The following is a 204179-nucleotide window of genomic DNA, read 5'->3' as shown; positions in this document are numbered from 1 at the left end:
TTTCAACCGGTTCTTTTTCTTCTTTCACCGGCGACTTAGCTACCGGCTTCTTAGGCGCGCTTTTTTTAACTGCTGGCGCTAGTGAGGGCAAAATATCCAACTTTGATTTTGGCCGTTCTTTGGGTTTCCAATTGAAATTTGCCAGCGTTTTTAATTCTTCCGTTAATTTCTCTAGCGGATAATAATTATGCTCGGGCTTACGGATAAAAGCCACACTCATTACGCTGTCTTCATCAAAATTAATTCGCATACGCGACGCAATAGATCGCATCATCCCATTGCTATTGGCGCTATCTTTAGGGAAGTAAATACTCTCGGCATTTCCGTTTACAAAAACCACATCCAGCTTTTCATTCTTGAAATAACCCTTCATAAACTTGCCGGCAATCTGGTTAAACTTTAACGAATCGTCGCTAGCATTTACCACAATTGAGTTGCGTATCATATCCAAGTTATCCAGCTTTTTATTCTTCATCTGGATGTACATGGTATCGGCAGAAAGCTGGCTGCCTTGCGCCCAAACAATGGGTTTCTGATAAATACGCAAGGTAGAATCGCCATAACTAAAAAAAGCAGAATCGGCTTTAGCCTGCAAATCTGATTTAAAAATCTTCACCGTTCGGTAGGCCGAAACAATACGGACTTTTGCCGTATCCGTTGCGTCTGGATTTAAAGGCTCAAAAACTTTGCGACTGCTTTGCGTTTTTACCAAATGAGGTTCTATACCTAATTTATTTTGGTTTTCTTTTAAAGCCGGCCAGGGCGCTCGTTTGTCTGGTGCCCGCGTTGGAATGGCCACCGCAATACTTTTAGGCCGTTTATTTTCCTCGCGCAGGCGTTCATTTTCTTTGCGTTGCAGTTCTTTGGCGTTCAACACACTGTCCGCCAGAAATTGTTTGCGTGCTAAGAGGCTGTCTTTCAAAAACACCAAGCGCGCAGAATCTATTCCGCTGCTATCGCTCAGAATCGTTTCCATGTCTACCTCCGGCGCTTGGTTAGCCGTTTCATAGGCAGCCTGTTTAATGCTATCTGCCTTTAAACTATCTTTCAGTGCCATCAACCGCACCCGCTCGCGCATCTGGTACAAATCCATTTTACGCAACACCCTGCTTTTCAAAGTATCGGCGGTAAGCCAAATACTATCTTTACTTAGCGAATCTTTTTCGGTTACAAAAACCACATAAGCATTTTTGGTAACGGTGATGCTTTCGTCTTTTTTGCGGTACAAGCCCAGTTGCCCGCGCAGCTCTATTTTTTGTGCAGTATCTACAAAAACAATGTTTTTTACCGCCCGTCCAAAGCCCCTTTTACCATCGTAAAATAAACTGTCGCCTTTTAAACTTTTAGAGTTTTGCGTGTATAAATTCTTTTTGCCGAAAGATGCTTGGTCGTTTGTAGTATTGTATTCGCCGTTTTCGGTGTACAGCGTATCGCTTTTGCCGTAAATGTTGGTGGGACCGAAAAAGTAAGCAATTTTAGAGATGGTATTGTACTTCAAGGTGTCTGATTTGATAAGCACCTCTGGCGATCGCACCTCTACATTATAGCGGAAGTAAGCATCTTTGCTATGGGTAAAATAATATCCGTTTTGGCTGGTGAGGGTATTTTTGCCGTTTACAATTTTACCGCCATTCTCGTACTGGCCAATTTTTGTGGCCATATTATAAATTAGGTTGTTGGTGGTTAAAACGGCCTGGTTATCTGTAAGCCGCACATTATTGGTAAGCACCGCAATTTTGGTATTGCCATCATAATTTAAATTATCCGAGTAAATGTTGATGGTATCTGCCTGGTTGATGTGGACGTTACCAAAAGCCTCGAAGCTGTTTTTAGTGAGGTAAAAATAGGCGCTATCGCAAACTAGGGTAGCGTTATCTTGCCTAAAAACGGGCTTAATTACTTTATTGGTGTTTTCGCCGTTCCGTTTTAAGCCGATGAAAGATTCGGACTGCAACAGCTCTACCCGCGTAACCTGTTGCGCCACGCCAGAAAAAGCATAGGCCACCAGCACTAAAAACAAAAGGTATCTTCTCACGCCGCAAAATTAGTTTTTTAGTAACGATTTTAAACGGTTAATTTTGATTGATGTTATCGGCAAAAAAGCGTTTACTCCAGTTTATTCAGCAACAAAAACTCCTCAAAACCAATGCTAAAGTTTTATTGGCCGTTAGCGGGGGCAAAGATTCTGTTTTAATGGCACAGCTTTTTGCGGACAGCCCCTACCTAGCCGGCATGGTGCATTGTAACTTTAATTTGCGGGGCGAGGAATCTGCGCGCGACGAGGCTTTTGTACGAGATTTGGCAAAAACGCTAAATATGCCTCTTTTCTTTAAGTCTTTTGATACCAAAGCTTACGCCGATGAGCAAAAAATAAGCATACAGATGGCCGCGCGTGAATTGCGCTATCAGTTGTTTGAGGATGTGCGTGCAACGGAAGGTTTTGATAAAATTGCGGTAGCCCAACACCAAAATGATGCGGTAGAAACCGTACTGATTAATTTAATCAGAGGCACCGGCGTGGCGGGCTTGCATGGCATTAAAAGCGACCGACAACACATTATTAGGCCTATGCTATGTTTTAAGGCTTCAGAAATCGAAGATTTGGTGCAGCAAAACGCCATAGCCTACGTTGAAGATAGCTCTAACGCATCTAACAAATATTTCCGCAATAAAATACGTTTAGATATTATCCCAGAAATGGAAAAGCTGAACCCTTCGCTAATCCATACTTTCCAGGAAAACATCCGCCATTTTGCACAACTAGAAGAACTTTTACAGCAACAAACGGATTTACTTAAAAACACCATTGTACATCAACAGGACAATGGTATCCGCATAAAAATTGAGGATATCCGCAGTTTACAACCACAACAACTCTTGCTTTTTGAACTATTGAAACCTTACGGTTTTAAAGGCGCACAAGTGGATGATTTATTGGCAGATTTGGAACGCCAAAGCGGCAAACTGTTTTTAAGCCCTACACACTGTTTAAGCATTAACCGCGGTTATGCGGAAATTTATCCTTTAAACACAAAGGCGCCCGAAAGCCAAGAAATTTTTGGTGCAGGCAGCTATCATTTTGGAGATGCTACAATTAGCGTTTCCGAATCGGCCGAAAGGCCAAAAAACTTAAAAGATAAAAATGTGGCCTTTGTAGAAGCCGAAAGGCTAAGTTTCCCTTTAAAACTGCGTGCTTGGCAAAAAGGCGATACTTTTATGCCCTTTGGGATGCGTAAACTTAAAAAGCTGAGCGACTTTTTTGTAGCAGAAAAAATCCCCTTGAACCACAAAAAACATATCCCCATTTTAGAAAACGGCAACGGCGATATCATTTGGGTTTGCCCCTATCGTACAGATGAGCGTTATAAAGTGGGCGCAGGAAATAAAAAAATATTTATCTTCGAGTATCGCAAATAACACAATGACGGTCCACTACCCTTTTCACGAGAAGCAATACCTTGGCAGAGATTACAATTTCATTAGCATACGCTTGGTAATGGCGGTTTTTTGCTTGGTGGCTTATTATGTTACGGAAAACCGCGACCGCAACGGCGATTTGTTGTTGCTGGTAGGCTGTGGCATTTTGTTGCTAAGCGTGGTGATGCTTTTTATGTTGCATTACCGCACGGTGGTAAACAATAAATCCGTTATTTTGGATGGTTTGTGGACTACGCGGTTGGTGAAAATTGACCTCAACAGCATTACTAAAGTAGAAAAAGTGCCTTACAGCAAATATTTTTTAAACAACCCAGTTTACAATTTGCACCGCAACGGCACCATTAAATTTTATGCGGGTGGTAAAGATGCCGTTAAACTTACCGACAGGGACGGTTTGGTGTACATTATAGGCACACAAAAACAATCTGAACTTTACAATGCTATTGTAGAAGCGCAAGCCAGCTAAAACAATAAGCACCAATTTTTTCCACTGTAAATTTTATGTGCAACAAATGCGTCAGAAGCGCGTTTGCGAATTGTTTTTATAGCAACATTAGTTATATTTGCCTTCCGTAATTAACAGAGACATCATAATGAGAGAAATACAGTTTAGAGAAGCTCTTCGTGAAGCATTGAGCGAGGAAATGCGCAAAGATGACAAAATTTACATCATGGGCGAAGAGGTTGCCGAGTACAACGGTGCCTACAAAGTAACCCAAGGAATGCTTGATGAATTTGGCCCTAAGCGCGTAATTGACACGCCAATTGCCGAGCTAGGATTCGCTGGTATTGCCATTGGTTCTGCCATGAATGGCTTACGCCCGATTGTAGAGTTTATGACTTTCAATTTCTCTTTGGTGGCTATTGACCAAATTATCAACGGCGCTGCTAAGGTACTTTCTATGTCGGGTGGCCAGTTTAACTGCCCAATTGTTTTCCGTGGCCCAACCGGTAACGCTGGCCAATTGGGTGCACAGCACTCGCAAAACTTTGAAAACTGGTTTGCAAACTGCCCGGGTTTAAAAGTGGTAATCCCATCCAACCCTTACGATGCAAAAGGCTTGTTAAAGTCATCTATTTTAGATAATGACCCGGTAATTTTTATGGAGTCGGAATTAATGTACGGCGATAAAGGTGAAGTTCCGGAAGAAGAATACACCATTGAGCTGGGCAAAGCTAAAATTACCAAAGAAGGTACAGATGTTACCATCGTTTCTTTCGGCAAAATGATGTCGCGCGCGGTAGCACCTGCCATTGAAGCTTTAAACAAAGAAGGCATTAATGCCGAGGTAATTGATTTAAGAACCGTTAGACCAATTGACTTTGAAGCCATTTTAACTTCTGTAAAGAAAACCAACAGATTGGTAGTGGTTGAAGAGGCTTGGCCTTTGGCTTCTATCTCATCAGAAATTGCGTTCCATGTGCAAAAAAATGCTTTCGATTATTTAGATGCTCCGGTATTGCGTATTACTTGTGCAGATGTTCCGCTTCCGTATGCACCTACTTTAATTGCAGCCAGCTTGCCAAATGCAGAGCGTATTGTAAAAGCAGTAAAAGAAGTAATGTATGTAAGCAAGTAATTGCTTAGCTATTATAAAGTGAAAATCCCTAGCCTGCATAAGGTTGGGGATTTTTTTATTCAAGAATCGTCTGTTTTTTGCAAGGTTAAATTAAACTCCGGTCCAATAAATAATAATGATTAAAATGAACTAGCCATTAGCCGAACCTTTCCAATTTCGGCTAAATCCATTTTCATATTGCTGTGAGAAACGGGCTAAAGCCCGTTCCTATTAAAACCAGTCTTCAAAATCAACTCTAACTACTCCGATAACTTTGACGATGATCTACCTTCACTGTCTCCACGTTTCCGTTTCTTTACCGTTAACACATCTTGCCCCGTAGCATCACCTTGTTCTTGCAGTTTACCAAAAGCGGCGGCCGTGGCGTAATCAATAATATCTTGTGGCGGATTTTGGTTATAAAAACCGTAGATAAGCCCAGCCATAAAGCAATCTCCGCTGCCCGAGCGGTCCACCACGCCGGCGCAGCTAAATTCTGGCGAATGAAACGACTGTCCGTTGGTGAACAAGCTGGTATAATAGTGCAAGTCGTTGGTATCGCTATCAAAACGGAAGGTGTTGGCTACGCTTTTTACTTTTGGGAAACGGGCGATTATTTCTTCCGCAGTTTTTTCGGCATGTGCCAAATAAGCCGCTCTTGTGCCGCTTTTATGGATGTCTGCATCAATTGCCGTCCCTAACAAACTATTTGCCGCCCAAATATTGCCCATCACCACATCACAATGCTCAACCAATTGTGGCATTACGTCTATGGGTTGCTTTCCATAGTTCCACAGCTTAGCGCGATAGTTTAAATCGCAAGAAACGGTAATGCCTTTCTCTGATGCTGCACGCGTGGCCTCTAAGCAAACATCGGCCACATCTTGCGTTAGCGCGGGACTGATGGCTGTAAAATTGAACCAAGAAACATCGCGCAAAACTTTATCCCAGTCAATGGTCCCGGGTTTTAGTTCCGAGAAGGAAGAGTGCGCACGATCGTACACCATGCTTCCTTTTAAATCGGCGCCGCGCTCCAAGTAATACACGCCAATACGGTTTCCGCCGAACAAAATAGAGGAGGTAAAAATGCCTTTATAGTCTAAATAATCAATTACATGGCGGCTCATAAAATTATCTGGCAAAACCGTGCTATAACGCACCGGCACGTTCCATCCGGCCAAGGCAGTGGCTGTATTAGCCTCTGCACCGCCCATATAAAGGGTAAAAGGGTTAATGTCCAAATGCGGATCATTAATAGGAGACGGAGAAATGCGCAGCAAAAGCTCGCCAAAGCAAAGTACCTTTTTCATTTGATATTTTATGGTTAATTACACGCAACTCCTGCTCGGCGGGCTGCGGCAAACAATCTAATAAGACTGCAAATTGGTTTTAAAAAAATAGGCACAAACTGTTAACGCCGTGCCTACTCTGTGTTTTTGTTATGGCGAAATCTGTTACAAACCGAAGTATTCCTTAGCGTTGTAGTAACAAATATCGGATACGATGCCACCAATCCATTTTTCGTCATTAGGCACCTGGCCGTTCTCCATCTCGCTACCTAAAAGGTTACAAAGGATACGTCTAAAATACTCGTGACGCGGGTACGATAAGAAGCTACGCGAATCTGTCAGCATCCCAACAAATGTGCTTAGCACGCCCATGTTAGATAATGAGGTCAGCTGTTTTTCCATTCCGTCTTTTTGGTCCAAAAACCACCAGCCAGAACCAAACTGGATTTTGCCTTTGGTTTTACCATCTGCAAAGTTGCCAATCATGGTGGCAAAAACATCATTGTCTGCCGGGTTAAGGTTGTAAATGATGGTTTTGGCTAATTTATCTTCTAAAGTTAAGTTGCCCAAGAAGTTAGATAAGCTTTGCGCTTGCGGATAATCGCCAATGGAATCGTAACCCGTATCCATACCCAATTTACGCAACATGCCGTGGTTGTTGTTACGGATGGCGCCTAGGTGGAACTGCTGTACCCAACCTTTCTCGTGATAAATTTTGGCCAGCTCTGTTAACACGTATCCTGCAAAAGCATCCGCATCTGAAAACTCGGCCACTTCGCCTTTCAAAAATTGTTCGTACTCGCGTTTTTGCGCATCTGTTAAAGTAACTTTTGAAGGTATTTTGTTTAAGCCGTGGTCTGATATGGAAGCACCGTGCGCCGCAAAAAACTCGATACGATTGCGCAAAGCGGCAATTAAAGAATCCACATCGGTAATTTGGATGCCCGATACCTCAGAAAGTTTTTTGATGTAAGGACGGTAAGTAGCCGGGTCGTGGATAAATAATGACTTATCCGGACGGAAGGATGGCTTTACCTTGATGCCGATATTTTGCGACTGCAAAGCTTTATGGTACTCCAAAGAATCGGTTGGATCATCTGTGGTGCCCACCATTTCTACCTTAAACTTTTTAAGCAAGCCCTGCGTGTTAAAATCTGGCTGTGCCAAAAGCTCGTTGCCACGCTCGTAAATTTCTTTTGCCGATTTCTCGTTTAAAAATTTGTTGATTCCGAAAGGCCTTTTAAGCTCCATGTGGGTCCAGTGAAACAAAGGATTACGCACTGTTGCCGGCACTACCTTTGCCCAAGCCATAAATTTTTCTTCGTCGCTAGCGTCACCGGTAATGTAACGCTCGTCAACGCCCAAGGTACGCATCGCGCGCCACTTGTAGTGGTCGCCTTTTAACCATATCTCGGCCATGGTTTTAAAGTTTTTACCTTCTGCTATTTCTTGCGGAGGCAAGTGGTTGTGGTAATCGATTATCGGTAAATCTTTAGCGTAGTTGTGGTAAAGATTTCTGGCGCTTTCAGAATACAGCAAAAAATCATCTGGAATTACGTTTCCGTCTATCATTTTAGTACATTTATCGTTCTTCGCGTTTCCGCGATGTGTTAAGAAGCCCCCCGAAAGTTTTCATCAGAACCTAACCAATTTTAACAATGAAAAAGGGGGGCTTATATGTTAATTATTTCAAATCTGTAATGGCCACTGCGTCCATATCGCCGTAGTCTTGGTTTTCGCCACCCATACCCCAAATAAAGGAATAGTTAGAAGTACCGCAACCAGAGTGGATAGACCATGGCGGGCTGATGATAGCTTGGTTGTTGTGCACCGTCATGTGGCGGGTTTCTTGTGGTTCGCCCATGAAGTGGAAAATGGTTTGGTCTGCCGCTAAATCAAAATAGAAATAGGCTTCCATTCTTCTATCGTGCACGTGCGATGGCATGGTGTTCCAAACGCTACCTGTTTTTAAGGTAGTTAAACCCATTACCAACTGACAGCTTTGGATACCATCTGCGTAGATATATTTGTAAATAGTACGGTGGTTTGAAGTTTCTGCGGAACCTAAAGTAACCGGTGTAGCATCTGCCTCTTTCATTAAAGTGGTAGGATATTCTTTATGCGCCGGTGCAGATAAGATGTAAAATTCGGCAGGTGTGCCGGCGTCTTTAGAAGAAAAACTAATTTCTTTACTTCCTCTGCCAATGTATAAACAGTCTTTTTTAGCTAAATCGTATGCTTTACCGTCAACGCTGATGCTACCGTGGCCACCTACGTTAATTACGCCCATTTCTCTTCTTTCCAAGAAAAATTCGGCACGCAACATCGGGAAATTCTCTAAAGCTAAACTCCCGTTGGTAGGTACTGCACCCCCCACAATAATACGGTCGTAATGACTGTAGGTGAGCTTAATTTCACCGTTGGTCATTAAATCCTCAATCAGAAATTGCTCGCGCAATTCTGATGTGTTCATTCCTTTTACCTCTTTCTGGCTGTTATGATATCTCTGTTTCATGTCTTTGATCTTTTTAAAAATGTTTTTGCACCCCTAACTTACACCTCACTCCTTAACCTATCTTCCCATCCATCCACCATCAACAGTGATGATAGAACCGTGTACATAATCCGCAGCTTTTGACGCCAAGAAAACGGTTACGCCACCAAAATCTTCTGGCGTGCCCCATCTGCCGGCAGGTATGCGCGATAGGATAGATTTGCTTCTTTCTTCGTCGTTACGTAAAGCAGTGGTATTATCTGTAGCAATATAACCTGGCGCAACCGCATTAACGTTAACGCCTTTTGATGCCCACTCGTTGGCAAAAGCCTTCACCAAACTGCCCACTGCACCTTTACTAGCCGCATAGCCCGGCACGGTGATGCCCCCTTGGAAAGTAAGCAAAGAAGCCGTGAAGATGATTTTACCCGAACCGCGTTCTACCATTCTTTTTCCTATTTCACGGGTTAAAATAAACGGTGCATCCAGGTTGATGGAAAGCACATTGTCCCACATATCATTCGGGTGCTCTGCAATAGGTGCGCGTTGGATAGTACCGGCATTGTTCACCAATATATCAATCACGGGGTTTTCTGCCTTCACCTTTTCTATAAAAGCTTCTAGCGATGCCCTATCGCCAAAATTGCATTGATATGCTTTAAATTTACGGCCTAGTTGCTCCACTTCTTTTTCGGTATCGCTACCACTTAAAGCCATGCTTGCCGAAACCCCAATGATATCTGCACCAGCTTGCGCCAAAGCTAAGGCCATGCCCTTACCTATCCCTTTATTGCAACCGGTAACAAGGGCAATTTTCCCGCTTAAATCAAACAAATTCATCTTATTTTTTAATTTTTAGAATCTATAAACGTTAATTTACACGCTGGTAAATTAACAGACTTAACAAGATTAATCATTTTTAAGGTGTTTGGGAACCAAAAGCAGGTTTTTATTTATGCAATCGTTTCCGGAAAACGGTGGCAATCGGTTTCGTTCCAAAAGCTTATGGTACTGTCTTTGCGCACAGCATCCTGATTTATTAATTTCAATTTTTTAAATGATCCGATTTTTGAATACCTTCCTAAAAAACAGCCTTCCTTTTTTTTGCCTAACCATCTTTATTAGTCCTACGGCTGTTGCACAAAAAACCAACGGAACGGTAAGCTCTTTGATACGCATGGAAGCTTACTTTAACCAACTGGTGGAAAAAGAAGGCATTAACCAGGCGTTTATAGATGTAGCAGGACGACGGGGGGTAGTTTTTAGACCAAACGCCCTAAACATCATAGATTTTTACAGCAAGCAAAAGCCTATAAACGCCAAACTGAGCTGGAAGCCCGAGCTGGCGATGATCTCTAAAAGTGGCTATTTTGGATTTACCACTGGGCTTTACACTTTTGAAGACAGTCTGAAAACCCAATACGGACATTATATATCGGTATGGAAAGCCGGAAAAAACAAAAAGTGGAAGTTAGAGCTAGATGCCGGCATTGGCCACCCGAAGCCTGGCGCCACCATTTTACCCCAGTTTGTTGATCCGGTAAATTATGAATATTCAAAGTTGCTGGGCCCAAAAAAGATCAAAATGCGCGAGGACATTGTGTACACCACCGATTTTTTATTCGGCAAATCTTTAAAAGAAACCGGCAACAAGCATTTTAAAGAATTTTACGCGCCCGATGTGAGGCTATATTTCCCGGGCGAACAACCCATTTTGGGTTTAAAAAACGCTGTGGCATTCATCGATAATAAAAACCAGCACGTTATATCGTACCCTACTTTTACAGACCGTGCCATTAGCGGCGATATTGCCTATACTAATGGAAAAGCGAGCATTGGCGCACTCAAATACAATTACGTGCGCATTTGGCGCATTGGCGACGATATGAAATGGTATGTGATTGTGGATATGTATATGAAGGAGTGAATGGGCGATGGTTAATAGTCAATAGTCCATGGACGATGGACGATGGGCGATGGTTAATGGGCGGTGGTTGATGGTGAACGGGCGACTTGATACTAACGTCTTGATACTTGTTACTTGCTACTAACATCTCGTTACTAAATCAAAAATTATAAGATATTTTAAACCCTTGGTTCAGCACGCCGCGTTTATCAAAGGCTACTGCATAATCGGCGCGGAAAACCACTCTTTTTAAGCCTACATACATTTCAAAATAATTCCCTTTTTCTGGCTGGTACAAATAGGCGCCACCCAGCAGTTCTTGTAACTTTAACTTGCGCAATAAGGGCACACGGTTAGAGAAAAATTGGTTGAAATTATGTTCAAAGTGGCCCTCGTAAAAGTAACGGTTGGTACTGTAGGTATAAAAGTTTAGCAGGTGAAAGCTTCGCAAACCGGGGTTAAAAATTAAAGCCAAGTTACCGCTAAAGTGCCTCCACTCGGGATAATAAATACTGCGCGCATTATAAAATTTACCGGCCGAAACCGAATATGAACCATAACCCCACAAACCCATATCTAATTTTTCTTGCTGAATCTCTACCTCGCCGTAGGTATAATCCGACTGTGAATTAAGCACACCGGAAATACCCTTTTTAAAGCTCAGCACAAAACGTGGCCCCTGCGGCAGTTTGTAAATTTTAACGCCATCTTTAGTAATATAAGGCTGTTTAAGTGTGTAAATGAGCGACGAGTTGAAGTAAAAAGAGTTATAAACCGGAAAAAGCTTATCTTCTTCGCTGGGCGAAATCGGGTTGTTTGAGCTAAAATTGCGTTCTTTAATATCCCTAAAAACAAAATCTTTGGTATTGGTTACCGAGTAGTTACGCGCCAACTCTGTACCTACCGAAAGGTATAAATTGCCCACCAACTCTCGCCCTATGCCGGTGCTTACATACTCCTTGCGATAAAGCTTCATAAAATTCTGCTCAAAAAACAAAGTGTTCAGCGTGTTTTGCAGCGTGGTTAAGCTGCCGTTGGGGTTTAAATCCATATAAGTGCTGCCTATGCTAAAATTGAGCGTTCCCCGTTTTTTAGGTTTGTAATACCAAGAGGCAGATAAATCCGAGTTAAGCTCTTTATTATCAAAGCTGTAGCGCAAGCGCGGCGAAACCGACCAGCTGGTGTTGTTTTGGTTAAATTTAAAAAATGATACACCGTAATTGATACCGAAGCCTTCTACGGTGTTAAAAAAGAAAGCCGGTACAATGGGATCTAAAACAATTGCGCGTCTTTTATTTAAGCTGGTGTAAATTTTCTCGCTAAATAAAAGCGGCAAAATATTTAAGCGCGGTGCTAGGTTTTCCAAAGAATCTACAATAGGCCTTTCTTTTCGCCTTATGTTCAAAGAGTCCTGATGTTCGTAAGACAACCGTTCTTGTAAAGTTAAAGGCACTTTCCGGTGAAGCTTTAGAACGCCGGAATGCGATGCCGAATTATCGTCTTGCACCACCTCGGCAGGTTTAAAATCCTTGAAAAAATCAGGTTTGCCGGTATTGTCGCTAAATACAGCCTGGCTGCTTCCCGAAAAATAAAATTTCAACACATCGCCTTTGTATTTCAGCAAGGTATAAAAGGGTACAATATCTTCGCGGCCATAATCTTGCACTACCTGTAAAGTATCAATAAAGTTGATGCCCTTATCGCCACTGATTTTTAAATCCAGGTATCTTAAGGCGCAATTGTTAATGTTAAAGGTGAGGTAACCACTAAACGTAGGCGAAAAACGATGCTTTGGCACCACCTCAACGGTAAGCTCTTTTGCATTTTTACTTACCAAATTGTACTGGTAATAACGCATGGCATTTTGGGCCAAGGGCGATACAAAGCTTTTATCGCTTAACGATTCGAGCCTCACCAAATCCTGACTAAAATTTAAGCTAAGTTGCGCCGCGCTTTTGAACTCCCAAGACGGATATTTGCCGTAACTTTTTGTGGCATTTACGCGTTCTTTATAACCTATATCTTTATCATAATGCAACCGAGAGAAAGATTCGTTTAACCAAACCAGCTGATTGTTATTGATACCGCTGTAATATTTAATGCTTTTCCCGAAAATTCTTTTTGGCCCGTGGTCCAGCATCAAGTGGTTTTTGATATAGGCATCGTTGGTAAAAGACAGTTTACGTCTGGTTTTTTGCAGTTTAATTACATCTGCCATAAACTGGTTTAACCAATTTACCGAATCTTTTGGCGTAGAAAATGTGCGAGCAAAGCAGTTAGAATTAATGTCCAAAAGCACAAAGCAAACCAAAAAACCGCCCATAAAACGGCAAACTTTGTTTGTAAAAAATTGATGCTTTACACGCCCTAATTCTCTCATCAAAAATGGAATACCTAATTTTAGTTTATCACCAGCAAAAACCAATAATATGTATAAAACTTTAAAACCTGTTCTAGAAAAAGAACTTAACGATATAAAACTCGCCGGATTGTACAAACAAGAGCGAATTATTACTAGCAAGCAAAGCGCCCAGGTTAAAGTTAACAACGGTTTAGAGGTTATTAATTTTTGTGCCAATAATTATTTGGGCCTAGCTGCACACCCACAAGTTTGCCAAGCAGCAAAAGATGCGATAGCCCAACGGGGCTTTGGAATGGCATCGGTGCGGTTTATCTGCGGTACGCAAGACATCCATAAAGAACTGGAACAAAAGCTAGCCGATTTTTTAGGCATGGAGGACTGCATTTTATACGCTGCTGCATTTGACGCAAACGGGGGTGTTTTTGAACCATTGTTTGATGCACAAGACGCCATTATATCCGATGAGCTTAACCATGCTTCCATTATCGATGGTGTGCGATTATGCAAAGCGCAGCGCCTAAGGTACAAGCATAACGATATGTTAGATTTGGAAGCACAACTGCAAGCGGCCACTGGCGCACGGCACCGGATTATAGTGACCGACGGTGTTTTTTCTATGGACGGTACCATTGCCCGATTGGACAGGATTTGTGATTTGGCAGACCGTTACGAGGCTTTAGTAATGGTCGACGATTCGCACAGCACCGGCGTTTTGGGAAAAACCGGCAGGGGGACGCACGAATATTGCGAGGTGATGGACCGCGTGGATATCATTACCGGAACTTTAGGCAAAGCACTGGGCGGCGCTTCTGGGGGCTTTACCGCCGCACGAAAAGAAATTGTAGCGCTGCTAAGGCAACGCTCGCGCCCCTACCTGTTTTCGAATACGCTTGCGCCCGCTATTGTAGGTGCATCTATCAAAGTTTTGGATTTATTGAGGCAAAGTAGCACCTTAAAAGACAAGCTGGAGCGTAATGCGCAATATTTTAGGCAAAAAATGGCTGAAGCCGGTTTTGATATTAAACCCGGCAAACATCCTATTGTGCCCGTGATGCTTTATGATGCGAAGCTAGCGCAAGATTTTGCCTCTAAAATGCTGGACGAAGGAATTTATGTTATCGGCTTTTATTATCCGGTGGTGGCAAAAGGGCAAGCTCGCATAAGGGTGCAACTGTCTGCAGCGCATGAGCAGGAGCATTTGGAAAAAGCCATCCAAGCTTTTGTGAAAATAGGCCGACAGCTGGGCGTTCTTAAATAATCAGAAGCCTAAGCTCAGTTTTTCCAGGTACGATTGTAGGATGATGGTGGCTGCTACGCTATCTACCAACGCTTTATTTTGCCGGTCGCTGCGCTTTAAGCCGCTTTGCGCGATGGCAGCCGATGCCATTTTAGAGGTAAAACGTTCATCCATCATAACTACTGGAATATCCGGAAAGTGCTTTTTAAGTAGAGTGACAAAACCTTTAACATGTTGGATAGATTCGGACGGAGTGCCGTTCATTTGCTTGGGTTCGCCAACTATAAAGATCTCTACCTCTTGTGTTTGCAGGTATTTTTTTAAATAGCTTTCCAAATCTTTTGGGTGGATGGTTTCCAACGCAGTTGCAAACATCTTCAGGGGGTCCGTAACGGCTATCCCTAATCTTTTTGTGCCTACATCAAAAGCCATTAATCTGCCCATAATTTGGATTTTATATCGCGCAAAGCTAAAAAAATTAAAGCTTAAACAGGTTTGTATATGATTTACATTAAAACTTCGTTTAATAATTTAATTGTATCGACGACAATTTATAAATAAATTAGTGAGTTTAGTGGAACAATTTTTGTTTATTTGGGCAAATAGATCACACACAAAAAATGGACAGTCAAGAGCAAAAAAAGAAAAAGGACACCAATAAAATTTATTTCCTTATTGCAGTTATTGTGGCTTTATTGGGGACCAACGTTTACCTCTACTTTCAAAAAAACAAATCGGACCAACGTATTGTAACCGTTAGCGATGAGAAAACCGCTTTACAAACAGAGCTTGAAAAGCTGGAAGCAGAACTTGAGCAGGCAACCAGCGCTACCGGCGAACTGTCTGACGAGCTAAAGCTAAAAGACGAAGAGCTAAAAGCAAAAATTGCGCAATTAAGAGAGGCCTTGAGCAAAGGCAAACTTACCGCCGGCGAACTTGCCCGTGCTAAAGAAGATGTAAAACAGCTACGCTACTTTGTTACCAAATACGCCAAAGATATTGATGACTTAACTAAGAAAAACCAAGAGTTAGCAGGCGAACGCGACAGCCTAAAAACTACGGTGAGCAATGTAACACAGCTGGCAGATAAGCTGAGCCGCAGTAACGACTCGTTAAATGTACGTGTAAAAGCCGGTGCTGCCTTAAAAACCTCATCTGTTGATATTGTGGCTTTCCGTATAAAAAACAACGGCCGCGAAACTAACGTTACTCGTGCCAATACGGCTCAAAAAATTAAGGTACAATTTGCAATAAACACCAACCCAATTGCAGAAAAAGGCACTCATGATATTTACATGCGTGTTTTGGACCCGGCCGGTAACTTAATCATTGGCGAGGGCGGTACCTTTATGGCTAACGACCAAACTTTGCAGTACACCTACAAAACCGCGATTGAATTTAACGGCGAAGCTAAAATATTCACTTTAGATTGGGTAAACCGCAACCCTTTTGAGCCCGGCAACTACACGGTAATTTTGTACGCCGATGGTTATACCATGGGACGTGGCACTTTCAATTTAAAATAAAAACAAAAAAATCAGATACCGAAAACCTGCCCTAAAAAGCAGGTTTTTTTGCGTTTTGTCTCCTACACACAATCAAAAATAAGCCCTCACCTGCACCCCACCGGTATGTATAGCTTTTACGGAAGCAGATTTTCGGCCCTCGTAAGAAAAGTTGAGCTGGATGCCGTTAGATATGGTGCGCTGGAAACCCAAAGACCATGTTAAATTTTTGCCCGGTTGCAAACCATCCAAAAGCTCATAAGCAATAGATGTGTTGTTGGCGCCTTTAAAACTGTTGTTGATAAAACTAAACTGCGATGTTAGCGTGCCTTGTTTCACCAAGTTATAACGCAACTCGGCGCCTAAACGGCTGTTAAACGTTTCTTCGCCACCTAAAGCCTTTGCATTTTGCTGTTGCTTAAAACTGGCTTTAACCGCGCTTTTTAAATTCACATTAAACTGGTAGCCCAGCTCTGGTTCCAGCTCCCAAAAACCTATCTGATAATTACGCTCACTAAATAGTTGCGAGCTATACACTTTATCGCCCTTGCGCAGGTTAAGGTTGAAATTGGTTTTGCGCACAAAATTCCATCTTATACGCAAATTCTGCTCCTCTCCGCTCCTGCTGTCGAAACCATTGGTGAGCAATTGCTTACTGGCCAAACGCTGCGTACCTAAATCTAACCCAAACTTTGGGCTGCTGCGGTTAAAAAACAACGTACTTCTTATAAACGAACTTTGCGAAATTAAATCGGCTTCGCTGATATTCGTTTGGTAGGGGTTAAGCACCAGGCCGTTTCCGCTCAACAACTTTTTATTGATCCGTAACGAAGTGACGTTAGAAAATTTAGCGAGCAACTTTGCCCAGCTTGCTTCCTTATCGCGCAAAATGCGGGCTGGGTTTAAAGTGATGGTTTGGTTAATATTGGTAAAATTCGACTTTACAAACTGGTTATTTGGCCTATAAACTTTAATATATTTTGCTTGGTCCGGATATTTTGAAACCTCAAACTCATTCAGTTCCTTTACCCCATTGTTGTTATAATCTATCCACGCGTAAACACCTTGCGACGCCGCCACTTCCAGATAAACAAACTCGCGTTTAGGTTCTTGCCCCGTACCCAATTCGTAAAACGACTGCAAACTCAACAAACCTTTTAAGCCATTAAAATTATAATCAATCCGCGCCAGCAAGGTTTCTTCGTTTTTATTTAACGTGTCGGTATTTAGGTAAGTAAGTGTTCGGTAGGTGGCATTCAACGCTAAATTGGAATTGGCATTTTTGGCAAGCATCAAATTTCCGGCAAAGGTGTTGGCCTTAGAAAAATCTTGCAACGCAGTTCCGTTGGGCAACTGATCAAACCTTTGGTTGTAAGAGAGCAAGAATGCGCGTTTAGCCGTATCTGCCGATTTCACAAAATATTCGTAAGCCCTAAAAGCAAAGGATTGCAAAGTTAAGGTATCCGTAAGCTCGCTTTTGGTCTGGTTGTTTTCTTCATTAAAATTGAAACCTGCTTCAAAATATTTGAACCGCTTTTTCAGCGTAAAAGCTTGCCGATAAAACTGCCCATCGTTTGCTAAAGAATTGCTGTGCAATAGCGTAGCGGCATAACTGCCCTCAAAATTTTTAACGCGGTAATTTGCTCCTAAAGCCTGTTGCAAACCCTGGTAATAGCTTCCGCGATTAAAATGTGATAATCCGTAAGCCACATTTTTTTGATCCGATTTATACAGTTGCAAATTAAAAGTTGCCCAATGTTCATCAGCGGTTGGCAAAGCCGCGGTATTGATATTAAAATCTCTGTCGAACTCTACCGGGCGGTAACGTTCTAAGGGTTTAAATTGCTGGTTCACATACTCGTAACTGGCACTGCTTTTTAATTTTAAACCCGTGCTGTCGTTTCCGCTTAGCAGGCGTACATCTTTGGCCACAACTTTATAAGCCAAACCTTTGTTCTGGCCATTTTGCAAATCAGAAAAAAGGTTTACATCGTTATCACTAAAGCCTATTTCTGTAAAAAACTGAGTCCTTTTGCTTAATTTATAATCCGCGTTAAGCGTAATTAGCTGTTGTTTTTTGGGTGTTACCAATAAAGTTACCGGCGAATAATCTCCTTGCGGGATGCCGTTTTGGGGCGCTATAAAAGTATAGACCCGTCCGTTTGTGGCCGAGTTTACGTCCAAGCGATAGTTGCCACTATTATTGCCAACATACGAAAAACCAACCCGATACCTCGCCTCTTGCGGATCAACGCTGTACACATAAACATCGGCAATGCCCAAAGAATCTGTTTTGCGGTACAAAATTTCGTTCTCATTAAAAGCAACGCTATCCACGTTAGGGAAAACCGCTTGACTAATGTTGTTGCCAATGCCTTGCAAAAAGTTCTTTTGCGCATCGTTTAAATCCTGCAAAATAGGTTTGTTAGGATTGTCTTGCTCGCTATAATAATTAAAATTCAGTTTTAACTTTTTTGATTGAAAACCTTGGTTAAACTGGTACAAACTGCGCGCGTAGGTTTTATCAGAATATTCAAACTCTACCACAATTCTGGAGTTGCGCGTAATTAGCCGTTTGGTGGTAAAAGTAAGTTCGGCCGTGTTATAATCAATAACGTAATCATTGTCTTGCCCGCGCAGTTGCAAAACGCCATCAATAAAAACGCGCTCTGTGCCCGACAAAACAATAATATACTGCTCGCCGTTATTGCCTTGCAAGCGGTATGGCCCTTGGTTACCCTCGATGCCGTTGAAGCTGTTGCGGGCAGATCGGCCTTTGGCCACTGCCAAAGCTAGGCTGCTTTGGTAGCTACGGTTTTTTTTATCCGTAAAAACATTGCTTGCGCTGATGCCTTGCGTGCGTTTAAAATAATTGGCAAAATAACTATCGGGGCGGCGCAATTCATAATCGCCGGCGATTAAAGTGGCTTCCTTGCGTTTCAGTTGGATAAAAACTTTATCAAAATCATTAATCTGCTGGGTATTGCCATCCGGCTGAATGGGCAAATTGTCATCAGATATAGCCGCCAAAAGTTCAATATCATTACCTATTTTGCCGGATAGTTGCAATACCAAGTTAGAATTCACGGCTAAATCTTGGTTGTTGCCAAAGTTTATCCCCCGAGAGATGCTTCCACTTTTGTTAAAACCTTCAAAATTGAAAATGCCGCTTTCCTCTTTTTTAACCTGATAAATGTAGGGGCGGTTGTTAATCACCTCTTCTTCCAACAATTTTGGGTCTTTATAGAACACGCGCTTAGCCAGCAAAACGGGCAAGGTGCGGTAGCTAACCCAAACAGAATCTGCCGATGGCTTTTGTAGCCACTTTAATTTTGCAGATGCGAAGTTGATGTTATAAAAAGTTGGGCTAATTGCCAAAGCACCGGAAGTTATTTTAAAACTGCTGGGCAAGATGCTGAGCGTGTCCAACTGTACAGAATCTGCCACGGCAATTTTTTTTAAAACAAAACTGGGGTTTTGTTGTGCATAAGCGGCCAGCGATGCAAAACACAGCACAAAACCGATTATCCATTTATTTACCATCAGCTAACCACGGGTAAAGTGATGTAGAATGTGGTGCCTACATCAATTTCTGTGGTAAAATAGATATTTCCGTTTATATTTTGAATTGCCTGTTTTACAAAGGCCAAGCCCAAACCTGTGCCAGAGCTTTTTGTGGTAAAATTTGGCACAAAAATATTGCTCCGCGAATTTACCGGTATCCCAGATCCGTTATCGCTCAAGCGGATTTCCACCTTCCCGTTTCCTTGTTGCCCAGAGATATTAATTATACCGTCTTTTCCATCGGCCACTGCCTCAATGGCATTTTTTAATAAGTTATTGAAGCTGCGCAAGAGCTGGTCTTTATCTGCCCGGATAAAACAATTACTTAACGCTGCTTCGTCGCAATTGATCTGGATGTGCTCCATCTGGCTAAAAACTTCAATCGCCTTATTAATTACCTCCAGCAAATTAACCCGCTCAAGCTTTAGCTCGGGCATTTTCGCAAAGTTCGAAAACTCCGAGGCAATACGGCTTAAGCTATCAATCTGTTCTAAAAAAGATTTGCTAAACTTCTGGAACTTGGCATCAAACTGCTCGTCCTTCTCGCGCCAGGCACGGTCCAGCATCTGTATGCCCAAACGCAAAGGCGTAAGCGGATTTTTAATTTCGTGCGCTACCTGTTTTGCCATCTCGCGCCAAGCGGTTTCACGTTCATTTTGTGCCAGTTTATTGGCGTTTTCTTCCAGCGCTTCAAGCATAGCGTTGTATTCTGCTATCAAACTTCCAATTTCATCGTCGCGTTTCCAGCGGATGGGTGTATTGTGCCAACCTGCACGTGCTTGCGAAAAACTCTCTTGAATTAGGCTTAAAGGCGAAGTAATTTGATTGGCTACCACAAAGGCAAAAAAGCCGATAACCACAAAAACCAACACGTAAATATTGATTAACAGGTTTAAGAAAGTGCCTATTTTTTGGTTATAATCATCTTGGTTAGCGAAATATGGCAAGCCCAGGTAGGCAATAACATTATTTTTTTTGTTTTTGATAGGCATGTATGCCGATGTAAATTTCAACTGGTTAATGGCCTCATCCTGTATAAATTCAGATTTCTGCTTAATTTTCAGGTTCAGATAAGCCGTGGGGTTCATCCTATCTGCCGCCAGGCCCACCGCATAAATTTTATATTGGGTAGAGTAAATGAGCCTTCCGTTGACATCATAAAAGTTTAAATCGGTATTGTAAAGCTTAGAAAACTGCTCAAAAGCCTCAATGCCGGTTTGTGGCGTAAAATAATCGGAGTTGCTAAATACACTGTCTTCAAAAGCATCGCTAATGGTGCGTATTCTACTCTTTATAAAATCTTCTTGCTGTTGTTTGTATTGGATAGAGATATAAGAAAACGTGATGATACCGATAATTAGCGAAGAACTAACCACGGCCAGCACCAAGGCCACCTGTATGCGCGTTTTGTACAATATTTTGTTGTTGGTAGCCAGTATTTTACGGCGCAGGCGGCCAAAATTTAGGGTATAACTTCCGAAACCGATAAACAACCATTTGTACGAGCTTACCAGTAAAGCAAAAACAAAAAATATGATAAAAAAGAACGACAGGGAAGCTAACTCGCGCCAAAAAGTACTGGCTTCACTGGTAACCACAACCGTGGTGTTTGTTGTTGGCTTATAAATTAAATGCTCGAACCCGTTTTTATTGAGCACCATAAACTTTTTAAGTGCACTTTGCCCAAACGGGTTTATCAAATCGTAAATAAAAAATCCGTTTTGGCTTACCAGTTTTCTGTTTTGATAAAAAGCGTAAGAATAACCACTAAGTGCCGCATTTTGGTTAACATTGCCGTTTTGCATCAATTGCGGAAAAGCACCGTTTTCCGAAAGCCGTTTAGAATTTAACTCTAACACCAAAGTACCTTCATGAACGCCACTTTTTTTAATAGGGATAATAGCAAAATAGCTTTGATAGCCAAAGGTGTTGTTAAGCTTATAAAAGTAATTGCTTACTTTAAGCGCCGAGTTTTCTACCTGTTGCTTAAACTTTAAAATATCAACCTGTTGGCCCGCGCTCACTAACGAATCGGTTTGGTTATACAAATAAGCCTTATAATCAAACTTGCTTAAATAATCTGTAAGGTAATATTTGCTGATGTGGGCGTTTAGCCTCGTATTATTCTCGCTTTTACCGGTCAATAAGTTTGACAGGTAAAGGTCTGTAATGATATTTTTCTCCAGCTCATTAAAAGCAATAGAAGCGTTGGGGTCTTCATCGCCCGAAATTTTTAGCAATAGCGTTTTTTTAATCTCCTGTTGCTTAAAGGTTTCGTAAGCGTTTAGCTTTAAAGACACGATAGTGGCAAAAATGAACGCAATTAAAACAATTGCAGGTAAAAACGCATCAGAACTGGGCTGGTAATTTACTTTTATAGAGATGAGGATGAGCGAAAACACCAGCACATAAAATACCGAGCTTTGATGGAAAGATAAGGTGAAGGCGATGAAAGTGAGCAGCAAAACCAGCAGGGCAATCTTTTTAGTTTTTAGTGTAAGCTCTATATAAACTGTTAGGTTCACCAGTAAATCTATCATCAAATAATAGCATAACAATGCCACCATTACCGCAAAAATGCCCAAAAAGCTAAGGTAGTTGAGGTTGATAAGGTTAGAAACCTTGAAATTGATGTTAGAGTTGAACACCAGACCAAAAAACACATCCGAATAAACAAAGGATAGCAAGGCGATAAAAAACGCGCTGTAAATAAATATACAAAGGCCTATAAATTTGTTTTTTATAGGTTTAAACAGTCTGTTTTTATAGGAGTAGGCGAAAGCGACAAACCACAGCAGAAAAAATACGTTGAGCAATAAGTCTGCAAAAGAAGGGAAATAGAAATTAGAAGCAAAAAGCGCCGGATTAAACAAATGCAAGCTATACAGCGCCGGCGGAAAATGGTATGCAAGCCCCAAATAGCGCAAAATCACCAATACTATACCCAAGCCAAGCCAAGCCAGCAAAGGATAGCCCGAATCTGCATAATACTTGCAAACGCTGTTGATAAGCAGCAAAAGGGTAAACATGCCAAAAGCCCACATCAAAATCTCTATACCGGTATAAGGTATCTGGTATTCTTGCGATGCCTTTTTTATAGAAAACAGGTATTTACCGTCTTTATTTTTAATGTCGATAACGTTTGCATCATTAATACCGGCAATTTCTATCTGCGCATTGCGGATAACGAAATCTTTAGAATCGTCATTATTAAGATATTGGTTTCTAAACGGGAGCTGTGATTTTATCGGGATAAAAAACAGCGCTACAACATCTCCATCTGTTTTTTTGATTACTTCGTAACTGGCGGTGCTGTAATTTTCAAAACTAGCACCTTCTTTAAATTGCTTTGGGTTACTGGCACTTATTACAGCATCTGACCAAAACACCAGATGGTTGTTTTGATAAATCTGGAAAAATATATCGCGATCACTAAAATGGTTTAATATTTTGGAAGCTTTTTGAGGGTCTTTAACCACATCTTTAAGCTTGCCTACCTGTACTTGTGCTAAAAACCGGTAAACCTCTTTTTCTTTTTGGGCTAAGCGATCGCTAATATCGTCGGCAATATCGTACAGCTTTATCAATTGTGTAGATGCCCACCTGGCCGTGAGGGATGTTGCGAACAGGCCAAGGGTAACTAAAAAAAGAAGCCAGCGTATTTTAGTAGAGGTTTTCAATGAATTGAGCGTTTGGTTTAACGGTAGCCTAAAAATTTGTGATTGTTAGCCTAAAATCAAGCCAAAAAAGGCAGAAACTCCCCCGTTTCTGCTTTTTTTATTTCTGCTTATGTAATAGAAGCACTTTCTGTTGGTATAGAGCGATCTACTTTTTTAACTAAACCCTGCAAAACACTTCCCGGACCAACTTCTGTGAAAGATGTAGCGCCATCTTCTAACATACGTTTTACCGTTTGCGTCCATTTTACAGAACCCGTTAACTGTGCAATCAAATTATGTTTGATGCTGTTTACGTCAATATAAGGTTTAGCATCAATGTTTTGGTAAATTGGGCAAACGGGTTCTTTAATCTCTGTAGCCACAATTGCTGTTTCCAGCTCTACTTTTGCCGCTTCCATTAAAGGCGAGTGGAAGGCGCCGCCCACGTTTAATTTTAAAGCGCGTTTTGCGCCAGCTTCAAGCAACAATTCGCAAGCCTTATCTATGCCAGCGATGCTTCCAGAAATCACCAATTGGCCCGGACAATTGTAGTTCGCAGGCACTACCACGTCGCTAACGCGCTGGCAAATATCCTCTACGGTAAAATCATCCAAACCTAAAACCGCAGCCATGGTGGAGGGCTGAATTTCACAGGCTTTTTGCATGGCGTTGGCTCGTTTGGCAACTAGCGTTAATCCATCTTCAAAAGAAAGTGCGCCTGCGGCTGTTAAAGCAGAAAACTCGCCTAAAGAGTGTCCGGCTACCATATCCGGCTTAAAATCTGAACCTAACACCTTGGCTAAAATTACCGAGTGTAAAAATATAGCGGGCTGTGTAACCTTGGTTTGCTTTAAGTCTTCATCTGTGCCGTTAAACATTACATCAGTAATGCGGAAACCCAAAATTTCATTCGCCTGCTCAAAAAGTTGTTTTGCAAGGTCAGAATTGTCGTACAAATCTTTCCCCATGCCCACAAACTGAGCGCCTTGCCCTGGAAATACGTATGCTTTCATTCGCGTGTTTTTATATTAAATAACCTTTTTGGATGTGTTTGGTTTGCAGTAATTCTATTTTCTGGAAAATACTAGAGGTTTAGGCTAAATCGGCACTAATTAACCTCAAAAATTCCGAGCGGGTTTTATCGTTACTAAAAGCGCCGGTAAAGGCGGATGTTGTAGTTACCGAATTTTGCTTTTGGATACCGCGCATGCTCATACACATGTGTTTACACTCTATCACCACGGCCACGCCGGCCGGATTTAGGGTGTTTTGTATACAGTCGCGTATTTCATTTGTTAAACGCTCTTGCACCTGCAAACGCCGCGCAAAAACATCTACCACTCGCGGAATTTTACTAAGCCCCACAATATGCCCGGCTGGGATGTAAGCGATGTGCGCTTTGCCAAAAAACGGGAGTAAATGGTGCTCGCATAAAGAATAAACTTCAATGTCTTTTACAATCACCATCTGGCTGTATTCTTCTTTAAACATCGCCGATTTTAATATCTCGGCAGCATCCAAATCATAACCGTGGGTTAAAAACTGCAAAGCTTTAGCCGCACGTTCGGGCGTTTTTACAATCCCTTCGCGGTTTGGATCTTCCCCAATATCGCTTAATATTTGCTTGTAATGGCCGGCAATATCACTGATTACCTCCGTGTTATACCTATCTATCTTCTGATAACCCGTTTCCTGTTGTTCGCTCATGTTATTCTCCAAAGTATTCTACGTAGTTGTTGGCAGTTTCGTAAAGTTTTACACAGTGTAAAGCGGCGCCTTTTTCTTTTATTTTACTGGCCAGCTGTTTCCAAATCTCTACTGCCAAAACCTCTGTTGACGCCATTTTGCCGCGCATAAAATCAACGTCGATATTTAAATTTTTATGATCTAATTTATCAACCACGTGCTCAACAATCAGCTTTTTAAGATCTTTTAAATCAATCACAAAGCCCGTATCCTCGTTTATTTGACCCTTAACGGTCACAAACAAATCGTAATTGTGGCCGTGCCAGTTGGTATTGGCGCAACGGCCAAACACTTCTTCGTTTTTTTCAAATGTCCAATCTTCACGGTAAAGTTTGTGCGCGGCGTTAAAATGTTCCTTTCTTGTGATGTATATCATTTTTTGAAAATAAGGGCAAATATACGTAAAGGATTATTTTTAATTCGCCTAAGCAAAACCGGCGCTAATTAAATTACAAAATAGGCCCCGGCAACTCTAAACCTGACGTGAAAGCGCTTGGTCAAAATGTACCAAAACTTATTTTAGGCACACCTTCTGGGCGAAGTAATAATGTTATTTAAATGCGATGTTAAATTAGTTTTTAGCCTAATCAAATCTTCCTTTCTATGGTAAAATGTTGTGAATCAGTCATATTACTAAACAATAAAGGAGGTAAAATTTCTTCTTGCATAACTTACCGATGAGTAACTAACCAACCGGTAACTTACTGGTTGGTTAGCCAATGATAACGATTTTACAATAAGTTCTCCTTTTCGGCGATAAGCCTTAAATTTGGCTATGGAAATTCTATTGCTTGCTGCCACCTACCAAGAAATCGCTCCTTTTGTAGAGTGTTTTGGGGCAAACAGGCATATCGCCGATCCTATAAATATCGGCACACACCGCGTACATTTGCTTATCTCTGGCGTTGGGATGACGGCAACCGCCTACGCCCTGGGCAAAGCATTTACGCAAAACAATTTTGATTTGGCTTTAAACGTAGGCATTGCCGGCAGTTTTTCTAGAAATATAAAAATTGGACAGCTGGTGGAAGTGCGCGAAGATATTTTAGCCGAACTGGGTGCCGAGGACGACGAAGAGTTTATCTCTTTAGAACAGATGGGCCTTGGCGATGTGATTTTTTACGGCACTGACCAACTAAAACTGGATACGGATATCCGTACCGTTACCGGCATCACCGTAAATACGGTACATGGCAATGAAGACAGCATTTTGCGCATTAGCCAAAGGCTTAACCCCACCATAGAATCTATGGAAGGCGCCGCGTTTTTTTATGCCTGCCAACAAGCTAAAGTGCCTGCATTGCAGCTGCGAACCATTTCTAACTATGTAGAAAAACGCAACCGCGACAATTGGAACCTGCCTTTAGCCGTCAAAAACCTGAACGATTGGCTGATAGAAAATTTGGCGCGGCTGTGAAGAATCTGCGGCCGGAGGCCAGCTATCTGCGAACCTCAGGAAAAAACATCAAACAAACGAACACCGAAAAAACGGACACATGAAACTAACTCTAGGATTTTCTCCTTGCCCCAACGATACTTTTATCTTTGACGCACTCATCCACCATAAAATTGATACCGAAGGTGTAGAATTTGAAGTGTTTTTTGACGATGTAGAAACGCTAAACCAAAAAGCCTTCCGTGGCGAGCTTGACATCACCAAACTAAGCTACCACGCATACGCCTACGCTTTAAAAAAATATGTGCTTTTAGATGCCGGCAGTGCCTTAGGCTTCGGCGTTGGGCCCTTACTTATTTGCAAAAATCCGCAAAATCTTGCCAATCCAAATCTTAAAATTGGCATCCCGGGCAAATACACCACCGCTAATTTTTTGTTGAGCTTGGCCTACCCACAGCTACAAAATAAAGTGGAAATGCTATTTTCTGATATTGAAGAAAAGCTATTGAACGGCGAAATAGATTTAGGACTAATTATTCATGAAAATCGCTTTACTTATCAGGATAAGGGCCTGCAAAAAGTGAAAGATTTGGGCGAATTTTGGGAAGAAAACACACAATGCGCCATCCCTTTGGGCGGTATTGTGATTAAAAGAGATATGCCAACCGAAATTCAGCAGAAGATTAACCGTTTGATCCGAAAATCTGTTGAATTCGCTTTTGCCAACCCTAAATCGGCTTTGCCCTTTATACGCACGCACGCACAAGCAATGGATGAACAGGTGATGTATAAACATATAGATCTTTATGTGAATAAATATTCGGTAGACTTAGGCCTGGAAGGCAAAAACGCCATACAAACTTTATTTACACAGGCAGAAGAAAAAGGGATTATCCCCAAACCGCAACAAGCTTTATTTCTGTAAGCTTTTTAATACTTTTTTGAAACCCGACAGGATTTCGCTTCTGGGTTTTTCACATTAATTTCCGGATTGAACGGCGCTTGTGTATATTTAGAAACCGATTATATTCTAGAAAAACCCCATGATTCGTCAGCCCTATCAATTTTTAAAGAAAACCATTTCTGCCATAAGCTTGCTATGCTTATCGTTAAACCTTACGGCACAGCCCAAAGCCGCATTTAACAAAAATACGCTTTGGTATAAACAGCCTGCAACCAATTGGAACGAAGCTTTACCCATTGGCAACGGGCGTTTGGGCGCTATGATTTTTGGCCGTGTTAACCACGAGCTTATCCAACTAAATGAAGCAACTTTATGGACCGGTGGCCCGGATAACCTTAACCCAAACCCAGAATCTTATAAATATCTGCCTTTGGTACGCTCGGCATTATTTAACGACAGCATTCCAAAAGCAATAGGATTGCTAAAAAAAATGCAAGGCCCTGATACCGAAAAATATCAGCCTTTGGGCGATTTAAAACTGAATCAGACGCTAAACGGGAAAGTAGAAAATTACACCCGCTCTTTGGATATTTCATCGGCCATAGCCAAAACCAATTTTAGCGTTAACGGTGTAAATTACGAGCGCAGCCTATTTTCATCATTCCCAAACCAGGTGATGGTGCTTAAACTAACAGCTAGCAAAAAAAAGGCGCTCAACTTCTCTATCGGCAACGCACATCCTTTACAACATCAATCGTACATTAACAAAAACAAAGAATTGGTGTTAAGCGGTAAGGCCCAAATTAACAGCTATGCCAATGCTTCATCTTTGTTTGCCGATGAAGAAAACTGTGCGGGAATGCGCTTTGAGTGGCGCGTAAAAGTACTTTCTAACGATGGCATTTTAACAACCGACAGCTTAATGCATTTTAAAAACGCCAGCGAGGTGGTATTGTTAATTGGCGCACAAACCTCTTTTAACGGCTTTAACGTTTGCCCAGATAAAGATGGGAAAAACGAAAAATTAGCCCTTGATAACGATTTGGCAAAGGCAGCTAAACTAAGTTATCTACAACTGCTTACGGCACATTTGGCAGATTATAAATCTTATTTTAACCGCGCTGATTTAAGTTTAGATGGCGATGAAGCACACGTGCACTTACCAACAGACCAGCGTTTAGCCGCATACAAAAAAAATCCGCAAGATGCAGGGTTAGAACGTTTGTACTACCAGTACGGCCGATATTTATTGATTTCTTCCTCCCGGCCGGGCAGTCCGGCCGCCAATTTGCAAGGCATCTGGAACCCGTTACTAAGCCCGCCGTGGCGCAGCAACTATACTACAAACATTAATTTGCAGATGAATTATTGGCCAGCAGAGCAATGCAATTTAAGTGAGCTAACGCTTCCGCTGATTAAACAGATAGAAAACATGGCCATCGCCGGCACAGCCACCGCAACAAATTATTACCATATGAAGGGTTGGGCGGCGCACCACAACTCGGATATTTGGGCACAAACCAACCCCGTTGGCGAGGGAAGCGGCGACCCCAAATGGGCCAATTGGTCCTTAGGGAGCCCTTGGCTTTCGCAACATTTATTTGAGCATTTCCGCTTTACGCGCGACACCAACTATTTGCGCCAAACCGCCTACCCGATTATGAAAGCTGCAACAGATTTTTGCATGGACTGGCTGGTGGAGCACAATGGAGAATTGGTTACAGCACCTTCTACCTCGCCGGAAAATGTGTATCTGCACCCTAAAGGATATAAAGGTACGGTCACTATTGCCTCGGCAATGGACATGGAAATTATTTGGGATTTATTTGAGAATATGCGAGAGGCGGGCAAGGTGCTGGGCATTGATGCCGAATATTTACGAGTTGTTGCACAAAAACAGGCAAAACTGCACCCCTTAAAAATCGGGCAAAAGGGAAATTTAATGGAGTGGTATGGGGATTGGGAGGATGAGGATCCGCACCACCGCCATGTTTCTCACCTTTTTGGCCTGCATCCGGGGAGGCAAATTTCTCCTTTTTTAACGCCAGATTTGGCGGAGGCGGCTCAAAAAACGTTGCAGGTACGTGGCGATGGTGGTACCGGCTGGAGCAAGGCTTGGAAAATTAACTTTTGGGCGCGCTTGTTAGATGGCGATCATGCTTATAAAATGTATCAGGAACTATTAAAAAACTCCACGCTAAACAATTTATTTGATACGCACCCGCCTTTCCAAATTGATGGAAATTTTGGTGCAACAGCCGGAATTACAGAAATGCTTTTGCAAAGTCAGCTAGGATTTATACAACTTTTACCGGCCTTACCAAATGCCTGGACAAGTGGCGAAGCTAAGGGCTTGGTGGCACGCGGCAATTTTGAAGTGGATATGAAATGGCAAAACCATCAACTGCAAAATGCTTTGATAAAATCGAGAGCAGGCGGTAAATGCGTTTTGTTGAGCGATGTAAAGCTGAAAATTGATGCCGTGAACGTAGTTGAAGAAAGTTTTGAGCTAAATGGGAAAACCTATTACCGCGCCACCTTTGATACGGTAAAAGGGAAAGTATATCAGATTGGGGTGAGTTTTTAAAGTCAATAGATGAGAAATTATGAGTTTGTTTCTGGGGTTAATAATGGCCTGAGACGCTTCTCCATTCTCAAATCCATAGAGACCCTTCGGAACTCTAAGGACAGGCAGTGGCGAAAAAAATCGCCCAATCCCGGGTTCGGGATTGGGCGATTTTCCTAACGCAAAAAACTACAAAGCTATTTTGCCGCGCAGCTTTATCGCATCTGAAGCGGAGCCAACTAAAATGGCATAATCTCCCGTTTCATGCGCCCAATCCATTTTTTCTTCATCAAAATACTTAAAAGCATCTGCCGGTAAAACCAGCTCAACAGTTTTCTGTTCGCCCGGTTGTAAATTTACGCGCTCAAAACCTTTAAGCTCTTGCAGGGCACGCTTGATTTTTGAATCAGGTACCGATACATAAATCTGTGCTACCTCATCACCAGCGGTTTTACCAGTATTTTTTAAGCTGAAGCTTACCTTTACGCTATCACCGCTTGATGCCAATTTCAAATCGGTGTAAGCAAAAGTTGTGTATGAGAGTCCGTGTCCAAAAGCAAAGGCAGGCTCTACTTTATAAGTATCAAAATAACGGTAGCCTACAAAAATCCCTTCATTATAATTAGCTACGCCGTTTTTTCCGGGAAAATCGCCCAGCTTGTGCGCCGGTGAATCTTCTAAACTTTTAGGGAAGGTAAGCGGCAGTTTGCCGGACGGATTTACATCTCCAAAAATCACTTTTGCCAAAGCATTTCCGCCTTCCATTCCCGGATACCAAGCCTCCAAAATTGCCGGTGCTTGTGTTTCCCATTGGCGCATATCCACAGGGCCACCGCCCATTAATACCACAATCGTTTTTGGGTTAGCTTTCAAAACCGCCTTAATCAGTTCATCTTGCCCAAAAGGCATGTTCATATCCGGCTTATCAGTGCCCTCGGCATCGTAAGCATTATCGCTCCACTTGCTGTAATCGTAACCGTGAGTCCAGCCACAGTAAATAATGGCCACTTCTGCTTTTTTGGCCACATCAACCGCTTCAGCAATCATTTTTGCGTCTGCCTGTTGCCCACGCGCTATTTTATAACCTTGGGCGTAATTAATGGTGGTTTTATTTCCCAATAAATTTTTTAAACCTTGTAGAGGCGTAATCTCGTACTTGGCTTTTACTTGCGAGCTTCCGCCACCCATTGCATTCTCGCGAACAGCATTTTGACCAATAACCGCTATACTTTTAAGCGATTTTTTAAGCGGCAACAGCTGTATATTGTTTTTTAGTAGAACGATAGACTGCTCTGCAACTTTAAGTGCGATATCTTGATGTGCTTTGGTGTTATATTCTCCTTTTTTTCTTTTTGCATCAATCATATTTGTTTTAAACATGATGCGCAAAATGCGGCGCACTTTCTCGTCGATCACACTTTCTGGCACGCTGCCATCTTTTACCATGGCTATCGCCGGATCGGCAAGGTAAAAGCGGTCATAAACGGTTTGGTTCAGCTTTTTACCGCTGGCATCCGTTTGCGAAACGCTATTGCTGGATAGCACCAAATCTGTCCCCATCTCTAAATCTGTTCCTTTTAGCAAAGCCTCTTTGGTGTTATGTACCGATCCCCAATCGCTCATCAGCACCCCGTCAAAATCCCACTCACCTTTTAAAATCTTATTTACTAAATATTCGTTATGCGTGGCAAACTCGCCCCTGAATTTGTTGTACGATCCCATTACCGTATTAACATCAGCATCTATCACCGCTGCTTTAAAAGCGGGCAAGTAAATTTCACGTAGGGCGCGCTCGCTCATGTGAACATCTACGGTATTGCGGTCTACCTCCTCGTTGTTTGCCGCATAATGCTTAACGCAGGCCGAAATACCCTCATCTTGCACTCCTTTAATATAGCCTACGGCCATTTTCGCCGCTAAATAAGGGTCTTCGCTTAGGTATTCGAAATTTCTGCCGTTTAAAGGCGAGCGGATGATATTAACACCCGGACCCAAAATCACATCTTTACCGCGATAATTGGCCTCGCTACCTAAAACACGGCCAAACTGATAACCTAAATTCTTGTTCCACGTTGCGGCTAAAGACATGCCGGTAGGCAAATAAGTGCCTGCATCGTCCACATCTTTATCCAACACCCAATCACGCCCATGTTCGGGCCTAACGCCATGTGGACCGTCGGACATTACCAACTCTGGGATGCCCAACCGTGGCACACCGCCAGACGTGAACGACGAATTGCCATGGATCATCGCAACCTTTTCTTCCAAGGTCATCTGCTTAATCAGATTTTCAATTTTTTCATCGGTACTTTGTGCCATACTCGCAGTAGCGCCGCCTAGCGCCATCAAAAAAAGGAAAGGCTTTAATAGTTTCATATATTCAATTTCTGTTTTAAAATTTAAGGAATAGCTGGCCGTTGCGGTGCAGGCAATGCCGGTATTTTCAAAATTGCTTCTTTTAAACCTGGGGCTTTAGCTTTTAAAATAATGTCGCCGGTGCCTCCGGTAGATTGTACAATTACCTGTGCCAGCCCGTTGAACAATTTACGCTTCCACGCAGATGCCGGCACTACCATTTGTATTAAACCCGGATTGCTGTTAACGGTTTCCCAACTTTGCTTCTTGGTAAGTGGCGTAGTTAAAATAAGCACTTCGTTTTTACCTTCTTTAAGCAGTGCTACGTCCAGTTCAAAGGTGTTTCCGTTTTTGCTTTGCGCGATGTTAGATGCCAGTTGCTTGCCGTTTACATACACTGACTGCTGTTTGCCAATGCTGTTGAAAAAAAACTTGAAGGTTCCATCTGTGTAGTTTGCCGGCAAGTTAAATTCGCCTTTGTAAAGTACAGCAGCATATTTTTCACCAAAAGGCTGCAAACGCTCATCCGCGAAAGCTTTTTGCCATCCGCTTTGTTTTGCCAAATCGCTAACTGCACTTTCTTCTATTTTTGTTTCCGATAGTTTTTCTTGCAGGTTCGCAATTTCAAAGGTTTGGATTTCGCTTAAAAACTGTTCGTTTTCTAAAGACGTAGGGTCGCCGTTACCCACGCCAATCAGCTTGCCGGGGCCTTCAATACTAAATTCAATTTCTTGGTTGGCGGTAGGTTGGTGTAATTTATTTTTATCTAAAACATCAACGGTAATTACGGCGATATCCTCTCGGTTAGCTTTAATGCTATTTTGATGCGCGGTTAGCTTGATATTGCTCGCCTCGCCCGTAGTTTTTACCACATCGTTAATTTCTCTTTTGCCATTTTTATAACCTATCGCTTCCAATGTACCCGGCACATAAGCCACCTCCCAGCTTAAATGCCCGTTTTTTGGCATTTGCTTTTTACCCAAGCTTTTTCTGTTTAAGAAAAGCTCAACCTCGTCTGCATTGCTGTACACCCAAACCGGAATGTTCTGGCCTTCTTTTCCGGACCAGTTCCAATGCGGAAAAATATGGATGGTTGGTTTTTGTGTCCACCACGACCGTAAATAGTAATAGTAATCTTTGGGGAAACCGCACAAATCCAACATCCCGAAATAAGAAGTAACAGAAGGCCAACCGAAAGGCGTAGGTTCGCCGCGGTAATCAAAGCCCGTCCAAATAAACATGCCGGCCAGATAAGGCCGTTTTACGTAGTATTTCCAACCATCCTCTAAGCTGAAAAAATGGTCGTTTTGCGGACGGTCGTAATTGCTGAGGTAGTGTTTTTCCAAATCATCCACATAAACGCCTCGGGTGGTAACGGTAGAGCCTTCCTCTGTGCCCCAAGAAAGTTGTTGCGGAAAAGTTGCGTGGTGCTTATCGGTATCTTTATGGCGGATATAGTTATAGCCCAGCATATCCACCGCGGTAGAAATCCCCACGCCCACGCCACCGCTAATGGCGGCCGTAATGGCACGCGTGCTGTCTAAACTTTTAGCAAAATTTTGCATGGTGCTTACAATACGTGCGCCCACTACATCGTTTTCAATGCCCCATTCTTCATTCCCTACACTCCAGCTGATAATGCTTGGGTGGTTCCTATCGCGTAAAATCAGCTTTTTTAAGGTATTTAAATGATAATCATTGATGCCCATTAAGCGCGTTTCATCAATGACCAAAACCCCTAAGCTATCACAAGCTTCTAAAAGCTGGGGCGTTGGCGGGTTGTGCGAGCAACGATAGGCGTTGTTACCAAACTCTTTTAGCTTTCTGATGCGGAAATACTGCAGCTCATCTGGCATGGCCGCACCAACCCCGGCATGGTCCTGGTGGTTATTGGTACCCGTAATTTTAATGTGCTTTCCGTTTAAGAAAAAGCCTTCATTGGCATCAAAGCGGATGGTTCTGATGCCAAATTTGGTGAGGTAATTATCCACAATTTTCCCGCTTTCGCTGATGATGGTTTGCAAACGGTGCAGGTAAGGATCGTCCAAGGACCACAAACGGGCATTGGGCAACAAAATCACTTGTTCTATATCCTTGTGTTCCAAAGGTTTTAAAGTGATAGAAGCGGATTGCTGACTTTCCAATATTTTTCCGTCCCTGTTTAGCACTTGTTGTTTAAGCAAAAAAGTGCGTGACGCTACATCCTGATTAATTAGGGTAGTGCGCACTTTAATTTTTGCGGTTGTGCCGTCCATTTCTGTACGCACAAAAGTACCGTTGCTGGCCACGTGCAATTTGTTGCTTTTGTTTAGCCAAACATGCCTGTAAATACCGGCGCCTTCGTAAAACCAGCCCTCTTCCATAGTGGCATCGGTACGCACTGCAATCACATTTTCACCGCCGTAATTGATGTAATCGGTCAAATCATACTCGAAACTATCGTAGCCACTGGGCTCGGTGCCTAAATAATGGCCATTAAGCCAAACAATTGAATTGCGGAAAACACCGTCAAAGCTGACAGTTATTTTTTTACCTAAGTCTCCTTTAGGGATTTGGAATGTTTTGCGGTACCAGCCCACACTTACCTCCGGAAAATTACGGCCGATGGCTTTAAAACCGTGGCTAAAACTCCCCTTCTCGCTAAAGGGCTGTATCACTGCATAATCATGCGGAAGGTTAATATCGCGCCAAGCGCGGTCATCAAAATTTTTAGCCGCGGCGCCATCGCCGTAACCGGCTTTTGTTAAGTACGAAAAATAAGAGGTCCCGTTATTAAAATCTTTAGCCGGGTCAAACGGATGGCCGTAGGCGAATTTCCAGCCAAAATCTAGCAACAGCTTTTCGCGAGCTTGGTTTTGCGCCACTGCGCCATAGTTCACTAACAAAAAAAGTATCGGCAAAAAATGTTTAAAAATGCTTTTCACTTCAATTTATTTATTCGTTTAACATTTAAGGTTCGGTTTGGTAACTAAACCAGTCGAAATAGGCTTTAGCACCGGGCTTATTTCCATTGGTGGTGGCGTAAAGACCTATCATTACGCCGGTAAAGCCACCGGCAACCTCAGTACTGATGTAGCGCGTATCTAAATTACCTAAAGCCTGATAATTTTCTGTATCTGTGCCCGCTATACTAAAACTATATTGTTGCGCAGTGCCTTCAATTTTTAATTTAACTTTTGGATTTGGTACTTGCACTTCTTTAGCAACATACGCTAAAGACCCCACTTTCACCTTTAGCTGAACAACATAGCGCTGGTTTTTACGGCTTAATGCCAGCTGATAATGGTGCGTATTGTTTTGATAAAGCACCATGCCGGCTTCTTCGTTAGTTTTTGCGCCAACAAGCTCTAATGCTGTTGAGGCCGTAAATTGATGTTCTGTTTGCCTACGGCCGATAAAAGATACTGCTTCTGTTTGCGATAAGGTAAAGGGGGAAGCGCTGATGCGCAAACTTCCCGGGCGTTCTGTTAAGCTATAATTTTTTATGTCCGGATTGCGTAGGTATTGCCACTCTAAACCCAGCTTTTCTTTATCAAACTCCACTTTGCTTTCTTCGGTTGGCCAAGGTTTTTGCGTTAATGTTGGCACCTCCATATCCAGGTTGATGATGCCGTCTCCGTTAACCTGTGGCCAGCCGTTTTTTGGCCAAGCTACCGGCGCTAAAAACGTTTCGCGACCTAAAATATGGTAATAGGCGTAAGGCTGGGTAACGCGAAAACCTAAAAAAACCGCCCAATAAGTACCGTCCGGGGCCTGAACAAAATCTGCGTGGCCAACCGCTTGTATGGGACTGCCCTGTCCTTTTCTGTTTCCGTGTGCTAAAATTGGATTAGCCGGATTACTTTCGTAAGGGCCAAGTAAATGCCGGCTGCGGGCGATGGTTGCGCTATGGGCGTATTCTGTACCGCCTTCGCCAATCAGCAGATAATAATAGCCGTCCTTTTTGTAAACGTGCGGCGCTTCTGGAAAACGCCCGCCCGTGCCTCCCCAAACTAAGTGTTCGGGACCTAACACTTTGCCGGTTTTTAAATCTATCTCGGTAATGCGGATGCCTTCGTTCCCTTGTGTTACAAAGTAAGTTTTGCCATCATCGTCCCAAAAAATATCGGGATCGATGCTTTCTATGCTTACCCAAATAGGCTCGCTCCAAGGGCCCGCGGGGCTTTTAGCCGTACAATAGAAATTTCCGCCACCTGTAACATTGGTGCAAATCACGTAAAACAAACCGTCTTTGTACCTTAAAGAGGGCGCAAACAAACCGCCAGACGAATAAGCATTTTTTAAAGGCAGCTGGCTTTCGCGCGTTAAGCAATGGCCAATCTGCTTCCAGTGGATTAGGTCTTTGCTGGTATAAATGGGCAAACCTGGAAAGTACTCGAAAGATGAAGTTACTAGGTAAAAATCATCTCCTACCCTGCAAACGCTAGGGTCGGGGTTAAAACCCCTAAGCACCGGATTTTTATAGCCCGCTTGTGCAAAAACCAGCGAAATACCCCAAAAAAGCGCGACTGCTAAGCTTAAAAATTTCTTTTTTGCCATTGTTTATTGTGCTGCTTGTATTATTGCATCCAAAGCGTCTTGGTGCTCTACCGCCCCAGTTGTGCGGTTAAACAAGCCAAAACTATTGAGACCGCTTGGTCCGTTATCCCAATAAAATGGAATCATGCCGTTTTCTTTGGCTTTTTTGGTAACATAGCTCAAATAATAATTACGTGCCTTCACATGGTTAGCTTGGCCAGCGCCCACGTTGCGTAAAATAGCGCCGTACTCGCCCATAATTACAGGAATGCCTTTGTCTACAAATTTGGCTTTTATGCTGGCAAATTGTGCATCAACCCAATCTTCTTGGCCCCAGTTAGGCGCGTTTGCCGAGTTTTTAAAATCTTTACCCCATAAATATTTGTCGCTTTTCTCATCTAACGTAAAATCGTAGGGATCGTAAAAATGGACTTCGGTAAAAAGACGCTGAGTAGCCGGGTCTGTTGGCATCGTCATATAATCTATCGCAAACTTGATATTGGTATTGTACGATTGTACCGCCAGGTTACGATAAGCGTTTCTGCCGCCGGTGGCGCGTACAGCATCTACAAAAGTTTGGTTATAAGATTCTTGCACCTTTATATGCTCTGCCGTTGGCGTATTGTAATTGGCATGTACCTCGTTAGTGCCGGCAAAAATCAGGTGTTCATCATAATCGCGGAAGTACACGGCAATTTGCTCCCACAAAGCTTTTTGCTTTTTGTTCACTTCGGTTTGCGCCGCGTAAGTTGGGTTTTCTTCTAGCCAGCCGCCATCCCAATGGATATTTATAATAGCGTACATATCGTTATCTACACAATAATCAACCACCTCTTTTACGCGCGCCAGCCACGAATCTTTAATTTTATATGTTGCCGGATCTTCGATATAAGCGCTCCAGGCGCAAGGGATGCGTATCGAGTTAAAACCTGCAGCTTTTACTTTATCAATCAGCTGTTTGGATGTCTTAGGGTTTCCCCATGATGTTTCACTGGCTGCGGTGGCACTGGTAGCCTCTAAAGAATTACCTAAATTCCAACCCACTTTTAGCTTGGCCGCCAATGTGGGTGCATCAGAACTTACACCTGTGTTTGTAGCTGCTACGTTTTTAAGGTTGCCCAATTGTTTAACCGATATGGTTTTGCTTTCGGCCCCTTTTTTTAGGGTGATGGTAGCTTCACGGTCAAATATATTTCCGTTGCGGTTTAGCACGATGGTTTCTGTATAAACATTCCCGCTTTTGCTAGGCTCTGCTTTACGCGATAACCAATCGGCACTAAATTCAATGCTGTAAGCACCATTGCTAGAAACGGGGAACGTAAGCTCTTGTTGGTTATGGTCTGCGTTAAATTCGGTTTTATCTACACTAAAAAGGCTGGATGCCGATTGTGTAACCGAGATTGTTTTAGTGATATCGCCGGCTTTGATGGTGATGGTTGCGCTACGGTCCGCCACCAAAGCATTTGCGGCGGCGCTTACATCTACTTTGTTGGTGCCACTTGTGCCACTACTTGCCGAAAGCTGTAACCAAGTTTCGGAACTTTGCGCCGTCCAGTTGACGTTAGCTTTTACGTAAAAAGTTTTAGTTTCCCCGGCATTGGCAAAACTTAAAGCCTCGGTAGAAACAAGCAAATCTGCCTGGGGCGTAGCGTCTTTATCCTTTTTGCACGAAGCTAAAGACAAAGCCACCATCAGAAAAAACAACAGTGTTGAAACCTTCATAAACATTTTAAACTAAAATTCGGGGAACCAACAGCGTGGCCCCCGAATTAACCCAATTATTAAAACAAAGACTATTTTATAACCCAATGCACCATACCGTATTCATTAGGTTTTCCCGGGTCTGCGATATATGCTAAATAAATACCTTTAGTGTTTACGTTTCCTAAGTTTGCGCCATCTCGCGCTCCCAAAATCCATGGCCCTTTTCCACTGTTGTTATTGCTGTACACCCAATGGAAAGTAAACGGATTCTCGGAGAAAGTGAGCGTTTTAGCTGTAGGGTCAACATCTACCACAATACCGTTTCTTGCTGTGCCATTGTCTACCGCATCTGCCTTCATCACGTTGCCGTCCATATAAAATTTAATAGAAGAAGCAGCTGCCGCATCGCGGAATGCCTCTGTCCATAACCATGTGTTGGATGTATAATCGCCAAAAATTCCTGTAGTCCATCCGCCGGTCCAATCGGTTACTACCCAATCTGCAAAGTAATTCACATCTGGCTTAAAGGTTTTGCCTACCAGAGCGGTTTTCCATGCGGCCATAGGGTCCACCGGGCCGTTTGCGCCAGCTTTGGGCTCGAACTTAAACACCAGGTACTCGTCTTTAGACGGGTCTTTTTTGCCCAACCATATTCCGGTAATATTCCCCGTAGCATCTTTTTCTGTGCTGATGATCCTCAGCTTTTTCTCGGCAGTGGTAGCTAACGAAATCCCACCCGAAATGGCGAAAGAAATCTCCTTATCAAAAATGACGTTGTTTTTATCGTCTGTGGTGTAAGTTCCGCTAATGTTGTTGCCATTGCCGTCTGTAAACTTGTAGCTGCCTGCGTTATCGCCGGTTTTATCCAGTTCTAAGGCTACCTTACTTATCATGGTGGCATCATAAGGCGCCCAACCGGGGTAATCTGCCGGCTTAGTCCAAGCGTTTAGCAATTCGCCTTTTAGGTTTGCCCAGTTGTAGGGTGTGTTTAACGATAAACTCCAAGTTTTTTTAGTGGATGTTGTAGTGGTTAAATCATCATTGGCGTTACCTTCGTATGGCGGTTCAGGATCCGGCTGATTTCCTGGCACCCAATTGTCTTTAAAATCTTTAGAAATATAATTGAAAACGAATAGCGCAGGACCTTCGCCCGAAAGCACTTCATCTCTTAATACCGCAAGCTGCATGGTATTGTCTGTTAAAGACATGATGCGGATGTTTCCCCAATCTACCACTACTCCATCCTGCGGGGCGCCATGTAAAGGTTGCGCATCATTCATCCGCATGGTTTTATTATCCACATCTATATTGAATGTGCCTGTTTGGCTTTTGTTAAGCATGGAATGGTTTACGATAACATTTGCGCCTCCTTTTAAATTAAATGTCATTGATCCGTAGTCGCCTTTAGGCATAATCCAGCTATTGCCTTTCCAATCGGGTTGCCAGTTCCAAGAATCGCTACTTAAAGCAGGACCTGTTCCGTTAACCGTTCCCCACCAGTCGCCTGTTCCGTAAAAATACATCGGACCTAAAAAATACCTCGAAAGGCCGTTCTCGTCTAAGTCCAGGTACCAAGTTTTTTCTTGACCAGCGCCACCGGTGAGTTTAGTCCACATTTCGTTACTGATGAACTCGGCGTACATCTGATCTACCGAAAAAGTGGCCGGTGCGCCATAAACCACGCCTCCTCTTGTTTCTACCCCAAATTTTACGGTATAAACTCCTGCAAAAGGAATTTTGAGCGTCACCTTTTTTTCCTGACTTCTTCCTTGCGGATGATCCCAAAGTGGCGTGTACTTAGCATCCATTAAACTGGTTAAATACACAATGTTCGGGTTGTTGGCATCGTGCTCAATTTTAAAAGCAATGCCTTCTACCAGTTCTTCTGGCTTAACGTCAACGTTTCCTAAAGAATATTCTTCTGGCGAACATGAGCTAAGCAAAGCTGTCCAAGCGAACAGCAGTGCAAAAAGTTTAATTATCTTATTCATGATCTTATGTTTTACAAATTATTCCCAACCTGGATTTTGTTTTAACACGTTGTTTGACAGGGTAATCTGTGTGTTAGGGATTTGCATAAACCCGCGTGTTTTAGTAATGTTTGATGATTGGATAACCACCTGATCTGGTGTGGAGCCACTGGTAACATTTTCTGTAGTAGCAATAGTGCTTGCCGCAGTGCTTAAACCTTGGCGCAACAAATCCCAGTAACGCAGGCCTTCAAAAGCAAACTCGAACCTGCGCTCTTTCATGATGTTTTCTTTTGTTGGCGCAACAGACACAAAATTGGTTTTATATGCGCGTTGGCGCACTTGGTCCAAATAGCTTTGTGCGTTTGGAGAACCCAGCTCGGCCGCCATCAACAATACATCTGCATAACGGATTACTACATAATCCTGATCTTGTGAAATCTGGAAATCTTTACCGCCTCCGGTATCAGAAGTACCATCTGGCAAAGCCGTAGGGGAATATTTTTTATTGCTGTAGCCTGTGTACTCGCGCTGGTCTTTAACATCGAAACCTTGGATACCTTCGCCAGCGATATCAATGATAGATGCCGATTTGCGGGTATCACCATTGGCAAAGCTATTTGCAAAAGATTGGGTAACCGTACAAGCACCCCAGCCTTTGCCGTATGGCGACCAGTTGGTGTTACGCATGCCCAACATTACCAACCAACGGTTACCGTCAACATTGCCGTTGTAGTCTTGGGTGCTGTTAAATTTTTGCTCAAAAACCACTTCGATATTGCCTTCACCCGCATATTTAGATTTGTCGAGGGTGTTGGTTGCCGGCTCTGGAACATAGCTTGATGCAGGCCATAGATTTTTAAAGTCATCTACCAAGCCAAATTCATTGCTGGTAATTACGTCTTCTAAACCTTTTAACACCTCGGCCTTGGTAACACCTAAATCATCTACACCATAATATCCGGTATAAAACAGGTAAACCCTAGCTAATAAAGCTTTTGCCGCATATTGCGTGGCGCGCCCGTCATTAGTAGCAGCTTGCGCTTTTGGATAGGCATTTGCCGGAATGTTTTCTGCAGCAAATTTCAAATCTTCAGCAATAAGCTTGTAAGTATCTTTTGGGTCCGCTTGCGGCACGTTATCGCGCGTTGGCGTAGTTAGCAAGGGTACTTTTTCAAACAGGCGCACCAAATCAAAGTACATTAAAGCACGTAAAAATTTGGTTTCGCCTTCAATACGGGCGCGCGCTTCTGGTTTTTCGGTAAAATCTGTACCGTCTAGCTTGGCCAGTAAAGTGTTGCACCTAAAAATGCCGGCGTAATAATCGGTCCAAGTGCCGTTAAACACGTTATTGTCAGATGCTGATTGCGATTTATCAAACCTATCCAATAGCTGATAAGCTCTGCCATCGGTATTGCCAGTGCCTCCAAAACAGTTATCAGATAAAATTTCTGAGGTTACCAAAAATGCGGTATTACCGTTTGAAGATGTACGTTGGTAACCGTCGTAGCATCCTACCAAAGCCATGTCTGCATCGGCAATGGTTTTATAAAAATTGCTCTCCAGCACGTTGGTCATCGGCTCCACGTCTAAAAAATCAGACTTACAAGAACCTAAAGAAAGTGCCAGCAATAAAATGTATCCGTATATCTTTTTATTCGTTTTCATGATTTTAAATTTTACCGTTAGAACTTCACATTTAAGCCGAACAATACGGTGCGCGGACGCGGGTAGTAACCTAAATCAATACCAGATACCCAGCCTTCTGTACCGTAACCAATCTCTGGATCCATACCATCGTACTTGGTAAAAGTGAACAGGTTTTGCCCTTGTACGTAAAGCCTAATTTGGTTTGCATATTTCCATTTTACCAGATTAGAAAAATCATAACCTAGCGTTACGTTGGCAATTCTTAAGAAATCGCCATCTTGCAAATACAGATCAGAAAACTGCCAGTTCACATTAGTTTCTGTTACGCGAGGGATGGTGTTTGAGGTACCGGCACCCGTCCAGCGGTCTAAAATACGCGTGGTATAGTTTGCCTGTTTATTGGCATGGTTGCGGTAAGATTGCACCAATTTATTGCCCGTGACACCGTAAGCATCTACAGAAAAATCAAGTTTTTTATAGTTTAGCCCTAAGCTAATTCCGTAAGTAAAATCTGGTAAGCCAACGCCTAAATCAACTTTATCGGCAGCGTTAATTTGCCCGTCGTGCTGTTGGTCAACGTATTTCACATCTCCCGGTTTAGGGTTGGTTTGCAGTACCCCGTTTCCGGCTGCTACCCAATCGGCAATTTCTTGCGTAGTTTGGAAAATGCCTGCCGTTTGGTAACCCCAGAAATAACCTATCGGATGGCCGTTTTTAGCGCGGTAAAACTCATCAGAGTTATCATAAAGCATATTTGTTAAACCGTGGATAATGCCGTCTTCAGTCGGTATTTTACCCACCTCGTTTTTGTTGTAGGCACCGTTAACATTTATGCGGTAGCCCAGGTCACCAACTTTATCATTCCAGCCTAAGCCTAGCTCAAAACCTGTGTTCTTCACATCGCCACCGTTAATGAAAGGTGCGCCGGCGCCGGCGGTAGCCAAAATTGGCGGACGAACCAACCAATCTTTAGTGGTTTTCACATAATAATCTGCCACCACATCTAACTTATTGCTCAACAATTTGGCATCAAAACCAATATTGGTTTGTTCTGATGTTTCCCAAGTTACATCTGGGTTTGATAAGCGGTTTGGATAAGCGCCGGGAATGTTTACGTTGCTGTTTCCAAAGGTGTAATTGGCTGCCGGGTTATCACTGCTGTAACCTGTAGAAGTGTTAATTGGGGATGCGTATTGGAAATCAGAAATATCCTGATTACCCACCTGACCCCAAGAAGCTCTTAACTTTAAGAAGTTGAGCCAGTTGGTAGATTTTAAGAAATCTTCTTCTGTTAGTACCCAGCCCGCAGAAACCGAAGGGAAGTAGCCCCACTGGTGGCCTTTCAGGAATTTAGAGGAAGCATCTGCACGCAAAGTAGCGTTTAACAGGTATTTTTCTTTATAGTTGTAGCCTAGCCTTCCAAAATAAGATAACCTCCTGTACATATTCTCGGGTTTGCCGCCTACAGAACGTGTTTCGATGATTTTTGTAGGATCAGAAGGATCTAAATGCGCCTGTCCGGTGGTGTTATCCAAATAAGCGTGTGCAAAATCATTAAATTGCGATAGCAAATTCCAGTTTGAGCCCGATAGGTAAGTACCTTGGTAACGCACCGCCTCCATACCTGCCAACACAGAAAACTGATGATCGGTATTGATATTGAAATCGTAATTGGCGGTATTAGTCCAGCTGATGGTGTGCCCTTTGCTCATGTTTTGCGAGGCCGACGTGTGGTCCTCATTATAGCTGTAAATAGACAAGCGGTAAATTGGGTTGTAGCTCCTGTATTCCGAAGCGTAATAGTTAAAACCGAGCAAAGATTTTAAGGTTAAACCTTTTATGGGTGTCAGCTCTGCATAAGCATCGGCAAATAAGCGCTGTGCATCGTTTAAGTTGTTGGTATTAATCATCATGGAACCGTAAGGGTTGCCATCGCCATTATACCAAGGCGAGTTTGAGGTGTCGTTAAACGGACTGCCGTATTTATTATTTGTAGAATATACCGGCGACAATGGCGAAGTTGAAAATGCGCTTCGTAAAGTGTTGTTATACTGGTTGCCAACGTTTATTCCATTGTTTTTAATGTAATTGAAGTTAAGATGTTGCCCAACTTTCAAAATCTTATCCAATACTTTATGCTCGGTATTGGTACGGAAACCGTAGCGCTCGTAGTTTGAAACCTCTTTTCCGCCCACAATTCCTTCTTGCGCAATGTAGTTCATAGATAAGGCGTAGATAGATTTTTCTGTTCCGCCGTTAACGCCCAAGCTGTAATTTTCTGTTTTGGCATCGTCTTTAAACATATAATCCAACCAGTTGGTGTTTGCCAAATCGGCCATGCCGGCAAAATCAAAGGCGGTTGCGCCCGAGTTTAGCGCCTGCTCGTTCATAATTACTTTATACTGCTCGGCATTTAACAAATCTGCTTTGCGCGCCACGTTCTGGATACCGCTATAAGCGTCAAAAGTTAATTGGCTTTTACCTACCGAACCCTTTTTGGTAGTTACCAACACCACACCGTTTGCCGCCTGAGAGCCGTAAATTGCTGCCGAAGCTGCGTCTTTCAGCACATCAACAGATTGGATATCTGCCGGGTTGATAACCGAAATATCGCCACCGGGAACGCCGTCAATCACATATAAAGGCCCAGAGTTGCCAATGGTTCCTAAACCGCGGATCAACACTTTTAAACCTGCGCCCGGCTGGCCAGAGGTGGAAGTAATAGAAACACCCGGCGCTTGCCCTTGCAAAGCCTGCAATGGGTTTACTTGGTTACGTTTGCTTAAATCGTCACCTTTAACTTGCAGGTTTGCGCCCGTTGTTAAGGCTTTCTTTTGCACGCCGTAGCCGATTACCACTACCTCATCTAAAGCAGAAACTTCATTTTGTAAGGTAACATTCACCGTGTTTGATGGGCCTACGGTAACTTCTGTGCTTTTGTAAGATATGGCCGAAATTGAAAGCACATCGCCAGTGCTGGCATTAAGGGCAAAATTTCCGTTTGCATCGGCATTGGTGCCGTTACTGGTGCCTTTAATTAGCACGCTCACGCCCGGTATCGGTAAATTGCCGCTATCTACCACTTTGCCGGTTATTTTCCGCTTTGCGTCTTGCGCTATCGCCGTTAAGGTAAATGTAAAGCACGCAATGGTAAGCAGAAAAGCAATCCATTTTTTTCGTGTAATTTTTCTTTTCATCGATTTAATTGATTGATTTTAAAATAATTGGTTTCATGTTGGTTGGTTGTGTTTAAAATTTTACTGATACTTCATTTCCGTTATAATTGATTGTTTTAGTCGGTTTCTGATTAAAATCCAGCGCTTTCTTATGTTTTGCGTCTATAAACACCACATTAAAAGTTCTGTTATTCAGCATATTTGGATAACTGCCTTCGCGCTGTTTAATAGTGAGGGTTTTTGTGTTTTGGCTGTAGCCGATTTGGATTTGGCTAAATGCGCCTTTCTCGTAACCGTAGCTTAGGCCGTCATCCTCATACAGTGTAAACTCGGCATCTTTGCCTCCGTACACATACAGCGTTATGGGTTCTGCGAGTTTTTCGGAAACGTACTGTAAAGCTGGCCCTATCGGGATGATGGAACCTTCTTTTACAAACACCGGCATTTTATCATAAGGTGCTGTTGCTTTGATGTTTTGGCCGCCTGCAAAATATTGTCCGCTGTACAAATCAAACCAGCCCTGCCCCTTTGGCAAATACACTTGGCGGTTGCTTTGCTGATAAGCTGTCACCGGATTTACCAGTAAAGAAGGACCAAACAGGTATTGATCATTGATAGACAGCACTTTCTCGTCATTGGCAAAATCCATTACCAAGCCGCGCATCGGCGTATAATCTTGCTGATAGGTTTTTCCGGCCAAGGAGTAGATGTAGGGCATTAAACGGTAACGCAACTGATCGTAATAAACCATGCTTTTGTAAGCCGGATGATTTTCTGGCGCTACATTATAAATTTCGCGGAACGGGAACTGACCGTGCAAGCGGGTTAAAGGGGTAAACACCCCAAACTGGAACCAGCGGCTCATCTGCTCGCGCCATTCTTCTAAATTGGCGGCGTTCGGCTTTTCGTAACGTGCCTCAACCACAAAACCGCCAATATCCATGGTCCAATAAGGCAAGCCGGATAAAGAGAAGTTTACACCCGCGCCAATCTGATTTTTCATATCCTCCCAGCGCGAACCGATGTCTCCGCTCCAAGTTACCGAACCATAATGCTGCAAACCTGTAAAAGCCGAACGGGTTAAAATAAACACCCTTTTATCCGGATTTTCTTGGCGCTGCCCCTCATAAACGCCCTGCGCATTAAACAATGGGAAAGCATTGAAGTATTTTTCTGATGAACCCAAATAATTAGGCGTAATTAACTGCTTGCGTGTTGCAATGCTCAAGTTAGAATGTACATCGGGTTCTGTGGCATCCAGCCACCAGGCATCTACGCCTCGTTTATACAGTTTTTCATCAATCAAATGCCAAAAAGCTTTGCGCGCTTCCGGGTTAAATGCATCGTAAAAAGAAGAGGTATAGCCTTTACCTATCCAATCCCGGCGTTGGTCGGCAATGTTTCTTTTATAGAGAAAGCCCTTATCATAAAAATCTTTGTAAACAGGTATGCCTTCGTAAAACTTGGGCCAAACGGAAATCATAAAGTTGGCATTCATAGCGTGCACGTCTTTAATCATTTGGGTGGCATCCGGAAAACGTGTTTCGTCAAAATCCTGACTACCCCAATCATTCTCTTTCCAGAAAGACCAGTCTTGCACAATATTGTCTAGCGGAATTTGACGCTTGCGGTACTCTTTCACCACATCTAACAGTTCTTTTTGGGTTTTATAGCGCTCGCGGCTTTGCCATAAGCCAAAAGCCCATTTTGGCAACATGGTGGCTTTACCGCTTAACTCGCGGTAGCCTGCAATAACATCATCGGCGCTGTTGCCAGCAATTAGATAATAGCTAATGGCTTCGCCAGCTTCAGAACTTAAGGCAAAAGTTTCTTCTTGTGCAAATTTGTTGGGGATAATGGTTTTAACATCCAGATAAGATTCGCCACCATCTGGCCGCCACTCTATTTTAAAATCGTAGGTTTTGCCGGCCTCCAGCTGTAAATCAAACACAGAAGTAAGCGGGTTCCAGGCTTTGCGCCAGGTATCGGCAACTAATTGATTGTTGAACCAAATTTTTAAATAGCCACCAAACTTTACCACCAACTGGTGCTTTCCACTTATACTGCTGCCAATTTTACCGCTCCAAGTGCTTACAGCATGGTCCAACTTAAATGCTTTGGGCAATAATTTTTGATCCTCTAAAAAAGAAAAGTTAATGAGCGCTTGCGGTTGAGCTAAAAGGATGCTATCCGGCTTTGAAAGCAATGCCCAGCGGTTGCTTAACCAGCCTTGCTCGCCACCATCAGAAATTAGTTTTAAGGCGTTTAGCTCTAATGGTTGGCGCACGTCACCTGCTTTGGTGATAGATGCGTTATCCCAAAGGATACCGTAATTCTTGCTCGAGTATAAAAAAGGGACAGCGACTTCGGTGTTATTTTGCAAAAGCTCTACCTGCCTGCCTTTATAGTTTATAAATCCTTGCTGGTGTTGCCCTAAACCGTAATAAGCCTCATTGGCATCCGATAAAAAGTATTGTTTAATAGCATAAGCTGCATCGCCATCAAACATGGTGGGCGTAAACTCGCGACCTTGGCTTAACTCCTTGGTGATGCTTCGGTTGTTAGCATCATAAAATGCTAATCCGCCGTTTGTTAACGATGCTTTAACAGTTAGTGCATTGCTTTTTAGGGTTATAGAATCATCAGCAATGGATTGCGTATAGGCCACGGGCGAAGATTTTAAAATGATGCCGATTCCATTTGCCACTGGCGTAGCATTATTTAACCTTGCAGATACGTGCGCGATACGGTTTGTTGCAAATTGGATGTTTACATACTCGGTTTGTCCGGCAGGTTTAGCCAACTTAATTTGAACACCGTTTTCTATCTTTTGAAAATTGGATTGGGCTTGCGATGCTAAGGCGAAACTTAGGTTAACAGCTAGAAAAAAACAGCACTTGCGCACGTTAAAATACTTAGACATTAGGCTTAGAAAATTGGTTTATAAATACGGCGAAGTTTAAGGCTACGCCAACAATTCTAAAGTTATAGGCTTTGTTTTTTAGGCAGGTATACTTTTGTTAACAATGGGGATACATTTGTTAACTTGACATAAATAACTGAAAAACAATGATTTAATACACTATTATCAATAAAGAAGATATTTTATAGTTTGATATAGCGAAGGAACAGCGAGGGCACACGCGGCACGCGTACGCTAGCTAGGGAAAATAAACATCCAGATCTCTCCTCGCACACTCGTTCGAGATGACGCTGAATTGAAGGTCCAGCCAAAGGTGGAATTCTTGCATTAACGTACAGAAAAATCAACAGCACTGCATAAAAGTCCCTCTCCTTCGGAGAGGGATTTAGGGTGAGGCTTTCTGCCACTCAGAAGGCGTAATACCATACTCCTGCTTGAAAGACTTGGTAAAATATTTCGGATTGCTGAACCCCACCCGGTACGCAATTTCCGAGAGCGAAAGGTCCGAACTTTCTATCAGATGCTTAGCCTTTTGCAAACGGATGGTGCGGATAAAAGAAACCGGACTTTGGCCGGTAATAGACAACAACTTTTTATACAAAGCAACCCGGCTCATGTGCAGCTCTCGGCTCATCTCCTCTACAGAGAAATTAGGGTTTAAAATGTTCTTCTCCACCAATTCAAGGGCATTGCGTACCAACTTTTCTTCTGTCGACTCTAACGTCTCGGTGCTTACCGATACATCCACCTGTTTTTTATAGGTGCTGATATAGCTTTGCTGTTGTTGCAGAATATTTTTGAGTTTAGAGAGCAATATTTCAAAGTTGAACGGTTTGGTCATGTAATCGCTGGCACCGGTATCTAAGCCTTTCAGGTGGTTTTCTTCGCCGGTTTGTGCGGTTAGTAGCACTACCGGAATCTTTTTTGTACGTTCATCATCTTTGATTTTCCGGCACAAATCAATCCCGCCTAAGCGCGGCATACTAATGTCGCTTACTACCAACTGCGGCTGTAAACTTAAAACTTTTTGCCAGCCCTCTTGCCCGTCGCACGCTTCTGAAATACGGAAATGCCCGCCCAAGTTTTCTTTTAAGTAGAACCTAAAATCTTCATTATCTTCTACCAGCAGCACCAAAGGTTTCTTCAATGCCGTATCATCGCTGTGCTTTCGTTCGGTTTTTCCTTTGGTTTTTTGGGTCTCCAAAAGTTTTTTTTCGCCAATGGCAATTACTTCCACAGGTAATTTTACGGTAAAACAGCTTCCCACTTCCTCTTCACTTTCTACCGATATTTCGCCCCCGTGCAGCCCTACAAACTCTTTGGTGATGGATAAGCCGATACCGCTGCCTTGGTTCATCAGGTCCGACGGGGTATCCGTTTGGAAAAAGTTTTCAAAAATGGCCCGCTGGCTTTCTTTTGGGATGCCAATGCCGGTATCTATAATTTTAATGAGCAAATAATCATGATTCTCCTCCCGGGCAACACTCAAGTGTACGCTTACAAAACCATGCTCGTAAGTGAACTTAAAAGCGTTCGAAAGCAGGTTGAAAATGATGCGTTCTAGCTTCTCTTCATCATAAAAAGTCACTAGATTTTCCACTTCCGATTCAAACTGGAAGTTAATCTGTTTCTTCTCGGCAATATCTGTAAACGAGAAAGATAAATCGCGGATAAAGGCTACAACGTTGCCTTTTTTAGCATTCAGTTTCAACTCCTTCACCTCCATTTTCCTAAAATCCATCAGCTGGTTTACCAAGTTAAGCAGGCGTTTGGCATTGCGCTTAATCAGCTCGTATTGTTGTTTTTCTTCGCCTTCGGGCGTGTGTTTCAAAAACTTATCAATGGGCGCTAAAATCAGCGAAAGCGGCGTGCGAAACTCATGGCTAACGTTGGTAAAGAATTTTATCTTCATCAAATCCATATCATGCACGCGCTGGGCCTCCTTACGTTCTTGTTGTAAAGCAAACTCGCGCCTAATTTTATCAATACCGCGCTGGCGGATATACAACAGCAAGCTGATGATAAGCAAAGTATAAATAAAATACGCTAGAGGCGTTTCGTAAAACGGAGGCAATACCTTTATTCTGACAGTTTTAACGGGAGTTTCGTTATTTAAACCGTTAATGCTGGCCTTTACTTTAAAAAGATAATCGCCGGCATCTAAGTTAGTGTAGGTTGCTTTGCGGGCGCTGTGGTCCGCATCAATCCAAGTTTTATCAAAACCTTCTAATTGGTAAGCGTAGCGTACCTTATCCGGATTAAAAAAATTGAACCCGGCAAAGGAAATGCTGAACACGTTTTGGTGCGGTTGCAAAGTGATCTGCTTGGCATAATTAACAGAACGATGCAGTACAGCATCGGCATCATCCGAAGGCTGTATACTATTGTTGAGCACCTGCAAATCTGTAAAAGCTAAACGTATCGGATGCTGGTTAACTTGTATATCTTGCGGCTTAAAAATATTAAAGCCATTGGCACCACCAAAAATAAGTTCGCCTTTGCGGGTTAGAAAAGCCGAATTGAGGTTAAACTCGAGCCCCTGTAAACCATCTAGCTCATCGTAACTGTTAAAAGTTGCTTTATGGATATTTCCACTTTGCAAATGCACCCTACTAATGCCGCGCGAGGTAGACACCCATATATCATCGCGCCCATCGCGCTGTATCGCCTGAATGTTATTGTCGGCCAGCCCGTCATCGCGCCTATAAACCTTTATCGTTTGCTTGCGTGTATCATAAATGTTCAGTCCTTCGCGCGTTCCAATCCAGATATTGCCTTTTTCATCGCCGGTTAGGCAGTTTACATTGTTATTGCTAAGGCCATTACTGCTGTTTATAAGCTTGCTTTCTTTGTAAACCGAGCCGCTTTTTTTCAATACAGCAATCCCTTCCGATGTTCCTAACCAAAGTTCTCCGCTGGCCGTTTCAAGTATGCTAGAAACATAGTTGGAAGCTAAAAACTTATTGGCAGTGGTATAGGTTTTAAGCACCTCTGTGGCGGGATTGTATTGTATTAGGCCGCCATCCAGCGTACCAACAAGGATATCGCCCGAGCGGCTTTGCTTTACGGAAAAAACGCTTTCATCCGCATTTGCGGTGCTTTGGTGTAGGCTACGGAAATTGCTTCCGTCAAACACGTCCAGTCCGCCGTGGTAACTTCCAATCCAAAGATTTTGAGCATCATCAATCAGCAAGCTAACAATAACATTACTGCTGATACCTTTATTTTTTGCAGTGTGCTTATAGGTTTTAAAAGTATTGTTTCGCCTATCCCAATACAATAAGCCCCCACCGTTGGTGCCTATCCAAATATTTCCGTTTTTGTCTTCCGCAAAGGTATTTACATCAGAATAAGGCAAACTGTTGGCGTTTGAGGGCTGGTGCGTGTAGGTTTTAAATTTATTGATATCGGGGTGATAGTAGCTAATGCCTTTTTTAAAAGTACCCAGCCAGATGAATCCGCGCTCGTCTTTATAAACCGTATTAATAGAGTTTTGGCTGATGCTGGCTTGGTCGTACTCGCGATTAAGCAAGTACAGCAGTTGTTTTTTGTTTTTATCATAAATGTTTACGCCTCCATGGTCCGTGGCTATCCATAACTTACCGGCTTGGTCTTGCACTATGCCACGTACCAAGTTGGTGTTTAGGCGCAGCTGCGTGTTGGCCGTACTTAAATGCAACAGCTGTTTTTGCTGTGGCCGATAGTGGTAAACGCCTTTATATTGCGCAGTAGAGAACAGATACACCTCGCCCTGGGCATCTAAAAAAGCACTACTAAAGGCTTCGGTTTCGCGGTAAAAAGAGGCAAAAAGTTTAGGAAATATTTGCGCTCGGTTTTGGCGGATGCTGACGGCGTCGCCATTGTCGCAAATGACCCAAACCGGTAGCTTAGGTGATACAGCCAATGCTACGGGCTTTACATTTTTCCCAAATTTAAAGAGCGTAGTTTGGTTAGTTTTTGCTTGGTAGCGGATTATCCCTTTCTTGCGGAACAAGAACCAGTAGGTGCTGTCGGCACTTTTAATATCCACCAACTCATCATCCAAGGGCAAGCGTAGGCGCGCCAAATAAGTGGTGGGGTTTCTGATAATATGCTCGTTCTGCGGATCATAAATATTTAAACCATTGCGCGTAATGATCCATAATTTTTGCTGTGGCCCTTCTAAGATGTTGTTGATATAGTCATCTACCAAAGTAGTTGTATCCTGTGGGTTGTGCCGAAAAACTTTAAAATCGTACCCATCGAAACGGTTAAGCCCGGATAAAGTGCCTATCCACAAAAAACCTTGCTTATCGCGATAGATGGTGTTGACTTGGTTATGGGAAAGTCCGTCGGCAATGCTTAAATGTGAAAAATTATACGCCTGCGGTTGTGCAAAAAGCATGTTTAACGCCATGAAAAATATAAACAGCAACAGCGAGGTTTTTTTCGACATTTAAATTTAGGTGCTTGTAGAGCGTTGCAAAATAAGAATTTTAGGCAGGAAATTGTATTTGTTTGAGTTTTACATCCACCCAATACAGGGTGATAAAACAAAGAAGCTCCACCTTTTTGGGGTGAAGCTTCTTATAATACTAAGATGTTTTTATCTACTTAATTTGCCCACGGCTGCTTCATCAACAAACCAATCTAACTCGCCGTTGCGAGGTTTAATAAGTTGCGCGGGGTATTGCGCTACATCACGCTCACCTTCTAAAACCGCTTTGATGGCATCTGCTTTATTGGCGCCAAAAGTTAAGAAAGCGATGTGCGCCGCGTCATTAATTAATGTTGCGCTAAAGCTAATGCGGTACACTTCTTTATCTTTCAGGTAAACTTCTTTTACCAATTCCTCTTCTATCCAAACTAAATCTGTACCCGGGAAAATAGATGCGGTATGCGCATCGTCTCCTAAACCTAAAAGTACCAAATCAAACACCGGCTTATCGTTAAAAAAAGCACAGATGCAACGTTGGTATTCTAGGGCGGCACTTGCCGGATCCAAAGCGGTATCTACCTTATAAACTTGGTTATCTGCTATTTGCAGGCTATCTAACATGGCCGTTTTTGCCATCAGGTAATTGCTATCCGGATGGGTATGCGCCACATAACGCTCGTCGCCAAAGAAAAAGTAAACCTTTTTCCAGTCCAGCTCGTTTTTGTATTTAGAGGCCAATAGCTCGTAAAGTTTCTTTGGCGAGCTACCGCCCGAAAGGGCCACGCTAAACCGATCATTTTTGGCGATGGCTTTTTTCGCATCTGCTACAAAAACCTCGGCCAATGCTGCAATAGCTTCGTTGCTTTCTTTAAAAACTTTTAAACTCATTACTTTTTATCTGATTTTTTAATAGGTAAGGTAAACCAATGGAAACCGTCTTTGGCAATTAAAGCTTCAGCGGCTTCGGGACCCCAGCTATCTGCCGAGTAGTTAGGGAAATTGATGCTCTTTTTAACTTCCCAGCTTTCCAACACAGGCATAATCAAATCCCAAGCCGTTTCTACCTGGTCGCCACGCATAAATAAAGTTTGATCCCCTTTCATAGCATCCAACAACAAGGTTTCGTATGCTTCTGGCGTATCTGTTTCGTAGGTTCCATCGTAATTGAAAACCATATCTACCGGGTTTAAAGTCATATCTAAACCTGGGCGTTTGGCCTGCACCTGCAAACGGATACTCATCTCTGGCTGTATGCTAATGATTAACCTGTTTTGCTGCCAGCTTTCTGAGGAGTTGTTAGGGAAAATTAGATGCGGCACATCTTTAAACTGGATGCTGATGATGGACGATTTTTGGTGCATACGCTTGCCTGTGCGCACGTAAAAAGGTACGTTTTGCCATCTCCAGTTATCAATAAAAAATTTAATGGCCGCAAAAGTTTCTGTGTTAGATTCTTTATTTACGCCTTGCTCTTGGCGGTAGCCTTCAACCTTCTCGCCTTTAACCCAGCCTTCGCCATATTGGCCGCGCACGGTGTTAAATCTAATTTCTTCCGGGCCAAATTTGCGCATGGCACGCAACACGTCCACTTTGCGGTTACGTACTTCTTCTGCATCAAAGTTTACCGGTGGCTCCATCGCTACCAAGCATAAAACCTGCAAAATGTGGTTCTGCAACATATCGCGCAAAGCACCAGAGCCGTCATAATAACCACCACGGTCCTCAACACCGATATCTTCTGTTACAGAAATTTGTACGTGCTCAATAAAGTTACGGTTCCATATTGGCTCAAAAAGGGCGTTTGCAAAACGGAAAGCCATCATGTTTTGCACGGTTTCTTTACCCAAATAATGGTCTATGCGGTAAATTTGCTTTTCGTCAAAAATATTCCTCAATAAAGCGTTAAGCTCTTTTGCGGTTTCTAAATCGCGACCGAAAGGTTTTTCGATAACCACGCGTGTGCGTTCTGCATCGCCGGCAGATTTCATTTTTGCCAAGTTGCTGGCTATGATTGGGAAAAAGTTCGGTGCTACGGCAAGGTAGTGGATAATTACAGGCGGCTCGGACCATTCTGCTTCGTATTTATCAATCACTTGCTCCATTTTAGCATAGTCGCCCTCGTTGTTCACATCGGTTCTAAGGTAGCTGATGCGGCTCGAAAAATCTGCCCACTGATCTTTATCTGCTTTGCCGCTACGCGAAAACTTGTTTACGCCGCCCAATAAATTTTTGATAAAGCTCTCATTAGTATAATCGGTACGACCAAGGCCTATAATTGCGAATTCTTTTGGCATATACCCTTCTAAGAAAAGGTTGTACAATGCCGGAATCAGCTTACGTTCTGCCAAATCGCCCGTACCGCCAAAAATCATGTATATCGTTGGCTTGGTTTTAATGTTAGATTTCATTTAAATTGTTGAGTTTGTTTTAACGATTTTGTATATGCTGTTAAAATGGTTGGGTTAAATTTTGTTTATGGCACAACACCGCAACAAAACACTAGCGCGTTTTTAAGCAGCCCTTATCGGGGATTTTTGTGGTGTTAATTTGCTGATTGTTTGCGGAACACATATATCCGTTTGCCAGTTTGGCTTCAAAAGTATCAATTGTTTTGATGGATTAAGACTTTTAATTTAAAAATCTACGCAATGCTTTTAGGAAATATGGTTTTTAGGCTGTAAGTCTCCACGGCATTCCACAACACGGCGCCACCTTTTATACCGTCTCGGTTGCTCTCAATGCTAATATCTTCCGGCAATGCAAAGTTGATATGTTTAGCATTTCCGCCGCTAATGTATAAATGGTCAAAGTTGAAAACCGTTCTAAAATTATCCAAAACCTCTTTAAGCTTTTTGTTCCACTTTTTATCCCCTTCTAACTCCAAAGCAGCATCGCCTAAAAAATCATCGTAATCATAATTTTTACGTACAGGCAGGTGAGCCAGTTCTAGGTGCGGCAAAAGTACGCCATCCATAAACAGTGCGGTGCCAAAACCGGTTCCTAAGGTAATTACCATTTCAAAACCCTTGCCTTTTACCAGTGCAAAACCTTGCAAATCGGCATCGTTTACTAAACGCACCGGTTTATTAAAAAATGCGGCCAGTTCTTCGCTCAACGGAAATTTACGGAAAGCAAAATCGTTTAAATTGGGCGCCGTGTACACTATGCCTTGTTTTACATAACCCGGAAAACCTACTGCTACCTTATCAAAATGAGTGAAATTTTTTGTCAAGGTTTTAATGGTAGCCATAAGCGTAGCGGGCTTAAGGTTTGGAGGCGTGGGCGTTTTTTGGTAAGGATGGACAACTTTAAGATTGCTGTTGATGATAATGCCTTTCACGTGTGAACCGCCAATGTCAATTACCAGTATATTTTCGGGAGCTGTTTTGTTCATCTGATTAAATTTAGGGCTGTTTTTGCGCAACAAATGCTACAATTTATAATGCAAACTACGCATTATAGCCGAAAACAGCCCTAAATAAAAAGCATTAATCCTATTAAAGAATAGTCTGACGTAAAAATAACTGCGATTTTAGTTATACACCAATCTTTCCTTTTTGTACGGCTTCGTACCCATTCTAGAATCTCATCTCTCCAGAACTTGCCGAAATCACCGTCTTCAAATTTTTTGGTACCATACTACCTAAGTTGCCCACCAATAGGCAAATACAAGCCGAAAGTGATGTTGCGCCCCGGATTGTAAATGCCGAAACTAGGGTCCGATTCGTCTAAACGGCCCGGTTTAAACCGACTTAAATGGTTGTAGTAACGCTTGTTCAACAAGTTGTTGGCGGTTATATGCAAATCAACCTTTTGTTTACCAATGTTAAATTGCGTTCCTAAACCTGCCTGCAATAAGGTGTATCCTGCGGTAGTGGTTTCAAAGCTAGCAACACGGCGTTGCGCAAAATTGCTTTCTAAACCCACGGAAATGTGGCTGTGCACTAAACCTTTAATATTGGGTTCAAACTGCAGTTCGTTTCTTAAACTGGCTGCTGGGATAAATGGCAAAGCCTGGTTTAGCTTTAGGTTTTGAGCGTGCACATAACTAAAACTATTTTCGAAATGCAAAAACTCAAAGGGGTGGTAAATAAAGGTAGCATCTGTACCGTAAAAGTTGGCCTTAGCTTGCTGATACCTAAATAAAGGCATTAAAGAAGTTGCGCCACCCTCGTTTGTAACGCTGATGGTTTCGTTATTGTTGCGCGCTAAAAATATATAGTTACTGATATAGTTGTTATAAATGCCCCAACTAAAATCAATGTTGGCGCTGGTGTATTGCAAGGCTAAATCTGCTTGATAGCTGTTTTCGGATTTTAAAGTTGCATCGCCTTTTTCGTAACGGAAAGTACCTTCATGCACTCCGTTTGATGCCTGCTCTGCGGGGTTTGGCGCTCTAAAGCCACTGCTGAGGTTTGCTTTTAAATTCCAGTTCTCTGTAAATTGATGCGTAAAACCCACTGCACCGCTTAAGTTAGAAAATTGCTTATCAAAAGCGGTAAAACGTTGTACGCCATCGTCTATCAAATCTTTCCCTTGGTTTCTGCGATAATCGTAACGTAAACCAAAGTTGAAGCTCCCGTTGGCAGTTTCCTTGTTCATATAATAAAACAGGCCAAAACCCCAATTGTTATAATCCGGTATCAGAAATTCCTCGCCTTTATTTAGGCTGTTGGCATAGTCGGCACTTATCCCAAAAATGGGTTGCCAAGCTCCTTCACGCTTTTCGCGGATGTATTTTGCGTCAACACTATATGTTTTTAAATCGAAAAACAGGGCTGGCTCCACATCTTCAAATTCTTTACGGACGTTGTTCTGGTAGCCCAAATCGAGCTTTAAACTCCCGCTTGGCAACAAAACATTAGAGTTAGAGGCGATTTTAAAATGGTTAATCTGCTGGTTAGGCAATGCCAGCTTACGTGATTTTAGTTCGCTATCGGTAAAAGCATTTCCATCTTCATCTACAAAATTCCCTGCGGCGTCCAGCTCCGGCTCGTAAAAACCGATGTTGCTCCTAAAATTGGATACGTTGAGGTGGCTGTAGCCCCAAGCTTTGTTAAAACCTAGCATCCCGCTAAAATCTGTTTCCTTAAAACCCGAATTGGGCAAATAATAGTCGGGCGTTTTAAAAGAATGTGCATTTTTATAACTCGCGCGGCCACGCCAAACAAAACCACTGCTGTTACCGGTAAGCATAGCCGAGCTGCCACTTAATCCGGCGTTGGTGCCGTAATTACTAAGCACCTCTCCTTTAATTAAACCATCGGAAACGGTAAGCGGTTCTAAAATATTGATTACGCCGCCCAAAGCATCGGCACCGTACACCAGGCTGGCCGCACCGCGCAGTACCTCTATCCTTTCTGCCGAAAATTGGTCTATCTCAATGCCGTGTTCATCGCCCCACTGCTGGCCTTGTTGTTTTATACCATCGCTTAGTGTTACCACGCGGTTATAAGATAGCCCTCTGATTACCGGTTTTGAAATGGCTTGCCCAGTAGAAATTTGCGAAACACCTGCAATTTTTGAAACTGCATCAATGATGTTGTTCGCTGGCGTAGCGCGCATATCCTCCAATGACAGCACACCTAGCGAGGTACTATTTTTTTTATTGCTAGAACCGCTAACGGTACCGGTTACTACTACTTCGTTAGCCTCGATACGGCTAGCAACCAACTGGAACACCACCGGATTATTAGCTTTGAAATTCACAGATTTGCTTAAATGCTGATAACCTACATAAGAAACCTGTACTAAAAAAACACCGTTTTCCGGAATCCGGTTAAAGGAAAAACGCCCTTGCAAATCAGTTTGGGTTGTAAGTTTTAAATCGGGGATGTTAATGCTTGCGCCTGGTAATGGCTGTTTGGTTTGTGCATCAACAACGCTACCGCTAAAAATAATATCGGCAGCATAAGTATAGCTTGCGCATAAAAGTAGCACAAGCGTGTATAATATACGCTTCATTTTGTTAAAAATTAATAGATGAAGCCCAAAAAATGGGCAGTTGAAATAAAGTAGTTAAGGTTTTAGCTTAACGCCGGAGGGGCTTTATTTCGGGTGAGATGAAAAAACTGGAAATAGTTATCCGTTAAATAAAAACAGCTGATAAAACTTAGCGGTTGTACCACCTTAACGTGAAGTTCCTGCAAAGGCATATCGCCAATTAACTGGGCATAGGTTGCCGTGCAGCAAGGCTTGGTATAAGTTTTTAAATGTTTTTTACAGCCTGCCCCGCAATGGTCGGTCTGTATGTAATGGTGCTGGTGAAAAATGTTGTGCAAAGGAACTGCAGCGCTTAAAATCGCGAGCGCAAGCACATAGAATAAAAAAGACTGGATATGTTTCTTTAAATTCAAGCCGCTAAGTTATCATATTTTAACTAAACAGCCCAGACGGGCCTCCAAAAACAAGAACTTATTTTACTAAAGTTATCTTTGCATTATGAAACCTGCAGAAGTAAATATAAAGTTTAAAGAACTTCAACATAAACTAGCTCAAGACTTTGATACCGATACGCCCGACATTAAAGTGATGTTATTTTTAATAGGCGTACAAGAATTGGGCAAAGGCCCCTTAAAATTTAGTAAACGGCAAAAGGAAGAGCTGATGCACATTGCCACCTGCCGCCTTTTTTCCGAGCTTGGTTTTTATGAACTAGAAGGTTTAGATCAGGACGGCTGGCCGCATTGGAAAAAACTAAAACCCATACCGGCTTATACTTTGCTTGAGCAAGAGATGCTGATAAAATCTTTAATTGTTAACTATTTTGAAGAAGTCTATTAAAAACAAAAGCCGCTAAAAAAGCGGCTTTGTTTGTTTTTCATAGATAAGATGGAAGGTTATTTACCCGGTCTTTTAAAAGCATAGGCCAAACGTACAGCAACCATACCGTTGCTAACATCATTTTTATACTCAAAACCTTCGTAACGTAGGGCTAAATCCCATTTGTTATTGGCATAACCCAAACTTGGAGCCCAAGCAAATGCGGTACCGGCACCGTCTCTGGTTCCAAAGGCTGCGCCTACTTCTGGCTGTACATAAAATGTGTTGCCGAAGAAAAATTTGGCACCGGCCTTTAGCGGAATTAAATCACTTTGTGAGTTACCATCAGGGCCACCAACAAAACCATAATAACCGGTAGTTAAAGTTAATGAGGTACGGTTGCTCAAATCGTGTTGCACTCTTAAATCTGGTGCAAGCACCACGTCGCCCATATAACTTTTAGTTGGCACGCCAATACCAACACCCACACTTAAACGGGTTGGGTGGTCCACATCATTAGTTTGCGCAAAAGCGCCAGAAAAGCTTATAAAGGTTAAAGCAGCTGCTGCCATTACTCCTTTTAGAATGTTTTTTTTCATTTTACTATTTTTTGTTTTAACAAATGAAGCCGTGGCTGTTGCCCTACCCGAACATCGGAAGCTTCATAATTAATTTACACTAGGCTTTTGGCAAGAGCTATGCCAAAGCACTAAAACGCTTGGTGCGAAATTTGCCGCAAAAGCTTCAAATTATTGTTAAACAGCCCTTTTTCGGCGCAGATTTTTATTTGCAGAAAACATATCCGAGTTTTGGGTCTTCATCAAAATCCATTAAAAAATGTTTGATAAACTATTCGAAGCACAGCAGAAAGCACAAGAAGTAAAAAAACGTTTAGACGGCATCACCGTGTCCGAAGAAGCAGAAGGCGGCACCATAAAAATTACAGCTACGGCCAACAAAGAAATCAAGAGCATTAGCATTAGTGAAGATTTTTTGAAAGAAAACGGCGCCGAGGGCTTAGAAGATGTTTTAGTGGTGGCTATAAATAAAGCGTTGCAACAGGCAGATAACATTTCGCAATCGGAAATGGCGGCAATGACCAACCAAATGCTGGGCGGAATGGGCGGATTAGCCAACCTATTCGGCAAAAAATAAATCTATAATTATCAAGGAAAAGCATCAGAAAAATGAAAGTAAATTATTTTGGCCAGTCGTGTTTTCTGTTAGATACAGGAAAGCATAAAATTTTGTTTGACCCCTTTATAAGCCCTAATGAGCTGGCAAAACACATTGACGTAGATAAAATTGAGTGTGATTTTATTTTGGTAAGCCATGGGCACGAGGATCACGTTGCCGATTTGGTGAACATAGCCAAACGCACCAATGCGACGGTGGTAAGCTCGCACGAGATTGTGGAGTGGTTAAAAAAACAAGGGGTAGAAAACGGCCACCCCATGAACTTAGGCGGCAGCTGGAAATTTGATTTTGGTGCGGTTAAGATGGTTTTTGCCGCGCACTCTAATTCTTTGCCCGATGGAACTTACGGAGGAACAGCCGCGGGCTTTATCATCCAAACCGAAGGAAAAACCCTATACTACTCGGGCGATACCGCATTAACACAGGAAATGAAGTTGACCGGTGAATTGTTTAAACTGGATTATGCTTTTTTGCCTATCGGCGACAATTTTACCATGGGCGTAGCCGATGCCATTATAGCCACCGATTTTATCAAGTGCAAAAACGTAATTGCCATGCATTACGATACTTTTGGCTACATTAAAATTAACCACGAACAAGCAAAAAAAGCTTTCGCTGATGCTGGCGTGAAGGTAAGCTTGTTAAAAATATCTGATCGGGAAGAAGATGCGATGGTGATTTAGCTTGCAAATTAAAAAGGGAAAATTAAAAATTTAAAAACAGGGCGGGCTAGCAGACGTGTTAGCAATCTCTATCCGTAGAAACGCTTCGCTCAATTCTACGGATTTGCAAATGCAAAAGAATCTCCAGACTCTTTAACAAAAAAACATCGCTAGTCTATAAAAACAAAAAAGGTGATGCGTTTTGCATCACCTTTTTTGGTATGATTATTAAAGCCTAATCGCTATTATTTTTTCAATAAGGCGGCCATTGCTGCGCCAATCTCTGCCGGAGATTCAACCACAGTAATGCCACACTCTCTCATAATTTTCATTTTTGCGGCTGCGGTATCATCGGCGCCGCCAACAATTGCACCGGCATGGCCCATTCTACGTCCCGGAGGCGCAGTTTGGCCAGCAATAAAACCTACCACAGGTTTAGTTCCGTTTTCTTTGATCCATTTTGCAGCTTCCGCTTCCATGCTTCCGCCAATCTCACCAATCATGATGATTCCTTCCGTTTCCGGATCGTTCATCAAAAGCTCAACCGCTTCTTTAGTAGGTGTACCAATAATAGGATCGCCGCCGATACCGATTGCTGTGGTAATACCCAAACCGGCTTTCACCACTTGGTCTACCGCTTCGTAAGTTAAAGTGCCCGATTTTGAAACCACGCCCACATTACCCTTTTTGAAGATAAAGCCCGGCATGATACCGATTTTGGCCTCATCCGCAGTGATGATACCCGGACAGTTAGGGCCAATTAAACGGCAGTCTTTATCGGCAATATATTCTTTCACCTGGATCATATCTTTAGTTGGGATACCCTCGGTGATACAAACAATAACCTTGATGCCCGCCGCAGCAGCTTCCATAATGGCATCGGCTGCAAAAGCAGGTGGCACAAAAATAATAGAAACGTTGGCACCGGCCTTGTCTACCGCTTCTTGCACAGTGTTAAAAACAGGTTTATCCAAGTGGCTTTGACCGCCTTTTCCTGGAGTAACGCCTCCAACAACATTGGTTCCGTACTCGATCATCTGGGTAGCATGGTAAGTACCCTCGTTGCCGGTGAAACCCTGAACTATTACTTTTGAATCTTTATTTACAAGTACACTCATGGTTATATTTTATGTTAGGCAAAGCTAACAGAATCGCAAAGAATGTCAAAAAAAATAAGGCTAAAAAGCCTTAAGCACATCTTGATGTTACGCGGTTTAGGATGCGTGCCAAAAAACTACATAAAGCCCCCGACACTTTGTAGCCATCTTCCATATTCTACTGTGTAGAAAGCCTTTCTCTGAAAATGAAAATTTGTGAAAAAAATTGCAACCCAGATTTTTGCGTGCACGTACAAAACTCTATGTTACAATCACACTCATCAAATTCTCAAATCCTACAATTTAACTCTAGTTCTTGCTACTATGACCAAAGGTTTTAGTTGCTTTTTTATTATTTCACTCTACATGCTAAAGATACAATTTCAATATTCAAATTATCCTATATGCTTAAAACATTACGCGTCTTAAATATCAAACGTACGGTATTATTCATTCTATTTTTCTACGTTCAACATCTAAACGTTTTTGCTTTTGATGAGGGCAAGGACGCATTAAAAGTATTCTTTTCGTCTATTGGAATCCCTTGTCAAACCACGCCAGACGAGGCAACACTATTTGACGATTTGGCTCCTGGAGCTTACTTAGAATATGCCCGATCAAATAATGCATCTAACGGAATCATCGCGACTAACATCGGTTGTTCTGGGTGGGATGTTAAAGGCTACACAACTAGCGGTAACGATGTGTTTGTTATGGCGGGGGAAAATTGGGGAGCAGGGTCTGACGGAGGATTTATCTATCTGGCGCTTGAAGGCGGAACTCAAACCATAACTTCGCTGAGTTTTAGGTCGAACGACGGTAAAATTTTTGACTTAAAAAGTCTTGACTTGTCCTATGACGTAATAAGCAACAACACGCTGTTTACCATTACGGGTTACAAAAACGGTGTAGCAGTTATAGGAGCGGTTTATAATGTCCCCTCATTCTCCAGCTTTGGAAATGGCGGAAACTGGAGTAAGAATATCACGCTACCGGATAACGGAAACTTTATAGGAATAGATGAATTTAGAATAACGCCCAACACAGCCAATCAACTATCAGCATTATATATAGATAACTTGACTGCAAAGAACTTCAGAGTAAGTCCTTCAAACACCCCCCCAACCCTAACCACCAGCGCCGGCACTACCGCCTTTACAGAAGGCACAGCCATTGCCATAGATAACGGCATTACGGTAACAGATGCAGATAATAGCACTTTAGCTTCGGCAACGGTAAGCATTACAGGCGGTTTCCAGACCGGACAGGATGTACTGTCATTTACCAATGACGGCAGTACCATGGGCAATATCACAGCTGCTTTTTACGGCGGAACTGGCGTACTTAATTTAAGCTCTTCCGGCAACACCGCAACCACAGCACAGTGGCAGGCAGCCTTGCGGGCAGTAAAATACAATAACGTATCAGACAATCCAAATAATGCAAACCGTACCATTTCTTTTGTAATAAACGACGGCACCGCCAACAGCTCAACAGTTACCAAAACAGTTAGCATTACTGCGGTAAATGATGCGCCAACTTTTACCTCTACAGCTATAACTACCGCAACAGAAAACGTAGCCTACACATACGGCATTAGCGCGCAGGATGCAGAAAATGATGCACTTACTATTACAGCTATAACCAAACCTTCTTGGCTTAATTTCTCGGCCACCGGGCAGAATGAGGCTACTGCATTTGGAAGTCCTATTTCAAATCCCGGTGGCGTTGCCGGAGATGCAGATGGTAACGTATATGTGGCGGAACTAGATGGTTCTAAAATATACAAAATTAGTCAAGATGGAACGAAAACGGACTTCGCCACCAAGTCAACAACCTCTTATGGTTCGAACTTCGGTTTGCTTATAGTAGGAAACTATCTTTATATAAGCTATTATGCTGGGGACGAAAGTGGTAAAATCACAAAAATAGATATAAACCATCCCGAATTGGGTGAAACCGATGTTTACACCGGCGCAGATGTTTTAGCCATGGTGGAGCGTGGAGGTTATTTATATGCTACTTTGTATAATTCAGGTAAAGTTGTTAAAATAAACCTTAGCAACAACCAAGCATCGGACTATATTTCTAACTCTCTACTTTATGGCATCTTCGGATTAGGTTTTGACGCTTCTGGAAATTTGTACATAGCTAACTATAATAATCGAGCGCTTCTCAAATGGGACGGCTCAACTCTTACTGCTGCATTAGACAACAGCAAAATATCTAACTATCCTTCTGACGTTAAAATTGACGCTCAAGGCTACATTTATTTAAGCCTAATGAATGGAGATGGAGGCATTCGCAAATACACCCCAGACCTCTCAAGCTATGAAACAGTGGCAAGCAAAACTTCTGCTTGGGGCATGACTTTAACCCCAGGCGGGGCTTTGGTTTATGGAAGCGGGAATCAAACCTATCGTATACAAACCGGCGCCGTACTATCTGGCACACCAAGCCATGAAGATGTAGGCGTACATCCGGTTAAAATACAGCTAAGTGATGGCACCAACACTGTGGAGCAATCGTTCAACATAACTGTTAGCGATCCTAACCCGCCAACGGTTGCCAGCTACAGTCCGGCAAATAACGCAACAGATATTGCCACCAACAGCAACTTGGTTATAACTTTTAGCGAAAAAATAAAAACCGGCACCGGCAATTTCATCATTAAAAAAGTGGCAGATAACGCTATGGTGCAACAAATAGCCGTAACATCTTCAAGCGTCACTATTGATGACAAAAAGCTAACGATACCACTACCGGCCGATTTGCCCAACTCTACAGAACTTTATGTGCAGGCAGATGCAGGCGCTGTTTTGGATATGAGTGATAACGCTTACGCCGGTATTAGCAATGCCACCACCTGGAAATTTAAAACCGTGGTTAACTCGGCACCTAGCAACATTGCGCTAGGCACTACATTCATAAACGGAACGATAAGTGCCAATGCCATCGTAAGCACATTAACCGCTACGGATGCCGAAGGCGGCAGTTTTACTTACAGCTTGGCAACTGGCGCGGGCGATGCAGATAATGGGGCATTCACCATTACGGGCAACGAATTAAAAATTAACAACGCCCCCGATTATTCGGTTAAAAACAGCTACCAAATCCGCATTAAAGTTGCCGATAATGGCGGGCTGACCTTTGAAAAAGCCTTTATACTTACCGTAAGTAATGGCGTTTTATACGTTAAAAAAGCAGTAGCCGGCGGCAACGGAACAGGCAACAGCTGGACCAATGCCATTGCCGAATTTGCCGATGCTTTAGAGTTTGCCCGCGCTAATAACATCATCAAAGAAATTTGGGTAGCCGGCGGCAAATACACACCAAAATACAGCCCCGAAGACGGCGTTAATTTTGGAACCGACAAAGGCAGGCTCAACAGCTTTTTGCTGGTAAAAGACGTGAAGATTTATGGTGGCTTTGTCGGCACCGAAAGTACTTTAGCACAAAGAGACCTTAGCCTTAGCACAAACGCCAGTATCTTGAGCGGAGATATTGACAACAACGATGATAGCGATGGTACCATAAACGGAGATAACGCTTATCACGTGGTGACAAGCTCCGGCGATGCAGGATCTGCCGTTTTAAATGGTTTTACGATAATTGGCGGCAACGCGACAGGCGGAGCAGATATTTTGGTTGGCGGATATACTTTTAAACAAAACTCTGGCGGAGGCGTTTACAACCATACATCTAGCCCTGCTTTTGCTTATCTTAACGTAAAAAACAACTATGCCAGTTTAGACGGTGCAGGAATAGCCAATTTTAATTCGGGCGCAAAGTTTGAAAATTCCGTTATCCACCACAACGGTACGGTGCAAACGTACCGAGGCGGCGGTATTTACAATGCCACTTCTAATCCAACGTTCATCAACATCACTGTAGCCAACAATAAAAATAATACTGCACAAGCAAGCGTACAAATAGACGGAGGAACTGCGACAATAAAAAACAGCATCATTTGGGGTAACAACGGCACCAATGCTTTAGGTTTTAATACAGCTACGGTAAGCAACAGCATTGTACAGGGTGGTTATAGCGGAACCGGCGTTCTTAATGTAAATCCTCTATTTAACAATCCAGAAGCTGGAGATTATACCTTAGAACTAGCCAGTCCGGCTTTAAACGCCGGCGATAATGCTTTCGTAACCGGTTTAGATGCAAACACTAAAGATTTAGCAGGAAACGCACGTGTTTATCAATTTGCTAATAATGGCGTGGTAGATTTAGGTGCTTTTGAAGTTCAGACAACGCCAACTGTTATCACGAGCGTAAGCGTTCCGGATAACGGAACTTATAAAGCAGGAAGCGAACTAAGTTTCAAGGTAACTTTTAATGCCGATGTAACTGTCGCAGGCACACCCAGATTGCCAATAACTATCGGAAGCACTCAGGCTTACGCCGATTATACATCGGGTAGCGAAAGCCAAACTTTAGTTTTCAAATATTCGGTACAAAACGGCGATTCGGATACAGACGGAATTACCCTTGGCAGCACCTTAGATTTGAATGGCGGCGGCATTAAAGACAATGCTTCTAACGCGGCCTTGCTAAATTTGCAACACGTGGCGAGTACTGAAAGCGTATTGGTCGACGGAATTATTCCTTCCATATCCAACGTAACAGCTACCGCTCCAAACGGCACATACAAAATAGGCGATGATATTTACTTAACGCTTTCATTTGACAAAAGTGTTGTTGTAACGGGCACGCCACAGCTTACTTTAGAAACTGGGAATAACGATGCTGTAATTGATTACACTTCTGGTAGTGGCACCAACACTTTAACCTTTACTTATACCGTTAAAGCCGGCCACAGCAGCGCCGATTTAGATTACCTAAGTACTACCGCGTTAGCTTTAAACGGTGGAAGCATCCGGGATGCTGCAGGCAATAACGCCACTTTAACTTTAGCTGCGCCCGGCGCAACAGGCTCTTTAGCAAAAAACAAGGCTTTAGTGATAGACGGAATTGCCCCAGCGCAACCAGCCGGCTTTGCCTTAAGCGCTGGCGATAAAAAAGTTGAACTGAATTGGACCGCCAACAGCGAAACAGATTTGGCAAGCTACAAAGTATATGTGGGCACCTCACAAAACCCTACCACGCTGTTGCAAACGCTTACGAAACCAACTAACACTTTTACACATAGCAGTTTAACTAATGGCACTACCTATTATTACCGCATTACGGCAATAGATGCCGCCGGTAATGAGAGTGGTTACAGCACAGAACTGAGCGCCACGCCTAAAGGACCGCAAACAATAACTTTTGCGGCATTACCATCAAAAACTTATGGTGATGCAGATTTTGCTCCGGGCGCAACAACCAATTCAGACTTGGAAATAAGTTATAGCTCGAGCAATACCGCCGTAGCAAGCATTGTTGCCGGAAAAATTCATATTGTTGGTGCCGGAACGGCCACAATTACCGCAAGCCAGGCCGGTAACGATAGCTTTACCCCGGCCAGCGACCAAACGCAAACACTTACCGTTAGTAAAAAACAGTTAGCCGTGAGCTTGCAGGGGACAGTAAGTAAAACTTACAATGCCGAAAACACCGCGAGCTTAACCGCTGCAAACTATCAACTAGTCGGCGTTGTGGGTTCTGATATAGTTTCTTTAAACAATCCTGCCAACGGGACGTATGATGATAAAAATGTGGGCATCAGCAAAGCGGTAAACGTGAGCGGTTTAAGCCTTAACGGAGCAGATGCGGGCAATTATGAGTTAGCTGCAAATACCGCATCGGCCAATATAGGAACCATTACTCCTAAAACCTTAACCGTCACGGCTAGTGCAAGTGATAAAGTTTACGACGGCAATACAGACGCTACCGTAACTTTAAGTAATGACAAATTAAGCGGCGATGAAGTTACCACGGCTTATACATCGGCAACTTTTGCCGATAAAAACGTGGGAACGGCTAAAACCGTTTCCGTGAGTGGCATCAGCATCAGCGGAGCAGATGCGGCGAATTATACTTTTAACACTTCGGCAACTGCAAACGCTAGTATCACTGCCAAGGCTTTAACCGTTACCGCTAATGCAACAAACAAAATTTACGACGGCAACACAAACGCCAGCGTAACTTTAAGTAATGACAAATTAAGCGGCGATGANAAATTAAGCGGCGATGAAGTTAACACGGCTTATACATCGGCAACTTTCGCCGATAAAAACGTGGGAACGGCTAAGGCCGTTTCGGTAAACGGCATCAGCATCAGCGGCACAGATGCGTTGAATTACACTTTCAACACTTCGGCAAATGCAAACGCTAGTATCACTGCCAAAGTTTTAACGGTTACCGCAAACGCGACCAACAAAATTTACGACGGCAATACAAACGCTACTGTAACTTTAAGCGATGACAAATTAAGCGGAGATGAAGTTAACACGGCTTATACATCGGCAACTTTTGCCGATAAAAACGTGGGAACGGCTAAGGCCGTTTCGGTAAACGGCATCAGCATCAGCGGCGCAGATGCGGCGAATTATACTTTTAACACTTCGGCAAATGCAAGCGCTAATATCACCGCAAAAGCTTTAACCATTACTGCGGACGATAAACAGAAGTACGAAGGCGAAGCAAACCCGGTATTTACCGCCAGCTACAATGGCTTCATTAGCGGAGAAAACAATTTGATACTTGCCGCCCAACCGGTGTTAAGCACAATTGCAAATACGAATACCCTTCAGGGCAATTACCCAATCACAGTTGGTGGCGCTTCGGCAACAAATTACAGCATCAGCTACGTGCCCGGTACGCTTAGTATTTTACCGGGCGCACCAACCAGCATCAGCTTTGCTGCACAAAACCTGTTCGAGAACAGCCCTGCAACAAGCACAGTAGGAACGTTAAGCAGTACGGCTATGAGTCCTACCGCCATCTTTACTTACAGTTTAGTAAGTGGCTCGGGTGATATAGATAATAGCAGTTTTGCCATCAACGGCAACCAGTTGGTAACCACCAAGGCATTAGATTTTGAGAGCAAACAGCAATACCAAATTAGGGTCCGCAGCACTACGCAGTACAACCTGTTTTTAGAGCAAACATTTACAGTTAATTTATTAGATGTAAACGAAGCGCCTACTTTAGATGCGATTGCCAACCAAGTAATCTGTTATACCAATGCCCGTCAGGATGTGGCATTAAGCGGTATTTCGGCTGGACCGGAAAGTGCCCAAACAGTAAATTTGAGCTTAAGCAACAATAACAGCAATTTGTTTAGCGAGTTAAGCATCAGCAACAATAAATTGCGTTACCGCGTAGCGGATGGACAAAGCGGTACGGCAAACATCACGGTTAAAGTGAGCGATAACGGCGGGACAGCAAACGGCGGGACAGACGAATTCAGCCGTACCTTTACCATCACGGTGAATGCCTTGCCGGTTAATGAGATTGTGAGCGACAAAGGCAATGCCATCAGTAAAGGCGAAACTGCCCAATTAACAGTGAACAGTAGTAACGGCACTTCTTACAGCTGGAGCAATGCTTCTGGTATTATCAGCGGGCAAAACAGCGCCACCTTGAGCGTTAGGCCTTTAGAAACAACTAACTATACGGTAACGGTAACAAATGCCAGTGGTTGCCAAACGCAAACCAGCTTTACCCTAACCGTTAATGATGATTACCAAGCTTTAACGGCAGAGAACTTCTTTACGCCAAATGCAGACGGAATTAATGACAACTGGGTGGTAAAAAATATTGATGCCTACCCTAACCATACGCTAAGCATTTTTGACCGGGCCGGCCGTACCGTTTTTGAAACTAAAAACTACCAAAACGACTGGAACGGAATCGCCAATGGCTCTGATTTACAGGAAGGAACTTATTATTATGTTTTCCGTTTTGACCAACAGAACATTGCGCCAATCAAAGGTTTCATTACTATAGTTAGATAAAATTTAAACATCCTTCCCCGCCCGCATTTGCGGGCGGGATTATAAAAATATTCCATGAAAAAACTTATATTCAGCCTGTTGCTTATCGGCGCAATAGCTTCATCCGCCTCGGCGCAACTAACGCCCATGAAAAGTCAATATTTTCAGAACCCTTATCTGGTAAATCCTGCGATGGCAGGTAAAGATGCCCGCACCAGCGTTTTTGCTAACTATGCCAATCAGTGGAACAAAATAGAAGGTTCGCCGGTGCTCATGTCTTTCTCGGCTAGTACACCTATTAACGATAAAGCCAGCGTTGGCATCAACATTATAAACGATAAAGCAGGCTTACTGGCGCGTACACAGGCCATGGGAACTTTCGCCTATCGCGTTCCGTTGGATGAAGAAAATCACAACATCCGCTTCGGGGTATCGTTAAGCTGGCGACAAGACCGCTTTGACGTGGGCACTGCCAGCGGCAGCGGAAACGCTGACCCTGCTTTGAATAAATATAACGATAAAGAGAATTATCTGGATGGCAACTTTGGGGTGAGTTACCAACTAAAAGGTTTTGAAGCACAGTTTAGCTATCTGAACCTAAACCAAAACCGTAGCGGACGTGTAAGCACCGTAGATTATTCTACTTTTTACAGCAGCGTAAGTTATTTGTTGCCTATCGACCAGCTTTTGAGCGTAAAACCCCTGTTTGCCTACCGCGGTATTAAAGGCTACAAAAATATGTGGGATGCTGCCGCCGAATGGAAACTTGCCGAACTGGCATTTTACACCATGTACCACAGCAACAGCAGTTTTACCGGAGGCATCGGTTACGATTACCGTAAAAGCCTGAATATTTCTGTGATGTACAACAGCGAGCCAGCCGATATCCGCGGTATTAGCGGCGGCATATTTGATCTAGCTGTGGGTTATAAGTTTTGAGGTGAGGTGGAAGGTTGCGGGATGGCGAAAGGTTTGAGGTTTGAGATGTAAAGTTTGAGGCGGAAGGTTTAAGACGAATGCGTTTCAAAATTTAGCGGGATTTACGAAGTTTCAAAAACTTCGTAAGTCTTTTTTTGGATGACAAGCGTTCCCATCTCAATTTTAACAGCATCAGACTTACGATTTTTCTAACCAAGCGTCCCAGAAAAATCGTAAGTCTTTCCTAATCCGCAAAACAGGTCTCACATCTCAAATCTCCCTTCTCAAATCTCAAGCTCCTTCATCCTTACTCCCAAAAGTTCTTTCTCAATCTGCAAAGCAAGTTTCAAATCTCAAATCTCCCATCTCAAATCTCAAATTACTCTATTTCACAATTCCCGCCGAGGCAAACTGTAAATCGTACAAACGTTTGTAATAACCGCCCAGTTTTAGCAATTCTTGGTGTGTGCCCATCTCCATAATCTCCCCTTTTTCTAGCACAATAATTTTATCAGCGTTTTGGATGGTAGATAAGCGGTGCGCAATAACGATAGCTGTGCGCCCTTCCATCATTTTCTCGATGGCGTTTTGCAACAGATGTTCAGTTTCTGTATCAACAGAAGAGGTAGCTTCATCTAAAACCAAAATTTTGGGCTGGTGCACCAAAGCGCGGATAAAGGAAATCAGCTGTGCCTGCCCAACAGACAAAGTGGCCCCGCGTTCCTGCACATCGTACTGATAACCGCCCGGCAAACGCATAATAAACTCGTGCGCGCCTACATCTTTAGCCGTTGCAATAATTTGCTCTAGCGTAATAGCCGGGTTGTTTAAGCTAATGTTGTTTTGGATGGTATCCGAAAAAAGAAAAACATCCTGTAAAACAGTTGCAATGTGCGAACGCAGATAGTTGATATCCAAGTTGCGGATGTTGACGCCATCTACCAACACTTGGCCCTTGCTAATCTCATAAAAGCGGTTTAAGATATTGATGGTTGATGATTTGCCGGCGCCGGTTGCACCCACCAAAGCTAGGGTTTCGCCCGCTTTTAAGTGGAACGAGATATTTTTCAAGATCCATTCGTTATCCGCTGGCATTTCCTCTGTTTGCCTATAAGAGAACCAAACTTGGTCAAAAGTGATTTCGCCCCGCATTTGTGGCAACACCAAATTGCCGGTGTTTGGGGTTTTTTCATCGGTATCTAAAACCGTAAAAATCCGATCGGCGCCCACCATGCCCATTTGCAAAGTGTTAAATTTATCGGCCAGCTCGCGGATAGGCCTAAACAACATGTTGATGTACATGATAAAAGAAACCACCACGCCCGGCGATACCTGATTGGTGAGGATGCTTTTTGAACCATACCACACCAGCAAACCTAAAGACAGCGCCACAATAAGCTCAACCACCGGAAAAAATATGGAATAATACCAGTTGGAGCGGATGTGCGCATCGCGATGCTCGGCATTAATTACTTTAAACTTTTTATACTCTTGCTCTTCGCGGGCAAAATATTGGATAATGCTTACCCCGCTGATGTGCTCCTGCAAAAAGGTATTTAGCGCCGAAACCTGGTTGCGCACATCTTGGAATGCAGATTTTATCGCCTCTTTAAAAATGTAAGTGGCAATCATCAAAAAAGGCATGGGCACCAAAACAATCAGCGTTAAGCGCCAATCGGCATAAAGCATCACGGCAATAATGGTGATTATCTGCAAACTATCGCCCACGATGGAAATTAAACCCTGACTAAAAATATCGGCAATGGTTTCTAAATCAGACACAGTGCGCGTAATTAATTGGCCGATAGGTGTTTTATCAAAATATTTAAGCCGCAGTTTGGTGATGTGGTTAAAAACATCAATCCGCAAATCTTTAATTACAGATTGCCCCAGTGTGTTGGTAAGCAAGGTTTGATAATATTGCACCAAAGTTTGCAGCAACAGCAGGCCAATCATTAGCAAGGTCATGTTTAACAAACCGCTGCTGTCATTAAAAAACACAAATTTATCTAGCGTAAGCTGAATAAGGTAGGGCCGCACAGGTGCCAGCGCCGCCAAGGCCAAGGTTAAAAAAATAGACCAAGCAAATACCGCTTTATAAGGCTTTGCATAGGCGAAAACGCGCTTTAGCAAACCCCAATCGTATGTTTTGCCTGTAATATTGTTTGCCATTAAGTTTTAAATATATGGATAATGGATTTGAGTTAAAAATAAGCCACAAGCCGGTACAGAGGCGCCCGCTGCCGAGCGGTTTTGGCTTTGGATAATGCCGTGCATATCTTTTGCCCCAAGCTTTCCGCGGCCAACATCCACCAAAGTGCCTACAATAGCGCGCACCATGTTGCGCAAAAAGCGGTTGGCGCTAATATGGTAAATTAATCCGTCTGCAGTTTCTTCCCACTCGGACCGGTAAATATTGCAGATGTTGGTGAAATTATCTGCATTTGCCTTGCAAAACGCGCCAAAATCATTGTAATTTTTGATAATGCTAGCTGCATCTTGCATCGCTTCCAAATTGAGCCCGCCCGTAATTTGCCAGCTTAAATGGTGTTTAAACGGATTTTTTTGATAGTGGATATGATATTCGTAACTGCGCTGTGTGGCATCAAAACGGGCATGGGCATCTGCATGTACCGGAATTACGCGATACACAGCGATAGACGTGGGCAGAAGCGCGTTTACTGATTTCAGGAATTTCTCTGCCAAAAAATTTAAATCCGCAGGCAAATCAAAATGTGCAAAAAACTGGCTGGCGTGCACGCCGGTATCGGTGCGTCCACAGCCCAACGTTTCTACCTTTCGCCGAAAAACCTTTTGCAAAGCCTGTTCTAAAACTTCTTGCACCGCCACTGCGTTGGGTTGCGATTGCCATCCGTGAAAAGATGTGCCATTATAAGCCAGTTCTAGGAAAAATCTTTTTATGTGTTGCACCGCCCAAATTTAAGACTTAATATTTTAGCTGAGAATAGCCCGCGATGTTTTAACTTTACCCCAATAATTAAGCAGCATAGATATGATACAGCGCATACAAAGTATTTATTTATTATTGGCCTCTTTGGCTATTTACGCCCTTTATCTTTTTCCTATTGTAAACACTTTTTCGCCACTTGGAGCCAGAAAAATTATGGTTACTGGCGTTTACGAGGTAATTAACAACCAAGTGGCACAAACCGAACCTTTTACTTTATTAACTATTGCGACTGCTTTAGTGGGTTTAATTCCTATTGTGCTGATTTTCTTATACAAAACACGAAAGAAACAGGCAACCCTGGTTTATTTGGATGTAGTTTTAGTAATTGCGTATAGCTTTTGGCTGGCGCAAAGTGTAAAAGGCGTTGCAGGTAAAGCATTGGAAATTAGCGATTACAGCATTGGAGCAGGCTTGACTTCGGTTTCTATCCTGTTTTTGATTTTAGCGGCTAAAGGAATTTTACGCGATGATAAACTGGTGAAATCTGCCGACAGGTTAAGATAGCGCCATATTTTTAAAAATATTTTCTTTTTGCGATATTTTAATTAGGATTTTGTGTTAAAGACCTTATCTTTAGCGCCTAACCTAAATTATATCGTATGAAAAAACTTTTATTAATTACCACTGTGATGGGATTGTGTTGTGCTAGCGGTTTGAAAGCGCAGATCGCTGTTTGGAATTACATCTCCCCTAGCGCACCGAGTAATTACACACCTACTTCTGTTGATGGAAATGCAATTGGTTCGAGTCTGCTTAACTCGGGCGGAGCGATACAATATAAAACTACAGCGCCAATCGGCCCTTATGCGTCAAGCTTTCCCGTATCTTCGAGTTTTTCTTTCGACGGAAAATATTTGGAGCTTTCCATAGCTGCAAAAACCGGAACCAAACTCAACGTAACCGGAATTTCTTTTGATGCTGGCCGTACTGGTGAGGGTCCAACAAAGATAGACGCATATTATAGCTTAGATGGATTTTCAACAAACACAAAAATCGGTACTTATGAAAATGCCAATACCACTTCCTTAACGAGCTTTAACAGTAATACTTTGAACGTAGTCGTTAACTCAGAGCAGGTCTTAACTGTTCGGTTCTGGGGTTATGCTGCTAGCGGTTCTGGCTCTTTTAGGATAAACAATATTGTAATTTCTGGGGCATCATCTACCCTGCCCGTTACCCTTACTTCTTTCACTGCAAAAACTTTAGATGAACGTATCTTGTTAAACTGGAAAACTGCATCAGAAAAAAACAACAACCATTTTGAACTATATCGCTCTGGTGACGGCGAAACTTTTAGTTATTTAACGAGCCTGAGCGCTGCAGGAAACACAGAAACAGAACAAGGTTACCAATTTATTGACGACAATCCGCTTACAGGCATCAACTATTATCAGTTGAAGCAGGTAGATTTTGACGGTAAATCAACCTCAGTGGCTGTTACGTCAGCAAGTTTAGGCCCGGATGAACTTAGTTTAAACATTATCTGTCTGGATAAAAACGTATCAGCAAACATATTTGCACCTGCTAATACATTGGCGCACCTCGCTTTATTTGACACCGGTGGCAACAAACTGTTTAACACCAATTTAAAATTGGCCAAAGGTTATAATAAAACAGATTGTCAAGTTTTTCTTCCTACCGGTGTTTATCTTGCACGCCTGCAGTGCGTCGGCAAAACCATCGTTCAAAAATTTGTACGTTAAGCAAGGGAATACTGTTTTTTAAAAAGGTCGGAAATGATAAGCCGACCTTTTTATTTGGCTTATACAGCAAAGTTAAAATTAAGGCACTGTATTGGATATGAGTAGCAAAAAATCATTAAAACATCGAAATCATGAGAAAAACGCTACTACTCACTTTAGGCCTTGGCTTATTGACGTCGCTAGGACTAAGTGCACAAACCATCGTTAGCTGGAATTTTTACCAACAAAATAATCCAGCATCAATAACTGCCTCCAACATCAATAGTAATTTGGAGAGCGGAGCAAGTTTAAACACAATCAGCCGTGGAAGTTCCGCCGCTTCGGGCAGCAATGCCAATTCGTTCTCCACAGCTGGCTTCGGAAACGATGCCATTAATGTAGCCAATACCGATTATTTTGAAATCAAGCTGAAATCGGCAACCGGCTATAAGTTTTCGCTAAGTGGCATAAACGGTAAATTTAAAGGCACGCCGGGCTATGGACCAGTGTATTCGCAATTTGCTTATAGCATTGATGAGGGCAATACTTTTAAACTTATAGGGTCACCAATTTTAACACCGATGGATGCAAACGGCGAGGTTGATTTGCCAGAACAATCGCTCATCGGTATACCGGATTTGCAAAACGTAGGCTCGAGCCAAAGCGTGGTATTAAGGTTTTACGCCACCGGGCAAACGACCAACGGCGAATGGGGCTTTTACTCCCCAGATGCAAGCACTTCGGGACTTTCTATCCAGGGAACAACAGCACTTGGTACGCCTCCGGTTTTTGCAACTAACTTTCCGGCAGTGGAAAATGTAAATAACACTAGCTTTGACGTACAAACCAACATCAATGACAAAGGAAACACCTATTATGTGATAGTTCCAGACGGTGCCGCTGCCCCAACTGCCGAGCAAGTGTCAAAAGGTTTAAACGCTGATAATACTATTGCAACCTTCAGTGGGTCAATTTATAGTGAAGCTAGCACTATGAATTCCAAAACAGTAACAGGGCTTTCTGCTGATGTTGAGTATGATGTGTATGTAATTGCTAAAGATTTAAGTGACAATTTGCAGGTAAGCCCTGTTAAAATAGACATTAAAACCTTAGCCGTTCCCCTCCCTATAGAACTAGTAGCTTTCACCGGCACCGCCTACGACGGTAACATTACTTTAAACTGGAACACTGCCTCTGAAAATAAAAACGACTTCTTTGAAATTCAGCATTCGGCCGATGGTAAAAACTTCCGCAGTATAGGTGAGTTGAAAGGAGCTGGCACATCCAAAGTAAATAATGCTTACAATTTTATTGATGAAAACCCCAATGCAGGCATCAACTACTATCGTTTGGTGCAGCATGATTTTGATGGCAACACCTCCGCATCCTTCGTGATTGCTTTAAACTCTAAAATTGAAGGCTCAAAACTTAACGTTTATGCCGGTGCAGAAGAGTTAAAGATATTTATTTCATCAGCAAACCAAACTAAAGGCGAATTGCAGATATACGAAATTGGCGGAAAACAGTTGTTCTCCCAAGCTATTGCAGTTAACAGAGGCCATAACAGCATCAGTTTACCTTTCTCGGTGGATCCGGGGGTACATATTGTTCGTTTTACATCAGACAGTGAAAGCTTAGTGAAAAAGTTTTTAAGATAACTTATTTGGGAATAAGGATGAAAGAATAATGATAAAAGACGGCAACGTTTGAAACGTAAATTACACTTAATTTTAGCACTCGTTTAGTAAAACTTGCGAAGTTTTAAAAACTTCGCAAGTTTTTTTTATCCGCTTATTGGCTAGCATTTATTGTCCTTAGAGTTAGCGAAGCGTTCTAAAGATTTTCAGAATAGATAGGAGTCTGCGACGCTGAAAACCAGCCACAACCCTGTTAAACTCACACCCTAGGCTTTCGGCCCCACATCTTAAACCTCACGCCTTAAACCTCAAACGTTAACCGCAACCTCAAACCCTAAACCTCACTCCTTACACCTTAAATGGGTAAAAGAAAGGCACAATCCAGACCAAAATTACCATCATAATTAAGGTTAAAATTCCGCCTACTTTAACAAAATCAAAGAATTTGTAGCGCCCGGGGCCATACACTAGAATGCAAGAAGGCTCAAAAGGGGTAAGCATAGAAACCGATGCCGAGAGCATTATGGCGATTGCAAAAGTAAGCGGATTAACATGAAGTTGGGCAGCGGTTTGCAAACCTATTGGCAGTACCACTAAAGCGGCGGCGGCATTGCTTAAAGGTTGCGTTAGTACCACGGTAAGTAATACAAAGCCGGCTAAAATGCCGTAAATGCCAAAGGTTTTAAAAATAGTAATCACATACTCCGCCACAAACTTATCTGCGCCAGTTTTTGTCATGGCCACGCCAAAAGCACTCATCCCGCCAATTAAAATCAACAAACGCCAATCAATATGGTCGTAAACTTCATCGGGGTTTACGCAACGGGTGGCCACCGTTAACAAAGCGCCAATTAAAAAACCTACCGAGAGCGGAACAATGCCCGTTGTACCCAAAACTATAGAAAGTACAAAAGCAAAAAGCGTAAAAATGCCTTTCCGCTTAAGGTGCAAATTAGGCTTATAATCTTCTAGCAAAATAAAATCGTTCTCGCGGTTGCGGATAAAGTCGATATTTTCTTTCTCGCCCTGCACCAAAAGCAAATCGCCCACCTGCAAGCGCATTTTACCAATTTTTTCGCGCATGGTTTTCCCCTTACGGTGGATAGCCAAAATGCTTAAGCCGTAACGCGTTCTAAAATTGATGCGCTCTACCGTACTTTTGAGCGATTCGGACCCGCCGATGACCATCAGCTCTGCCAAATGCAATTCGTTTCCTTCTTTTTCAAAATCGAGTAGGTCAGCTTTGATATCTACACCTTTTAAATCTTTTATTTTCAGCAAATCGTCCACATTACCTTTAATCAAAATCTCGTCTCCTGCCTCCAATTTGGTGAAGCGCGTGGGGATAAAATTATAACCGTTGCGGATAATAGAAACAATGGTAAAACCTTGTTTAGCGATGTCAGATTCACTTACCTTTTGCCCAATCAGGTTAGAATCTTCTGCAATTACCGCTTCGCTCAGATATTTACGCATGGCATAATCTTCCTCCAGCTTTTCTTTAGAATTGCTGGGCAACAACTGCTGACCGATAGTCATCATATATAAAATACCAACACCCAAAAGAATTAATCCGATAGGCAAAAAATCAAACATACCAATGCGAGGCAAGCCCTGCGAAACGATAAAACCGCTTACCGCAACGTTGGTTGAGGTACCAATTAAAGTACAGGTCCCGCCTAAAATGGATGCAAACGACAAAGGCATTAAAATTTTGGATGGTGCAATGCCCGATAGTTTGGATAACCCGATGGTAGGGTTTAACATTAGCGCGGTTATGGTGGTGTTGTTCATAAAACCCGAGGTTAACGAAGCTACCAGCATCACAAAAAACACGATGATTTTTGGAGGTTGCTTTTTGATGTTCACCAAACGCGCAATAAAAGTGTCGATTACGCCCGTTTGCCTCAGTGCTCCCACCATTACAAATATGGAAGCCAGGATGATGATAAAATCGCTAGAGAAACCTTCAAACGCTTCTTTAGGTGTGATGATGTTGGTTAAACACAGTACAATCAGTAAAAAAACGGTCACAACATCTACCGAAACTATTTCTGTTGCGAATAAGATGATTGCCAAAACCAAAAGGCCAAGTACAATAGCTATGCTCATAAAATAAACGAAGGGTAAAGCTTCTGCTGTTTGTTATCAAATTAATATCCACAAGTAAAAAATCGCACCAGCACAAAATCAACAACCTGATAATTAATGTGTTAAATAAAAACACAGATAACAATTGTTGTATCAACGGTGTTAGAAACTTGCATCTGTTGTATTAAAAAAAAGATATATCGCGTTTTTGTTGGACAAGTATCTGTCAGATTTTTACTTTTGAACATGGCAACTTCAAAAGTTATTTATCAGGGCGATTTGCGTACAAGCGCCACCCACTTACGTTCTAATACCAACATCGTAACCGATGCACCTGTTGACAATAAGGGCAAGGGCGAAGCTTTTTCTCCATCAGACCTATTAGCCACTTCTTTAGCCAGCTGTATGCTTACCATTATGGGCATTGCATCAGAAACGCACGGCATAGATATTTCTGGTACCAGTGCAGAAGTGACAAAAATTATGGGTACAGAGCCACGCCGCGTAACAGAAATACAAATCAGTTTAGGTTTCCCCAACAAAAACAGCTTTAGCGATAAAGACAAGAAAATACTGGAACACGCCGCGCTAACCTGCCCCGTTTACGCCAGTTTGCACCCCGATCTTAAAAAAGTAGTGGAATTTAATTGGTAGCAATTCTTTAATAATTTTACGATTTTAACCAACCTCGCAAGCTTTTATTGAAATGCCAGATTACTTCTGTATCAAACAAACGGCATAGGCTACTACGCCTTCTTCGCGCCCAATAAAGCCCATGGTTTCATTGGTAGTAGCCTTGATAGAGATGTCATCTTCACTGATGCCCATAGCCAAAGCTAAGTGCTTTTTCATGGCTGGTACATGCGGATTAATTTTGGGTGCTTCAATACATAGCATCGCGTCAACATTGTTAATGCTGTAGCCTTCGTCGTGCAACATCTTTGCGCACTCTTTTAATAATATTAAACTGCTGATGCCTTTCCAGCGCTCATCGGTGTTTTTAAAATGATGGCCAATATCCCGCTTGTTTGCTGCGCCTAACAAAGCGTCGCATACAGCGTGGGCCAAAACATCCGCATCAGAATGGCCAAAAGCGCCTTTATGATGTTCTAACAATACGCCACCCAAAATAAAAGGATGACCTTCGCGCAACTGGTGCACATCAAACCCGAATCCAACTCTAATCTTCATAAAATTTTAAGGTTTAGCACCGCTGCTAGGTGCTGCAAAATTGAATAATAAAGAAAATCTTAAGGTATTAGCCAAAGGCGATGTTTGCTGGTTGGCCAATAGATACGAAAAATCTAAATCAACAATATTGTAACGTAAACCCAAGCCTAAGGTTAAATACTGGCGGTTTCCTTTATTTGGATTTTCGTAAAAGTAGCCTGCACGTATTGCAAACTGTTTGTTGTACCAATACTCGGCGCCGGTGGCAATGCTAACTTCCTGAAGCTCTTCTTTCGCTCCGCCCGGCGCATCGGTAAAAGAGCCGAAAATACCTGCCGGCACAGATTTGCTGGCGTCTGTTGTGGCATTTGTTGGCACTAACAGTTTATTAAAATCCAACGAGAAAGAGAAATCATTATAATCATCGGCATGTACCGTTGCAGAGCCACCTAAGCGCATATTGGTGGGTAAAAAATATTTCGGCCCGCTTTCGGTATAATTCATTTTGGTACCAATGTTCGATATATCTAAACCTGCAGAAATGGTGGCCGCCTTGCTAAAAAGCGTAGATGGCGTGGTGTAAAATGCAGAAATATCTGCCGCTGCTGCGGATGCTGGTTGTGTTTCTTGGCTGTTGAAAACCTGTCCCGAACTTAAATTAGAGTAAATATAGCGGATAGCTGTACCCAAAGAAAAGTTATCGCCAAAACTACGGGCATAAGATACGTCAAACGCCAACTCATTGGGGTTACCCTCACCTTGTAACTGCTGGTTTTCATCTACAAACTGAATGTTCCCTAAAGAAAAATAGCGCAACGAACCACCGATGGTATTACGATCGTCAATTTTATAAAATCCGTTTAAGTAAGCTAGGTTAATATCTGGCACCAACTTAGGCAACCACGGACTATAAGAAACGCCAAAACCGTAAGGATCTTTAAGAAATGCCAACTTAGCCGGATTAAAATGTGTGGCATTTACGTCTGGCGAGGTAGCAGCGCCTACATCCCCCATTGCACCAGCGCGTGCATCTGGCGTAATCAATAAAAACGGAACAGCAGTAGTAATTGCGTTTTCTTGCCGCCCGTCTGTTACAACTTCCTGAGCTTGAACATTGTTAAATAGCATGATGCCGCAAGCGAATGCAGCTGAATAGGCGTAAAGCTTTATCTTCATTTGGTAAAACTATAATTAATAAGCGATAATAATTGATTTAGGTTAAAGTATCAGCAACTTTTCGGTTTTTTTAGCTACCGCACCGTTGCTTATACAACGCACTTTTAACTCGTAAACGTATATGCCGCGTGCAATTTTCTCGCCGAAATCATCTTTGGCATCCCAAAAGATGTTGTTCACCCGGTTTCCGGTGCTGTAAATTTGCTGATTAATAGTTTTCACCAACTTGCCCGTTACCGTTTTTATGTTCACCTGCACCTCCAATTCTTCATTGGGGTAATTGTGCTCAAACTGAAAGCTGGTGCGGTTTACAAAGGGATTTGGGTAGTTGAGTACATGGGCCAAACTCAGTTTTTCCTGATGCTTCACCTCAAAATCTATCAACTCCTCTGCCGAATTATTAAATACATCCCAAGCTTTTAACTTTAAAGTGTAACGGCCGGGCAGCAAGTTCTCGAAAGGGTATTTTATTTCGCCAGATTGGTACGAGTCAACATCAGCCTGATAGTAATTGTTTAACACGATACTTTTTTCAGGCATATCCGTAGAACTCAAAGTAGCTACAACATCATGGCCGATACCAATTCCAGTGGTATTAATTCCACTTTCATCAAAAAGCTTAACTAACAATACCGCATTCGGACTTGTAATTCCTCCGGATACAAAATTTTGGTCGTTAAAATATAGCTTTATGGTAGGTCCAATTTTATCGTTTGAGCTGTTTGCGCTGCTTCCACCAACTTTTATTTCGCTAAAGCCGGAAGCATCACTCAGCTCATTACCGGCATAGTAGCTGATTTTTCCTTTCCCAACACTCAAATTAATATCCCGTGGCACCAAAAAATCAAAACTGAATGAGCCATTAACAACGCTGGCTTTGCCTTTGTAAAGCACATTTTGTTGCACCTCAAAAGCTTGCGGATAGCTCCCGTTTAAACCGGCATCTTGCCCAAGAGTTCTTATGGTGCTGGCTTTATCAAATAAGATAGGATAAAGCACACCGTTGAAACTGCTGGCTGTTGAGCCATCAGCTTTTGTTACCACACCTTTAACGGTTACTTTTTCGCCTGCCTTAAGCGTATCTGGCAGTGTGGTGCTGTGCACGCCCAGTTGCGGGATAGGAAACAAAGCGGTTGGATCGCCCAATAAAGTAAAGTTTCTGGAATTAATGTTTAAACCGCCGATATTGTTGTTTTTAGCCGCACGGAAAACATCGCCAAAGCGCAAGCGCCCATTTGGAATATCCTGTAAAAGTGCTTTTAAAAAACTTTGGTTTAGGTCAAAATTATAGGAAGAATATACAATACGCGTGGTGCTAAAAATAGAAGGCACACCGCCCTCGGGTTTTAACAGCGCCAGCTCACCGGCAGAAACCAGCTCTGGATCGTCCCAACGGCTAAAAGAACAGGTTGCCGTGAAAATAAGCGGCAGTTTATTTTTGTTCTGCCAATTTTCGATATCGTCAATGGTCAACACTTTTTCCTGCGCCCAACCGCCTTCACCGCCATGGCCGGTATAATTTACTAGCAGGGTGCCATCGGCTATTTCTTGGTTTAAAGCTTCCTTTGCTTGCGGATTTGTAGTGCCACCGGCGCCAATTTCTTGGGGATAAGCATCAAAATAAATTTTACTGATGTTGTAATTTTTGTTTTGTGCAACAAGCGTTGCGTTGGCTTCCGCCTGGTTGAGGTGCAGGTTATTATCTTCGTCGTCGGCCACCAGAGTAATGCTGTTACGCCAAGCCCCTAAACTGGCACTAGCCTCGTAAGCTATCAGCTTATCTACCACGGCCTTTGCCTCTGTCGCGTTTTTTGCGGGGATGCGCCCTACGGCGATGTCCAACAAGCCGGGATTGGCATTATAATCCTCAGAAAAATCACCTTCATTGTCATCTAACAAAGCAAAATAATCATCAGAGGTATAGCTGGCCGTGGGCGATAAAGAATTTTTAGATTGATAGGTGACCAGAAGATTGTTCTGCTTAAACTGCAACATTCGGTTGTCAAAAGAACCTTTGCCAAAAAGCAAAAGGTATTTGGGCTGTAACGCCGTATTTGCGGATGCGCGGTCGTAAAACATTTTCACAAAGTCGCGGATGGCGCTGGCATCTCTTTTTCCAGAAGAAAACTCGTTATAAACTTGCTCACTGCTAACAACATGGTAGCTAAGACCTTGAGTATTTTTGCGATATTGGGCCAAACGCCTTGCTTCGCTCAAAAATTCGGGCGCGCTGATAATTAAAAAATCGGCTGGCGTTAAAGCATGTAAATTTTGATTGGGCAAAGCGCCAAGGGCAGCGGGCGTTTGAAAAGCTGAAGGCAAAAAGGCCACATATTCTTTGAGCATACCCGCGTCTGCAATAAAATGGCTTTCGTTGGCTGTTTTTTGTACTTGTACCGCGCGTGCATGGTACATATCAGTGACATCCCAAACCTGCAAATCCATATTTTGCGCCCCCAAATTAAACTGTACAAGTCCTTGCCCCACTGTGTTTTTATCCCTAAACTGTAAAAAACCGTTGATAGGAAAAAACTGTCGTCGGCAGTTTAATTCCACAAAATCTAACCAGGCATTTGCCATAGAACTACTTTTATCATAACTGATGTTTAGGCTTAGGTTTGGATTTGCCGGTGCAGAGATGTTCGCCGTTTGCGATACCGCCTGCGCATAATCACTTTCAAAATTTAGAGGAACAGCATTGGCGGTTAAATTGTACAAGTTTTGATTGTTCAGTTTTACCCGTGCAAAAGAACTTACGTTGGCGCGGATGGCCATCCGGGTTTTTACCCAAAGCGGCTCGCCAACAATTAAACCGGGCAGGTTAAAGTTAAAATCGCGACTGTTGGTAAATTCAAAGTCTTCGCCATACCAGTTTCTGCCCGATTTTAAGTTTGAAGTAATTGCACTGTATAAATCTTTTTCGTACAGCTGATAATCATCAAAACTATTGCTGGTTATTTGAGGCACCGTACCTGATGTCTGATTATTAAGCATCCGCTTAGCCGAGCCCAAATCGGCAGACAAGAAATAATAAGCACTATCGCTGTAAACGTTCTGCTGATGTTCAAACAAACCCTGCGCATTTTGTTTCCATTCGGTATTTCCCGGATAATAAAACAAAAAATAATCGTCAGTATCTAGCCGTCCGTCGGCCTCACCAACGGCAAACATAGCGTTCTCTTGCAGATCGTTCGGCCTGCTTTGGCTATTGGCCTGTGGCAATTGATACCCTCCATTGCCGTACAACCGCAACTTACGCGGATCTAAATTGGATACATCTAAACCCAACTTCTTCAAAAAATTGTAATCCAATTTATAAATCCCCTTTGCCGCAACCGCGATTTTATACCAGCGGCCGTTAGCCAATACCGAGTTTGCAGGCTGAGCATTTGCAACATTGGACCCTGCGCCCCTAACGGACACTGCATTCATGGTCAAACTAAATTCCTCTACCTTTTGATAAGTGCCATCCGGATTCTTGATGACGGGCAAAAAGCTTAACAATAGGTAGTTTTGGCCATGTTCGATAACGGTATGGTAGTTAATCTGCAGATCGGATTTAATTTTATCGCCATCTGTAAAACCTGCTGGCAATACCGCTCTTGATTGTTTACCTACCTGAACTTCAACCTGCTGGTCGGCTTTATTAACAGGTATTTTTAGGTAAACAGAGGGTACGCTTCCAAAAACAGCAAAATCATATCGAGGGAAAAAAGTATTTTTTGTTAGTTTATTATGGCTAAAAAACCTAAGCGTATCTGAAGGCCATTGAAGCTGGTAGTGGTTTAGCGGGTTTTGGGCAAAAAGAGGGCTATAAAGCGCCAAGAAAAACAATATCGGGCTAAACAGCTTATATACAATGTTTTTCAAACCAAAAATTTATTTATCTTTATTGTAACTATTATTGCGCTTAGCCGTTTCAATATATAAAATATTGAGAAGCATTTGCTGGTTAATCATGCAATTTTAAACATATCAATTAGATTAATCAGAAATTTTATTTTTAGCTTTGAAAACACAATAAAGCACAATGAGAAAAAACACCTTACCTGTACTTGCTGCATGTATTGCCTTAACTATGGCAGTATCGTCTTGCAAAAAATCTGGTAGCGCCGGCGTATCCAAAAAAACCGGTGCGGCGTACAACGCTAAAAGAGCAGGCTCGCTTCAAGTATCTAAAAAAGTGAAACCTACCCCAGGTCCTGGCTTAGTGCATATTGAAGGCGGTACTTTTGTAATGGGCGGTTCAAACATCGATGATATTGGTTTTGATTACGCTGCACCAAAAAGGCGAGTTACCGTAGCTACTTTTTATATGGACGAAACCGAAGTAGCAAATATCGACTGGCTAGAATATTTGAACTGGATTAGGGAAGTTCCGCAAGACCCAAGATGGTATTACGAGGCTTTGCCAGATACTTTGGTTTGGAGAAGCCCTTTGGCTTACAATGAGCCTTACGTAAACAATTATTTAAGGCATCCGGCTTATCAAGAGTATCCGGTTGTGGGCGTAACTTGGGAACAAGCCGTGGCTTATTGCGATTGGAGAACCAACGTAGTAAATGAAAACTTGCTAAGAAACAAAAACATCTTGAGCGATTGGAAAACTTACTCTACCGCAAAAGGCGGCAACGCTAAAGGCGGTGGCAAAGGCACAAACACCGTTAGTACCGAACCGTTTAGCTTAGATTTATACCTTAACGGCCAATACGAAGATAAAGGCAAAGGCGCACCTAAAGTATTGAACCCAACCGCTTCTGCCGGCACACCAGCAAAAGGAAAAGGGAACGAGCAACGCTACGCACGCATTGAAGACGGCGTGTTTACGCCTGGCAGATACCGCCTACCAACAGAAGCCGAGTGGGAATATGCGGCTTTAGCTTTAATTGGTACGGCCAACAATAACATTGTAAACAATAACAAAATTTATCCTTGGTACGGTTTGGGAATCAGATCTGCACAAAAAAATACCCGCGGTTTAATTTACGCCAACTTTAAACGTGGCGAAGGTGATAACATGGGTGTTGCCGGATATTTGAACGACGGTGCCGATATTACCGCCCCGGTAAAAGCTTACATGCCTAATGATTTTGGTTTGTACAACATGGCCGGCAACGTAAGCGAGTGGGTTTACGACACCTACCGCCAAGCCTCATTTGATAAGGTGGAAGATTTTAACCCTTTTAGAGGTAACGATTTTAAAAATAACGAGTACGACACCAATGGCCAAATAGTAACTTTAGGCAAAAGCAATATGCCGGTTAAAGTTGATGCGCACTCGGGCAAAAAAGACCCATATGCAAAGCTAGCCTCAAAATACGGCAACATAACAGAGCCTAGCCCAAGCACGCCGACGGCTATTGACACCACCAAAATGCCAGTGCTGAAACCAACTTTTGATGCCGACCAACGTGGCTACTTAGACCCGCAGAACTTAGACTTGTACGGAAAAATCACTTTGGTGAACGACCGTTCTAAGGTTTACAAAGGTGGTTCATGGAACGATAGAGCTTACTGGCTAAACCCTGGAACCAGAAGGTATTTGGACCAAGGTGAGGCAAGTGCCGAGATTGGTTTCCGTTGCGCCATGAGCAGTGTGGGCGATCCGCAGATTAACAAGAAAAGCACACCGCAGTTTAAACAACCTAAATCGCGCGTAGGCTTCAAAAAATAAAAACACAGTTTATGTTTATACTAGAAGGCCAAGGATTATTCCCTGGCCTTTTTTTGTGGGTACAAACTTAGGCAGTAATGCCGAAGGTCTGCTCTATTTCCAAATGCGCATCAACTTCTGTTCATTTATTGCTTTAATACAAATTTGATAGAAGCATCTACTGCCGTTTGCAAATCTGCCGGAAGGTCAGTTATGGTGTAAGGATGTACTGCCCCAAAAACATGGTCTGCATTATTTATCACTAACAATTCGCTTTTTGGCTGTAACTGATGAAATTCTTCGGCTACAGAAACATCAACCGCAACGTCTGCTGTGCCATGCACAATTAGCCAAGGTACATTCATCTGTTTTGCGGCTTTTTTTGTATCTAATATCTCTTGATTTTCTAAAACATCGTTTAATAAAACCACCGAGCGCGGAAACATCTGCTTTGTTCGGCTATTCTCTGTGTAATTTACACCAGTTTCTCGCCACGCTGCTTCCTCTTCGGGTTTCCAAAGTTTTCTAAAATCTTCAAGCGCTGCTAAAGTAATGAGCTTTGCCACACGCTTATCCTTTGCAGTTTGCAAAATACTTAAACCGCCACCACGGCTGTGGCCTAATAATACAATTTGCAAATGCGGAAACTTGTCTTGTGCATATGCAATCACTTTATCTAAATCAAAAAGCTCTTTGATGGGCGTATTTAAAGAAAAAGTTTCTAAGTCCTTGATATCAGAAAGGTCATCCGGCTTTACCCCGCTGTGCGAAAAATTAAACTTTAAAAAATAAATTCCCGCGGCGGCAAAACGCGCAGCGGTTAAATGGTGTGCGCCCCAATCTTTAAAACCCTTGTTGCCGTGTACAAAAATCACTAAATAATCTGGGTAGCTATTGGCGTAGGTGATATCGCCAACAATGGGCTTAGCGTTAAAACCTGCTATTTCAAAATTCTCTTTGCTAAATTTTTGCTGTTCCATGATTTAATGTTTGGCTGTTAATTTAAAGAATGCACAATATCGTTACTTAAAAAAGGGTGTCCAAAATTTCCGTAATAAAAGTCAAACAATATCTTTGATGCATATCATTGAAAACCGCGACGCACATATTCTCTTTTCTGTTTTTGCTGTGTTTAGGCATCGGCATTTGCAATACTTTGGATTGCAACACAAAAAATGTTTCTACAGAAGAAATTGCCCAGAACTCGGAAACGCAAGACGAGCAGGAACATTTTAATGATGTGCTGATTGGCCCGGCCGGCCTATTTGCATGGCATAAAGTTTTGAGCGTCCAAATTGTGCGCGCGCCGCTATCTCCAAATTATAAAAATCACAAACCGTTTTACGCCAGCCCCCCGCCCGAAAGCTAATTGAACCTTTTTATTAGTCAATTAGTATTCATCGTAAAACTTAACAATGATTTTCAGCAAAACACTTAAGCTTAGCCTTGTGCTAGGCCTGACCCTACATTTTACCTATGATAGCTTTGCGCAACAAATCAACGAAAGCGATTTAAAAACGGATGTTCTTAATATTGAAGCGCCTGTGCAGAAACTGATGCTTCTGGAGCCTATCGTATACCGATACAACACTGAAAAATATCCGAAATTAAAACTGAGCGAAGCACAACAATTTGGTTTTAGCTTGCAGAGTGCAGCAAGTGCAACGCCTAGTTTGATTAAAACACATTACAAAAGTTTCAGCAACGGCAAAAACAGTTTGGGTACAGCCCGCTACCGCGAGCTAGATGCCGAAAAGTTAATTCCTGTGATGGTTGCCGCTATCCAAGAACAACAACAAACTATCGAAAGTTTGAAAAAAGAGATTGCCTTGCTTAAAAAGGCGAAAGAATAGTTTTTGCGTGTGTGTAAGATTTGAGGCCGCAAGGCCTCATTTCTTTTACAGCTTATGCTTGGGCAGTTGGTCCGCCAAAATTAAAAGGCATCCCACCGTCTTCGCCGCCAACCTTTATTTTGCCGTTTACCATTTCATACTTGGCTATGTTTTCTGCTAAGGCGTTCATTAAGCGTTTTGCGTGATCGGGCGTAAGTAATACGCGACTTTTCACTTTCGCTTTTGGCACACCTGGCATCACCCGGATAAAGTCTAACACAAATTCACTGTTTGAATGGGTAATGACGGCTAAGTTGGCGTAAGTACCTTCTGCCATTTCTTCGGATAGCTCTATATTTAGTTGGTTGTCGTTCTGTTCTTCCATAAGGCTAAAATATAAAAACTAAAACAAACATAATCTGCATAGCAATTATTGTTCACAAAAAAAGCAACACCCTTGCCGATGTTGCTTATATTCTCGGAAACTTCTTACCGCTATTCTGGCTCAACTATCAAGGTTACGCCCGAAACCGCTTCTTTAATTTTGTTTTCTAATTCGTCAGAAAGTTCTGGGTTATCTAGCAATAACTGTTTTACCGCATCACGGCCCTGGCCCAATTTGGTATCGCCATAGCTAAACCAAGATCCTGCTTTTTTAACGATGCCGTACTCCACGCCCAAATCTACAATTTCGCCAACTTTAGAAATCCCTTGGCCAAACATCACATCAAACTCTGCAATACGGAAAGGTGGCGCCACTTTGTTCTTAACAATTTTCACCTTAACCCGGTTGCCGGCAACTTCGTCGCTATCCTTAATTTGGGCAATACGGCGGATATCCAAACGTACAGAAGCGTAAAACTTTAGAGCGTTACCACCGGTGGTAGTTTCTGGATTACCAAACATTACCCCAATTTTATCACGCAATTGGTTGATGAAGATACAGCAGCAATTGGTTTTGCTAATGGTACCGGTTAGCTTACGTAAAGCCTGCGACATTAAACGTGCTTGCAAACCCATTTTAGAATCGCCCATTTCGCCTTCAATCTCGCCTTTAGGCACCAAAGCCGCTACCGAGTCGATCACGATAACGTCAATAGCGCCGGAGCGGATTAAATTATCTGCAATTTCTAAAGCCTGTTCGCCGTTGTCTGGTTGCGAAATCAGCAAGTTCTCGATATCAACACCTAATTTTTTTGCGTAAAACTGATCAAAAGCGTGCTCGGCATCCACAATAGCGGCAATGCCACCTTTTTTCTGTGCTTCGGCGATAATGTGTGTAGCTAAAGTGGTTTTACCGGAAGACTCTGGTCCGTAAATTTCAATAACTCTGCCTTTTGGCACACCGCCAATCCCCAATGCGATATCTAATCCCAAAGATCCGGTTGATATGGCTTCAATAGCTTCTACAGGGGCATCGCCCAGTTTCATTACGGCACCTTTACCGTATGATTTTTCTAATTTATCTAGCGTTAGCTGTAAAGCCTTCAGTTTTTCGTTACCTGCGCTCATCTAATAATATTTTTAGTATTTGTTTGGTTCCTGAAATTTAAACGTGCAAAAATTGCTAATATTTTTGGTATATAAAAATTTATAAGAAATTAAACTTAGTTAATTGTGCGCAAAATATAAAAAGCAAAATCCATTAGTTTTGCACCGCTCTTTTTTTCAGCTCTTTAGCTATTTTATCTTTTTTCGTCTTATCCGCTTTCAGCCTCGCTTTTTTAGCTAGCTCCGCCTCTTTTTTTAACAGTGCACTTGGCGTATTATTTTTTTCAAAATAGCGGCAAAAATAACTGATAGGACAAATATCACATTTTGGGTTGCGTGCTACACAAATGTAACGTCCGTGTAATATAAGCCAGTGGTGCGCCACGTGAATTTTATCTTGTGGCAGATATTTTACCAATTGCTTTTCTACCGCTAAGGGCGTTGTGGCATTGCTGGTTAAACCCAAGCGGTTTGATACGCGGAAAACATGCGTGTCTACCGCCATTGCAGGTGCATTGTAAATAACAGACGCTATCACGTTGGCTGTTTTACGGCCAACGCCCGGCATCTTTTGCAAATCTTTAACATCCTCTGGCACTACGCCACCAAACTCGTGCAGCAAAATTTTAGCCATGCCCACCAAGTGCTTTGCCTTGTTGTTAGGGTAGCTTACCGAACGGATATAGCTAAAAACCTCCTCCACGGTGGAACTTGCCAAAGATTCTGGCGTTGGATAACGTTCAAACAGTTTTGGTGTAATTTGGTTAATGCGTTTATCGGTGCATTGTGCAGAAAGGATAACCGCAATTAATAGCTCAAATGGGTTGGTATATTTTAGCTCCGTTTCTGCCTCTGGCTGATGTTTTGAAAAATAATCAACAAAGGCTTGGTAGCGATCTTTTTTTAGCATTTTATATCTATAGTAAAGCCTTATTTTTCTTTATAAAATTTATCATCATACCATTTACCAGGATTGTTTAAGATGTAATGGGAAATATTTTGATAGGCAGCGTCATTTCTAACGATATGTTCGTAATAGTTCCGTTGCCATAATTTGCCCATCTGGGTATTCTGTTGCTTACAAATTTCTAAACATGCGTTTGAGACAAGCGATTTGTATTTTCGCCATTCGAAACATTTTGTCCATCTTCATCAGCGTAGTCATCATTAAAAAACGTTCTGTGTAAGAATGTTTCATCGCACTGCGCAATAAATCCAATTCTGCTTTCTCAAAATCAGCTTTAGGCTCCGCAACTATATTTAGTTTTTCTTTTTTCCTCACCGGCATCCTAAATATAACTATAAATACGCTAAACCTTCGCCATGCTCTCCAGCTCCTTTTTTAAGAAAATTCCCGTGAAACTCTCTTTCACCTTCGTTAAGCCTTTCGGCGTACCGGCGTAAACGATAGTACCGCCGCCGGCGCCACCTTCAGGACCTAAATCAATCACATGGTCGGCTACTTTAATCACATCCAAATTATGCTCAATCACCAAAACGGTATTGCCTTTATCTACCAGCATATTTAATACGCCCAGTAATACATTAATATCTTCAAAATGCAGACCGGTGGTGGGCTCGTCTAAAATATAAAAAGTGTTGCCCGTATCTTTTTTAGAAAGCTCGGTAGCCAGTTTTACGCGTTGCGCCTCGCCACCAGAAAGCGTGGTTGATGACTGCCCCAGCGTGATATAACCTAAGCCCACATCTTTCAATGTTTTTATTTTCCGATGGATAGATGGGATGTTCTCGAAAAAATCTACCGCGTCTTCAATGCTCATATCCAGCACATCGCTGATGGATTTTCCGCGGTAGCGCACTTCCAGTGTTTCGCGGTTGTAACGTTTTCCACCACAAACTTCGCAAGGCACCTGTACATCTGGCAAAAAGTTCATTTCTATCACCTTCATGCCGCCGCCTTGGCAGGTTTCGCAACGTCCGCCTTTTACGTTAAATGAGAAACAGCCGGGCTTGTAACCGCGAATTTGCGCTTCGGGTAAAGCCACAAATAGATTGCGGATATCAGAGAAAACACCGGTATAAGTAGATGGGTTGGAGCGCGGCGTACGCCCGATTGGCGTTTGGTCAATCTCAATTACCTTATCAATATGCTCTAAACCTTTAATTTCTTTGTAAGGCATCGGCGTTTTTTTAGCCCTAAAAAAATGCTTGTTTAAAATAGGGTAAAGTGTTTCGCCTATCAAAGTAGATTTTCCGCTGCCAGACACCCCGGTAACGCAAATCAGCTTTCCTAAAGGAAAATCTACACTTACGTTTTTAAGGTTGTTACCCGATGCTTTTTTTAAGCTTAACACCTTTCCGTTGCCTTCCCTTGTTTTCTGCGGAACGGCTATTTCGCGCTCGCCGTTAAGGTAAGATGCGGTTAACGTATGCGAAGCCAGCAATTGCGCCGCGGTTCCTTGGGCTACCACTTCGCCACCTTTTACGCCGGCAGCCGGCCCCATGTCTATCACGTAATCGGCTTCCAGTATCATATCCTTATCATGCTCAACCACCAAAACAGTGTTGCTTAAATCGCGAAGGCTTTTTAAGGCATTGATTAAGCGGTCGTTATCGCGCTGGTGCAAACCGATGGAAGGCTCATCCAAAATGTACATCACATTCATCAGTTGCGAGCCTATTTGCGTTGCCAGACGAATACGTTGCGCCTCGCCGCCGGATAAGGTTTTTGCCGTACGGTCCAACGTGAGATAAACCAGTCCAACATCTAACAAAAAACCTATTCTGGAGCGTATCTCTTTCAAAATTTCTTTGGCAATTACATTTTGCCTTTCGCTAAGCCTATCCTCCAAGCCAACAAACCAAGTCTGCAAGTTGCTGATGTCCATTGAGGCCAGCTCAAAAATATTTTTCCCGTCGACCTTAAAATGCAACGATTCCTTTTTTAAACGTGCTCCTTCGCATAACGGGCAGGTTTTTAAAACTCGGAAGCTATCTAAATCATCACTACCTATGCCCCCCTTTTTCTCATTTTGCTCTTCCAGCATTTTGATAATGCCATCAAAATTGATTTGATAATTTTGTACGTTCCATTTATTATACTCTACAGGCACGGTTATCAAATCCTCGGTACCGTGCAATAAAATATCAACGGCTTTTGGATCTAATTTTTCAATGGGTTGCGATAAAGAAAAGCCATATTTTTTGCCCAAAGCTTTGATAACTTGGAAAATCCATGTTTCGCGATAATCGCCTAAAGGCGCCAAAGCACCGTTTACAATGCTTAGTTTTTTATTTGGGATTACCGATTCCTCATCCACATCAAAAACATAACCTAAACCGTCGCACTCGGGGCAAGCTCCGTACGGCGAGTTGAAAGAGAAAGAATTTGGCTGTGGTTCATCATACGAAACACCAGTGCTTGGGCACATCAGGTATTTAGAAAAATGATAGGTATTGTTTTCTTTATCTGATATTTTAATGATGCCTTTGGCAATTTTTAATGCCGATTGGATGGAGGTATATAAACGTTTTTTGTCCTTTTCGGAGACAATTAAACGGTCCACCACGGTTTCTATATCGTGTATTTTGTAACGGTCCACCTGCATTTTAGGTGTAACGTCCATTATTTCGCCATCAACCCTAACTTTTAGATATCCTTGCTTGCGTATTTGCTCAAAAAGCTCGCGATAATGGCCTTTACGTCCTTTAACCACGGGTGCCAAAATATTGATAGGCTTGCCTTCAAACTGCGACAAAATTTGGTTCATAATCTGGTCTTCAGACATTTTAACCATTTTTTCGCCAGTGTTGTACGAGTAGGCATCGGCAATACGTGCGTATAGCAGGCGCAAGAAATCGTAAATTTCTGTGATGGTGCCCACTGTAGAACGCGGATTTTTTGAAGTGGTTTTTTGCTCAATGGCAATTACGGGGCTTAAGCCCGAAACTTTGTCCACATCCGGACGCTCCATACCGCCCATAAACTGGCGCGAGTAAGCAGAAAAAGTTTCCATATAACGCCGTTGGCCTTCGGCATAAATGGTATCAAAAGCTAAAGAAGATTTCCCCGAACCGCTTAAACCGGTAATCACCACCAGTTGGTTGCGAGGAAAAGAAATATCTATATTTTTAAGATTATGAACACGCGCACCGTAAACCTCTACTTCACTTTGTTCGCCCAAATCAATTGGTTTATTACTCATATTGTGTGGATTCCTTTTTTCTTGAAAAACATTCTTCGTGCCTGTTTTAAAAGTCTGCAAAATTAGCTAAAAAAGGCTAAAAATTTTAGGGTTGCATGCTCTGTGGAATGTCATGTTTAGTAGAAATGGGGAGACCGATTATGGAATGCTTTTGCTAAATTTGCCCCACATCAACTCGCATCGTATGTATGAAAAATTTACTTAAAAAAACACAAGGGACTTTTTTTGCTCTTACGTTACTATTTGCGCTGATTTTGCCGGCAAGCGTTTGTGCTATGCAAATATTTGTAAAAACCTTAACAGGGAAAACAATTGCGCTGGAGGCGGAAGGCTCTGACAGCATCCAGCAAGTGAAGCAAAAGCTACAAGACAAAGAAGGCATTCCGCCAGAAAACCAGCGCCTAATATTTGCCGGAAAACTGCTGGAAGACGGAAGAACCTTGGCAGACTACAACATCCAAAAAGAAAGCACCCTACATTTGGTGCTGCCAAATTCTATCTTTTACGTAAAGCCAATTGCCAGCGGTACTGGCAACGGATTTAGCTGGGAAAATGCATCATCGGATTTACAGGCCATGATAGATTTAGCCGGCAATACCCAACAGATATGGGTTGCAGGCGGTACATACACACCCAAAAGCATCCCATCCGATATAAATTACTCAATCGGAGGGGCTCGAAATGCCTGTTTTTTGCTAAAGAATGACGCTAAAATTTACGGGGGGTTTGCAGGTACCGAAAGCAATTTAAGCGAACGCGATTTAACAAACACCGCCAATGCAAGTATATTGGACGGAAATGTGGAAATAGATGGTGAAGCTACGAACGCTTACCATGTAGTTGTTGCTGCGGGAAACAGCAACGCAGCTGTGCTAAACGGTTTCACCATCCAAAACGGCATTGCTTTGGCAAGTTTGGAAACCAATCCCGATGATTTTCCGACGTTAGGCACAGACAAGATTCTTCCTTACAGTGGCGGCGGGCTGTATCTTGCCAATTCCGCAATTTCTCTCCAAAATTTGACCATACAACACAACCATGTGAACAGTGAGGGCGCGGCAATTGCGATTGTTCCTAGTGCATCTGCAATACCGGAAAGTCCAAATCTTAGCAATGAGTTTGTTAACTTAATAATTGCTGATAACGAATCTTTTGTGGGTACCGCTGGGATTTATGCTAAAAAAACTGACTTAGTTATTAATAACGCGCTTTTTCTAAATAATTTGGCGGGAAACAATACTGTTTTATCTGCAAACGACGGTTCAAACGTTACTGTTGTGAACCTTACTGCAACACAAAATGAGGCTGATGGATCTGGCTCGACTTCAATCCTGTCTGCGGACCAGTCTTCTTTGAAAATATACAACAGCGTAATTACAAACAACACCTATACGGATAATCCCATATCAGCTATTTCATCTTCTTTAGAAATTAAGAACAGTTTGGTGTTTGGTATTGTGGCAAATGCGGGTGATGGTATTTTGGATCCCAACACAAATCCAAAATTTGCAGATCCAGCCGCAGGCGATTACCAATTGCAAGACGATAGTCCGCTAATTAACAAAGGCAACAATACTTATCTTTTGGCTAATGCAAATAAAGATTTAGCTGGGAACAACAGGGTAATAGGCGGAGTTGTCGATATTGGCGCGTATGAAAACCTAGCCGCTACCCTTCCGGTAAAACTCATCAGTTTTAAAGCATTAAAGAAAAATAATAGCGTAGCCCTGATTTGGACAAGTGCCTCAGAAAAAGACGCAAAACATTATATACTTTCTGTTTCTGCAGACGGTGTAAACTTCATGGAAGTGGGAAAAGTTCCTGCGAGAGGAAACTTGGAGGAAGTTAGCAGCTATAGTTTTAACGACAACAGCCCCGCAAATGGTATTAATTACTATCGTTTGAGTCTGTCAGATTTTGATGGAAAAACAGAGGCGTTAGCAACCGCCCCTGTTAATTTTAAAATAGACGCGTCGCAAAAAATTGTGGTGTACCCTAATCCGGTAGCAGACGTGGTAAACATTGCGATTCCCGGTTTCAACGGCAATAACTTATCCGCCAGTCTGGTTGATTTATCCGGAAAAACAGTTAGGGAAGAAAAGCTACCAAAACAAAGTGACGGCACTTGGCGTTTCGATATCGGAAACCATCAGAAAGGCATTTATCTCCTTGTTTTAAACCAAGGCGATTTTTTAGAAACCTTTAAAATATCAGTAAAATAAACAAACATATTTTTGGGTAAGAATCACTTAATTTGAACCCAATTGTTTTGAAACCATTTTTGTAATCGACATTGAAAAATCTAACTCCCGATAAAAAAAACCGCGCAGTAGCCATTTGGTTGATGGTTGGCGTGTTTATGATTATTGTACAGATTATTATAGGAGGCGTAACGCGCCTTACCGGCTCGGGCCTTTCCATTACAGAATGGGCACCAATTATGGGCGTGCTACCTCCATTAAACCATGATGCTTGGCTGGCCGCCTTTGACCAATATAAGCAGTACGGGCAGTTTAAACACCTCAACTCAGGTTTTACCTTAAGCGATTTTAAGTTCATTTTCTTTTGGGAATGGTTTCACAGACTGTGGGCGCGTAGCTTGGGCTTTGTATTCATCATCCCGTTCTTTTACTTTTTAATCAATAAATACTTTTCAAAGAAAATGATTTGGCCCTTGGTGCTTCTATTTATTTTAGGAGGTTTGCAGGGGCTCATCGGGTGGATTATGGTGCAATCTGGCCTTACCAACACCAGCATCAGCGTAAACCATATCAAACTGGCCATCCATTTTATAGCGGCGCTGGTATTGTTAGTTTACACTTTTTGGTTTGCTTTAAAACTTTTGGTGCCACAAAACCAAAGCTATCAAAACCCAAAACTGAAGGCTTTTTTAACAATTATCTTGGCTTTATTAACGGTACAGCTGATTTATGGAGGTTTTATGGCTGGCTTAAAAGCCGCACGTTTTGCGCCTACTTGGCCATCTATTAATGGCGAAGCCATCCCAACCAATTTATGGGCGCAAAACTGGGTGGACCATCCGATAAATGTGCATTTTGTGCACCGCGGTTTGGCTTATTTGTTGACATTACTAATTGTATGGGGCTTTTTCAAAATTCAAAACATCACAAAAAACAGTGCGTTAACCTGCTTAAAACAGGCATCTAGGTTGCCCTTAATATTAATATTTATCCAAGTTAGCTTAGGTGTGGCCTCGGTTTTGAGCTCGAGAACACATACAGACGGGCATTTTGGGGTGTTTGAAACTTTCGCCGCCTTCCATCAATTGGCTGGGATTTTATTGTTGCTTAGTTTAGTGTATCAGTATTATCTAGTGAAAGCAAAACAGTACGTTTAAAAGCTTGAGCATTTTTAACATTTAAAAAATCAGCGATGAAATTTGGACAAGTAAGCAACCCAGAAGATATAGATTTCAGCCTTCCGGCCGATGCAAAAGAGACCAAAGAGGTTTTACAGAAACACAAAGGCGAAAAGTTTGACGCTTCTGTAGGTTGTGCCAAATGGAACAAAACAGATTTGAAAGGGTTTTACCCAAAAGGCACCAAAGACGAGCTGGCCTATTACGGTACGCAATTTAACAGCGTGGAATTAAATGCTACTTTTTACCATAGTCCCACCCGCGAACAAGTATTGGTTTGGAAAGAGAAAACTCCCGAAAACTTTAAATTTTTTCCAAAAATAACCAATACGGTAAGTCATTATCGCCGCTTGTTGAACATAAAAGAACCGCTAGACCAATTTTGTGATGCGGTGAGCAATTTTGAAGAGCAGCTGGGCATGGTGTTTTTGCAACTGCACGATAATTTTAAACCCAAAGACTTCGATCGTCTCGAAAATTTTGTGAAGCTTTTCCCCAAAGCGCTCCCTTTAGGTGTCGAATTGCGTAATGAGGAATGGTTTACCGATGAAAAGATAGCCGACCGCATTTTTGAACTTTTCCAAAAGAACAACATCACCAACATTATTGTAGATACCGCCGGCCGACGCGATATGTTGCACATGAAATTAAGCACGCCTAAGGCATTTATCAGATACGTAGGCGCCAACCACAAAAGTGATTATACCCGTTTGGATGAATGGGTAGAGCGTATTAAACTTTGGCACAACGAAGGTTTGCAGGAGCTTGATTTCTTCGTGCATCAGAACATTGAAAAAGCTTCACCTTTGCTATCGGCGCATTTTATTAAGAAACTGAACGAGGCCTTAAAGTTAGATTTGACTATCCCGAAATTGGCAACCGACGAGCCTACACTTTTTTGACAGAAGGCCTGAGGTGGTTTGAGGCGTATGGCTTAAGGTATTAGGTGTTTGGCATCGTCAAAATCTCACGTCTTCAATCTCACCTCTCAATAAGCTATACTTTTAATATCTTTGCGCCAACATGAGCGACAATAGATACAACCAACGTGGGGTTTCGGCCGGAAAAGAGGATGTGCACAATGCCATCAAAAATATTGACAAAGGCATTTTTCCGCAAGCATTCTGCAAAATCATTCCTGATATTTTAGGTGGAGATGAGGCGTATTGCAACATTATGCATGCAGACGGCGCCGGTACAAAATCTTCTTTGGCTTATATCTATTGGAAAGAAACCGGTGATATCTCTGTATGGAAAGGCATTGCACAAGATGCTATTATCATGAATTTGGACGATTTACTGTGCGTGGGCGCCACAGACCGTATTTTGCTTTCATCTACCATTGGCAGAAATAAAAACATAATTCCGGGTGAAGTGATTGCAGAAATCATCAACGGTACCGAAGAAATTTTAGCCGAACTGCGCGAACTGGGCATCAACATTTACTCTACCGGTGGCGAAACCGCCGATGTAGGCGATTTGGTGCGGACCGTTATAGTGGACTCTACGGTAACCTGCCGGATGAAACGCGCCGATGTGATCTCTAACCATACCATCCAAGCGGGCGATGTAATCGTTGGCCTAGCATCTAGCGGACAAGCTACTTATGAGAAAGAATACAACGGTGGCATGGGCTCTAACGGGCTGACATCTGCCCGCCATGACGTTTTCGAGAAAGCTATCGCTAAAAAATTCCCAGAAAGCTTTGATCCCGCGGTGCCTTTTGAGCTGGTATTTTCTGGCCAAAAAGCACTTACAGATTTAGTGGAGGTAGAAAACGGACAAAAAATTACGGCAGGTAAACTGGTTTTGTCGCCTACCCGCACCTATGCGCCGGTTATCAAACAGATTTTAGACCAGTACCGTTCGCAAATTCACGGGATGGTGCATTGCAGTGGCGGCGCACAAACCAAAGTATTGCACTTTGTAGAAAATTTACACATCATTAAAAACAATCTGTTTCCGGTACCGCCTTTGTTTAAGTTAATTCAGGAGCAGTCTGGCACCGATTGGCAAGAGATGTACAAAGTATTTAACATGGGGCACCGTATGGAAGTTTACGTTCCTGCCCACATCGCGCAAAGCATTATTGATATTTCTAAATCTTTCGGCATAGATGCCCAAATTGTAGGGCGTGTTGAAGCGAGTGATAAAAAACAGGTAACCATCAACAGCGAATTTGGCGATTTTGTTTATTGGTAAATAATGGATGCGCTATTAGCTAACAGAAACAACAACTTTAATTTAATAAGGCTGTTAGCTTGCCTCCAAGTAATGGTTTTACATACCTACAATCTTTACGATGTAGGAGAAAACACGCTGTTCTTGGACGTATTGTGGCTATTTCCCGGTGTAATTATATTTTTTTCCATCAGTGGCTTTTTAATTGCAAAATCCTTTGATTACTCGAGTCCCAATTCATTTTGCCGAAAGCGCATATTGCGAATTTTTCCGGCATTAACAGTCAATGTTTTTGTAACCTGTTTGCTTTTACTTTACCTCGGGTATGCAACCTTAAACTCGGATCTTCTAAAATTTGTACTTGCGCAGCTTACGATTTTCCAGTTTTATACGCCCGAAAGTCTGAAAGGATTTGCGCAGGGACACCATCCCAACGGCGCCTTGTGGACTATTAGCGTTGAATTACAATTCTATGCGCTTTATTTCGCTTTCGCGCGACTGTTAAGTTGGAAAAAACGGGATCTGTTTTTCAAAAATTCACTTGTAGTTGTTTTAATTATTTTATCCTGCACCATTAACTATCTGGCTAATCGTTTCTTAGATGGCAGCACAATCACCTACAAACTCATTTTCAACTCGGTTTTTTACAATTTCAGCTTTTTTGGCGTCGGCATTTTATTTTATTTAAACTTTAGCCGCGCTAAAAAACTATTTGCCAATACCTTCTCAATATGGGCTACAGCTTTGGTGGCAATAATTTGCATGATAGTGTATACCAATACTTCAATCTCTCGTTATAGCTATAACCACCTCAGTTTCGCCTATTTATTGCTGTTAATTTTCACTGTCTTTTCTTTAGCTTTCAGCTTTAAAAACTTAAGCAACAATATTTTAGGCAAAATCGACATCTCTTATGGCACTTATATTTATCATGTAGTAATTATTCATGTATTCTACAATTCTGGTGTATCGCCAAACTATTTCCTCTTAATTTACGCCGCTTCTATCTTGTGCGGTACCTTATCCTGGTTTGGCATTGAGCAATACTTTTTGCGCAAAAAAGACAAGCTTCCGCCAATAAGTTGGAAAGCTATTTCTCCAAATAAAAAATAGGTAAAATATAAATTTCGCAGAATTATAAATTTAATTTCCTTTTTTTAGCAAAATCATTTTCATATTCTTTACAAATTGTTTTAGCTTTGCCCTCCTATGCCAAAAGTTTCATCAAAAGGAGAACAAATGCCTGCTTCCCCAATAAGGAAGCTGACGCCCTTTGCCGAAAAAGCAAAGAAAAAAGGGATTAAAGTTTATCATCTAAATATCGGGCAGCCGGATATTGAAACCCCAAAAGCGATGCTTGATGCGGTTAAAAACGCCAACATCAATGTATGGGAGTACACCGCATCTGAAGGGACCGAAAGTTACCGGACAAAACTTGCGGCCTATTACAGTAAATTAAATTACAACATCCGTCCGGAAGATATTATTGTTACCCTTGGTGGCTCGGAAGCTATTTTAATTGCCTTACGCTCTTGCTTTGATATTGACGATGAAATATTAATTCCGGAACCTTTTTACGCAAATTATAATGCTTTTGCTTGCCAAACCGATGTGGTGGTTTGCCCCATAGCATCCAGCATTGAAACAGGTTTTGCTTTGCCCTCTGTTAAAGAGTTTGAGAAATATATTAACCAGCGCACAAGGGCCATCATGATTTGCAACCCAAACAATCCTACTGGTTATCTGTACAGCCGTGAGGAAATGGAGGATTTAAAACATTTGGCTTTAAAACACGATTTGTTTATCATCGCCGATGAAGCTTATCGCGATTTTTGCTACGACGGAAAAACTTTTGTTTCGCCTATGCACTTAGATGGGATTGATGATAACGTGATTATCGTTGATACAGTTTCTAAGAGATATAGCGCTTGTGGCGCACGTTTGGGCGCTTTGATTACTAAAAACAAGGATGTGATTAGCACCGGCTTAAAATTCGCGCAAGCCCGTTTAAGCGCCGGAATGCTTGAACAGCTGGCCGGCGAAGCAGCTTTAGACACGCCCGACGAGTATTTTGAAAAGGTAAATAAAGAATACACCGAACGCCGTAACATTTTGGTTGATTCTTTAAACAAAATGGACGGTGTTTATTGCCCAATGCCGGGCGGTGCATTTTATGTGGTAGCCAGCTTGCCAGTAGACGATGCAGAGAACTTTTGTAAATGGATTTTAGACGAGTTTAGTTTTGAGAACCAAACGGTGATGATTGCACCTGCAGCCGGCTTTTATGCTACCGAAGGTAAAGGCTTAAATCAGGTGCGTTTAGCTTATGTGATTAATCAAGACAGCATAAAAAAGGCGATGATTTGCTTAGAGAAAGCCTTGCAGGAATACCCGGGGCGATTAGTTCAATAGTAGAGTTAGTTCATTGGTTCATTAGTCAATGGACGATGGTGAATGGTGAGAAAAATGTCATAAGTAAAGGATTAATCTGGCTTAGCTTTTTTAGCTTCATTAATTTTGATATTTTTGTTGCCCTGATAAAAGAACGTTTTATCAATTTAACACATCGTAGTTTCTTGAAACGTCTGGAAATACTAATGAATTATTTACATCGTTAGTAAAGTCCTAACGACTAATGAACTCAAAAAATTGGGCTCGACCGGAATAGACAGGATGGATGATGAGTGTGTAAGCATGCAGCGCAATGAAGGCTCAGCGCTCAAATATTGGTCTTCACAACATAACAGGCGAAAATAACTACGCTCTTGCTGCCTAATCTTAACCAAGTTAAGATTGCTTAGTCGCACTTAAGAAGTGCGAGCGAGATGTTTCCCGGTTGCCAAGTCTGGCGGCGACCGATATGGAAGCACGGAAATGCCGGAATAAGGAAAAGCAGGTTTCGGGCTTTTCTCGAAAACTTTAGAAACTAAGGGGTAACCGGGGTGTTTATGTCCAAGTTGCTCACGAAAACTAACCATAAAATAAGCATGTAGAAAGCACAACTGGTCCCATGTTTGGACGAGGGTTCGAATCCCTCCGGGTCCACTTAAAAATGAATTGACTTTCAATCAGTTAGACAACGTCCGGACAATTGCCCAGACAGGAAGAAAAATGTACAAACTGATTGAAAGTTATGAAGCCGGTGGCGACATCACCAAGGAGTGGTTCGTGAAATACCAATTCCTAATCCCCGACCAGCTTCGGAAACCGGGAAAAAGCGATTGGAAACGGTTTAAGATCTATAACGGTATTAACTGTCTCCACACCAAAACGGAGAGAAGGAAGAAGATGGCTATCATCAAGCAAGGTATCAGAAAACTCCTTGCCGGAGGCTTTAACCCTTTTCTCGAGTTCGACCTATGCCAAGACGCAACCTATAAAGACCGGGCTTTGTTATCCTGCATAGATACTTATCTGGAAGAAATTCGATCAAATGTAAAAGCATCTACTTATGACAAGTACAGAAGCAATCTGCTTTTGTTCAGGAAATGGCTTACCGACACTGAACAAGGTTGCACTTTAATCTACAATACAGGAAAGGAGGTTGTGCACTCCTTCCTGAAGCATCACCAGAAGGAAAGGCAATGGTCAAACAAAACCTACAATCATTACCTGAATAGTATCCACGCCTTTTTTCAGTACTACATCGACAATTTCGACAACTATGTCGAAAAGAACCCGTGCCGTACCTTAAAGAGGTTAGAGGTAACAAAAAAAGGAAACAGGCCCTTTGACAATTATGAGTTCAAGACGGTACTGGACTATCTAAAGAAGAACAGCAGTCCTTTATATGACTTCTGCCGGTTTACCTACTACTCCTGTATGAGACCTAACGCGGAAGCCAGGCTCATACAGATTTGCGATATTGATTTGGTTTCGCGCCGCATCCGGATAGGATCTGATATTACTAAAGGAAAGACTACGCAAGTAATACCTATTGACAGCTGTTTTTTAGATTTTTTAAAGGAAATCAAGATAGAGCGCTATCCTCGGCATTATTATTTATTCGGTCCTAAGGGAGTTCCGGGAGAAACACCTGTACATGAGCGATATTTCGGCGATATGTTTGCTTTGGTAAAGAAAAAACTCAAAATCCACGAGGATGTCACGCTTTATGCTTTTAAGCACACACGGGCAATACACATGGTAGAGGACGGCGAAAAACTTTTCAATGTCATCAAATTTACGCGACACAAGTCGCTAGCTAACCTTATGGATTACTTAAAGGATATGGGAGTGATAGTTGGGGAAGCAAAAGACTTTAAATCAAGAGCTATATAAAAAAAGCCGGCTATCTCACGACTGCCGGCTCCAACCTAAACCAAATATTTTTTATCTCTTATTTCTTCCTTATCCACAAATAAGCAAACAGACAGGTCAGCAAAAACAGCAAAGCTCCTGAAATTGTTAGCCAAAGCTTATCGCTTTTAAGTTTTTTAATTGTCTGCTCATGCTCTGTTATCTTCAATTTTGCGCCATTTAAAAGATAAACAGCCGAACTGTCCACTCTGATTATCGTGTCGGGTGTACAGATTAAAGAGGGCGGACACTGGATATATTTTGTTTTTGTTATATAAATAGTGTCCCGTGTGTAGCCTTTTACGAAAACAGTGTCGCCGGGAACTTCAATTATTTTTCCGGGAATAGTATCTATCCGTCCCGGCTTGAAAGTCTCAATGGGCGGAAAATTTTCCATGCAGTCTTTTGCCAGTACTTCCGGGTGGTTTCGGATGTATTTCTGGTAGCCTTTTTTGCCGGAGCAGCCGGAAAAAGAAATAGCGCACGCTATCATAAACAGCCACATCAGCACTATAAATAACACGCTGGCCGTTGTCGGTTTTTTGTCGAAAATAATATTCATGACTGATAAGGTTTTAATCTGCTTAGCCAAGATGTTAGAAACTGCTTTTGACTGCCAATGGCAATACTTCTATAATAAGTTTCCCGTTTTTCGTTGTAAGCTTCGTATGTGGTTTTGCAGTTTTTTGAATTAGTTGCATCGAGTGTAAATCTTCCGACAATGCCGTCTACATTTAGGCCGCCCACAACTTCCTGAAGAAACTTCGCCGCCCTGCCTTTGCCGGAATTAACCCCGAAGTCGTACACAGTATTTGCCAACTGCTGGCAGTTGATTTCGCCGAGCCTATTAAGTTCCCAGAAGTTTACACGGTAAAACTCTTTCACCAACTCTTTTACCGGCTGTGTTTCCACGCGCGCGCTGGCGTTTACCCATTCGGCAAGGCTGAGCTTGGTTCTGCCTTTAGCCTTGGCGCTCGCATAATCTTTTTTATACTGGTCTATGTATTTCCATCCTAACCATCTGCCCCAAAAATTTCTAGCAATTCCCGCGTAAGTTTCACCTCCGCGGTCTGCTGGGTTATTCGCATAACCGCCCTCGTTTAGACCGGTTAATTTATCTGCTATTTCAAATTTTGCCACACCTATTTTTTTTCTGTTAAAAACTTAACCAGCTCGGCAATGAAAGTCAATCCCCCATATCCGCCTAACCCAACAAATCCGATAGCTATCCACTTCCATTTGTTAATTAGGTCTTCAATAATTTCTACCCTGTTTTCCACGTTTTCTAAGCGAGACTTATACCCGCCTTTTTCGTGGAATTTTGAACCCATAATAGCGGTATAAATCTCATCTACTTTTTTGCCAAGGTCGTCGACTTTCTGTTCCAAGTTCATTTCGATTTTATTGCGTTAATCCCTTGCGTTAGCTTCAAATTTCGCTACCATCTTAGCGACAAACTGGTCGAAGAACAGCCCCACGCCAACGGCGCTAAGCATAACGTCTATGCCGGGCGTATCTAGGAAAGTACCGGCAAAGCGGAACACCACAAAGCATATCAAAAAGTTAGTTAAGAGCCTTTGGGCGTTATCCCTTATCAAAAACCAAAAATTGAATTTGTAAGGGGTGTTGATGCTTGTTTTATCTCTTTTGAGCGATGAAATCCGAAGTCCGATAATTGCGCCGATTAAAGCAAAAAGCATTGTGCTGGCGTAATAAGCCAAGCTAAGACCGCCTAGGGTGTTAGCTGTAAATTCTGTTATGAAGTTTTGCATTGTTATATTTTTTTAGTCTGTGAAAATCCTGCGGTACGTAAAGCTGTAATTAAGGGTGTTTACCACGCCGGTCTCGACCGGATAAAATTCTACCAAAGCCCCGGTTCTGTCGCCGTCCCCTAAATAGTTAAAATCCTTTATGAATACCGCTGATGCTGCGGTACTAGAGCCGGCCGCATGGTCGGTAGAACCGAAACCGTTAAGGTCATAATCTCTGCAATCCATGCTTAATTGGGGGTAAATTTTGAATTGGCATATTGTACCAGACGCTGCCGGTACAACTTCGGCGCTGCCGTAAACTGTTATCAAATCGCCATTCCTTACCCATCTGTGAGTTAATCCCGTGACGCTTGTACAATTAGCTTCGTTAACTAAGGTAGGCGTCCACTCCCCTGTTGTAGCGCCCCCCGCCGAACTTACAGCGTTGTCAACATATTCTTTAGTAGCCGCATCAGTTGCATTATTTGGTGATGCCACATTTGTTATGTTGTGACCATTCATTGTTGCATTTGAATTTGATGTCCATCCGTTTCCAAAATAGGCGCTGCCCTCTATATTTACATCGTCATAAAATTCAGCTACTGCTTCCTTTAAGACTAGTGCTTCATTACCTGTATTGTCTTTAAACACTAAATTTGAATAGCCAGAACCTTCAAATGCTCCTATATTCCATTTTGTTGAGGTAGTGCCGAAATTTACTGTGCCGCTAACAGTAGCGTTACCTGTTACGTTTAAACTGCTTGTTGCTTCGATAGTGGGGGCGTAAACTTTTGTAGCGGAGTAGATGTCGTTTTCTGCGCGGAATTTTTTGCCATTATACACGCGTACCCATTCGGTGTCGTACATATAAATTCCGCCCTCATAGTCCTGATTGTACCAGCCAGTACTGCCGGCTGAACGGAACCAGTTGCTTGAATAATAAGTATCTGCGTAAGTACTGCCGTTAATAAATAATTTGTGACCCTGTGTGTCGGTTATGCCTATACCTACGTTGCCATTATTAAGAATAGACATTGATAAGTTAGAACCCGAGCCATAAAAATCTAATCGAGGCGCATTTCTATTAACTATCTCGGCGTTAGTTCCATAAAAGTTTAATTGATTGCCCCGTATTGCTGTTGACCCAGCCACATCTAATTTATATTCGGGTGAAGTTGTGCCGATACCTACGTCGCCGTTAGCAAGTAAGTTTAAAATGTTGTAATTAGCGCTAGCATCGGTGCCTATGCTAAAATTATTTGCCCCAACATCACCAACGTTGTTGCCTAAATACCAGTTTAATATGCCCGATTTACTAAGACTTATAAAAGGATTAGAATTGGACACATTTAGCTCTCCACCCAATCTAATTCTACCCGTGGCTCTACTTATATCTAAAGCATTACTTAAATAATTGCCGGCATCATCGTATCTAAAAATACTGAAATCAGTGCCGGCATTAGCTCCTGTTTCAGAAACATTATCTCCCCCAAATGCCCATCTGGCTACTCCGCTTTTATTAACAGCAAATAGTTTATAATCAGTGTTATTGTCTATTACCACTTTGTTGGTGGTAATAAGTGGATTCGTAGTTGATGTCCCCCTATCCGTAACACCCTGCAAATCATAACCCCCAGATGATGGTAAACTTAAAGTGTTTTTTAATCCCGCCAGATTTGTAGGTTGCCACTTGCCGATTGAATTATTATAAGTCATAAACCAGCTGTTATCTGAATTAGTAGCACTCCAATCAAACTTCTGGTCTACCCATTTAGTTGCACTGTTTGCACTCCCACTTATATTAATCCCCCAAGTACCTGTTGCGTTTGAGCCGTTTGCATTTGCTTTGCCATCCAAAGCAGTCTGTGTTGCAGTGCTAACCGGTTTAGCTAAATCGCTTGTATTATCTACATTACCTAGACCAACATCCGATTTATTAAGCGTAACAGCTCCCACCTTACCCGCTACACTTGTGACGTTGTTATTGTTGCTTACCTTATCCCATGTCGTGCCGTTGCTTATAATCCAATCGCCAACCTCAAAATCTAGCCCTTGTTGCGTACCTGCTGAATTTATAACGTAGTACCATCCTTTATGTCCGCTAGCAGTAGGTAAACTTGGTGTGTTGCTAGATGCAGAGTAGTTGCCTTGGTAGTTCACAGAACCTAAAATAGCATCTGGCAATTGGCTTGTAGGGATTTTAGCCGAACCGTCCAAAGAAGCGTAGCCGTTAGCAATACCTTTGTTGGACTTGGCTTCTTTGTAAGTATTGAGGTCATTGATAGCGCCATATACGCTCTCACCATTATAATTAATGTTGTCGGCATCTAAAATAACATCCCCTGTTTGAGAGTTTACGGAAGTCACGGGCGCAGTTGAAGAAGTTACATACCCTGCCCCATTAGCCAGCTGATTGTTATTTGTCGGAATACCGCTAACGATAACCGCCTGTATGCTGTCCACTTGCGCCTTGGTGTAAGCTCCGGCGCTTCCCCCGCTTGCTCCTACAAGAACCCACTTATCATTTGTGATACCGCCTTGTAATTGATAGGTCTGCTTGGTGCTTGTGATATAAGCCAATAAGCCGTCCACCCTTAGAAATGTAGCAATGTTGTCACGTTCGGTTAAGTTAGCAGGATATTGCGTTGCGCCTCTTACAAATTGGTATTGCATAGCCGCATAATTTCCCGTTGGCTGAACGTCACCCGTTGGGGCGATTTGAACTTGCGCTTTAGCTTTAATTACGATTAAGCCGTAAAGCATTAAGAAAAGTAAAATGTGTTTTTTCATACTGTTTTTAATTAAGATTTTAATTTGCCACTACCGGATAACCACTTGTGGTCTGTGCGTTGTTGGTGTAATAAATATTATAGTTCTGCGTGTAGCCGGATGCGTTAGTAAACGCCCGGGTTATCTTTGTCATGGAGGCTAAACTTGGGAAGCCGTTAATGCTCAATCCAGCCAAATCGCCAAAGCTTGCCGGATAGGCGTAAACAAAATACTTGTTAGATGCGCTTCCGGTGGTGTAGCTCATTGCTCTGCTTGTTGTAAATCCGTAAGCCAGCCCCCTAATAGTTGCATCGCTTGAGCTGTTGCCTATACCGCTAACGTCACTTATAAAACCCCTGTACGATTGTGGCAAATAAGTAAATGTTGTTGTCGCGCTAGCTGATTTGCCGTCTGTTGTGGTAACTGTGTTGCTAAAGCTCTGGTTTGTGTTGTAAGTGATTGTAACGGCTTGTGTTCCGCTAACAGTACCCGGAGCGCTCGGCTGTGTAAACGTCTGTAAATTACCACTTACCATGATAGCATATAAAGGCTCTGTTGCAGCCTGTCTGCCGGCCGTCCAATTTAGTGTTACGGTCTGCGTGCCTGCCGCTCGTAGCTCCATTGTGCTACCTCCTGAAATGCTGGCCGTAGGTACCTGGCTCGGATAAAAGACCGCATTAAGCCAGGCCACTATATCATTGGTATTTGGGTTTTGCCCTGTTGCAATACTTCCTGTAATAGCTCTTTTGCCGTTAAAATTACGCGCAGTAATAGAGCCATCTAAGTTGATTTTTGCGGACGGTTTACGGCCGATGGCAATAGAATCAACCGTTATTACCTGTTGCTGCGGATATACGTATATGTATAATAAAACGAAAAAAGATAGAGAGATTAATTTTTTCATGCCCTAAAAAATAATTTCAATTGTTGCCCCAGGATCTATCCCGTAAAGCCCTGTTAATATTTTTGTCTGTTTATTGAATTGTGTCTGCCAGTTTCCGGTAACATTATCAACATATACGGTAGGCTTAGGGTTTGCCGGTATATCAATATCGGATAAATCCAGATCTCCGTTCGCATCCACGTCCGCACCTGATTTGGTTACCTCTACCGCGTCACCGCCTCCGCCCACCTTTAACCAATTATCCGATATTGACGGATCGGTGTTATTACCGTCTTCCAAGCTTTTATAAAGCTTCCCGTCCTTTTCAACAAATTCATCTTTTTTATAAACCCTGTCATCCCGCCAAACCGAAAGCGTAGAGGATGAGTTTTTAAGTACGTATTTGCCGTCGCCCACCTGTTGTACCGTTAAGCTAAGGCCTTCAACATTCTCTGCTAAAACCCTGAAAGTCTCCTCAGATATTGATTTTACCTTGCCATATTGGTCAACTTCTACAGTAAGCAATTTTCCGGAGCCATAGGTCCCGGCTTGCACTCCTGTAGCACCTACCCGTTCATCGTTCGTTCCAACTGCTATCGGGTTCAAGACGTTAGCCGGAGCTTTTGACAGCTTTACCACACCTAGCACTTGTGCAGAAGCTAAACTGGTCTGTACTTCACCAAAGTAATCAAATAAAGCCTGTAGCGTTATCTTTTTTGTGATATCGCCTTGTACCAAAACAAGTATCTCGGCGCCTGTTAGCGCATCGGATGCCGGGTTCTCGGTAATTTTTCGGCCTTGGATAGGAAATGAATTAAAAACAGCCATTATCTTCTCCTATTTGTTACTCCGGAAATTCTTGCCGACGACTTGATGTTGTTAGTGCGCGCTTTACAACCCATTCTCCATAACGGATAGTCACTCCGTTTTTGATCTAAATACATTGTCACGTCAGCCCAGTGACTCAACGCCATGCTCCTAGCATCTTGATGCCTTTTGATTATCATGTTTGCGCTAGCCGGATCTGAAAACTCTGTCTTTTTAACCACGAAACCACCGTTCGTGTGCTTCATGTTGTCATTCATCAAAAGCCGGGCATAAGAAAAATATGAAAGTACGGTTGCCAAGCCGGAAAACCGGACCGAATGTCCTTGAGCTGTTAAATATTCACCGCCCTTCAAAAGCTTCAGATACAACTCTTCTTCAGGAGTAGAAATATAATCAGGATCCTCTTTCTTTTTATTATAATAATCAGAAATCAACATCAGCATATGATAGAAAAACTCAACCCCCATAAGCTCTTTTAACTCGACCTGTTGTGCTTCGGAAATATACGGATCCAACCGGTCCACATCATCGACCGATTCAGCGATTGCCCGAATGTCCCTGATATTATCGACTGTTATTAATAACTCCATTGTTGAAAGAAATTTCTGTTATCGAATAATTGTCCGCCTTAGGCACCGGAACAAAAGAAGCTCTGTGGCACAGCTCTCTTAAAGTTTCTTCCATTAAAATCCTTTCCCTTACAGTTTGCAGGTTATAAAAGTTGACTGCGTCAGCTATCTCCGTACCAGTACCGAGTTTTCCCGGGACCAGCTGGTTCAAAAGAACAGGCGGTATCCCGAAACCTTCAATTATACTCTCCTTGGTGGTCTGATTGGTGTTTTTGAATTTCTCGTCCGCATCAGTGCTCGGCATAGGTTTCAATTCCGGCACTTCGTTTTCGTCCTCTACCTCTACCAGCATAATCTGTGTTGATTTTTTAGCGCCCTGAAAAGTTTTGAGATCCTGTTTGAATTCTTCTTTTTCAGTTTCGCTTTCAAACTTGCCTTTCTGCACAAAAAGCATGTGGTCCAAAAATCCCGACCGAACCGAATTGTTTCTAAAAGTTTGGATCTGCGCGTCAGTGTCCACGTCCTCCAGTACAGCGTCACACGTTGCTAAAGGATATTCAAAACCATCAGCTGAATACCAAAACACCTGCCCCTTCCATTTTGAAAACCCTCCGGCTTTTTCAATCTGCTTTTCGATTTCCTCGGCATCCGGATTGTAAAGATCATACCATATGATATCGTCTTTCTTGATCTGTCGGCGGCGGCGTTTAGCCCAGTCGTCATAAACAGCAATCATCCCCTGTCTCTCTTCATTCTCTTCAGATGGCAATCTGCAATCTTCGAAATTTATGATATTGAATTCGCAGGGTTCATAAAGCAAATTATAATTGATCTGCACAGCAAAACCTTGGAACATCGCTAAATCTTTTGCGAATTTCCTCAACAATTTATCCATAGTCAGCCGTTTACGGTTGACTATGGATTTGTAAAAAACCGGATCGGCAAATCCTTGGCCCTCTATGAATTTGGCGTATCTGTCCCAGCATTTTGAAGCGGTGCCTGAAGCTGCTATCATTTCTCTTACCCGGGTAGGGTAAGCATTATCCACATCATAATTGACAATACCGTAACTTGTATTTTCCTTATAGAGGATGCGCGGTTCAATATCTGCCAAATAAACCTTCATAGATTATTACTGCTCTTCGATTTTAACTTTATCTCCAACCTTAAAACCTTGTTCCGCTAACTCCGGATTATCGTCCAGGTCTTGCTGAGTAAGTACCTTTGTATGTTCTGTGCCTTTTTTCAGCTCTGCCTTACGCTCAAGCGCTGCTTTGACAACGGTAGCTCGCTGGTCATCTCCGGTGATTTCGTCAACTTCTTTTTCTGAAGCCGCTTCTTTGATTTTAGCGATAAGCACATCTGCTCTTTCCGGCTTCGGATTACCCTTAGATTTTTCTTCCGAAGGGATAACCGCAAAACTTGATTTAAGTGCCGGACGGTCTTTCAATAACTTAGCTGCGATTTCGTCTGTAAGATTGTCGTTAGTGTAAACTTCCGGACCTCCAAAGATTGATACCTGGTACCCCTCTTTGAGAATGTATTTTTTTTCTGACATGGGTATAAAAGATTTTGGTCTGTTTAAGATTTTCATTAGCCTGAAGAAAGCCTGCTCATGGCATGGCCCGCATCCTTCAGCATAAGTCTCGTTGAATACATCCTGATATACGGATTTTAAAAGCGCGATACCTTCCGGTGTTTTTGCCGCGACCTGTATCCGGTTCTGCTCAACGAATTTTATTTTTTCTAAAAGCTCAATAGTCATTAGCTATGATAATTAGTTGAAGAAAAAAGGGCGGACAATTAATTGAACCGCCCCAACTAACCATATGTACCAAAAAGATTAAGTTGCTGAAATCAGAGCTTCTAAAGCGCTTTTTGTTGCGGCATAAGAATATACTGCCGGCAGTGGTTGTCCCTCACCGTCATCTCCGGGAGAAGCGGTTACCGCAAATGTTGCCGGGAGGTGAGATTCCCTTGCCGTATCTTCCTGCCCGAAGTTGATATCGTAACCTCCTTCCAGATCGGCATTCACAATATCTCTTTCGTTCTTGATCAAGATCCCTCCGCGGTCTAGGAAATAAACCTCGAAGATAGAATCACCTACTTGGTGGTTGTTTTCCACGATAACCAAAAACTTACCATACCCGGCTTTCTCTAGTTCCGTTTTAAGCTCCGAAGTATTGGCCATCAACGGCACACCAACTATTTGCTCATAGCTGTTTTTGTACTTTTTGCGTTGTAGCTTTGCCGAGGCAATTACGGAATTAGGCGGGCCCTCCCATAAAAACCCTTTTGTTGCCCCTTTCATCGTAATGCCTCTAAGCACTTGGGGATTGGCGACATCTCTGGTAAGCGTGTCTATATCTTCATGATTGAATACATAAACGGCGTCTTTTGCGCCGCCCGTCATTGGAGCAGCGCAATCAAACGCTTGGTTCTTTGTAATTTTACCACATATACTCATCTTTACCCTCCCTTCTTAGTAAGCAAACATTAAACGGAAATCCTCAACTATTACAGCATCAGCTTTGTATCCGCCTTTGATGTTCGAGGTCTCCGTCATCTTGTCGTAGAACACATCGAAATCACCATAGGCTTGGTCTTCATCAAAACCGATCTGCATATTGTTTTTGCTCACAGCAAGTGCTCTGTGGGGCAAATTCCACTTCGTGCCGTTGTCCTGATCTGCCTGAATCGTTCTGTCCCAGATATCGTAGATGAATACCTTTTTACCCAGCACCATGATAGACTCGATACCGGACTCTTCACGGTGATAAACAGTCTCCAATTTATCGTTGTTCAAACGCTCTTTGGCGTACTGATCAGCCAGCGAACGGGTTGCCAAGATTTCAAAATTTGGATCATTCCTGAAACGGATATCAGCGTTCCAGATCAGATTTTGCAGAATCTTGGTAGCTACACGGTTAGTAGTGTCATTGTCGTCAAAGGTCTGCGCTGCATAAGAAGCACCGGCGTTTTTTGCGATAGTCACACGTTGTTTGGAATTCGCCGCAACGATAGCAAAAGCCTGTTTGAAGAAACCGTTAAGATGGTCGTAGTCGGTTAAATCTACGCTGGCGCTGAACACACCGCCGTCCGCAATCTTTTTAGCAGCTGTGTCTGAGAAGTAAACGATACGCAGTATATCCTCAGCTGCAGCCTGAGATACTTCTTCAACCAGCCATTGAGAAAAAATCTCGGTCACGGTTAAATCCGGATACTCTTTCCCTTTCTTTTTGTAGTACACCATAAAGGTGGCGTCGAATTGGTTGTGGCATTCGGAAAGCCAGATCTTAAGTTGTACCGGATTCCAGAATTTCTCCGACATTGGAATGTTCTTGGTCACCTTGCCGAGACCGCATCCAGGATCCTTTTTAGTAATTTTTGAAAGATGGCCGAAGATGGCAATCTGTTGCTTAGCAACAATATCCTCAACGATCAGGTGGTTTTGGTCTAAAACCGGATTAGCGTATAATTCTTCGAAAATACACTCAGCAAACTCACGGACTTCCTGTCCGTTGAAAGTTAAATCAGCAGGATTGATAACAGCCATTATTCGTTCCCTCCTTTCTTAACAGGTCTGATGAATTTTGAAGACTGAGATGCCTTCTTAGCGAACTTCTCCTTGCCGTGGGCTTTAGGAGTGTGCGTGCCTTTAATTTTTGCCAGCCGCGTAGAAAAGTCTTTCAAAGCATTTACAGCTGTTGTGTTTTCAGCTTTCAACGCTCTGTTCTCTTCCTCTAACGCCTGAACTCTAGCCTGCAGCTCCTCGGTCGTCTCTTCTTCTGAAGCATCAACGATTTCAGCTACGCTACCGTCAGCTACGGTGATGGTATTGCCAGCCTCGGTTACGTAATCGCCATCTTCCACAGCCTCTGTTAATGCTTCATCAACAAATACTGCCGTGCCTACAGCTAGGTCGCCATCGTGATAGATAACAGCTCCGTTATCCAACATAGTGGACTGAACTGTGACTTCTCCGCTTTCCTCCTCAGCGAAAACCGCTTTGATTTTAGCCAGAATACTCTTCAAGGGACTGGTATTCCTTGGCTCTGGTCTTACTGTTTTTTTTGCCATTTTGATTTTTAATTTTTGATTTTTATTAGACTTACTTAGATAAGCAACTGCTTTTAACGGCTCTACGATTTCCGTTACAAACCCCAGCTCCAAAGCTTCTTCAGCTGTCAGATAGGTTTCCTCCTCCATTTTTTCCGATATTACTTCCCGATCTCCTCCAGTTGCCTTTGCGTAAAGGTTCAGCATCCGTTCATCAGACTCACGGATGACCTCGGCCATGTGCTCATAATCATCTGCGTTGAAACTGTCCATCTGAAATGGATCTGCCCAGGCATTATGAATCATGAATTCTGAATTGGCATTGATTTTACGGACACTACCTGCCAGAGCTATAACCGTAGCAATGGAAGCACAAAGCCCCTCAATCTGGGTAATGATTGTTTTACCGGAATTAACTAGGGTATCATAGATTGCAAACCCTTCTGTAACATCGCCTCCACGGGAATGGATATGAACAATTACTTCCTCAGCTTCAGGATTGTTGTTTATAACTTCTGCTACTCTTCTGAGTGAGCACATTCCATAATCATCAGCATCCTTTCCTTGATAATTGAAAATCTCTCCGTAAATGTAGATGTGGATTTGTTTAGCCATTTAATTTATACATATATGTATATTTCAAAATTGACGAAAAACTCCCTTATTAATTTCCGCGTAATTACGGACTAACTAACAGGTGTTTTCATGATTTTAATCGCCTTGTAAATTGTTGTTTTTTTAACTCGGAATTTCTCCTCCGTATCCGTTACGGCTTGAGTACGGCTCTGGCCGCATTGGATTCTGGCATCTATGTAGAGATATATTTCTTTATACATCTGCATATTCGTCCCTATCAGCCCGGTTTTGCAAAGCTTAGCAAGCGTTAACCCGTTCGCTTCTAGATTTAGAAGTACGTCTATCAGTCTCATCAGTAGCTCACCCTTTCATCTACATTTGCCTGCACTGCCTGTGCCGAGTTGACATCCGCTACGTTTACCCATATCTCAGGGAAATCTTTTATCAGTGAACTGCTTACCGCATCACCGATAGCGTTCGCGTCAGATACAGGTGTGTTGTAGGCCGCTGCATAACCACCGTCATATACACCTCCGGTAGCGAATGCGTTGGAATAATTGGGAGATGAAAACGATACACCTCCACCGGCCACGTTTATTGCAGACAATAGTGGTCTAAACATAGCGGTGCTTTTTGCATTTATCACAGCTTCGCCGTTTGATAACCTAGCGCTGATCGAATCGCTAGTACCGGTGCCAGGACCGAAAGCCATACCGCCAGTGCTAAAAGATTTGACACTGAAGGACGGGATTGCAACCTCCTTTGTCTCATTTATTTTCCTGATGCTAGCAAGCCCGGAAGCAACAGCGGCGGCCGCTGCAATACCGCCTAGAACAGGCCCGACAATTGGAATGCCCGCCATAGCTTTATACGCCGCTGTTGCTGATTGATAGGTGTCAATTGTTGTCTGCGTTGTAGCCGCTGCTTTCCCTAACTTGCTCTCTTTGCCGAATATCTGCGCCATATTGCCCGCCGCGCCCGAGGCGATGGATAATTTAGTGTTTGCTTTTTCCGCATCCAGCGCTTTCTGCTGTTCGGCATACTTCGCTGTAATAAGCGTTAGATCCTGACCCAACTTTTCGGCAGCTTCCACCTCCATCTGATACTGAAGGTTCAATTGCTCCTGCCGGGCCGCTAATTTTGAAATAGGATCACCGGCATTTATAACGGATGCTTCGGCTAAATCTAGCTGGTGTTGTTTTTCGCGCTCCAACTCAAACTGCCTGTATTCTTCTTTAGCCTGTTGCTCTTCAAAAGCATAACGTTCTTTTATAGCTGCTTTTTGTGTTTCAGTAAGTTCGGTATCCGCAAGCTCGTTATCTCGTTGAGCGGATAGAATTTCTAACCGCTTAGACAATTTTGCAGACTCGTCCGTATCAATACCTACAAGCTCCTGATTAAGCCTCTGGATTTGAAGCTCCCTTGACTGCTTATCGTACTCATTTTGTTTTTCCAACTCGGCTTTATGCCGCTTCTCCCTTATCTGTGCAAGTTCGGAAGCTTCGAGTTCAGCTATTTTCTTTAACTGTTGCAAATTTCCGTTAGCTTGTTCCCGGAGTTCCTTAAATTTTTTAGCATGATCGGCTATATCCTGATCATATTGCGACTTAAGCTTTTGATTGAGTTCGAATTCCATATCGGCAAGCTTTTTATTCAATGCCTTTGACGCTTCCTCTCGTTTTTTTGCTTCATCCTGTTGTTTTTTTACCGCTTCATCGGATTTTTTCTTAGCATCTTCAGCCTTCTTCTGTTCTTCGTCCGCTACCCACTTATTGTATCTTGCAACTTCTACCTGCCGTTTGCTCTGAAACGATCTGAATTCTTTCATTTCATCATCGCTAAGTTTGACACCCGCGGCCATCTGTGCCCTCCGGGCATTCAGCTCATTGTCTATCTGTTTCAGCGTGAGTTTATGAATCTCAGTCTGCTTATCTCCTTTAGCCCCCAGCAAATCAATCTGATATTGCAAGCCTTCGTTGGTGCGTCCTACTGAGTTCCGCAGTGAATTGGCCGCTTTCTGAGCTTCTGTGTCCACAATACCCAAATACTCTCCAACTTTCTTCAGTCCCTGCCATAAAAGTGTTATCGGAAGGATTGAAATCTCGATGGAGGTTTTTAGCGCCTTATTTCTATCTAAGAAACCAGTAACCGCGTTCTTTACGTCGGTAAAATTTGAAATTAGAAGACCCAACAATATCAATAAAGCTCCGATACCGGTAGAAGCCAAGGCAATTCGAAATAACTTCATAGCTCCGGTCGACTGGCCCACCACTAGATTATAGGCCGTCGTAACGGGGATCAATGCTTTTGTTGCCGCCAACTGCGCTAAAGACCAGTAGACAGTACTGGCTTTTGCGATAGCCTTTGCGTTTGTGGCTAATGTATTTGCTATAGCTACTTTCGTGAGTATTTCTTCTATCTTAGCCTCATCAGCTCCGATAACAGTCAGTGCAGAGCCTAGCGCAATAGTTCCACCAATGGTATCATTTAAATCATCCATTGCTTTTTTACGGGAATTCTTCGGCTCTTTGTCCCCGAACTCATCGATTTTGCCCTCTGCACGCTGTAGCGTAGTTTCCAGCTCAAGAAGCTTGTCATTATATTTTTCAACCTCTTCGAGCGGCACTGTTAATTTTGCGTCTTTTAACGCCGAGATCGTAGCCTTTATTTCTGAGATAGAGCCAGGCACAACGTCCGCCTTATGGATCAGTTCATCCAGTTGCCCCTGCATTACTTTGATTGCACCGGCTGCTGCCTGAAATTCTGCACTACCGAAATCAGCATTCTCGGTAGTTACGGTAAGCTGTTTGATTTTTTGCGTTATTTCTACGATCTGCGACGGATAATTACCAACGTTCCTCCGGAAATTACCGACCGCCTGTTCCTGCTCCTTAAGTTTAGCGGTAATATCGGCCGTAGCCTGCTGAATCCTTTTGCCTTCTTCAGAATTTTGTCGTCCTGCCTCAGAAAGGCTTTTGTACTCTGAAGTTAGCACGGACAGTTCAGCCTGAAGCTGTGATAAGCTCCTGAAGCTTTCATCGGCGCCTTCTTGCAGGGCTTTCTCAAAATTGGTAGCGTTCCTCTGGGCCTCCCTGTATTCGTCTTTTAACAGTTTAAGATTGGCTACATTATTCTGATATTCAAGGCTCGCCTCCTGACCGGCGGCTTTAAGTTCTTTCTGCCTAGCGGTTAAATCGCTTATCTGCTTCTGGGTATCTGCCGCTTCTTGCAAGAAATCAGCTTTATTAATCCCCAGCTCCAGTAGTATGGTTTTTTTTACGTCTGCCATAATTATAGTCTTATCAGTTCAACCTTGGTTTTTTGGCCATCCACATAGTTGGAAATTTTGTTCACATAGAAATACATAGCATATTTTCCGAGGTAAACCGGCGTGAAGAAATCAAACTCGGAAATGTCAACCTCGTTGAGCCTGATGTTTTCGGTAACCTTTTTTGTGAGCGTAAGTACCTCCACAAGCTCGCGGTATCTTTTTTCAAGAATTTTATCAAAACCCAATCCTATATCCGGCATATTGAAATAGGTCGCCGGAAAATCATACCTGTCTACCTCACGTCTATAGTCTCCTTCTGCAAATTCGACGCGGGCGTTTGTCCGATAAATACGCGCTATCCGTTGCGCAGTGTTTACAGTAAAATCTTTTTTTCCATCCAGCTTGTCGCTTTCGGTTATCTTATTTATAAATACCGCCGGAAGTCCGCCGGCCCTGTATACTGTTTCAGACGCCGCGTATAATGAGGTGATTACGGTCTTCTCTACCGGCAGGCTCTCATCAGCAATTGATATAATCCCTTTCCCAAGCTCTTTGGAAACGCTCTGATCTTCTTTGTAAACGAAGTAATTCCGTTGCCCGTAGCTGCCTATCTTAAACTCGCGGTTAGCCGGAAGGGACTGGTCTACTTTGTCTGTCCAGTCAACGGCAATCATCTTGTTTTTTTTGATGTCCGAGAACGGCCTGAAGCTTACGGTTTTCCGGATATTGTCCGTCTGCACGACCAGCCCAAAGCGGAACATAAAATTTTTTAAAAAAGTTTTTATATCATCATCGGGCAGAACAGATCTGATATCTATCATTGATTTGTACAGCGCGGCGCCGGGAATCACCTCTATGTAAGTTTCTGGATAAACATAAGAGGATCTGGACGGGAAGGGTCCGCTGGTCGTGTTCCGATTTGCGTACATCCGGACGTAATCTCCAGCATTGAACGCTAGTTCCTCGGTCTCAAACTCTATTGTTTTCTTAACATAGTCTGACACAGAAGCCTGGCCGAACGCAAACATTTTTTTTGTGCCTAAGAATACTCCAACATATTCATCTTCATTTCTCTGAAGTCCTATAGTGAACATTTTTTCGACATTGTTTGATCCGGAAACAATCGCTTTGACTTTAAACTTTACAGTTCCGGACTTTAAAAAGGTATATCGGTTATTTTGCCAACGGCCAGACGCGTTAGATGTGCCGGCGTCCGGGATGCTCACTTGAAACCATGGTCCGGAATCTCCATTTTGCGTGCTGAGTTTTGTTGCCCTTAAAGCAAAATCACTCGATCCCGGCGCCTGTTCCATTTTGTCGCCTGAAAACGGCAGGATTTCGGCTAGATATTCCGGATCTTGAAAAACATCGCCTTCAAATTTAAAACCGGTTTTAATGAAAATACGCTCCATCACCGCGCTTACAAATACCGCCGGACGCATCTCTTCACATCTCAAAAGCGTATCTGCCGTTAGATTCCCATAGTCTACTAATGGATATATGTAGCCGGTGGTGTTTCCAAGAGAATAAATGATAGAAGCGATATCCCAGTAATGGTTAAGCGATGGCAGTCCGTGCTGTGTTTCGAATTCCGGACTGAAAAGCTCTTTTATGTTCCCGGTGAGCAAGTCGAAAAATTCGATATTGCCTGATATCACCCTTACTTCTATAAACTCATTTACGGCTTCGATAGATGCGAATCCATACGGTATCACCTCTAAACCGTTTTCGATATACTTAGCGCGCAAAAGCCGGTACTCCATGCCTTTTGAAAAGTTAAGATCTCCCGGTATGCCAAGCGCTTCAATATTTTTCTTTGTCAACGGAAGCTTGAACTGGTTCGTAGTATTGCCCTTAACCTTGTCAATATCGCCCACATCGCTTATCTGCTTTGTTACTCCGATGATTGTCTTAGCAGACATATCCATAAGTACATCGTTGATATATAGCTGTCCCATATTAGTTGGTTTGGATGTTTAGCGCCGGCAATAGGATAGAAAAATCAAATTCTATCTGCTCATCCTTGCTCTGATAGCTCAAAGATGTCTGTTCGATCTGTACAGTTACCCACTTCACCGGCGTCTGACCAATAAGTAATAAGACTTTAGGCGACATGATGACATTACGGATATGGACGAACTCATCTTTTTCAGCCACGGCTCCCAGCGTTATTTTTTCAAACGCCTCTTTACTGATGGTTTCTGTGGTGGCAGATGCTTTCAATAAATCCTCATTGTAAACGTCATATGTTTTGACGTTGGCTGTTGTAAGGTCTATTTTTTGCGTACTTTCAAAAAGCCAGTAATCCCACCCCCCTAGAGTGTTTACCCAGCATAGATAAACAGGGAACTTCCTGCAATCATTGTTGATTTTTACTTTCTTGCTTTCGGTTACGGTATTGAATTCATCTCCCTCATAATACCCGAGAGCTACGCTTTTAAACGCTGTATTATTTAAAAGATCAGGCGATAGCATTAACCTGTGAACCCCGAGAGCCTGACTGATCGGGGTAAAACCTTCATATCCCTCCTCTATCAAAACCATAGCGTTATCCTGATTGAGTAAAGCAGGCCCGTCCTGATTGGACAGCACGGTGTGGTTTCCCACACCAAAGGGATTGCTGTTGACGTCCAGCAAAGTCTCTGACCTAAGCAGGCTGTGTCCAATAATATTTTCTGAATAGATAAATGATAGATCGAACGGATATCCGACAAAATATGTCGGCACCTCGAAACTCGTTAAGAATTTAGCTTTTGTTACGTTCACCGAGTAGCTGGGGAAGGTGACATATTCAGCCATGTTGTTGCCGAACTTATCCCCAATCTGTTTTGCTGCGTTAACGAAATAATATACCTCTGGTATTTTGCTGTATTCCGGCAGAGAGCCGTCCCAAATTTCGCGGTAGTATATTTCAAAAGAAGCCGCGGCGTTAAGGTCTCTCCAGTTGATCCTGTCGTAAGTAAACTCGTTTTTATTGTTGACTAAATTTTTAAGCTTGCTCTGGATCTGTGTAACTACAAGGCCCATCGTGTCAGCTGTAAAAGTTCCGATATTTATCTCCTTGTCTTTAGATATACCGGTCACAACCTTTATCTCCATCCGGTAATTTGGCTTTATGTTGGTTATCACCTTTCCAGAACTGCTATTCCCTTGCAAGAACAACGTGTCGATAGTTACCGTATTTCCGGAAGTGGAATAAACTTTAAACACACCGCTGTATTTTTCGGATCTTACTGCTATGTAACCGCCTACCGAAATGCCCTGCGGTTCGTGGTCAAGTACAAGCTGCGGCCTGTTCCCGACATTAAGTATCCCGATGATAGTATAGTCGCTGCGCCTAAATCTGAACAGCAAAGGGTTATGTATTGCAACCCACCGGCTGGTATTGCCGTTCGGCATCTCGGTTCCGGGCGTGCTCTCTATAAAAGAAAAGAAAGGTTCAATAGTAAAATTCTCGCTCTTTGCGGACAGGTCATCTTTAACATAAACAGTGTAGTTTCCTGGTGCTAGGTTAAAGAACTGGTTACTCAATTGCCAGTTCAGGTTATCCAACGAAAATTGCAGAACTCCGAATGTTGTTACCGCGTTGACTGTAGCGTGACCATCTGAAGCGTATTCGCTCTGCTCATTGAAAGCGTCTACAGAATCAATCCTTAAAGCCACCTGTCCCGGGCCAACTATCACGAACTGCAAACTGGCGCTGCACCCATACTGATTTTTGGCCCGGGCTACTTGAACGCCGGGACCTATGTAGTCGAAAAACGGGGATGTTTGCCAACCGGAGACTCCGTCAACGGAATACTGTATGGAGTCTCCGGGCTTGACTCCGCTGAGGTGAATCTCTGCGGAGTCATCGTCTACCACTTTTACCTCCTCTATCGTAAGCGTACAGCCCCCGCCTCCGCCGTTATAGCCACAGTCGTTCGACGACAGCTCTATGTCCATGTCTACATAGGGGTATGTATTAACAGCTGTTACCGTGATTTTCGTAGTGCCTTCGCAGAAAGTTGTGATCGTGTCGCCCTCTGCATATATACGCTCGTTAAAAGCGGCGGGAAGCAGCTCAAGATCAGGCCACCCGTTAATAGGTCTTGAGCTGGTTACTGTTAGTATAAATGTTTCGGTATCGACAAATATTGTTATTGAATTATATCTGTCCATTAGAAGTCTATACCTGAACTGGTCTAGTATTTTTTTTCCCATTGTTAATCAAATAAAAGTGAACGGGTTTCCTGTAAATATTTTGCGCTCAACGATTCGGTAAAATCATCAAGCTTTTTCTCATCTATGAAATTCGTCAGTACGCCAGAATGCCCTCCCTCCCTGTAAAGTTTAGACCCTTGCTTTCTCAAAACATGAGCTAAGGCATACGGGTTTAAATCCAGCCCTTTCGCCGATATCCATTCCTTTAGCTGTTCTACCAGTGTCGGATATTCAACTGCTTGGGCCTCTTCGGGTGACGTTCCGAATTCGGTATTCAGAATATTCTCGTTTGCACGGATCTGGCCGCCTGTGGCAGATGTTGCTAAAACACTTAGCGATGCTATTGTTTTACCGGTAGCAACTCTGCCTTGGGCAATACTTTCTTGTCTTATTTTGTCAGCGACAGACTTGAGATAGGCTCTTATAAGCTCGGAATCATTATTGAATACGCTCATGGGCAATTAGGTCTAAGGTCCTTAGTTTTAACCGTAGCCGTGAGTATCACGCCTGATAGATTTGCATCGAACATATTGATCACATCAACAGTATCGTATTCCAGCACGTCATTGATTTCCGCATGATGCAGGAGCTGGTTAACAAACTTATGCGCGGCGTCATCCATGCGTTCGATGATATCGATATGACCTTCTTCAGTATCGGCCGAAAAATCACTGCGCTCGGCAAACAATATCTCTATTGTCTTCTCCGCTCCGGAAAAACCTTGCTTTGATTTTACGCCTCTACCTCTTACAGGCATAGATAGGTAGCACACAGGAAAAACAACCCCCTTTTTTTTATCCCTCAGGTTCTGGAATGACTTAGGGCCATGGTAAAAGGACTGATCGTTGCCTTCAGCTATTTCCTTAACAATCTTTGAAATATACATATATGTATTATTTGAATATAAAAGTAGCTATTTAGCTCTTAATATTTTATGGTATTTGTCCTGATACACGGAAACTTCTTTGTTAAGCATGAGTTTAACAAAGACTTTCTCATACCTCATATTCATGATATCGCCCCATTTCGTAAGGTCGCCTCCTGCCAGTGCATCAACGGTGTTTATTGTTCCGAACTTATCAAGGTTCCTTATCCCTGCTTTTATCTGATCCTCGGTTAAGCTACGTGACAGCGATTGCTTTTCTAGCTCGCAGATATCACGTAGCTGCTCAAAAAAAAACTAGCGACAGGAAAAGCTTGTTTAACAGGAATCGTTCTCATTATCTCCACAAAGTCTTCAACCCTTTCATCGTTAAACCTCTCGCCTGTAATCCTTGGATAAAAATAAATTGCCAGTGCTTCCGGCATCAAGCTTATAAAGTTGACGTTATCAGGATCCAGATTTTTCGCCAATTCTTCCAACGCTACTTTTTGCCCAAACGTTTCAACTTTTAAATCGATCGGTATTTTATACTCCTCATTATCGATTTTTATCTTGTTCGGCAATGGATATGCTTTAAGATCTGGAGTTTCTGTTAAGAATGACAACAGGAGCTCAATTTCTTTCCATTGTTCCAGATCGGTAGCTCCGGACAGCTCATCATCGGTAAAACCGGTTATTATCGACAATAACTTGATCTTATAATTTTTCTGTTCTTTTAACTCGGATATGGTTAACATCTGTCCGAGTGTCAAGTCTCCCCAATTAGTTGGAATACTGATCTCTTTGTGATAAGGCTTATCATCAGGCCCGAAAAATGTAAATCTTGCCGGTATCATAATTTTAATTTATTAGTGAATATTTAGGTCTTTTTATAGGTTTATGATTATTAGACAGTTTGTTCAGCGCTACATAACGCAAAGGGTCAATGATGTGATTTTTGAAATCGACAGGAATGTTCAATGAACGCCCAGTCGCTTTATCTACCTTCCAGATATAGCTCTGGAATTCCTTTTTAGTATTGGCGGATCTTCTGGTGATGTTGATGGTATAACGTTTCAGGATGTCGATACTATTTTTTACAGAGTCAGGCCCTTTCTCCGCTCCCACGATTTTCCACTTTCCTAAATTCTTAATCTCGTCTATCGATTTAGGTTCGGCAGAATCAGCAATAATTTCCCGCTTCCTATCCCATCCGAATGATGTAAAACGTTCAGAGATGTCAGGATTGGTCAAATTTGTTTCATAGATACGCTCATCTATCCATAACTGGCCGTTGGCCATATAAACATCAATACATCCGGTTGGGTCATTGGTATATCCAAAATCGAGACCTGTCGCAATGAAAGTTGCATAAGATGGTATCTCGTCAACGATGTTATAGTTCCGGAAGATAAGGCCCTGAAGTTTACCCGTTAATCCACGGCCATAAACTTTGAACAGCTCATAATCCTCATATCTCAGATTCTCAATCTCTTTGTGCTTATCTTCCGGAATAAACGGATTGTGCCGGTGGTCGGATATTATCAGCTTTACTTCCGGATTACCCATTAATTCATCATGCGCCCAGAATTCTACAGTCGGGTTGTAATCTATGAATATCCGCTTGCCTGTCCTTAAGGCCAACTGTTTATAAATAGGATAAATAACACCGTTCGCCTCGTTAACAAAAAGGTAGTCTCTTTTGCCAGACTTTGCGTCTTGTTCATTGGTGTAGGACTTGAATTCAACGATTGAGCCGTTGCGGAATGTAATCAGCTTTTCAGATTCATTATAAAAATTCCCGTTACTGATAGGTTTAACGAATGATTGCAGCACGGGTGAATCCCGGATGATGTTTTTTGAGTCCCGAATGGCTCCGGATTTAAGGTTCGGAATATCCTGTCCTACGACCGTGATGATCTGATTCGGCTCCTGTACGGCTAGGGAAAAAAGAACCTGTAGGATTGAATAAGTTTTAGCACTCCATGTGCCGCCTTGATTGATGAGAATTTTCTTACCGGGTTCAGGGTTTAAGTTTACATCGTATAGTGGCGTTGTGCTGAACATCACACATCAACTTCGTTTTCGCTTCCTGCAAAGGGCGGGACATTTTCGGAATGTACAACGGTGATTTTAACTTCTGAAGGGAGCGGTGTACCGTCCTTACCGGTCAGTTCCACTTTGTCAATCATGATGCCGTCTAGCTTAGCCATGCTGTCCAGTACTTTGTTTACAGCTCTTACTCCGGAAGGTGTTTTCTTAAGCACCGGATCCATCTCACGAATGAGTTTCATCTTACGTTTTTTGTAGTAGGATTTTAATGCATCGACAGATTGCTCTTCCTTTTCTTTGAATTCACGGAACGCTTCGGAATAATATCGCTCGGCCTGCCTTACAGATATGTCCCATTTGGAAACGCACGAGCGTACGATATCGGTAAAAGTATAATCTTCCAATATCCATTCCTGCACCGTACGGATGCGCTTATATTTCTCGAGCTGCGAAGACATTACACAATCATTCTTTTTATCACAGCGATATGCCTGGTAGTTTCATGAATCCGGTCCCGAAGTTTAATAGCTTCGATTTCCCTCATTTTCTTTATTTCGTCAGAGGTCTCTCTGTTTTTGATAGGGTCGTCCCCTCCTTCATAAGATGCCAGTGCCTGCGTATTGATATGTAACTCTTCGGTTAGGTAATCAATGATTGTCTGTTTTACTTCTGTCATCGCTCTAATAATTTCGTTGCTCATAAAAATCAGATATAGTTAACGATCCATTCGAATGCTCGAATGTAGGAACTATATCACGTTTCCTGCAATAGTTTATATACCTCTTGATTGTCGACTGTACGTGTGCTGGTTCTATCTCGGACGCATAGCATCTACGTTCGGTCGATTCGCACGCGATCAAAGCGGAGCCGCTTCCCACAAAGAAATCTATTACTCCGTCGCCCGGGTTGGTAGTATCCAAGATTGCATCCGCTATCATCTTTACAGGTTTTGGGGTGGGGTGGTTCTTGAGCTCGGCCCGGTCCGGATTGGCGGTACTGGTTGCTGAAGGGTAATTCCAGACATTGGTACGAATCCTGTCCTTTAACTCGAGATGGGAGAGGTGCTTTGCCTTGTCGGGGTGCTTAAAGATGTAGACCATCTCATGCTCGTTTTTATAAAACCCTCCATAATCAAGCATGTCGCGGTTCCATAAAGGCAGTGCTGATGGCTCGTTAAACACGAAACACAACTCATGTTTGGCCCGGTAAAAAGAGCCGTTGGCCATCAAGTCTTTATTCCATACACATACCTGCTTCGGTACCGGTGAACCGTACACTCTTCTACCGGCTTCTGTCATGTGCCACGAATGCCTAAAATCCATAAAGATGTAATGGATGGCGCCGGGCAGTGTATTGTCCACTGCTGACCTCATTATCAGTTCAAGGAAATCAGCAAATTCATTGTCTGTCATCTCCCCTGCTCCCATAGCAAAGTCTTTTTTATGCACCCCAGAAAAGAAATTGGTAGGCAGGTTGTAAGGCGGGTCGGTGAGCAATATCCTGGCTTTTTCCCCATTGAACAATAAAGATAAAGCCTCTTGATTGGTAAAGCTATCACAGATCAGTCTATGGTTGCCCAGCTTAAACAAGTCTCCCGGCTTTACAATAATATCCTCATCAGCGGGTACCTCCGGCTCTTCGGAATCCTCAAGACTGAACACGTCAAACTTCTGGATAAAACGCTCCTCCGAAAACTCAGGCAGATCTATCTCACCGGTAATCTCCCTAAAATTCAGGTCGAACTCTTCGATAAAGTCAAACAATCCCTGCTGGGTTATTTTGGCATAAATTGAAGAATAGATCAGAACTAGCTTAGCTGCTTCCTGTCGGTTTCCGCAGTCAATAAAGGTAGCCGGAAGCAGCTCCGGAATGTCTGCGCCCTCATCTTCCAGAGCTTTTAATGCGCCTGTTCGGTGATATCCGTCCAGACAATATACGATACCGTCCGGCGCTTCCCAGACGTAAAAAGGCTGTGTGAACTGATTGGCTAATATTGATGATTTTAATTTATTGAAAGCGTCATCCGGAAGCTCCTTGAATCCGTCCTGCTGGATAAACTTTAAGGACTTCCATCTTACGAGCTCGGTCCTGATGACACGAGAAGAAAGTGAATTGTCGGTAACGGCCATTTAAAAAGATTATTTTTTATATCAAAAATATACATATATGTATAATAAACCTAAAAAATATATTCCGTTACCGACAATTAACGACTTAAGAACTGACCAGCTCAAGGGTGTCAGTCTGGTACTTTCCTGTTATGCCGTCCTCAAACAGTACCGTAGCCACTTCACCGTCACACTCTGTTACTTCACCAATCTGGCCACGCTTATTATAGGGGTCTGTTGTAAGGAACGGGTTGATTTTAACTTTCTGATTTTTCATGTCTTTTTGTTTGATTATTGCCTAATTTAACGCTTAAACCGTGTAGTTTATAATCTTCCAGCGTGTATTATATCTTCTTAATCGGTAGAGGTCGGCAAATACGCCCATGCTACGCAAGGTTGCAGCTGCCGATAACTTGCGCTAAACAAAATACTCCCTGCGGTCGTACTGTCGTTTAGCTTTCAGTTATAGGAAATGTTTTTAAAAAGCCCCCAACACCTAAACGCATACCTATCCAGCGTTACCATTATTATATCGACACTTACCTTCGCAAAAAGGTTTTTTATCGCAATAATGAAACGGACATCCATCTAAAGAAGTTGAAGCAGGTAAACCAGTTGCAACTTGGCTTCTAAGATGTTGTCCTGTATTCATAAAATCATTGAAAAGATTTTTTTCAACTTTCATTTTTAGTAATGCAAATTCTGCTGTTTCAGCTTCACTTTTTGAGAAAAGTAACCCATAACCTAAAGCTTCTTTAACTAAGCTTAATTCATTTAATGTTAATTCCATTTTGTTGTTTTTTCCACCCCTTCTTTTTTAAAAACACATCCTATAACATAGGTTTTGCCTTATTTCGGAAGTGGGTGTTTAGTTAATATTTCTGTTAATTTTAGTTTGTACTGTTTAATTTCTGCATCTGTAAACGTCAACAAAGCAAAGCCTCAAAACGTTAGTGGCAATTAGTTTGCTTCGTGCAATTCACCGCAAACCCCGCATTTGCATGGTTTATTATGACTGTTTAGTCTTTTTATCTCTTTACAATTACCGCAAACTAACTGTTCGCTTCGCCCTACAACAAAGTGTTGGCGTAATTGCTCGTATGCGTTCTTCGATAGAGTAATTCCGTAAGCACTTCCTGTTTGGTCATGCTGTACTATAATTTCAAAATCTTCACCTTTTGGAAGCACTGTTAATGTTTCTGTATCCATAATAAATTTTCGTTTAATAATCCGCAACTACGCCAACACTCGGCTCGTTAACTTTTAATCCAATTCATATCTCTCTTTTAAAAATCGATTTAACATGTTCCTTGAGTTCTTCCCGTATTTGCTTTTCCTTATCCGGAGTAAGCCCCTCAATATCCATCTTGACGGATACCGTGAATTTCCGCTTGCCTTTCTTAGCGGCACCTACAAAGAATATCTTTCCTGCCGGCGCATGATGACCTTTATGAATTCTCGTTTTGGTAACGGTGATTTTCATTCCTGTGCTGATCAACGAGTCAAGCATCAGTTCGTTAAAATTTAGTTTCTTTTTCATATTGTTATTTTCCAAAATTTATTAGTGGTTGTATACTTCCGTCCGGATAAACTGTATCCATCAAAACATCTCCGGTTGGTTCAGTACCGTCCCAACGGTTTGGCCAGCGGTTGACTTTCCAAAGTGATCTTATTAAGTTCCGTTCTTGTTTATTTAAAAGAGTAACAGTTGGTTTGCCTTCTTTAACAGCTACTTTATTGATTTCGTTCTGGATACGAATGATTTCTTTATAGGCCCGCTTCCTTGATTCCATTGTTAGAGGGCCTAGCCGTTGCTTGTTTTTTTCCTTGCTTTCTTTTCCGGTTTTTCGCAACCTGTTTTGAGGAAGCCTCAAATCCCTCCAGATAGGTTTTAATCGTTTAAGAGGGAACAGATAACCCCATGTAAGCCGTTTTACCAAATTATCCAAAGCTGTGTCTTTTGAAGCTAATGGACAGGCGATACAGCCGGTACGGGCGTTAATTTCTTCGGCTTCATCTCCACCGTAGGCGTCTGCAATCAAAGCAGTTGAAAAATCCCCGTATTCAGGCAGCGGTGCCCAGTGTTTCAGCCACTCCCACACATGGCAAACACGCCAGTGTAAAATAGGCGCCAGTGTGTCGCAAATGCTTTCGGGCATAGTTTCCTGATACCATCCCTGCCCACATTCAGCTCCATCTTTTCCGCATGACATTATGATTCTTTGGTCTCTTATCGCAGACTCGCCCTGACGTACGCCTGTAAGCATTAAAACTTTTTCGCCTTTTTCCTTGAAAATTTTTTCCAGTTCGGCTTTCATCGGATCAATCTTGATCTGACGGGTGCACCATCGGAACGTGTTGTTATTTGGTGGCGGAACACCCCTACCTAAGATATAGGTCATAAACCTTTTGTCGAGCGGAGCGGTTACAATTTTCACAGTGATCCCCAGCTCCTCAAGCTCCTCCATAATTTGTTGCGCGGCAAAATAAAGCGGTGTCAATTCCAATCTGGTATCGGCATACATAACGGTAAGGGTTTCCGGCGCTTTTAACCTGCCTGAGGTTATTAACCAGACTATTAGAGTGACAAGTGTGGTACTGTCTTTACCGCCACTCCAAGCCATGCACCAGTGTTTGTATTTCGGGCCATAGGCTAACAAAGACTGAGTTGTAAGCTCTATGCTTTCATTCATCTGCAGGCGTTTTGAAATGCCCTCAAAAAGATTTGTTTGTATTGCTTTCATATCAAAACCCCCATACTAACATTGCCGCGTCACGGGCGTGGTTTGACGTTACTCCTTGCCAGCCGGTGAGCGCTTTGAAATAACCTGTACTGATTTTTGTCTTAACCTTTCCAGGGCTGGTCATCTGAAAAGGAATAGCTTTGTCCTGTAGGAAATCCTCCCATATCTTGCAGTCCCTCTTAACACTGCCGGCTCCCTGCTTCTTAGCTTCTGCGTCGCCCGATCCTAACCATTTACGTTGCCTCGCGTCCTCTATCCTCACCATCTCGATATGCGCCCCCATATCTGTAACAATCTCAAAAGCCCTGTGTATACGCACCGTATGAAGTTCCAGCAACTTCTTTTCTTTCTTGCTGTAAACAGCTATACCTGTCTTTACACCGGGATCTATCCCGATGATTAAGTTTTTATCCATCTATGTATAATTTAAAAAGTTCAACTCCTGCGGTCCGGCGAATGGTCCGGAAAGGTTATGATGTTGCACATCTCTCTCAGCCTTGACCTTACCCTTGCGCCGTAGTATTCACCGATTGCTTCCGCGTTTAAGTTTGTGGTGAAATGGGTTTTGTTCCGGATACCCCTATCGTACCTGTTCAGAATGACTTCCTGCATCACGTTTACCTCGTTCCCAAAGTGTTTTTTAACGCTCTCTGTGCCTAGGTCGTCAAAAAACGCCCCGATGTCCGCCTGATTGTAGAACTGTCCTCTGGGCACGGAAAACAGCCCGGAATAGTACTGTAAAACATCGTTGCCCCCGTCCTTCATTTCCGTATACTCCCCGGCAACGTCCCGGCATGAAAGCACGCGGAAGGAGTTGACTGTGTTTTTGCGGAAAAAAGAGAGCATCGTGGTCTTTCCGCAGCCTACCGGGCCAACGATCATTATCCCCTTCCGTAACGAGAAGGCCTCCGCGGTTTTTTCAAAAGCCGGATCCAGCGTAAAGTACTGGCATAACAGCTTGAACACGGCCCGGTTACCGTCGTCAATCACGAAATCCGGATTCTGCTCCCTTGCTGTTTTCAGGATTATTTTTCCCAGCTGCTCTGGCGTGTAGTTCGGTACCTCCACCATGCGGTTAACTTTCTCGGCGTGTTCCCTTAGCCGGATTTCCGCCAGTTTTTTAATTTTAGCCGATTTGATGACTTCGTTCAGCTCATCTTCGGAAAGCTCTACATCTTCCCATTCCGGTTTATAGCTTTCCGAAATTGCCACCTGTGATTGCAGGAGGTCTTTGATTGTTTTTTCCATCTTTCAAGTTTTTGTCGTTACAGATCAGTTCATCTTCCCATCCCCGATTGTTCAGAAAGGTCTCCGGATTTTTGCGGTACTGTTTGTTCGGCTGCGCCAGCTTGTATTTCGGCACATAAGCCATTACCGCCTGTTTTTCGGAAACTTTTAAGTTTTCCCATTTTTTCTGAAGCTTTTCCACCTTTCCGACTTTCTTGTCGTAAGCGTCCCAGAAGCTTTTGAATGAAATACCAAGTTCTTCAGACGGGAACATCTCAGGTGCTGATTTTTTTTCAGCACCGGTGGATAGTGTTTCTTTGTTTAATGGTTTACTTGTTTCTTTGTTTAATGGTTTATTTAAGGCAACAGTGCTATTAACTTGCTTTGTCACGAGCGATTTCAGTGCTTTGTCAAGAGGTTTGTCAATTTTTGATAGGGCAATTTTATCTGCTTTGTCAATTTTTGATAGGGCAATTACGTTAGCTGTGAACTGGTTTCTGCTTTCTCTTACCACGTTTACAAAGCCCCATGCCACAAGGTCGTTAAATACCTTTTTGTACGTATTGTAAGATGAAATGCCTACCGCCGCCATCGTTTGATCCCTTGGTATCCCGAACTCTTTTACCCAGCCCATCCGGTTGTTGAGCTCTATGAACCACATAAGCATTGCGCAGTGGTTGCCCGTCACCTTGCCCTGATTCTCGAAAGCAAAATCAAACCACGCCCGTGAAAGCTGATAACCGGTTATCTCCATTAATAAAGATCTTTGTTCTGTAAATTCATTTTGCCCAGAGCCAGTTGCATTTTAGCCATTTCAACCTCAGTCCTGCCAAGATCTATAAGTGTTTTAAGCTGGTCGTTGATAGCGTTTGCCTGTCCAATATATGCCGGATCTGCTTTCAGCTTTTCGATGTTAGACATAATGATATTTGAAAGCGCCGGCACGTTGCTTTTAAAAGAGAGTTCCGGTATTTGCATTACCTGTGCCGGAAGCGTTTCTTCTTTCTCTTGCCTAGCAGAAACAAACGGAGTATCCTCATCTACCGGTAAAAAACCTCCTAATATCTCATCGGCTTCATCATGGTGGATCACCAGATCCTCACGGCTCGTAACAATTTTTGAAAATGTGGTCTCGCACTGGTAGCGCAAAACCCGGTGCTCTTTTCCTTTATATAAATAAAGCTTGCCTGCCATTACCGCCAGCTTACTTTCCATTTGCATTTTTGTCATGGTTCTTGATTTCTCTGTTAAGTTTTAACTGTTGTCTTTTTAATTCTAAAAGCTCCGGCGAATCCAACACAGCTTCCGTATCGCCTGTTTTCCCCACGATGCACCTAGCTACGTATTTATCCCCTAGCCTTAAGGCCGGATGGTTGCGTTTCCTGTTTTCTTTTCGCGTGATCATCTCCAGATTCTCCAGCGTGCAGTTCATCGGATCACCATCCTTAAACCAAAGGCAGTGGCCACTAGGTACCTTGCCGTTTGCTTGCTCCCATAAATGCTTATGGAGCATGGACCATACACCCACCTTTATACAGATGTACTTATAACGCTTGCCTCCACGTTCCCGATGGTCGTGCCTTATGGTGATTTTCCCTACCTCGTTGTAGGTGTTGTGCGGCAATTGCCCTTTTTTGAACCTCGTAGCCTTGGTCCTTTCAATCGCTTCCGGACTCATGTACTCGGTTTGCTTTTTGCCTTTGTTCACAGGCGTCATGCCTTTGCGGAACTGGTTTTTTTGAATGTGGCAAGCCATAAACTCAGGAGTCTTTCGTAGCTTTAATTTAAAAGCAGCGGCTTGGACTGACTTCTCTGACCTACTAAACTTTTTAGCGATTTCTGCATTAAGCGTGTCCGGATATAGTTTTATCAGTTCCTGCTCGTCCGCCCAGGCCCAAGACAATAGCTTTCCTTTCTTTCTCAGCCTTGTGTTGCTGGCTTTTGATTTTATCTCTTTGTCGCTGAAAGGGAATATCTTGGCCAGCTCGGCAAGGGGAAGCACCGGGTATAACTCCCGGAACTTCTCTTCGTATGCTTTCCACATCCCTCTCATTATTCCTCCGATTTTATGATATAAGCGGATAACTCAAGTTTTACGGAAAGATCCGTCTGCAGCACAAACTTCCGCCCGCACCCTCCTTCTTCTTCGTCACAGTTGATAAACTGATGATCCCTGCCGGTCTTAGCTTCTATTTTATAGAACCTGTTTGTAATACCGCAGTACGGGCATTTCACGTGCCTATCGGCAAAAACATAATTATTGGCCATCTGCCACTCCTTTCTCCAGATCCGCAATCCTGGCGTTCAATTTAGCTTCCCGTTTTTCCCTTATACCCTCTTGGTCCAGCTCGAACTCCAAAAGCTCTTTAGGGCACCATTTGGCCGCTAGATTGAAAATTATCGCACCTCCCAGGGAGTTAGGAAAAATCCCGGAGTAGTTGCTTAATAGCGATATCCTTACCATGTTGCCGATATCTTCCGGCGACACACCTTTTACCCCGTTGACAAAAGCGATCCCCTCTGAAGCTGAATATTTCTTTTCGATACCGAATTTCTTTTCGATATCAGCAGACTTTTTGCCGTAACCTATCCGGTTAAGAAAATCAGCATACATGCACTGGAATTCCTCGTCCGTCAACGGTCCTTGAGGGATGTTAACCGTCATGTGGTCTACCAGTCTTTTCATCACCTTTTCTTTATCCAGCTCACGGCCGCGTTTGATTTTTGATTTAAGGTCTAAGATCTCCGAAGCTTTGGAATCCTCTTTCTGTATAGCTTTTTTAGCAGATTCATATATCGAAACTTTCTTGTACTTCCCAGACGCTAGATCAAAGGCGGACATCAGCTTTAGCGATTCTTCGTTGTAATACTCCATATCTTCCGCAAAATCGCTCTCAGCTTCTTTCACTGCTTGGTTATACTCTTCGTCAGAATCATAGTCTTCGCGGTCTACTTCTTCCAGCTCGGGCTTGGTAAGCCATCTTACTTGGTGCGCTTCGTAAACTGTAAAACCTTCCTTCCGCAGCTCCTTAGCCTTAGCGCTTTTGTTCCAGTTGGTATCGATTAAGGTTACATTTGGGTCTTTTATAGCCTCCTCAACATTAGCATCGTAAGCGGTTTTGGTTTTTTTGGCGAAACATTCCGGATCCATGCATACCGGCTCCTGCTCGTCAAAAAGAGCCAGCGAACACGCGGTGTTGTGAGGGCATTCGGTACATGCCTGTGGCACGCCGGCGAAGTTCCTAAGGCCCGTATCGAAAATAGCTTCAGCAAGCTTATTGTTGGTGTTATGCTCCAGCCACCATTTGAGGTTCTTGAGAGTGCCTGCTGATTTCTCGCCGTAGCGTTGTTCAAAGGCGTACTCATGCCATGCGGCCTGGTGCTTATCGGCCACTCTCGCCAATCTTTCCGCATGCCCTATCGGCAGCTCGCCAGTCTTTACCTTTTCAAAAAGCGGAGGGATAAGCTTTAATAATAACAATCTTCTGGTCACGTAGCTTTCCGGCTTGCCGATTTTCGCCGCGATATCTTCAACGCTATATCTCATGCTTTCTATCATATGTTCAAAAGCTTCCGATTCCTCAATCGGGCCAACGCCTTCGCGCTGCAGGTTTTCCGTGATGATGATCTCTACTGCTTCCTCATCCGTAAGGTTTTTGATCATCGCCGGTATTTCTTTCATCCCTGCCGCTAGGCACGCTTGGTACCTGCGCTCGCCGCACACGATTTCGTAACCATCTGCATCAGGCCTCAAGGTAATAGGCTGGATAAGCCCAACGGAAAGAATACTTTCTTTAAGTTCGCTGATAGACTGTTCGTCAATACTCTTTCGGATATTGAGACTGCTGGGGCTGATAAAATTTACTGAAATGTTCATTACGCCCAGCGGGTCAGGGGATCCGGCTGTTTTTAGGTTTTCTTTTTTATTTGCCATTTTTTTAGATTTTTGATTTGTACAATTCCATAATATCGTTCATCACGCTTTCGCTCACCACCTCTTCGCTTCCGGTAACGCCAGCTACCATCGCGCGTTTTTTATCTACGATGTCGTAGATGTGTTCGTCTATTGTGTTCCGCCCGATAAAGTAGATGCAGCTCACGCTGTCTTTCTGCCCGATCCTGTGCGCCCTGTCTTCTGCCTGCTCGTTGATAGCCGGATTCCACCACTGCTCGATGAAAGCAACCGTACTGGATGCCGTAAGCGTAAGGCCAACGCCTGCAGCGATAATGTTTCCGACAAACAGCTTGCAGTCGGGATCGTTCTGAAACTTATCAACGGATGCCTGCTTCTGCTTCTCGTTGTCGTCACCGGTTACGGTTACGCATGACGGATAATGCTGTTTAACCTGCTGGATGATTTCCTTCAGATAACCGAATAAAATCATCTTCTCTCCAGATTCCAGCATGTCGTCACAGTAAGAAAGCACATCGTGCATTTTGCCCCGGGCCGCAATGTTTTTAAGAATGCCCATCTTCACCATCACCTCACCTCTCACGGCTCTCTCTATCTTTTCATCATCCGCATCTTTGTACTGCTTCAGATAATTAATCAAGTCAGCTTCCGCATCATCATACTCTTTCCGGTTAGTGATGTCGCAATAGACTATCTGTCTCATTTTTGCCGGCAGATCCTTTAGGACTTCCGATTTATCGCGCTGGTAAAAGCAGGTGGTCCTGAGCTTATAATTCAGCTCTTTAAGATTTGACGCTCCGGAAGGCCCGGAACAGTACCTGTCCAGAAAACCTTTATATCCGCCGAAAGCTCCCAGCTGGTCTATGATGCCGAGCTGCGGGACCAAATCATTAGGCTTATTCATTACCGCCGTGCCTGTGCATAAAAGCACCACCTCTTTACCGGTGGCCAGCGCCTTAACAAACTTTGTCTGCTGCGTCTGGAAAGATTTGCACCGGTGGCTCTCGTCAACTATCACCGACTTAAAAAGATGGATGTGTTCTTTAAAAACGATGTCGCGCAGGGTGAGGCGTTTTTTTTCGCTTTTCTTTGGCATACTGCGTACAAAGTATTTTTTAAGGCTCTCGTAGTTAACTATAAAAACGTCCGCCAGGCCATGCTCCCAATATCTAGGAAAGGTATTTTTGATATTGTCGTTCAATACCATCGCTTTTTTGTCGGACCATTTTTCGGCAAATTCACGTCTCCAGTTTTCCTTTAAGGTAGATGGGCACACCACTATACAAGGGAAAGCGTTTAGGTGTATTACCGTTGCGATCGCCTGAACAGTTTTCCCCAGCCCTGGCTTATCGCCGATAATCAGGCGTTTCGTTTTTAAAGCGTAGGCTACGCCCTGCTTCTGGTAGGGGAACATATCCATTTTTAAAGGTATGTCCACGGTCAGCTCGGGCATATCCGGAATTACGTACTCCACCTCCGGCTCTTTTTGTGAACCCCATGATATTCGGTTTGAGTAAGCAAACTTCTCAAGAGCTATCCGTTGCGCAGCCGGGACCGTCCAGACTTTTCTCATAGGATCCCACCGGTAGCCGGGGATCTCTTTAATCCTTTCTACAAGCTTAGGGTCGTAGCGGAAGCTTACTTCGTACAGGTTGTTTCTCGGGATGATATATCCGTTCATTTGGCTGGTGATTTATGTTGGCTACTGTTCGGTATCGGCAAGTTTTACAACTTTCTGCTTCCGTTTAGGCTTAGGTTTTTCCTCGTCATCGCTGACCGTGCTGATCTCTGTGGACAGGTCATCTCCGGCAAACATCTCCAGCTGTCTTTTCGGCGCCTGCTTACCGTCGTAGTAAAGGTGTATTTCTTCCTGTAACGCGTTCACACACTGCGCAAGCTCAGATATAAATGGATAAGTGTCATTATCCCAGCGGATAAACGGGGTGTTGAGCGACATAACTAAACCGCTCCCTAGCGTGCGCTGTGCCGATATGGTAACACCTTCATATTCATCTTCTCCGGAAACGGTAAAGCTGGACACTTCGATATCAGAAAAACGCTCCGCTTCGTTCCATTCGTCCAGTGGCCCGGTTAGCTCGCATATGTGGGCAACGTGAGGGTTTAAAGCGTGGAACGCCTCTTCTAAGTCTTTGTGGGCGATCCAGTCGCATTTAACGCCTTTGTGGTCTCTTTTTGCTTTGTTAAGCAGTTTTTCAGAAAACTCTATCCCGTCGATGGTTTTCTCTTTTGTGATTTTTGCTTTTGTGATCCTATTTATCATAACCTATCAGTTGGTTTTTTAAAACAGGGAACTTGCATCCAGTTCCCTGTACGATTAACACATTCCCGCTCTGGCTTAATACAGACACGAGCGTTCCTTTTTTGCCGTATAGTTTGTTTTTGTGGAAACGGCTGTACACATCTTCTTTAAGCCTGTACTTCATCCTTAAAAAGTATCTACATCTGCTTTCATTACACCTGATTCCTCATCATCCTCCTCCCAGCAGTCCCAACAAGTAACAGGATATCCATGCACGTATATACCTCCTTTAGGATGCTTGAAATATTGTCCGCAGTTCTGACAACAAGATCCATCAGTCATATCTTCAGCTATCTCACCCATTTACTGTTACCTCCTCTCCCTCCATCGCGAAAATTTTCTTATCTGTAATCAAATGCCTGTACGTCTCAATAAAATCGATAAGATGCTCCACGTGTGCCTTAAGCCTTTTCACGTCCCTTTCTTCGTCGAATGAATAATCTTCGATATATGTGTTCGTAAAGTCAGTGATGTGATAACGGAAAGACGATGTTTCCAGCCCCTCCTGTCTTAACGTGAAAGGATATACCAGGTGCTGGTAATTGTGCAGAAACTTGGGAAACTCGTACTTGGAAGTAGTTTTGATATCCACAACCGTATCAAGTGCCAGCTCGTCAATATATCCGTAAAGCTCTACCGTACCGCGTGATGTCCCCAAATGGCCGGAAGTATATATCTGCCTGTTTGATTTAGCATACGTATAAGCGAAATCCCATACTAGTGCCTTTTTGTAATCAAAAACCCATTCGTTGCCGGTCCTGTCGGTGTGTGTGCAGGTAAGCACCTCATGCCCTCTTAACGCTCTTTCGGCAATCTTGTACTTAGCGCAGGCCTCGTCGTATCGGTTATCCGCCAGCATATCCACCAGCTCATTAAAACAGGTTCCTTTCTCCGCAGCTTCGCTTGTAAAAGGAACTCTGTTGATTTTGTCTATAAATTCCTGGAAGGCATTCTCCGCCTCTGAACGCAGGTAGTAATGAAACGCATCAAGAAGTGTGGCGTAGAACTTATACCGCGGCTTCGACTGGCTGTTTTGATTTTTCATATTCTTTTGTTTTGGGGTTAAGGACTAATTTTAATGCGATTGTCTTTTCTTTGAAGAGTCTGCCAGCCTGTAGTTTTGAGTCCCAGATATGTGTAAGCTCCGGATCCGAAACCCACTTCACAAAATCATTTGCGGTAGAAGCGTCTGCAATACCGTCGATAGACTCTTTAATGGTGGTCATTAAGCTGTCGTATCCTTTCGCTATTTTCTTCCTATTTTCAAGGTGCTCCTGATAGTTGCTGAAGATGTTGGTCAAAAGTTTATTTTCCGTACCATCTTCCAGATGCGGAAGCTCGATCCGTGAAGGCAATTGACAAGTATTCTTGCCGTAGAACTTTTCGCAGGGGTCGAAGCTGATGGTGCGTTTCTTGCCGATCGCTTCCATGTAGCCAACAAGGTCAAGCTCCTTAACCAGATCGCCAGATGAGCTGCCGCCGATCTCTGGACGGATGATTTTTTGTTCGCCGTCTTTCTCCTCTTTGTCGTGTGCAACAAAAACAAGGTGCTTGTTCATCTGGTCAACTTGTTTTAAGAAGTTGACGAACATCACCTTTCTGGCGCCGTAACCCTGTAAAGTGAGTGAGCCGTCCTGTTTGCCCAACTTAGGGTCTTTCCGGATAAGGTAGTTAGACATAAAGTCGAGCATTTTACCGGCGGTGTCTATCACCAGCGTTTTATAACCGGATAGATCCTCCTGTAAAACTTCCTGAACATCCTCCCATTTTTCGATCTGCACGGTGTCTGTCTGGTGTGCCGGACTAACGCGGTGCACGCCTCTATCGAAGTCTAACAGCAAAGGCGACGGGGCTGAAAGCCCTAACGTGGTTTTTCCTAGCCCCGGCTGGCCGTAGGCTAAAACTTTAATGTTCTGCTGAACCTTCAGCTCAGCTGGTTTTGTGATTTTACTCATGGTACATTTATTTAGATGATTAATTAATTGACAAAATGATAAGCAGCGCGATGACTGCGATGGCCAGCATAAGCGCTATGGTGACGTTGTCTTTGTTATCACCAATTCTCCCACGCATCTTCTCGCTCCTTTCTTTTTTTAAAAATTTCTTTCTCGATTATTTCCGACAAGTTGCCGATGTAAAGGGCATTTGAACAGTCCTGACCATCAATGACTATTTTGTCTATTTCTACAACCTCGCCTGATGGCGGCGTGGACATATCTCCAGCCTCTGCTTTCTCGTAGAGGTAATCAACCTCAATAGTCTGGTTGAAATACAGTATAGTTTCGCTTAGCATGACTTGAATTTGTTTTTGTAGAACTTGCTTAACATCCGGTGCTTTGGGAGCTTCTTTTTAAGAACCACGTCGAGCTTCCATTGCATGGTAGCTATCATCAATTCTTCGGGAGTTTCGTAGTCTGGCTTCCAAACATCGGCATCCGGTTTGGCTGTAAAGTGAACAGCGCCAGGGGCCAGCTTACGCATTTTGAACCTCCATTTCTTTAAGCATGGCTATTGCCAAATCATCATAACCTCTATCTTTAGCTATCTGTATAGCTGCCAGTTGCTGCGTGTCCATAAGCGCCATGTTGAACGCAGTGCGTATGCACCATTTATCCATAGATTTAATTTGCTCATTGATTGATTCTTTTGCAGACTTGATGCTGTCGTCAGTAAGGTTTGCAGGTACCTGCAAGATTTTGTGTAGATTTGCCATTATTATTATTGGTTTTGGTGATCAGTAGTAACATTTATTTCCCGGGAGGTGGTGCTTCCGGGATTTTTTGTTTTTAAGCAAGCCCTTAACGCCTTAAGGGCTTTTTTGACTTTCAATCAGTTATAAAGAACGAACCTTTGCGTATTTATAAATCATTTATCCCGGGATAGCTTGCCCTTCTGTGCTTCCGCTTTTGACGTGCTATACCTTTATTGTGCTGTAAAACGAACTCTTTCATCCATTCCCACACCTCTGGATCCACCTCAGAAGAAGTCAGGCGATTTTTACCCCTGTGAACCAGCTTCATAAGCAATCCCTTTAATTACTTTCAATAACCGGCGGGCCTCTTTGATTACTTCTTCATTGTATGAGCGCTTAATCCGCGAAAGCTCATTATTTACTGTGCTTCTGGGCACACCTGTAGTATCAGATATCAATGCCGCGAAATTCTTCGGGGCGTTGTCTCTGATAAAAACCAGTTCTCGTGCATCAACTTTCATATTTTCTTAGTTATATTTGATGATTAACATTGTTGAAACAAATATAATGGAAAAAGTTCAATTATTCCAAATTAGTTTGGAATTTTTTCAATTTTGCAATGACCGAAATAATTAAAAAGCTAGCAAATAGCGACTTAAAGCTTATTGAGAGGGAAACAGGGATACCCTACGACAGAATGTACAAATGGACAAAAGGCAAATCAAGCCCAAAGACAGAAGACTTCAATACGCTTACGCAGTATTTTGGTGGAACTTTTTCCAATAAAAGCAAAACCGATCAAAAACTAAATATGGACAACAAACTAGTTGCCTCGCTCGAAAAAACCATATCAACGCAGGAAAAGCTAATCAACACATTAGAGGCCGAAAACAACCGGCTCCTAGTATTAAATGCCAACCTCAACCACGAGAATGAGAGCCTGCGTAAAAAATTGGGGAATATAGCGTCCGGAAGCAAGGCCGGTTGAAAATTGTACACATTAGTAACCAGTTAAAATTTGATATTTGATAAACCAAAAAAACAAAAATGAAAAACCTATTATTTCTGTTGATCATACCTATATGTATGGTAGGATGTAAAAAAAATGAAGATACCGGCGTGACAATTCAGGGAAAGTGGAAACTCACTTCTAGCACATACGATTACTATGATGAATCGGGGGCTAAGTCCTTTACCGAAACTTTCGAACCCGAAGACAAGGCTCCGTACTACATAACGTTTAGTGAAAACCAAGCAGTTATCTCAACCACCTACTTTAATTACCCAAATTACCAAACCGATGAAATTATCTCAGGATACGTACTCACCGGCAATAAACTCTCTTTCGAGAATTACGAGGAAGTATTGGACAGTGATGTAAATATGGATGTTTATGTAGTTTACACTTCTAAAATTATGACGTGGACTGTCGCGGACTTAAATCCAAGGGATACCTACAATGTAAACGGTGTAGAAAAGAAACCTTCTAAAATCGTGATGACAGCCAAATTCAGCAGGCAATAAACTATGGATTGGTTCATTGCTATAATTGGATTTTTGGTCGGAATGGGTGTTGCCAGGGGTATTTTTGAGAAGCACTTCGATTCTATGGTCAAAGAAAGGGGCTACGTTCCTGGAACAGGAATACAGGAACTCAAAGATGATTTAGCCAGTCTAGAGGCCGAATACAAGAGCAAGTTCGAAGAGCAAAAACAGTACATGCTGGAAAAAGGCAAGGAAATCGAAGATATCCATCACAAAGCAATAATAAACGAAATAGAAAAAAAAGAAGAAGGAAACCCATTCGGATCCTATCTGATTCCGGTCTTAAAAGTCAGTGCACTTTATGATGTTCAGAATAGAGTTCAAAAAAACTTCGAGGAAGGAAAGATGCACTATAAATCTTATGAGGCCAAGATGAAATGGCTCTCTAAAACTATAGCGGAACGTACTGGAGACAAGGCATGGGATGACACCATTTTGAATTTAGGATTCTATGAAGCCGAATGAACTCCTTAAACACATAATGGAGGCGGAAGGCATAACGCAGGACATTCTGGCAGAGCAGGCCGGTATATCGCAGCCTACGATACACCGCATGATAAAGGGCACACAGAACCTCAACTGGAAAGTACTCATGGTGCTAAGAAGTGTTTACAAAGCAGATATAAACAAGTTTTTTGACGGACAAAACTGGACGAAAAACAGACAAAAAGCAAAATAAATGGGAGCAGCTAAAAAACTGACACAACTGGAAATCAGCGATTTAAAAAACGAAATATTTGCCGACCGAATTCGAATCCCTCCGGGTCCACAGCATTTAAACAGCCCCTTGTAAATCAATATTTTACAAGGGTTATACTCCAGTTTTATTAGAGTGGTAGCTGACGCAACTTATTTACCGCTGCAAAGGCTCACTATATCAAACCAAAATTCGCTTTTACAGCATCAATCAGTATTTGCTTTATTATCGAAAAATTCAGCAAATTTTCCACTCAGCTATCGTAGGATTAATAACTAGCTTTATTAAAATCATCAATAACTTCACTCTTTTCTGCAATAGCAGGATATAGATCAAGAAATTTATTAGCGTTTCCTTTCCGATCAAATACGGCCTCTCCATAACTTAATGGCTCCCATATAAAGCTGCCAACTAAAGAGACATAGTGCTTAAATACGATGTGTTTTTTTCTTAAAGCTAAACCTATATCCCGCAGGCGCCGTTTGTATCAATATAAATAAACAGCGCTTTTTATTCTTAGTAACATTAGATCTATTCTTCTTTAATAAATGAAACATCATCCACTTGGCAGCTTGAATTCGCTTTACCATCAGCTTTAAATCCTATCTCAACTTTTCCGTTTTTAACCGGTACTCTTTTCAGTTCTATAGTCGTCCAGCTTGGATTTGCGCCTTTTATTTTGCTTACAACACGTTTTCCGGCGCTTTCAGCATACATTTCTAAGCTAAAAAAACCATCACTGTTTCTGATATTTGCGGTAAGTGTGTAATAACCGTCAGGCAGTTTTACATAAGGAGAAGAGGTGATTTTTTGCGAAACATTGTGCTGAAAGTCAATATTATCGCTCATGTTAAGACTTCGTTCTCCTATAACTCTTTTTCTATCTTCTTCAGTGTTTGCAAAGTTGAGCGTTGGACTTGTGTTAGTATCAAGAGAGATCTTATTACCTTTCAGCACATTGGTTTCCCAGCCTGTTAAAACAGTTTGCACCGGCTTAGCCAAACTGGGTATCGCCTTCCGGTCAGCTTCAAAACTTGCGTTTTTTACCCAGTTATTGTCTTTAGCAACGTTCCACCGGCCAGTTTTGACATCTAAGTTCCAAGAGTTCAAAGAATTAAAGTATGGCTTTTCGCCGTTAAACGAGAGCGGAACCCATTGATTATAACCTAAGCCATTGCCTGCAAAATCTGACCATCTATCGCCACAGTAAACCACCGTTTCCTGCTCAGTGCCTCTAACTGTAACAAAAAAACCTGTTTGAGTAATATGCCCATAATCATCGGCAGCCCCGTCCATTACCAGCATATTATTCTCTGGCTTGTAGGGTCCTCTTATATCGTCGGCAACCAGGTAATATACCAAAGAAGAATCCCAGCCGTAAAGATTGGAAGCTGCCATATAATATTTGCCCTTGTATTTAAACATACAGTTGCCTTCGCGGCCGGCGCCCTGAAAAATCTTTACACAGTCTAGCAAGTCCACTTTTCCATTTTTTATACCGATTTCGGAAATATATATCTTGTTTCTGCCTCTTCCGTAAGAATAAACCAAATACGATTTCCCAGTATCTTCATCTGTAAAGACGGTTTGATCGCCTGTGTTAGGTGTGCCGATGATTTCCTGCATACTTATCTTTTGATGCCACGTAAAAGGACCTGCAGGAGAATCTGAGACGGCAATTAATACGCCATTCCCGTGCTGAACAAACATCGCGTATTTGTTTATTTCTTTTACAAACGCTACACCCAGCCGACCTACCCAACCTCCTCTGCCTTTTTCCGAAGCAGCTTCCTTTGTAAGTGCATCGGATTCAAAACTCCAATTAACCAAATCGGTAGAAGTATAGCAGGTAACGGATTCGAAACCGGTTCCAGGATAGGTTTTATTAGGAGATTCTCTATATATTTCTGCACCTTTATAATGGACCCCGTACCAATAGTATTTGTGCTGTCCTGTTTTAGGATCTTTAAACGTAAAAATCCCTCCGCCCTGACTATAAATGGGCTTACCTTCTTTGGTATCCCAAAACACATCATTTTTAATATTTTGCTTCTGCGCCAGAACATCCTTTTTAACAATTAATAAAGAAAGGAATAGGAGGCCTAATAGACGGAATTTAACAAGTAGATTTTTCATATTTAAAAGTAAGTACTTATGCATCCTATAAATTTTCTTTGGTTAAAAATAAGTTTTGAACGGGTTCGCCAGTCAGGTTTTTGTCGTAATTAAGTAGTAGTGATCATTGTTATTTGAAAGAAGCTTATTATAATAACCTAATTTTTACAACAGTTGATTTTAACTATGGCGCGCTAAAACGTACCAAAACTCAATCAGAAGTTTTACCACGGGTTTGTATATATACGATCATTTTACCATGATAAGCGCCCTGTTTGTTGTCTGTATAATCGCTTACGTCTGAATTATTGCCCGCTTCCATTCCAAGTAATTTGGCACTTCCGGCAATTTCGCAAGTAATTTCATCATCGGCGTTTACAACGGCATTTCCGTCTTCATCAATAATTTGTAACTCAATTTGCGCTATACCATCTTTCGCTTTAACCTGTACAACTTCTCCCTGCAAAGATTTTATAGAGTGGGGCGCTGTAAACCCTCCCTCCCGTGTCCCGTCAAGTCTTTTCTTACAATGAAAATGGGCGTGTCATCCGTATACGTGTTTTCTGTCACAGCTCCGCAAACTTATCCGGTCCACTTAACTTCCAATTGCAGATACATCTAGAATCTTTCGATGTATTTGAGCTCCGAAGTGCATCGAATCAAATTTTAAAGCTTCCGAAAATGCCTGTCTGGCTTCGTTCAAATGCCCCAAACCAAGTAATCCCAAACCTGCGATATACAAACAATGGATTTTATTTCTTAGGGATAAATCATCTTCAAAAATCAATAAATCGGGCAACGACACCGCAAAGTAGTCTATCTTTACTTCATCATTTTCATGACTTGAACCGAAATGCACAAGATTTTCGAAAATCGCATTTGCTTTATATTCATCACCCAACTTTAGCCATGCCAGGCCCTGATAGAAAATCTTATCCGGTTGCTGATCGTTATAAAATACGGCCGCGTCAGGCTCAGATAAACCTTTGGTTGCTTTTTGCCAATACTCCGTAGCTAAACCTAAATTTCCAAGACCATCATAGGCACAACCCAGCCAGTAATTGATGTCATTTTCCTGAGCGCCAAAAAGTTTTCCTTCACCAAGGTTATGCGGATATATTTGGGATAACGTTAGTTGTTCTATAGCTTTTTCATAAAACTTATTTTGAATATTTTGTTTAGCGCTCTCCACAAGACTTACAATATATTGACCAGATACCTTACCTTCTCCGCCCTCCCAAGGATGGAACTTTCTGCTCATAATTAAGTCATAAGCCTTTTTATGTTCACCCAAGAAATTATAGAGAGAAGCTCTTTCTAGATAAACATCGTCTCTTTCTGTGGCTACCTCCAGATTATTTTCGATAAAGGCTAAACGGCTTGTTGGCTCTACGTTGAGCCTTTTATAAAACTGATCGAGCTCCATCAAAACTCTGGCGTCCGTTTGATCCAACGCAAATGCTTTTTCAAACATCGCCAAGGCTTTCTGTTGTTGCTGACGCTTATTACTATACGCAATGGCGAGGTTCCTATACACAGTAGGAAATGTTTTATCGCGTTCTAACGAGAGCTCCCAATAATGAATAGCATCATCATACTGTCTTTTATCGTAAAATAAATTACCAAGATAATATGGTGCTTTGGCATCATCTGCATTTGCTTCAATGGCATATTTCAGAGCTTGTATGTCTTCAAGCCTGTTAGGAAAGCATAAATATGGGCTCGCTTTCTCTGCACTCTTTAAGTATTCTGAAGTATGGTATCCTAACTTATGGCGCCAGTAAGCAAGATAATAGAAAACTAAAGGAGAAGAGTCTGGTTTAACAACCATGCTCAGTAATTCTATAGCTTCTTCGTACAATCCGGCGGCTGCGTAGTCAAGCGAGTATTCGATAAAATTATGATCGTTTGATCCACCTAGCTCAAGGAGCTTAGCCACGAGCGGTTCTGCACAGTTCTCTTGCTGCAAGGAATGAACTATTTTAATCTTTTCGAAAATCGCCGTAAGGTTGAAGCTGTCTCTGCAAAGTGCAATTTCGAGTACTTCAAGGGCTTCGTCTGTCCGTTTTAATTTCCTAAGTATAGAAGCCTTCAACGAGTAGGCCTTCATGTTTCGGGCATTACGGTCAATTGCCCAATCCACATGCTCAAGTGCCAATTCATAATCGCCACGAGAAACGTCTATTTGTGCAACAGAAAAATAACCGCAGTCTTGGTAAGCGCTACTCCAGGTAGATTTATAGAAGGCGTTATAAGCACCATCTATATCGCCGGCAAACTTTAAGCAAAGTCCTAGGTTATAATAAGCTTCACTTTCGTAAGGATTTGGATTACGGGAAGTCAGTGTTTCAATGGCCTTTCTGAAATATGGCTGGGCTTTTACAAACTGCCCGCGTCTTAAATACCATGTTCCCAGCCCATTATTATTTCTAATATCCTTTGGATCTCGCCTCAGCGCTTCCTCATAGTATGGAACAGGGCTGTAAGTTGCATGTCGGTATTGTTCAAGATGTTGTGCGGTAAGGAAAAGCTGTTCGGCATTCTCAACTTCCTCGGGAGGCAATGCAGGTTTTGCAGGGTCCGGAATAGGTTTTTGTTTATTTTGTGAAGGTTCATAACGAATTAGTTCGCGATCGTTAATATCCGAGACAATCAGAACACAATCATTTTCTACCGTATTCGCCGCCGGCACTTGCTTTTCATAAACTTGCTCTGGCTTAAGTTCTACTGTTTCATTTATGATAACAGCGTCTTTCAGTTTCAGTTGAATCTTTAGCGTTTGTTCAGACGTAACAAACACTTTTGCGACAAGCCATTGTTCAACTTTTTCTAGACCAACCAAAATATCTTTTGTGGCATTTTTCACCATTCCCACCTCACGATACGGCAAAAAATATTGGGTAAATGATTTTTCTTCGTAAGGCATAAGCCACGAAAAATCAGGCTGATTATCTGTAAATACACCGGTCATCAGCTCTATGTAGGGACCGTTTTCATCGGTAAGATTTCGGTCCCAGGCTTGTCCGAAATCACCATGCCCCCAAGTCCACTGCTTTTTACCCGGAGACACATGATGATTTGCAACATGTAATACTCCAGCTTGGGTATCATGTTCATATCCCCCCATGAAATCATACTCAGAGTTCATGGCCATGTACGAGGTGGGGACGGGTATATTTTTGTATCTCGAAATATCTGTACCCGGTGAATAATCTACTTTATAATACGTTCCTGTCGCTATTGGAAAAGCAGAAACATCACGTTTACCGTGATCAAACACTGCGTTTACATCTGGTGGAAACACTGACTGATAATAGTCGTTTACCTTTACCGCCGGATTTGCCCACCAAAGAAAGGTTTGCGGAAGGCTTGTACGGTTGTAAAGTTTAGCTTTAATTTCGAGATAGGCTTTATCAGGATGCAAGGTGAAGCCTGCCATTCCCTTTGTCCGGAACATTTTTTCGACCTCGTTTACCCAAACGGTTTTACTCCCATCGGCGTTTTCCTCAATTTTGTAATCGACCGGCTCAAACGTACTCGGCCGATGATGTTGCGGCCAGTTAAATTCTATCCCTCCCGAAATCCAAGGGCCGGTAAGCCCCACTAAAGCAGGCTTGACTACCTCATTATAATAAATGAAATGACGTTTTTTAATTTTATCGTAAGCCATCTGAACGCGACCACCTAGCTCTGGTAAAATCATGATTTTCAGATACTTATTTTCAAGGTAAAGCGCTTTATAAGCGACGTCTTTCTTCTCGTCGGAAATTTTTTCTATAATCGGATTTGGATATACCACTCCACTACTGCCCTGATAAACCCTTTTCTCAAAAAACATCGGATTTTTATCTGGCTTCCCTACGCAATAGGTTGGAATAATGATATTCTCCTCCCAAATTTTCAGCTCAAAATTATTCATTGTTTTCATCTTCGGATTTTAGCACCAGCACGGGGGGTGGTTATTTAGTTTAATGGCTAATAAAATTATCTTCAAGCTGTTCAAGCGTTTGTCCTTTAGTTTCACGCACTTTTCTTAACACAAATAAGAAACCCAAAAAGCAAATTAGGGCGTACATATAGAAAGGTCCGTAGGTGCCAATTTTTTTGGCTAAAATTGGAAATGTAAATACAAGAATAAAGTAAGCTCCCCACAACGATACGATAGCAATTGAAGACGCAGCGCCCCGAATTCTGTTTGGGAAAATTTCTGAAATGAGCACCCAGGTAACGGGAGCCAACGATGTAGAATAAAGTCCGATGGCGAGCAGCACAAAAACAGAAACCAATCCGGCTGCGGCCTGGTTTTGGAGGAGATAGGCTAAAATCACGTAGTTAATTGCCAAGCCTAAAGCACCTATTAGCATAAGGGGCCGCCGGCCAAGTTTATCTACCTGCCACATTGCCAATAATGTAAATAACAAGTTCACCGCCCCAATTGATACGGTTTCCAAAAGCTGTTGGTTTAAACTCGCCCCAACAGATTCGAAAATTGTAGAGGTATAATTAAAAACCACGTTAATTCCGCAGAGCTGTTGAAAAACAGCTAAAGTTATGCCTACCGCTACAGCAGGCCTTACGGCCTTATCAAAAACCGCTTTATAGGAAACTTTGTTAGTCCCAACTAACGACTTTCCGATATCGGACATGGTAGTCGATACATAAACATCTGAGCCGATTTTTTTTAGTACGGCCTCTGCCTGCTCTCGCTTTCCTGCTTTCATCAACCAGCGCGGACTTTCGGGCAGCCATATCACGCCTAAAAGAAAAAGTACAGATGGCACAACGCCAAGCCCAAACATCCAACGCCAAGCGTCCGGACCGGCACCAGACAGTTTATAATTAACTAGGTTGGTAATTAGGATACCAACCACTATGGTTAACTGGTTAATGGCCACGTTTCGTCCTCGCTTGTCTGCTGGAGAAATTTCGGCGATGTACATCGGACTTAGCATAGACGCCATTCCCACTCCTATCCCGGCAACAAAACGGCTTAAAATAAAGACATTAAGGGTGGTTGAAAAAGCCATTCCAAGGGAAGAAGCCGCAAAAATGCATGCCGAAAGCATAAGACCCGGTTTTCTGCCGTACCTATCGGCAAGCTGACCGGCTGCGAGGCACCCTAAAATACATCCCAGCGCCAGAGAGCCGGTAAGGAAGCCTTCGTTCCATGCATCAAGTAAAAATTCGTTTTTTAAGAATGGCAAAGCCCCGGATATAACGGCAAAATCGAAACCAAAAAGATATCCCCCTAATGCAGAAATGAAAGAAATTAACAAAATATAAGGGCTATTGAACGACTGCTTTGGCTTATTCATTTAATTATAAATTATGCCCTAATATAAACCCGTTCTATAATTAAGCAAATGGATATTCTAATGTTATAGATGGACAATATAACCATGTAGAAATGTGTGACAAGGTCGTAGATTAAAATACAGGGAGTTCTTTTCACCTAATTTCCATTTATATCTTATTTAATTCAAAAAAGATTTCTTTAGAAAATTTAATTTGACCAAAAAGGCTTGATGTTGACAGGGATGTTTTTCGTGTTTTTTTCATGATAATTATAAGTTAGATAAGTAATTGGCTTTGACCGCCCTGAGGGGGAGCAGTCTTTATCGTTATGAAAAGTTTTCATTAACTTTGGTAAACTTACAGCGAAATCAAAGCTTCGTAAATGGACAGAAGACGAAAAATAATGGACATTACCTCCGCAAATAAAAACTTTGATAACCGATTTTACTTCGAGCCATAATATAGATTTGATAAACAAAACATCCTTTATGATAGACAATTAACTCATGAACGGATTATATACTACTGTGATGGGCTAATAACTTTATATTAGTAAAAAAACGGCAAAATGTCTGCAACAGCCAAAACCGAAAAAAGATTAAGAGAGGGATTTGTAGGGCAGAAAATGATCGTGTTACCACCTAATGTAAAACGCGTTCCGTTAACCAATAAATTGATAAGGCAAACCTATGTTACCGCTATCGGCTTCTATCCCCATGCAGCCTTTCATGACCGGGAACGAAAAGCTGGTTGCTGTGAGTATATCTTTTTATACTGCGTTGCCGGAAGAGGAACTGTAACTATGAAAGGAAAAACATCAAACTTGAATCCTAATGAATTCGTTTTTCTTCCCAAGAACGTACCTCATCAATACAGCAGTTCAAGTGAAGATCCGTGGTCAATATATTGGATGCACATTGCTGGAGAAAATTCAGAACTTTTATACTCCAGATATCTTGACCTAAAGTCGGAACCGGCATCTATAGCTTATGAAGAGGACAACATTAACACCTTCAATGATATTTTCTCTCTGCTTGAACACAGTTTTGAAGAAAAAAATCTCGAGCTCGTTAGCTTGAAATTACAGAATTTTATTTCGAAGTTCCTGTACCCAGAACAGCTAAGACCCACAAACTACGAAGGCGATAAAATATCTCGTTCTATAGCCTTTATGAAAAAAAATCTGAATTTTAACGCTTCTATAGAAGAGCTAGCGAAGCAACAAAATTTATCCGTTACTCATTATTCTCGAATGTTTCGAGCGAAAACCGGCATCTCCCCTAATCGATATTTTAACGAATTGAAAATTCAGGAATCATGCCAGCACCTGTACTTTACGAACAGAAGTATTAAAGAAATTTGCTTTGAACTGGGCTTTCAGGACCCTTATTATTTCTCGCGGTTATTTAAAAAGTTAATGGGTGTTTCACCGGCAAACTACAAGAGCAAATACAAGAAAAAACAGTAACACCAGCTGCAAGTCAAAACCTGCTCGACGTAAAAATGCTACCGGTCCACTTCGTTTCCACTTTTATATCCTCGCCTTTACCGTTAGTGGTTATAGAACCCGGTAGTTGCACGCTCTCGTAGCTTTTAGCATTATACCATTTCTCTTTTACACCAATGTCAAACGGATCTTCCTTAAACTCCCAAGTTCCTGAAAGCTCTAGCCTGCCATCCTCGTTAGAACTATTAATGAAGCCCCTACTACAAGAGACTACCGCTGAGGCAACTATAACAGAATTGCTATACTTGTTTTCATCCATTTAAAATTTGATGATAGTTTTATATTCGGGAACAAACTTTACGTTGTTAATCTTTAGAAGAGACTTGCTATCTCCGAAATTCGGAACCGTTGCCGGGTCCAAATCTTTTAAATAGCTTGCTCCTTTATATATCGGACGAAAATAAAACACCATATCCCGCGATGGCGTGTTTGTTAAAAACTTTTTTAAGCCGATATTCCAAACAGTACCTTTAAAAAATTCATCAGTTACCAGTTCATTATCCATAAAACCCATCGCGGTATCACCTGTATAGTCAATATTCAGGAAAATATCGTTTATCCCAACGGTTAAATCTGGCAATTTAATTTCAAATTTCTTTTGCCCAAAAGTGGTCATCTGAACCGGATAGGTGATAGAGGGGAAGAATATTGAGTAAGCTGAAAAAGATTTATTTGACGTGCTTGGGCTAAGCTTTCCGTTAGAAGCGTAAGGGTTGGAGGACAGCTTTGGAAATACCTCGAAACTTACTGTCGTGCTTGCGTTGCTTAACAGTGTAAGTTTATCCTCTTCCGCAATCACCAATCCGTCAGACAAAACAAGTTTGCGCTCGCCTTTAATTGTCACTTGATACGCTTTTAAGGCTTCCTCTTTGTTAAGTACCAACACTTTAATCTCTTTATTACCTTTAACTAGCGAAAATTCGCTACGATCGGCTAGGCAAGCAACTAACTTTCCCTGCCCGCTGTTTTTTATATTGACAGCATTTATACGTTTAATAGAATAGCCGCTTCCCGAAAAAAGAAACTCAGGACGAATTCCTTTAGGTGCAAAAAATACGTAATAAGGATTTTTTGAGCCTCCCTTTGTTAATAGCTGGGCGGTAGCATACTGCAGGTTTATTCCTTCGATATTTAAATTAAATGGAAAAATAACATTTTCGTCTTGTGCCAATTCAAACGAACCTGTTTCCGGAAGATTTATTTGACCGTTTGACGTTTTGATAGAAAAACGAAGGTTTTTTTTAACAGTCATTAGCGTATCGTCCTGAAAGTTATTGACAAACAGAAATCCAGATTTACCGTCGCTCCGAACAGCATAGCGGAGGTCTGTAACGTTTTCTGGTATTAAAGAGACCGCGTTGGCCGGAAGAATAGTTTTCATGGGCGCAAGTTTATCGCCAAAATCATTCAAAAAGTAATGGAGTAATTTTAGCCGCTGATAACCTTCGCGCACCTGCCCGAATTCTCCTATAGGCGCCTGAAAATCATATGAAATTTTAGGCAACCCATAAGCCTCATCGCTAAAGAAATAAGCGCCTTTGTGCGGAGTTGAACCTCCGTGGTACATATAATATCCAATTCCATTTGCGCCACTCCCTAAACAACGGTTTATCATTGCGTCAAAACTTTTATGTACAACTAAAGGACGGCGGGTGTAAACCGTCATAATGCCGGAGCCGAGTTCAGCGGGAAACACGGGGTAATCTTCAGGCTTATACCGTACCGGGGCATAATCCGGGCTTTTGTGCATGTCTTTAAATAGGAAAAATGGCGAAATATCTTTTTTTGGAGTCCAGAAAGGATAGGCATAAGCAGCGGTTACGGGGATGCTTTCGTTTGGCACTATTGCAGCATTTCCCCAGCCCGTCGCGGTGTAAAGCGGTGTAACCATACCTGCTTTAACAGCCAACTGCTTAAGAATTTTCATATGGTCATTTCCAAGCTTAGCATATGGGTTATTCAATCTTGACACACCAACGCCTTCTTGAGTTAAGGCCTGATCGCGTTCATGGGCAGTGAAATCATGAGGTTGTCCAGGATAAGTGAGGCTCCAGGGCGATGCAGAGTGCTGATACTCGTTTTCTATCTGAATACCAACTATATTGCCCCCGTCTTTAAAATACAGTCCATGTATCTGCTCTCCTATCTGGTCATAAAATTTTTCTACATAAGAGAGATACAGCGGATCATTGGATCGGATATTGAGTGGTTTGGCCAGCAGCCAATCTGGAAGCCCTCCATTCCTAATCTCTCCGTGAGCGAAAGGACCTATCCTTACAATAACTTTTAAATCGTTTTTTGCGCAGAGCTCAACAAATTTCCGGAGGTCATTGTCTCCTGACCAGTCAAACTTTCCTTCGTGTTGCTCATGAATATTCCAGAATACATAAGTCGCAATGATATTAATGCCGCCCGTTTTGATTTTTTTTAATGATTCGTCCCAATACCTTTGAGGGTAACGGCAATAATGAAACTCTGCGGTGATAGGTATCCACGGCTTCCCGTTAAGTTCAACATAGTGATTGTTAACTGAAATCGATTGGCCATCAGGGCCTGCTCCGCCAAGCTTCAAATGTTCATATCGGGGTTTTTCCGGAATTGTCGATGCGTCGATGGAATAGACTGTTTGCGCGTTAACTAGATAGACCAGACTCGATAGGATTGTAGTAAACAGTGCGTGCAACTTCATAAATAGGAATAATTGGATTAGTTTAGGTTCTAGCTCGGATACCTTGACCGTAAACTTACCTTAGTGCACGCTCATATAAAATGGACTATCTTACCAAAATAGTGGAAATTATTACCACCCATCATTAACTTTCTCATTATTGATGGACTATGCAATCCAACTACCTACCTGTATTTTTACTCTTCGCTGCTAACAACAGTCTTCCTAATTCCAACAAACACAGCTTTCATTTCAGGATTTGTTGTTTTAACTAGATTTAACTTCATCATCATGTTTAATTTTCAATACATTTTATCTTGGCCAAGTAATAAGCGTTCCATACCCCCGCCCTTAACCATTTCTTAACAGCAAGCTCACACAAATTTCATCGCGCCCTAACAAACAGCTAATAACTCCCTAATACTTTTGCAACAATCAAAATATGCAGAAGTGAAATATAACTTTTTTAAATTACTGCTGATCAACCTAATACTAGGTGGATTTGCAAACACATTGTACGCGCAGCAAAGTGCCTTAGTAGGCAAAGTGGTAGATAAAGCCAGTGGCGAAACTTTAATTGGTTTGAGCGTTGGCATTGAGGGCAGCCAAAAAGGTGCGGCTACAGATTTAAACGGGAGTTATGTGATTGCCAATTTAACGCCCGGAAAATACAGCGTAACATTTAGGTATTTGGGTTACCAAACCCTTACCGTTGATGATATTGTGATTAAACCGGGAGCACCCACCAACCTAAACGTAAGCATGGAAGAAGCTAAACAGCAAGCCCTGCAAGAGGTGGTGGTGAAGGCCAGTTTCCGCTCGGCATCCGTTGGCGCCCTGTATGCGCAACAAAAAAACAACATCAGCATTTCTAGCGGTATTGCCGCAGATGTAATTAAACAATCGCCGGATAAAAACACCTCTGAGGTGATGAAAAGAATAAGCGGGGCGTCCGTGCAAGACAATAAATTCATCGTTGTGCGCGGCTTGTCGGACCGTTACAACACCGCCATGCTAAATAATTCTGTGTTGCCAAACACAGAGGTGGACCGCAAAGCATTTTCATTCGACATCATACCATCTCATTTAATTGACGCGATTACGGTTAATAAAACTGCTTCGGCGGATTTGCCGGGCGATTTTTCTGGAGGTGCAGTGCAAGTAAACACCAAAGATTTTCCGGAAGCTAAAATGTTGAACCTAAGCATAGGAACATCTTTCAACAGTCAGTCTACTTTTAAAGATTTTCTTGGGCCAATGAGCGTGAACAAAACACTCTTGGGGTCGTACAACAGCAACCGCGACTTGCCTGCAAACTTCCCGTCAAAAGCGGCTTATCTGGCTTTGCCTGCCCAAAGCAACCAGCGCTTTGCTATTTCTAAAAGCTTAGCTAACAACTGGGGCTACCAGCAACGGACCGCAGGCTTAGGGCCAAACTTCCAGGCCAACTTTGGAAACAGTAAGATTTTTGAAAACGACCATAAACTAGGAACTGTTTTATCACTTTCTTACCGATACGATGAGCGCCTAAAAGACGTGGACCAAATTGCGTATGCAGGGCAAAACGTAGGCGACCGATTTAACGACCAAATTTACAGCTACAACACCAATATTGGCGGTTTAGCCAACTTTGCCTACGCTTTTGGGAATAACAAACTCAGCTTTAAAAACATATATAACCGAGTTTTGGAAAGCAAATTTACCAACCGAAATGGCATAGATGAAAGCAACGAGGCATTTAACAGAACAGCCGATTATTTGTTGCAACGTACTTTAGTGAGCACCCAAATTGGCGGCGAACATTTAATAGCTGAGCGCCACAAAAGCACTGCAGATTGGACGTTAAGCTACGCCAACAGCAACAGAAAAGAACCCGGGTTTAAAAGGATGGAGTATTCGCAAGGCGTGGCATCTGTACCTAGCGGCTCATCGGATCCGAGATTGGCCGGTAATTTTTCATCCGCGCTAAGCGAAAACGTGTACGGCGCGGGCACCAACCTCACCTTCCCCACCCAATTTTTTGGCAAAAGCAACAAACTAAAATTTGGTTACCTAGGGCAGTACAAACAACGCGACTTTAATGCGCGCGTAATCGGCTTTATCAGAGACCAGCAATTTAACAATGCCAGCGCATTAAGCTTATCACAAAACCTAATCTTTGCGCCAGAAAATATCCGCCCGGGAGGTTTTGTGTTAGATGAAATTACAAACGGCAGCGATGCTTATGAGGCCAATGCTTTATCAAATGCTGCTTACGCGATGTTCGACGGATTTGTAGCCGAAAAACTTCGCATTGGAGCGGGCGCCAGAGTGGAGCATTACCAACAGCGCCTTACCAGCGCGGATAATGCTTATGCACCGATAAAAGTGGATACCAGCTATTTAAACCTATTGCCTTCTATTAACGCGATATATAATTTAACCGACAAAAGCAGTTTGCGCGCTTCGGCATCACGCACTTTGGGCCGGCCAGAGTTTAGAGAAATTGCACCATTCGCTTTTTACGATTTCAACAAAAACGTATCCGTACAAGGAAACCCTAAACTGCAACAATCTAGCACCTACAACTTTGATATCGGCTTTGCAAACTACCCTGCAACGGGCGAAGTTTTTGCGGTTTCGGCTTTCTTCAAAAGTTTTGATTCGCCAATTGAACAGGCTTTACAGCTAGGCACTAGCGGAAGAACCTTAGGTTATACCAATGCCAAATCAGCTACCTTGTTTGGTATAGAGGCAGAAGTACGCAAATCGCTAAAGTTTATTGATGAAAAGCTGAGCAACTTCATGTTCAGCGCAAATGGCTCTTTCATCCACTCGGAAGTTTTGGTTTCTAAACTGGTAAATAAAAACGGTTACCGACCATTGCAAGGCCAATCGCCTTACCTCATTAACGCCGGTTTGCAGTATTTACAGTCCGGCAAAAACGGTTTCGGCTTAAGCTTGCTTTATAACCGTATTGGCAAACGTATCTGGGCTGTGGGCAATGTGCAAGACGCCGACATTTACGAGCATCCGCGCAACGTACTGGATTTACAGCTTTCTAAAAAGATTGCTAAATCAAAAGCCGAACTCAAAATCAACTACAGCGACATCTTAAACAACAAAGGCATTTTTTATCAAGACGCTAACCAAAACGGCCGATACGATGCAAAGCTTGACCATATTAACATTGCCGAGCGTTACGGATCAAGCGTTTCCATCAGCTTAAGCTACAGCATTAGATAATTAACAATTGCTTAACAAAAAACTGGTTTTCATTTAATTAAAAGCTAACAGCAGGCTAACAAAGGCCATCTATTTTTACAAAAAAAAACAACATGAAAGATTTAAAAAAGACATTACTACTGGCGTCAGTTATCGGGTTAACAGGTTTTACCGCCTGCAAGAAAAACGGCGAAGAAGCCATTACACCAATCCCGACAGATAACACAGAAACATTAGCCAACTCATTTTTCGAAAAAGTAAGCTACAAAGGCGCATTTGGCACTACGGACTGGTCCGCCGGATGGGCAAATTATAACCCACAAAGCACCAACTATCCTTCAACTACGGCGACTTTATCTGGCAAAATCACCACCAATACCACTTTAGATGCCTCAAAGGTTTATTTGTTGTCCGGTTTTGTATATGTACAAAATGGCGCAACCCTAACCATCCCGGCGGGTACGGTTATCCGGGGCGATAAAACCACAAAAGCAACTTTAATTGTTACACAAGGCTCAAAAATTATGGCCGAAGGTACAGCAGCAAAGCCGATTGTTTTTACTTCAAACCTTGCCAGCGGATCTCGTGCACCGGGCGATTGGGGAGGCATCATCATCTTAGGAAAAGCGCCAAATAATATTCCCGGCGGCGTTGGCACCATTGAAGGCGGCGTGAATAACGAAGAAAATGCGGGCGCACATGGCGGAACTATTGCCGATGATAACTCGGGCGTATTGAAGTATGTACGTGTAGAGTTTCCGGGAATTGCATTCCAGCCAAACAACGAGATTAACGGTGTAACTTTTGGCTCTGTAGGTACAGGAACCACGGTAGATTATGTACAGGTTTCTTACTGTGGCGATGATTCTTTTGAGTGGTTTGGCGGCACCGTAAATGCGAAGCACCTCATTTCGATTGCCAATGTTGACGATGCTTTCGATTTTGATAACGGCTATCAAGGCAAATTGCAGTTCTGCGTTGCTCAAAGAGACCCCAAGTTAGCCGACCAAGCAGGTCAATCTAACGGCATCGAATCAGACAACTCTGAAACGGTGTTTAACTCGAGTCCAAGAACACGTCCGATCATCTCCAATATGACAATTGTAGGCCCGGTTGCCAGCGCAAGTGTTCTAAGTAGCGTTGATGCTAAACACGAGCACGCCAATTTATGGAGACGCGGCAGTAAAATGGTTTTAGGGAACTCGGTATTTATAGGATTTAAATATGGTTTAAACGTGCGCGATTTAGAAACCGGCGAAGCTTTAACAGACGGCACCTCGGTAATCAGCAACAACATTTACCAATCTTATATAGCAAATATGGATGTGATTGTTTCTGGCTCTAAACCGGCTTTTGCTTCGGTAGATTTGTTGAAAAGCTATTTAAGCACTAAGGGCAATACCATCATGGACGAAGACGGAGCGCAAAACCTGCTTAATAACCCGTTTAACTTAACAGCACCAAATTTCACGTTAAAAACCGGATCGCTTGCGGCCAGCGGTGCAAAATTCCAATAAAATAATCGTAATGAAAAACAAGACGTGGAAAGCGGTGTACACGTAAGTTTGGGAAAACAAAACGGCGTTCTTTACAAAGAGCGCCGTTTTTTTATAGATTAAAAGACCTTTATCAATTAGTTTCTAAAGGTTTTATCAAACCTTTTGCAGAGGTTATCTCCATATTTATAGAACCCACAATTACCTCGGCCTGTGCTTTTACGGGTATACGGTTAGCGTCGTCACTTATCCAAAGAAAAATACGGCTGTCTTTACGGAAAACACGCCCCGGCCTGATAGACGGGCTAAACTTTAAACATCTAATCCGCCCCAACTCCGTTTTGATGGTTTCTTTTCCGAAATACTCAATGGTAAGTGGGGTAACCTCATCATCCAAAAAATAATGGATGGTTATTTTATCCCCTACCTTAATGCCGCTCAAATCTAAATTACGGGTAAAATAGTAAGCACTTACCAAATCGAATGTTTGACTTACCGGCGATTTAAAAGTTCCCTTTTTGGCGACAATCTTTCTTTCGCTTTGGTAAAAACGGGCTTTATCATTCCGCCGGTATTTGTTTTCGCGGATGTTTTCTGTGTAAAGGAAGGGGCTGTAATTATCTTGGTCTATATAAGAATCGTAGCGGTTGCGCACCTTGTAAAAAATATCGAAAGAGCCAGATGTGCTACCCTGTGCCATCAAATGGTAAGTGGGCTTTCCGTCAAACTTAATGTCCGTAGCCAAAACCTGCAATTTGGCCTCCGCTGCAGTCAAAAAGCCATACTTTAATTTATAGGTTAGCGTTTCGCCCGCTTTAAAAGCAGATTTGTTCATATAATCCAAGCCTTGCGCAAACAGGTTAGCGCAACTGAGCATGGAAACAATTAATAACAACGTGTACTTCTTCATAGATTTAGCGGAACGCAAAAGTTGAACCATTTTAATCTTTGCGCTTGAAGATAGGAACGGTAGAACAAGGTTCTCCGTACATCACACTTTTTGCAATTTGGGTTAATTTACCTGTAATTGACATGTAAGCCGATGTTGGCACCGCTATATCCCCACAGCCCTTAACAACCAATCGCTGGTCTTTGTATTTATCTAAAGGGAGTTTTTCCAACGCTAGTAAGTAAAGCGCAGTTTCTAAAGCCTCCAAATCGCCAAAAATGTAAAAATTAGCAAACGGCTCCAATTTAGAAGCAATCAGCATGTAAGCCCAAGTTGGCACAATAGCATCAGCTGTGCAAGTAACTGCTACATTTTTCCCTTGGTACTGTGCCCAATCATGTTGTTTCACAAATTCCCTAAAGTCTTTCTCGCGCAATATCAGCCCTTGGAACAGGTTATCTTTAATATCATAAAGCACGCGTTCGCCCGGATGGCGCAATTCTGCCAAATCAAAAGTTATCAGGCCACTCATGGCCACCTTATTCACTATATTCTCTTGTATTTCCATAGCATTCTAAAACAAAAAAGCCGAGCATCATCAAACGCCCGGCTTCAAAGTTAAGTATTATTAATGCTTAGTAGAACTTAGCACGGTAATCTTTCACCTTTGCTTTTTTACGCAAAACCTCAAACACGGCCGCATCAACCTGTTGGCTCATAGCTTGTTGAACCTGTTCTTTAATACGCAAAGCATTGGTCATAGGTGCTGGGTTAGTAAAACTTTTTACAGTAAATACATAAACACCACGCTCGCCGTCAATTGCTTTTGAAAGTTTGTTAGGCTGTGAACCGAAGATGGTACCAATTACCTTATTCTCTTGCGCCACACCTGGGATAACCGGATTAGCAAAAACCACATTCTCTACCGGCGTAACCGTTGTACCTGTTTTCTGAGCAACTTGCGCTAAAGAGTTAGCACCGTTCAATGCTTTGTCAAAACTTGCTTTTAAAACTTTGGCTTGCACCGCGCGTTTCACGTCTGGCTCAATCTGAGTTTTCACATCTTCTAAAGATAAAGTACCTTCTGGCTTAATAGCAGTTACTACCGCTACTACATATTTATCGCCGATATCGAAAATCTCGTTAGAAACATCCCCTTTTTCTGCTTTGTAAACCCATCTTACCAAAGAACGGGCGTCATCCAAACCAGGCAATGAAGATTGTAAAGGCGTAACATCTGCACCTACCAGCTTATTTAAACCTTGTTTTTGCGCAGTTTCTTCAAAAGACTTAAAGTCTGACACGTCGCTTAAGAAACTTTGTGCTTTTTGATAAGCGGCTTGCTCCGTTGCCGAGCTAGGCAATAAGCCTTTATCAACAACCGCTACTTTAACCACTTTTGATGATCCAATTTGCTTTTCGATGTTGATTACGTGTACACCAAACTGGGTTTGTACTACCATAGTTTGACCTACAGAACCGTTGAACACCGCATCTTCAAAAGCCGGCATGGCACCTCTAGAGAAAGTACCTAAATCGCCACCTTTATCTTTTGAACCGTCTGTACCGTATTGCGCGGCTAACTTTCCAAAATCAGCACCGCCTTGGATTAACTTTTTCAAAGAATCAGCTTTAGCTAAAGCTTTGTCCATACCGCCTTCTTGCGCGGGATTTAACAAAATATGGCGTGCTTTAACAGAATCCGGACTCACACGGGCATCTAACAACTTCGCCACTTTAAAAGATCCGTTAGAGAAATAAGGTCCGTAAACAAAACCTTTGCTTGCGTTAAACATTACAGAATCTAAAGCAGGCTCTAACTGTCCTTTTTTCTCGTAAGTGAAAGGTGCTTTAGTATCTGCGTTGATGGCTACAAAAAGCGAATCGTTTGTTGATGCGCGGAAACCTTCTGCAATTTTTTCAATTTTTGCTTTGGCATCTAAAGTATCTTGCTTTGATGGCGCAGCGTTAAAAGCTACATATTCAAAAGTGCGCGTTTCTGTCGGGTTTTTGAACTTGTATTTGTTCTGCTCGTAATATTCTTTATAATCTGCATCGGTAACTTTTACTTCGGCATCTGGCACGCTTGCGTAATCTTTATACACATACTCAAAGTTTACCAACTTGTTCTTATTGGTATAATCATCTTTCGCATCAAGCGAGTTTACGTAAATACCGTTCTTTACTAAATTGATGTACTTTTCGCTTTCGCGTTGCTGTTGCACGCTTTCTTCTAATGCAATCCACTGCGCTTTTAGTTGAGGATCTGCATCAGCGCTTTTTCTGGAGTTTATCGCAGTTGCGCGATCAAAAACGCCAGTTTGCGGATTAGAGAAAATCTGTTGTACCTGCGGCGACGGATTATCAAACAATAAATCAAACAATTCTGACTCTCCAACGGCAATGCCTAAATCTTCGGTCTGTTTTTTTAAAATGATGCCCGAAACGGTTTGGTTCCAAGTGTTTTCTACCACGTAAGCAGTCATCTGGGCGTTTAAGCTTCCCATCTGCTGTTTAAACTGTTGCGAGTTTTGCTCAACCCGCTCGTTAAATTCTTTGTAAGAAATTGACTCGCCAGCAACCTTACCTACTTCGCTTTGCGAATCGGCAATAAAGCCCTGCCCACTTCTAATCGCATCACTTAATAAAAATGCAACAATTGCGACACCGATAGCAACCACTATAATAATCCCTGCTCGGTTGCGCAAAAAACCCATTATACCCATATCTTGTATATAGCTTATTTTTAGAGGGCGCAAGATACAAATTTAACTAGTAAAGCCTAAAAATAATTTTCTTTATATCTACCAATTAACTAGGCAATTATAAACACAAAGCCCATTTGTTACAGATAATGTTTCTATAAAAAAGCATTATTATAACTTTGCAGCCTATGGTGGATATTTTACTGAAAAAAGGAAAAGAAAAAGCTGTTTTACAACGTCATCCCTGGATTTTTTCTGGTGCGATAGATAAAATAAAGGGCAAAACTGCAAATGGAGATTTGGTTTGCGTACGTTCTGCAAAACACGATTTTTTAGCTTACGGGTTTTATAATGCCGAATCTCGGGTGGCGCTACGCTTGTTAAGCTGGGACCAAAGCCAACTGCCCAACGAAGACTGGTTGCGTCAAAAAATTGGGACTGCCGTAAAAAACCGTGCGCATTTGCTTTCAGCAGCAAACAATACCTGCCGCTTAATTTTTAGCGAATCTGACTTTTTACCGGGCTTAATTGTGGACCAATTTGCAGATTACCTATCTGTGCAAATACTAACCACCGGCATGGATCGCTTAAAACCGATAATTATTGATGAATTACAAAAACAAACCGGCGCCAAAGGTATTTTTGATAAAAGTGATAACAGCGCCCGTGCACACGATGGATTAGAGGATGCAAAAGGTTTGCTTTGGGGACAAATGCCTCCGGAATTTGTAGAGGTAAAAGAAAACGGAATTGTTTACCGCATTAACATTGCAGACGGACAAAAGTCGGGTTTTTATTGCGATCAAAGAGTTAACCGCGAGGTGGTTGCCAGATATGCGAAAGATAAATCTGTGCTTGATTGTTTTTGTTACAGTGGCGGTTTTACGTTAAACGCGTTTGCGCAGGGCGCTAAAGCGGTTACCTCGGTAGATAGCTCAGCTTTAGCTATCGAAACCTTAAAGCAGAACATGGCGCTAAACAATTTTGATACAAATGCCCACCAGGCCATCCAAAACGATGTGAACAAACAGTTGCGTACTTTTAAAGAAGACGGAAAAACGTTTGATTTAATTGTGCTGGATCCTCCAAAATATGCACCATCGCGCTCTGCACTGGACCGCGCGGCCCGCGCCTATAAAGACTTGAACCGCCTAGGGATGCAATTGCTAGAAAAAGGCGGTTTATTGGCGACGTTTAGCTGTTCTGGCGCGGTAGATATCGAAACTTTTAAACAGATTATTGCCTGGGCAGCTTTGGATGCGGATAAGGAAGTTCAAATTATCCACCAGTTTACCCAGCCAGAAGACCACCCGCTACGCAGTTCGTTTCCGGAAGGTGAATATTTAAAAGGCTTATTGTGCCGGATATGTTAAGGCTCTTCTGATAGCTTCAGCTTGCCCAAAACTGCTTTCATTTTATCTGCCAACTGCGAATGTACGCCTGTAAGCTGAGCTAGTAGTTGTTTTAGTTGTTGAGGATGGATAGGCAGGCTAAGATAATGCAACTTATTCGCCTTGAAGGTTTGAAGGCTTGCCTCGTCTTTGGTTAAAAAAACCAGCGTAGGTTGCTTCGTTAGCTTAGCTAAGAAATTATTGGTTGCCAATTCACCGGCCTGCGTTTCTAGAAATAACAGGTTTGGCTCAAGCTGGTTTATATGTTCAATGGCATCTTTTTGATGTTCAAAAGCATCAATTACTTGCACAGTCTCGGTTTTAAGCATCGCCGTTAACTCGTCCTTCAACTTTGAATTTGCTATAATTACGCCCTTTAGTTTCTCCATTATTTATCTGTTTCTTTTAACCAATTTAACAAATCGGGATGTTTAAAGCGGTAACCTGTTTTCAAAATCTTATCTGAAGAAATAATTTTGAATTCCAGCTTCTCTCGGATGAAGCTTGGCGAAATCCCGCCGTATTTTTGCGTTGCCAAAGTATAAAATGTTTCCTTATCGGGATGCGATGGTGCAACAGCGTTAAAGGTTTGGCCCCACAAATTGTTATTAATGATTTTATCGATAATCCCGATACAATCATCCAGATGAATCAAATTAACTGGTGCTAAACCGTTGGCAACCGCTGTTTTTCCGTTAAAAAACCGTCCCGGATGCCGTTGCACATTAATTAGTCCACCAAAACGGACAACAGTACACTGAACGTTTGGCAGTTGATTAAAAACCTGTTCGGCTGCCATCATGCGCTTTCCAGAGTTGCTATCGGCGAAAGCCAAACTTTCCTCTGTATGAACGGTGCAGTTATCAGCATAAACACTGGTTGAAGAGATGAACATTACTTTTTTAACCAAAGATTGGCGCAATGCAGTAGCCAACACTTCCATTTTTTCTTGATAAGTAGATGCCTCGCTTTCCGGCCTCCCGGGCGGAACATTAACGATAAGCACATCCGCTTCTAAAAAAGATCTTAAATTCTCCGGTGCATCCATCGCGCCTAAATTTATTAGAAAGGGTTGGATTCCGTTTTCACCTAAGTGGCTCAGCTTTTCGTGACGGGTAGTACTGCCGTTAACTAGCCACCCTGCGTTTACAAAACTTTGGGCTAAGGGTAAACCCAGCCAACCGCAGCCAAGTATGGCTAATTTATTTTTTTTTGAATTTGGCATCCGGGCAAAATAAACATCTTTTTTTGGCATTTTGTTTGTATTGTTGCACAAACAATACAATTGAATATTATGAAAGCTACAAAATTAAAAGTTACAGCGTTGGGCTTGGTTGCGGTTTTCGGCGCTACGGCTATTATGCCTGCCTGCAAATCGTTAACAAATACACAAAAAGGCGCTGGGATTGGTGCCGCAGCGGGCGGAACCATTGGTGCGCTGATTGGGAAAAAAGCTGGCAACACTGCTGTTGGAGCAATTATTGGTGGCGCAATTGGCGGTACTGCCGGCGCATTTATTGGCCGTAAAATGGACAGACAGGCCAAAGAAATTCAGCAAAGCATACCAGGTGCAGAGGTTATCCCTTACGAAGAAGGCATTATTGTGAAATTCGACTCAGGCATTTTATTTGGGGTAGATAAATCAGAACTACAAGCGGCTGCGAAACAGAACATAGACAACCTAGCGGCTTCTTTAAATAAATACCCAGATACAGATATTATGGTAATTGGCCATACAGATGCTTCTGGCAGTGATGCTTACAACATGGGCTTATCTGAAAGAAGAGCAGCGGCGGTTAAAAACTACGCAGTAGCTCAAGGCGTAAGCTCTTCCAGATTAAAAACTGTAGGTAAAGGCGAGAGTGAGCCAATTGCTTCTAATGATACGGCAGAGGGCATGGCGCAAAACCGAAGAGTAGAAATTGTAATTGTTGCAAACGAAAAAATGAAACAAGAGGCTAAGGCCGCAACTAACTAATCGGCAAAATACCGATGATGTAGAAAAGGAAATCATATTTTAACAGATTTCCTTTTTTTTGCCCCTAACGCTAAATATATTGTAAAACAATTGTCATCAAATTAACAACCAACAAACAAAATCCGCAATTCGTTATAAAATCATCAAATAACCTCTATTTTTGTAACGTATTTGTTAACAGCTAATAATTACCGACATGTTTGAAAAATTGAATCAAATTGTAAAAGAAAGCGAGCAAGCTTTCCAGGCATCAAACCTGGGCCAAAACAGCCTGAGGGATGCAATGCATGAAGCAACAGGAGTAATTGTGGACGTGCTAAAATCACAAATTGACCATGGCAAGGCAAAAGACGTGATGTCTTATTTCACCGGAAAACAGTCGAATTACCAAGGTTTAACAAAGGCAATGACCAACAAATACGCGCACCGCTTAAACCGTTATTTTAATTTAGATATGGAAGACGCGAGAGCGCTGAGTGAAAATGTGATTCCTGCGGTGATGACAAAATTTGTAAAACAAACCAGGGAAGAGCAACAACAAGAAAACGGTGTGTTTGGGATGATGAACTGGTTGAGCGGCAACACCGTTAATTTTGAAAATTTTTTTTTGAAACTGAATGTAGTTTCGGTTGCTTAATTGCAATAATATCACGGAAAAAAGGCAGGTGCAGTTGCGCCTGCCTTTTTTGTGTTAGTCTTTTTGGCTGGCTAAGTTTACAACAAGCGATTCCTGAATTATTTCTCCTTTCAAGGATTTGCCTCTAATATCGTAAAATAGACGCGGTATTTCTATCTGTGGGGGTATAGCAAAGTTAAGTTCCACTTTTCCTTTATCATCAGCAACGATATCCGGCTTCCAGTAAATAAGGGGTTGCTCACCCATGTCCCAATTAAAACTATAGGACTTATCGAAACCGTTTATATCTGCTGACAAGAAACCTTTACCTGAAACTTGTTCTTTTAGTGTAACATAAATTACAACCCTTTCTACCAAACAAGATGCAACGCCCATTATATAACCACTTAATAGCTGTACCCTAATGGTTTCAATTTTACCTAAAGGTAGATTGAAAAACTCTTCGCGATAGCTTTTAGCTACATCAGGTATATCGGTAAAGTATTCTCTTCCGTCAACTACAAATTGCGGGTATAGCATTACCTTTTTACACCTAACTTGGTTTGGTTCAACCAGCAAAGTATCCAAACACCAAAACATCACACCATTTTCATTGCCCCCAGAAGGCAAAGCTCCTTTTACATTTTTTAAAAGCCACCAAGTGAGTGTTTGGTATTCTAAATCTTTTGTCCCTAATTCAAACGCTTGATCATCATGCAACGCGGAAAAAAATCCATTAAGCAATAGGATATTTTTTTTAGCGTTGACCACTACTTGGTCCAACATTTGACCAGCTACCTTCAACTGTTCCTCTTGGTCTGTTTTATCGCGCGTTTTAAGATGCTTAATCGCATAGTTACCGATAGTATCCGAAGGCAATTTCGGGATATCCATTAAGGCATAATTGCTGTCCAAGACAATCTCTCCTTTTTTTTCGCCTTTAGCATCCATCGCCGTCAACCTCAATTTAGTCTTTCCGTAAAAAATAAGATTATCAAAGCTAAACTTTCCCAAACTGTCAGTACGCGTAGGCAATAATATGGATTGGGCAGAGTTGCTGAGCGTCAAACTAATATTTACGTTGGGTAAAGCTTTAGTTTTTTCCATCACTGTTCCGCGTACGGAAATGCCTTTTTCGGGCAAATAAGCAATACTAGCTGGCAGATTTTGGCGAAACAAATCTGTTGGTGACAAGGACAGTAAGAAGGCTGTTGTGTCGGGAGTGGGACTGTTGAAATAATCCAATGTTCTTCCTTCATTACTTTTAAGCTCTGCTATTAAACCAAAATACAAGTTCATATCGGCATTGCTTTGCTTTTGCGTACACACAGCTAAGGAGAGGTGTGCATAGGGCGATGTATCTATTTCGCAAAAGAGGCTATCTCCGCGTTTAGCTAACTTGCTTAATTTAAGCGCCGCAGGTTCTTTTGTTTGGGAAGTCTTGTGGTAAACAAATCTATGACTTATTAATACATCATCTTTATATACCGAAAAATTCAACAACCCAGGAGGCAGGTCTTTGGCAGCAAAATGAAGCATCGTATCAGACGGGAGATGAACAACTTTTCTTGTAAAATATCCGAAAGCGGATGTACCAATCAACAACAAAGGTTTATTAACAGTTTCGCTATTAGGCAAACGACAAATATTTATAACGATGTTTTCTCCGCTTAATACGTTCATCGATACTGCTTGATGTTTAGATGCGGGAATAGCAAATCTCTGAGCTTTTTTATCGCCACTTATAACGGCATAAGACGCATCACTGTTTTTATCCAACGTAAAGGTGCCTAAACCGAACCTGTCTGTTAAAAAAGTTTTTAAAGGTTTATTTTTTACGTTATAGATGGTTACCGTATGCGGATATACACCACCTCCGGTTAATCTTACGGCAAACTTCCAATCTTTATGAGGCATCCATGTACCTCCTTCCGGAAAAAATTCTAAGGCCTCGGTTTTGCTCGGACCTATTTCGGTTTTTTCTTCTGTTTGAGCAGTGCCAATATAAATCCGCTTCTCAAAAACCGCCTGATTGGCGTATAAGGACATCCATCTCGTATATGCGCGGATTAGATATAATCCGCTATGCAGGTTATTTTGTATAAAAAAAGCCCCCTCTGCTACCCCATTTTTGATATTGATTATTTTTCGTTGTTCAACGCTTTTGCCTGCTAAATCTACTAAATCCACGTATAACACTTCATCGGATTGGTTTAAGGGAAGATTGCTGTATAGATAGGCGCTGAACCAGAGCGTGTTGCCTTGCGCAAGCTTATCGGCACTGGTGTGGAGATATACTTTTTCAATTAAAGCCCTAACATTTTGAGGAAAAGCGTTTAAAGTGAAAAACATGAGCAACAAAACAATTTTAGCCATATCGCCCGCGATAGTTTCAGAATGTTGTTTTACAAAGTTGTTAGTTTTTTAAATTAACAATTTTACTAATTAAAAAAAAATATCACCCTAACCTCACCAGCTTATCCCCCTTTAAAACCGGTATGCTTTGCGTAGTATTCACATTTAAACAAAACTCAATATCTTTTTCAATACCCAAGTTTTTTAACCTCTCACTGTGCGAGGTTTTACCGGTGTAGGCTTTTAAATCATCTTTAGCCAAAAGGTACAAATCTTCTGCGGCGGTGCTGCTATCGTCTAAAAAATAATCTTCGCCTTTTAATTGATGCACTACTGCGCCCGCGAAAAGGGTATCTTCTAAATTGAATTTGTTCTTCCATCCGGCGCAAAGCAAAACCACATCTTTTTGCGCTGCTTTTAAATAATCGCAAACTGCGTCTAAATTCAAAAACGAGCCGATAATGACTTGATAGGCGGTTTTTTTAGATTCGTTAATGGCGTGCGTGCCGTTGGTGGTGGTTAAAACAATGGTTTTACCTGCAACCTTTTCTGCCGTATAAGAGAAAGGAGAATTGCCAAAATCGAATCCTTCTACCACTTTACCGTCGCGCTCGGCGGCTAGCAGGCAACCTCGCCCATAATTGCGGCATTCATCAACTGTAGCTACCGGAATAATAGCTTCGGCGCCGTTTTCTATACCGTAACAAATAGAGCTGGTTGCCCTAAAAATATCTATAACTACTACTATGGAATTGGATAAATCGTACAGCGAGATTAAAGCCGGCGTTAGGCAAACCTGTATGTTTTTTTGCATGAATTATTTTTGATAAAAAGGAGGTTTTACCACCTGTGCTTTAACTTTATTATCGCGTATTTTGATGTAAACTTCGCTGCCAACGTTAGCAAAAGCGACATCTACATAAGCCAAACCGATGGCCTTTTGTAAAGACGGCGACTGCGTACCCGAAGTTACTTTGCCAATTAAATTTCCGTTGCCATCAACTACCTCATAATCTTTTCTGGGAATGCCACGCTCCAACATCTCAAACCCTACTAGCTTTTGCTTTACACCTTGCTCTTTCTGTTGTTGAATTAGTTGAGCTCCCACAAAATCTTTGGTGAATTTTGTCACCCAGCCTAAGCCCGCCGCAATTGGAGAAGTGTGGTCGTCAATATCGTTGCCGTACAAACAGAAACCCATTTCTAAACGTAAAGTATCGCGCGCGGCCAGGCCAATTGGTTTAATACCGTAAGGCTCGCCTGCTTTAAAAACGGCGTCCCAAATTGCCTCTGCGTAAGCGTTATCGAAATAAATTTCGAAACCGCCAGCGCCGGTATAGCCTGTTGCGGATATCAATACATTATCAAAACCGGCAAAGGCGCCTTTTTTAAAAGTGTAATAATCCATTTCGCTTAACGCGATATTGGTTAGGCTTTGCAAAGCCTCGGCAGCTTTTGGGCCTTGTACGGCCAATAAAGATGTACGGTCAGAAATATCTTTTACATCAACATTAAAGCTGTTGTGCTGTTGAATCCAATCCCAATCTTTTTGAATATTTGCCGCGTTTACCACCAACATATAAGTTTGGGCATCTATACGGTAAATCAAAAAATCGTCTACAATACCACCGGTTTCATTTGGGATATAAGCGTATTGGATTTTCCCATCCACCAATTTTGAGGCGTCATTTGAACTTATCTTCTGAATCAGATCCAAAGCCTGTTCGCCTTTCACAATAAATTCGCCCATATGGCTCACGTCAAAAACACCTACGGCATTGCGTACGGTTTCATGTTCGGCATTAATGCCAGCGTATTGAACGGGCATATTATAGCCGGCAAAGGGAATCATTTTGGCACCTAAGCCGATGTGCTTGGCGGTTAAAGCGGTGGTTTTCATAAAATCTGCGAAAGCAATCTGACGCGAAAAACGTTGAATTAAGGTGGCGAAAATAATAAAAATTTAGCCTTCTTGGGCGGTTAAACTTTCATATACCTTCATCAGCTTTTCGCCGTAAAGTTTTTGGTTATGGTTACGTTCTACCAACTTACGCGCACCTTCGCCTATGCGGTTTACTAAATTTCTATCGGTAAAGCATCTTAAAATCTGCTTATAGAAGTGATCGGTAGAGTCGGCAATTAAAATATCCCTATCGTGATGGTAAGCAATACCTTCTGCCGCTATGGAGGTGGCAATAATACATTTGCCCAGCGCCATTGCTTCAATAATTTTTACCCGCATACCGCTACCGCTTAATAAAGGCACAATTATTACATGTTGCCGCGCAATAAATTCTTTGGCGTTATCTACCGGGCCTTCACAAATAAAATGTTCATCGGCCAGCCCGAAATAGGTTTCCGGAATTCTTTTGCCTGCCAAGTGGAATGTAATTCCCGAGCCTAGTTGCACAATATTTGGCCAAACGCGCTCCAAAAACCAATCTAAGCCCTCGATATTTGGCCGCCAATCCATAGAACCGATGTAACCAATACTTTTATGCGGAGATAGCTTATAATGATTTTGATAGTTCTCTAAGTTTAACGAAACCGGAAAAGTATACACCCGGCTATGCCCTAAGGATTTGAAAAAATGCTCGTCGACAAAACTGATGGATAAAACGGCATCAAACTTTTTAAGAATATTGTACTCGAAGCTTTTTAACCTTTTGCTTAATAAATGCAGGTACAGTTTGCGGATTAAAAAGTTCTCTTTAATGGTTAACCTTTTCCAAATTTGGTGTTCGATGTTGTGCGCACGATAAACCAACTTAGCCTTGCTGTTGGCTTTAATTACTGATAAGTAAGGTGTTACCTGCAAGCCTTCAAATTGCACCACATCAAAACTTTCGCGCTTTAAAATATGGCCCAAACGGCTGGCACAGCCCGGGTGAAAAAAACGGCTGATGTTATAAGACTTGCGGGTAAACAGGTTTAAAAACGCACGGCCGGCTTTTACGCGGTTATCTATTTTATATTGGTGGAATTTGATTTTTTGGAATACCGGATCATCAATTTCTGATGTATTGATGTAATGTTTGGTGGTATTGAGGCTAAAAAGCGTGACATCGCAACCTAAATCTAACAAAGCTTGCACAGTGTTGTGCACTACAATAGCGTAGCCCCCGTCTGCCGGAAACGGCACTCTATTCGTAAGCAATAACACACGCATGTGTGCAAAATACTAAAAAATGGACAGTTGCGGGTCGGTGATTTTAAAAGATTTGCGGTGATAAGGGCTAATGCCTATCTCCATCACAGCTTGCCGGTGTACGCTTGTTGGATAACCTTTATTTTGTTTCCACTGATAAACAGGATATTCTGCGTGCAGTTGTGCCATAAAATCATCCCGATAGGTTTTAGCCAAAATAGAAGCTGCCGCGATAGAAAAATACTTGCCATCACCTTTTACAATGCACTCGTGCTTAATGTTTGGATAAGGTTTAAAGCGGTTTCCATCAATAATCAAAAACTCTGCTTTAATATGCAATTTATCAATAGCGCGGTGCATGGCTAAAAAAGATGCGTTTAAAATATTGATGCGATCAATTTCTTCATGATCGACCATGGCAACGGCAAAAGCCAGCGCTGTGGCTTCAATCTCTTGGCGCAAGCGGTAACGGTTTGCTTCATCAATCTGCTTTGAATCGTTTAATAACTCGTGATGAAAGTTTTTTGGCAGAATGACCGCGGCGGCAAAAACCGGCCCTGCTAAGCAACCTCTGCCAGCTTCATCACAACCGGCTTCTAAAAACTCGTCCTGAAAAAAAGGTAAAAGCATATTAAGCGAGTGTTTTCTGTATGGTTTGCCATAGTTGTTCGGCGGCAATATCCCAGCTGTAATTTTGGACCAAAGTTAAGCCTAATTTTATTTTTTCGGCGTTTTGTGCCGCGCCGCTTGCTTGTAAAAATAGCAATTCGGCCAATTCATCAACGTTGTTTGCTTCAAAAAGGTGTGCAGCGCCTTTCGCTATTTCTGCCATAACGGTATTTTTTGTGGTAATTACCGGCGTTCCGCAGGCGAAAGCTTCAATCACGGGCAAACCAAAACCTTCAAAATAAGACGGATAAACCAAAGCTGTGGCGTTGTTAAGCAAGATGTTTAGCTCGTTATCGCTCAGGTTTTTATTGAAAATCACATCGGTACGATGGATCATTTTCTTTAAATATCTGGCAATTTGCGATGTTTTCCAACTGCTTCTGCTCACCAAAACCATTTGATGGGGCAAGCCGGCATTTGCAGTTTTAAACTGTTCAAAAGCTCGGAGCAAGTTCAAAATATTTTTCCGCGGATGGATAGCCCCAACATAGATAAAATAGGGTATGCGGTCCGCTAGCTTTATTTCACTTTGCTTAAAAACAGCAGAAACACCGTTGTGTATCACGTCAATTTTCTCCGGATTTACCTGATACGTACGCACCAAATCGGCCTTGCTAAAATCAGATACGGTAATTAAGCGAGTGGCTTTGCGGGCAAAGCGCAGAAAAAAAAACTTATAGTATAGCTGGTGCAAAACATCTACGCCTTTAGCAAAATGCTCGAAAGCCAAATCATGAATGGCAACCAAAGTTTTAGCTTTTAACTTTAAAGGAACATGTCCGTCTGGCGAAAAAAACAAATCAATATTTTCGGTTTCCAATGCTTTTGGCAAACGGTGCTGAAACCAGTAATAATACAAAAAAGGATGTCGCGCCGGCGGATTAACCACCAAACCTTTAACATTAGGCCCAAAAATAAATTCCGGAGAAAAAGGGCGGTCAAAGCAAAAAACAAACTCCACCTCGGGATGGTTTTGCACTAATCGGCGCAACAGTTCTACACTAAATCTACCTACACCTTCCAGCTTATCCGGAATTAACAAACGGGTATTTACAGCTATGCGCAACAAATTTGGGTTTTAGCAACTAAGGTAATGAAATATAAAAATTGGCAGATTATGATTAAAGGTTTTATTTTGTTGTATGAGCCATCAAAAGTTTGCCAGCCGGGTTATTGCCCTCATTGCTTTAAACCTGCTGGTGAAAATGGTATGGATTTTTTTTGTAGAGCGAAAGGTGCAGCTAGAAGTTGGCTTTGCCAATTACGGCGAGTATTACAGCATCTTAAACTTCACTTTAATTTTAGGTATTATCAACGATCCCGGCTTGCACAACTACCTCATCCAGAGCCTAGCAAGCTCATCCTCGCTTAACAACAGCTCCAAATTTTTACAGCTAAAGTTTTTTTTGGCGGCGGTGTACATTGTGGTGAGCTGGGCAATTGCCTTAATAATTGGCATTGGCGGATTGTTGCTATGGCTGTTATTGGCTTATCAGGTATTATTTAGTTTCTTAAATTATCAGCGTAGTTTTTTAAAGGCGCACCAGCTTTACACGGCAGAGGTTTTCCTTTCTGTGTTTGATAAAGCCCTGCTTATCGTCGCTTTTTTACCTCTCCTATACTTCAATTTCGGGTTGCAATGGTCTGTGCGGGTTTATGTATTGGCGCAGATAATTTCGGTGTTCATCGCGGTAGCATGTTGTGGCTTCTATCTTTCCAAAAAGCAAATTACGCTGTTTAAAACAGTTTGTTTTAGTTTTGATTTCAGCTTGTTGAAAAAGCTTGTGCCTTACGCTTTATTTGCTTTTTTGGTATTGGCTTATCAAAAAACAGATGCGATATTATTGGTGAAGTTATTGCCTAACGGAGGAGAGCAAAGCGGCGTTTATGCAGCAGCTTACCGCTTTTTGGATGCCAGCAGCATGTTGCCTATTTTGTTTGCTTCTTTATTTTATCCTACACTTTGCAACTTAATTACGCGCAAACAAAGTATTGAAGTTCTTGTGCGCGACAGTTTATTTACGCTTTTAGGTTTAAGCTTAATCATTGCCTTTGTAAGTTGGTTTTTTAGGACGCCTTTAATGGAGCTATTTTATCAGCAACAAAACACACCGCAATTGGAACTGCTGTTCGGCTTGCTCATGTTTGCGCTTCCGCTGATTGTGATGTACTACGTGTTTAGCAGTGTTTTTACCGCACAAGAACGGTTCAGAATTTTAAACGGCGTTTCCGCCTTGGGTTTTGCTGTTAACCTGCTGATGAACTTTATCCTAATACCGCGCTACCAAGCCGTTGGAGCCGGTATGGCCTCTCTCATCAGCTTTGCGCTTGTGGCTTTGTTGTATCTTCTGTTTTATCATCAAAATTTTAAGCCTCTAACCCAAAAAAACGCTTATTTAAAACTGGGGCTGTTTACGGCTTTTCTGTGGGTTTTTGGCCTGATAATAACAAGTTTTGCATTAAATTGGATGATCATGCTTCCGCTTTATGCCATTTTAAGTTTAACGCTTGCGCTGGTGTTGAAAATCGTTAAAACACCTAAGCAATTCTTTAAAGCAAGGCATTGCCAATAAATTAATTAAATTCACACCTTCAATTTTATGGAACTTAAACCAAACCAGCCAGATTTTTTAGATCTGTTACGTGTGAGCTATAATTACCGTAAACAAATTTTGTTTTTGACCATTTTTGGGATGCTTGTAGGCATTGCAACGGCGTTTTTAGCAAAACCGGAATTTGAGGCATTTACCGTTTTTTACATCCCGGCCAACAATTCAATTTCTAAATCTTTATTGGCAGAAAACAATTTAGAAAACTTTATGCGCTACGGCGATGAAGACCAGATAGACCAAGCCATAGAAATGCTGAATTCCGATGCACTTAAAGACCGCGTAATTGCAAAATTTAACCTGCAAGAGCATTACGGCTTTAAAAACACCAAATATCCGCAAACCAAAACCCGCGCTAAGCTAAAAACAAACAGTGATTTTAAAAGGACCGATAATTTGGCCATTAAAATTGCCGTGCGCGATGAAGACGCCGTTTTAGCTAAAGAAATGGCCGATTATTTTCTGCTAAGTTTAGACAGTATGCGCACCCAAATTCAGCAAGCACGCGGCCAGCAAGCTTACCAGTTGATAGCGCAGCAATATCAAAAAAAACAGGCAGAGGTAGATGCCATTTTAAAAAATCTTTCGCAAATAAGGCAACAGGGCGTTTTTGATTACGAATCGCAGTCGGAAGTGCTAAGCAAAGCCATCATTGAAGCCGAAACAAGGGTAAAAGCAGAGGAGGCACGTTTAAAAGTTTATCAGCAAAATGCCTCTAAGCTGCCGGATAGCACCATTATAAAAACCCAGGGCCGTTTAGCGGCCGCTAAAGCCAGCTACCAGATCCTAAAACCTACGGTAGCTAACTTTGGGCGTTTAAGCGGGAAATACCTGGAGCTGGAAGCACTTTATAAAAAAGAACAAGAGTCTTTGGCTAACCTACAATTGCGTTTTGAAGGTGCAGAACTGGATTATAAAGCGGCCATCTCGCAACGCTTTTTGATAGAGAAAGCCAGCGTGCCAGAGAAAGCAAAATACCCGCAAAAAGCAGTTTTAATCTTCTTGTTTACGCTATCAGGCTTTATCATTAGCTTCTTAACCGTTTGCTATCTGGAATTTGTTGCACCACGTTTTCGCACGCGGCATGTTCGGCTTTAAACCTGTACACCAACTTTATTTTTTTTCGGCAATAGCGCTTTTGCTCATCGCTTTCCTTACGTGGGGACAACCGGGCTACACCATTGCTATTGTGCCCGCTTTGTTGGCGGTGTTAACGCTGTTCACTTTCAGTAACAGCAATGCGTTTTTATTGGTGGCATTTTGCACGCCTTTCTCGGTAAAATTGTTATTCGGCGATGCCGGCATCAATGTGCCCAACGAACCGTTGATGCTTTTTTTTCTATTACTTTTTATTTTTAAGCTGGTGAAAAATTGGGAGCAATTAAAACCAATAATTACGCATCCGTTGAGTTTAATTGTTTTGCTAAACCTTAGTTGGATTTGTATCACATCTGTCACCAGTGTTTTGCCTTTAATATCATTTAAATTTTTGCTCGCCCGCGTCTGGAGCGTCGTTTTTGCTTTTTATTGGGGCGCCATTGTTTTTGCACAGACACGAAACATTAAACGCTTTTTTATGGCTTATGGCGCCGGCTTATGTTTGGTGATCATTTACACCACGTTAAACCACGCGAGCACCGGGTTTTCGCAAGCAAAAAGCATGTTGGTAATGCACCCTTTTATGGACGACCATACCGTTTATAGTGCAGTTTGCGCAATGGTTTTAGTCTTTTGTGCGGTAATACTTTTAAGACAGTATCGAAATTTAAGCTTTTTGGGCTTTTGGTTTTTCGTTGCGATTTGTATGCTTTGTTTATTGGGCGTAGCATTTTCCTATTCGCGCGCAGCCGCATTAAGTTTAGTTTTTGTTTTAGGATTTTATCTATTACTGCGCTGGCGTATGAGCTTTAAAAGTTTGGCCGGATTGGTAACAATAGCTGTAATACTGACGACCGTTTTTAGCCGTCAAATTTATCAGGAAGTAAAGTTTAACCGTGCAGTCTCTGGCAAAAATTTAGCTACGGATATCCGTTCCATATCCAATGTAAAAACCGATGAATCAAACGTGGAGCGGATAAACCGGTGGGAGTCTGGCTATCGGATGTTTTTAGAAAAGCCTTGGCTGGGTTTTGGCCCCGGAACCTACATGTTTACCTATTCGCCTTACCAAAAAGCGCACGAAATGACTAGTATTAGCACTACTCATGGTAATATGGGCAATATGCACAGCGAATATTTTGGCCCACTGGTAGAAAGCGGTGTTTTAGGTTTATTGATTACGCTGCTGCTCTTTTTTACTTTCCTGAGGATAAGCATGCGTATTTATTACCAGAGTATAAACCGAGATATTAAGACACTTTGTTTGGCTGTTTTATTAGCTATGGTGAGTTATTTTTTCCATGGCTTGCTCAACAACTTTTTAGATCAGGATAAAGTTGCCGTGCTTTTTTGGGCGATGATGGGAATGGTTGTAGCGCTTGATTTAAAGGAAACAACACGGGCCCGAAACATAACAATAAGCAATTGATGGCTTGAAGGTTTACGTTGTCTTGGGTTTAGAAACATAAACTTTCTCTCCAATTATTCTTCCTTTTTAACCGCTTTAAATCGCGGTTTAAAACCAGCCGGTTTGTTAGCTGGTTCTTGTGGAGCGTTCTCTTCAACAGATTTGGTTTCTTCTTTTGCCTCTTTAGATTCCTCAGGTTTTGCAGCACCGGTTACGCCCGCTTTAAATCGCGGTTTAAAACCGGCTGGCTTGCTTGTTGCTTCTTGTGGAGCGCTCTCTTCAACAGATTTGGTTTCTTCTTTTGCCTCTTTAGATTCCTCAGGTTTTGCAGCGCCGGTTACGCCCGCTTTAAAACGTGGTTTAAAACCGGCTGGCTTGCTTGTTGCTTCTTGTGGAGCGCTCTCTTCAACAGATTTGGTTTCTTCTTTTGCCTCTTTAGATTCCTCAGGTTTTGCAGCGCCGGTTACGCCCGGTTTAAAACGTGGTTTAAACCCTGCGGGTTTATTTGGAGTTTCCGGCGTAGCATCCTGTGCTGGTTTAACGTCAGCCTTTTCTGCCGTTTCTTCTGATTTGGCAACAGTACTTGCCCCGGCTTTGAACCTAGGTTTAAAACCGGTGGGTTTTGGAGCAACGCTCTCTGTTTCTTCTGATTGGGTTTCGGAAGTTTCTGCTATGCCTGTTTCGGTTGTTTTAACCTTAAAACGCGGTTTAAAAGCTGGAGCTTTAATTGCAGTTGTAACGGTTGATGTTACCGTTTCATTCTCCGGTTTTTCGCCCGTTGGCACTGCTTTTACAGCTTGTTTTAACGCGGCTTCTTTAACTTCCGAAAGTGGGTAAATATGCCGAAGGTTATTGAACCAGTATTTTTTGGTATGATCAAAACTCTTCTCGCTCATCACCTCGTAATGTGAAGCAAACTCATCAAAAAGATTGGGATCGCCTTGCCTAAACAGTTCTAAATCAATTTTCTTTTTTAAAAAAAACTCTTCAAAAGTCATATCAGTATCTCCACATTCAAATTCTTCCACACCAGTTTTTTACCGTCGCCACTTAACTCCCAGTCCGCCTTTTCTTCTTCCGAGGCATTTAATAGCGCTTGGTACCACAATAGTGGGATAGCTGTTTCTTTGCCATCAATCTCTAAAACCAAACTATCATCATTAAAAACAACTTTAAGTTCTTGATCTTTCCTGCGGTTGCTAACTATCCCCATGGTACAACTAAGCTTTATTCTTTGTTCTTTATTCTTTGCCCTGTTTATTCTTCCATATTGTGATAAACAGCCTGCACATCTTCATCTTCTTCTAATTTATCCAATAATTTGTTTACATCTGCAACCTGTTCTTCAGTAACGGCTTTGTGGGTAAGCGGAATGCGTTCCAATTTAGCCTGTTTTACCTCAATGCCTTTTTCTTCCAAAGCTTTTTGCATGTTGCCAAAATCTTCAAAACCAGCATGTATTACAGCAATGTCATTTCCTTCTTCATCTGCCTCAACATAAATTTCTTCTAAACCGGCATCAATTAAATCCAGTTCTAGTTCTTCCAAATCCCACTCGCCCGGCTCAAACCTAAATGTCGACACACGTTTAAATATAAAATCCAAAGAGCCGGTTTTGCCCAAAGAACCGTTTGTTTTGGTAAAATAACTGCGCACGTTGGCTACCGTTCTGTTGGTGTTATCCGTAGCTGTTTCTACCAAAATAGCCACACCGTGCGGGGCGTATCCTTCATATACAAATTCTTCGTATCCGGCAGTGTCCTTGTCAGACGCACGTTTAATGGCCGCGTCTACCCGGTCCTTCGGCATATTTACCGCCTTTGCGTTTTGGATGGCTGTACGTAATTTGGAATTAGTTTCTGGGTGCGGACCCGATTCTTTTACCGCTATGGCGATGTCTTTTCCTATACGCGTAAACTGAACCGCCATTTTGGTCCAACGCTTAAACTTTCTTTCTTTACGGAATTCAAATGCTCTTCCCATTTTTTTATTTTAGTAATTTAGTTATTAGTGGGTGGGTTTATTGGTCATTAATTAATGCGTTTATAATCTCCTTAAACCTTTCACCTCGTTAGCTTATAAGCTTAACCCCAACCTATCGCTTTGAACCTCCGCCTAAATTCTTTTGCCTCCCTTCAAGTTCTCCAGCATCGCCAAAGTTAATTTATCCAAGTTAAATTCCGGCTTCCAAGCCCAGTCTTTTTTTGCATCACTATCGTCAATATTATGCGGCCAGCTGTTGGCAATCTCCTGCCGTTCGTCGTGTTTTTTGTAGTGCATTTTAAACGAAGGGATGTGCTTCTGAATTTCTTCCGCTAAAGTTTTGGGACTAAAGCTTAGCCCGGCAAAATTATAGCTGGACCTAATATTGATATTTGCTTCATCCGCGTCCATCAGCTCAATTGTTCCGCGGATAGCATCATCCATATACATCATGGGCAAAACAGTATCTGCAGCCAAAAATGAAGAATAGCTTTGTTTTTTTAATGCTTCGTGAAAAATATGGATGGCGTAATCTGTTGTGCCACCACCGGGCATTGCTTTCCAGCTAATTAAACCGGGATAGCGCAAACTCCTCACATCTAAATCAAAACGTTTATAGTAGTACTGGCACCAACGTTCGCCGGCCAGCTTGCTAATTCCGTAAACCGTATTGGGATCCATAACGCAAAACTGTGGCGTATTCTTTTTAGGCGAATTTGGCCCAAAAACCGCGATGGAGCTTGGCCAGTACACCTTAGCTACCTTAAATTCCACAGCAAAATCCAAAACGTTCAGTAGTCCGTTCATGTTCAGATCCCAAGCTAGTTTCGGGTTTTGCTCGCCTGTGGCCGATAGCAGCGCTGCCAAAAGATAAACCTGCTGTGGCCGGTATTTCAAAAAAACCTGCTTCACATTTTCTTTATCTAATACATTTACAAACTCAAAAGGACCTGCGTTTAGGGTGTCGTAATCAGGCCGGCGGATATCACAGGCTACCACCTGATTTGGCGGATATATTTCTCTTAGCTTGGAGGTAAGCTCGGTACCTATTTGACCGTTGGCACCGATGATTAAAATATTGGGTTCCATCTTATCTAAACTTTTATAAAAAAGACAAGCAATGGAAGCGCCAATATCCTGCTAAATTTATCGAGGCTCTTTTTTAACTCCGCAGCAAGCTTAGCTTTTGCCGCTTGTGCTTATTTCCATCCAGGATTATGCAATAGAAATTTTATGTGTCAGCACTGTTACTGGTCTCATCTATTTTCCCAGGGTTTTCGTTAATCGTTAGGGTAGCTTTCGCGTTTATTGCCGTTACCACTTTTTTGCCTGTTTTGTCTTCAATTTCTCTTCGAGTGTTTCCAGCAATAACCACATTTTGAAAGGCTCGTCCTTTTTAGACGGGACGGATTGCAAAATACGGAAAAGTTGTTCAGTGTCGGCAACGTCGGTTTCCAAAACGCAAAAAAGCCCCGTTAAATCTTTAACGAGGCTCTTTATAACTCCTAAAGAAGCTTATTTTTTAGCAGCTTGCGCGGCTTGTTGTTCAGCTTGTTTTAACGCTCTTGACATAATTACAGAAACGATAGTATCTTCTGGAACGTTAGTGATGGAGTAGTCTGTAGGTTTCAAATCGCGAACACGAACAGATTTACCTACTTCTAACGGCTCAATAGAAACTTCTACTTCTTGAGGCATGTTTTTAGGCAAAGCATTTACTCTCAACTTCCGAAGTTTTTGAACCAATTTACCCCCCATTTTAACACCTGGAGAAGTACCAGTTAACTTAACCGGAATTTCGATAGTTACTTTCTTATCATCAAACAACTGAAGAAAATCGATGTGTAGGATTTTCTCTGTTAGTGGATGAAATTGAATGTCTTGCATAATGGCATTGTATTTTTTGCCATCAATGTTCAATTCTGCAAAGTTTACTTCCGAGGTGTAAACTAAACCTTTTAAAGCTGGCGCATCTACAGCAAAGTGGATTTGCTCTTTACCTCCGTACAATACGGCCGGCACTTTACCTTCGTAACGCAGCTCTTTTGCGTCGCGTTTCCCTACGTTCTCTCTTGGAGAACCGCTAATAGCGATTGATTTCATTTGTTGTATATATTAATTGATTTTAAATAATTCACTGATAGAAGCATGTTCATTTACGTTAGCAATAGCTTTCGCAAAAAAATCTGCTGTGGATAAAACCCTGATTTTAGGGCTGCTGTGTTTAAGCGGAATGGTATCGGTAACAATAAGCTCTGTTAATGCCGATTTTTCTAAAGTTGCATAAGCGTTTCCGGATAAAACCGCGTGCGTACAAACCGCACGAACACTTTTTGCGCCTTTCTCCATAATCAAAGCTGCCGCTTTGGCTAAAGTGCCTCCGGTATCTATAATATCATCTATTAACACGATATCCAAACCTTCAACCTCGCCAATGATAGACATGGATTCGATTTCGTTGGCACGTTTACGGCGTTTATCGCATATCACCACCTCTGCATTAAAAAACTTGGCAAAGGTACGTGCACGGTAGCTTCCACCCATATCTGGCGATGCGATAGTCAGGTTTTCAAGTCCTAAACTTTTAATATAAGGAACAAAAATAACCGAAGCGTCTAAGTGATCTACCGGGATATCAAAAAAGCCCTGAATTTGTGCAGCGTGCAAATCCATCGTCATAATGCGGTGTATGCCTGCAGCGGTTAACAAATTAGCCACTAGCTTGGCGCCGATAGCCACCCTAGGTTTGTCTTTCCGATCTTGACGTGCCAAGCCAAAATAAGGGATAACCGCTGTGATGTAATGTGCCGAAGCTCTTTTTGCCGCATCAATCATCATCAAAAGCTCAAACAAATTATCATTTGGCTGGCAGGTTGATTGAATCAAAAACACATCGCAACCGCGGATAGACTCGTCATAATGCGGTTGAAACTCACCATCAGAGAAACGTGACAAAATTACCTTGCCCAATTCTTTTCCGTACGAAGCGGCAATTTTTTCGGCCAAAGCCTTAGAACCGGTACCAGAAAAAAGCTTGATGTTGTTAAATGTGGAAGGCATGAGCTTTCGAGGAGTTTTAAACAAAAAATTCGGAAAATTTTATTAATCTCCGAATTTTAAAAAGTTGCCCGACCAGGATTCGAACCTAGACAAACGGTACCAAAAACCGTCGTACTACCATTATACTATCAGGCAATCCGTCCATTCCCGTACATATTTTCCAGAAATGGAATGCAAATATACAAGCATTAAAGCCACTATGCAAATATTTTTAAAAAATTATACGCGCAAAGCGCTAACTGCCTTTGCCTCTTTTGTTTGGGTTAATAAATGTTAAATTGCCCACTAATTAAATGCATTTTATTATTTTCGGCGGTTATAACAAATAGAGAAATGACCTATTCAAAGATCAACAACCTATTAGGCTGGCTTACATTTTCCATTGCTGCCATTACTTATATTTTAACGCTAGAACCTACCGCCAGCTACTGGGATTGTGGCGAGTTTATCTCTGCCGCTTTTAAATTACAGATTGTGCACCAGCCCGGTGCGCCCCTGTTTTTAATGATAGGCAAACTGTTTAGTTTATTTGCCAGCGACCCTACTAAGGTTGCTTACATGGTAAACCTTAGCTCAGCTTTATCAAGCGCAGCTACCATCATGTTTCTGTTTTGGACCATCACCGCTTTAGGAAAAAAAGTTAGCTTAACTACTAATACGCCTTTGAATAACACCACGCTAATAGCTATTATGGGTGCCGGCTTGGTTGGCGCATTAGCTTATGCTTTTTCAGATTCTTTTTGGTTCTCGGCTGTAGAGGCAGAAGTTTACGCCATGTCATCACTTTCTACGGCAATTGTTTTTTGGGCTATTTTAAAATGGGATGCACATGCAGACGAACCTTACGCCGATAAATGGTTGTTATTTATTGCCTACGTAATGGGCTTATCTATCGGTATCCACCTGCTTAACTTATTGGTGATTCCGGCAATGGCTTTAGTTTATTACTTCCGTAAAAACGCCGTTGCAACTACAAAAGGTGTTTTTAGCGCATTGTTTGTAGGTGTTTTAATTTTAGGATTTATCCAATACGGCATTATCCAATATCTTATAAAATTTGGAGCTTACTTTGATTTGTTTTTTGTAAACACATTAGGTTTTGGCTTCGGTAGCGGGGTAATTTTCTTCGCAATATTAGTCATTGGTGCCACCATTTGGTTAACACTTTACTCTATAAAAAAACGGAAACCAGTGCTAAACCTAGCCATGCTTTCCTTTATTTTTATTTTGTTCGGATACAGCTCTTTCGCGATGATCATCATCCGCGCCAAAGCAAACCCTACATTAAATAATAGTAATCCGCAAGATGCGTTTTCTTTTTTAAGCTACCTTAACCGCGAGCAGTACGGCGACAGGCCCCTTTTGTACGGCCAGTATTTTGACTCGAAACCTGTTGACACCAAGCAAAAAGGCAATATATACGTTAAAGGCGAAAAGAAATACGAGATTGCCGGACAAAAACAAAGCTACGAATACGACAGAAACACGCTGTTCCCAAGAATGTACAGCGATGACGGCAACCACCCAGCTGTTTATCGTGATTGGATGGAATTAGGTCCGCAAGAAAGCCCGACTTTTGCTACTAACATTGGCTGGTTTGGCACCTATCAAATTGGCTTCATGTACATGCGCTATTTCTTATGGAATTTTGCCGGCAGGCAAAATGATGTGCAGGGAATTGGAGATTATACCAGCGGAAACTGGATAAGCGGCATCAAATTTTTAGACGCATTGCGTTTAGGCGATCAATCTCATCTACCAGACAGCATCACCAAAAACAAGGCAAACAATCAGCTGTTCTTTTTACCTTTGATACTAGGAATTTTAGGTGCTTTCTGGCATTTCAAGTACAGCCAAAAAGACGCGGGCATTGTTGCCCTACTTTTCTTTTTTACCGGTTTGGCTATTGTAATTTATTTAAACCAAACACCTAGTCAACCTCGCGAGCGTGATTATGCCTATGTAGGTTCTTTTTACGCTTTCGCGATTTGGATTGGACTTGGCGTGTTTGCAATTGCCCAGTGGCTGCGAAAAGTAGTAACGCCTAAAACTGCGGCAATTGGCGCTACCGCGATATCGCTATTGGCAGCGCCGGTTTTAATGGCAAGCCAAGAGTGGAACGATCATGACCGCTCTACAAAAACCACCGCCAGAGATTTAGCTAAAAACTATCTGGCCAGCTGTGCGCCAAATGCCATTTTATTTACTTACGGCGATAACGATACCTACCCTTTATGGTACGTGCAAGAAGTAGAAAACTTTAGGCCCGATATCCGTATCGTGAACCTGAGTTTGTTTGATACAGATTGGTACATCAACCAGTTGAGAAGGCCCTTTAACCAATCGGCACCGTTACCAATTACCATGCAAGCCAGCATGTATAAAACGGGCACACGCGACGTGCTGTTTTATCAAAACTTTAATTTGGAAGGTTCGCAAGAGCTTAAAGATGTGTTTGAATTTATCACTTCAGACAATCCGGAAGCTAAAGTTGAGTACCAGAGCGGCCGTTCGGAAAACTTTTTGCCAACAAAGAACTTTAAAATGGCAATAAACCCGGCTCAGGTTTTGGCTACAAAAACCGTTGATGCCAACCAAGCCAATGCAATTGTACCTCAAATGGAATGGACTTTCCCAGGCAATTACCTCACAAAAGGACAACTTGCCATTTTAGATATTTTAGTGCACAACAAATGGGAACGCCCTATTTATTTTGCATTTACTGTACCTAACAGCAATTTCCTTGGCTTAGATAACTACTTATTTAGTGAAGGCTTTGCGTTAAGGTTACAACCGAAAACCAAGGCAACCATCCCGTCAGAAAGTCCGCTTGGCCCAACCGAAACAGTAAATACCAAAGAGATGTACACCAACATGATGACTAAATTTGATTGGGGCAGCATCAAAACCTCGCCTTATTTGGATCCGGAATCAGAAAAAATGGTGTTTTTATCTGTAAACAAATTTAATGAACTTGCTAAAAACCTAATTTTTGAAGGTAAAACAGACAGTGCCCGCAACGTAATAAAAGAATGCTTAAAGGTGATGCCGATAAACACCACTTACGACAGCAACTTTGCGCTGAGCAAATATGAACTCGTAAGCTTAATGTATCAGTTGGGTTTAAAAAGCGATGCAACCGCCTTGTTAAAACAAACAGAAAACTTGGTAACGCAAGAGCTGGATTATCATTACAGCATTATCCAAGGCAAAGAAAATTTAGCGGGCAGAGATATTCAGCTGAATTTGTTTGTACTTTCCCAATTTGTTGAAATGACAAAGCAGTACGGTGAAAACGCACTCCATAAAGAGCTAGACGGCAAGATGAAAACCTACGAAGGCAAATTCGGGTTTAGTAGGTAAAAATTTAAAGGAATTATTTGAAAGCGACGGGAACGTCGCTTTTTTTATTGACTTTCTTTAGGGAAAAGTTAACTTTTTGCGCTCGCACATTTTGTTTAGCGTAAAGATTTGTACTTTTATGCTTTTAAGCCGGGAATGATACTCAGAGAAGACTCAGAGAACTATATTTTAATCACGCAGCACGATCATGCTTATATTGCAGGCGAGCTTTTGTCGCGTTTTAAAAAAGAATTTATTGCCGTAGAGCATTTTGAATCTTTTAAATTTGCGGTGCACCAGCATGACCGCGCTTGGATCGTCCCAGACTCGCACCCTTTACTGAATGATGTTACGCATAAGCCCTTCACTTTTTTAGATTTTCCTGAAAAACTGCGGCTTTATTTTTACCGATTGGGTATCGAGCAGGTAAACCAAGCTAACTCTTACGCTGCCCTGCTTTGCAGTATGCATTACAGCAGCTTAGCGTCTGTATCTTCGTCAGAAGTAGCTGTACAGTTTGTAGAGCGTGAAAAGATGAGGCAAAACCACCTTATCTCAAAATTAAGGATACCAAACACCAACCTGCTTAATTACCAGCTCAAAATCCTAAAGTTTTGCGACGATCTTTCTCTGTACATCTGTATGAACCAGCCCGGCGCTACAAAAAATCAGGAAGTAGCATTATTTAAAAAAGGTTTTGTGGATTCGGAATTTTTCCACGAGAACGGCGAAACCCGAATAATTGCATCCTACAAAGACCGCAACACCATTAAATTAAACTCTAACCCCTTTGAAGGCAGTTTTGAAGTAAAAGTCCTTTTAAAACGGGTGCCCAAAAAACTGGTAAAAGATATTGGCATAGCCGACGCTTACCATGCCGAACCAACTACGTTTTTTAAGGTGACGATAACCGGCCCGCAAAGTAAAAACAGTCATAGGTAAGGCAAAACAAAGACTGAGGCGAGCTTAACAAAAGCTACTTCTTAAACCACTCCAAAACATCTGTTTGCTAAACCAACACCAACCCACCGTATGTGGAAATCTTCTTGTTGTCCACTTTGCACAAAATTTTAGCTTTGTACATTAAGCTAGGTGTCAAGTTTCGATGCTAATTTCAAGACCGCGAGCGCCACGTCTTGATACTTGATACCTGATACTTAATACTCGATACTAAAAAATGGCAGAATTAAGCGTAAACTATAGTGAAGACAGCATCCGTTCGCTGGATTGGAAAGAACACATCCGCCTGCGCCCCGGAATGTACATCGGTAAACTGGGCGACGGTTCGGCTTATGACGATGGCATTTATGTGCTATTGAAAGAAATTGTAGATAACTCCATCGATGAGTTTGTAATGGGCGCCGGGCGCATCATTGATATCAGCGTAAGCGATCACAAGGTTTCTGTACGCGATTACGGCCGCGGTATCCCGCTAGGAAAAGTGATAGATTGCGTTTCAAAAATCAACACCGGCGGAAAGTACGACTCTAAAGCTTTCCAAAAATCCGTAGGTTTAAACGGCGTGGGTACAAAAGCTGTGAATGCTTTATCCAATCTGTTCACGGTACAATCTTACCGCGACGGAAAAAGCAAAAAAGCAGAGTTTGAAAAAGGTGAACTGGTAAAAGATAATCCAGAGATTGAAACCACGCAACGCAACGGTACGGCCACTATTTTTGTCCCAGACGATTCTATTTTCAGGAATTACCGCTACATCCCGGAGTTTATCGAGAACATGATATGGAATTATGTGTTCTTAAACGCGGGTTTAACCATCAACTTTAACGGACAAAAATACCTATCGGAACGCGGCCTTTATGATTTGTTAGCGCGTAATACCGATGCCGAAGCCAACCGCTACCCCATCATCCATTTAAAGGGAGATGACATAGAAATAGCCATGACGCACGGCCAGCAGTATGGCGAAGAGTATTATTCTTTCGTAAACGGCCAACATACTACACAAGGTGGCACGCACCAACAGTCGTTTAGAGAAGCTGTGGTAAAAACCGTACGCGAGTTTTATAAAAAGGAATTTGATGCTTCGGATATTCGCGCTTCCATTGTGGCGGCCATCTCGGTAAGGGTGCAGGAGCCTGTTTTTGAATCGCAAACTAAAACCAAATTAGGTTCTGTAAACATGGGGCCGGATGGGCCAACCGTGCGCACTTTTATCAATGATTTTGTAAAAAAAGAATTAGACGATTACCTGCACAAACACGCGGATGTTGCAGATGCTTTGTTAAAGCGCATTTTACAATCGGAGCGCGAGCGTAAGGATATTGCGGGCATTAAAAAGCTCGCCAATGACCGTGCAAAAAAAGCCAGCCTGCACAACCGCAAACTGCGCGATTGCAAATTTCATTTCGACGAAGAAAAGCTGAACGAAGAAGACCGTAAAAAAACCACACTTTTTATTACCGAGGGAGATTCAGCTTCGGGATCTATCACTAAAGCGCGCGATGTAGCAACGCAGGCAGTTTTTAGTCTAAAAGGAAAGCCGTTAAATGCCTTTGGTTTAACCAAGAAAGTAGTGTACGAGAACGAGGAATTCAACCTTTTGCAGCACGCGTTAAACATAGAAGACGGCTTAGAAGGTTTGCGCTACAACAATATTGTAATAGCTACGGATGCCGACGTTGATGGGATGCACATTCGCTTGTTGCTAATGACTTTCTTTTTGCAGTTTTTCCCTGACTTAGTGAAAACCGGCCATGTATTTATTTTGCAGACGCCACTTTTTAGGGTACGCAATAAAAAAGAAACCATTTATTGTTATAGCGACGAAGAACGCGTTTTGGCGATAAATAAACTGGGCGGAAAGCCAGAAATTACCCGTTTTAAAGGTTTGGGAGAAATATCGCCCGATGAATTTGAAAATTTTATTGGCGAAGATATCCGCCTGGACCCGGTGATTTTGCAAGGTGAGATGAAAATAAAACAGTTGCTGGAATATTATATGGGCAAAAACACGATGGATAGGCAACAGCATATTGTACAAAATTTAAGGATAGAAAAAGACGAAGCAGAAATTATTGCTGAAGCAAAAGCAGCTGAAGAAGCGATGGAAGAATCAGCGGCGTAGTTAAGCTGAAAATTAACCACAGAGGACACAAAGTAAAAGCTCAGTGGGTTCTGTGAGAAGCTCCGTAAACTCTGTGGTAAGATAAACAATGGACGAAAACAATTACGAAAAAGAAGAAACCTTACATAATGTTACACCACTAAGTGGCCTGTACGAGAACTGGTTTCTTGACTATGCTTCCTATGTAATTTTAGACCGGGCGGTTCCGCATATCCATGACGGACTGAAGCCTGTGCAACGCCGCATCCTGCACTCGCTGAAAGAGATGGACGACGGCCGTTTCAACAAAGCAGCCAACGTGATCGGGAATACTATGAAGTACCACCCGCATGGCGATGCCTCTATTGGGGACGCCATGGTACAAATAGGGCAAAAAAACCTGCTGATAGATACGCAAGGAAACTGGGGAGACCCAGTAACCGGCGACTCGGCAGCGGCACCGCGTTACATTGAAGCGCGCCTCTCTAAATTTGCGTTAGAGGTTGTTTTTAATCCGGATACTACCGAATGGCAAGCATCTTATGATGGCAGAAATAAAGAACCCGTAACCCTGCCTGTCAAATTTCCGCTTTTACTGGCCCAAGGCGCCGAAGGTATTGCCGTAGGTTTAGCCACCAAAGTAATGCCCCACAACTTTGTGGAGCTGATAGATGCTTCTATAGAAGTCTTGCGCAACAACAGGCCCAACATCCTACCCGATTTTATGACCGGTGGTATGGCCGATTTCTCTGCGTATAATGAAGGCCAGCGGGGCGGAAAAATCCGCGTACGGGCCAAAATTTCCGAGCTGGATAAAAAAACCCTGGTAATTAACGAAATCCCTTTTTCGACCACCACCACCGGTTTAATTGATAGCATTATAGCCGCCAATGACAAAGGCAAAATCAAAATCAAAAAAATTGAAGACAACACCGCAAAAGACGTCGAAATTGTCATCCACCTAGCGCCGGGCATATCACCCGATGTTACCATAGATGCGCTTTACGCCTTTACCAATTGCGAGGTTTCCATATCGCCAAACACCTGCATCATCAAAAACGACAAACCTCATTTTATGAGCGTGAACGATATTTTGATAGAGAGCACCATGTACACCAAAAACTTGCTGAAACGCGAGCTGGAAATCAAATTGCACGATCTTCAAGAAAAAATATTTTTTAGCTCACTGCTCAAAATCTTTATCCAAGAAGGGATGTACAAACATCCGGACTATGAAAATTCGTCAAATTTTGAAGAAGTGTTAAGCGTTTTGCACCGCTTGTTTGATCCGTTTAAACCCCAGCTATACCGCGAGATTTTACCGGAGGATTTTAAGCGTTTAATTGATAAGCCAATGAGCAGCATCACCCGCTTTGACGTTAAAAAAGCGGACGAGCAGATGGCGCAACTGGAGAAAGAGATAAAAACGGTTAAACACCATCTGCGACATTTGACAGATTATGCAATTGCCTACTTTGAGCGTTTAAAAGAAAAATTTGGCGCCGGGCGCGAGCGGAAAACAGAAATACGCACGTTTGACCGTGTAGAGGCCGCCCAGGTAGCTTTAGCAAACACTAAGTTTTATGTTAACCGTGCCGATGGATTTATTGGTACCGGATTGCGCAAAGACGAATATGTTTTTGATTGCTCGGATTTGGATGATATCATCGTTTTCCGCGAAGACGGCATTTGCTTGGTAACCAAAGTGCAGGACAAAACTTTTGTGGGCAAAAACATATTGCACGTAGGCGTTTTCAAGAAAAACGACGAGCGCACCATCTATAATATGATTTATAAGGATGGAAAAAGCGGCACATCTTACATTAAAAGATTTGCAGTTGGCGGCGTTACCCGCGATAAAGAATACGATTTAACCAAAGGCACAAAAGGCAGCAAAGTTTTATATTTTACCGCTAACCCTAACGGCGAGGCCGAAGTGATTAATGTGGCTTTAAAGCCGATGTCGAAATTGCGGAAACTCACTTTTGACCATGATTTTGCCGAAACCGCTATTAAAGGCCGTGGCTCGCAAGGGAATATCCTCAGCAAATTTGCCATCAAAAAAATTACGCTTAAAACCAAAGGCGTTTCTACCCTGGCCGGAAGAAAAATTTGGTACGACCCAATTGTGAAACGCTTAAACGAAAATGGTCACGGCCGCTATTTGGGCGAATTCCAGGCCGAAGATAAAATCCTGTGCGTATTTAACGATGGCAGCTACGAGCTTTCCAGCTTTGATTTAAGCAACCACTTCGATGATAAAATGCTGCGCATCGAAAAATACGATGCTGAACGCGTTTACGCGTGTATCCATATCGACGGTAAATCGAAAAACTATTATGTAAAACGCTTCACTTTTGAGGATTTGAATATTGGTAAACGCGCTGGTTTCATCAATGAAGACGCGGGCTCAAAAATGATGATTTTAAGCGGTGCCAACCATCCCGTTGTGAAAGTGGAAGCTTTAAAAGGAAAATCGCAAATATTAGATGAACAAGAAATTGATTTATCTGAAGTTATTGATGTGAAAGGGATGAAGGCGCAGGGCAATAAGCTAAGTCCGCATGACGTACAGCAGGTTATCCTCATTTCAGAAGAAAACGATGAACAAGAAGAGGAATTGCCAGAAAGCTCGGACGTTGATGAGGAAGACAATAGCGATGATGGCCCTGGCAAAACTGCTTCTGTAGAGGCAAGCGTTACAAAAGATACGGAAGATACTGCTGGCGCCAAAGACAATAGCACCACTTCAAACAACGCAGAAGAATCAGTAAAAGAAAAACCAGTGTTTACATCAAATCCAAAACCTGTTAAAAAAGTAGATTTTGAGATTACCAACCCCGATGATATTAAGTTAGACGACAAAGGACAGTTGGGGCTGTTTTAAATTATTAATAACTTTTTTGCAAACAGCGCACATTTAAATGTAGCGCTGTTTTTTTTACCGAGTTTTTTATGCACTTCACCGAAAATTCGCTTTCGCTTATCGATTTACCTTAACACTTTTTAAAAAGGCGCATTACCTTTATAGCATATCATAAAGAAAATGGAAAATCAATCAACAGAAAAAAGACCGGGACAGCGCAGAAAAAAAGTGTTGGGCTTCGCCATATTAGCGGTGGGTTTAGCACTTTTTGCCAGAGAGATGGGCGCACAACTTCCCGAATGGCTGTTTAGCTGGCCTATGTTATTAATTGTAATAGGTATTGCAAGCGGCATTAAGCATCGTTTTAAAAACAGCTTTTGGATGATATCACTTTTAGTGGGCGGCGTGTTTTTAGCCGAACGCATTTCGCCGGAATTATCGGTAGCACACTTCACATGGCCGGCTATTTTAATAGGTCTCGGCATATTTTTCATCTTTAGCAAAGGTTTTGATCATAATGGCTGTAGCCGAAGGGCAAAATGGCGTCGCGAAAAACGTGCTGCATTCCAAGATTTCGCTTATACCGAAGCACCAAAAAATGAAGAACCTGCAACTGATAAAAAAGCGTACCGCGTTGCAGGTGGCGATTATTTAGACAGTGTATCTGTCTTTGAAGGTACCAAAAAAAATATCCTTTCTAAAGATTTTAAAGGCGGCGAGGTGGTCAACATTTTAGGTGGCGCCGAGCTAAATTTTTACAATGCCGATATTGAGGGCGTAGTAGTTTTAGATGTTACCCAAATTTTTGGTGGCACTAAGCTAATTATACCGCCAACTTGGGAAGTAGTTACAGAAATGGCTGCCGTTTTTGGTGGCATTGATGACCGCCGTGGCTTAAACCAGGTTTTAACGGACCGAAGCAAGGTATTGGTAATTAAAGGCACCTCAATTTTTGGAGGCATAGATATCCGCAACTTTTAAAAGCAAATAACATGAACTGGTTTGTAGCTAAACTTATTTTCGAAATAAAATCTGAAGACAATAATTATCCGCAGTTTGATGAGCAGCTGCGCCTAATTGACGCGGTAAATGAAGAGCTTGCTTTAGAAATGGCCCATCAAATTGGGCTAATGCAACAGCAAAGCATAACCAACGGGCAAAATCATTCTGTAAACTGGACTTTTATTGCCGTAACCGAGCTGGAGCATATCGGAAACATTGCGCATGGGCAAGAAATCCATTATAAAATAACCGAGCCCGACGCTGGCACACAATATCTGGCCATGGTACAATTAAAAGCGCAGCAACTAAAAGAAAGAACTCACGCATATACCGTATAAAAGTGGCCGTATCTCCGCTCGCCGATAAAACTTTTAAATGGGTGTTCTTATTTTTGATCGCCGTTTTTGCCTCTACCCAATATTATACGCTCATTATTTTTCATATTGACAGTAAAACGGCCTTCCAAGACAGTGTAATTAGTAACGCCACCTTGGTAGCTTGTTGCTGGCTCATTGTAAACTCGCTCTCGTTTTATCGGCCAAAAGGCTACCGCTACCTCTTTGTTATTATCTGGTGCAAAGCCTTGGCAGCTTTGGGCATATATATTTTATATTTAGCGTTTCAACATTTACAGTTATACGTTGGCGCAAACGCTTATTTGTTTGAGCTTTCTGTGCCAGTACGTTTTATGTTCTTTTTGCTTTTTATCGGTAGCATGGCGGTCACAAGCGTTTTGTGGTACCATCAAGAAGAAGCAAAAAGCATCAATCTGCGCAAAGCAGAAACAGAAAAATTAACAAAAGACATGGAATTGGCTTCTTTACGCGAAAAATTACAGCCCCATTTCCTGTTCAACAGCTTAAATTCTATCAGCTCCTTAATTTTAAGTCAGCCAACAGCTGCACGCAAAATGGTGCACCAGCTTTCCGATTTTTTGCGTGGCACCCTGCGCAAAGACGATGCTTTGACTGATTTGAAGCAAGAGCTTGCCCATCTTAATTTATATCTCGAGATAGAACGGATGCGCTTTGGAAATCGTTTAAATACAGAAATTAAAGTAGATGACGAGGCTTTAGCGCTTAACTTACCACCCATGCTGTTACAGCCCCTAGTAGAAAACGCTATTAAATTTGGCTTGTACGATAATTTAGAGGCTGTAAAAATCCAAATCAGCGCAAGTTACAAAGTCCCTTATTTAGTGGTTGCCATCAGTAATCCTTTTGACGCCTCAACCTCGCACGGCAACAAAGGCACCGGATTTGGCTTAGCCAGCACCGCCCGTCGCCTGCAATTATTATATAACAGAAACGATCTTTTACACACCGAAAGGCAAAACCAGCAGTTTACTGCAACCCTAAAAATTCCGCAAAATGATTAAAGCCATAATTATTGATGACGAGCCTTTGGCGCGCGATGTGATTAAAAGTTACCTTGCAGATTATCCTGCGATAAGCTTGGTAGAAGAGTGCGCTAACGGGTTTGAGGGCTTAAAAGCAATCAATCAGCATCAACCGAACCTGGTTTTTTTGGATATACAGATGCCCAAAATCACCGGATTTGAGCTTTTGGAACTTCTAGATACCTTGCCCTCTATCATTTTCACCACCGCTTTTGATGAGTTTGCTTTAAAAGCTTTTGAAGCTAACGCGATAGATTATCTGCTGAAACCTTTTTCAGAAGAGCGTTTCCAAAAAGCCATGGATAAATTTTTAGCTACCGGTACAGATACGCACACACAGAAAATTCCACAGCTGGTAGAGCAGCTTAGCGCTCAAAACCCCAGCCAAACCGAGCGGGTAGTGATTAAACTGGGCAATAAAATAAAAGTGATATCAATTTATGATATTGCTTACCTTTCTGCAGATGATGATTATGTGAAGATACATACCGCAGAGGGCGAATTTTTAAAAAACCAAACCCTCGCTTTCTTTGAGAAAAACCTAAATCCGCAACTATTTGTACGGGTGCACCGCTCCTTTATTGTTAAGATAGACCAGATCACCAAAATCGAATCCTACGAGAAAGATAATCTTATTTTGATTTTGAAAAGTGGCGAAAAAATCCCCATCAGTAAAACCGGCTATCCTAAACTAAAGGCAGTTTTAGGGATTTAATTAGGCAAAAACGTATCTTCGTTGCTATGTCTGGCAACGATATTCAAAATCAAATTAACCAGCTGGTAAACGAGTTAAACCAGCATAATTACAATTACTACCAGCTGGCTTCGCCAACTATATCCGATTATGATTTTGATCAAAAGCTAAAGCAACTGGAAGCTTTGGAGGCAAAATATCCAGAATATCTGCGCCCCGATTCACCCACACAAAAAGTTGGTGGCGAGATAACCAAAAATTTTACTACCGTACAGCACAAATGGCCTATGATGTCTTTGGGCAATACCTATAACGAGCAAGATTTATTGGATTTTGACCAGCGCATAAAAAAAGCCATCGGCGAAAATTTCCAGTATGTTTGCGAGTTAAAGTTTGATGGCTTATCTATGAGCCTTACCTACCAAGACGGGCAACTGTTACGGGCCGTTACCCGTGGTGATGGCACCAAAGGAGATGACGTAACGGCCAACATTAAAACCATCCGCACCATTCCGCTCCGCGTACACGGCGAAAAAATGCCTTCCTATTTTGATATCCGTGGCGAAGTTTTTATGCACCACGCCGCTTTTGAAAGGCTAAATAATGAGCGTATCGAGAATGGGGAAATGCCCTTTGCAAATCCAAGAAACTTCGCTTCGGGTACGGTAAAAATGCAAGATTCTGCCGAAGTGGCCAAACGCCCTTTGGATTGTTTTCTTTATTTTCTTTACAGCGATGAAAATCCGTTTAAAACCCATTGGGACAGTTTGCAGGCGGTAAAAAGTTGGGGATTTAAAATTTCTGAAGAAAGCAAGTTATGCGATAACATTCAGCAGGTGTTAGCGTTCATCGCATCCTGGGAGCAAAAACGCTTTCAGTTAAGCTATGATATTGACGGGATTGTGATTAAGGTGAACAGTTATGCGCAGCAGCAAGAACTGGGGTTTACGGCTAAATCTCCGCGTTGGGCAATTAGTTATAAGTACAAAGCCCAAGAGGTAGAAACAATTTTAGAAAAAGTAACTTACCAAGTTGGGCGCACGGGTGCTATTACTCCGGTAGCCAATTTAAAGCCCGTTTTGTTGGCTGGCACTACCGTAAAACGTGCCACTTTGCACAATGCTAACGAAATTGAACGGTTGGACCTGCACGAAAAGGACACCGTGCTGGTGGAAAAAGGCGGAGAAATTATCCCTAAAATTATTTCCGTCAACTTAGATCAACGTCTGCCAAACGCCCAAAAAATCCAATACATCCAAAACTGTCCCGAGTGCGGAACGCCTTTGGTAAGGGCCGAAGGCGAAGCTGTACATTATTGCCCTAATGATGAAGGTTGTCCGCCACAGATAGTAGGCCGCATTCAGCATTTCATCAGCCGTAAGGCAATGAATATTGAAGGTATTGGCGCCGAAACTGTTGAGACGCTTTACCAACGCGGGTTGCTGAAACACATCAGCGAAATTTATGAACTTAAAAACCATGAACCCGAATTAAAATCTCTCGAGCGTTTCGGTGAAAAATCCATCAACAACATGTTGTTGGGTATCGAAAAATCTAAAGAAATGCCTTTCGAAAAAGTATTATTTGGGCTCGGAATACGTTATGTAGGTGCCACGGTAGCTCAAAAATTGGCGAAACACTTTAAGAACATTGATGCCTTAAGCAAAGCATCTTTAGAAGAGCTGATATTGGCGGAAGAAATTGGCGGGCGCATTGCACAAAGTGTGATTGATTATTTTGCCGACGCGAAACATTTGGAAGAGATAGCGCAACTGAAACAAGCGGGACTAAGGTTTGAGACAGAAGAAAAGGAAGTAGTTTTGCAGAGCGAAAGTTTGAGTGGGAAAAGCTTTGTGATATCGGGAGTTTTTGAGAACCACAGTCGCGAGCAACTGAAAGAAATTATAGAAAGCAATGGAGGCAAAATATTAAGCGGCATATCAGCAAAATTAAGTTATCTGGTTGCCGGCGATAATATGGGACCATCTAAACTAGAAAAGGCAAACAAACTTCAAATCCCAATCATCTCGGAGAATGATTTATTACAGATGATTCAGTAGAAAAGATTGTGATGGGTGTCTACAATTTTATAATGATTAAATTAAGAAGCGATGAAAGATTTTCTAAATAAATATCTTGTTAAAACAGGTTTATATCACTTAAAAAAAGAGATAAAAAAAATTAGACGAAGCAGTGCATCCGTGTCTCTCAAGGCGGCCCGTTACGTAGGGATTTTGGTTAACGTAGAAAACCAAAAACAGTTGCAAGAGGTGCAAAAAGTTGCTGCCGAGCTACAAACGGCACAAAAGAAGGTACGCCTACTGGCCTTTACATCCAACAAAAGCCTGCAAGCCAACGCTAACACCAACTTTCAACTTATATCAACTAAAGACGTTAATTGGGACTTAACCCCTAAACGAGAAAAAATAATGAACTTCGTCAACAATGAGTTCGATATTCTGATTAACTTGTGCACCGAATTTTGTTTTCCGTTATTGTATGTTGCGGCGCTTTCCAAATCGCTATTTAAAGTGGCTGCGTACGACAAAAAGAGCTCAGCATTTTATGATTTTATGCTTGCTACAGAACAACAAAGTATAAGTGGGTTTAGCGCAGAGCTAAAATATTATTTAGATAAAATAAAATGAGTATGTTTTTTGGAACGGGTGTAGCCATGGTTACGCCTTTTAGTGCGGACGGAAGTGTGGATTATGATGGTTTGGAACGAACCGTAGAACACCTAATACAAGGTAAAGTGGAGTACATCGTAGTGATGGGCACCACAGCAGAATCGGCCACGCTTAGCTCCACCGAGAAGAAGGAGATTTTCGACTTTGTTACAAAAATCACCAACAAACGTATTCCTTTAATGGCAGGTATAGGCGGAAATAATACCGCAGAGATTGTTGAGGCTGTAAAAAACTTTGACATACCCGGATATCACGCTGTGCTATCTGTGGTTCCGTATTACAATAAACCTAACCAAGAAGGTATTTACCAGCATTACAAAGCAGTAGCAGAAGCTAGTAAGTTGCCTATTCTATTGTACAACGTGCCGGGTCGCACAGGCATAACCATGTCGGCCGAAACCACTTTGCGGTTGGCAAATAATGTTAAAAACATTTTGGGTGTTAAAGAAGCATCTGGCAGTTTTGATATCTTTAATCAGATTGCGGCACACAAACCGAAAGATTTTTTACTGATTTCTGGTGATGACCCCGTTACTTTACCAATGATTGCCCTCGGCGCCTCCGGTATTATTTCGGTAATCGGAAATGCCGTTCCTGCTCAATTATCGGATATGGTTCGCAAGTGTTTAGCTGGTGATTTTAAAGGCGCACAAGAAGCTCATTTCAGTTTCTTGGAGTTTACCCGTCTATGCTTTGCAGAAGGCAATCCTGCAGGTGTTAAGTCTGCTATGAAACAATTAGGGATTTGTGACGATCATTTGCGTTTACCGTTGGTGAAAGTAAGCGACGGCACACGTGAAAAAATAGTTGTGGAGATACAAAAGCTGGTGCGCTAAACACTCATTGCATTATTGATTTTAACCCTCAAAGGCTCTCCATGCTTTTGGGGGTTTTCTCTTTCTTGTTGGCTGTGGCCGATACTGAATGCGTTAACAGAGCGGAAGTTTACAGCTCGCCGGATGCCGCTCATAGGGCTCAGTAAGCACCTTGTGGGTTTCCATTAAAAAACCAACGTGTCGGAAGTAAACCTTTCTCTTTTGCTACATTTAAAAATTTCAGCGAAAATATTCCTGGAACAGAGATAAACGCATTTATCCCAATAATTTCGTTCTCGCAATAAATCACTCAATTAAACCCTAACTACTTTTCGATATAGATAAACCCACTTTTCCCGGATTCAAAAACAAGCTCAATCCTTTGGTAATAATCAACCTCATATTCATCCGCTGATAAAATTTCTTTATCTGTAACTTCAAATAATACCCCCTCCACCTTATCATCTGGATTTCCACTAAAACTAATAATTGGATGAAACCTTTCGCCGCTTTTTCTAAGCACATCTGGATCTGTTATTTCTACAAAATCCAACTTGTAAGCTGGTAAACTATCAACTTCCCCTTGCAACAGTCGTCCAAAAGTTTCAAGTTGAACCTGCTCTTTTTGCAAGGTTCCGTAAGAAAAAAGTAATGGCATTGTCTATACTTTTAAAAAAGCTTTTATAATTCTCAATCGCTCAATAATTTAGACGTTGATTTTGCTGTAAAAGATTTGAGCTTTATGCTACGCATCTAAACAAAAGTATTAAAAACTAATAAAAAGAATGGTTTAGCTTACAAGATGAACGATATAGATTTCAAAATTAAATATAAGCTAGTAAATATATCCAGACAAAGAAATCCGGCCTCGGACAGATGCGATGTTCCAAAGCGGCCATATAGCTTTCCGTCAGGAGACCATTCCATAGTAATCTTGGCAATACCTTCAGAGGAGGTACAAAAAAAGCCCCCTCCCGTTCGGGGAGGGGGCTTTGTAAAAGATCCGGCACCGACCTACTCTCCCACGTTTTACCGCAGTACCATCGGCTCTGGCGGGCTTAACTTCTCTGTTCGGAATGGGAAGAGGTGGACACCGCCGATATAGGCACCTGAATTTCTTCAGAAGGAAGCTACTGGCTTCCCGTTTTGTATTATCAATATCTTGACATGAGACCGGAAGAAAAAGCCGCCCAGATGGCGGTGGAGCGCAACGTATGTTATCTGCTGAAAGTATCGGGCAATTAGTACCTGCTCGGCTTTGCTGTCGCCAGCTTTACACCTGCGGCCTATCGACCCCGTAGTCTACGGGGGCCCTCTATGGAGATCTCATCTTGTGGCCAGTTTCGCGCTTAGATGCTTTCAGCGCTTATCTGATCCCGGCATAGCTACTCTGCAGTGCCCCTGGCGGGACAACAGATTCACCAGCGGCCGGTCCAGCCCGGTCCTCTCGTACTAAGGCCAGCCCCACTCAGATCTCCGGCGCCCACAACAGATAGGGACCGAACTGTCTCGCGACGTTCTGAACCCAGCTCGCGTGCCACTTTAATCGGCGAACAGCCGAACCCTTGGGACCTTCTCCAGCCCCAGGATGTGACGAGCCGACATCGAGGTGCCAAACCTCCCCGTCGATATGAGCTCTTGGGGGAGATCAGCCTGTTATCCCCAGAGTACCTTTTATCCTTTGAGCGATGGCCCTTCCATGCAGAACCACCGGATCACTATATCCGTCTTTCGACCCTGCTCGGCTTGTAGGCCCCACAGTCAAGCATGCTTATGCTATTGCACTCCCCGTACGGTTACCAAGCGTACTGAGCATACCTTTGAAAGCCTCCGTTACACTTTTGGAGGCGACCACCCCAGTCAAACTACCCGTCAAACAGTGTCCCCCGCTAAGCGGGGTTAGACACCGGACACAGAAAGGGCGGTATTTCAAGGGCGATTCCGAGGCCCCTGGCGAGGCCCCTTCGACATCTCCCGCCTATCCTACACATCCTGTGCCCAGTGGCAATGTTAAACTGTAGTGAAGGTTCATGGGGTCTTTCCGTCCCGTTGCGGGTACCCGGCGTCTTCACCGGGACCACAATTTCACCGAGCTCATGGCCGAGACAGCGCCCAGATCGTTACACCATTCGTGCAGGTCGGAACTTACCCGACAAGGAATTTCGCTACCTTAGGACCGTTATAGTTACGGCCGCCGTTTACCGGGGCTTCGATTCAATGCTTCTCCCGACAAGTGTCGGGATGACATCCCCTCTTAACCTTCCGGCACCGGGCAGGTGTCAGGCCTTATACTTCATCTTCCGATTTCGCAAAGCCATATGTTTTTGTTAAACAGTCGCCTGGGCCTTTTCACTGCGGCTCGGGTCGCCCCGAGCGCCCCTTCTCCCGAAGTTACAGGGCCATTTTGCCGAGTTCCTTAGCCATGATTCACTCGAGCACCTTAGGATCCTCTCCTCGACTACCTGTGTCGGTTTGCGGTACGGGCCTCCATAGCCTGGAGCTTAGCGGGTTTTCTTGGGAGTATGGTTACCTGCGCTGTCCGCTCCCCCGGGGGGTCGCGGTACTGTCGGGCTTCGGCACTCCGCCCGGACTTACCTGGGCGGCGTATACCTACGCCCTTCAACGTGCTATTCCGTCAGCACGCGGCAGTGTCACTGCTCCGTCGCCGCATCGCAGCTATAGAGGGTACGGGAATGTTGACCCGTTGTCCATCGGAATCCCCGTTCGGGTTATCCTTAGGCCCCGACTGACCCTGATCCGATTAGCGTTGATCAGGAAACCTCAGTCTTTCGGTGGGCGGGTTTCTCTCCCGCCTTATCGTTACTTATGCCTACATTTGCTTTTCCGTAAGGTCCAGGAAAGGTCGCCCCTTCCATTCGCCCCCTACGGAATGCTCCCCTACCATCCCGCCTTAAAGCGGGATCCAGGGCTTCGGTATACTGTTTGATGCCCGTTCATTATCCATGCCCGGCCGCTCGACTAGTGAGCTGTTACGCACTCTTTAAATGAATGGCTGCTTCCAAGCCAACATCCTAGCTGTCTGTGCAGCCGGACCCCGTTAGTCCAACTTAACAGTAATTTGGGGACCTTAGCCGCTGGTCTGGGTTCTTTCCCTCTCGGCGCGGGACCTTAGCACCCCGCGCCTCACTGCCGGCAATATTTCTATAGCATTCGGAGTTCGTCTGGATTTGGTAGGATTTGACTCCCCCGCACCCAATCGGTAGCTCTACCTCTATGAAACTCTCATGCCGACGCTGTTCCTAAAAACATTTCGGGGAGTACGAGCTATTTCCCAGTTTGATTGGCCTTTCACCCCTACCCACAGCTCATCCGGAAACTTTTCAACGTTTATCGGTTCGGTCCTCCAGTACCTGTTACGGCACCTTCAACCTGGCCATGGGTAGATCACAAGGTTTCGCGTCTGCCCCCTCTGACTCTGCGCCCTGTTCAGACTCGCTTTCGCTTCGGCTCCGCTCCTTAAAAGCTTAACCTTGCCAGAGAGGAGCAACTCGTAGGCTCATTATGCAAAAGGCACGCCGTCACCCCGCCAAAAGGCGGGGCTCCGACCGCTTGTAGGCACACGGTTTCAGGTTCTATTTCACTCCCCTGTCCGGGGTTCTTTTCACCTTTCCCTCACGGTACTGGTCCACTATCGGTCTCTCAGGAGTATTTAGCCTTGGCGGATGGTGCCGCCGGGTTCCCACAGGGCGTCTCCGACCCCGCGGTACTCAGGATCCTGCTGGGCCATTATCGCTTGCGTGTACGAGGCTATCACTCTGTACCGCCGGGCTTCCCATCCCGTTCCACTTCGCTTTAATGTAACCCTGTCGCAGTCCTACAACCCCGCACGTGCCGTGACACGTGCGGTTTGGGCTTCTTCCGTTTCGCTCGCCACTACTCCGGAAATCACTGTTGTTTTCTTCTCCTCCGCTTACTTAGATGTTTCAGTTCAGCGGGTTCGCGCTTGTGCAACATACCTTCAGTATGTTAGGTTACCCCATTCGGAAATCCGCGGATCAAACCGTATGTGCCGGTCCCCGCAGCTTATCGCAGCTTATCGCGTCCTTCATCGCCTCTGAGAGCCTAGGCATCCCCCGTGTGCCCTTATTTACTTTCTCTTTGTTGATAGATCGCTCTATCTGTTGCTCTCGCCGTCTTCTGTACGGCTTCTTCTTCCAGTATGTCAAAGAACTTTGTCCCCGGCGTCGCGCCGGGAAAAGTGGAGAATAACGGATTCGAACCGTTGACCCCCTGCGTGCAAGGCAGGTGCTCTAGCCAGCTGAGCTAATCCCCCAAGATAAGACGCTTCTCGTAGTCCCGAGCAGATTTGAACTGCTGACCCCTACATTATCAGTGTAGTGCTCTGACCAACTGAGCTACGGGACTCTTTTACCCCCTGCCAGCGGACAGCGCCACCGATCTCACATCTCTCCGGGTGTCTTCCTTATCCTTC

159 protein-coding genes, 3 tRNA genes, 2 rRNA genes and 1 other RNA gene are annotated in these 204179 nt (G+C 42.6%); 53 read left to right on the top strand and 112 right to left on the bottom strand.

The annotated features are described in order from the left end of the window. Positions 1 to 2035 (bottom strand): OstA-like protein (locus tag BCY91_RS03990; RefSeq protein WP_120180740.1); only part of this gene is annotated, 2035 nt, incomplete at its 3' end. A 50-nt stretch (positions 2036 to 2085) separates the two neighbouring features. Here BCY91_RS03990 and tilS point away from each other — a divergent pair. From tilS to BCY91_RS03975, 3 genes are all read left to right on the top strand, one after another. Then, positions 2086 to 3417: a tRNA lysidine(34) synthetase TilS gene (gene tilS, locus BCY91_RS03985; RefSeq protein WP_120180731.1), complete on the top strand. Its 1332-nt coding sequence runs from the start codon at positions 2086 to 2088 to the stop codon at positions 3415 to 3417. Positions 3418 to 3421: 4 nt separating this feature from the next. Then, complete coding sequence (locus tag BCY91_RS03980; protein WP_120180730.1) at positions 3422 to 3904, top strand: hypothetical protein; 483 nt, start codon at positions 3422 to 3424, stop codon at positions 3902 to 3904. Positions 3905 to 4031: 127 nt separating this feature from the next. After that, positions 4032 to 5018: a pyruvate dehydrogenase complex E1 component subunit beta gene (locus BCY91_RS03975; protein WP_120180729.1), complete on the top strand. Its 987-nt coding sequence runs from the start codon at positions 4032 to 4034 to the stop codon at positions 5016 to 5018. 239 nt (positions 5019 to 5257) lie between these two features. Here the strand turns inward: BCY91_RS03975 and BCY91_RS03970 are convergent, their stop codons facing one another. The 4 genes from BCY91_RS03970 to BCY91_RS03955 form a co-directional block, all read right to left on the bottom strand. Further along, on the bottom strand, positions 5258 to 6307 hold the full coding sequence (locus BCY91_RS03970) for a sugar kinase (protein ID WP_120180728.1): 1050 nt from the start codon (positions 6305 to 6307) through the stop codon (positions 5258 to 5260). Positions 6308 to 6451: 144 nt separating this feature from the next. Next, positions 6452 to 7858 (bottom strand): glucuronate isomerase, encoded by a 1407-nt coding sequence (uxaC, locus tag BCY91_RS03965; protein WP_120180727.1) that lies wholly within the window; start codon positions 7856 to 7858, stop codon positions 6452 to 6454. A 112-nt stretch (positions 7859 to 7970) separates the two neighbouring features. Further along, positions 7971 to 8801, bottom strand: coding sequence for a 5-dehydro-4-deoxy-D-glucuronate isomerase (kduI, locus tag BCY91_RS03960; protein ID WP_120180726.1), 831 nt, complete (start codon positions 8799 to 8801; stop codon positions 7971 to 7973). Positions 8802 to 8858: 57 nt separating this feature from the next. Further along, a complete protein-coding gene (locus BCY91_RS03955; protein WP_120180725.1) occupies positions 8859 to 9620 on the bottom strand; it encodes an SDR family oxidoreductase in 762 nt (253 codons plus the stop codon). A gap of 229 nt (positions 9621 to 9849) precedes the next feature. Here BCY91_RS03955 and BCY91_RS03950 point away from each other — a divergent pair, with 229 nt between their 5' ends. Further along, positions 9850 to 10707 carry a Cif family virulence factor gene (locus BCY91_RS03950; RefSeq protein WP_147387907.1) on the top strand — a complete coding sequence of 286 codons (858 nt, stop codon included), beginning with the start codon at positions 9850 to 9852 and terminating at the stop codon, positions 10705 to 10707. 139 nt (positions 10708 to 10846) lie between these two features. Here BCY91_RS03950 and BCY91_RS03945 read toward each other — a convergent pair whose 3' ends face one another. After that, complete coding sequence (locus tag BCY91_RS03945; RefSeq protein WP_182995299.1) at positions 10847 to 13066, bottom strand: DUF5686 family protein; 2220 nt, start codon at positions 13064 to 13066, stop codon at positions 10847 to 10849. A gap of 49 nt (positions 13067 to 13115) precedes the next feature. Here BCY91_RS03945 and kbl point away from each other — a divergent pair, with 49 nt between their 5' ends. Next, on the top strand, positions 13116 to 14306 hold the full coding sequence (kbl, locus tag BCY91_RS03940; protein ID WP_120180722.1) for a glycine C-acetyltransferase: 1191 nt from the start codon (positions 13116 to 13118) through the stop codon (positions 14304 to 14306). Here the strand turns inward: kbl and ruvX are convergent, their stop codons facing one another. Next, positions 14307 to 14729: a Holliday junction resolvase RuvX gene (gene ruvX / locus BCY91_RS03935; protein WP_120180721.1), complete on the bottom strand. Its 423-nt coding sequence runs from the start codon at positions 14727 to 14729 to the stop codon at positions 14307 to 14309. A gap of 176 nt (positions 14730 to 14905) precedes the next feature. Between ruvX and BCY91_RS03930 the strand changes: the two genes are divergently transcribed. Beyond that, a complete protein-coding gene (locus tag BCY91_RS03930; RefSeq protein ID WP_120180720.1) occupies positions 14906 to 15811 on the top strand; it encodes a hypothetical protein in 906 nt (301 codons plus the stop codon). A gap of 72 nt (positions 15812 to 15883) precedes the next feature. Here BCY91_RS03930 and BCY91_RS03925 read toward each other — a convergent pair whose 3' ends face one another. The 5 genes from BCY91_RS03925 to BCY91_RS03905 all read right to left on the bottom strand — a co-directional run bounded on the left by BCY91_RS03925 (position 15884) and on the right by BCY91_RS03905 (position 25135). Beyond that, positions 15884 to 19333, bottom strand: coding sequence for a hypothetical protein (locus BCY91_RS03925; protein WP_120180719.1), 3450 nt, complete (start codon positions 19331 to 19333; stop codon positions 15884 to 15886). Continuing rightward, complete coding sequence (locus BCY91_RS03920) at positions 19333 to 23034, bottom strand: ATP-binding protein (protein WP_120180718.1); 3702 nt, start codon at positions 23032 to 23034, stop codon at positions 19333 to 19335. The genes BCY91_RS03925 and BCY91_RS03920 overlap by 1 nt, the downstream gene beginning before the upstream one ends. A 107-nt stretch (positions 23035 to 23141) precedes the next feature. Further along, entirely contained in the window at positions 23142 to 24026 is an 885-nt protein-coding gene (gene fabD, locus BCY91_RS03915; RefSeq protein ID WP_120180717.1) for an ACP S-malonyltransferase, read from the bottom strand. 79 nt (positions 24027 to 24105) lie between these two features. Further along, positions 24106 to 24720 carry a GTP cyclohydrolase I FolE gene (gene folE / locus BCY91_RS03910; RefSeq protein WP_120180716.1) on the bottom strand — a complete coding sequence of 205 codons (615 nt, stop codon included), beginning with the start codon at positions 24718 to 24720 and terminating at the stop codon, positions 24106 to 24108. A gap of 1 nt (position 24721) precedes the next feature. After that, entirely contained in the window at positions 24722 to 25135 is a 414-nt protein-coding gene (locus BCY91_RS03905) for a 6-pyruvoyl trahydropterin synthase family protein (RefSeq protein ID WP_120180715.1), read from the bottom strand. Positions 25136 to 25534: 399 nt separating this feature from the next. On the opposite strand from BCY91_RS03905, the gene mqnB reads away from it, so the two are divergent. The 3 genes from mqnB to BCY91_RS03890 all read left to right on the top strand — a co-directional run bounded on the left by mqnB (position 25535) and on the right by BCY91_RS03890 (position 29646). Next, the gene (mqnB, locus tag BCY91_RS03900) at positions 25535 to 26176 is read left to right on the top strand and encodes a futalosine hydrolase (protein ID WP_120180714.1); all 642 of its coding nucleotides are present in this window, start codon (positions 25535 to 25537) and stop codon (positions 26174 to 26176) included. Positions 26177 to 26255: 79 nt separating this feature from the next. After that, a complete protein-coding gene (locus BCY91_RS03895; protein ID WP_120180713.1) occupies positions 26256 to 27080 on the top strand; it encodes a menaquinone biosynthesis family protein in 825 nt (274 codons plus the stop codon). Positions 27081 to 27198: 118 nt separating this feature from the next. Then, positions 27199 to 29646, top strand: a complete 2448-nt coding sequence (locus BCY91_RS03890; protein ID WP_120180712.1) for a glycoside hydrolase family 95 protein — start codon at positions 27199 to 27201, stop codon at positions 29644 to 29646. Positions 29647 to 29814: 168 nt separating this feature from the next. On the opposite strand, the gene BCY91_RS03885 is transcribed toward BCY91_RS03890, so the two are convergent. The 14 genes from BCY91_RS03885 to BCY91_RS03820 all read right to left on the bottom strand — a co-directional run bounded on the left by BCY91_RS03885 (position 29815) and on the right by BCY91_RS03820 (position 58694). Further along, positions 29815 to 32001, bottom strand: a complete 2187-nt coding sequence (locus BCY91_RS03885) for a glycoside hydrolase family 3 C-terminal domain-containing protein (protein WP_220699424.1) — start codon at positions 31999 to 32001, stop codon at positions 29815 to 29817. A 23-nt stretch (positions 32002 to 32024) separates the two neighbouring features. Continuing rightward, complete coding sequence (gene galA, locus BCY91_RS03880; protein WP_120180711.1) at positions 32025 to 34904, bottom strand: beta-galactosidase GalA; 2880 nt, start codon at positions 34902 to 34904, stop codon at positions 32025 to 32027. Positions 34905 to 34929: 25 nt separating this feature from the next. Further along, entirely contained in the window at positions 34930 to 36519 is a 1590-nt protein-coding gene (locus BCY91_RS03875; RefSeq protein ID WP_120180710.1) for a glycoside hydrolase family 43 protein, read from the bottom strand. A gap of 3 nt (positions 36520 to 36522) precedes the next feature. Further along, positions 36523 to 38220: a cellulase family glycosylhydrolase gene (locus BCY91_RS03870; RefSeq protein ID WP_220699423.1), complete on the bottom strand. Its 1698-nt coding sequence runs from the start codon at positions 38218 to 38220 to the stop codon at positions 36523 to 36525. Between the two features lie 71 nt (positions 38221 to 38291). Then, complete coding sequence (locus tag BCY91_RS03865) at positions 38292 to 40193, bottom strand: hypothetical protein (RefSeq protein ID WP_120180708.1); 1902 nt, start codon at positions 40191 to 40193, stop codon at positions 38292 to 38294. Between the two features lie 18 nt (positions 40194 to 40211). Then, positions 40212 to 41840, bottom strand: coding sequence for a RagB/SusD family nutrient uptake outer membrane protein (locus tag BCY91_RS03860; protein WP_120180707.1), 1629 nt, complete (start codon positions 41838 to 41840; stop codon positions 40212 to 40214). A 17-nt stretch (positions 41841 to 41857) separates the two neighbouring features. After that, positions 41858 to 45019, bottom strand: coding sequence for a SusC/RagA family TonB-linked outer membrane protein (locus BCY91_RS03855; RefSeq protein WP_120180706.1), 3162 nt, complete (start codon positions 45017 to 45019; stop codon positions 41858 to 41860). Positions 45020 to 45071: 52 nt separating this feature from the next. Next, the gene (locus BCY91_RS03850; protein WP_245988997.1) at positions 45072 to 47921 is read right to left on the bottom strand and encodes a glycoside hydrolase family 31 protein; all 2850 of its coding nucleotides are present in this window, start codon (positions 47919 to 47921) and stop codon (positions 45072 to 45074) included. Between the two features lie 385 nt (positions 47922 to 48306). After that, positions 48307 to 52356 (bottom strand): hybrid sensor histidine kinase/response regulator transcription factor, encoded by a 4050-nt coding sequence (locus BCY91_RS03845; RefSeq protein ID WP_245988996.1) that lies wholly within the window; start codon positions 52354 to 52356, stop codon positions 48307 to 48309. Between the two features lie 150 nt (positions 52357 to 52506). After that, positions 52507 to 53226 (bottom strand): 6-phosphogluconolactonase, encoded by a 720-nt coding sequence (pgl, locus tag BCY91_RS03840; protein ID WP_120180705.1) that lies wholly within the window; start codon positions 53224 to 53226, stop codon positions 52507 to 52509. Further along, entirely contained in the window at positions 53226 to 54746 is a 1521-nt protein-coding gene (zwf, locus tag BCY91_RS03835) for a glucose-6-phosphate dehydrogenase (protein WP_120180704.1), read from the bottom strand. Before zwf ends, pgl begins: the two co-directional genes overlap by 1 nt. A 233-nt stretch (positions 54747 to 54979) precedes the next feature. After that, the gene (locus BCY91_RS03830) at positions 54980 to 55732 is read right to left on the bottom strand and encodes an ROK family protein (RefSeq protein WP_120180703.1); all 753 of its coding nucleotides are present in this window, start codon (positions 55730 to 55732) and stop codon (positions 54980 to 54982) included. Between the two features lie 245 nt (positions 55733 to 55977). Continuing rightward, positions 55978 to 58302, bottom strand: coding sequence for a TonB-dependent receptor (locus BCY91_RS03825; protein WP_120180702.1), 2325 nt, complete (start codon positions 58300 to 58302; stop codon positions 55978 to 55980). Positions 58303 to 58364: 62 nt separating this feature from the next. Continuing rightward, positions 58365 to 58694: a hypothetical protein gene (locus tag BCY91_RS03820; protein WP_120180701.1), complete on the bottom strand. Its 330-nt coding sequence runs from the start codon at positions 58692 to 58694 to the stop codon at positions 58365 to 58367. Positions 58695 to 58779: 85 nt separating this feature from the next. Here BCY91_RS03820 and BCY91_RS03815 point away from each other — a divergent pair, with 85 nt between their 5' ends. Beyond that, positions 58780 to 59121 carry a hypothetical protein gene (locus BCY91_RS03815; protein ID WP_120180700.1) on the top strand — a complete coding sequence of 114 codons (342 nt, stop codon included), beginning with the start codon at positions 58780 to 58782 and terminating at the stop codon, positions 59119 to 59121. Positions 59122 to 59177: 56 nt separating this feature from the next. Here the strand turns inward: BCY91_RS03815 and BCY91_RS03810 are convergent, their stop codons facing one another. Continuing rightward, positions 59178 to 59699: a hypothetical protein gene (locus BCY91_RS03810; RefSeq protein WP_120180699.1), complete on the bottom strand. Its 522-nt coding sequence runs from the start codon at positions 59697 to 59699 to the stop codon at positions 59178 to 59180. 238 nt (positions 59700 to 59937) lie between these two features. On the opposite strand from BCY91_RS03810, the gene BCY91_RS03805 reads away from it, so the two are divergent. Then, complete coding sequence (locus BCY91_RS03805) at positions 59938 to 60255, top strand: YbaB/EbfC family nucleoid-associated protein (RefSeq protein ID WP_120180698.1); 318 nt, start codon at positions 59938 to 59940, stop codon at positions 60253 to 60255. A 32-nt stretch (positions 60256 to 60287) separates the two neighbouring features. Then, on the top strand, positions 60288 to 60980 hold the full coding sequence (locus BCY91_RS03800; RefSeq protein ID WP_120180697.1) for a metal-dependent hydrolase: 693 nt from the start codon (positions 60288 to 60290) through the stop codon (positions 60978 to 60980). 224 nt (positions 60981 to 61204) lie between these two features. Here BCY91_RS03800 and sucD read toward each other — a convergent pair whose 3' ends face one another. Continuing rightward, on the bottom strand, positions 61205 to 62077 hold the full coding sequence (gene sucD / locus BCY91_RS03795) for a succinate--CoA ligase subunit alpha (RefSeq protein WP_120180696.1): 873 nt from the start codon (positions 62075 to 62077) through the stop codon (positions 61205 to 61207). Between the two features lie 383 nt (positions 62078 to 62460). Between sucD and BCY91_RS03790 the strand changes: the two genes are divergently transcribed. Together BCY91_RS03790 and BCY91_RS03785 are read left to right on the top strand one after the other, a co-directional pair. Next, positions 62461 to 69966: a YDG domain-containing protein gene (locus BCY91_RS03790; protein WP_120180695.1), complete on the top strand. Its 7506-nt coding sequence runs from the start codon at positions 62461 to 62463 to the stop codon at positions 69964 to 69966. A 54-nt stretch (positions 69967 to 70020) separates the two neighbouring features. Further along, complete coding sequence (locus tag BCY91_RS03785; protein WP_120180694.1) at positions 70021 to 70884, top strand: PorP/SprF family type IX secretion system membrane protein; 864 nt, start codon at positions 70021 to 70023, stop codon at positions 70882 to 70884. Between the two features lie 363 nt (positions 70885 to 71247). Here the strand turns inward: BCY91_RS03785 and BCY91_RS03780 are convergent, their stop codons facing one another. After that, on the bottom strand, positions 71248 to 73035 hold the full coding sequence (locus BCY91_RS03780; RefSeq protein WP_120180693.1) for an ABC transporter ATP-binding protein: 1788 nt from the start codon (positions 73033 to 73035) through the stop codon (positions 71248 to 71250). A gap of 6 nt (positions 73036 to 73041) precedes the next feature. After that, the gene (gene truA, locus BCY91_RS03775) at positions 73042 to 73794 is read right to left on the bottom strand and encodes a tRNA pseudouridine(38-40) synthase TruA (protein ID WP_120180692.1); all 753 of its coding nucleotides are present in this window, start codon (positions 73792 to 73794) and stop codon (positions 73042 to 73044) included. An 82-nt stretch (positions 73795 to 73876) separates the two neighbouring features. Here truA and BCY91_RS03770 point away from each other — a divergent pair, with 82 nt between their 5' ends. The 3 genes from BCY91_RS03770 to BCY91_RS03760 all read left to right on the top strand — a co-directional run bounded on the left by BCY91_RS03770 (position 73877) and on the right by BCY91_RS03760 (position 77174). Continuing rightward, complete coding sequence (locus tag BCY91_RS03770) at positions 73877 to 74338, top strand: DUF4293 domain-containing protein (RefSeq protein WP_120180691.1); 462 nt, start codon at positions 73877 to 73879, stop codon at positions 74336 to 74338. A 95-nt stretch (positions 74339 to 74433) separates the two neighbouring features. Further along, complete coding sequence (locus BCY91_RS03765) at positions 74434 to 75537, top strand: T9SS type A sorting domain-containing protein (protein ID WP_120180690.1); 1104 nt, start codon at positions 74434 to 74436, stop codon at positions 75535 to 75537. A gap of 131 nt (positions 75538 to 75668) precedes the next feature. Then, entirely contained in the window at positions 75669 to 77174 is a 1506-nt protein-coding gene (locus BCY91_RS03760; RefSeq protein WP_120180689.1) for a T9SS type A sorting domain-containing protein, read from the top strand. Positions 77175 to 77501: 327 nt separating this feature from the next. Here the strand turns inward: BCY91_RS03760 and BCY91_RS03755 are convergent, their stop codons facing one another. After that, positions 77502 to 79265, bottom strand: a complete 1764-nt coding sequence (locus tag BCY91_RS03755; RefSeq protein ID WP_120180688.1) for an SLC13 family permease — start codon at positions 79263 to 79265, stop codon at positions 77502 to 77504. 225 nt (positions 79266 to 79490) lie between these two features. On the opposite strand from BCY91_RS03755, the gene BCY91_RS03750 reads away from it, so the two are divergent. Next, complete coding sequence (locus BCY91_RS03750; protein ID WP_120180687.1) at positions 79491 to 79898, top strand: OsmC family protein; 408 nt, start codon at positions 79491 to 79493, stop codon at positions 79896 to 79898. Between the two features lie 60 nt (positions 79899 to 79958). Here the strand turns inward: BCY91_RS03750 and ispF are convergent, their stop codons facing one another. Genes ispF through porU form a run of 3 tightly spaced genes read right to left on the bottom strand, consistent with a single transcriptional unit; the run spans position 79959 to position 85460 of the window. After that, complete coding sequence (ispF, locus tag BCY91_RS03745; RefSeq protein WP_120180686.1) at positions 79959 to 80435, bottom strand: 2-C-methyl-D-erythritol 2,4-cyclodiphosphate synthase; 477 nt, start codon at positions 80433 to 80435, stop codon at positions 79959 to 79961. A 6-nt stretch (positions 80436 to 80441) separates the two neighbouring features. Then, positions 80442 to 81590 carry a type IX secretion system outer membrane channel protein PorV gene (gene porV, locus BCY91_RS03740; RefSeq protein ID WP_120180685.1) on the bottom strand — a complete coding sequence of 383 codons (1149 nt, stop codon included), beginning with the start codon at positions 81588 to 81590 and terminating at the stop codon, positions 80442 to 80444. 42 nt (positions 81591 to 81632) lie between these two features. After that, positions 81633 to 85460, bottom strand: a complete 3828-nt coding sequence (porU, locus tag BCY91_RS03735; RefSeq protein ID WP_120180684.1) for a type IX secretion system sortase PorU — start codon at positions 85458 to 85460, stop codon at positions 81633 to 81635. 160 nt (positions 85461 to 85620) lie between these two features. Between porU and BCY91_RS03730 the strand changes: the two genes are divergently transcribed. Further along, positions 85621 to 87264 (top strand): SUMF1/EgtB/PvdO family nonheme iron enzyme, encoded by a 1644-nt coding sequence (locus BCY91_RS03730; protein WP_120180683.1) that lies wholly within the window; start codon positions 85621 to 85623, stop codon positions 87262 to 87264. Positions 87265 to 87389: 125 nt separating this feature from the next. Here the strand turns inward: BCY91_RS03730 and BCY91_RS03725 are convergent, their stop codons facing one another. Beyond that, entirely contained in the window at positions 87390 to 88223 is an 834-nt protein-coding gene (locus BCY91_RS03725) for an alpha/beta hydrolase (protein ID WP_120180682.1), read from the bottom strand. Between the two features lie 176 nt (positions 88224 to 88399). Between BCY91_RS03725 and BCY91_RS03720 the strand changes: the two genes are divergently transcribed. Both BCY91_RS03720 and BCY91_RS03715 read left to right on the top strand, forming a co-directional pair. Further along, positions 88400 to 88612 (top strand): hypothetical protein, encoded by a 213-nt coding sequence (locus BCY91_RS03720; protein WP_182995298.1) that lies wholly within the window; start codon positions 88400 to 88402, stop codon positions 88610 to 88612. A gap of 46 nt (positions 88613 to 88658) precedes the next feature. Then, entirely contained in the window at positions 88659 to 89096 is a 438-nt protein-coding gene (locus BCY91_RS03715; RefSeq protein WP_120180680.1) for a tail fiber domain-containing protein, read from the top strand. A 52-nt stretch (positions 89097 to 89148) separates the two neighbouring features. On the opposite strand, the gene BCY91_RS03710 is transcribed toward BCY91_RS03715, so the two are convergent. The 5 genes from BCY91_RS03710 to uvrA form a co-directional block, all read right to left on the bottom strand. Continuing rightward, positions 89149 to 89460 (bottom strand): DUF3467 domain-containing protein, encoded by a 312-nt coding sequence (locus BCY91_RS03710; protein WP_120180679.1) that lies wholly within the window; start codon positions 89458 to 89460, stop codon positions 89149 to 89151. Positions 89461 to 89570: 110 nt separating this feature from the next. Continuing rightward, the gene (recA, locus tag BCY91_RS03705; protein ID WP_120180678.1) at positions 89571 to 90587 is read right to left on the bottom strand and encodes a recombinase RecA; all 1017 of its coding nucleotides are present in this window, start codon (positions 90585 to 90587) and stop codon (positions 89571 to 89573) included. Positions 90588 to 90720: 133 nt separating this feature from the next. After that, positions 90721 to 91476 carry an endonuclease III gene (gene nth / locus BCY91_RS03700; RefSeq protein ID WP_120180677.1) on the bottom strand — a complete coding sequence of 252 codons (756 nt, stop codon included), beginning with the start codon at positions 91474 to 91476 and terminating at the stop codon, positions 90721 to 90723. A 168-nt stretch (positions 91477 to 91644) separates the two neighbouring features. Continuing rightward, positions 91645 to 91848: a hypothetical protein gene (locus BCY91_RS03695; protein WP_147387905.1), complete on the bottom strand. Its 204-nt coding sequence runs from the start codon at positions 91846 to 91848 to the stop codon at positions 91645 to 91647. A 28-nt stretch (positions 91849 to 91876) separates the two neighbouring features. Then, on the bottom strand, positions 91877 to 94732 hold the full coding sequence (gene uvrA, locus BCY91_RS03690; RefSeq protein WP_120180675.1) for an excinuclease ABC subunit UvrA: 2856 nt from the start codon (positions 94730 to 94732) through the stop codon (positions 91877 to 91879). 188 nt (positions 94733 to 94920) lie between these two features. Between uvrA and BCY91_RS03685 the strand changes: the two genes are divergently transcribed. The 8 genes from BCY91_RS03685 to BCY91_RS17465 all read left to right on the top strand — a co-directional run bounded on the left by BCY91_RS03685 (position 94921) and on the right by BCY91_RS17465 (position 104573). Beyond that, entirely contained in the window at positions 94921 to 96954 is a 2034-nt protein-coding gene (locus BCY91_RS03685) for a ubiquitin-like protein (RefSeq protein WP_120180674.1), read from the top strand. A 71-nt stretch (positions 96955 to 97025) separates the two neighbouring features. Continuing rightward, the gene (locus tag BCY91_RS03680; RefSeq protein WP_245988995.1) at positions 97026 to 98090 is read left to right on the top strand and encodes a COX15/CtaA family protein; all 1065 of its coding nucleotides are present in this window, start codon (positions 97026 to 97028) and stop codon (positions 98088 to 98090) included. A 35-nt stretch (positions 98091 to 98125) separates the two neighbouring features. Further along, positions 98126 to 99013, top strand: coding sequence for a DUF72 domain-containing protein (locus BCY91_RS03675; RefSeq protein WP_120180673.1), 888 nt, complete (start codon positions 98126 to 98128; stop codon positions 99011 to 99013). Between the two features lie 121 nt (positions 99014 to 99134). Continuing rightward, positions 99135 to 100313: an AIR synthase related protein gene (locus tag BCY91_RS03670; RefSeq protein ID WP_120180672.1), complete on the top strand. Its 1179-nt coding sequence runs from the start codon at positions 99135 to 99137 to the stop codon at positions 100311 to 100313. A gap of 3 nt (positions 100314 to 100316) precedes the next feature. Then, the gene (locus BCY91_RS03665) at positions 100317 to 101405 is read left to right on the top strand and encodes an acyltransferase family protein (protein WP_120180671.1); all 1089 of its coding nucleotides are present in this window, start codon (positions 100317 to 100319) and stop codon (positions 101403 to 101405) included. Between the two features lie 96 nt (positions 101406 to 101501). Continuing rightward, positions 101502 to 102704 (top strand): pyridoxal phosphate-dependent aminotransferase, encoded by a 1203-nt coding sequence (locus BCY91_RS03660; protein WP_120180670.1) that lies wholly within the window; start codon positions 101502 to 101504, stop codon positions 102702 to 102704. A gap of 239 nt (positions 102705 to 102943) precedes the next feature. Next, positions 102944 to 103340: a transfer-messenger RNA gene (gene ssrA, locus BCY91_RS03655) on the top strand. 63 nt (positions 103341 to 103403) lie between these two features. Continuing rightward, entirely contained in the window at positions 103404 to 104573 is a 1170-nt protein-coding gene (locus BCY91_RS17465; RefSeq protein ID WP_147387904.1) for a tyrosine-type recombinase/integrase, read from the top strand. Between the two features lie 58 nt (positions 104574 to 104631). Here BCY91_RS17465 and BCY91_RS03645 read toward each other — a convergent pair whose 3' ends face one another. The 43 genes from BCY91_RS03645 to BCY91_RS03435 all read right to left on the bottom strand — a co-directional run bounded on the left by BCY91_RS03645 (position 104632) and on the right by BCY91_RS03435 (position 141939). Continuing rightward, the gene (locus BCY91_RS03645) at positions 104632 to 105153 is read right to left on the bottom strand and encodes a hypothetical protein (protein ID WP_120180669.1); all 522 of its coding nucleotides are present in this window, start codon (positions 105151 to 105153) and stop codon (positions 104632 to 104634) included. Next, positions 105150 to 105731 (bottom strand): glycoside hydrolase family 108 protein, encoded by a 582-nt coding sequence (locus tag BCY91_RS03640; RefSeq protein WP_120180668.1) that lies wholly within the window; start codon positions 105729 to 105731, stop codon positions 105150 to 105152. The genes BCY91_RS03645 and BCY91_RS03640 overlap by 4 nt, the downstream gene beginning before the upstream one ends. A 2-nt stretch (positions 105732 to 105733) precedes the next feature. After that, entirely contained in the window at positions 105734 to 105985 is a 252-nt protein-coding gene (locus BCY91_RS03635; RefSeq protein ID WP_120180667.1) for a hypothetical protein, read from the bottom strand. 15 nt (positions 105986 to 106000) lie between these two features. After that, positions 106001 to 106363, bottom strand: a complete 363-nt coding sequence (locus BCY91_RS03630) for a hypothetical protein (protein ID WP_120180666.1) — start codon at positions 106361 to 106363, stop codon at positions 106001 to 106003. Between the two features lie 12 nt (positions 106364 to 106375). After that, complete coding sequence (locus BCY91_RS03625; protein ID WP_120180665.1) at positions 106376 to 109132, bottom strand: hypothetical protein; 2757 nt, start codon at positions 109130 to 109132, stop codon at positions 106376 to 106378. 19 nt (positions 109133 to 109151) lie between these two features. Continuing rightward, on the bottom strand, positions 109152 to 110015 hold the full coding sequence (locus tag BCY91_RS03620; RefSeq protein WP_120180664.1) for a hypothetical protein: 864 nt from the start codon (positions 110013 to 110015) through the stop codon (positions 109152 to 109154). Between the two features lie 3 nt (positions 110016 to 110018). Further along, positions 110019 to 110822 carry a hypothetical protein gene (locus BCY91_RS03615; protein ID WP_120180663.1) on the bottom strand — a complete coding sequence of 268 codons (804 nt, stop codon included), beginning with the start codon at positions 110820 to 110822 and terminating at the stop codon, positions 110019 to 110021. Beyond that, positions 110822 to 111412 carry a DUF6712 family protein gene (locus tag BCY91_RS03610; protein WP_120180662.1) on the bottom strand — a complete coding sequence of 197 codons (591 nt, stop codon included), beginning with the start codon at positions 111410 to 111412 and terminating at the stop codon, positions 110822 to 110824. Before BCY91_RS03610 ends, BCY91_RS03615 begins: the two co-directional genes overlap by 1 nt. Continuing rightward, positions 111387 to 112505: a phage portal family protein gene (locus BCY91_RS03605; RefSeq protein WP_147387902.1), complete on the bottom strand. Its 1119-nt coding sequence runs from the start codon at positions 112503 to 112505 to the stop codon at positions 111387 to 111389. The genes BCY91_RS03610 and BCY91_RS03605 overlap by 26 nt, the downstream gene beginning before the upstream one ends. A gap of 18 nt (positions 112506 to 112523) precedes the next feature. Next, entirely contained in the window at positions 112524 to 113156 is a 633-nt protein-coding gene (locus BCY91_RS03600; RefSeq protein WP_120180660.1) for a hypothetical protein, read from the bottom strand. Between the two features lie 78 nt (positions 113157 to 113234). Next, positions 113235 to 113858, bottom strand: coding sequence for a hypothetical protein (locus BCY91_RS03595; protein WP_147387901.1), 624 nt, complete (start codon positions 113856 to 113858; stop codon positions 113235 to 113237). A gap of 15 nt (positions 113859 to 113873) precedes the next feature. Beyond that, positions 113874 to 114947, bottom strand: a complete 1074-nt coding sequence (locus BCY91_RS03590; RefSeq protein WP_120180658.1) for a hypothetical protein — start codon at positions 114945 to 114947, stop codon at positions 113874 to 113876. Beyond that, positions 114947 to 116065 carry a head maturation protease, ClpP-related gene (locus tag BCY91_RS03585; protein ID WP_120180657.1) on the bottom strand — a complete coding sequence of 373 codons (1119 nt, stop codon included), beginning with the start codon at positions 116063 to 116065 and terminating at the stop codon, positions 114947 to 114949. The genes BCY91_RS03590 and BCY91_RS03585 overlap by 1 nt, the downstream gene beginning before the upstream one ends. Positions 116066 to 116378: 313 nt before the next feature. Next, positions 116379 to 119315, bottom strand: coding sequence for a coiled-coil domain-containing protein (locus BCY91_RS03575; RefSeq protein ID WP_120180655.1), 2937 nt, complete (start codon positions 119313 to 119315; stop codon positions 116379 to 116381). A 2-nt stretch (positions 119316 to 119317) separates the two neighbouring features. Further along, a complete protein-coding gene (locus BCY91_RS03570; RefSeq protein ID WP_120180654.1) occupies positions 119318 to 121255 on the bottom strand; it encodes a hypothetical protein in 1938 nt (645 codons plus the stop codon). Position 121256: 1 nt separating this feature from the next. After that, the gene (locus tag BCY91_RS03565; protein ID WP_120180653.1) at positions 121257 to 123500 is read right to left on the bottom strand and encodes a hypothetical protein; all 2244 of its coding nucleotides are present in this window, start codon (positions 123498 to 123500) and stop codon (positions 121257 to 121259) included. Between the two features lie 2 nt (positions 123501 to 123502). Then, positions 123503 to 123955 (bottom strand): hypothetical protein, encoded by a 453-nt coding sequence (locus BCY91_RS03560; protein ID WP_120180652.1) that lies wholly within the window; start codon positions 123953 to 123955, stop codon positions 123503 to 123505. Continuing rightward, a complete protein-coding gene (locus BCY91_RS03555) occupies positions 123952 to 124386 on the bottom strand; it encodes a hypothetical protein (protein WP_120180651.1) in 435 nt (144 codons plus the stop codon). The genes BCY91_RS03560 and BCY91_RS03555 overlap by 4 nt, the downstream gene beginning before the upstream one ends. Before the next feature lie 257 nt (positions 124387 to 124643). Beyond that, on the bottom strand, positions 124644 to 125219 hold the full coding sequence (locus BCY91_RS03550) for a hypothetical protein (RefSeq protein WP_120180650.1): 576 nt from the start codon (positions 125217 to 125219) through the stop codon (positions 124644 to 124646). Between the two features lie 4 nt (positions 125220 to 125223). After that, positions 125224 to 126429: a PBSX family phage terminase large subunit gene (locus tag BCY91_RS03545; protein ID WP_120180649.1), complete on the bottom strand. Its 1206-nt coding sequence runs from the start codon at positions 126427 to 126429 to the stop codon at positions 125224 to 125226. After that, the gene (locus BCY91_RS03540; protein ID WP_120180648.1) at positions 126429 to 126872 is read right to left on the bottom strand and encodes a hypothetical protein; all 444 of its coding nucleotides are present in this window, start codon (positions 126870 to 126872) and stop codon (positions 126429 to 126431) included. The genes BCY91_RS03545 and BCY91_RS03540 overlap by 1 nt, the downstream gene beginning before the upstream one ends. Next, on the bottom strand, positions 126872 to 127090 hold the full coding sequence (locus BCY91_RS03535; RefSeq protein ID WP_182995297.1) for a hypothetical protein: 219 nt from the start codon (positions 127088 to 127090) through the stop codon (positions 126872 to 126874). The genes BCY91_RS03540 and BCY91_RS03535 overlap by 1 nt, the downstream gene beginning before the upstream one ends. Positions 127091 to 127094: 4 nt before the next feature. Then, positions 127095 to 128543, bottom strand: a complete 1449-nt coding sequence (locus tag BCY91_RS03530) for a DNA modification methylase (protein WP_120180646.1) — start codon at positions 128541 to 128543, stop codon at positions 127095 to 127097. A gap of 85 nt (positions 128544 to 128628) precedes the next feature. Continuing rightward, on the bottom strand, positions 128629 to 128799 hold the full coding sequence (locus BCY91_RS17520; protein WP_182995296.1) for a hypothetical protein: 171 nt from the start codon (positions 128797 to 128799) through the stop codon (positions 128629 to 128631). 231 nt (positions 128800 to 129030) lie between these two features. Beyond that, on the bottom strand, positions 129031 to 129312 hold the full coding sequence (locus BCY91_RS03525) for a hypothetical protein (RefSeq protein ID WP_120180645.1): 282 nt from the start codon (positions 129310 to 129312) through the stop codon (positions 129031 to 129033). A gap of 170 nt (positions 129313 to 129482) precedes the next feature. Then, positions 129483 to 129731, bottom strand: a complete 249-nt coding sequence (locus tag BCY91_RS03520; RefSeq protein WP_120180644.1) for a hypothetical protein — start codon at positions 129729 to 129731, stop codon at positions 129483 to 129485. Positions 129732 to 129795: 64 nt separating this feature from the next. Continuing rightward, a complete protein-coding gene (locus BCY91_RS03515) occupies positions 129796 to 130062 on the bottom strand; it encodes a hypothetical protein (RefSeq protein ID WP_120180643.1) in 267 nt (88 codons plus the stop codon). Positions 130063 to 130066: 4 nt separating this feature from the next. Next, positions 130067 to 131266: a phosphoadenosine phosphosulfate reductase domain-containing protein gene (locus BCY91_RS03510; RefSeq protein ID WP_120180642.1), complete on the bottom strand. Its 1200-nt coding sequence runs from the start codon at positions 131264 to 131266 to the stop codon at positions 130067 to 130069. A 1-nt stretch (position 131267) separates the two neighbouring features. Then, entirely contained in the window at positions 131268 to 131681 is a 414-nt protein-coding gene (locus BCY91_RS03505; protein WP_120180641.1) for a hypothetical protein, read from the bottom strand. A 20-nt stretch (positions 131682 to 131701) separates the two neighbouring features. Then, a complete protein-coding gene (locus BCY91_RS03500) occupies positions 131702 to 132514 on the bottom strand; it encodes a hypothetical protein (RefSeq protein ID WP_120180640.1) in 813 nt (270 codons plus the stop codon). Beyond that, the gene (locus BCY91_RS03495; protein ID WP_120180639.1) at positions 132456 to 133247 is read right to left on the bottom strand and encodes a hypothetical protein; all 792 of its coding nucleotides are present in this window, start codon (positions 133245 to 133247) and stop codon (positions 132456 to 132458) included. The genes BCY91_RS03500 and BCY91_RS03495 overlap by 59 nt, the downstream gene beginning before the upstream one ends. Continuing rightward, a complete protein-coding gene (locus tag BCY91_RS03490; RefSeq protein WP_120180638.1) occupies positions 133247 to 133723 on the bottom strand; it encodes a hypothetical protein in 477 nt (158 codons plus the stop codon). Before BCY91_RS03490 ends, BCY91_RS03495 begins: the two co-directional genes overlap by 1 nt. Beyond that, the gene (locus BCY91_RS03485; protein ID WP_120180637.1) at positions 133698 to 134546 is read right to left on the bottom strand and encodes an HNH endonuclease signature motif containing protein; all 849 of its coding nucleotides are present in this window, start codon (positions 134544 to 134546) and stop codon (positions 133698 to 133700) included. The genes BCY91_RS03490 and BCY91_RS03485 overlap by 26 nt, the downstream gene beginning before the upstream one ends. A gap of 204 nt (positions 134547 to 134750) precedes the next feature. Further along, positions 134751 to 136427, bottom strand: a complete 1677-nt coding sequence (locus tag BCY91_RS03475) for a ParB/RepB/Spo0J family partition protein (RefSeq protein WP_120180635.1) — start codon at positions 136425 to 136427, stop codon at positions 134751 to 134753. Between the two features lie 4 nt (positions 136428 to 136431). Then, positions 136432 to 138087, bottom strand: coding sequence for a DEAD/DEAH box helicase (locus tag BCY91_RS03470; protein ID WP_120180634.1), 1656 nt, complete (start codon positions 138085 to 138087; stop codon positions 136432 to 136434). Between the two features lie 21 nt (positions 138088 to 138108). Further along, positions 138109 to 138687: a hypothetical protein gene (locus BCY91_RS03465; protein WP_120180633.1), complete on the bottom strand. Its 579-nt coding sequence runs from the start codon at positions 138685 to 138687 to the stop codon at positions 138109 to 138111. Next, the gene (locus BCY91_RS17515) at positions 138677 to 138850 is read right to left on the bottom strand and encodes a hypothetical protein (RefSeq protein WP_182995295.1); all 174 of its coding nucleotides are present in this window, start codon (positions 138848 to 138850) and stop codon (positions 138677 to 138679) included. Before BCY91_RS17515 ends, BCY91_RS03465 begins: the two co-directional genes overlap by 11 nt. 171 nt (positions 138851 to 139021) lie before the next feature. Next, positions 139022 to 139771, bottom strand: a complete 750-nt coding sequence (locus tag BCY91_RS03460) for an HNH endonuclease (RefSeq protein WP_120180632.1) — start codon at positions 139769 to 139771, stop codon at positions 139022 to 139024. Next, the gene (locus tag BCY91_RS03455) at positions 139734 to 140681 is read right to left on the bottom strand and encodes an ATP-binding protein (protein WP_120180631.1); all 948 of its coding nucleotides are present in this window, start codon (positions 140679 to 140681) and stop codon (positions 139734 to 139736) included. The genes BCY91_RS03460 and BCY91_RS03455 overlap by 38 nt, the downstream gene beginning before the upstream one ends. Positions 140682 to 140779: 98 nt before the next feature. Next, entirely contained in the window at positions 140780 to 141019 is a 240-nt protein-coding gene (locus tag BCY91_RS03450; protein ID WP_120180630.1) for a hypothetical protein, read from the bottom strand. Continuing rightward, positions 141013 to 141207, bottom strand: coding sequence for a hypothetical protein (locus BCY91_RS03445; protein ID WP_120180629.1), 195 nt, complete (start codon positions 141205 to 141207; stop codon positions 141013 to 141015). Before BCY91_RS03445 ends, BCY91_RS03450 begins: the two co-directional genes overlap by 7 nt. Further along, positions 141200 to 141439: a hypothetical protein gene (locus BCY91_RS03440; protein WP_120180628.1), complete on the bottom strand. Its 240-nt coding sequence runs from the start codon at positions 141437 to 141439 to the stop codon at positions 141200 to 141202. Before BCY91_RS03440 ends, BCY91_RS03445 begins: the two co-directional genes overlap by 8 nt. Before the next feature lie 284 nt (positions 141440 to 141723). Further along, positions 141724 to 141939 carry a hypothetical protein gene (locus BCY91_RS03435; protein ID WP_120180627.1) on the bottom strand — a complete coding sequence of 72 codons (216 nt, stop codon included), beginning with the start codon at positions 141937 to 141939 and terminating at the stop codon, positions 141724 to 141726. A gap of 98 nt (positions 141940 to 142037) precedes the next feature. On the opposite strand from BCY91_RS03435, the gene BCY91_RS03430 reads away from it, so the two are divergent. From BCY91_RS03430 to BCY91_RS03415, 4 genes are read left to right on the top strand one after another with little or no spacing between them, the layout of a single operon-like run. Then, positions 142038 to 142406 carry a hypothetical protein gene (locus BCY91_RS03430; RefSeq protein ID WP_120180626.1) on the top strand — a complete coding sequence of 123 codons (369 nt, stop codon included), beginning with the start codon at positions 142038 to 142040 and terminating at the stop codon, positions 142404 to 142406. Between the two features lie 59 nt (positions 142407 to 142465). After that, positions 142466 to 142942 (top strand): hypothetical protein, encoded by a 477-nt coding sequence (locus tag BCY91_RS03425; protein ID WP_120180625.1) that lies wholly within the window; start codon positions 142466 to 142468, stop codon positions 142940 to 142942. Positions 142943 to 142945: 3 nt separating this feature from the next. Beyond that, entirely contained in the window at positions 142946 to 143428 is a 483-nt protein-coding gene (locus BCY91_RS03420) for a hypothetical protein (RefSeq protein ID WP_120180624.1), read from the top strand. Continuing rightward, positions 143415 to 143642 carry a helix-turn-helix domain-containing protein gene (locus BCY91_RS03415; protein WP_120180623.1) on the top strand — a complete coding sequence of 76 codons (228 nt, stop codon included), beginning with the start codon at positions 143415 to 143417 and terminating at the stop codon, positions 143640 to 143642. Before BCY91_RS03420 ends, BCY91_RS03415 begins: the two co-directional genes overlap by 14 nt. Positions 143643 to 144191: 549 nt before the next feature. Here BCY91_RS03415 and BCY91_RS03410 read toward each other — a convergent pair. The 4 genes from BCY91_RS03410 to BCY91_RS03395 form a co-directional block, all read right to left on the bottom strand. Continuing rightward, the gene (locus BCY91_RS03410) at positions 144192 to 145796 is read right to left on the bottom strand and encodes a family 43 glycosylhydrolase (protein WP_120180622.1); all 1605 of its coding nucleotides are present in this window, start codon (positions 145794 to 145796) and stop codon (positions 144192 to 144194) included. Positions 145797 to 145986: 190 nt separating this feature from the next. Next, positions 145987 to 146241, bottom strand: coding sequence for a hypothetical protein (locus BCY91_RS03405; protein WP_120180621.1), 255 nt, complete (start codon positions 146239 to 146241; stop codon positions 145987 to 145989). A 129-nt stretch (positions 146242 to 146370) separates the two neighbouring features. After that, positions 146371 to 149703, bottom strand: a complete 3333-nt coding sequence (locus BCY91_RS03400; protein WP_220699422.1) for a DUF5107 domain-containing protein — start codon at positions 149701 to 149703, stop codon at positions 146371 to 146373. A 40-nt stretch (positions 149704 to 149743) separates the two neighbouring features. Continuing rightward, the gene (locus tag BCY91_RS03395; RefSeq protein WP_120180620.1) at positions 149744 to 151090 is read right to left on the bottom strand and encodes a sugar porter family MFS transporter; all 1347 of its coding nucleotides are present in this window, start codon (positions 151088 to 151090) and stop codon (positions 149744 to 149746) included. Between the two features lie 548 nt (positions 151091 to 151638). Here BCY91_RS03395 and BCY91_RS03390 point away from each other — a divergent pair. Beyond that, positions 151639 to 152538, top strand: coding sequence for an AraC family transcriptional regulator (locus BCY91_RS03390; RefSeq protein ID WP_120180619.1), 900 nt, complete (start codon positions 151639 to 151641; stop codon positions 152536 to 152538). 13 nt (positions 152539 to 152551) lie between these two features. Here BCY91_RS03390 and BCY91_RS03385 read toward each other — a convergent pair whose 3' ends face one another. Both BCY91_RS03385 and BCY91_RS03380 read right to left on the bottom strand, forming a co-directional pair. Next, complete coding sequence (locus BCY91_RS03385; protein ID WP_120180618.1) at positions 152552 to 152836, bottom strand: hypothetical protein; 285 nt, start codon at positions 152834 to 152836, stop codon at positions 152552 to 152554. Continuing rightward, positions 152837 to 155266, bottom strand: coding sequence for a beta-galactosidase (locus BCY91_RS03380; RefSeq protein ID WP_120180617.1), 2430 nt, complete (start codon positions 155264 to 155266; stop codon positions 152837 to 152839). A 429-nt stretch (positions 155267 to 155695) separates the two neighbouring features. Between BCY91_RS03380 and BCY91_RS03375 the strand changes: the two genes are divergently transcribed. Both BCY91_RS03375 and BCY91_RS03370 read left to right on the top strand, forming a co-directional pair. Beyond that, positions 155696 to 158470: a TonB-dependent receptor gene (locus BCY91_RS03375; protein ID WP_147387899.1), complete on the top strand. Its 2775-nt coding sequence runs from the start codon at positions 155696 to 155698 to the stop codon at positions 158468 to 158470. Positions 158471 to 158562: 92 nt separating this feature from the next. Continuing rightward, positions 158563 to 159966, top strand: a complete 1404-nt coding sequence (locus BCY91_RS03370) for a hypothetical protein (protein WP_120180615.1) — start codon at positions 158563 to 158565, stop codon at positions 159964 to 159966. A 112-nt stretch (positions 159967 to 160078) separates the two neighbouring features. Here BCY91_RS03370 and BCY91_RS03365 read toward each other — a convergent pair whose 3' ends face one another. From BCY91_RS03365 to BCY91_RS03355, 3 genes are all read right to left on the bottom strand, one after another. Further along, positions 160079 to 160855: a DUF3108 domain-containing protein gene (locus BCY91_RS03365; protein WP_120180614.1), complete on the bottom strand. Its 777-nt coding sequence runs from the start codon at positions 160853 to 160855 to the stop codon at positions 160079 to 160081. Positions 160856 to 160886: 31 nt separating this feature from the next. Further along, a complete protein-coding gene (locus BCY91_RS03360; protein WP_120180613.1) occupies positions 160887 to 161402 on the bottom strand; it encodes a DUF2480 family protein in 516 nt (171 codons plus the stop codon). A gap of 67 nt (positions 161403 to 161469) precedes the next feature. Continuing rightward, entirely contained in the window at positions 161470 to 163593 is a 2124-nt protein-coding gene (locus BCY91_RS03355) for a peptidylprolyl isomerase (RefSeq protein ID WP_449421214.1), read from the bottom strand. A 134-nt stretch (positions 163594 to 163727) separates the two neighbouring features. Here BCY91_RS03355 and BCY91_RS03350 point away from each other — a divergent pair, with 134 nt between their 5' ends. Beyond that, on the top strand, positions 163728 to 164912 hold the full coding sequence (locus BCY91_RS03350) for a class I SAM-dependent rRNA methyltransferase (RefSeq protein ID WP_120180611.1): 1185 nt from the start codon (positions 163728 to 163730) through the stop codon (positions 164910 to 164912). On the opposite strand, the gene BCY91_RS03345 is transcribed toward BCY91_RS03350, so the two are convergent. Together BCY91_RS03345 and BCY91_RS03340 are read right to left on the bottom strand one after the other, a co-directional pair. Next, positions 164909 to 165319, bottom strand: coding sequence for a response regulator (locus tag BCY91_RS03345; RefSeq protein ID WP_120180610.1), 411 nt, complete (start codon positions 165317 to 165319; stop codon positions 164909 to 164911). The two genes, BCY91_RS03350 and BCY91_RS03345, sit on opposite strands and share 4 nt — an antisense overlap. Continuing rightward, positions 165319 to 166185 carry an SDR family oxidoreductase gene (locus BCY91_RS03340; RefSeq protein WP_147387898.1) on the bottom strand — a complete coding sequence of 289 codons (867 nt, stop codon included), beginning with the start codon at positions 166183 to 166185 and terminating at the stop codon, positions 165319 to 165321. The genes BCY91_RS03345 and BCY91_RS03340 overlap by 1 nt, the downstream gene beginning before the upstream one ends. A 39-nt stretch (positions 166186 to 166224) precedes the next feature. Between BCY91_RS03340 and BCY91_RS03335 the strand changes: the two genes are divergently transcribed. Continuing rightward, positions 166225 to 166908 (top strand): OmpA family protein, encoded by a 684-nt coding sequence (locus BCY91_RS03335; RefSeq protein ID WP_120180608.1) that lies wholly within the window; start codon positions 166225 to 166227, stop codon positions 166906 to 166908. Positions 166909 to 167104: 196 nt separating this feature from the next. Next, complete coding sequence (locus BCY91_RS03330) at positions 167105 to 167545, top strand: hypothetical protein (RefSeq protein WP_120180607.1); 441 nt, start codon at positions 167105 to 167107, stop codon at positions 167543 to 167545. A 54-nt stretch (positions 167546 to 167599) separates the two neighbouring features. Here the strand turns inward: BCY91_RS03330 and BCY91_RS03325 are convergent, their stop codons facing one another. From BCY91_RS03325 to BCY91_RS03300, 6 genes are all read right to left on the bottom strand, one after another. Further along, entirely contained in the window at positions 167600 to 169900 is a 2301-nt protein-coding gene (locus BCY91_RS03325) for a carboxypeptidase-like regulatory domain-containing protein (RefSeq protein ID WP_120180606.1), read from the bottom strand. 82 nt (positions 169901 to 169982) lie between these two features. After that, positions 169983 to 170693, bottom strand: coding sequence for a 2-phosphosulfolactate phosphatase (locus tag BCY91_RS03320; RefSeq protein ID WP_120180605.1), 711 nt, complete (start codon positions 170691 to 170693; stop codon positions 169983 to 169985). Between the two features lie 3 nt (positions 170694 to 170696). Next, entirely contained in the window at positions 170697 to 171779 is a 1083-nt protein-coding gene (gene gcvT / locus BCY91_RS03315) for a glycine cleavage system aminomethyltransferase GcvT (RefSeq protein ID WP_120180604.1), read from the bottom strand. A gap of 63 nt (positions 171780 to 171842) precedes the next feature. Continuing rightward, positions 171843 to 173048, bottom strand: a complete 1206-nt coding sequence (locus BCY91_RS03310) for a glycosyltransferase family 4 protein (protein WP_120180603.1) — start codon at positions 173046 to 173048, stop codon at positions 171843 to 171845. Positions 173049 to 173060: 12 nt separating this feature from the next. Continuing rightward, entirely contained in the window at positions 173061 to 173657 is a 597-nt protein-coding gene (locus BCY91_RS03305; RefSeq protein ID WP_120180602.1) for a ribonuclease HII, read from the bottom strand. Between the two features lies 1 nt (position 173658). Next, the gene (locus BCY91_RS03300) at positions 173659 to 174765 is read right to left on the bottom strand and encodes a glycosyltransferase family 4 protein (RefSeq protein WP_120180601.1); all 1107 of its coding nucleotides are present in this window, start codon (positions 174763 to 174765) and stop codon (positions 173659 to 173661) included. Between the two features lie 73 nt (positions 174766 to 174838). Here BCY91_RS03300 and BCY91_RS03295 point away from each other — a divergent pair, with 73 nt between their 5' ends. The 3 genes from BCY91_RS03295 to BCY91_RS03285 are packed head-to-tail and all read left to right on the top strand — an operon-like array spanning position 174839 to position 178832. Beyond that, a complete protein-coding gene (locus BCY91_RS03295) occupies positions 174839 to 176269 on the top strand; it encodes an oligosaccharide flippase family protein (protein WP_120180600.1) in 1431 nt (476 codons plus the stop codon). A 27-nt stretch (positions 176270 to 176296) separates the two neighbouring features. After that, a complete protein-coding gene (locus BCY91_RS03290) occupies positions 176297 to 177403 on the top strand; it encodes a Wzz/FepE/Etk N-terminal domain-containing protein (protein WP_120180599.1) in 1107 nt (368 codons plus the stop codon). Continuing rightward, complete coding sequence (locus BCY91_RS03285) at positions 177390 to 178832, top strand: O-antigen ligase family protein (protein WP_120180598.1); 1443 nt, start codon at positions 177390 to 177392, stop codon at positions 178830 to 178832. The genes BCY91_RS03290 and BCY91_RS03285 overlap by 14 nt, the downstream gene beginning before the upstream one ends. 53 nt (positions 178833 to 178885) lie before the next feature. Here BCY91_RS03285 and BCY91_RS03280 read toward each other — a convergent pair whose 3' ends face one another. From BCY91_RS03280 to BCY91_RS03245, 7 genes are all read right to left on the bottom strand, one after another. Further along, on the bottom strand, positions 178886 to 179839 hold the full coding sequence (locus tag BCY91_RS03280; RefSeq protein ID WP_147387897.1) for a prolipoprotein diacylglyceryl transferase: 954 nt from the start codon (positions 179837 to 179839) through the stop codon (positions 178886 to 178888). After that, positions 179806 to 180024 carry a DUF2442 domain-containing protein gene (locus tag BCY91_RS03275; protein ID WP_120180596.1) on the bottom strand — a complete coding sequence of 73 codons (219 nt, stop codon included), beginning with the start codon at positions 180022 to 180024 and terminating at the stop codon, positions 179806 to 179808. Before BCY91_RS03275 ends, BCY91_RS03280 begins: the two co-directional genes overlap by 34 nt. Positions 180025 to 180068: 44 nt before the next feature. Further along, positions 180069 to 180794 (bottom strand): YebC/PmpR family DNA-binding transcriptional regulator, encoded by a 726-nt coding sequence (locus BCY91_RS03270; protein WP_120180595.1) that lies wholly within the window; start codon positions 180792 to 180794, stop codon positions 180069 to 180071. A 132-nt stretch (positions 180795 to 180926) separates the two neighbouring features. Further along, positions 180927 to 181883 carry an NAD-dependent epimerase/dehydratase family protein gene (locus tag BCY91_RS03265; protein ID WP_120180594.1) on the bottom strand — a complete coding sequence of 319 codons (957 nt, stop codon included), beginning with the start codon at positions 181881 to 181883 and terminating at the stop codon, positions 180927 to 180929. Between the two features lie 426 nt (positions 181884 to 182309). Next, positions 182310 to 182897 carry a 50S ribosomal protein L25/general stress protein Ctc gene (locus tag BCY91_RS03255; RefSeq protein WP_120180593.1) on the bottom strand — a complete coding sequence of 196 codons (588 nt, stop codon included), beginning with the start codon at positions 182895 to 182897 and terminating at the stop codon, positions 182310 to 182312. A gap of 12 nt (positions 182898 to 182909) precedes the next feature. Continuing rightward, positions 182910 to 183854, bottom strand: a complete 945-nt coding sequence (locus BCY91_RS03250) for a ribose-phosphate pyrophosphokinase (RefSeq protein WP_120180592.1) — start codon at positions 183852 to 183854, stop codon at positions 182910 to 182912. A 64-nt stretch (positions 183855 to 183918) separates the two neighbouring features. Next, a tRNA-Gln gene (locus BCY91_RS03245) sits at positions 183919 to 183989 on the bottom strand. A 198-nt stretch (positions 183990 to 184187) separates the two neighbouring features. Here BCY91_RS03245 and BCY91_RS03240 point away from each other — a divergent pair. From BCY91_RS03240 to dapA, 11 genes are all read left to right on the top strand, one after another. Beyond that, the gene (locus BCY91_RS03240; protein ID WP_120180733.1) at positions 184188 to 187217 is read left to right on the top strand and encodes a glycosyltransferase family 117 protein; all 3030 of its coding nucleotides are present in this window, start codon (positions 184188 to 184190) and stop codon (positions 187215 to 187217) included. Positions 187218 to 187352: 135 nt separating this feature from the next. Continuing rightward, positions 187353 to 188138, top strand: coding sequence for a DUF3891 family protein (locus BCY91_RS03235; protein ID WP_120180732.1), 786 nt, complete (start codon positions 187353 to 187355; stop codon positions 188136 to 188138). A 235-nt stretch (positions 188139 to 188373) separates the two neighbouring features. Beyond that, positions 188374 to 190281 carry a DNA topoisomerase IV subunit B gene (locus tag BCY91_RS03230; protein WP_120180591.1) on the top strand — a complete coding sequence of 636 codons (1908 nt, stop codon included), beginning with the start codon at positions 188374 to 188376 and terminating at the stop codon, positions 190279 to 190281. Between the two features lie 88 nt (positions 190282 to 190369). Then, positions 190370 to 193147: a DNA gyrase/topoisomerase IV subunit A gene (locus tag BCY91_RS03225; RefSeq protein ID WP_120180590.1), complete on the top strand. Its 2778-nt coding sequence runs from the start codon at positions 190370 to 190372 to the stop codon at positions 193145 to 193147. Between the two features lie 159 nt (positions 193148 to 193306). Continuing rightward, positions 193307 to 194107, top strand: coding sequence for a LiaF transmembrane domain-containing protein (locus BCY91_RS03220; protein ID WP_120180589.1), 801 nt, complete (start codon positions 193307 to 193309; stop codon positions 194105 to 194107). 11 nt (positions 194108 to 194118) lie between these two features. Next, on the top strand, positions 194119 to 194466 hold the full coding sequence (locus BCY91_RS03215) for a DUF4288 domain-containing protein (RefSeq protein ID WP_120180588.1): 348 nt from the start codon (positions 194119 to 194121) through the stop codon (positions 194464 to 194466). 41 nt (positions 194467 to 194507) lie between these two features. Continuing rightward, positions 194508 to 195506 (top strand): sensor histidine kinase, encoded by a 999-nt coding sequence (locus tag BCY91_RS03210; RefSeq protein WP_147387896.1) that lies wholly within the window; start codon positions 194508 to 194510, stop codon positions 195504 to 195506. After that, entirely contained in the window at positions 195499 to 196242 is a 744-nt protein-coding gene (locus BCY91_RS03205; protein WP_120180586.1) for a LytR/AlgR family response regulator transcription factor, read from the top strand. Before BCY91_RS03210 ends, BCY91_RS03205 begins: the two co-directional genes overlap by 8 nt. Before the next feature lie 26 nt (positions 196243 to 196268). Next, positions 196269 to 198281 (top strand): NAD-dependent DNA ligase LigA, encoded by a 2013-nt coding sequence (gene ligA, locus BCY91_RS03200; protein ID WP_120180585.1) that lies wholly within the window; start codon positions 196269 to 196271, stop codon positions 198279 to 198281. A 51-nt stretch (positions 198282 to 198332) separates the two neighbouring features. Further along, positions 198333 to 198869 carry a DUF6913 domain-containing protein gene (locus BCY91_RS03195; RefSeq protein ID WP_120180584.1) on the top strand — a complete coding sequence of 179 codons (537 nt, stop codon included), beginning with the start codon at positions 198333 to 198335 and terminating at the stop codon, positions 198867 to 198869. Further along, a complete protein-coding gene (dapA, locus tag BCY91_RS03190) occupies positions 198866 to 199747 on the top strand; it encodes a 4-hydroxy-tetrahydrodipicolinate synthase (protein ID WP_120180583.1) in 882 nt (293 codons plus the stop codon). Before BCY91_RS03195 ends, dapA begins: the two co-directional genes overlap by 4 nt. 304 nt (positions 199748 to 200051) lie before the next feature. On the opposite strand, the gene BCY91_RS03185 is transcribed toward dapA, so the two are convergent. From BCY91_RS03185 to BCY91_RS03165, 5 genes are all read right to left on the bottom strand, one after another. Then, entirely contained in the window at positions 200052 to 200384 is a 333-nt protein-coding gene (locus BCY91_RS03185) for a gamma-glutamylcyclotransferase family protein (RefSeq protein WP_120180582.1), read from the bottom strand. Positions 200385 to 200727: 343 nt separating this feature from the next. Then, positions 200728 to 200839 (bottom strand): 5S ribosomal RNA (gene rrf / locus BCY91_RS03180). A gap of 109 nt (positions 200840 to 200948) precedes the next feature. Then, positions 200949 to 203844 (bottom strand): 23S ribosomal RNA (locus BCY91_RS03175). Between the two features lie 102 nt (positions 203845 to 203946). Then, a tRNA-Ala gene (locus BCY91_RS03170) sits at positions 203947 to 204020 on the bottom strand. Between the two features lie 18 nt (positions 204021 to 204038). Then, positions 204039 to 204112, bottom strand: a tRNA-Ile gene (locus BCY91_RS03165). Positions 204113 to 204179: the final 67 nt, after the last annotated feature.

Source organism: Pelobium manganitolerans, assembly GCF_003609575.1.
GTDB lineage: Bacteria > Bacteroidota > Bacteroidia > Sphingobacteriales > Sphingobacteriaceae > Pseudopedobacter > Pseudopedobacter manganitolerans.
This window is presented reverse-complemented; position numbering and strand designations above follow the sequence as displayed.

Excerpts from the sequence above, each read along its gene's own strand:
- BCY91_RS03320 (WP_120180605.1), bottom strand. The coding sequence starts at position 170,693 with ATGCAAAAAAACATACAGGTTTGCCTAACGCCGGCTTTAATCTCGCTG.
- BCY91_RS03265 (WP_120180594.1), bottom strand. The coding sequence starts at position 181,883 with ATGGAACCCAATATTTTAATCATCGGTGCCAACGGTCAAATAGGTACC.
- BCY91_RS03780 (WP_120180693.1), bottom strand. The coding sequence starts at position 73,035 with ATGGCAAACAATATTACAGGCAAAACATACGATTGGGGTTTGCTAAAG.
- BCY91_RS03400 (WP_220699422.1), bottom strand. The coding sequence starts at position 149,703 with ATGAAAACAATGAATAATTTTGAGCTGAAAATTTGGGAGGAGAATATC.
- BCY91_RS03425 (WP_120180625.1), top strand. The coding sequence starts at position 142,466 with ATGAAAAACCTATTATTTCTGTTGATCATACCTATATGTATGGTAGGA.
- BCY91_RS03930 (WP_120180720.1), top strand. The coding sequence starts at position 14,906 with ATGGACAGTCAAGAGCAAAAAAAGAAAAAGGACACCAATAAAATTTAT.
- BCY91_RS03440 (WP_120180628.1), bottom strand. The coding sequence starts at position 141,439 with ATGGCAAATCTACACAAAATCTTGCAGGTACCTGCAAACCTTACTGAC.
- BCY91_RS03380 (WP_120180617.1), bottom strand. The coding sequence starts at position 155,266 with ATGAAGTTGCACGCACTGTTTACTACAATCCTATCGAGTCTGGTCTAT.
- BCY91_RS03805 (WP_120180698.1), top strand. The coding sequence starts at position 59,938 with ATGTTTGATAAACTATTCGAAGCACAGCAGAAAGCACAAGAAGTAAAA.
- BCY91_RS03760 (WP_120180689.1), top strand. The coding sequence starts at position 75,669 with ATGAGAAAAACGCTACTACTCACTTTAGGCCTTGGCTTATTGACGTCG.
- BCY91_RS03535 (WP_182995297.1), bottom strand. The coding sequence starts at position 127,090 with ATGACAGAAGTAAAACAGACAATCATTGATTACCTAACCGAAGAGTTA.
- BCY91_RS03560 (WP_120180652.1), bottom strand. The coding sequence starts at position 123,955 with ATGAGCGTATTCAATAATGATTCCGAGCTTATAAGAGCCTATCTCAAG.
- BCY91_RS03845 (WP_245988996.1), bottom strand. The coding sequence starts at position 52,356 with ATGTCGAAAAAAACCTCGCTGTTGCTGTTTATATTTTTCATGGCGTTA.
- BCY91_RS03330 (WP_120180607.1), top strand. The coding sequence starts at position 167,105 with ATGTTTGAAAAATTGAATCAAATTGTAAAAGAAAGCGAGCAAGCTTTC.
- BCY91_RS03490 (WP_120180638.1), bottom strand. The coding sequence starts at position 133,723 with ATGACAAAAATGCAAATGGAAAGTAAGCTGGCGGTAATGGCAGGCAAG.
- BCY91_RS03345 (WP_120180610.1), bottom strand. The coding sequence starts at position 165,319 with ATGGAGAAACTAAAGGGCGTAATTATAGCAAATTCAAAGTTGAAGGAC.
- BCY91_RS03585 (WP_120180657.1), bottom strand. The coding sequence starts at position 116,065 with ATGGCTAAACAAATCCACATCTACATTTACGGAGAGATTTTCAATTAT.
- BCY91_RS03895 (WP_120180713.1), top strand. The coding sequence starts at position 26,256 with ATGAAACTAACTCTAGGATTTTCTCCTTGCCCCAACGATACTTTTATC.
- BCY91_RS03945 (WP_182995299.1), bottom strand. The coding sequence starts at position 13,066 with ATGAGAGAATTAGGGCGTGTAAAGCATCAATTTTTTACAAACAAAGTT.
- BCY91_RS03870 (WP_220699423.1), bottom strand. The coding sequence starts at position 38,220 with ATGAAGGTTTCAACACTGTTGTTTTTTCTGATGGTGGCTTTGTCTTTA.
- uvrA (WP_120180675.1), bottom strand. The coding sequence starts at position 94,732 with ATGAGTAATAAACCAATTGATTTGGGCGAACAAAGTGAAGTAGAGGTT.
- BCY91_RS03765 (WP_120180690.1), top strand. The coding sequence starts at position 74,434 with ATGAAAAAACTTTTATTAATTACCACTGTGATGGGATTGTGTTGTGCT.
- BCY91_RS03515 (WP_120180643.1), bottom strand. The coding sequence starts at position 130,062 with ATGAAAAAGAAACTAAATTTTAACGAACTGATGCTTGACTCGTTGATC.
- BCY91_RS03275 (WP_120180596.1), bottom strand. The coding sequence starts at position 180,024 with ATGGGGATAGTTAGCAACCGCAGGAAAGATCAAGAACTTAAAGTTGTT.
- BCY91_RS03955 (WP_120180725.1), bottom strand. The coding sequence starts at position 9,620 with ATGAATTTGTTTGATTTAAGCGGGAAAATTGCCCTTGTTACCGGTTGC.
- BCY91_RS03825 (WP_120180702.1), bottom strand. The coding sequence starts at position 58,302 with ATGAAGCGTATATTATACACGCTTGTGCTACTTTTATGCGCAAGCTAT.
- folE (WP_120180716.1), bottom strand. The coding sequence starts at position 24,720 with ATGAGCGAACAACAGGAAACGGGTTATCAGAAGATAGATAGGTATAAC.
- BCY91_RS03505 (WP_120180641.1), bottom strand. The coding sequence starts at position 131,681 with ATGGATAAAAACTTAATCATCGGGATAGATCCCGGTGTAAAGACAGGT.
- BCY91_RS17465 (WP_147387904.1), top strand. The coding sequence starts at position 103,404 with ATGTACAAACTGATTGAAAGTTATGAAGCCGGTGGCGACATCACCAAG.
- BCY91_RS03660 (WP_120180670.1), top strand. The coding sequence starts at position 101,502 with ATGCCAAAAGTTTCATCAAAAGGAGAACAAATGCCTGCTTCCCCAATA.
- BCY91_RS03570 (WP_120180654.1), bottom strand. The coding sequence starts at position 121,255 with ATGGGACAGCTATATATCAACGATGTACTTATGGATATGTCTGCTAAG.
- BCY91_RS03415 (WP_120180623.1), top strand. The coding sequence starts at position 143,415 with ATGAAGCCGAATGAACTCCTTAAACACATAATGGAGGCGGAAGGCATA.
- BCY91_RS03420 (WP_120180624.1), top strand. The coding sequence starts at position 142,946 with ATGGATTGGTTCATTGCTATAATTGGATTTTTGGTCGGAATGGGTGTT.
- BCY91_RS03715 (WP_120180680.1), top strand. The coding sequence starts at position 88,659 with ATGATTTTCAGCAAAACACTTAAGCTTAGCCTTGTGCTAGGCCTGACC.
- BCY91_RS03645 (WP_120180669.1), bottom strand. The coding sequence starts at position 105,153 with ATGAATATTATTTTCGACAAAAAACCGACAACGGCCAGCGTGTTATTT.
- BCY91_RS17520 (WP_182995296.1), bottom strand. The coding sequence starts at position 128,799 with ATGAAAAATCAGAAAGTTAAAATCAACCCGTTCCTTACAACAGACCCC.
- BCY91_RS03710 (WP_120180679.1), bottom strand. The coding sequence starts at position 89,460 with ATGGAAGAACAGAACGACAACCAACTAAATATAGAGCTATCCGAAGAA.
- BCY91_RS03220 (WP_120180589.1), top strand. The coding sequence starts at position 193,307 with ATGGAAAATCAATCAACAGAAAAAAGACCGGGACAGCGCAGAAAAAAA.
- BCY91_RS03810 (WP_120180699.1), bottom strand. The coding sequence starts at position 59,699 with ATGAAAAAAAACATTCTAAAAGGAGTAATGGCAGCAGCTGCTTTAACC.
- BCY91_RS03860 (WP_120180707.1), bottom strand. The coding sequence starts at position 41,840 with ATGAAAACGAATAAAAAGATATACGGATACATTTTATTGCTGGCACTT.
- BCY91_RS03455 (WP_120180631.1), bottom strand. The coding sequence starts at position 140,681 with ATGAGTAAAATCACAAAACCAGCTGAGCTGAAGGTTCAGCAGAACATT.
- BCY91_RS03290 (WP_120180599.1), top strand. The coding sequence starts at position 176,297 with ATGGAACTTAAACCAAACCAGCCAGATTTTTTAGATCTGTTACGTGTG.
- BCY91_RS03510 (WP_120180642.1), bottom strand. The coding sequence starts at position 131,266 with ATGAAAGCAATACAAACAAATCTTTTTGAGGGCATTTCAAAACGCCTG.
- BCY91_RS03670 (WP_120180672.1), top strand. The coding sequence starts at position 99,135 with ATGAGCGACAATAGATACAACCAACGTGGGGTTTCGGCCGGAAAAGAG.
- BCY91_RS17515 (WP_182995295.1), bottom strand. The coding sequence starts at position 138,850 with ATGAAGTACAGGCTTAAAGAAGATGTGTACAGCCGTTTCCACAAAAAC.
- sucD (WP_120180696.1), bottom strand. The coding sequence starts at position 62,077 with ATGAGTGTACTTGTAAATAAAGATTCAAAAGTAATAGTTCAGGGTTTC.
- BCY91_RS03235 (WP_120180732.1), top strand. The coding sequence starts at position 187,353 with ATGATACTCAGAGAAGACTCAGAGAACTATATTTTAATCACGCAGCAC.
- BCY91_RS03215 (WP_120180588.1), top strand. The coding sequence starts at position 194,119 with ATGAACTGGTTTGTAGCTAAACTTATTTTCGAAATAAAATCTGAAGAC.
- BCY91_RS03550 (WP_120180650.1), bottom strand. The coding sequence starts at position 125,219 with ATGATACCGGCAAGATTTACATTTTTCGGGCCTGATGATAAGCCTTAT.
- BCY91_RS03620 (WP_120180664.1), bottom strand. The coding sequence starts at position 110,015 with ATGAAAAAATTAATCTCTCTATCTTTTTTCGTTTTATTATACATATAC.
- BCY91_RS03495 (WP_120180639.1), bottom strand. The coding sequence starts at position 133,247 with ATGGAGATAACCGGTTATCAGCTTTCACGGGCGTGGTTTGATTTTGCT.
- BCY91_RS03365 (WP_120180614.1), bottom strand. The coding sequence starts at position 160,855 with ATGAAGAAGTACACGTTGTTATTAATTGTTTCCATGCTCAGTTGCGCT.
- BCY91_RS03975 (WP_120180729.1), top strand. The coding sequence starts at position 4,032 with ATGAGAGAAATACAGTTTAGAGAAGCTCTTCGTGAAGCATTGAGCGAG.
- BCY91_RS03450 (WP_120180630.1), bottom strand. The coding sequence starts at position 141,019 with ATGCTAAGCGAAACTATACTGTATTTCAACCAGACTATTGAGGTTGAT.
- BCY91_RS03340 (WP_147387898.1), bottom strand. The coding sequence starts at position 166,185 with ATGCCAAAAAAAGATGTTTATTTTGCCCGGATGCCAAATTCAAAAAAA.
- dapA (WP_120180583.1), top strand. The coding sequence starts at position 198,866 with ATGAGTATGTTTTTTGGAACGGGTGTAGCCATGGTTACGCCTTTTAGT.
- BCY91_RS03385 (WP_120180618.1), bottom strand. The coding sequence starts at position 152,836 with ATGGATGAAAACAAGTATAGCAATTCTGTTATAGTTGCCTCAGCGGTA.
- BCY91_RS03520 (WP_120180644.1), bottom strand. The coding sequence starts at position 129,731 with ATGGATACAGAAACATTAACAGTGCTTCCAAAAGGTGAAGATTTTGAA.
- BCY91_RS03770 (WP_120180691.1), top strand. The coding sequence starts at position 73,877 with ATGATACAGCGCATACAAAGTATTTATTTATTATTGGCCTCTTTGGCT.
- BCY91_RS03675 (WP_120180673.1), top strand. The coding sequence starts at position 98,126 with ATGAAATTTGGACAAGTAAGCAACCCAGAAGATATAGATTTCAGCCTT.
- BCY91_RS03525 (WP_120180645.1), bottom strand. The coding sequence starts at position 129,312 with ATGGAATTAACATTAAATGAATTAAGCTTAGTTAAAGAAGCTTTAGGT.
- BCY91_RS03485 (WP_120180637.1), bottom strand. The coding sequence starts at position 134,546 with ATGAGAGGGATGTGGAAAGCATACGAAGAGAAGTTCCGGGAGTTATAC.
- BCY91_RS03885 (WP_220699424.1), bottom strand. The coding sequence starts at position 32,001 with ATGAAACTATTAAAGCCTTTCCTTTTTTTGATGGCGCTAGGCGGCGCT.
- BCY91_RS03470 (WP_120180634.1), bottom strand. The coding sequence starts at position 138,087 with ATGAACGGATATATCATCCCGAGAAACAACCTGTACGAAGTAAGCTTC.
- BCY91_RS03730 (WP_120180683.1), top strand. The coding sequence starts at position 85,621 with ATGAGAAAAAACACCTTACCTGTACTTGCTGCATGTATTGCCTTAACT.
- BCY91_RS03435 (WP_120180627.1), bottom strand. The coding sequence starts at position 141,939 with ATGAAAGTTGATGCACGAGAACTGGTTTTTATCAGAGACAACGCCCCG.
- BCY91_RS03850 (WP_245988997.1), bottom strand. The coding sequence starts at position 47,921 with ATGTCTAAGTATTTTAACGTGCGCAAGTGCTGTTTTTTTCTAGCTGTT.
- BCY91_RS03925 (WP_120180719.1), bottom strand. The coding sequence starts at position 19,333 with ATGGTAAATAAATGGATAATCGGTTTTGTGCTGTGTTTTGCATCGCTG.
- BCY91_RS03250 (WP_120180592.1), bottom strand. The coding sequence starts at position 183,854 with ATGCCTTCCACATTTAACAACATCAAGCTTTTTTCTGGTACCGGTTCT.
- BCY91_RS03225 (WP_120180590.1), top strand. The coding sequence starts at position 190,370 with ATGGACGAAAACAATTACGAAAAAGAAGAAACCTTACATAATGTTACA.
- kbl (WP_120180722.1), top strand. The coding sequence starts at position 13,116 with ATGTATAAAACTTTAAAACCTGTTCTAGAAAAAGAACTTAACGATATA.
- BCY91_RS03565 (WP_120180653.1), bottom strand. The coding sequence starts at position 123,500 with ATGGGAAAAAAAATACTAGACCAGTTCAGGTATAGACTTCTAATGGAC.
- BCY91_RS03475 (WP_120180635.1), bottom strand. The coding sequence starts at position 136,427 with ATGGCAAATAAAAAAGAAAACCTAAAAACAGCCGGATCCCCTGACCCG.
- zwf (WP_120180704.1), bottom strand. The coding sequence starts at position 54,746 with ATGAAATCTAACATTAAAACCAAGCCAACGATATACATGATTTTTGGC.
- BCY91_RS03310 (WP_120180603.1), bottom strand. The coding sequence starts at position 173,048 with ATGCGTGTGTTATTGCTTACGAATAGAGTGCCGTTTCCGGCAGACGGG.
- fabD (WP_120180717.1), bottom strand. The coding sequence starts at position 24,026 with ATGAAAGCATACGTATTTCCAGGGCAAGGCGCTCAGTTTGTGGGCATG.
- nth (WP_120180677.1), bottom strand. The coding sequence starts at position 91,476 with ATGCTAAAAAAAGATCGCTACCAAGCCTTTGTTGATTATTTTTCAAAA.
- ispF (WP_120180686.1), bottom strand. The coding sequence starts at position 80,435 with ATGAAGATTAGAGTTGGATTCGGGTTTGATGTGCACCAGTTGCGCGAA.
- mqnB (WP_120180714.1), top strand. The coding sequence starts at position 25,535 with ATGGAAATTCTATTGCTTGCTGCCACCTACCAAGAAATCGCTCCTTTT.
- BCY91_RS03240 (WP_120180733.1), top strand. The coding sequence starts at position 184,188 with ATGACCTATTCAAAGATCAACAACCTATTAGGCTGGCTTACATTTTCC.
- BCY91_RS03325 (WP_120180606.1), bottom strand. The coding sequence starts at position 169,900 with ATGGCTAAAATTGTTTTGTTGCTCATGTTTTTCACTTTAAACGCTTTT.
- BCY91_RS03890 (WP_120180712.1), top strand. The coding sequence starts at position 27,199 with ATGATTCGTCAGCCCTATCAATTTTTAAAGAAAACCATTTCTGCCATA.
- BCY91_RS03350 (WP_120180611.1), top strand. The coding sequence starts at position 163,728 with ATGGTGGATATTTTACTGAAAAAAGGAAAAGAAAAAGCTGTTTTACAA.
- BCY91_RS03610 (WP_120180662.1), bottom strand. The coding sequence starts at position 111,412 with ATGGAGTTATTAATAACAGTCGATAATATCAGGGACATTCGGGCAATC.
- BCY91_RS03255 (WP_120180593.1), bottom strand. The coding sequence starts at position 182,897 with ATGAAATCAATCGCTATTAGCGGTTCTCCAAGAGAGAACGTAGGGAAA.
- pgl (WP_120180705.1), bottom strand. The coding sequence starts at position 53,226 with ATGAGTTTAAAAGTTTTTAAAGAAAGCAACGAAGCTATTGCAGCATTG.
- BCY91_RS03905 (WP_120180715.1), bottom strand. The coding sequence starts at position 25,135 with ATGATATACATCACAAGAAAGGAACATTTTAACGCCGCGCACAAACTT.
- BCY91_RS03980 (WP_120180730.1), top strand. The coding sequence starts at position 3,422 with ATGACGGTCCACTACCCTTTTCACGAGAAGCAATACCTTGGCAGAGAT.
- BCY91_RS03410 (WP_120180622.1), bottom strand. The coding sequence starts at position 145,796 with ATGAAAAATCTACTTGTTAAATTCCGTCTATTAGGCCTCCTATTCCTT.
- BCY91_RS03685 (WP_120180674.1), top strand. The coding sequence starts at position 94,921 with ATGAAAAATTTACTTAAAAAAACACAAGGGACTTTTTTTGCTCTTACG.
- BCY91_RS03855 (WP_120180706.1), bottom strand. The coding sequence starts at position 45,019 with ATGAAAAGAAAAATTACACGAAAAAAATGGATTGCTTTTCTGCTTACC.
- BCY91_RS03875 (WP_120180710.1), bottom strand. The coding sequence starts at position 36,519 with ATGGCAAAAAAGAAATTTTTAAGCTTAGCAGTCGCGCTTTTTTGGGGT.
- BCY91_RS03575 (WP_120180655.1), bottom strand. The coding sequence starts at position 119,315 with ATGGCAGACGTAAAAAAAACCATACTACTGGAGCTGGGGATTAATAAA.
- tilS (WP_120180731.1), top strand. The coding sequence starts at position 2,086 with ATGTTATCGGCAAAAAAGCGTTTACTCCAGTTTATTCAGCAACAAAAA.
- BCY91_RS03430 (WP_120180626.1), top strand. The coding sequence starts at position 142,038 with ATGACCGAAATAATTAAAAAGCTAGCAAATAGCGACTTAAAGCTTATT.
- BCY91_RS03595 (WP_147387901.1), bottom strand. The coding sequence starts at position 113,858 with ATGAGTATATGTGGTAAAATTACAAAGAACCAAGCGTTTGATTGCGCT.
- gcvT (WP_120180604.1), bottom strand. The coding sequence starts at position 171,779 with ATGAAAACCACCGCTTTAACCGCCAAGCACATCGGCTTAGGTGCCAAA.
- BCY91_RS03195 (WP_120180584.1), top strand. The coding sequence starts at position 198,333 with ATGAAAGATTTTCTAAATAAATATCTTGTTAAAACAGGTTTATATCAC.
- BCY91_RS03630 (WP_120180666.1), bottom strand. The coding sequence starts at position 106,363 with ATGCAAAACTTCATAACAGAATTTACAGCTAACACCCTAGGCGGTCTT.
- BCY91_RS03205 (WP_120180586.1), top strand. The coding sequence starts at position 195,499 with ATGATTAAAGCCATAATTATTGATGACGAGCCTTTGGCGCGCGATGTG.
- BCY91_RS03865 (WP_120180708.1), bottom strand. The coding sequence starts at position 40,193 with ATGAATAAGATAATTAAACTTTTTGCACTGCTGTTCGCTTGGACAGCT.
- BCY91_RS03590 (WP_120180658.1), bottom strand. The coding sequence starts at position 114,947 with ATGGCTGTTATCAATCCTGCTGATTTAACTTTCAACGGACAGGAAGTC.
- BCY91_RS03185 (WP_120180582.1), bottom strand. The coding sequence starts at position 200,384 with ATGCCATTACTTTTTTCTTACGGAACCTTGCAAAAAGAGCAGGTTCAA.
- BCY91_RS03295 (WP_120180600.1), top strand. The coding sequence starts at position 174,839 with ATGAGCCATCAAAAGTTTGCCAGCCGGGTTATTGCCCTCATTGCTTTA.
- BCY91_RS03390 (WP_120180619.1), top strand. The coding sequence starts at position 151,639 with ATGTCTGCAACAGCCAAAACCGAAAAAAGATTAAGAGAGGGATTTGTA.
- BCY91_RS03665 (WP_120180671.1), top strand. The coding sequence starts at position 100,317 with ATGGATGCGCTATTAGCTAACAGAAACAACAACTTTAATTTAATAAGG.
- BCY91_RS03395 (WP_120180620.1), bottom strand. The coding sequence starts at position 151,090 with ATGAATAAGCCAAAGCAGTCGTTCAATAGCCCTTATATTTTGTTAATT.
- BCY91_RS03270 (WP_120180595.1), bottom strand. The coding sequence starts at position 180,794 with ATGGGAAGAGCATTTGAATTCCGTAAAGAAAGAAAGTTTAAGCGTTGG.
- BCY91_RS03445 (WP_120180629.1), bottom strand. The coding sequence starts at position 141,207 with ATGCGTAAGCTGGCCCCTGGCGCTGTTCACTTTACAGCCAAACCGGAT.
- recA (WP_120180678.1), bottom strand. The coding sequence starts at position 90,587 with ATGAGCGCAGGTAACGAAAAACTGAAGGCTTTACAGCTAACGCTAGAT.
- BCY91_RS03545 (WP_120180649.1), bottom strand. The coding sequence starts at position 126,429 with ATGTTCAGCACAACGCCACTATACGATGTAAACTTAAACCCTGAACCC.
- BCY91_RS03830 (WP_120180703.1), bottom strand. The coding sequence starts at position 55,732 with ATGAACAAAACAGCTCCCGAAAATATACTGGTAATTGACATTGGCGGT.
- BCY91_RS03600 (WP_120180660.1), bottom strand. The coding sequence starts at position 113,156 with ATGACTATTGAGCTTTTAGAAAAAATAAAATTCGTTGAGCAGAACCGG.
- BCY91_RS03625 (WP_120180665.1), bottom strand. The coding sequence starts at position 109,132 with ATGAAAAAACACATTTTACTTTTCTTAATGCTTTACGGCTTAATCGTA.
- kduI (WP_120180726.1), bottom strand. The coding sequence starts at position 8,801 with ATGAAACAGAGATATCATAACAGCCAGAAAGAGGTAAAAGGAATGAAC.
- BCY91_RS03540 (WP_120180648.1), bottom strand. The coding sequence starts at position 126,872 with ATGTCTTCGCAGCTCGAGAAATATAAGCGCATCCGTACGGTGCAGGAA.
- BCY91_RS03555 (WP_120180651.1), bottom strand. The coding sequence starts at position 124,386 with ATGTATATTTCAAAGATTGTTAAGGAAATAGCTGAAGGCAACGATCAG.
- BCY91_RS03465 (WP_120180633.1), bottom strand. The coding sequence starts at position 138,687 with ATGATAAATAGGATCACAAAAGCAAAAATCACAAAAGAGAAAACCATC.
- porV (WP_120180685.1), bottom strand. The coding sequence starts at position 81,590 with ATGAAGATAAAGCTTTACGCCTATTCAGCTGCATTCGCTTGCGGCATC.
- BCY91_RS03500 (WP_120180640.1), bottom strand. The coding sequence starts at position 132,514 with ATGGAAAAAACAATCAAAGACCTCCTGCAATCACAGGTGGCAATTTCG.
- BCY91_RS03815 (WP_120180700.1), top strand. The coding sequence starts at position 58,780 with ATGAAACCTGCAGAAGTAAATATAAAGTTTAAAGAACTTCAACATAAA.
- BCY91_RS03305 (WP_120180602.1), bottom strand. The coding sequence starts at position 173,657 with ATGCTTTTACCTTTTTTTCAGGACGAGTTTTTAGAAGCCGGTTGTGAT.
- BCY91_RS03460 (WP_120180632.1), bottom strand. The coding sequence starts at position 139,771 with ATGAAAAATCAAAACAGCCAGTCGAAGCCGCGGTATAAGTTCTACGCC.
- BCY91_RS03370 (WP_120180615.1), top strand. The coding sequence starts at position 158,563 with ATGAAAGATTTAAAAAAGACATTACTACTGGCGTCAGTTATCGGGTTA.
- BCY91_RS03285 (WP_120180598.1), top strand. The coding sequence starts at position 177,390 with ATGTTCGGCTTTAAACCTGTACACCAACTTTATTTTTTTTCGGCAATA.
- uxaC (WP_120180727.1), bottom strand. The coding sequence starts at position 7,858 with ATGATAGACGGAAACGTAATTCCAGATGATTTTTTGCTGTATTCTGAA.
- ligA (WP_120180585.1), top strand. The coding sequence starts at position 196,269 with ATGTCTGGCAACGATATTCAAAATCAAATTAACCAGCTGGTAAACGAG.
- BCY91_RS03750 (WP_120180687.1), top strand. The coding sequence starts at position 79,491 with ATGGCAACTTCAAAAGTTATTTATCAGGGCGATTTGCGTACAAGCGCC.
- BCY91_RS03970 (WP_120180728.1), bottom strand. The coding sequence starts at position 6,307 with ATGAAAAAGGTACTTTGCTTTGGCGAGCTTTTGCTGCGCATTTCTCCG.
- BCY91_RS03635 (WP_120180667.1), bottom strand. The coding sequence starts at position 105,985 with ATGAACTTGGAACAGAAAGTCGACGACCTTGGCAAAAAAGTAGATGAG.
- ruvX (WP_120180721.1), bottom strand. The coding sequence starts at position 14,729 with ATGGGCAGATTAATGGCTTTTGATGTAGGCACAAAAAGATTAGGGATA.
- BCY91_RS03530 (WP_120180646.1), bottom strand. The coding sequence starts at position 128,543 with ATGGCCGTTACCGACAATTCACTTTCTTCTCGTGTCATCAGGACCGAG.
- BCY91_RS03725 (WP_120180682.1), bottom strand. The coding sequence starts at position 88,223 with ATGGAACAGCAAAAATTTAGCAAAGAGAATTTTGAAATAGCAGGTTTT.
- BCY91_RS03615 (WP_120180663.1), bottom strand. The coding sequence starts at position 110,822 with ATGGCTGTTTTTAATTCATTTCCTATCCAAGGCCGAAAAATTACCGAG.
- BCY91_RS03335 (WP_120180608.1), top strand. The coding sequence starts at position 166,225 with ATGAAAGCTACAAAATTAAAAGTTACAGCGTTGGGCTTGGTTGCGGTT.
- BCY91_RS03360 (WP_120180613.1), bottom strand. The coding sequence starts at position 161,402 with ATGGAAATACAAGAGAATATAGTGAATAAGGTGGCCATGAGTGGCCTG.
- BCY91_RS03755 (WP_120180688.1), bottom strand. The coding sequence starts at position 79,265 with ATGAGCATAGCTATTGTACTTGGCCTTTTGGTTTTGGCAATCATCTTA.
- BCY91_RS03230 (WP_120180591.1), top strand. The coding sequence starts at position 188,374 with ATGGCAGAATTAAGCGTAAACTATAGTGAAGACAGCATCCGTTCGCTG.
- BCY91_RS03800 (WP_120180697.1), top strand. The coding sequence starts at position 60,288 with ATGAAAGTAAATTATTTTGGCCAGTCGTGTTTTCTGTTAGATACAGGA.
- BCY91_RS03785 (WP_120180694.1), top strand. The coding sequence starts at position 70,021 with ATGAAAAAACTTATATTCAGCCTGTTGCTTATCGGCGCAATAGCTTCA.